This window comes from Caballeronia catudaia (assembly GCF_001544755.2).
Classification (GTDB): Bacteria; Pseudomonadota; Gammaproteobacteria; order Burkholderiales; family Burkholderiaceae; genus Caballeronia; species Caballeronia catudaia.
This window is the reverse complement of the sequence record NZ_FCOF02000010.1, coordinates 1-211016: the sequence shown is the minus strand read 5'-3', so window position 1 is coordinate 211016 and position 211016 is coordinate 1. Positions and strand designations below refer to the sequence as shown.

The following is a 211016-nucleotide window of genomic DNA, read 5'->3' as shown; positions in this document are numbered from 1 at the left end:
GAAACGTGGCAGTCAAAGGAGCTAAATGTGTTACCCATGTCCTGACACACCTGTTACCCATGTCTCCGGTCTATACACAAATCCTTTTGTTGAAACTCAGAACTATCTGGTGGTGATCGCGACTAATCTGCCTAGACTTCGCGAGCCGTAAATCACCATCGTTAATCAAGGAGTTGAACAATGGGAATCCTCAGCTTTATCAAGGAAGCAGGCGAGAAACTCTTCGGCGCAGCCACGCCGATCGCGCAGGCGGCTCCGGCTGCCGCGCCCGTCGATGTCGCCGCGCTCAACCAGAAAGCGGGCGAAGCCATCGCGACGTACATTCGTTCGCAAGGTCTCAACGCGGACAATCTGCAAGTCCAGTATGACGGCGCATCGCATACGGTGACCGTGTCGGGTCAGGCGCCGGATCAGGCGACGAAGGAAAAGATCCTCGTCGCCGCGGGCAACGTGCAGCACGTCGACAAGGTTGACGATCAACTGACCGTGCCGAATTCCGAACCCGAGTCGCAGTATTACACCGTCGTGTCGGGCGACAATCTCTGGAAAATCGCCGAGAAGTATTACGGCAACGGTTCGAAGAACGATGTGATCTTCGAAGCGAACAAGCCGATGCTGAAGAGCCCGGACAAGATTTATCCGGGACAGGTGCTGCGCATTCCCGCGGCCTGAGTTTCTCTGATCCTCTCTGAAGCCTCAACGAAAAACGCGAACTTCCGTTCGCGTTTTTCATTTTTTCAGTAAGTGTCGAAGACGCGCTGAAGGTCTTGCGCGCTTGCCGCCAGCGCCAGCATCAGCAGCACGCGCGCCTTGTACGGATTGAGCGTGCCCGCGCTGATCGTGCCGAGCGCGTCGTCGTTGGCCGCGCCGTTGCGCATCACGTGCCCCGAGCCCACGCGCGACGCGCGCACCACCGCGACGCCCTGCTTCACCGCATCCCCGAGCGCGTGCGTGAGCGTCGCATGCATCGAGCCGTTGCCCGTGCCCGCGATGACGATGCCCTTCACACCCGCCGCAACCAGCGCATCCACCATCACGCCCGACGCATCGGCGTGGCTCGTGACGACTTCCACCATCGGCCATCGATCCGCCACGGCGAACTCGCTTGCGCTCGTGTGCGGTCGCACGACCGTACGTTGAAATTCCACGCGCCCATCTTGCACGAAGCCGAGGACGCCCGTTTCGGGTGAGCGAAACGCATCGACCGCGTAGGTGCTCGTCTTGGTGACATCGCGCGCGCAGTGAATCTGGTTGTTGAACGCGACGAGCACGCCTTGCCCTTTGGCGCTCGCGGACGCCGCAACAGTGACGGCGTTGAGCAGGTTCAGCGGGCCATCGGCGGATAGCGCGGTCGACGGGCGCATCGCCGCCGTCAGCACGACGGGCTTCGCGCTCTTCACCGTGAGATGTAGCAGATACGCGGTTTCTTCGAGCGTGTCGGTGCCGTGCGTGACGACGACGCCGACTATGTCGTCCTGCGCGAGCAACTCGTCGATACGGCGCGCGAGTGTCGTCCACAACGCGGCGCTCATATCTTTGCTGTCGATACTCGCGATCTGTTCGGCGTGAATGCTCGCGACGGATGACAGAGCAGGCACGGCAGCGAGCAGTTTGTCGACGCCGACGACGCCCGCCTTGTAGCCCGCCGTCTTCGATGCATCACCGGCTTGTCCGGCGATGGTGCCGCCCGTTGCCAGCACGGCGATGCGAGGTAGGAAGGATGTATTCATGCCGGCGATTGTAAATCAGCCGGCACGTGATTCAAGCCGCTTCGCGAAGCTGCGCGGCGATCTGCGCTTCATCGAGTTGCGGCGCGAACATTTCGATCAGCCGGTACGCATACGCGCGCAGAAACGCGCCCTTCCGCAGGCCGACGCGCGTCGTGCTGGCTTCGAAGAGATGCTGCGTATCGAGCGCGACGAGCTCGGTGTCGCGCTTGGCGTCATAGGCCATCGCCGCGACGATGCCGATGCCCATGCCGAGTTCGACGTACGTCTTGATGACGTCGGCGTCGATTGCGGTCAGCACGATATCGGGAATCGCGCCCGCGCTCGCGAACGCCTGGTCCACATGGGAGCGGCCGGTGAAATCGGTGTCGTAGGTGACGATGGGATATTCGGCGATCTGTTCGAGCGTGATGTTCTCGACGCCGACGAGCGGATGATCCTTCGGCACCACTACCGTGTGATGCCACGAATAGCACGGGAACGTGACGATATCCGGATAACGGTCGAGCGCTTCGGTCGAAATGCCGATGTCCGCTTCGCCGTTGATGATCATCTGCGCGATCTGCTGCGGGCTGCCCTGACGCAGCGCGAGATGCACTTTCGGGAACACCTCGGTGAAGCGGCGGATGACCTTGGGCAGTGCGTAACGCGCCTGCGTGTGCGTCGTCGCGACGACCAGATGGCCGTTGTCCTGATCCGCGAACTGACGCGCGACGCGCCGCAGGTTCTCGGCGTCGAGCAGCATGCGCTCGATGAGCTGATGCACCTGCTTGCCCGGCTCCGTGAGACCGGTGAGACGCTTGCCGCGGCGAATGAAGATATCGACGCCGAGTTCGTCCTCGAGATCCTTGATCTGCTTCGACACGCCCGACTGCGACGTGTAAAGCACATTGGCGACCTCCGTCAGATTCATGTTCTGACGCACGGCCTCGCGCACGAAGCGCAATTGCTGGAAGTTCATGTAAGCCTCTCTATTTTTATGGTGTTGTCATTGCGCGGGGAAGACTCGCAAGGCGCGCGGCACGGCCGTGACGCCATCGCCGATATCGAGCTTAAGCGCGCGCCACGCCTCGCGATCCAGTTCCGCCTCGATCACGCCGCCGCTGCCTTCGAGTTCGACGCGCACCGAGCCGCCCAGCGTCACGACACGCCGCACGCCGACCGTGATGCCGTCGCCATGTGCACCGCCGGCGCCATCGGCGGGATAGAGCGCGAGATCGTGCGGACGCACATACGCGAGCGCCCGGCCGCTGAAATGCGGGTTCGCGGCGATCGCGGCAATCGGACTTGCGGCGCCATCGGCGACGAAGCCGTTCGCATCTAAATTACCCTGCAGCCGGTTCGCCGCGCCCAGAAACTCATAGACGAACGACGTCTGCGGATGATCGTACACGTCTTGCGGACTGCCCACCTGCTCCACGCGCCCGTGATTCATCACGACGATGCGATCTGCCACTTCGAGCGCCTCTTCCTGGTCGTGCGTGACGAAGAGCGTCGAGATATGCAGATCGTCGTGCAGACGGCGCAGCCAGCTTCGCAATTCCTTGCGCACTTTGGCGTCGAGCGCGCCGAAGGGTTCGTCGAGCAGAAGCACTTTCGGCTCGACGGCGAGCGCGCGCGCGAGCGCGATACGCTGCCGCTGCCCGCCCGACAGTTCCGACGGAAAGCGCTCCGACAACCAGTCGAGCTGTACGAGTTTCAGAAGCTCATGCACCTTCTCGCGAATGACCGATTCCGAAGGCCGCTCGCGGCGCGGCTTCACGCGCAGGCCGAACGCGACGTTCTCGAACACGGTCATGTGGCGGAACAGTGCGTAATGCTGGAACACGAAGCCGACCTGCCGCTCGCGCGCGCCGACTTCCGCGACGTCCTCGCCGTGCAGCACGACCTGGCCCGCATCGGCGAATTCGAGGCCCGCGATCACGCGCAGAAGCGTGGTCTTGCCGCAGCCGGAAGGCCCGAGCAGCGCGACGAGCTCGCCCGCCGGGAAATCGAGCGTGACGTTGTCGAGCGCGGTGAAATCGCCGAAGCGTTTTTGCAGATTGCGAACGATGATGCTCATGATGATGTCGGCCTCTTCAATTCTGTGCGGTGGCTTTGGCTTCGGTGACGGCTTGCGTCATGCGCCGCTCCGCGAGGAGCTTCAGCGCGAGCGTCACGAGCGCGAGCAGCGCAAGCAGCGACGCCACCGCGAACGCGGCCGAAAAGTTGTATTCGTTGTAGAGAATTTCGACGTGCAGCGGCATCGTGTCGGTCTGCCCGCGGATATGGCCCGACACCACCGACACCGCGCCGAACTCGCCCATCGCCCGCGCGTTGCAGAGGATCACGCCGTAGAGCAGGCCCCACTTCACGTTGGGCAAGGTCACGCGCCGGAAAATCTGCCAGCCCGACGCGCCGAGCACGTGCGCCGCTTCTTCCTCATCGTTGCCTTGCGCCTGCATCAGCGGAATCAGCTCGCGCGCGACGAACGGGAACGTGACGAAGATCGTCGCGAGCACGATGCCGGGCACCGCGAAGATGATCTGCACGTCGTGCGCGGCGAGCCACGGGCCGAACCAGCCCTGCGCGCCGAACATCAGTACGTAGATGAGACCGGAGATCACGGGCGACACGGAGAACGGCAGGTCGATGAGCGTCGTCAGCAGCGCACGGCCCTTGAACTCGAACTTCGCGATCGCCCACGACGCCGCGAGCCCGAACACGACGTTCAGCGGCACGGCGATCGCGGCGATCATCAACGTGAGCTTGATCGCGGACCACGCGTCCGGGTCCTTCAGCGACTCGAAGTAGTAATCGACGCCCTTCGCGAACGCCTGCACGAACACCGCCACGAGCGGCACCACGAGAAAGAGCGCGAGAAACGCGAGCGCGATGCCCGTGAGCAGCCAGCGCACGGCGCGCGGCTCGGTGACGGGATTGAGGCTTTGCACGCCGCGGCGCGTCGCCGTCTGCAACGGAAGGACCTTGCTCATGCCGTTTCTCCCGCAGCCAGCGCGACGCTTGCAGGCGTGGCGCCGGTCTTGCTCGTGCGCCGTTGCAGGAACCACTGCAACGTGTTGATGAAGAGCAGCATCAGGAACGATACGCACAGCATCACGACGGCGAGCGCGGTCGCGCCGGCGTAATCGTATTGCTCGAGCTTGGTGATGATGAGCAGCGACGTGATCTCGGACTTCATCGGCACGTTGCCCGCGATGAAGATCACCGAGCCGTATTCGCCGAGCGCACGCGCGAACGCGAGCGCGAAACCGGTCAGGAGCGCGGGAAAGAGCGAAGGCAGCACGACGCGGCGGAACGTGAGCCAGCGCGTCGCGCCGAGGCACGCGGCGGCTTCTTCCTGTTCGCGCTCGAAGTCTTCGAGCACCGGCTGCACCGTGCGGACGACGAAAGGCAAGCCGATGAACGTCAGCGCGACGAGCACGCCGAGCGGCGTGAACGCGACCTTGATGCCGAGCGGCGCGAGATATTGTCCGATCCAGCCGTTGCCCGCATACACGGCCGCGAGCGAAATGCCGGCCACCGACGTCGGCAGCGCGAACGGCAGATCGACCATCGCATCGACGATGCGCTTGAACGGGAACGTGTAGCGCACCAGCACCCACGCGACGAGAAAGCCGAACACCGCGTTGATGAGCGCGCCGCCGAGCGCCGCGCCGAACGTCAGCCGATACGACGCCAGCACGCGCGGCGATGTCACCGCGCGCACGAACTGCGGCCAGTCGAGCGTCGCGGTCTTCGCGAAGGTCGCGGCAAGCGGAATCAGCACCACGAGGCTCAGGTACGCCACCGTGATGCCGATCGTCAGGCCGAACCCTGGAAGCGCGCTCGGCTTCCTGAATGTGAGGGTCGTCATCCTTGATTCATCCTTTTTCTGCGCGCCGGGGTCGGGCGCGTTGCTGCTTCCGGCGCGCGGCGTCATTGACGCGCCGCGTCGCCGCCTGTTTCGCTTATTGCGGCTGATAGATCGAATCGAACACGCCGCCGTCCGCGAAATGCGTCTTCTGGGCCTTGGTCCAGCCGCCGAACGTGTCGTCGATGGTATAGAGCTTCAGCTTCGGAAACTGCTTCGTGAGCTCGGCCGGAACCTTGTCCGAGCGCGGCCGATAGAAGTTGCGCGCGGCGATCTGCTGGCCTTCGTCGCTATACAGATACTTGAGATAGGCTTCCGCGAGCTTGCGCGTGCCGTGTTTGTCGACGACCTTGTCGACCACGGCGACCGGCGGCTCCGCCAGAATGCTCACCGACGGCGCCACGATCTCGAACTTCTCCGGCCCGAACTCCTTCAGCGACAGGAACGCCTCGTTTTCCCACGCGATCAGCACGTCGCCCTGCCCGCGCTGCACGAAGCTCGTCGTGGCGCCCCGTGCGCCGGAATCGAGCACGCCCGCGTTCTTGTAGAGCTTCGTCACGAAGTCCTTCGCCGTTTGCTCGTTGCCGCCCTGTTTGTGCTGTGCATAGGCCCACGCCGCGAGATAGTTCCAGCGCGCCCCGCCCGATGTCTTCGGATTCGGCGTGACGATCGAGACGCCCGGCTTCGTCAGGTCGTCCCAATCCTTGATGTGTTTCGGATTGCCCTTGCGCACGAGGAACACGATCGTCGACGTGTAGGGCGACGCATTGTCGGGCAGACGCTTTTGCCAGTCCGCGCCGAGGCCCTTGCCCGCGAGCGCGTCGATATCGTAGGCGAGTGCGAGCGTCACGACATCGGCCTGCAGGCCGTCGAGCACTGCGCGCGCCTGGCCGCCGGAGCCGCCGTGCGATTGCTTGAAGGTGACCGTCTCGCCCGTGTCGGCCTTCCATTTCTTCGTGAACGCCTGATTGAAGTCTTGGTACAGCTCGCGGGTCGGGTCGTAGGAGACGTTCAAAAACGACGTGTCGGCATGCGCGGGCGCCGTCATGATCAGCCCCGCCGCACTCAGCGCCGCCGCAGCGAGCAGCCGCCGCAATCCTGTGTTGATGCTTTGCATTCCCCGTTCTCCGTCTTATCGAATTGACGGAATCAGTCTATCGACGCGCCTATATGATTAGAAATAATCGTTCTTCACTTTTTTATACGAAAAAACTGCTAAGAACGATATTCCTGAGTGGAAAAAGCGGGGTCAGCGCTGGCGCGGTCCCGCACGGCCGAACTTAAAGTAAAGCTTGAAAAGTGCCGAATACTGTATAAAAATACAGTTACCTGTCCATTCATACAGTGCATCAGGGGCCCGAGCCAGTGACCAGAACATCAAAACTTACCGCGCGGCAACAGCAGGTTTTCGAACTGATCCAGCGCGCGATCGAGCGCACCGGCTTTCCGCCGACGCGTGCCGAGATTGCGGCCGAGCTGGGTTTCAGTTCGGCGAACTCGGCCGAGGAGCATCTTCGGGCGCTGGCTCGCAAGGGCGTGATCGAGCTGGCGGCGGGTTCTTCGCGCGGCATCCGTCTGCTCGGCGACGCATCGCGCATTGATCGCTCGGAAGAGCTGCCGCATCAGCTCACGCTGCCGCATCAGAGCATCATGCAGTTGTCGCTGCCGCTGGTCGGGCGCGTTGCGGCGGGTAGCCCGATCCTGGCGCAAGAGCACATCTCGCAGCACTACGCGTGCGATCCGGCGTTCTTTTCCAGCAAGCCGGACTACCTGCTGAAGGTGCGCGGCCTTTCGATGCGCGATGCCGGCATTCTCGACGGCGACCTGCTCGCCGTGCAGAAACGCAACGAAGCGAAGGACGGGCAGATCGTCGTCGCGCGCCTCGGCGACGACGTCACCGTGAAGCGCTGGAAGCGCCGTCCGGACGGCGTCGAACTGATCGCCGAGAACCCGGACTATGAAAACATTTTCGTGCGATCCGGCAGCGGCGATTTCGCGTTGGAAGGCATCGCGGTCGGACTGATCCGTTCGGGCGAATTCTGACGGCTCGCTAAAGGCGTGGCGAGGCGTTGGGAGGTGCGGGCGGCAGCAAATAAATGATGCTCCGCTTGTCGCACGGAGACAGGAAATGTCTCGGTAAGAGCGGAATATCACCTCACCCACTGCTTCGAACGCTTTAAGGCGTCTCAAACACAACCAGCATGACGGCCACCGCGCGCGGTGCGCCGCGGTGCGTCCTATCGTCTGGAGAGTCATAATGGAACGTTTTGCCCGTCTGCTGCCCTTCCGTCAGTTCGGCCGCCTGCGCCATTTGCGCACGCTGATCACGTGCGGCATGCCGCGCGCCGAAACTACGCCCGACCTCTTCGACGAAATGCCCGCGCTTCCGTCGCGCCAGCCGGCCTTTGCGCGCGTGTCGCTGAACAGCGCGGTGCACGCGGAGCCCGAACAGCGCGCGCCGGTGCGGGTCTATCGCGGACAATCGCGGGTGATTTTCGTGGGCAAGATCGATGAAGTGTCGCGCATGATCGACCGTTGCATCGCCGAGGAAAGCGCGGGGCTCACCGGCGGCATTCTGGCTTGAATCGTGGTGCTGGTACGCGGCACGTGAAGTCCCGGGATTTATCACGCGCCTGCGTGGTCAATTCCGGAGTCACGTTCCGCAAGAGAGGCTTCGCCCTCGCATGTCACGCACTTCCCGTTCTGTCGCCACCGCGCTCGTCGTTCTGATTCTCGTCGCAGCGCTCGGTTTCGTTTATGCGTCACCGTATATCGCGTTGAATCGCGTTAAGCGTGCCGCCGATGCGCGCGACGCGCAGACCGTCAACGAATACGTCGATTTTCCCGCGCTTCGCGCGAGTCTCAAGGATCAGGTCGCGGCGCTGCTCACACGCCGCATCGATATCCAGAAAAGCGGCAATCCGCTCGCGATCATTGGCGCGATGATCGGTGCGGCGCTCGTCGGTCCTTTGGTGGATTCGTATGCGACCCCGGACGGCGTCGCGGCCATTCTGAACGGCATTCCGCCGCGTGGCGATCCGGGCGAGCGTCCGCCACAAGCGAGCAACGGCGCTGCGGCGAATGCGCCTTCCTCAGGCGTGACGACCGCGCAACAGCCGCCCCGAGAACCACCGCAGACGACCGCCGGGTACCGGGACCTGAACACGTTCGTGGTCACGTATCAGCACGGCGCCGGCGATGCGCGTTACTCGGCGATCTTCCATCGCTACGGGCTCGTGTCGTGGAAGCTCGCCGCCGTCGATCTCAACGGTTGACCGTCAAGCGTCCCCGCTCAGGCGCCGGCTTCCGCCTTGACCGGCCTCGCCGCGTAAGCCGCTTCGTCTTCCGCCTCGGCCGATTCGCCCGCCTGACACACGGCGACCAGAATGCTGCACTTCACGCGGTCGAGCAGCGGCGTATTGCCCGCGCCCATCCACCAGCGCGCGAGGCCGCTGCGGCAGCGATGACCCACGACGACGAGATCGACCTGAAGGCTCTCCGCGAGCGCAGCGATCTCGTCGATCGGATGCCCGAATGCGAAGTGGCCCTGCGCCTGCAAGCCGCGCTCTCGCAGCCATTCGACGCCTTCCTGCAGGATGTCACGCGCGGCTTCCTCGAAGCGTCCGCAGGCCATGTCGGTCAGCAATCCGGCGCTCTGCGCGATGCTCGAGCGCATGTCCACCACGGCGAGGACGTGCGTCTCCGCATTCAGGTCGAGCGCGAGATTCGCGCCCTGCCGAAGCGCCTTGCGGCCTTCTCGGGAACCGTCGTAGCACAGCAGGATTTTTCGATAGCTTTCCATCATGACCTCCCTGGCCAAATTCCCTTCGTGCGCCCCGTAGGGGCCGAGCGCGTCTTCATCTTGGTGTGTCGTTCCATGCGTGACAACGCTGGAAAACGCTAACCAACGCCAACACGTTAGCTCGCACCGTGCCAGAACCGCGAACTGCCCGAAAGACAAGCCTCTGGCACTATCGGCCGGAACCGGTTCAACCTGCTCCGCACAATGTTCGACCCGGCGCGTCGCTTGCGGTTGCACGCCGAGCGCCGCGCCGGTGCATTGGATTACACTGCCCGCTGGATTTCCCTATGCGGTTTTCCCCGCATCGAATGCATGACTGATCAAACATTGCAACGAGCGAAACGCATCGTCGCCGATGAAACCGGCGCGCCGCCCGCCATCGAATTCACTGAAGTAAGGAAGCGCTACGGTGAGCGCACGGTCGTCGGTGGCCTGTCGTTCGATGTGCGGCCCGGCGAATGCTTCGGACTGCTCGGCCCGAACGGCGCGGGCAAGACGACGACGCTCAAGATGCTGCTCGGCATCACGTCGCCGGACGGTGGCGCGATCCGGCTCGTCGGCGAGCCGGTGCCCGCGCGCGCCCGTTTCGCACGCGAGCGCGTAGGCGTCGTGCCGCAGTTCGACAATCTCGATCCCGATTTCACGGTGCGCGAGAATCTGCTCGTGTTTGGCCGCTACTTCGGCCTGCGGGGCGCGCGCATGGATGCGCTCGTGCCTTCGCTGCTGGAGTTCGCGCGGCTGGAGAGCAAGGCAGATGCGCGCGTCGGCGAACTGTCGGGCGGCATGAAGCGGCGCCTTACGCTCGCGCGCGCGCTCGTCAACGATCCCGATGTCCTCGTGATGGACGAACCGACCACGGGCCTCGATCCGCAGGCGCGGCATCTCATCTGGGAGCGCTTGCGCTCCCTGCTCGCGCGCGGCAAGACGATTCTCCTGACGACGCACTTCATGGAAGAAGCCGAGCGTCTGTGCGACCGGCTCTGCGTGATCGAGGAAGGCCGCAAGATCGCCGAAGGACGGCCGCACGATCTGATCGAATCGGTGATCGGTTCGGACGTGATCGAAATCTACGGCCCCGATCCGCAGGCGCTCGCCGCGGAGCTCGCGCCCTTCGTCGAGCGCATGGAGGTGAGCGGCGAGACGCTCTTTTGCTACGTCGACGATCCGCAACCCGTGCATGTGCGCGTGAAAGGCCGCGCCGACGTGCGCTATCTGCATCGGCCGGCGAATCTCGAAGATGTGTTCCTGCGCCTCACGGGGCGCGAGATGGTGGACTGAGTTCATGGATACGCTCGAACAATCGCGCGTCGACGGAAAACGCGCGCGCACGCCGCCGAAGCATTCGGACAATCTGTCTCCGTTGTCCAACGCGCTTCCCGCGAACGCCACGCACTGGATGTCGGTGTGGCGACGCAACTATCTCGTCTGGAAGAAACTCGCGATTGCGTCGATGATCGGCAATCTCGCCGACCCGATGATCTATCTGTTCGGCCTCGGACTCGGCCTCGGGCTGATGGTCGGGCATGTCGATGGCGTGTCGTATATCGCGTTTCTCGCGGCGGGCACGGTGGCGTCGAGCGTGATGATGTCATCGAGCTTCGAGGCGATGTACTCCGGCTTCTCGCGCATGCACGTGCAGCGCACGTGGGAAGCGATCATGCACACACCGCTTACGCTCGGCGATATCGTGCTCGGCGAGATCGTCTGGGCCGCGAGCAAATCGGTGCTGTCGGGCGTGGCGATCATGCTGGTCGCGGGCGCGCTCGGTTACGCGGAATTTCCGTCGATGCTGATAGCGGTGCCCATCATCGTGCTGACGGGACTGGCGTTCGCGAGCACGGCGATGGTCGTCACCGCGCTTGCGCCGAGCTACGACTTCTTCATGTTCTATCAGACGCTCGCGCTCACGCCGATGCTCCTGCTCTCCGGCGTGTTCTTCCCGATCGCGCAGTTGCCCGCGCTCGCCCGGCACGTCACGCAGGCGCTGCCGCTCTATCATGCGGTGGAACTGATCCGCTGCGCGATGCTCGCCCGCCCGTTCGACGGCGTGGCGCTGCATGTCGGCGTATTGATCGCGTATGCGATCGTGCCGTTCTTCGTGTGCGCGTGGCTTTTCCGGCGGCGCATGATGAAATGAAAACGGCGATGGACTTTCACAGTCCATCGCCGTTTCTGCATCGCTCGAGAGACGGCTACTTCACCGGAAACTCGTGATGCCCGCCGAAGCCGAAGCGCATCGCGGACAGCATGCGCTCGGGGAACGACTCGGCGTCGCGTGAGCGAAAACGCGTGTAGAGCGCCGCCGACAGCACCTGCGCGGGCACCGCTTCCTCGATCGCCGCCTCGATCGTCCAGCGCCCTTCGCCGCTGTCCGCGACTTCGGTCGAGAAGCGTTCGAGCGTGCCGTCGGTCGCGAGCGCGCCCGCGGTCAGATCGAGCAGCCATGACGACACCACGCTGCCGCGCCGCCACACTTCGGCGACATCCGCGAGATCGAGCGAATAGCGCTCGTCTTCCGCGAGATCCTTCGACTCCTTGTGCCTCAGGATGTGAAAGCCCTCGGCATACGCCTGCATCAATCCGTATTCGATGCCGTTGTGGACCATCTTCACGAAATGCCCCGAGCCGACCGGCCCGCAATGCATATAGCCGTTCTCGACGCGCGGATCGCGCCCTTCGCGTCCCGGCGTTTCGGGAATGTCGCCGCGTCCGGGCGCGAGCGTCGCGAGTATCGGATCGATGCGCTTCACCACCGCCTCATCGCCGCCGATCATCATGCAATAGCCGCGCGTCAGGCCCCAGACGCCGCCCGATGTGCCGACATCGACATAATGAATGCCCTGCTCGCGCAGTTGCCCGGCGCGGCGGATGTCGTCCTTGTAGAAAGTGTTGCCGCCGTCGATGATCACGTCGTCCGCGCCGAGGATCTTGTGCAGATCGTTGAGCGTGTCCTCGGTGATCTTGCCCGCGGGCAGCATCAGCCAGACGACGCGCGGCGCGTCGAGCTTCGCGACGAGATCGCCCAGATCCCTGGCGCCCGTCGCGCCTTCGCTCGCCAGCGCTTCGGTCGCTTGCGGAGCGTGGTCGTACACGACGCACGTATGCCCGGCGCGCATCAGGCGCCGCCCGATGTTGCCGCCCATGCGACCCAGTCCCACGATGCCGATCTGCATGATGGTTCACTCCTTGCCGTTGGCTTTGACGCGTTCGATCTGCTTTTTCGCGGCCTCGTAGACCGCCTCCGGCGTGAAGCCGAACTTCGTCTTGAGCGCCTTGAGCGGCGCCGACGCGCCGAACGTGTGCATCACGATCTGCGATCCCAGGCGGCCGACATAGCGGTCCCAGCCGATCGTCGCGGCCTGCTCGACGCAGACGCGCGCATGCACGTCGGGCGGCAGCACCGACTCCTTGTACGCCAGATCCTGCTGCTCGAAGATGTCCCACGAGGGCATCGACACGACGCGCGCCGCGACGCCTTCGGCCTTCAGCTTCTCATAGGCCTCGACGCACAGCGAGACTTCGCTGCCGGTCGCGAGCAACAGCACTTCGGGCTTCTTCCCGCCTTCGGTATCGGCGAGCACGTAAGCGCCGCGCCGCACGCCTTCCGCCGATGCGTATTTCTTGCGGTCGAAGGTCGGCAGCGGCTGACGCGTCAGCACGAGACACGACGGCTCCTTCGTGTGCGACAGCGCGACGCGCCACGCTTCGCCGACTTCGTTGGCATCGGCGGGACGCAGCAGGCAGAGGCCCGGCACCGCGCGCAAGGTCGCGAGCTGCTCGATCGGCTGATGCGTCGGGCCGTCTTCGCCGACGCCGATGGAGTCGTGCGTGAACACGTAGATCACCGGCACTTCCATGATCGCGGAGAGGCGGATCGGCGGCTTCATGTAGTCGCTGAAGATCAGGAACGTCGAACCGTACGGCCGCAGATTCGACAGCGCGAGGCCGTTGCAGACCGCGCCCATGCCGTGCTCGCGAATGCCGAAGTGCAGGTTGCGGCCGCCGTAGCTGTCGTGCTCGAAGCTGCCCGCGCCTTCGAACTTGAGATTCGTTTTCGTCGATGGCGACAGGTCCGCCGCGCCGCCGATGATCCACGGAATGCGCTGCGCGATCGCGTTGAGCACCTTGCCCGACGAATCGCGCGTGGCGAGCCCCTTCGGGTCCGCCTCGAAGGTCGGAATCGCGCTTTCCCAGCCTTCGGGCAGCTTGTGCTCCAGCATCATCCACGCTTCTTTCGCGAGCTCGGGCTGCGCTTTTTCGTAGGCGTCGAAACGCTGCTTCCATTCCGTGTGCGCCCTCTTGCCGCGCGCGCCCATGCCGTCGGCGAAGTGCTGCATCACGCCTTCGGGCACGTAGAACTGCTTGTCTTCCGGCCAGCCGTAGAACTTCTTCGCGAGCTTCACTTCCTCCTCGCCGAGCGCCTCGCCGTGCGCGCTCGCGGTGTTCTGCTTGTTCGGCGCGCCCCAGCCGATGATGCTCTTCACGACGATCAGCGTCGGCTTGTCAGTGTGCGACTTCGCCTTGTTGATGGCGTCTTCGAGCGCGTTTGCGTCGTTGGCGTCGTCGACGTGCAGCGTGTGCCAGTTGTAGCCGTGAAAGCGCGCTTCGACATCGTCGCTGTACGCGAGCTCCGTATGGCCTTCGATGGTGATCGTGTTGCTGTCGTAGATCCAGATCAGGTTCGACAGCTTCAGATGCCCCGCTAGCGACGCTGCTTCGTGCGACACGCCTTCCATCATGTCGCCGTCGCCACAGAGCGCGTAGACGCGGTAATCGAAGATCGTGTCCTTGCCCTTGTTGAAGCGCGCCTCCTTCCAGCGAGCGGCCATCGCCATCCCGACGCTGTTGCCGAGCCCTTGCCCCAGCGGCCCGGTCGTCGTCTCGACGCCTGTGGTCAGGCGGAACTCCGGATGGCCAGGGGTCTTGCTGTCGATCTGGCGGAACTGCTTGATGTCGTCGAGGGATACGGCGGCGTTGCCGGTCGGCTTGCCGTCTTCGTCGACTTCCTTCACGCCCGCGAGATGCAGCAGCGAATACAGCAGCATCGACGCATGACCGACCGACAGCACGAAGCGGTCTCGATTCGGCCAGAGCGGTGCGTCCGGATCGTAGCGAAGATGGTTTTGCCAGAGATGGAATGCGACGGGCGCGAGCGCCATCGGTGTGCCGGGGTGGCCGGAATTGGCCTTTTGCACGGCGTCCATCGAAAGCGTGCGGATGGTGTCGATCGTGAGGCGATCGAGATCTTTGCCCTGCGATGATGCTTGAGACATGAGCGACGACTCCTTTGCAAAGAGCGCGCTGTGGCGAAAGGCGCCGCAGCGGGCAACCAGGACCATCGAGCAAGTGTAGTGCCTTGGTGCCGGCACTGCACCGCGGGTGACACGAGGAGCGCGCCGCGAATCCCGCATTGCAGGATCCGGGCGGCATTACGGCAGAGTACGGGCCAAAAGTGAGCCCGGCGTTACAAAGCGATATCGGACGAAGGCGCGAACGTCAATGCTGACACATTCGCGCGCGAACCATGCGATTCTCCGTCAAATCGTTGAGCCCGCAGGAAATTTCACGGCGCGGGGTTCGGCTGACGTTCGTGCAACGCGTCGATTTCCGCCAGAATTTCTTCCGACAGTTCGACGTTTACGCTCTCGATGTTCTCTTTCAACTGCGCCATCGAGGTCGCGCCGATCAACGTGCTGGTCGTGAACGGCCGCGTGTTGACGAACGCGAGCGCGAGTTGCGTCGGCGTGAGTCCGTGGCGCTTCGTCAATTCGACATACGACGTGATCGCCGCGAGCGCCTGCGGCTTGCTGTAACGCTGGAAGCGCTCATAGAGCGTGATGCGCGCGCCCGCCGGACGCGCGCCGCCTTCGTACTTGCCGGACAGCCAGCCGAACGCGAGCGGCGAGTACGCAAGCAGCCCGACGCCTTCCCTGTGCGTGAACTCCGACAGGCCGAACTCGTAGGTGCGATTCACGAGACTGTACGGATTCTGAATGCTGACGATCTTCGGCAGTCCCGCCTTTTCGGCTGCGCGCAGGAATTGCGCGACGCCCCAGGGCGTTTCGTTCGACACGCCCACATGACGGATCTTGCCTGCCTTCACGAGATCGGCGAGCACGGCGAGCGTTTCCTCGATGGGCACCGTGTATTCGTCGTCGATATACGGATACGACGGCCGGCCGAAGGTCATCGTGTTGCGGTCGGGCCAGTGCAACTGATACAGATCGACGTAATCCGTTTGCAGGCGTTTCAGACTGCCGTCGATGGCCTCGTTCAGATTCTTGCGATCGAACTGATTGCCCGCGCCACGGATGTGCCGGGGATTGTGCGGCTGGCGCGCGGGTCCGGCCATCTTCGTCGCGAGCACGATATCGCCGCGCTTGGCGGCATGCTTCGCGAGCCACGTGCCGATGTATTCCTCCGTGCGGCCCTGCGTTTCTGGACGCGGCGGGACCGGGTACATTTCGGCGGCATCGATCAGATTCACGCCTTCGCCGAGCGCGTAATCAATCTGCTCGTGCGCTTCGCTCTCGGTGTTCTGCTCGCCCCAGGTCATGGTGCCGAGCCCGATCAGGCTGACTTCGACACCCGAATCACCCAGTTTCCGAAACTTCATGTGCTCTGTCCTCGTTCTTGTTGGCGTGGTGTTTGCGCGGCGTTGGCACGATGTCGGCATCGCGTTGGCGCATTGTCGGAAATGACTTCTGGCTGGTTTTCCGGCAATCGCAAAACCTACCATAGCCGCGAAAGGTCTGCTGTCGCGGCTAGAATGGCAGCCTTCCCGATACACGAAGAGGAGTGCCCGACCGATGCCGTCAGCAAGCGATCGCGAGAAGAACAAGGCCTCGTCGCTCATCGTCATGCTCGTCGCGGCGACGTTCTTCATGGAGAACCTCGACGGCACGATCATCGCCACCGCTTTGCCGCAGATGGCGCGCTCGTTCAACGTGCATCCCGCGGACATGAGTCTCGGCATCACGGCGTATCTGCTGACGCTCGCCGTCTTCATTCCGATTTCCGGCTGGGCCGCTGACCGCTTCGGCCTGCGCACGGTGTTCGCCAGCGCGATCGCGGTGTTCACGGCGGCGTCCGTGCTGTGCGCGACGACCTCGACCCTGCCCGCCTTCGCCGCGGCGCGCGTGCTCCAAGGCATCGGCGGCGCGATGATGGTGCCGGTCGGCCGCCTCGCCGTGCTGCGCGCGACGCCCAAGGAAGGCCTGATGCGCGCGATCGCGATCATCACATGGCCGGGGCTCGTCGCGCCGGTGATCGGCCCGCCGCTGGGCGGTTTCATCACGACGTACTCGTCGTGGCGCTGGATCTTCTACCTGAACGTGCCGCTCGGAGTGATCGGCCTCTTGCTGACGCTGCGCCATATCGACAACGTGCGCGAGGACGCGAAACGCCGCTTCGATCTGCCGGGCTTCGCGCTCTGCGGCATCGCGTGCACGACGCTGCTCTACGCGATGGAGCTCGTCGGCCGCAGCGACGCGGACTGGCGCTTCGTCGGCGTGCTCGTCGCGGTGGGCGTGGTGGCGGGCATCGCGTCGTGGCGGCATTTGCGGCGGGCGGCGCAGCCCGTCGTCGATCTGTCGGCGCTGAAGGTGAAGACTTTCGCCGTCGCGATGGGCGGCGGCTCGCTTTTTCGCATCGCGATCAGCGCGGCGCCGTTTCTGCTGCCGTTGATGTTCCAGGTCGGCTTCGGCATGAACGCGTTCGAATCGGGTCTGCTGACGCTCGCGGTGTTCGCCGGCAATCTGTCGATGAAGCTCGTGACGACGCCCGTGATGCGCCAGTTCGGGTTCCGTCCGGTGCTGATCGTCAATGGCGTGATCGCCGCCCTGTCGCTCGCCGCGATGAGCCTGCTCACGCCAGCGACCCCGAGGCTCCTGATCGTCGTCGTGCTGTTCGCGAGCGGCCTGTCGCGTTCGCTGCAGTTCACCGCGCTGAATACGCTCGCTTTCGCCGACGTCCCGAAAGCGCAGATGAGCGGCGCATCGGCGCTCTCCAGCACGCTTTTCCAGATGACGATGGGCATCGGCGTCGCGATCGGCGCGATCGCGCTGCGCATCGGCGAGTGGTTTCATGGCCACGACGCGCATTCCGTCGGGCCCGAGGATTTCAGCGTCGCGTTTCTGATCGTCGCGTTCGTGGGGTTGGTCGGCGTGCTCGATCTGTTCGGGCTTTCACGCGACGCGGGGGCGCTTGTTTCGGGGCATCGGAAGCCGAAGGCTTGAGGGGGTTATGACCCGTTGACGAGCTCGAATCTGAACCGCTTGCCGAGCGCGGCTGCGGCGCTTGCCAAAGTCGTCAGCGTAAGGCTGGTATCGCTGGCGTCGAGCAAACGGTTGAGCGCCGAGCGGCTCGTTTTCATCTTTGCCGCCATCGCCGTCTTGGTGATGTGCTGCGCCTTCATTTCCTGCTCGATCTGCCAGGCGATCACCCGCTTGATCGCTGTGGCGGTCACTTCCTCGAGGATGCCTTCTTCTTCGAGGAAATCGTCGAAGTCGCTTCCGACATGTTTCTTAGTCATATGGCACTCCGTCGTGGACGTCTCGCATTCGCGCCTCGGCCAGTTCGAAATCGCTCTTGGGCAACGCCTGCGATTTTTTGATGAAGCCGTGGAGGAGAATCATCTCGCCGTGTCGTACGGTGAAGAGCACTCGCGCGATTCTTTGATGCAGATGAATCCGTACTTCCCATAGATCTTTCTTCAATTTGCGAACGAGCGGCATGCCGAGCGGCCAACCAATCTGCACGGTCTTGATGTCAGCGCCAATCGCCTTCTTGTCCGCCGAGCCCAAGCTACTCAGCCATTCACGAACCGGCTCATTGCCGCAGGTTTGCCGAAAAAATCGGACTTTCAGAACGACATCTTGCATTACTCAACTTCCCGTTCTTATCATTACCTAATGATTTCGTTTCCATGCTGTTGACGTTTTGACTGTTATCGTTACGCGCCCGTATCCTTGTCATCGTGCGCTGATCGAAGCGTATCAAATTTGGTACGATTGGTAAAGTTTGCGATTGCGTTATCCGCTAAAGTCGGTGCCGCCCGCGCCGATAACCGCGGTATGAACGCCCACACCCTCGACGCACTCGCCGCCCTGACCGAAACGGTCGCCGTCATCCGTCATGCGCGCGGCCTGAAAAATCCCCACGATCTCCCCGAAGGCTCGCAAGACTGGCAGCGCGCCGCCGACGCCTTCGCCGATGACTTCCTCCGCGCGCTCGATGCCGAACCGAAGGTGGGCGCATGGTGGCGCATCTGATCGTCATGTCGCTGTCACGTCGGCAAGGGCGCCGCGCCGATCGTCGTGATTCGTGCGCGCCGCTTCCTCGAATCGGCGTCTTCTGCGTCAAGTCTTGCTAATTGCGAAACGTTTGCGCGCGGCTATCAAGTCGCGCGCGCCCGCGCCGACAACTCGCATATCGCCATGACTCAATCAGGAGATGCCAGTGAAGTGGGCAGCGTCACTTTTTGCCATCGCCGTCGCAGTCGCCTTAACCGGCTGCGCGCCGATGCCCGCGGCCAGCACGGCCCAGACCGACAAGCCGGCGATTTCCGCCGACATCCTTCGCTTCGAGATTCCCGCTGACGCCCTCGGCGCGCGCGATCCGCAACTGAGCGCGATTCTCGCGAAAGCGGGCGCGCTCGCCGCCGCGCAAAAGCAGCCGACGACCATTCTCGTCACCGCGCTCGCGCAGGACTTTCCGTACCTCAATCAGGCGATCTGGAAAGGCGTGCCAGCGAAACACGCGGTGCGGCTCAGCCTCGAAAACCTGACCGCCAGCGCGCGACAGCCGTACAGCGTGTCGATCAAGCCGACGCAGGGAGGCTGACGCGATGCGCCAAATCCTCTGTCTTTTCCCGATGGTCGCCGCCGGCCTGCTGCTTGCGTCGAGCGCCATCGCCGGTCCGCTCGACGTGAGCGCGCCCGCGTCCATGCAAACGCTCGCCGCGCTCGGCCCCGCTGTACAGAAGGTCTATCCGCCCTTGCCGACGCTGGCGATGCTGCCGCCCGCAGCCGGCGACGACGATCCGATCGCCCGTCCCCCGGGCAAGAAAGGGAAGAAAACGCGCCGCGTCGCCGATTGCAAATGCAGCGGCCCCGAACCGCGCCTCGTCGTGTCCGACGAATCGCGCGTCTATCTGAAAGACGTCGAGCTTCGCATCGACACGGCGCTCGCGCAGTAAGCCGCGTCGCTCATCGCCAGAAGGAGCCCGTTTCATGATCCATTCGACGTTCGGCGTCCTCGCCGCCTGCGTGCTGCTCGGCGCGACACTTTTTGCGAGCGCCGCGCGCGCCGACGATTGCTTCGAACAGGCCGGCGCCTACCAGGGCGTCAATCCGCTCGTGCTGCGCGCGGTCGCGTGGCGCGAATCGAAAGGCGATGCCGCCGCGATCAACCGCAACGCGAACGGCTCGATTGATATCGGCCAGTTGCAGATCAACTCCGTCCATTTTTCCGATCTTGCGCGTCACGGCATCCCGCGTCGCGCACTCACCGATCCGTGCGTCAACGTGTTCGTCGCTGCGTGGCTGCTGAAGCAGAAGATGGCCAAGTACGGCAACACGTGGCAGGCGATCGGCGCGTATCACTCGGAATCGCCGAAGCATCGCGATGCCTACGCGCGCAGCATTCAGCAGATCCTCGTCAGCTGGGGCGAACTGCAGCCCGCCGTGCGCGTCGTGCGCTAACGTCGCAGCCAGTCGAGCCATCCGAGCGCGATCGCCGCATTGACGATCACGCCGGTCGTCGCCGCGAGCGCCGCGATCATCGTCCAGAAAGCCGAGCGGCGCGACGCTTGCGCCGAGTCGCGGGCGAGCTGCGCAGCGTCGTTGGCGGAACTCACCGACGCGAACATCGCACGGAACTGCTCGTCCTGACGCGTCGCGTCCTTGCCGCGCAGCCACGCGCGCTTGAACGGCGCTTCGGGATCGGCGTCCGCGGATGCGTCGAGGTCCGCGCGCACCGACGTTTCCCCTGCCGCCTCGTAGCGGCGATAGCGCGCCTCGCGCGCGGCCGCTGCATCGCCGCCCCCTTCGTTCTCGTTCTCGCTCATGCCGATGCCCCGTGTGCGTGCCTCGCGAGATTGTGCGCCGCCTTTGCGCCAGATGCGTCGCAAAGCGCGGCACTCACGGTCGGCTCAAAGCTGGCTCATGCCGCCGTCGATGATGATCTCCGTGCCGACGATGAACCCCGATTCCGGCGATGCGAGATGCAGCACCGTCGCCGCCACTTCGCTCGACTTGCCGAAACGGCCGAGCGGGATCTGGCCGCGCAGTTGCGCGGCGGCATCGTCGGCGAGGCCGAGCTTGTCGTGCAGCGGCGTCGTGACCGGGCCCGGACTCACGACATTCACGCGCACGCCACGCGGCAGCAATTCCGCCGACAGCGTCTTCGCGAGCGACACGAACGCGGCCTTGCTCGCCGCATAGATCGACGACATCGGCATGCCGATATGCGCGTTGATCGAACCGTTCAGCACGATCGATGCGCCTTCGTTGAAGAGCGGCACGAGCGACTGGATCTGGAAGTACGGGCCCTTCACGTTGATCGCGAAAGTTTCGTCCCAGGCGCGTTCGTCGATGTCCGTGAACGGCCCGAACGTGGCGATGCCCGCGTTGACGAACACCGCGTCGAGCCGGATGTTCGCGTCGCTCAGGCGTTGCGCGAGTTCGCGCGCCGATTCGACCGTGCCCGTCACGTTGCGTATCGCCAGCGCGTTCGCGCCGAGCGACGCGCGCGCCGTGGCGAGCGAGCCTTCGTCGCGGCCCGTGACGACGACCCGCGCGCCTTCCGCGGCAAACGCCTGCGCCGTCGCGAGACCGATGCCGCTGTTGCCGCCGGTAACCAGAACTGTCTTGCCTTCGAAGCGGTTCATGATGTTGTCCTTGTGAACGTTGATCAGTGTGAAGCCATTATGGACAAGGATTCACGCGCTGCCGTGCGACGTCCTTGGCGCATACGTTCGAAATCGTCGAACGTGTTTCGTCTGCGCGATTTCCGCGTGTTGCAGCCAACATATCGCCTTGAACCCGACACGCGCGGCACCTAAAGTTACGCAGTCGTTTCCGGCTTGCCTACACATCCCAGCGAACCGCCATTCATCGTACTTCCGCCAGGAGGCACATCATGCAAGAGGCTACGAGCGCGAACCCAGATCCGCAACGGCTGCTGCAAATCGGCATGGCGTTCTGGGCGTCGAAGGCGATGCTCTCGGCGGTCGAGCTTGGCGTCTTTACGGCGCTGTCGAACGGTCCGCGGCAGGCGGACGATCTCGCGAAGGCGCTCGGGCTGCATCCCCGCGGGGCGCTGGATTTTCTCGATACGCTCGTCGCGCTCGATCTGCTCACGCGCGAGAACGGCCGCTACGCAAACACGCACGATGCCGATTTCTTCCTCGACCGCAACAAGCCGTCGTATGTCGGCGGCCTACTGGAGATGGCGAACGCGCGTCTCTACCCGTTCTGGGGATCGCTCACCGAAGCGCTGCGCACCGGGCTGCCGCAGAACGAAGCGAAGCACGGCGGCAATCTCTTCGAAACTCTGTACAGCGATCCGGCGCGTCTGCGCGGCTTTCTTCGCGCGATGAGCGGCGTCAGCATGGGCGCGGCGAAAGCGATCGCGCGGCAGTTTCCGTGGCGTGAGTACAGCACGTTCATCGACATCGGCGCGGCGCAGGGCGCGCTGCCCGTGCAGGTCGCGCTGGCGCATCCGCATCTGATGGGCGGCGGCTTTGACCTGCCGGTGGTCGGCCCGGTGTTCGATGAGTACGTCGCTGCAAACGGCCTTCAGGACCGGCTGCGTTTCTATCCCGGCGATTTCTTCAAGGACGCGTGTCCCTCGGCCGACGTGCTCGTGATGGGGCACATCCTGCACGACTGGAACCTGGAGCAAAAAATCGAGCTGCTCGCGAAGTGCCACGCGGCGCTGCCATCGGGCGGCTGCCTCATCGTGTACGACGCGATCATCGACGACGAGCGACGCCAGAACGCGTTCGGCCTGCTCATGAGCCTCAACATGCTGATCGAGACGCCGGGCGGCTTCGACTACACCGGCGCGCAGTGCTGCGCGTGGATGCGTGAAGCGGGATTTGCGACGGCGCGCGTCGAACCCCTGGCGGGAGCGGATTCGATGGTGATCGCGACGAAGTGAGTCCGCCGCCCGGCGCGCGCCGTGAAAATCAGCGGTCGTTCGACATGCCTTTGAGACGATCGGTGCCCGCGTCGCGGGCCGCGTCGGCGGTGGCGAAGTTTTCCTCGGAAACCATCGCGCGCTTGACTTCGCGCGCGTTGAAATCGACGAGCGCGATGACCCAGACGAAGCCGCCCGCCTGTTCCGCGGTTTGCACGAATGCGCGCAGATTGCCTTCATTCGACGATGCCATACCGACCTCCTCGTTCACGTTGATGCGCCCAGCCGGTGATGCGGGATGCGCAGGACCGGCGATGCGATGCGTCGGCTGAACGGGCGCTAACGGGCGGCAGCCGGCCGCCGTGATCAGGCTTCGAAGTCCAGACCGCCGAACAATACCGACGGTTCCGCCTGCGAGCGCGTCGCGAGATCCACTTCGCGCGCGCCCTGCCAGGCGTCGAGTTTCGCGGCGATTGCATCCAGATAACGCACGAATCGGGCCTCGCCGCCGGCGCCGAAGAGACGGTCGATCTCGTCGGCGTCCCAGGTGAGAAATACGTTGAGCGCACAGGCGTAGACGTGCCGATGCCCGTCGCCCTCGCGCCGCGCTTGCTCCGCGCTCACGTGCAGGCGCGCCGGCACGAACGGGCTTTCGTACGGAAGAATGGCGACGCGCACGCCGTGACCGGCGACACGCGTTACGCGTTCGACGATGCGCGGCATGAATTCGGTCTCGAACCGGAGCGCCTGTTCTCGATTCAACGCTTGTCTCCGCGAGCCGGGCGCCTGCCGTGGTGCGGCGATACGGCGCCCTTTTGCGAGATGCTCAGACGGCCGGCAGGTCTTCGAGCGATTTTTCGATCTGCCCGTCCTGCACGCGCGCCTCGATGCCGATATGTCCGTTCGCGTATGGCAGCGCGGCGACTTTCGGGCCGAGAAATGCGCGGCCGCCGAGGGTGAAGAGCGTGCGGACTTCCTTGCCGCTCTTGATGGCGTCCACGACCTGCTGGACGTCCACGATGGTCGTGGGCGCGGCCCAGGCGTTCGTGCCCGGATCGAAACTGCCCCAGCGCACGCTGGTCACACGGTCGTTGGTCCAGCGCACGCCGTCGATCGCCAAAGTAGCCATATCTGCCTCCCATGTCGTCTTTTTGGGGTGGTTTGAAAATGCTAGCACGGTGCGAGCGCGGCGGTTTGCGTTTGCGACGTGACGCGCATGCGCGCGACTGGATTGCCGCGCTGCGGTAAAATTGTGGATTCCCCTTCAGATTCAAGCGGTTCGCCCGAAAGCGCGGCCGCCGTCGCCCATGTCAGCCGTATCGAAGATCAGCCCCCGCCGCGTGTCCGTCGCTCCGATGATGGATTGGACCGACCGCCACTGCCGCTCCCTGCATCGGCTCGTGTCGCGCCACGCCTGGCTCTACACGGAGATGGTGACGACGGGCGCGCTGCTTTACGGCGATGTCGCGCGTCATCTCGCGTTCACGCCCGCCGAAGCGCCCGTCGCGCTGCAACTTGGCGGCAGCGAGCCGGGCGATCTCGCGAAAAGCGCGAAGCTCGGCGAGCAATGGGGCTACGACGAGATCAACCTGAACTGCGGATGCCCTTCGGAGCGCGTGCAGCGCGGCGCATTCGGCGCATGCCTGATGAAAGAGCCGCAACTCGTCGCGGATTGCGTGAAGGCGATGCGCGACGCGGTGTCGATTCCGGTGACGGTCAAACATCGAATCGGCGTCGATACGGTCGAATACTACGAGTTCGTGCGGGATTTCGTCGGCACGATCGCCGATGCGGGTTGCGAGGTGTTCATCGTGCATGCGCGCAACGCGATTCTGAAAGGCCTGAGCCCGAAAGAGAACCGCGAGATTCCGCCGCTCAAGTATGAGTACGCGTATCGGCTGAAGCGCGACTTCCCGCATCTCGAGATCTCGATCAACGGCGGCATCAAGACGCTCGATGAAGTCGAAGAGCATCTGAAGCACGTCGACGGCGTGATGCTCGGGCGCGAGGCTTATCACAATCCCTACGTGCTCGCGGGCGTCGACACGCGCTTCTATGGCGCGGATACGCTGGTCCCATCGCGCGAAGAGATCGAGGCGGGGCTGATCGGCTATGCGCGCCAGGAACTCGCGCGCGGTACGTATCTCGGCGCCGTGACGCGGCATGCGCTCGGACTTTATCGCGGTGTGGCAGGCGCGCGCGGATGGCGTCGCGTGCTGTCGGACAATCGGCGCCTCGCCACCGGCGATCTGACGATTTTCGACGAGGCGCGCGGACATCTTCGCGAGGCCGTGGAAGCGATCGAATCCTGAAGCCTGAGCGTCGGGAAAAGATGCTCAAAAGGACTAGGCAAGCGCAATCTTTGTTCGTATAATCTCGCTTCTTGATTGCTGCGGCAGTTATGAAGCAGTCGAGATCGCGGTAACAGTGGTGGCTGTAGCTCAGTTGGTAGAGTCCAGGATTGTGATTCCTGTCGTCGTGGGTTCGAGTCCCATCAGCCACCCCACCGAGAATTTCATGCAAAAAGCCCAGTCGAAAGACTGGGCTTTTTGCATTTTGGGCGCGTGCCGGGCACGCGCGATGCACACCAGACAGGTCTCGCATTGCGGAGACCGAACATGTCCCGGCATCATCTCGCGGCGGCAGCCCTTCTGCTTCTGACGACCCTCGCCTCTCACGCCCAAACCACCCGCCCCGACGACAACGCCTCGATGGTTAAACCACCGAGCGCCCCCGGCACGCCTTCCGCGAGCGCGACGCGTCCTGACAACCCCGACAACATGCCGGTCAAGAAACCGGCCCCGCCGCCGAACAGCGACCGCATGCTGCACCACAGCCCGGCAAGCGACGCGATCGCGAAATAGCGCGGCATCCGCATCGCACTGCTTGGAAGCGCGCGCGACGCCACTATAATGGCGCTCGTTTCGATAATCGTAGAGAACCGCGCCTTCCGGCCTCAGGCGGTCCAGCCAATGCAAAAAGTCATCCTGCCGCTCGTTTCTGGTTTCCTCGCCGCGCTCTTCTTTCGCGAATCGACCCTGGCGCTTCTGCACGCAGCAGGGCTCGTCGATCCAGCCGGTTTTTCCACCGTACCGTTTCTGCCGCTCGGCATTCCCGAATTCATCGCCAATGCGCTGTGGAGCTCGGTTTTCGCCGTCCTGATGGCGTGGCTTCTGCGCGTTGCGCCCGATCACAGCGCACCGTGGATTGGCGCACTCGTGTTCGGCGGCATCGTGCTCACCGCGGTCGGCGCATTCGTGATCGATCCGGCGCGCGGCATCTGGCCGAGCGGCAACATGCTGCCGCGTCTGGCTCCGAGCTTCATCGCCAATGCGATCTGGGGCTGGGGCGCGCTCGTCTTCATGCGCGCCTTCACGGCGGGCAGCGAATTGCGCTGACGTTCGAAAAGCGTTCGAATCAAAAGCGGCCCCAACGGGCCGCTTCGCGTTTCAGTCCTTCAGCAGCCGCAAAGGATGCGCCGCCGGCGTCCACGCGCTCTCGAACATCCTATCCACGTCAGCGGCGTTCACATCCTCGGCGCGCGCGATCTTCCAGCGCGGATCGTTGTCCTTGTCGACGATACGCGCGCGGATGCCCTCCATCACGTCGCCGCGCTCGAACGTCGTGCGCGTGAGATCGAGGTCGCGGCGCAGCGTTTCCGCCATCGTCGAGAATCTGGCGCGGTCGACTTGCTGCAGCGCTACATCGACGGACAGCGGCGAGCGCTCGCGCAGTTCGGCCGCCGTGCGCTTCGCCCAGTCGTTGCCGTTGTCGGCCTCGCGTTCCAGCGACGCGACGATCGCCGCGCCATTGCCCGCCGCAAAGTGCTTGTCGATCATCGTGCGCGCGGCGGCGAGCTCGCTCTTCTCCGGGATCGGCGCGACCTTGTGCTTCGTCGTCTCGGTCTGCACGAAGCGCACGATCTCCACGCCATCGAGGAAGCGCTGGTGCCGCAGCGACTCGATGAGATCCGGCAATGCTTCATCGTCGAGATAGGCGTCGGCCATGCGGGCATAGAGCGCATCGGCGGCGGCGAGACTCGCGCCCGTCGCGGCGAGATAGCGGCCGATCGCACCCGGCGTGCGCGCGAGGAACCAGCTCACGCCGACGTCGGGAAAGAGGCCGATGCGCGTCTCGGGCATCGCCATCCTCGTCGACTGCGTGACGATGCGCAGCCCGCCGGTGTGATGCGCGCCCTGCGAGATGCCCATGCCGCCGCCCATCACGACGCCGTTCATCACCGCGACATACGGCTTCGGGAACGTGAAGATCGCGTGATTGAGTTTGTATTCGTCGGTGAAGAACGCGTCGATCGCGTCGCGCTCGCCCGCCTTCGCCGACTCGTACAGGAAGCGGATGTCGCCGCCCGCGCAAAACGCGCGCACGTGCGGGCTATACGCGACAACAGCGCGGATCGCCTGGTCGTGGCGCCACGCGCGCAATGCCTCGCTGATCGCGCGCAGCATCGGCGGAGTCAACGCGTTGAGTGCCTTCGGACGATCGAGCGCAATGAAGCCGATGCCGTTGGCGGAGTCGATACGGATGTCTTCGGTGGTCATCGTGTTGAAGTGTCGGGTCGGTTTCGAGGATCGGTTCCTCGAGCTTCAATTCCGTTGACCGGCGCGAACCACGCGTCGAGCGACAACTCGACGAGCGTCGCGGCCGGCGTCTCGGGCAACGACGCGCCATTCAGATTCAGCGCGACGATGCCATGCAGATTCGCCCACAGCCCTTCCGCGCAGGCGAGCGGCGCGGCGTGCGGCGGCAGCCGGTCGGCCGCGCGCAACTCGACGAACGCGTCCGCGATCAGCGAAAGCGCCGCCGCACCGGTCGCGGCAGCTTTCCCCAAGCGGTCGTCGCCTTGCGCGTCGGGATCGGCGCACGCTGCGGGCTCCATGAACATCAGCCGATACGTCTCGGGCTCGGCCAGCCCGAATTCGACATACGCGCGCGCCATTGCGTTCAGCCGCGCGGCCGGGTCCGCGATCGTCGTATGCGCGAGAAACACGTCACGCAGACTCGCGAGGCCTTCCATGCGCAACGCCCGCGCGATCTCGCCACGGCTCTTGAAATGAAGATAGAGCGCGGCGGGCGAGTAATCGATCGCCTCGGCAAGCTTTCTCATCGAGAGCGACGCGAACCCTTCGCGCTTCACGATCTCGCGCGAGACTTCGAGTATGCGCTCACGCAGCGCCTGACGCTGCTCACGTCTCTGCTCGGTGCGCCGATCCGGCGGACCCATGCGAGGCATTGTCGGCAGCACCTCTTTCGAAGTCAAATCGCGGCGCGACGGCGCGCGCTCACACGGTCATCTTGCTGTCGTCGTCGCGACGCGATGCAGCGCGATAGAGCGGCTCGTCCGATTCGCCCAGTACGACCGAGGCGAACACGATGCAAAAGCCGAGAATCAGCACACCGACGGCTGCCCAGATGAGCCATAGCGCATTGGACTCGATAAGTGAGTGAATGAAGGAATGAAACATGACGACCCCGCGCGATTCTTATAATGGTTGCTCAAGGACAGCGCATGCCGTTGAGCAAGTAATGTGCCGCGCGAATCGCATCGCGTGCGGCGAATATCGAGATGGTACTCCGTTGCGCGATCACCCGGAAGGCGGCGCAATGTAACTCGCTTCGATATGAAGCACAGCGCGATGCAGGTCTTACATCGGCCGTGTAAGAGGAGATGGCCGCGTGAATCAGACCGTCACGCGACCCGGCGGGAAGTGTCCGCTTTTCAGCAGCACGGGCATGCCGTTGGTCACGCGCAGATGCTCGCGCGCGACCGCTTCGATGCGCGAGCGGCCCGCATCGAACGCATCGATCCAGCCGGCGCTGTCATAGCTTTGTGCGCCGAAGTGATCCTCCAGCGCTTCCACCGATATCGCGCAGGGCACGCGCTTGCCATCGACGATCGCGGCGAACTCGACGGTCAGGTTGGAATCGCGGTAATCGGGCGCGTCCGGGAGGAATCGAATATTCATGATTGTCTCGTTGATGGGGCGTGGCCGCGGTTCGAAGCGATGTGAAAGTTTGCAGCGCCGCAAACGATCGCACGAATCGATTCGGCGACTATGGTACTCGCGCTCGCGCCGCACGGTCCAGCACCCCGCGTGTTGCGGCGTCTCAGGCGGCCAGAACCGATTCGTCGACATCCACGACGAGCAGCGAGCTTGCCAGCGGATCGGCATAGTTGAAGTCGAGCAGCCGGCTCATTTCGCGCACGCGCTCGCATACGCGCTCGCGTGCTTCGTCGGGCAGATGCGGATAGTCACGCAACACTTGCGCGTCGAACCGGTAATGCACGCCCCACCCGATGTTGCCGGGATGATTCGCCACCCCGCCCGTGCGCCAACTCACGAACAGCGCGGGCGTCGCCTCTTGGCCGATTTCCGCGACGTCGGCGCCGCTCGGAAACAAATCGATGAGGCAATTCGCGACGTCGTAGAGTACCGGGTGTCGAAGATGTACGGGACGCATCACGTCGATTGCAGCAACCGGTCGATGTACTCGCGCGCCGCTTGCTCGACATGTTCGAGCGCCTCGCCTTCGGTGGCAAAGCGCCGCTCGGACCCCAGATCGACGAGCGCCTCGAAGCGATGCGCGTCGTCCGGGCCGCCGCGCGCGAGGCTCACCGAGCCGACATAGATCGGTGCTCCGCCGTCGCCATCAGTGTGCGTCTGCACGAGCCGCGCCGAAGCGCTGACGTAAAACCCTCGATACGGCCCCGTGACTCGTTCTGCCATGCTTCACCTCCCTTTTTACGTGCCGTGTTCGCGCCGGTTCGCTTGCGTTCGCGAACAGGCAATTCCAACCGACAATCCAGTTGGATAAGGCGCACGATCCGGAAAATAGTTCATCGGATAGGGTCGGCGCGTGCGGGCACGTGTCATCTGTCTTTCGCAAGCAGCGCGCCCGCGCCGGATGCCGCGACGGCGCCATCTCACTCTGCTAACAACCGCTTACGTGCCGCGTAAGCCGCGTATGGGACAATGCACATCTCAAAAAGCGCCCTCGCCGCAAAGCCGGTGAACGGCGCACATCGCAATTCGTTTCTCACGAGGTAGAGATGAAGGAACCCGGCCGGCGCATGCGCCGTATCCCTGCACGCGTCGCGCATGGCGGCGCCGTTTCGCGTTTCACGTGGCTGCGCTCGATTACGCTCGGCGCGGCTGCCGTCGCTGTCGCGAGCCTTGGCGCGTGTGCGTCGTCGAACGAGGCATCGCTCATCAACTTGCCCGACGGGCAGACCGGCTACGCCGTCAACTGCAGCGGCGCGGATGCCGGATCGACCTGGGGAAGCTGCTATGTGCTCGCCGGCAAGAAATGCGGCGCGACGGGTTATGACATCGTGTCGAAGGACAACGAGGAAGGCGGCCCGACTGGCGGCGGCATCAACAACGTGATCTCGGCGAACGTCAAGAACCGCTCGATGGTCGTGCGCTGCAAGTAAGCCGGATCATGCGCGCCGTCAGTGCGCGCTCATCTTCGAGAACGCATTGAGCACCACGACGCCCGCGACGATGAGGCCCATGCCGAACATGGCGGGCAAATCGGGCGTCTGCTTGAAGAGGAGCGCGGCGACTAGCGTGATGAGAACGATGCCCGCGCCCGACCACACGGCATACACGACGCCGACGGGCAACGCGCGCAGCGTCAGCGACAGCAGATAGAACGACAGCCCGTATCCGACCACGACGATGGCGGCGGGAAGCGCACGCGTGAAGCCATCGGAGGCGCGCAGCGCGGAAGTCGCGATGACTTCGGCGACGATCGCGATGGCGAGGAGCACATAAGCGGTTGAGCGCATCGTGTTGTCGTATTCGTTCGTCGTTTGATCGATGACGTCACTCGTGTCCGAGCGACAGCTTGCCGAAGTCCGCGCCGAGCACGGCGCACAGCGCTTCGACAACCATTTGATGATCGTCGCGCTGCGGCAGTCCCGACACCGCCACCGACCCGATCACGCCCGCGCCCGATACGCGCAAGGGAAACGCACCGCCATGCGTCGCGAACTCGGCGGTATCGAGGCCGTATTTCTCGGCGAGCGTCGCGCCGGCCTGCTGCAGCGTGAGGCCGAGCGCATACGAGCTGCGGTGGAAATGCTCGACGGTGCGTGACTTGCGCTCGACCCAGCGCGCATTGTCGGGCGTGGTGCCGTCGAGCGCGGCATAGAAGAGCTTGCGTCCGAATGTGCGCACGTCGACCACGATGGCCGCATCGCGCGCCAGCGCCATTTCGCGCAGTTGAGCGCCGATCTGCCACGCGTGCTCCGCATGAAATTGCGGAAAGACGAGCGTATGTTCCTGATGCGCGATGGCTTGCAGAACGTGTGGAATGTCCATGAGCGAGCGACTCCTTTATGTGTGTGCCCGGGAATGGGTTGGCGCGTGCGACTGCTGTGCCGGACCTTTGCGATTTTGACATGCGCGGATGATGCCGCCACGTGCGGGGCGGTCATGAACCGGTGCAATTGCGACTTCGGTTGCCTACGCTGAATGCGTCGATAATCACGCGCTGAAACGCAAAAAGCCCGGTTTGACCGGGCTTTTCGATGTAGTGCTGGACGGTATTGGTTGCGGGGGTAGGATTTGAACCTACGACCTTCGGGTTATGAGCCCGACGAGCTGCCAGACTGCTCCACCCCGCGTCCGTCGAAGAAAAGATTATAAGTCATCGCTTAGTCTGGCGCAATGCCTTGATTGCTTCGAACGAAGAAAAACCATCGTTCGATGAGAGCGGCCCTGCGTCGATGCATCTCGGCCCGAAGCGAAGAGCATGGAAACGCGCGTGGCATAATCGTTCGTTCATCATCGTATCGAGCGCGGCATGCAGCACTTGCGTCGGAGCATCATGAGAAAGATCGGCGGGTTCGCGGCACTATGCGCGATGCTGCTGCTTTCGCTCGCGCCCGCCGCATCGCAAACGCTCGAGCATGCGCGCATCGAATCGCTGCTTTCTTCCATCTGCGCGACCGATACGCAAACGCCGCAAACGCCGCATCATTCGCAGCACGGCGTCGCCGGTCATCTGCACGCGTGCGATTATTGCGATCTCATCGCGCACGCGCCCACGCCGCCCACCTCGATCGACAAGGCCGGCTTCGTATCGTCATCGCGCGAAGTCTTCGCCCCGCCCTCTCTCACCGATGCCCCCCGCCGCGCGTGGCTCACCGCCGCCCAGCCGCGCGCTCCACCCGCCGCCGCCTGATCCCGCGCAAATACGCAAGCCTTCCATATTCACATCGCAAACATCGCTCGAATCGCGAAACGCTTCGGGCATGCAAGGATCCACCATGCTTTCATCATCGCTCGTGCGCGGCGCGCTGGCGCTCGCATTCATCGGCTCGGCGCAGCTCGCGTTCGCGCATGCTTTGCCGAAGCTTCAGAACCCCGGCCCCGGCGCGACCGTCAGCGCGCCGCATGAAGTCTCGATCGACTTCGGCGAGGCGCTCGAACCGACCTTCAGCAAGCTCATCGTCATCAATGCGCAGGGCACGCAGGTCAACACCGCGAAATCCATCGTCGATGCCAGCGACAAGAAGCACATGAGCGTCGCGCTCGGCGAGCTCGCCCCGGGCGTCTACAAGGTGCAATGGACCGCGGTCGCGGCGGACGGGCATCGCACGCAAGGTCACTACAACTTCACCGTCAAGTGAGAACGCAATGAAAAAGATCGCTGTACTCGCGGGCGCGCTCGCCTGCGCTTCCATCGCTCAGGCCGCGACGCTCGAAGCCCGCGACTGCTGGGTTCGAGCGATGCCGCCGAATCTGCCGTCATCGGGCTACTTCACCGTCGCGAACAATGGCGACAAGCCCGCGACGATCACCGCGGCCGAGACGCCTGCATTCGGCATGACGATGATGCACAAGTCAGAGACGAAGAACGGCACAGCGACGATGTCGCACGTCGATTCCGTGGATGTGCCCGCGCATGGCACCCTGAGCTTTGCACCGAAGGGCTATCACCTGATGCTCGAAGAGCCGGGCAAGCCGCTCAAGGTCGGCTCGACGATTCCGCTCACCCTCTCGTTCGCAGACAAGTCCACGCTCGAGGTGAACTGCGCGGTGAAGTCGGCGGCGACGGTCGGTCACTGAACCGCCCTTGCCTCAAATGCAAAGCGCGCCGGGTCTTGAAGCCCGGCGCGCTTTTTTATCGACTATCGACGATGCACGATCACATCAGTGCTTGCTGAACAGATCCATGATCTGCTTGCGCTCGTCGGTCGTGACTTGCGGCGCGGGCGGCGCCTGCATGCCCGCCGGACCGACGCCGCCCATCGTCGTGGCGTCGCCTGCCATCGGGTTGGCGTTGTCCAGTCCGATGCTCGCGACGAAGCCGGCGCCCGGCGTGCGGTCCGCGTAGAACAGCTCGCCGTCGACGGTCGTGATGCCGTCCGGCTTCGCCATCTGCTCCTGCGGAACGCCGCGCAGCGCGCGTCCCATGTACTCGACCCAGATCGGCAACGCGAGCTGCGCGCCGAACTCGCGGCTGCCCAGTGTCTTCGGCTGGTCGTAACCCATCCACGCCACCGCGACGAGCTGTTTCTGGTACCCCGCGAACCAGCCATCTTTCGCGTCGTTGGTCGTGCCGGTCTTGCCCTGCAGGTCATTGCGCTTGAGCACGTTGGTGCCCGAGCCCGTGCCCTGCGTCGCGACCGTATGCAGCAGGCTGTTCATGACGTACGCGTTGCGCGGATCGAGCGTCTGCGGCGCGTTGCTGCCAGCGATGAGCGGGCTAGCACGCGAGATCACGCTGCCGCGCGCATCGGCGACGTCGGCGATCAGATACGGATTGATGCGATAGCCGCCGTTCGCGAACACCGAATACGCGCCGGAGAGCTGCAATGGCGTGACGAGCCCGGCGCCGAGCGCGAGCGGCAGATAAGGCGGCGTCTTGTCCTTGTCGAAGCCGAACTTCTGCGTGACGAAGTCCTGCGCGTAGCCCGTGCCGATATACGACAGGATGCGGATCGACACGAGGTTCTTCGACTTCTGCAAGCCGGTGCGCATCGACATCGGTCCGTCGGGCTGATCGTCGTCCTTCGGCTCCCATGCATCGCCGCCGCCCGCCGCGGGGAAGGATAGCGGCGCGTCGTTGATGATGGTCGCCGGTCCGATGCCCTTGTCGAGCGCGGCCGAATAGATGAACGGCTTGAAGCTCGAGCCCGGCTGACGCCATGCCTGCGTGACGTGATTGAACTTGTTCTTGTTGAAGTCGAAGCCGCCGACGAGCGAACGGATCGCGCCGTCCTGCGGCGTCATCGACACCAGCGCGCCTTCGACCTGCGGCAATTGCGTGATTTGCCAGGCGCCCTTGCCGTCTTTCGTCAGTCGCACGATGGAGCCGGGTTTGAGCGCGAGCGCCTTCGATGCATTTGCGCGCAGCCCCGCCGCCGCGAAGCGCAGGCCTTCGCCGGCGATGGTCGCGGTATCGCCGCCGACGAACTGCGCCGTCACCTGCTTCGGGCTCGCGGCCGTGACGACCGCAGACACGAGCTCGCCGTTGTCCGGATGATCGACGAGCGCGTCTTCGATCGCCTCGGCGCGATCATCCGCGTTCGACGGCAGATTGATGTTGCCCTCGGGCCCGCGATAGCCGTGACGCCGTTCGTAATCCATCACGCCCTTGCGAACGGCTTTGTACGCGGCGTCCTGATCGCCGGAATCGATCGTCGTCGTGACCGTGAGGCCGCGCGTGTACGCCTCTTCCTTGTACTGCGCGTACATCATCTGCCGCACCATTTCCGCGACGTATTCGGCATGCACGCCGTATTCGGTGCCGCCCGACTTCGTATGGATCTCTTCCGCGACAGCCCGATCGTACTGTTCGCGCGTGATGGCGTTGAGATCGAGCATGCGCTTCAGGATGTACTGCTGACGCACTTTCGCGCGCTTCGGATTGACGACCGGGTTATACGCCGACGGCGCCTTCGGCAGTCCCGCGAGCATCGCCGCCTCGGCGAGCGTGATGTCCTTCAGATCCTTGCCGAAGTACACGCGCGCAGCCGCCGAAAAGCCGTATGCGCGCTCGCCGAGATAGATCTGGTTCATGTACAGCTCGAGAATCTGATCCTTCGTGAGCGCGCGCTCGATCTTGTACGCGAGCAGCATCTCGTAGATCTTGCGCGTATAGGTCTTTTCGCTCGACAGGAAGAAGTTGCGGGCGACCTGCATCGTGATCGTGCTCGCGCCCTGCGATGCGCCGCCGTGCATCAGGTCGGTCACGCCCGCGCGCAGAATGCCGATGAAGTCAACGCCGCCGTGATCGTAAAAGCGGTAGTCCTCGATTGCGAGCACGGCCTTCTTCATCTGATCGGGAATATCCTGGAAGCGCACGAGGTTGCGGCGCTCTTCGCCGAATTCACCGATCAGCACATGATCGGCGGTATAGACGCGCAGCGGCACCTTCGGCCGGTAGTCGATGAGCGCGTTGAGCGACGGCAGGTTCGGACCCATGACGACGAGCGCATACCCGACGATGAGCGCGCCCACCACCACGCCGATGGCAGCGATTCCCGCGAACCATAGCCCGATGCGCGCCAGGGGTGAGCGGCCCGGGCCGCGGCCGTTGCGATTGTGACGGCCATTGCGGTCATTCCCACCGCCGCGGCCGTTGCCGCCGTGGCGTCCGCCGCCGTCCGCGTTCTTTGCATCGTTCAGGCTGTTCCAGCGGGGTTCGCGATCGTGTCGCGATGATTTCGATGAATCGGGTCGTTTGATGATAGGCATGACTGGGAACGTTCGGCGCGCTGTGAAGCGCGCGCGCTGCCGCGCTGCGATGCGCCGCGTGCGGCGCTACTGCAAAGACGGGACGAGCGAATGGCGGGCCGGTTTCGACCGAGAGTAACGGTGCATTTTAAAGAATTCGGGCGAGCCACTACAAAACCGCAGGAGATTTTTTGTAAGTAAATGCCGTTGGCCGGTCGAATCGGCATGAATGCGAGGTTACCCACAGAAAGTGTTGAGAGCCTTGTGGACAACCGTATGAGAAAATACCCAAGTCGTTGATCGCGCGCCTGTTTTGCGCGACGCTCATCGCGCGTGTGATGCGGCGTGGGCCACACCCACCTCCGCGCACAAACCGATATGATGGTTGAATGGTTCGCAGGTTCCCCGCGCCCCACCGCCCGGGCCTGCGCCAGCGCTGTCGTGCCGTTCTTTGATGAACCGAAGCCGCGATCGTCTTTACGATCGCCTTACTGTTTGCGAGCCGCTCATGACGACCAAACCCAGCGAACGCATCGTTGTTTTCGTGACTCCCGCGCAGAAGCTGGCCATCAGCAAGACGGCGGACACGCTCGGCATCAGCGTGAGCGAACTCATGCGGCGCGCGGTGCTCAATTTCAATGCGACGAGCGAGCAGATCAAGGTGGCGGGCATCGTCGACCGCTTGCGCGCGCCCAAAGCCCCCGATGCCCTCAATGCCGCGCTCAAAAGCGTCGCAGAGAAGGCGGCGGCGCGCGAAGCCCGCGAGGCAGCGGCGAGCGCGACCAAACGGGCCGCGCAGGCGCGCAGCATGCCGCACACGCCTCCCGCTTCGGCTGCATCCGACGAAGAAGTCGAGCACGATACCGATCCCGGCGACGACGCTTCGCTCACGGACGGCACGCGTTCCGGACGCTGATCGTTCATGATCTGCGACCTCCGCTTCACGGTATCTGCGAAACGCGTCGTGTCATCGGCCGTCGTTACACTCCTTAACCTTCCGTTAAGTCCCGATTAAGTCACGGCATGATCTAATGAGCGGGTAAACCCGGCGTGCATGTGCGTTGCACGTGACGCTTGCAATCCCGCGCGTTGCGCCTCACATTCGAGCCGCGTGGCTCGCTGGCGAACGCGAGCCGCCGTCTTCATCCAGGAGAAATACATGTCGCTTTTCGATTCCATCACGCGCACGGTCAAAGGCCTCTTGAACGACGCCGCCGACACCATGCAGGACCCTTCGCGCGACGCCCGCCAGATCGTGCGCGAGCTCGACGAAAGCATCGGGAAGGCGGAGAACTCGCTCATCGAGATCGAAGCGCAGGTCGCGACGCAGCAAAGCAAGCGCGACGCCGCCAACGACAAGGCGAAGAAGTACGAAGACGGCGCGAAGCGCGCGCTGCAGTCGGGCGACGAAGGCCTCGCGCGTGAAGCGCTCGCGGCGCAGGCGAACGCCGAAACCGAACGCGATGCGCTCGCGGCCGAACTGCAGACGCTGGAGCCGTCGGTCGAGCATCTGAAAAAGCAGATCGCCGACATGCGTCAGCGCCGCAACGATCTAAACGCGCGCTCGAACATTCTCCAGGCGAAGCAGCAGATCGCGACGGCGAAGGACACGGCCGCAACGGCGCTGGGCGGCATCGGCGGCAAGAATCTTTCCGAAGACTTCCAGAAGCTCGAGGACAAGGTCCAGCTCGCCAACGCACGCTCGGATGCGCGTCTGAATTCCGCCGATCAGAAGTCCGGCAAGGCGCTCGACGACAAGCTCGCCGAACTCCATCGCGGGCCGTCCGTCGAAGATCGTCTCGAAGCGCTGAAGAAGCAGTTGAACCCGCCGGCGCAGTGAATTTCGGCGTCTGATGGCAGGCGAGCGCCGCGAACTATACGGCGAGCGACGCGTCGCACGAATATGCGTTACCTTGAGCAGTACACGATTGCATCGACAGGAGACGGACGTTCATCGCGTCCGGCCCGTATCATGAAAAAGACGTTGACGGCTCTTGCGTTGTCTTTGTTTCTCGCTTCCCCGCTCGCGTTCGCCGCGCCGACCGCACAGCAGGTTGAGCAGTCAATGACGCAGGGGAACTGGCAAAAGGCCGACTCCCAGCTGAGCGAAGTGCTCGAAGCGCATCCGAAGAACGCGCACGCGCACTATCTGTACGCGCAGGTGCTCGACCGCGAGGGCCGCTACAGCGACGCCCTTGCGCATCTGCAACAGGCGAAATCGCTCGATCCATCGTTGAGCTTCACGGACCCGTCGCGCTTCGCGGCCACGCAAGCCCGCATTCAGGTCGATGCAACGCGCGCCAGCATCTCGCCCCGTTCCGACAACGGCACGACGGGCGCGACGGGCACGGTCACGCAGAATCCGTTCAATCAGGGTCAGGCCGCCGCCGCGCCGCAAAAACACGGCATTGGCATGGGCGCGTGGATCGGCTTTGCGGTGCTGATCGCGGCGATCGCGCTCGTGCTGCGCTGGGGCTTGCGCCGCGCCCGCGCGCGCGACGACGGCCGCGCCGACGACGACCGCCGCGCCCAGCTCAAGCGCGCAACCGAACTCCTCAACGACGTGCGAACTCTCAAGCTCGACGTGCGGCTCTCGACCGCGCCGGGTCACGAAACGCTCCTGCGCGATGTTGAAGGCGCCGAGACGCAGTTGCGCGAAATGGTCGAAGCGTTGTCGAGCGCGAAGAATCCGGTGCCGCCTTACGCCATCGAAGATCTCGAGAATCAGGTCGCGAGCCTGAAGGCGCGCGCCGAAGGCCGGCCCGATCCGAACGCGGCGAATTACGCGCAAAACGGCGCGCCGAACGGGTCGCCGTATGCGCAGGAAGCCGAGCGCTTCGGACGCGGTCAGCCGCAGCCGTATCCGCAGCAAGGGCCGTATCCGCCGAATGCGCCGCAGCAAGGCCAGCAACCGCCCGTCATCATTCAGCAAGGCGGCGGTGGATTCGGCGGCGGCATGGGCGGCCTGCTCACCGGCGTGCTGCTGGGCGAGGCGCTGTCGCACGGGCGCGATCGGGTGATCGAGCGCGAAGTGCCCGTCGATCGTCCCGCGCAGAACGACAACGGCGGGCTCGATTTCGGCAACAACAATGGCGGCGGCCTCGACTTCGGCAACGGATCGAACGACTGGAACGACAACAGCGGCGGCGGCGACCTCGACCTCGGCAGCAACAACGACGACGGCTGGCGCGATTCCTGAGTTCGTGCCACACGGATGACGATGCAAGGGCCCCGTTTGCGCGGGGCCTTTGTCGTTCCGGCGCGGAGAATCAGCGCATCAGCCGCCGCCGAGAAAGCGCAGCAGGCCCCACAGAAACTTGAAGAAGCCGACGATGAATTCCCAGATGCGCCCGAGCTGATCCCAGCTCGCGACGCGCAGGATGGCGTGCAGCATCATGCCGATGGTGCCGCGCGGCTGTGAAGGCCCGCGCGTTCATGCGTGATAGATACGTGCATCGAAAAAAAGAAGGCGGCTCGCGCCGCCTCCTGTCGCTATCGCAAAAACCAGATGATAACCGGTCGCGCGAGACGCCCCGCCGACGCGAGACTCAACTCGCCCCGCTTTCGGGCGGCACGTCGTCAGTCAGGGCTTCTTCCAGCCGCTTGAAAATGCGTCTGGTCGCGCCGCGAGGCTGAAGCGCAAACAGCAGCAGCGAGCGGCCCGTCACCTGATACACGTCGTCGGCGCCGAACTCCGGCAACTCTTCGCGAATCGGCGCGTTCGTGTCGATCAGACAGATCCATTCGTCGGGGCCCGGAATATCGGGCAGCGTGAAATCGACCACGTCGTGATACGCGTTCACGATCAGCAACAATGTCGCGTCCGACGCCGGCTTGCGGATGCCGGTCGCCTGCGCGCGCCCGTCGATGACGAGACCGAAGCAACGCATGTTCGGATCATCCCATTGCTCTTGCGTGAGTTCGTCGCCGGTGGTGCCGAGCCATCGCACATCGGCGACTTGCAAGTCTTCGTGATACTCGCCCGTGAGAAAGCGCTGGCGCCGCAGCACCGGCAGCGTATGACGCAAGGTCGTCAGCTTGCGCAGGAATTCGGTGAGCGCGCGCCCATCGTCGTCGATGTCCCAATTGACCCAACTGATCTCGTTGTCCTGACAGTACGCGTTGTTGTTGCCCTTCTGCGTGCGGCCGAATTCATCGCCCGCGAGCAGCATCGGCGTGCCTTGCGAGAACAGCAGCGTCGCGAGCATGTTGCGCTTCTGGCGCTCGCGCAGCGTGCGGATCTCGACGTCGTCCGTCGGGCCTTCCGCGCCGCAGTTCCACGACTTGTTGTCGGAGTGGCCGTCGTTGTTGTCCTCGCCGTTCGCCTCGTTGTGCTTCTCGTTGTAGGAAACGAGATCGTTCAGTGTGAAGCCGTCGTGCGCCGTGATGAAGTTCACGCTCGCCCACGGCCTGCGCCCGCGCTTGTTGAACTTGTCGCCCGATGCGGTGATGCGTGTCCCGAGCTCCGGCGCGATGCCTTCGTCGCCCTTCCAGAATTCGCGCACCGTGTCGCGATAGCGGTCGTTCCATTCCGCCCAGCCCGGCGGGAAGCCGCCGACCTGATAGCCGCCCGGCCCGCAATCCCACGGCTCGGCGATGAGCTTGACGCTCGAAAGAATCGGATCTTGCCTGCAACTGTCGAGAAAACCGCCGCCTTCGTCGAAACCGTATGGCTCGCGGCCGAGAATCGTCGCGAGGTCGAAGCGAAAGCCGTCGACGTTCATTTCCGTCACCCAGTACCGCAGGCTGTCGGTGACCATCTGCAGCACGCGCGGATGCGAGAGATTGAGCGTGTTGCCCGTGCCGGTATCGTTGATGTAATAGCGCGCCTCTTCCGGCATCAGGCGGTAGTACGACGCATTGTCGATGCCGCGAAACGACAGCGTCGGCCCGCGCTCGTTGCCTTCGGCGGTGTGGTTGTACACGACGTCGAGAATCACTTCGAGCCCGGCTTCGTGCAGCCGGTCGACCATCTCCTTGAACTCGGCGATGACGCCCGGCCCGCGCGCGAAATAACGCGGATCGGCCGCGAAAAAGCCGATCGTGTTGTAGCCCCAGTAGTTCGTGAGGCCCTTGTCGAGCAGATGGCTGTCGTTCACGAAGGCGTGAATCGGCAGGAGTTCGACCGATGTCACGCCCAGGCTCTTGATGTATTCGACCACTTGCTTTTGTCCGAGTCCTTCGAACGTGCCGCGAATGGGCTCCGGAATCGCCGGATGCAGCTTCGTGTAGCCGCGCACGTGCGTCTCGTAGAAGATGGTGTGCTCCCACGGCACGCGCACGCGCGTCGGGTTCGTCCACGAGAAAGTCTGATCGACGACCTGGCACTTCTGCACGAAAGGCGCGCTGTCGCGTTCATCGAATGTGAGATCGTCGCCTTCGGCGTTGAGCGTATAGCCGAATATCGCCGGGTCCCATTTCAGCTCGCCGACGTGCGCCTTCGCGTACGGGTCGAGCAGCAGCTTGTTCGGATTGAAGCGATGTCCGTTCTCCGGCTCGTAAGGACCGTGCACGCGATAGCCGTAGACCGTGCCGGGTTCGAGGCCGTGCACGTAGACGTGCCAGACTTCATCGGTGTATTCGGGCAGCTCGATGCGCCGCGTTTCCTTCTCGCCTTTTTCGTCGAAAAGGCAGAGTTCGACCTTGGTCGCGTTCGCGGAGAACAGCGCGAAGTTGACGCCCTTTCCGTCCCAGGTCGCGCCGAGCGGGAACGGCGAGCCTTCGGCAATGCGGAGTTCGTTCGGCATGAGATGATGTTTTCGATGTGGATGACGCACCGGGCGTCGGGATTGCGCGATGGCATTGCGGGGCTTCGGCGGATCGAAGGAAGCACTTCGCGTGCCCGCGTGAGATGCCGGCGCGTCGCTTGCTGTGCGAACGGCGCGCGTTCATGCTGCAGACGCGTCGAGTGTAAAACGTTCCGCCCGGGAGCGTCGAATGCCGGGCGTTCGACGAACATTCGACACGCCCCACCCCGCAGAAGGAGAAAACACCTTGTCGACACGCCCCGATTCTTCGTCGAATGCCGCGATCAGCGGCACGGCCGAAGCCAGCCGCGCCACCGGCCGCGCGCTGCGCGACGCCGTTGCCTTCGACGCCCACGGCGCCTGGACGCCCGAGCCGGACCGGCCCGACCCCGTCGAGCGCGTGCTCGCGGGCAACGCGGGCCGTCAGGAGCGTCTGATTCCGCTGCGCATGCAACGCATGGCCGAGTCGCCGTTCGCGTTCCTGCGCGGCTCCGCGACGGTGATGGCGTGGGATCTGGCGAAGTCGCCGTCGATCGGGCACAACGTGACCATCGACGGCGACGCGCACATCAACAACTTCGGCCTCTTTCGCACGCCGCGCCAGGACGTCGTGTTCGATCTGAACGATTTCGACGAAACGCTCGTCGGTCCGTGGGAATGGGACCTGAAACGGCTGACCGCGAGCATCAACGTCGCGGCGCGCGAAAACGGCGTCGATGCGGCGGGCCGGGAGCGCGCGGTACGCTCCGCGTGCGCGGCGTATCGCACGACGATGGACGGGCTCTGGCAAGTCAGCCCGTACGACCTCTGGCAGATGCGCTCCTACGCGAGCGCCCTGCACATGGACGCACCGACGAAGCTCGATCCTGAAGAAAAAGCGACCATCGAGAAGACCGTCGAGCGCGCGATGAAACGCTCGCACGCGACGATGCTCGCGAAAGTCGCGGAGCCTGTCGGCAAGAGCTATCGCTTCAAGGTCGATCCGCCGATCCTCACGAAGCTCGACGCCGCCGAGAAGAATCATGTGATCGATGGCCTGAAGGCGTATCTGCAGACCATCGCGGGCGAATGGCGGATGATGCTCGAACGCTACGACGTCGCGGATGTCGCGCATCGCGTCGTGGGCGTGGGCAGCGTCGGCACGCGCGCGTATCTCGTGCTGCTCGTCGGGCGCGCGCTCGGCGACCCGCTTTTCATGCAGGTGAAGGAAGGCATCGTGCCTGCCGCCGCGCCGTTCGTGCCGCCGCTCGACGAGCCGTATCGTCATCAGGGACGGCGCGTCGTGCACGGACAGCGGCTCCTGCAAAGTTCCTCGGACGCGCTGCTCGGCTGGACGACCATCTCGGGCCGCGATTTCTACGTACGGCAAATGAAGCAGATTCGCGGCTCGATTCCGGTCGACTGGCTGCACGGCGCGACCTTCGACTTCTACGCCTGGTGCCTGGGCCTGCTGCTCGCTCGCGCCCACGCGCGCACCGGCGACGCCGCGCTCATCGCGGGCTATTGCGGGCACTCGGACCGGCTCGACGCGGCCTACGCGATGTGGGCCGAGCGCTACGGCTCACAAGTCGTCGCGGACCATGCCGCTTTCTGCGCGGCGATCAGCGTGGGTCGTGTGCCGGCCGCATGATGGTGATGTGAGAGCGCGCGATGTTCAGCGCGCGGGCGGTTCGCAGACGAATTGACTATCATTGACGTTGCCCGCGCCGAAACGCGGCTCGCGCCGTGTTTCGCGGGCGTTCCAATGGCATAGCCCTTGCTGTCGCCTGGGCCCGTACAACCATCTGACACGAACTGGAGGAAGCCGCGCATGAGCATGATTGAGGAATTCAAGAACTTCGCCCTGAAGGGCAACGTCATGGACCTCGCAGTCGGCGTCATCATCGGCGGCGCATTTTCGACGATCGTCAACTCCATCGTGAAGGATCTGATCATGCCGGTGGTCGGCCTCGCGACAGGCGGCCTCGACTTTTCGAATCTCTTCGTGCGGCTAGGGCACATACCGCCAACCTTCAAAGGCAATCCCGATTCGTACAAGGATCTGCAAACCGCGGGCGTCGCCGTGTTCGGCTACGGCTCGTTCATCACGACGCTGATCAACTTCATCATCCTGGCGTTCATCATCTTTCTGATGGTCAAGTTCATCAACAATCTGCGCAAGCCGGTCGAAACCGCGCCGGCCGCAACGCCGGAAGACGTGCTGCTCCTGCGCGAGATTCGCGACGAGCTCAAGAAGTCGCCGCGCGTCTAGACGGGCAAACCCGCCTGATCCGCGTAAAACCCGCGCCGCGCGCGCAGGTCTGCATGACTGGCACCCCGCCCGCTGGGTGCGCCTCCCCGCTTTTTTCTTTGCGAAAGCTGTTCGCGCGGGTGGCAGCAGGACTATTATTGGGATAGATGCTCAGAGGGATGCCAAGCGGGCCGCCTAACGGTCATCGGCACGAGTCGTGCGCCAGCAGCGTGCACCGGCAACTAGCCCGGTCCCACGAAGATGGCAGGCCCGATTCACCGTGACCTAATCACATCGATGCGCTATAAAAGATCGACGTGCGGCGCGCAAGACGGGAGTGGCCGCATGAGGACGCTGCGTTTCTTGCAATTCTTTTTCAGGCGAGTTTTTATGTCCTTCCCGAAAAAGCGTAAGCGCGTGAAGGCCGATGGCGACGAGTCTTTTCTCGCCGTGCTGCGGCATTTCAAGCCATTTGGTCAGTTGGACACGAAGATCGCCCGCGCTCGCGCGCAGGACGAACCGGTTCTGTACGCACATGTGCTGCCCGGCCTCGATGTCCTTCTGTGCAGTGTGCGGGGCGCACAGCCGCCGTATCCGGCCATCGACGAACTGCACAGGCGCTGTGTCGAATCGATCACCAACGCGCTCGAGCAGCCGCTCGACGGACTCGAAAACGGCGGTTACTGGTACGAGGCGAACGGCTTCGGTTTCCTTGTATTCGCGAGCCGCGCGCGTGCGCAGATCCTGAGCGAATTCGGCGCGACCGTTACGGCAAGCAGGCGCCGCGGCACCCGCCGCCAGGACGCGGGCGATGCCGCCTCGCGGCCGCTGCGCTGATTCTTCGCTGAACATTCCCCGCCTGCGGTTTTCCGAAAGCGTACGAGCCTCGTTCATGAGGCTCGTGCTTGCATGTTCGCGTGCTTCGCGCAAACCCCGACTACACGCGCGCGCATTCCTGTCCTTTAATGAAAGCCACGCGCGATGAGCGTAATGGCGCGTGCCTTGCTGCATCGGTATTGCTGAGTCGCGGTGAACGACGCGTCGCCGGGCCAATCCATCATTACAAGGAGAACACCATGTCGGAACACGTCTATAAGCAGATCGAACTCACTGGCTCGTCGCCGCAATCGAGCGACGATGCCGTGCGCGTCGCGCTCTCGAAGGCGTCCAAAACGCTGCGCAACATGCACTGGTTCGAGGTGGTCGAAACACGCGGGCACATCGAGGACGGCAAGATCCTGCACTGGCAGGTGACGATCAAGGTGGGACTGCGCATCGACGGTTGATGCTTTTTCCGACGTCATGAAAAAACGCGCGTCGCTGCGAAGCGACGCGCGTTTCCTATTGCATCGAAGACGGCCTATTTCGGCAACGAGCCGTCGACGCCCTCGACGTACCAGTTGATGCGCTGCAGTTCCGGATCGGACAGCGTCTTGCCGGCCGGCACCTTCTCCGCGCCGGACTGATCCTTGATCGGGCCGGTGAACACATCGCGCTTGCCGGAATGTATTTCCTCACGCTGCGCCGCAACCGCCTGCATCGCCTTCGCGGGAATCACGCCGCTGTTCAGGTCTTCGAGATCGACGGCCTTCTGCGGAATGCCGAGCCATACGGGATCGTTCTTCCACTTGCCGTCGATGACCTTCTGGATCACGTCGTTGTAGTACACGCCCCAGTGCGCGACCACCGAACCCAGATGCGCACTCGGACCGAACTTCTTCATGTTCGAATCCCAGCCGAACGCATAGACCTTCTTCTCGGCGGCGGTGTTGAGCGTCGCGTTGGAGTCGGTGTTCTGCAAGAGCACGTCGGCGCCCTGGCCGATCAGCGTTTCGGCTGCCTGCTTTTCCTTGCCCGGATCGAACCAGCTATTGATCCAGATGACCTTCGTGTGGACCTTTGGATTCACCGAGCGCGCGCCCATCGTGTACGCGTTGATGTTGCGCACGACTTCGGGAATCGGCACCGACGCGACGAAGCCGAGCGTGTTCGTCTTCGTCACATAGCCCGCGGCCACCCCGGCGAGATACGCGCCCTGATACATGCGCACGTCATACGTGCCGAAGTTCTTGGCCTTCTTGAAGCCGGTGGCCGTCAGGAAGATCGTGTCCGGAAAATCCTTTGCGACCTTCAGCGCAAAATCCTGATAACCAAAGCTCGTGGCGAAGATGACCTTGTTGCCCTTGTTCGCGAGATCGCGGAATACACGCTCGGAATCGGCGGATTCGGGCACGTTCTCGACCCGCGTGATCTTGATCTTGCTGCCGTACTTCGCTTCGGCCTCTTTGCTGCCGGCGTCGTGCGCGAAGGTCCAGCCCGCATCGCCCGGATTGCCGAGATAGACAAACGCGACGCCCGGCGCATCGGCCGCCTGCACGCCCGTCGACAGCGCGGCGACGGTGGCGGACAGCGCGACCGTCGCGGTGATCGCCTTAAGCCACGGTTTATTCATTGTGATTCTCCTGGTCGATGTTGTGTGTAAATCGAGAATGCGTGTGACCGAGTGTGGTCGGCCAAAAAAGCGGACGAAACACGATGCGGCTCGTCAGCAACAGCGTTTGGCTAACTCGCCGCGAAAAACGGCTTGCCCAGCGAGGCCGGCGCGTTGAGCTTGATCGTGTTCGGATTGCGCGAGATGAGCACCAGCACGACGATGGTCGCGAGATACGGCAGCATCGCGAGGAACTGCGTCGGCACTGGCACGCCGATGGCCTGCGCATAGAACTGCAGCGCCATCACCGCGCCGAAGAGCAGCGCGCCGATGAGCAGCCGCCCCGGACGCCACGTCGCGAACACGACCAGTGCGAGCGCGATCCAGCCGCGCCCCGAAGTCAGTTGCTCCTGCCATACGTGCAGATAGACGATCGAGTAATAGCCGCCCGCGATGCCCGCCATCGCGCCACCGAAGAGCGTCGCACCGTAGCGCACGCCGACGACGGGAAAGCCCACCGAATGCGCGACCGAAGGCGATTCGCCGACCGAACGCAGCACGAGACCCGCGCGCGTCTTGTAGAGGAACCAGCCGATCACCGCGAACATGATGAACGCGAGATAGCCGAGCGGCGTGAGCGAAAAAATCGCGGGGCCGAGCACGGGAATCGATGAAAGGCCGGGAACCGGCATCACGTCGATGGTCGAGCGCACCGCCGCCGACGTGTACGGCTTGCCGATATACGCCGAAAAGCCGATGCCGAAGATCGTCAGCGAGAGGCCCGTGGCGACCTGATTGGCGAGCATCGTGATGGTGAGAAAGCCGAAGAGCAGCGCCATCGCGAGCCCGGCGAACACCGACGCGACGATCCCGAGCCACGGATTGCCGGTGATCGCGGTCACGGCGTAGCCCGTGACCGCGCCCATCAGCATCATGCCTTCGACGCCGAGATTGAGCACGCCCGACTTCTCCGCGACGAGCTCGCCCGCGCCGGCGTACATCAGCGGAATGGCGGCGATCACGGCGCTCGACGCAAGATTGCTGGCTTGATTGATATCCATGTTCTCGTGCCCTCTCAAGCGGCGTGATGCGCAGGCGTCCTGCGCTTGATGCGGTAATTCACGAACAGATCGCAGCCGAGCAGACAGAAGAGCAGCAAGCCCTGAAACACGCCCGCGAGCGCTTGCGGCAATTGCAGCGAGGTCTGCACCGCTTCGCCGCCGAGATAGAGCAGCGCCATCAGGAGGCTCGCGAGCACGATGCCCACCGGATGCAGCCGCCCGACGAACACGACGATGATCGCGGTGAAGCCATAGCCCGGCGACCAGCCCGCCTGAAGCTGGCCGATCGGCCCGGCCACTTCGCCCATGCCGGCGAGCCCCGCGAGGCCGCCGGAGAGCAGCAGCGACGTCCAGATCGTTTTCTTGTCGGAGAAACCGGCGTAGCGCGCGGCGAGCGGCGCAAGACCGCCGACGTTCATTCGGAAGCCCGCGAAACTCTTGCGCATGAAAATCCACACGAGCGGAATCGCGATCGCCGTCAGAAACACCGACGCGTTGATGCGCGTGCCCTTCAGCCACGTCCAGTGCCAGTCGCCGTAGAGGCGCGGGAACAGCGCGTCGTCGCCGAACATCGCCGAGATCGGGAAGTTCATGCCTTCGGGATCGCGCCACGGGCCGCTGACGAGATAGATCAGCAGTTGCGTCGCCACGTAGGTGAGCATCAGGCTCGTCAGGATTTCGTTCGTGTTGAAGCGGCTCTTGAGCAGCGCGGGAATCGCCGCCCAGATCATGCCGCCGACGATGCCGCCCAGCATCATCAGAGGCAGCGTCCACCAGCCGGAGGTATCGCCGGCATGAATCGCGATGCCGCCCGCGACGATGCCGCCGAGCAGCATCTGCCCTTCCGCGCCAATGTTCCACACGTTCGCGCGATACCCGACCGCGAGCCCGAGGGCGATCAGGCAAAGCGGCGACGCTTTCAGAACGAGCTCCGACCAGCCGTTGATGCTGGAGAGCGGCTCGATGAAGAACGCGTGCATCGCGCGCAGCGGGTCCTGGCCGACGAGACTGAAAATCAGAAAGCCGATGACGAGCGTCGCGACGGCGGCGGCCACCGGTACGGCGAGCTGCATGGCGCGCGAGGGCGTCGCGCGCGCTTCGAGTCGATAGGGAAAGATCATCGGCTTAATGCTCGAGAAGTGAGTCATGCCCGGCTGCGGGCGCGGCCTTGCCATCGAAGAGACCGGCCATGAAGAGGCCGACTTCCTCCGCGTTGGTTTCGCTCGTCTTGCGCACCGGCGAGAGCTTGCCGCGCGCGATCACGGCGAGCCGGTCGCAGATGTCGAACAGTTCTTCGAGCTCTTCGGAAATGACGAGGATCGCGACGCCGCGCGCCGAGAGGTCGAGCAACTGCTGACGGATGAAGCCCGCCGCGCCGACATCGACGCCCCAGGTCGGCTGCGCGACGACGAGCACCTTCGGCTCCTGCAGAATCTCGCGCCCGACGATGAACTTCTGCAAGTTGCCGCCCGACAGGCTTTGCGCGAGCGCATGGCTGCCGCCGCAGCGCACGTCGAACGATTGGATGCAGCGGTCCGCGAACGCCTTTACCGCGTTCGATTTGATCCAGCCGCCGCGCACCAGATTTTCGCGATGCGCGGTGAGCAGGCCGTTATCGGCGAGCGACATCGCGGGCACCGCGCCGCGTCCCAGCCGTTCCTCGGGCACGAATGCAAAGCCCCGGCGCCGGCGGCCGCCCGCGGTGAGACGCGCGGCGGGCTTGCCGCAGATCGAGACGGCATCGGCCGCGACGTGCTTGTCGCGGATTTCGCCCGACAGCGCCGCGAGCAGTTCCGCCTGACCGTTCCCCGACACGCCCGCGATGCCGAAAATTTCGCCCGCGTGCACGGCAAACGAGACGTTGTCGAGCGACGTGCCGAACGGATCGGGGCTCGCGACCGACAGGTTCTTCACGGCGAGGCGCACCTCGCCCGGCCGGTGCTCACGGCGCGTGTAATCGGGCAGCGAATGGCCGACCATCAACTGCGCGAGCGACGCGTGCGTTTCGCGGCGCGGATCGACGTTGCCGGTCACGCGCCCGCCGCGCATCACGGTGGCGTTCTCGCAGAGCGACTGGATTTCGTCGAGCTTGTGGCTGATGTAGAGAATGCTGCAGCCTTCCGACGCGAGCCGGCGCAGCACCTTGAAAAGCTTCTGGACCGCCTGCGGCGTGAGCACGGAAGTCGGCTCGTCCATGATGAGCAGCCGCGGATTCTGCAGGAGGCATCGCACGATTTCCACGCGCTGCCGCTCGCCGACGGTGAGGCTGTGCACGTGGCGCTGCGGATCGACATCGAGCCCGTAATCCTTCGACACTTCGCGGATGCGCTTGCCCAGCGCCTTCATGTCGAATTTATCGTCGAGCGCGAGCGCGATGTTCTCGGCCAACGTCAACGTCTCGAACAGCGAAAAGTGCTGAAAGACCATGCCGATGCCGAGCTTGCGCGCCGCCGCCGGGCTGCCGATCTCGACGGCTTCGCCCTGCCAGCGGATCTCGCCCTCGTCGGGTCGCACGGCGCCGTAAATGATCTTCATCAGCGTGGACTTGCCCGCGCCGTTTTCGCCGAGCACGGCGTGGATCTCGCCCGGCATCACGATGAGGTTCACGCCGTCGTTCGCCTTGACCGACGGATACTGCTTGCTGATACCGGACAACGCCAGGCGCGGTGGCGTCGTCGACGAGATGATGGCGTCGCCCATTGAAATCCAGAAATGCGCCCGGCCACCGAGCAGGCCGGGCTGGAAAAGTTACCGCGGAACCGGTGCGTGACATTGCGATGTCGCGCGAATTGGACCGCGGGCAGAATTTACAGAATTCGGAACGCTAAGTCGATAACTCAAAATAGTGCGCCACGTGCCGCCCAGCCGCTATTTGCGGGTAACCCACACCTTGACGAAATTCTGGTGTCATATTAAAAACTATATGTCGCATCCCTGCGTCGATCAGCCAGAACATATAGTGGAGATAACATGAGTCAGCAACGCGAGGCGATCGATACGTACTTATTGCGCGTCTTGCACACCCTACTGATGGAACGCAGCGTGACGCGCGCGGCCGTCAAGCTCAATCAGTCGCAACCCGCCATCAGCGCAGCCTTGCGGCGTCTGCGCGATATCACGGGCGATCCTCTCCTCGTGCGCGGCAAGTCCGGCATGGTGCCGACCGAGTATGGCTTGCGTCTCCTCGAGCCCACGCAGAACGCGCTGCGCGAGATCGAGCGCATCAAGGTCCAGCAGCACAACTTCGATCCTTCCACATCGGTCCGGTGCTATCGCATCGGCTGCCCAGATTATCTGAACGTGCTGTTCGTGCCGACGGTCGTCGAACGATTCCGGCAGGCCGCGCCCGACGCGACGCTCGAGTTTCATTCGCTCGGGCCGGCGTTCGATTACGAGCTCGCGCTGGAAGACGGCAAGCTCGATATCGTCGTCGGTAACTGGCCGGAGCCGCCCGAGCAACTGCATCTTTCGAACCTGTTCGTCGACAAGATCGTGTGTCTCGTCAGCAACACGCATCCGTTCGCGAAGCGCGGCGGGCTCACGCTCGATCAATATCTCAACGCGCCGCATCTGGCGCCGACGCCTTATTCCGTCGGGCAGCGTGGTGCTATCGACGTGCATCTCGCTCGCGAGCGTTTGAAGCGTCATGTCGTCGTTACGTTGCCTTACTTCAACCTCGCGCCTTACGTATTGATCAAGTCGGATCTCGTTTTTACGACGACGCGGCTCTTTGCCGATCACTACGCGCGGTTTCTGCCGCTCGCGGTCGTGCCCGCGCCGCTCGATTTCCCGCCTATGCAGTATTACCAGTTGTGGCATGAGCGGTGTCATTACTCGGATGAAGTTCGATGGTTGCGGGGGCTTGTGGCCGAGGCCACGCGGTCTTTGATCGATCAGCCCTGAGGGGCGTGACCAATCAAACCTTCAAGAAGCCTCAACCAACTCCCGCGCCAAGCGATTGTGCCGCTCCAGGACAACGCCAAGATCGACCGTAGTCAGCCGCCCCTCCTTCACCACAACCTTCCCGTCGACCACACTGGTCGACACCTGCGACGGCGCGCAGAACACAAGCGCCGCCACCGGATCGTGCAGCGCGCCCGCGAACGCCGGCTGCGACAGGTCGAACGAAACGAAATCCGCCGCCATGCCAGGCGCCAGCGCACCGATGTCATCGCGGTTGAGCACTTTCGCCCCACCGAGCGTCGCGATTTCGAGCGCCTCGCGCGCGGTCATCGCGTCCGGCCCGAACCCGACTCGCTGCAGCAACAACGCCTGTCGCACTTCCGCGACCATCTGCGCGCCATCGTTCGATGCCGACCCATCCACGCCAATGCCCACCGGCACGCCCGCGTCGCGCATCGCACGGATCGGCGCAATGCCGGATGCGAGCCGCATGTTCGAGCACGGACAATGCGCGACGCCCGTGCCCGTGCGCGCGAACAGATCGATGCCCGCCTCGTCGAGCTGCACGCAGTGCGCATGCCACACGTCACGGCCGACCCAGCCGAGATCTTCGGCGTATTCGGCGGGCGTCATGCCGAATTTCTCGCGGCTGTACGCGACATCGTTCACGTTCTCGGCCAGATGCGTGTGCAGCGACACGCCATATTCGCGCGCGAGCAGCGCCGCGTCGCGCATCAGTTCGCGGCTCACCGAAAACGGCGAGCACGGCGCCACGACCACGCGCAGCATCGCGTAGCGGCCTTCATCGTGATACGTCTCGATCAGGCGCTGCGAGTCCCTTAGGATCGCATCCTCCTTTTCGACGACCGAATCGGGCGGCAAGCCGCCGTCCTTCTGCCCGACACTCATGCTGCCGCGCGCCGCGTGAAAGCGCATGCCGATCTCACGCGCCGCCGCGATGCTGTCGTCGAGCCGGCTGCCGTTCGGATAGATATACAGATGGTCGCTCGACGTCGTGCAACCGGACAGCAGCAGTTCGGCCATCGCGGTCTGGGTCGAGACGGCGATCATCTCCGGCGTCAGATGCGCCCAGATTTTGTAGAGATTCGTGAGCCAGCCGAACAGCTCGGCGTTCTGCGCGGCGGGAATCGCGCGCGTCAGGCTCTGATACATGTGATGGTGCGTATTGACGAGGCCCGGAATCACGAGATGGCCGCGCATGTCGAGCACGTCGTCGGCGCTGGACGGGAGCTCGCTCGTCGGACCCGCCGCGACGATGCGGTTGCCTTCGATATACAGGCCGCCATCGGCGATTTCGCGGCGTCGCTCGTCCATCGTGACGAGCATGTGGGCGTTCTTGACCAAAAGACTGCGTTGCATCGGCTTTGCTCTCCAGAAAACGTCGGGAAACCAGAAAAAGCCCCGGTTACCCAGCGTCGGCCGCCGTCTTCGGGACGCCGCCAATATCCATCGATATCGCGCGCATCGCCACTGTCCGCAGCCAAAAAACGGGACGCAATCAGTCCGCCGTCATAGTCGTCTTCACGCCCGCAATATATTCGCGATTTTTGGCGCGGCTAGCATCGACCGGTGAGCCGTCCGGAAGGCTATGTCCAAAGCCTTACGCGCCGCTGTCATGCGCCAGGCATTATCTTTCCTATCGCGGACGCACACCGCGTCTCAAATTTCTACAATGCAGTACACGGCGCGCATCTGAAACGCCGACGGGTATGTAGCCACTGACGTGGAGCCTCGATCCGCCGCAGACGCACCAGAATGGACCCGGTGCCGAATTTCGGATCGATGCGCAACGCCGGATCTCGCACAACTCAAGGAAACTGCGAATGGGCAAGCTCACTACCCACGTCCTCGACACCGCGCACGGCCGCCCGGGCGCGCATCTCAAAGTCGAGTTGTTCGCGCTCAACGGCGACGCCCGCCGCGCGATCAAGACCATCCACACGAACGACGACGGCCGCGCCGACGCGCCGCTGCTCGAAGGCGCCGAATTCGAAACCGGCGAATACGAGCTCGTGTTCCATGCAGGCGATTACTTCGCGGCGCTCGGCGTGAAAGTGCCCGAGCCGCGCTTCGTCGATCGCGTGGCGCTGCGTTTCGGCATCGCGGATTCGGGCGCGCACTATCACGTGCCGCTGCTCGTGTCGCCCTGGGCGTACAGCACCTATCGCGGAAGCTGAAGCGCAAGCTGAAGCGGAAGCTGAGCGAAAGTCAAAACACAGCTTGAACCGCACAAGCACATAACGAATCGGTAGTGGAGGAGTACATGGAAGGCTTTGTCACCGACTGGCTCAATCTCGTATTGCGCTGTCTGCACGTCATCGTCGCGATCGCGTGGATCGGCGAATCGTTCTATTTCGTCGCGCTCGACAACAGTTTGAAACCGCCCACGGACCCGAACGCGCGCCGACGCGGCGTGTTCGGCGACTTCTGGCACGTCCACGGCGGCGGCTTTTATCACATGCAGAAGTATTCCGTCGCGCCCTCGGACATGCCGGAGCATCTGCATTGGTCGTTCTGGCCGTCATACACCACGTGGATGTCGGGCTTCGGCCTCTTCTTCGTGCTGTATCTGATGTCGCCGAGCACTTATCTGATCGACAAGAGCGTGCTCGACATGGGCCCGGTCGTCGCCGTCTCCGCCGCGCTCGGCTTTCTGATGGCCGGCTGGATCGTCTACGACTCGCTCTGCCGCCTGCTCGGCACCAACGACAAGCTGCTCGGCATTTGCGTGGGCATCTACGTGCTGGTCGCCGCGTGGATCGCGTGCCACGTGTTCGCCGGCCGCGCCGCCTATCTGATCACCGGCGCTATGCTCGCGACGATCATGTCGGCGAACGTGTTCTTCGTCATCATTCCGGGGCAGCGCAAGATGGTCGCGGCGATGCTCAAGGGCGAGACGCCGAACGCGATCTACGGCAAGCGCGGCAAGCAGCGCTCGGTGCACAACACGTACTTCACGCTGCCGGTCGTGTTCGCGATGCTGTCGAATCACTACGCGATGACCTACACGCACAAGTACAACTGGGTGCTGCTCATCCTAATCATGCTGGCGGGCGCGCTCATCCGCCAGTTCTTCGTCATGCGCCATCGCGGCCAGGTCCTGTGGTACATGCCGGTTGCGGGCCTCGTGCTGGTGCTCGGCGCGTTCGCATGGACGATGCCCGCGCCCACGGTGCCGGTCGCTCAAGCCGCCGGTGCGCCGACGATCAAGGTCGCCGACATTCAGCCCATCATCCAGCAGCGCTGCGCGACCTGCCACTCCGCGCATCCAACGATGATGGGCAGCGCGCCCGCTGGCGTACTGCTCGATACGCCCGCCGAAATCAAGCTGAACGCGCAACGCGTGCATCAGCAGGCCGTGACGCTGAAGGCGATGCCGCTCGGCAATGTGACGCAGATGACGGATGCGGAGCGCCAGAAAGTGGCCGCGTGGTTCGCGGGTGGCGCGGTGGAATAAGGAAGAGCCGGGAAGAAAGCCCCGCTTCGGTTGAAGCGGGGCTTTTTCGTTTCAGCGCGCGAAGTAGTCCTTCACTGCGCGAACAACCGTATCGATATCTTCGCGCGACACATCGCGATGCGTGACGAAGCGCGATGCGTAAAGCATCTGCGTGAGAATGCCCCGCTCTTTCAGATAGGCTTCGAGCGGCGCGCAATGCGCGTCGGGAACGTGCGCGAAGACCATGTTCGTCGCGTGCGAGTCGATCCTGATCTGCTCGATTTGCGCAAGACCCGCGGCGAGATGCGCGGCGTTCGCATGATCCTGCGCGAGGCCATCGACGTGATGATCCAGCGCATACAGACACGCCGCGGCGAGCAGGCCCGACTGTCGCATGCCGCCGCCCAGCACCTTGCGCCAGCGGCTCGCGGCGTCGATCAACGCCTTTGGGCCGACCAGCACCGAACCCACCGGCGCGCCCAGCCCTTTTGAAAAGCAGATCGACACCGTATCGAAGGGCGCGCAGAGTTCGCGGACCGGCTTGTCCGATGCCACCGCCGCATTGAACACGCGCGCGCCGTCGAGATGCGTCGACAGACCGCGATCGCGCGCGAGCTGCGTCGCCTTCGCGACATACTCGGCCGGCAGCACTTTTCCGCCGATGGTGTTTTCCAGCGCGAGCAACTTCGTGCGCGCGAAGTGGTTGTCGATCGGCTTGATCGCGGCCGCGATCTTGTCGAGCGGCAGCGATCCATCGGGCGCGTTTTCGATCGGCTGCGGCTGGATGCTGCCGAGCACGGCCGCGCCGCCGCCTTCGTATTTGTACGTGTGCGCCGATTGCCCGACGATGTACTCATCGCCGCGCGCGCAATGCGCCATCAGCGCCGCGAGATTGCTTTGCGTGCCGCTCGGGAAGAACAGGCCGGCTTCCTTGCCCGTGCGCTCGGCGAGCGTGGCCTGGAGTTCGAGAACGGTGGGATCGTCGCCCCAGACGTCGTCGCCGACAAGAGCCGCCGACATCGCGGCGAGCATCGGCTTGCCGGGACGGGTGACGGTATCGCTGCGTAGATCGATCATGCGTGCATGCCTCTTCGTGTGCGCATCGGAATGAACCGTCTATCTTAGCGGGTCCGGATTTTTGACGTTGAGCGACAAAGAAAAAAGGACCGGTAACATCACCGGTCCTTCAAAGAAACCACGTCGAGCCGCGCACGAATCAGCGCATCGCGTCCTCGGTCAGCCAGAGCGATTCCTTCAAATCCTGCTCGTTGAGGTTGTGCCCTTCGCCGCCGCCACGATCGACGACGATGAAATCACTCACCTTGCCAAGTGCGAGCAGCGGATGATGCCAGACGCCTCTCGCGTAGTTCACGCCCTGCCAGCCGCTCGTGACGAACGCGCGGATTTTCGATTCATCGAGATCACCCGCAGGCGCGACGACCACGAGATACGGCCGGTCGTCGAGCGGAACGAACGCCTGGCTGCCGAGCGGATGCCGTTCCATCATCCGGCATTCGAACGGCAGCGTGCGCGGCTGACCGCGAAAGAGATTCACGAGCGTGTAACCGCCCTGCTCTTCCACGTCGACGTCGCACAGATCGTGAAAGCGGATCGTCGTGCCGAGGTTGATCGGAATCTGCTTCGCGCCATCGAGTTCGATGACATCGCCATAAGGCTCGAACGCAGCGCGGGTCAACGGTTCGATAGCGAGCTTTTTCATCATGCAAGCGTGCCGAAGAGACGAAGACGCGACACGCCGCCGTCGGGATAAATGTTGAAGCGCACGTGCGTCACGGGCCCGAGCGCCGCGAGTTCCGACTCGAAGAAATGCTGCTTGTCCATCTGCAGCTTCTGTTCGCCGAGCAGCACGGGCCAGAACATCGCCTGCGTGACGAGCGAGCTGTCGGTGCCGCCCTTGACATACGCCGCCTGCAGCGAGCAGCGGTCCGGATAGTTACCCTTGAAGTGCGCGGTATCCACTTCGACCTTCTTGATGATGCCCGGCTGCGCCAGCGCGACGATGCACCAGTCGTTGCCCGGCTCGCGGCGGCGGCGCGTTTCCCAGCCGTCGCCCATGTTCACGCCGCGGCCCGGCATGAGCAGCGTCGATGCGAGACCGAAGTGCTGGTTGTTCGTGCCGACGAGGTACGCGCCGTTTTCCATCGCGCCGAGATCGACGAGCGTGCTCTTGTCCGCGTTGCTCCAGTCGAGCTGCGGCTGGCCATACACTCGCAGACGCGCGATGCCGCCATCCGGATAGACATTCACGCGCAGATGCGTGAACGGCTGTGCGGCGCCCACTTCGAGATAGTGATGACTATTGCCCTGCAGCGTCGTCGACGGGACGATCTCCGTCCATTGCGTCGACTGATTCGGTGCGCCCTCGACGACATGCGCGCCTTCGATCGACGCCGCCGGCGGGAAGTTGCCGGTGAAGTGGCTCGTGTCGACGTCGATGCCCTTGATCACGCCTGGCCGCGCCAGCTTGACGACGCACCAGTCGTAGCCCGTCGTGCGCTTGCGGCGGGTTTCCCAGCCGTCCATCCACTTGCCGTGATCGTCGAACTTGCCGGGAATGAACACCGCCGGCTCGGGATTCAGCATGCGTTCTTTCGGCGCGAAGAAATCGTCGCTCGCCTCGAGTGCCTGCGCGCCCAGACGCGGGTCTGCGAGGTTCACATAGCGGCGCGTGAATTCGGGCGCGTTGGGATCGAGTGTCGGAATTGCCATTGTCTTCGTCCTTATCTTTACGTTGAAAGCGGATCAAGCGCGAATCAGGTCGTTCAACCTGAAGCGCGCGATCCGGTAAATCTGATCGAGACTCGTGCGAAGCTCTTCGGCGCGATCGTGATTCACGCGCTTTTCGAAATTCGCGATGATGCCGTGGCGGTCGTAACCGCGCACGGCGAGAATGAACGGAAAGCCGAACTTGTCGCGATACGCGCGGTTCAGCGACTGCAGTCTGTCGAACTCTTCCTGCGTGCAGAGATCGAGGCCCGCGCCGCTCTGCTCGCGCGTCGATTCAGCCGTCAGTTCGCCGCGCACCGCCGCCTTGCCCGCGAGTTCCGGGTGAGCATTGATGAGCGCGAGCTGCTTCTCATCGCCGGCGTTTTCGACGATCTGCGACATCGATTCATGCAGTGCGTCGATGCTGTCGAACGGGCGTTGCTGCGCGGCAAGCTCCGGCACCCACGGCGAATGCTCGAAAATGCCAGCGAGCACCGTCACGAACGTGTCGGCGGGCATGGAGTTGATTTGGTCGAGTGTGTATTGCATCGCCTTCATGCCGCCGTCCCGTTGTTAGCTTTTTCGAAAGGATGTTGCTCGCGCCAGTGACGCGCGATGTCGACACGCCGCGTCACCCACACGCGATCGTGCTTCTCGATGTGATCCAGGAACTTCTGCAGCCCGCGGAATCGTCCGGGCCGTCCGAGCAGGCGGCAGTGCATGCCGATGGACAGCATCTTCGGCGCTTCGTCGCCTTCTTCGTAGAGCACGTCGAAGGCATCGCGCAAGTAAGTGAAGAAGTGCTCGCCGGTGTTGAACCCTTGCGGCGTCGCGAATCGCATGTCGTTCGTGTCGAGCGTGTACGGCACGATCAGATGCGGCTTTTTCTCGCCGCCTGTCACTTCGACTTCGGTCCAGAACGGCAGATCGTCGCCGTAGTTGTCCGAGTCGTAAAGAATGCCGCCATATTCCGCGACTAGCCGATGTGTATTCGGGCTGTCGCGGCCGGTGTACCAGCCGAGCGGACGCACGCCCGTCACGCGCTCGATCGCTTCCATGCCGAGGCGCATGTGCTCGGCTTCGCGCTCCGGCGACATGTCCTGGTAGTGAATCCAGCGATAGCCGTGACACGCGATCTCGTGCCCCAGCTCGATGAACGCCTTCCCAGCGTCCGGATGCCGCTCGATCGCCATGCCGACGCCGAACACGGTCAGCGGCAGGCCGCGCTTCTCGAATTCGCGCAGGATGCGCCACACGCCCGCGCGCGAGCCGTATTCGTAGATCGATTCCATGCTCATGTGACGCGACGGGTACGACGCCGCGCCGACGATCTCCGACAAAAACTGCTCCGAGCCCGGATCGCCGTGCAGTACGCAGTTCTCGCCGCCTTCTTCGTAATTGAGCACGAATTGCACGGCGACGCGCGCGCGTCCCGGCCAGTTCGCCTGCACGGGGTGGCGGCCGTAGCCGATCAGGTCGCGTGGATAGTTCGGATCGAGTGACATGGCTTGGAAAGGACGGATTGTCGACGATTCAGTGTAGCGAAAAGGCCCTGACGCGCCCATACAGCAGGGCAGATAATGCGGGTCACGTCAGGTGTATGTACTCCGCCGAAAACACCATCAGCGCGGACTGAAATCCGACAGCACGCCGTCGTACCGTTTCGCCAGCGGCCGCGCAAAGTCGCCGCGTTTCGCTGTATGAAGTTTGAGCGCGATGAGCGCCTCCGCCCATTTCACCGCTGCCGTCACGCCCTCCACCACCGGCGCGCCGATCGCGTCCTCGACCTCGCGGCAGAACTCCGCCATGCCCGCGCAGCCGAGCACGATCGCGTCCGAGCCGTCCTCGTCGAGCGCGCGCCGGCATTCGGCGACGATCGTCCGGCGCGCCGACGAGCCCGGTTCGTCCAGTTCCAGCACGGCGACATCCGTCGCACGGACGTTCTTGCAAAAGCGCGTCATGCCATAGCGCTCGGCCAGATGCCACGCCATGCCGCAGGTGCGCTGCAAAGTCGTCACGACGGAAAATCCCGGCGCGACGACGCTCGCCGCGTGCATCGCCGCTTCCGCGATGCCGATCACCGGCCCCCGCGCCAGTTCGCGGGCGGCGTAGAGGGCCGGATCGCCGAAGCAGGCGATCACATAGCCGTCGAAACCCTGCTTTTCGCCGGCCTCCACTTCCGCCAGCAGACCGAGCGACGCGATCGCCTCGTCGTAATAGCCTTCGATGGACGGCGGGCCCATCGTCGGGCTGACCGCGACGATCTCCGTGCCGGGCGCGGCGACTTCCCGCGCGCAGCGGCCCATCGCGTCGGTCATGCGCTGCGTCGTGTTGGGATTGATCAGTTTGATGCGCATTGCTTTCTCCAGAATTCGACCATCGACTTCAAACGGCGCGCTTGCGACCAGCCAGGAAGTAATAGAACACCGCGCCCAGCCCCGCACCGATGAACCACGAGAAGTTCGCAGCGCCTTCCAGCGACGGCACCATCACGCACAGTGTCGCGAGCACGGCGGCCGGCACGAGCGCCATCACCGCGCGGCGGTTCACGCCCTTCGTGTACCAGTATTTGCCTTCTTCCGACGTCGTGTAGAGATCGTCGACCGAAAGCTTGCCGCGCTTCACGAGATAGAAGTCGAGGATCAGCACGCCGTACAACGGTCCGATGAAGCTGCCGAGAATATCGAGCGTGTAGTGGATCACGGCCGGGTTGTTGAACAGATTCCACGGCGTGATGAAGATCGACGCGACCGCCGCCATCATCCCGCCCATGCGCCAGCTAATGAGCTTCGGGGCGACGTTCGAGAAGTCGAAGGCCGGCGATACGAAGTTCGCAACGATATTGATGCCGATGGTCGCGATCGTGAAGGTCAGCGCACCAAGAATCACGGCGGACGGATGATCGATGCGGCCGACCGTTTCCACCGGATCGGTGATCAGTTGACCGAACACCGGCAGCGTCGCGGCAGTCGTGATGACGGTCACGAGCGAGAACGCCAGGAAGTTGACCGGCAGACCCCAGAAGTTGCCGCGCTTGACGCTGCGGAAGCTCTTGCCGTAGCGCGAGAAGTCGCCGAAGTTGAGCATCGGACCGGAGAAATACGACACGACGAGCGAGACCGCGGTGATCATCACGGGAATCACTTCCATGCCGTGATACTTCACGCCGCCGAGATTCAGGCCGATATTCTTGATGCCCGCGCGCCACACCATATAGCCGGCGAGAATGAACATCACGACATACACGGCGGGACCGGCGAAGTCGATGAACTTCTTGATCATCTCCATGCCGCGCCAGAACACGACGGCCTGCAGCACCCAGAGCAGCATGAAGCCCGCCCAGCCGATCGCCGAAAGTCCGACGAAACCGTATTTGTGCACGTCGGCATAGGGCATCAGCGACGGCACGAACTTCAGCACGACGATGACGAGCGCGCTCGACGCCAGATACGTCTGAATGCCGTACCACGCCACTGCGATGAGCCCGCGAATCACCGCGGGAATGTTCGCGCCGAGCACGCCGAACGTGGCGCGGCACGCGACGGGATACGGCACGCCCGCAACCTGACTCGGCTTGGCGATCATGTTGCACAACACGTTCACGAGCCCGATGCCGATCAACAGTGATACGAGCACTTGCCAGCTCGTCAAGCCGAGCGCGAACAGGCTGCCCGCGAACACATAGCCGCCGACGCTGTGAACGTCCGACATCCAGAATGCGAAGATGTTGTAGGCGCCCCAGGTTTGATTCTTCAGCGGGGCGAGATCCTCGTTGTAGAGGCGGTCGCTGTAACCGGCGGGCAGACTGGAATCGTGATCCTCTGTCTGCTCTTGATATTGAGGCAGGGCTGAACTGCCGGATGCACTGAACTGGGCCATGACGTCTCCTTCATAGGCTTGCGTAATGAAAAAAATGCAATTGCTCGAGTGACGAGCGAGTCCATCGATGCCTTCGCCGATGTATCGAATCAGTGCGGCATTCTTCGGATTTGCGTTTTCGTCTTCGGGCGTCAGGCTGAGAGCGCACGAGGCTTGTGCCCGGTACGCCCGCCCTGCGACGGATTTCATTGCACGCTCGACCGAGCGTCCTGTTCGATGCAGCGCACGCCGCGAGTTTTTTTGGGCGTGCGACTCTCCACGCGCCCGGCGCGGCGCGCGGGGCACGGTCTCCACTTATTTAGTCCTGCTTGATTTATCCGATGGCAGAGTGTTCGCTCTGCCTTATCTCTGCTGCTATGCGTCGAGCGCTCTTTCGCGCTCAGGCGGTCTTGCGAATACTTCCTTCAGATCGACCGCGCCACGCGCCGGCCGCTCCAGCATCTTCAACTCGACATCGCGCAAGTGCTGCGCCATCAGATCGGTGGCTTGCGCGGCATCGCCGGCATCGAGCGCGGCGAGAATCTGTTCGTGATCCTCGAACGAGCACGAGCTTTTGCCGAGCGATTCGTACAGCGCCGAAATCAGCGTCGAACGGGCGACGAGCCCCGACAGGCATTCGCACAGCACCGTGTTGCCCGTGAGCGACGCGAGCTCGGTGTGGAACTCGCCGGAAAGCCGGATCCATGACGAAAAATCCTGGCTCTCGAAGGCGCGGCGTTCTTTTCCGATGGTCGAGCTGATCGACTTCAGCCGGCGCATGCCGTGGCCTTGCGCGATCCGCTCCACCACCGCCAACTCGATGATGCGGCGCATCTCGAACACTTCATGCACTTCCTGCAGCGACGGGCTCGCGACGAACGCACCGCGGTTCGGCTCCAGATCGACGAGCCGTTCGTTCGACAGTTGCGCGAGCGCCTGGCGGACGGTGCCGCGCTTCACGGCGAACACCTCGCACAACTGCGCTTCGGTCAGCTTCGCGCCTGGCGCCAGGCGATGTTCGAGGATCGCGGCGCGGATGTTCTCGGCGATCGACTCGGCATTTGCGCCGTTCGGAGCGGAATCTGAAGCATTTGATGCATCACTACGCTTGGTGTCGGACATGATGTGCTCGCTTGCATGTTAAGCATCTTAGAATCGACATAAAGATTGTCAACAATTCATTTTGGAAATCTGCGGTATTCGGCTGTCTCCGCGGCGAGGAACTGGTTGCGCTCCTACTCCCACAAGGCTCTGCGCCAATATCATGCATTCTTGTCAGCATTGCCCGCACTTTTTTGTCGACAATCCTGACCGCCGGCTCAGTGACTTGGCAAGGTAAAGGATGCTCCGATTAAAGACGGTTAGTTGCGTCCTCGGAGTCAAAATAAGGCACTCGACAGAGTGCCTGTGCTTTGTGAATCACACCAGATGGGGATAGTCGAAGAGCTTCAATGTGAACCCTCGTTCGGTCGATACGAGGTGCGCCGTTGCGCCGAAAGGCAGCGTCAGCAGGTTTTCGACGTGCCCGAACTGCAATCCCGTCACGACCGGGATGCCGGTCACGGAGCGGACTTGCTCGATCATCGCGTCGAGCGAATAGCCGTTGTCGTACTCCGAAAGGCGCCCGCCGGAAAATTCGCCCATCACGATCGCCTGCTGGCGCGCGAGCACGCCCGACTGATGCAGCTGATAAATCATCCGTTCGATTCGAAACGGATGCTCGTTCACATCCTCGATGTAGAGAATGCCACCCTCGATAGGCGGCAGATACGGCGTGCCGACGAGCGACGCCAGAATCGCGAGGTTGCCGCCCCACAGCATGCCGGTGACGTCGACGGTCTGACGCTGCGGCGTAACGTTCGTCACCGTGAAGTCCGAATGCGAAATCGCGTTCCAGAAGTGCCGCATCGTGAAGGCACTCACCTCTTCCGCGCCGAAATCGCCCGCGAGCATCGGTCCGCCGAAGCTTTTCACGCCCGCATGCGCATAAAGTGCGCACTGAATCGCCGTGAAATCGCTGTGGCCGACGATCGCCACCGGCTGATCCGCGAGCCTGCGCAAGCCGAGATAGTCCAGTCCGTGCAGGATACGCGACGCGCCATAGCCGCCGCGCACCGCAAGTACGATGTCAGGCAACGGCCGCGACGTATCGGCGAGGCGGTTGAGGTCGGCCGCGCGCTCGGCGTCGGTGCCGCCAAAGCGCTGAAAGCGCCGCCGGGTCGCGTCGACGTTTTCCAGGCGATGCCCTTCCCGGCGCAAGCGTCCGATGCCGCGCTCCACAGCCGCCGGATCGTGCGGATAGCCAGAAGGCGCGACGAGGTCGATGGTGCGTGATTTCACGATGTTGTCGTTGGATTCGTTGTCGGATCGGTGGAATCGGTGTCGCTGCTCCGCACGAAATCGCGCGCACGGCGCGCGTCGCGCTCTTCGCGCGCGAGGCGGCGGCGTTCGGCGAAGAAATTCTTGAGCGCGTGCCCGCATTCGTCGGCGAGAACGCCGCCTGTCACGGTCGTGTGATGATTGAGCTGCCCGTTCGCGAACAGGTCGACGACACTGCCGCACGCGCCCGTTTTCGGGTCCACCGCGCCATAGACGACGCGCGAAATGCGCGCGTGCATGATCGCGCCCGCGCACATCACACACGGCTCGAGCGTCACATACAGCTCGCAGCCGGGCAAACGGTAATTCTCGAGTTTCTGGGCGGCGGCGCGCAACGCGGCCATTTCGGCGTGCGCGGACGGATCGTGCCCGCGGATCGGATGATTGAAGCCCGTCGCGATGATGTCCTCGCCGAGCACGATGACCGCGCCCACGGGCACTTCCCCCGCGCGGCGGGCTTCATCGGCGGCGTGTTGCGCGAGCGCCATGAAACGGCGATCGCGCTCGCTTGCGGAATCGGCGATGGGAAGCGTATCGGGCGAATCGTCGGGCAACATCCCGATCACTTCGCTTCCAGCGTCACGCGGGATTGCGCGCGCTCGGAGAGCCGCTCGGCGATGCGGCGGCGGTACTCGTGCGGCACGCAACCGCCGCCGCGCAACGATTCAAGCGCCATGTCGAGCGCGAGCATCCTGGCTTGCAACTGGCAGCGGGCGCCGGGATCCGTCACGCGGTCGAACTCTTCCTGAAGACCGCGCAGCGCGCGCAGTTGTTCGACGGCGGGCGGGACGAAGCCCGCATTCTTGAGAATTCGATTGGCGACACGCACTTCCTCGGGCACGAGGAAGTCGTCGTCGAACTGGAGCGGAGCGCCCGCGCCCGGCAGGTCGTTGAACTCGCCACGCGCAGCGGCTTCATGGATCCGCTGTTCGACCAAAGCATCTAGCAATTTCATCGGGGATTACGACCGGCTTTCATAAAGAACGCGGTCTGTCACGATTTCCGTCGGTTAGCTCGAAGTCGGAAGGCAGCCGGAAACTCACGCTCGCGCGTTGTTCGGCACGTCTCGACAATCCAACGTCTATTCTATCAGCGCCTAACGAGACGATTTCACCGCATGCACGCGCGCTCGCGGCGCATCGCCGTATACCGGGCTTATCGGCGCGCTTATGCGTCCTTTGCGCAACATTCGTTGACGGTGCGACAACAAGTGTGCTTGTACGATGACTACGCGCCCTGCTCGCTCTACGGAAGCTTTCCGCCGCCGCGCGTATAGCCTTGGGTCGCGAGCAAGAGCCGTCGCGTGTATTCGTGCGCGACATTGCGCGAGCGCACCGCGTCCACGCCCAGTTGCTCGACGATTTCCCCGTTGCGCATCACTGCGACCCGCTGACAGAGAAAGCCGATCACCGCGAGATTGTGGCTCACGAGGATCATCGTCAGCCCGCGCTCGCGATGCAGCCGCCGCAGCAGGTTCAGGATTTCCGCCTGCACGGAAACGTCGAGCGCGGAAGTCGGCTCGTCGAGCAACAGCACGCGCGGCTCGACGATCAACGCGCGCGCGATCGACACCCGCTGACGCTGCCCGCCCGACAACTGATGCGGATAGCGAAAGCGGAACGCCGGACCCAGTCCGACTTCGGCGAGCGCCCCGAGAATGCGTGCATCCTGATCGCCGATGCCGTTGATCGCGAGCGGCTCGCGCAACGTCTTGTCGACGGTGAAGCGCGGATGCAGCGCGCCGTACGGGTCCTGAAACACCATCTGCACGTCGTGCTTGCCGCGCTGCGCACCGATACGAATGCTGCCGCCGTAGAGCGGCGTGAGCCCGGCGAGCGCGCGCAGCACCGTCGACTTGCCGCTGCCCGATTCGCCGACGAGACCGAACACCTCGCCCTCCCCCACGCGCAAGGAAACATCGCGCACGGCATCGACGTGGCCCGTCTTCGATTTGAAACGGATGCTCGCGTGTTCGAGGTCGATCATCGTTCGCAGGTCTCGTTGAGCCACGCGGGATCGCGGCGCAAGGTCGGGAGTTCGTCGGGCGGGTGATCGAGCGGCGGATTCGCCTCGAGCAGCCCGCGCGTGTACGGATGCGTCGCGTGAGCGAGATCGCGCGCGGCGCACGTCTCGACGATGCGCCCGCCGTACATCACCGCGACGCGGTCGCAGAACGACATCACGAGCGGCAGATCGTGGCTGATGAACACGAGCCCGGTGCCGTGGCGCTCGATCATCTCGTCGAGCACGGCGAGCACTTGCATCGACACGAGCACGTCGAGCGCGCTCGTGGGTTCGTCGGCGATCAGGAGGCGCGGGCCGGCCGAAACCATCATCGCGATCATCACGCGCTGGCCCATGCCGCCCGACAACTCGTGCGGATAGGCATCCGCGACACGCTGCGCATCGCGGATATGCACCGCTTCCAGCGCCGCCACGATGCGCTCGCGCAGCACGCCCCGGCTCTCCCTCACGCCCTGCCGCACGAAGGTCTCGCGCATCTGCTGCGCGACCGTCATCACCGGGTTGAGCGAGTACTTCGGGTCTTGCAGGATCATGCTCATGCGCGTGCCGCACAGGCGGCGGCGCTCCTTCGGGCGCATCGCGAGCAGATCCTGTCCTTCGAGGCGCAACGCCTGCGCCGACCATTTGGCTTCGGGCGGCAAGAGTCCGAGCAGCGCGCGCCCCGTCAACGATTTGCCCGAGCCCGATTCCCCGACGATCCCGAGCCGCTCGCCAGGCCGCACCGTCAGCGACACGCCGCGCACGGCCGGCATGAGCACGCCGTCGTGCCCGGCGAAAGCCACATTCAGTCCGTCGATTTCCGCGAGCGGCGTCGGCATATCAGCCTCCATGACGCGGATCGAAAACGTCGCGCAGACCGTCGCCGAGCAGGTTGAACGCGAGGCTCACCGCGAGGATCGCGAGGCCGGGAATCGTTGCGACCCACCACGCGTCGAGCAGCACGTTGCGGCCCGCCGCGACCATATAGCCCCATTCCGGGCTCGGCGGCTGCGCGCCCAGTCCGAGAAAGCCCAGACCCGCGACGGCGAGAATGATGCCCGCCATGTCGAGCGTCGCGCGCACGATCACCGACGACGAGCACAGCGGCACGATATAACGCAACAGAATGCGCAGCGGCGACGCTCCTTGCAGACGCGCCGCGTGAATGTAGTCGGACTGCGCGAGCCGCAGCGACTCCGCGCGCGCGAGACGCGCATACGGCGGCCACGCGGTGATGGACAGCGCGATCACCGCATTGAGCACGCCGGGGCCGAGCGCCGCCGCGAACGCGAGCGCGAGCACGATCTTCGGGAACGCGAGCGCGACATCGGTCAAACGCATCAGCACCGTATCGACGATGCCGCCGCAATAACCCGCCACCGTGCCCATCAAAAGCCCGACCGGCACGACGAGCACGACGACCAGCAGCGCGATCGCCAGCGTGAGGCGCGAGCCATGCACGAGCCGCGAGAGAATGTCGCGGCCAAGTTGATCGGTGCCGAACCAATGCGCGGCATTCGGCGGCGTCAGACGTTCGGCAAGCACCTGTTGCAACGGGTCCTGCGTGACGAGCATCGGCCCGATGGCGGCGACCGCGACGAGCAGCAGCAGAATCGCGAGCCCGAGCATGCTGAGCGGATTCGACGAGAACCGCCGCCAGCGCCGATACGCGCGGCCGAGCGCGGCCTGGCGCGGCGACGCGGGCGTATCGGTCAGGAGCCACGTGCGCAAGGTAGTCCGCGCCGCTTTCATCTGCGCAAAGTCCTCCATGTCAGCGCGCCCGTGGATCGAACACGCGATACAGCGCATCCGTCAAAAGGTTCAGCGCGATGAACGTCGCGCCGATCACGAGCGTGCTGCCGAGCACGGCGTTCATGTCGGCGTTCAGCAACGCGCCCGTCAGATACGAGCCGATGCCCGGCCACGCGAACACGATCTCGGTGAGCACCGAGCCTTCGAGCAGATAGCTGTATGCGAGCGCGATCACCGTCAGAAGCGGCACCGCGATATTGCCGAACGCGTGCCGCCAGATCACGCGGCGCTCGGGCAAGCCCTTCGCTCGCGCGGTCGTCACGTATTCCTGGCTCAGTTGTTCGAGCATGAACGAGCGCGTCATGCGCGACAGATAGGCGATCGAATAGAACGCGAGCACGCTCGCCGGCAGCGCGATATGCGAGAACGCGTTCCTGAACACGTCCCATTCGCCGGCGATGAGCGAATCGATCAGCAAGCTGCCCGTGCGCGTGTCGACCATGCCGTCGTACATCGGATCGATGCGCCCCGGCCCCGACACCCAGTGCAGCCGCGCGTAGAACAGCAGCAGGCCCATCAGCGCGAGCCAGAATACCGGCACGGAACTGCCCGCGAGCCCGATCACGCGAGCGACGTGATCGACGATGCGATTGTGCTTCACCGCCGCCGCGACCCCGAGCGGCACGCCGATCGCAACGCCGATGAACGTCGAGAGCGTCGCGAGTTCGAGCGTCGCGGGAAAGACGCGCCTGATGTCGTCGATGACCGGATTCGCGCTCAGAAGCGAAATGCCGAGATTGCCGTGCAGCACGTCGCGCGCGTAGATCAGGAATTGATCGACGAGCGGCTTGTCGAGGCCGAGTTGCAGACGCGCGGCCGCATACGCGCTCGCCGACGCGCGGTCGCCGAGAATCGCGAGCACCGGATCGATCGGAATCTTGCGCCCGATGAAGAACGTGATCGCGAGCAGGCCCGTGAACGTGATGGCGAGCATCGTGATCCAGCGGGCGAGCGCGAGCAGGACGCGTACATTCGCGGCGCTCGCGCGGTCCAAACGTGCCTGAGTGCTCACTGCTTCTTGATGTTGCGATACGACACGAGATCGTTGATCGGCCCGACTTCGAGACCGGTCACGCCGGGACGCGCCGCCACCTGCGACACCTTCTGGAACATGATCACGAACGGCGACTTCGCGAGCACTTCGCGCTGCATCTTCTCGTAGAGTTGTGCGCGTTTTTTGGTGTCGCTCTCGGCGAGCGCCGCGTCGGTTTCCTTCGTCAGTTGCGGAATGTCCCACGCGTTGCGCCACGCGAGCATCTTGTAGCTCGATGCGTCCGAGTTGTCCGGATTCCACACGTAGCCCTGCGCGTTGCTGTGCGGATCGATGTAATCCGCCGACCACTCGCCGATGTAAATGTCATGCGCCCGCGCGCGATAGCGTCCCAGCGTCTGCTTGTTGTCGCTAGGCATGAGTTGCACCTTGATGCCCGCGAGCGCGAGATTGGCCTGCACCGCCTGCGCGATCTCGCTGTACGGATAGTCGTTGCGCACATCCATCTTGACCGTGAAGCCGTTGGCCAGTCCCGCCTTCGCGAGCAGCGCCTTCGCCTTCGGCACGTCCTGGTGATACGGATTCTCGTTGAGCGCGCCAAGGAAGCCTTCCGGCAGGAACGTTTCGTGAACCTTGTAAGTCGTGCGGATCACGTTCTTCTGAATGCCCTGATAGTCGATGAGCCACTTCATCGCTTCCCAGACTTCCGGCTTCGCGAGATTCGGGTTCTTATTGTTGAGGCCGAGATACATGAGCGTCGCCTGCGGAATCGCCGTCGCCTTGATGACGCCGGATTTCGAGAGCGTGTCCAGATCGTCGGGCGACAGATCGCGCGCGACGTCGATATCGCCGTTCTGGATCATGAGGCGCTGGCTCGCCGCTTCGGTCACGTGACGCAGCACGATGCGCTTCATCGCGAGCGGCACGCGATAGCCATCGGAGCGCTGCAGCACGATGCTGTCGTTCGCCGTCCACTTGACGAGCTTGTACGCGCCCGAGCCGGCTTCGTTCGTCTTCAGCCAGTCGTTGCCGTAGTCGTTCCCCTTCGCGTGCGATTCCACGAGCTTGCGATCCACCACCGACGCCGGCCACGAGCCCAGCACGTTCAGCACGAAAGTCGGCGCATAGCGGCGATCGGTCGTGACGGAGACGGTCGTGTCGTCGATCTTCTTCACGTTCTGCGCGGCGTTGGCCTTCGTCAGGCCGATGCCCGCGAGCACGGCGGCCGCGCCTTTATCGAGCAAGGCGGTGCGCTGGATCGACCAGGCGACGTCGTCGGCCGTGAGCGGATTGCCCGAATGGAACTTGAGCCCCGGCCGGATCTTGAACGTGAACGTCAGGCCGTCCTGACTCACGGTCCAGGACTCGGCGACATCGCCATTGAATTTGGACGGGTCCTTCAGGTCGACGCGCACCAGACGGTCATACGTGTTGGCGACGTATTCTTCCGGCACCAGCTCGTAGATTTCGCCGGGATCGAGCGAGGTGAACTCGTCGAGCAGCGTCGCCATGACGAACATGTCCTTCGGCGTGGCGGCTTGCGCGTTTTGCAAGCCTGTCCAGGCCGTCAATACTGTGAACGCCGATGCAAGCATGACCGCTGCCAAAGCTTTTTTCATGGGTGTCGTCCTGTTCGCGTTTTGTCCGAATTGCAATCACATGAGCCGCAGCGGGCCGCTTTCTTCGTTGTCGATCAAAGCAAGTTCGCGCGAGCCTGGCAATTCGTAATGCCACCACTCGCTTTTGATGTGCGTGAAGCCCGCGCCGTGCATGACGCCCAACAACAACGTGCGGTTGCGCTGCACGTGCTCCGGCAAATCGGAGTGAAAGTGCTCGGATTCGACGACCATCGCGTCGAATCCGGTGCCCATGTCGAGCTCGTCGCCATGCTGATCGACGAGCGTAAGGTCGACCGCCGTGCCGCGGCTGTGGTTCGAGCCACGCCCGAGTTCGGCGATGAAGTTCGGATCGGGCAGAAAGTCCCACAGCACTTTCTGCGCTTGCGGCGGACGATACGCATCGAAAATCCGCAGCGTCATGCCGATGCTCCGCGCGATATCGACCGCTTTTCGTAGCGCGGCTTCGGCGGGTTCCAGCAGCAGGCAATGCTGGGCCTTGTAGATCGGCTTGCCGGTGAAATTTCGATCGGTCGCGTAGACGAGATCGATCTGAACGTCGTGCGTTTCGGGCGTGATGTGCAACAGGCGGGATCGAGTCATGTGTGCGTGCGGCCTGGATATCGATAGACGAACCTTAACGCGTAAGAAAAATCCGCGAAACCCTTTCTGTCGGGTGGTTTAACCTGATTACGATACGAGCGGCCAGCGCGCGAGGACTTCGTATTGCGATTTGCCGAGCAGACTGCGCACCAGCGCGAACTCGCGCGCGGTCCACGCGACGGGCGCGACCGCCTCGCGCGGGATGCGGCGCTCGTCGTACAGCAAGGTCACGTGGGGCTTGAATTCGGGATGACGTTTGACGGGAATGCCGGCGTCATCGAGCGCGGCGCCGAGGCTTTGCGCGAGCGCGTCGAGCGAGTCGGTGACATCGCCGGAAAGAACGAGCGGCCGTTTGGCGCGGCGCCCGGGAAAGCTCTCGATGCGATCGAGGACGATATCGACCGGTGGGAACGGCGTTTGCGCCACCGCGTTGCGTGTCTGCGCGATGACACCGGCCGGGAGGCCCGCGAACGCGCCGAGGTAATGCAAGGTGATGTGGAGGCGATCGACGGGGATTGCTCTGCCTTTCAGCTTGTGACCGGTGCGAAGCCGCGCTGTCAGTTCGGCGATGCGCGCTGCGGCGGATGCGTCGGGATAGAGGGCGAAGAAGAGGGAGTCGGTCGGGTACGCTCGCGCGGCGGAATCGGACTGCGGGGTGTTCATTTTTTACCCTTCTGCGCTTGCGCGAGCGGAGTGCTTTCGATCAACATGCCCTGACTCGCTTCGGTGTCCGTACCGAATGGAGTCATGGCTCAAAACCATCCCAAGGATAACCATGAACACCTTCTCCGTGGATGAGAGCGGCAACATCCTTCGCTATCTTGATTTGTATGCTGGCGAGGAGCCGCTTCTTTTTATCCATGGATTAGGATGCGCTTCAAGCAGCGATTATCCTCCGGTCGTCGCCTCCGACGCTTACTTCAAAGGCAGATCGCTGCTGATCGACCTCATGGGAGCCGGCTTCAGCGACAAGCCGGCGGACGGCAAATTCGCTTCCGACGATCAGGCCGCGGTGTTATCCAGATTCATCGCTCAACAAGGATTCGCGCGCGTGAATCTGTTCGGCCACAGCGCCGGGGCGTTCATCGCGCTGAAACTGGCGCAGCGCCTTACCGCGCAGGTCCGCGCTGTCATTCTGTGCGAGCCCGGATTGACGGACTACGGGGTCACAATGCTATCGAACATCACCGCTCAAAGCGAAGAACAATTCGTTACTGAAGGCTTTTCGGCGTTTCTGGCGCAGTTGAAGGCGCAAGGGACGAACGATGCGTGGCTGGGGCCGTTTTCCGTTGCTTCTCCTTATGCGATTTACCAATGGGCGCAATCGGCTCTACAGGATAACGCCGAAAACTGGCTGGATGACCTCGCGAATCTGAAAGCGACGAAAGGAGTCATCCTGTCAGAAAACGCGACGAGCGATGAAATCGCAAAATTCGAAGAGGCGGGCTGCGCGGTCGAATTGGTGGCCAATGCGGAGCATATGATCGCCTACGACAATCCCGACGGACTGGCGCTAGCGATCAGCAAATTCATCGATTGACCGCTCGCGAGAGCGCGGCTGGGGCAGACGTGAACCCGCCCGCAGCCCGATATTCGAATCACTCCCATTCGATTGTCGCGGGCGGCTTCCCGGAGATGTCGTACACCACGCGATTGATCCCGCGCACTTCGTTGATGATGCGATTCGACACATGCCCGAGCAAATCGTGCGGCAGATGCGCCCAATGCGCGGTCATGAAATCGAGCGTCTGCACGGCGCGCAGCGCAACGACGTACTCATATGTGCGTCCGTCGCCCATCACGCCGACGCTTTTCACCGGCAGGAACACCGCGAACGCCTGGCTCGTCAGGTCGTACCACGACTTGCCCGTGTCCTTGTCGATCGTGTCGCGCAGCGTTTCGATGAAAATCGCGTCTGCGCGACGCAGCAGGTCCGCAAACTCGCGCTTCACTTCGCCGAGAATCCGCACGCCGAGGCCCGGTCCCGGGAACGGATGGCGATACACCATCGCAGGCGGCAAGCCGAGCTTCACGCCCAGTTCGCGCACTTCGTCCTTGAACAGTTCGCGCAGCGGCTCGAGCAGTTGCAGGTTCAACGTCTCCGGCAAGCCGCCGACGTTGTGGTGGCTCTTGATCGTATGCGCGCCCTTCTTGCCCTTGCCCGCCGATTCGATCACGTCCGGATAGATGGTGCCCTGAGCGAGCCATTTCGCGTCGGTGATCTTGTCTGATTCCTGATGGAACACTTCGACGAATTCCGCACCGATGATCTTGCGCTTCGCTTCCGGATCGGTCACGCCGGCGAGCTTCTGCAAGAATGCCTCGCTCGCATCGACATGAATGACCTTCACGCCCAGATGGTCCGCGAACGTCGACATCACCTGTTCCGCTTCGTTCTGACGCAGGAGCCCGTGATCGACGAACACGCACGTCAGTTGATCGCCGATCGCGCGATGCAAGAGCGCCGCCGCCACCGATGAATCCACGCCGCCCGACAGGCCCAGAATCACGTGCTCATCGCCGACCTGCGCGCGGATCTTCTCCACCGCTTCGTCGATGTAATGGCCCATCTCCCAGTCCGCTTTCGCGCCGCACAGCTCCAGCACGAAGCGCTCGAGCATCGCACGGCCCTGCACCGTATGCGTCACTTCCGGATGCCATTGCAGGCCGTAGAAGCGGCGGTCGTCGTCGGCCATCGCGGCGATCGGGCACGACGGCGTCGATGCCATCAGCTTGAAACCCGCAGGCAGGTCGACGACCTTGTCGCCGTGGCTCATCCACACCTTGAGCATCGAGTCGCCCTGCCCGCTCGTGAAGTCCTGGATGCCTTCGAGAAAGCCCGTATGGTTCAGCGCCTGCACTTCCGCATAGCCGAACTCGCGCACGTTGCCGAGCTCGACCTTGCCGCCGAGCTGGTCGGCCATCGTCTGCATGCCGTAACAGATGCCGAGCACCGGCACGCCGAGATCGAAGACGATCTGCGGGGCACGCGGCGACTTCGCCTCGTGGACCGAGTTCGGCCCGCCCGACAGGATGATGCCCTTCGGCGCGAATTCACGGATGAACGTCTCGTCGACGTCGTACGGATGGATCTCCGAATAGACATGCGTCTCGCGCACGCGCCGGGCGATCAGCTGGGTGACTTGGGAGCCGAAATCGAGAATCAGGATTTTGTCGTGCATGGCTGCGGCCAAAGGCTAAGTGAACGAATGATGTCGGTGCTGCCGGGACGCGGCTTCGCGCGGCCCGCGGGCGAATAAATCGACGGCCGGCGCAAAGGCCGACCGTGCTTGTTTCTGCATGTTGCGCTGCTGCGCGCGCGTAGCCTGCTGCATGCGCTTCGCGCGCTCATCGGGGTGCGCGGCCCGTATCGGGCGCGAGCGGATCGGCTCGTCTGCCCGTCGCCGGATCGATCTCGCCGCTGATGACGGGCTCGATGCGCCTGCCCGTGATCGGATCGATCGCGCGGCCCGTCGCCGGGTCGAGCGTGCCGCCCGTGACGGGATCGACCGCGCCGTCCGGGTGCGCGCGCACGGCCGCCGGCGAGATCGGCGAGGCGGGATCGAGCGGGCGGCCGTTCGAATCGATCGCGCGGCCCGAAACCGGGTCGATGGCCGTTGCCGCGGGCGCGCGGGCCGCGGGGCGCGAGACGGTATCCACAGGCTGTGAGCGTGCAAGCGGCGACGCGGCCGTCGCGCGAGCGTCTTCACGCTTTTGCGCCGCCTTCTTTTCCGCGCGCTGCGCCGATGCCGCGCCGGCCTGCGCCGCACGCTCGCGCCGGCGCACGGCCGACGACAGCCGCACGCTGCCCAGACCGAGCACGAGCAGCACGATGCCGACCACCGCCGCGCTCATCTGCCCGAAGCCATCGACCGCCGGCGTCTTCAGCCCGAGCAGCCAGACCAGCACCACGACGCCCGACAGCCACTCCACGTGGCCCGAAACGCGTGCGGCTCTGGCGGTCAACGCACCGTCGACGGCCGCATGAAACGCGAGCCACGCAAGGCCGGCGAGCGCGATGCCGAGCAGTTGCCCCGCAAAGGCGGGCTGCACGCGGATCGAATCCAGTTGCAATGCGCCGTACAAGCCCGGCCACGGCGTCAGCAGGAACAACACGCCGAACGCGACGAAGATAAGGGCATTGACGACGAGCACGACCCGCAGCAACGGTTTCATGATCAGTCCGCGTAATTAATCGACGTGGTAGTTGGGCGCTTCTTTCGTGATCTGCACGTCGTGCACATGCGATTCGCGCATGCCGGCCGCCGTGATCTGCACGAATTCCGCCTTCTCGTGCATTTCGGCGATGGTGCGGCAACCGCAATAGCCCATGCTCGCGCGCACGCCGCCGACGATCTGGAACAGGATCGCGTTCACCGAACCCTTGTAGGCCACACGGCCTTCGATGCCTTCCGGCACGAGCTTGTCGATGTTCGCCGAGTTGTCCTGGAAGTAGCGGTCCGCGGCGCCGTCCTTCATCGCACCGACCGAGCCCATGCCGCGGTACGACTTGTACTGGCGGCCCTGATACAGGAACACGTCGCCCGGCGATTCTTCCGTGCCTGCGAGCATGCTGCCCATCATCACGACATTCGCGCCCGCGGCGAGCGCCTTGGAGACGTCGCCGGAGAAGCGCACGCCGCCATCCGCGACGACCGGCACGCCGCTGCCGCGCAGCGCTTCGGACACGTTGGCGATGGCCGTGATCTGCGGCACGCCCACGCCCGCGACGATACGCGTCGTGCAGATGGAGCCGGGGCCGATGCCGACCTTCACCGCATCCGCGCCGCATTCGACGAGCGCCTTCGCCGCCGCCGCCGTCGCGATGTTGCCGCCGATGACCTGCACGTGCGGATAGTTCTGCTTCACCCAGCGCACGCGCTCGAGCACGCCCTGGCTATGACCGTGCGCCGTATCGACGACGATCACGTCGACGCCCGCCGCCGCGAGCAGCTCGACGCGCTCTTCATTGTCCGCACCGACGCCCACCGCCGCGCCCACACGCAGCTTGCCGTCTTCGTCCTTGCAGGCGTCCGGATTTTCGGTCTGCTTGGTGATGTCCTTCACCGTCATGAGGCCGCGCAACTCGAACGCGTCGTTGACGACCAGCACGCGTTCCAGACGATGGCCGTGCATCAGCGCCTTCGCCTCAGCCAGCGACGTGCCTTCCTTGACCGTCACGAGGCGCTCGCGCGGCGTCATGATGTTGCGCACCGGCTCGTCCATGCGTTCTTCGAAACGCAGGTCGCGGTTCGTGACGATGCCGATCAGTTGCGCGCCTTCGACCACCGGAAAGCCCGAGATGCCATGCTGCTGCGTGAGCGCGATGACGTCGCGCACGCGCATTTGCGGCGGCACGGTGATCGGGTCACGCACGACGCCCGACTCGAAGCGCTTCACTTTGGCGACTTCGCGGGCCTGTTCCTTGGCGGTGAGATTCTTGTGGACGATGCCGATGCCGCCCATCTGCGCCATCGCGATAGCGAGCCGGCCTTCGGTGACCGTGTCCATGGCGGCGGACACGAGAGGCATGTTCAGGGAGATATTGCGAGTCAGCTGAGATTTCAGGCTGGTGTCGCGCGGGAGAACGCTGGAAAACGCGGGCACGAGGAGCACGTCATCGAACGTGAGTGCTTTCTGGATCAGACGCATGGCAAATCCTATGGGCGCAAAAGCAGATTATACCGATAGTTCCCTGCATTTTCACTGCCCGAACAGCAGCTTACGCGTTTCCGTCGCACATTCCGGGCCGCCGATGGCAATTAATCCGCCACCCATCCGGCGGCTCGGGTTGTGCAGTTTTCGACAAGACGGACGGCCGGGGACGCGTGCTACGCTTCGCCGTCAATCGAAATAACGGCAGGGAGTCGGGCAATGCAGCGCGGTGTGATCTACGGAATGACGGCGGGTGCGATCTGGGGTTTCATCTTTCTCGCGCCACGGCTTTTGCCGGATTTTTCGCCGCTGACGCTGTCGATCGGGCGCTATCTGATGTACGGCGCCGTCTCGCTCGCGGTCGCGCTGCCGTTCGCACGAAAGCTGATCGCCAAGCTCACGCGCGCCGATTTCATCGCGCTCGTGAAGCTCGCGCTCGTCGGCAACCTGCTCTACTACATGCTGCTCGCCAGCGCGGTGCAACTGGTGGGCGTCGCGCCTTCGTCGCTGATCGTCGGCATTTTGCCCGTGACGGTCACGCTCGCCGGGCGGCGCGATCACGGCGCGGTCGACCTCAAGCGCCTCCTCGGCCCCCTGCTGCTGATCCTGGCGGGCATCGCGTGCATCAATGTCGACGTGTTCAGCGACGTGCTCTCGTCCTCCGCAGGCAACGAGCATGCGACGAGCGCGCTCACGCGCCTCGCCGGTCTCGCCTGCGCGCTCGGGGCGCTCGCGTCGTGGACGTGGTACGCGGTCGTCAACGCGCGTTATCTGCAGGCGAACCGCCATTTCGACGGCAACGAGTGGTCGGTGCTGTGGGGCATCGTGACGGGGCTCATCGGCGTCGTGCTCGGCGCGATCATCTGGATGCTGCCAGCGGGAACGGTGCAGGCGAGCGTGCCGGCCGCGCGCTGGCATCTCTTCTGGATCGTGTGTTTCGCGCTCGCGACCGGCGGTTCGTGGCTCGGCAACATGCTGTGGAATGCGGCGGCGAAGCGCCTGCCGCTCACGCTGGCAGGCCAGATGATCGCGTTCGAAACGCTTTTCGCCCTGTTGTACGCCTTCGTCTACGATGGCCGCTGGCCCCGCACGCCCGAAGTGCTTGCGATCGTGCTGCTGCTCGCCGGCGTGAGCTGGTCGGTCAGAGCGCATACGGTGGGCGCAGCACCAGCGGTCGCGAAGGAAGCGCCCGCGCACTGAATCCGCTCAGCGCGAGTCCTTCGAATGCCATTTGCGCCCTTCGATCGACCCCGCCTTGCGCGTTTTTTCGACGCGGCGCTGGCGCGCCGTCTTCGGGTCCACCTTCAGCGGACGGTAGATCTCCACGCGATCGAAGTCCGCAAGCGCCGCGTCGAGCGGCGTCACCTTGCCGAACACGCCGATTTTCTGCGTCGTCAGATCGATGTCCCGGTGCGCACGCAGCACGCCGCTCGCTTCGATCGCATCGCGCACGGTCGCGCCTTCGCGCAAATCGACGCGCGCAAGAAAGCTCGCACCGCCGGGCAGTCCGTAGCAAACGTCGATATGCATCATGGCTTGCCGTAGCGCTGATCCGCGCGCTTCACGAAGGAGTCGACGAACGTATTGGCGATATGGCTGAACACCGGCCCGATGAGCTTTTCCAGAATCACGTTCGAGAATTCGTAGTGCAGCGCGAATTCGATCTTGCACGCGTCCGCTCGCAGCGGCGTAAAGTGCCAGTAGCCGGTGAACTTCTTGAAAGGGCCGCTCAGGAACTCCATATCGATGTTGGTCGGCCGCTTCTGAGTGTTGCGCGTGGCGAAATGCTGCTTGATACCCTTAAAGCTGATGTCGATCTTCGCCTCCATGCCGTTCTCGTCCTGGCGGCCGATTTCGACGCCGCCGCACCACGGCAGGAAATTGGGGTAGTCGGCGACATCGGTGACGAGGTCGAACATTTCTTCCGCTGAATGGCGGATCAATACGGTTTTCTGAACGTCTGCCATATAGGGCGCAGCGGGTGGCTAGATTGGGCGGCAATGCGCAAGAGAACGCGGCGGTAGTTCGTTTGCCGGTCGGCGCGCTGCTAAAATCGTGATTTTAAACGAGTTGGGCACTTTCCATTCATGAGCATCATCGACAACAGAAAAGCCTTCTTCGATTACTTCGTCGAAGAGCGCTACGAGGCCGGTCTCGTGCTCGAGGGCTGGGAAGTCAAGGCGCTGCGCGCGGGCCGTGGGCAGATCAAGGAAGGCTACGTCGTGATCAAGCACGGCGAGCTGTTTCTGATCGGCACGCATATCAGCCCGCTGCCCGAAGCCTCGAAATTCGCCAATCTGGATCCGGTGCGCACGCGCAAGCTGCTGTTGCATCGCGACCAGATCGACAAGCTCATCGGCAAGGTCGAACAGCGCGGGCACACGCTCGTGCCGCTCAACTTCCACTACAAGGACGGCCGCGTGAAATGCGAGATCGGCCTCGCGAAGGGCAAGAAGCTGCACGACAAGCGCGAGACCGAGAAGAAGCGCGACTGGGAACGCGAACGCGGGCGCCTCATGCGCACAGCATCGCGATAGCGATAAACAGGCGATATACAAGCGATAAGCGAATCGGGGCGCTCATGAGCGCCCCGATTGCGTTATGCCTTTTTGACGACCCCGCCGCCCTCGCCCCTCACGATGGTCAACGCGGACGCGATCATCGAACTCATGTCCGACAGATTGCCCGGCACGATGAGCGTGTTGCCGGTCTTCGCGATATTGCCGAACGCACCGACATACTGCTCTGCGATCTTCAGGTTCACCGCTTCCATGCCGCCCGCAGTCTGAATCGCCGTGCCGATTTTCTGAATGGCCTGCGCGTTCGCCTCCGCTACCGCGAGAATCGCCGATGCCTCGCCCTGCGCCTGATTGATCGCCGCCTGACGCTCGCCCTCGGACTTCTGAATCGCGGCCTCGCGCGCGCCCGCCGCGAGATTGATCTGCTCCTGCTTGCGACCTTCCGACGCCGCGATCAGGGCACGCTTTTCACGCTCGGCGGTAATTTGCTGCTGCATGGCATGCAGGATTTCCTTGGGCGGCGTGAGGTCCTTGATCTCGTAACGCAGCACTTTCACGCCCCAGTTCGACGCCGCTTCATCGAGCGCATTGACGATGCTCTGGTTGATGAAATCGCGCTCCTCGAAAGTCTTGTCGAGCTCCAGCTTGCCGATGACGGAACGCAGCGTGGTCTGCGACAACTGGGTGATCGCGAATACGAAGTTGCTCGATCCATACGACGCCTTCATCGCATCCGTCACCTGAAAGTACAGGACGCCGTCGACCTGCAACTGCGTGTTATCGCGTGTGATGCACACCTGGCTCGGGACTTCGAGCGGAATTTCTTTGAGGATGTGCTTGTACGCGATGCGATCGATGAACGGCAGCACGATGTTCAGACCCGGCGCGAGTGTCGCGTGATAGCGGCCGAGCCGCTCGAGCACCCACGCGTGCTGCTGCGGCACGATCTTGACCGTATTCGCCACGATCACGATGGCGATCACGAGCAGAATGAGCGTGAAATACATTGTTCTTTCCTTATTTGGCTAGCTTGACTAACGTTCGGCGGCAACGATCAGCCGATTGCCTTCGAGCGCGGTAATGCGATACAGCCTCGCACCTTCCGACTCCCCCGGCGCGAGTTCGACGTCCCACTGCGCGCCGCGATACATCGCCCTTGCGCGGCCATCGCGCCATTGATCGACCTGCAAAGTCGCGCCGATGTCGAGATTCACAGCCGCATCGCGCGAGGCGTCGCCGCGCCGCTTCGAGTTGCCGAAGCGCGAACGCCTCAGCACCACGAGGGCAATCAACGCGACGACAGCCGCCGCGCCGATCTGCACATGCGCCCACGCGCCCATCACGAACGCGATGCCGCCCGCGACCATGCCGAGCGCGATCATGAGCAAATAAAACGTGCCGGTGAACAGCTCCGCGACGATCAACCCGCCCGCCGCGATCCACCAGATCAGCCCACTCATCCTCGCCTCCAAACGAAAACACCCCGGAGAAGTCCGGGGTGTTTTTATAGCACGCTGCATCAATCCGTAAGCAAGTGGAAAGACGCGCGATCAACTTATTTTGACAACGTCTTCGCCAGTTGCTGCCACGTCTCGATGATCGTGTCCGGGTTCAGCGACATCGACTCGATGCCCTGCTTCGCCAGCCACTCGGCGAGGTCCGGATGATCCGACGGGCCCTGACCGCAGATACCGACGTACTTGTTCAGCCGCAGACACGTTTCGATCGCGCGCTTCAACATGAACTGCACCGCTTCGTCGCGTTCGTCGAAGTCCGCCGCGAGCAATTCCATGCCCGAATCGCGATCGAGACCCAGCGTGAGCTGCGTCAAGTCGTTCGAGCCGATCGAGAAGCCGTCGAAACGTTCCAGGAACTGCTCGGCGAGGATCGCGTTGGACGGCACTTCGCACATCATCACGAGCTTGAGATCGTTGACGCCGCGCTTGAGCCCGAACTTGCCGAGCAGTTCGACGACGCGATCGGCCTGCTTCAGCGTGCGCACGAACGGCACCATGATCTGGACGTTGTCGAGGCCCATTTCTTCGCGAACCTTCTTCAGCGCGATGCATTCCATATGGAACGCTTCGGCGAAGTCTTCTGCGATATAGCGCGACGCCCCGCGGAAACCGAGCATCGGGTTCTCTTCGTCCGGCTCGTAGCGCGAACCGCCGATCAGCTTCTTGTACTCGTTCGACTTGAAGTCCGACAAGCGCACGATGACAGGCTTCGGATAGAACGCCGCCGCGATCGTGGCGATGCCTTCGGTCAGCTTGTCGACATAGAACGCACGCGGCGATGCGTGACCGCGCGCGACGCTTTCGACCGCCTTTTTGAGATCGGGGTCGACGTTCGGGTACTCCAGAATCGCCTTCGGATGCACGCCGATGTTGTTGTTGATGATGAACTCGAGGCGAGCCAGACCCACCCCCGCGTTCGGCAACTGCGCGAAGTCGAACGCGAGTTGCGGATTGCCGACGTTCATCATGATCTTGACCGGAATCTTCGGCAATTCGCCGCGCTGCACTTCGGTCACTTCGGTTTCGAGCAAACCGTCATAGATCTTGCCTTCGTCGCCTTCCGCGCACGACACCGTGACGAGCGCGCCTTCCTTCAGCACGTCCGTTGCGTCGCCGCAGCCGACGACCGCCGGCACGCCCAGTTCACGCGCGATGATCGCCGCGTGGCACGTGCGCCCGCCGCGATTCGTCACGATGGCGGACGCGCGCTTCATCACCGGTTCCCAGTTCGGGTCGGTCATGTCGGCGACGAGCACGTCGCCCGGCTGCACGCGTTCCATTTCCGACGGATCCTGAATCACGCGCACGGGGCCCGCGCCGATCTTCTGGCCGATCGCGCGGCCGGTCGCCAGCACGTTCGACTGGCCCTTCAGCTTGAAGCGCATCTCGGCCTTGCCGGACGCCTGGCTCTTCACCGTTTCCGGACGCGCCTGGAGGATGAAGATCTTGCCGTCGCGGCCGTCCTTGCCCCACTCGATGTCCATCGGACGCTGATAGTGCTTCTCGATGATGACCGCGTACTTCGCGAGCTGGATCACGTCTTCGTCGGTGATCGAGAAGCGGTTGCGCTGCTCGTGCGCCACGTCGACGGTCTTCACGCGGCCCGGCTCGCCCGGCTTCGTGAATTCCATCTTGATGAGCTTCGAGCCGATCGAGCGGCGGATGATCGGGTATTTGCCCTGTTCGAGCGTCTGCTTGAAGACGTGGAACTCGTCGGGATTCACCGCGCCCTGCACGACGGTTTCGCCGAGCCCGTAGCTCGACGTGATGAAAACGGTTTCCTTGAAGCCCGATTCGGTGTCGATGGTGAACATGACACCCGCCGCGCCCACGTCCGAGCGCACCATGCGTTGCACGCCCGCCGACAACGCGACTTCGGCATGCGTGAAGCCCTTGTGGACGCGGTAGGAAATGGCGCGGTCGTTGTAGAGCGACGCGAACACGTGCTTCATGCGATCGAGGACGTCCTCGATGCCGACCACGTTCAGATAGCTTTCCTGCTGGCCCGCGAACGATGCGTCGGGCAAGTCTTCGGCGGTCGCCGACGAACGCACGGCGAACGAAAGCTCTTCGGGCGAGCTCGCCTGGAGCACTTCGAACTCACGGCGGATTTCATCTTCGAGACGCGGCTGCAGCGGCGCGTCGACGATCCACTGGCGGATTTCCTTGCCGGCTTCGGCGAGCGATTTCACGTCGTCAACGTCGAGCGTCTCGAGACGTTTGGCGATGCGGCCGGTCAGGTCGTTGTGCTGGAGAAAGTCGCGGAATGCGAGCGCGGTCGTGGCAAAGCCCGTCGGCACACTGACGCCGGCTTCGGAAAGCTGGCTGATCATCTCGCCGAGCGACGCATTCTTGCCACCGACGACTTCGACGTCGGTCATTCGCAACTGCTCGAATGGAACTACATACGCCTGATCCTTTGCGACATCTTTCGCAACATTGACTGCGTTAGTCATACAAGCCCCTAAGGTGGATGGAATGCACGATCGCACGAGTGGGCTTAATTGCGGCGGCGCTCATTGGAAGCGCAACCGCATCTCGCACAACCTGTTTGATAAACCATCGGGACCGCGCCACCGGAGCCGGGCGCGTTGCAAAAGAAGCGGGAACGTCGGAAATCTGCTCGAAAACGTGGGTTTCTGCTGCCAAAACCGACGAAACGACCGCGATTTGACGAAAATCCGAATCAGTTTGTCCGCAATTGCTTATCGAACAGGTTGCCGCTATTCTACCGTGCCGATTGTCAGTTTTGCTTCGGCAGAGACAGTTATTCGACGGCAAAATCGAGGTCTTACACGCCGCATGGTTGGCCGGCGCACACCGCAGGGCAACCAATGTAACACAGGCGTTTTCCGCCGCCGTGCTTCCGCCGTGCCGGGGCATGGCCAGCTTGGTATCAGCGTGTTACCTTCTGAGCGCGCCCGCCCCCAATTCGTTCCCCCATTTGATTTTTCGCCGATGCCGCCTTCCGTATTCATCGTTTCCGACGGTACAGGAATCACTGCCGAAACCTTCGCGCATTCGATCCTTGCCCAGTTCGATCAAAAGTTCCGGCTCGTGCACGTGCCTTTCGTCGATTCGATCGACAAGGCCTGCGCCACCGTCGAGAAGATCAACGAGGCCGTCGCGCTCGACGGGCGCCGGCCGATCGTATTCACGACGCTCGTCGACAGCGCGTCGAATGAAGTCGTCAAGGGCTGCAATGCGCTCGTGCTCGACATGTTCCAGACTTTCATCGAGCCGCTCGAGCACGAACTGGAACTAAAGTCGACGCACGCGATGGGCCGGGTCCACCAGAACGCGGACACCGAGGAATATAAGAACCGAATCGAGGCGATCAACTTCTCGCTCGCGCACGACGACGGTCAGTCGAATCGCAATCTCGCCGACGCCGACGTGATTCTGGTCGGCGTGTCGCGCAGCGGCAAGACGCCGACGAGCCTCTATCTGGCGATGCAATACGGTGTGAAGGCGGCGAACTATCCGCTGATTCCCGAGGACTTCGAGCGCGGCAAGCTGCCTACGCCTTTGCTGGAGCATCGGTCGAAGATGTTCGGTCTGTCGATCGATCCGCAGCGGCTCGCGGAAATCCGCAACGAGCGCCGTCCCGGCAGCAAGTATGCCGCGCTGGAGAACTGCCGCTACGAGATCAACGAAGCGGAAATGATGATGAAGCGCGAGGGCATCAAGTGGCTGTCGTCGACGCACAAGTCGATCGAAGAAATCGCCACGACGATCCTGCAGGAAGTGAAGCCGGATCGCTCTTCCTACTATTGACGGTTCAACTCAACGCTGCTGGCGGCACTGCTCGAAAAGACAGATCGCCGCCGCGGCCGCCACATTGAGCGATTCCATGCCGCCCGGCTGCGGAATGGTCACGCGATGCGTCACCGCATCCCGCCAGATCTGCGACACGCCCGCGCCTTCATTGCCGAACACCCATGCAAGCGGTCCCGACAGATCGCAGTCGTACAGCGCGACCGCGCCGTGCGAATCGGTGATCGTGACGGGCGTGTCCAGCCGCGCGATGAGGTCCGCGGGTTCCACGTCCTCGAAAATATCGAGCAGGAAGTGCGCGCCCATGCCCGAGCGCAGCACCTTCGACGACCACGCGTAAGCCGTCCCCGGCGCGCAGAACACGCGCGCAACACCCGCCGCAGCCGCGCTGCGCAGAATCGAACCGACGTTGCCGGCGTCCTGAATACCGTCGAGGATCACGCAGGTTTCGGCGACGCGCGCGGGGAGTTCGGCGTCGAGCTTCTCGACGAGCAGCAGCATGCCCACGCCGTGCACGACGCTCGAAAGCTGCCCGAAGAGCGTATCCGGCAGCACGACGACGCGCTTCTCCTCGATGCGCGCAACGATCGCGCGCGCTTCTTCATGCGTCAGCGCGCCTTCGGTGACGAGACAGGTTTCGGGCTGTCCGGCAGCATCCAGGTAGGCCGATGCGAGATGCAGACCTTCGAGCAGCGCATGGCCGCTGCGCCGCTGTTGCGCGGTCGAGCCGGCCAGCGCCTTGATGCGCTTGTAGAGCGGGTTGTCCCGCGAAGTGATGGATTTCACGTTGCTTGAGCGCCGCTCAGAAGGCGAGCGCGTCTGGATCGTCCTCGAGCGTCGACGCGACTTCGAGCACTTCCGGCGCGATTTCCGGCAGCACGGAGCCGAACACGCGCGCATGCGCCTCGCGCACCGGCGCGAACGAACGCCGATGATGCTCGCACGGACCGTGCTCGCGCAGCGCCTGCAGATGTTGAGGCGTGCCGTAACCGGAATGCGCGTCGAAGCCGTACATCGGATAGGTTTCGTGCAACTCGACCAGCATGCGGTCGCGCGTGACTTTCGCGAGGATCGACGCCGCCGAGATCTGTTTGATGAGCGCGTCGCCGCCGATCACCGCTTCGGCGCGGATCGACAGCATCGGGCATCGGTTGCCATCGACCTTCACGAGCGTCGGCGCGATCGAGAGTCCTTCCACCGCGCGCTTCATCGCAAGCATGGACGCATGCAGAATGTTGATGGTGTCGATTTCCTCGACGCTCGCCGACGCGATGCAATACGCGAGCGCGCGATCGACGATCTTCACGTATAGCTCTTCTCGCTTTTTGGCGGAAAGCGCCTTGGAATCGTCGAGGCCGTTGATCCTGGGCTTGGCGGGATCGAAGATCACGGCCGCGGCGACGACCGGGCCCGCCAGCGGACCGCGCCCGGCTTCATCGACGCCGCAGATGATGTCGAACGGCGAACTGAAATCGAGCCCGACCTGGGCTGACGATTTTGCCTGCTTCGTCGCCATTATCCCGGCCTCCGCATGTCGAGCACCCGCGCCACGGCTTGAGCCGCCTTCTGCGACGTGTTCTGACGCAGCGCGATGTGCATGTCGGTGAAGATTTCCGTCAGGGTACGGCGGTTGGCGTGGTCGTTCAACTGTTTTAGCGTCGCGTCGGCAAGCGCTTCGGGCGTCGCGAAGTGCTGGAGGATTTCCGGGACGACGAACCGCCCCGCCAGAATGTTCGGCAAGCCGACATACGGCAGATAACCCTGCCGCTTCATGATCTCACCCGTGAGCCAGGGCACCTTGTACGAGATGACCATCGGCTTCTTGAGCAGCGCGGCTTCGAGCGTCACGGTGCCGCTTTTCACGAGGATCGCATCGGCGGCGGTCATCGCGGTTTGCGCGCGGCCGTCGGTGATCGTCAGCGACAGATGCGGGTGCGCGTCCACGAGCGGCTGCAGCAATTCGCGCAACGCCGGATTCGCGGCCGGCATCAGAAAGCGCAGATCAGGCTCGCGAAGCTGCATCAGCTCCATTGCGTCGAAAAAGGTCGGGCCGATCAGCGAGATTTCCGAACGGCGGCTGCCCGGCAGCACTGCGATCACCGGACCGCCTTCCGCGATGCCGAGCTCGCGGCGCGCGCCGGCCGTGTCGGGTTCGAGCGGGATTTCGTCGGCGAGCGGATGGCCCACATAGCTCGCCGCCACGCCCGCCTTCTCGAGCAGCGCGGTTTCGAACGGAAACACGCACAGCATGTGATCGACCGCTTTCGCGATCTTCTTGATGCGTCCGCCGCGCCACGCCCAGATCGACGGGCACACGAAATGCACGGTCGGAATGCCGGCCTCGCGCAGCGGCTGTTCGAGACCGAAGTTGAAATCGGGCGCGTCCACGCCGATGAACACCGAAGGCGGCTCCGCGAGCAACTGGCGCTTGATCTCGCTGCGAATGCCGAGAATCTCGGGGATATGCTTTAACGCTTCGACATAGCCGCGCACGGTCAGCTTGTCCATCGGCCAGTGCGCTTCGAAGCCTTCAGCCGTCATGCGCGGGCCGCCGATGCCGCTATAGCGCGTGCCTTCCGGCAGCGTTTGCCTCAGGCCCTTGAGCAGCGAAGCCGCGAGCAGGTCGCCAGAAGGCTCGCCCGCGACCATCGCGATGCGTGGCGGGTGTTGGATCAGAGTCATCGGGCAGCGTAGTTAGCGGATGATGCCGCGCTGCGACGCCGCGATGAAATCGGAGAATGCCTTGACAGGCTCATCGCCCTCGCCGCCTGCCGTGCTCAGTTCCTTCAACTGCACTTTCGCGTCTTCGAGCGACAGGCCGCTCTTATAGACGATGCGGTACGCCGATCGCAGCGCCGAAATGGCGTCGGGCGTGAAACCGCGGCGGCGCAAGCCTTCCACGTTGATGCCGTGCGGCTCGGCCTTGTTGCCCGCCGCGATGACGAAGGGCGGTACGTCCTGCACGAGCGCCGACGCGCCGCCGAGCATCGAATGCGCGCCGATGCGAACGAACTGATGCACACCCGACATGCCGCCGACAATCGCGTGATCGCCGACGATCACATGCCCCGCCAGTTGCGCATTGCTCGACATGATGACGTTGTCGCCGAGCCGGCAGTCATGGCCGACATGCACGTACGCCATGATCCAGCAGTCGCTGCCGATGGAAGTCAGACCCTGATCCTGGGCCGTGCCCGTATGCAGTGTCGTGAATTCGCGGATGGTGTTGCGGTCACCGATTTCGAGGCGCGTGGGCTCGCCCTTGTACTTCATGTCCTGCGGACGGCCACCGATCGACGCGTAATGGCCGATGCGATTCTCGCGGCCGATCGTCGTATGGCCTTCGATCACGCTATGCGAGCCGACAGTCGTGCCCGCGCCGATCACGACGTGCGAACCGACGATCGCGTACGGTCCGATTTCGACGGTGTCGTGGAGCTGCGCGCCCGGCTCGATGATCGCGGTGGGGTGAATCTTGCTCATGCGCTTGTCGCCTTATGCGGTTCGTGCTGCTTGTTACGGTGAACGCGGGGTGAACGCAATCGCGCTTAAGCGTCCGTGTCCTTCACGGTACACATGAGCACGGCTTCGGCGGCGGTGGCGCCATCCACTTCGGCGCGCGCCTTAAACTTCCAGATGCCCCGCATGTACCGCTCGAAGTGGACGTTGAGCACCAGTTGATCGCCCGGTTCCACCACGCGCTTGAAGCGCGCGCCGTCGATGCCGACGAAGTAATAAAGCGTCTTCGCCGGGTCGTGCGGCTCTTCCGCGAAAGTCAGAAGCGCGGCAGTCTGCGCGAGCGCTTCGAGAATCAGCACACCCGGCATCACCGGACGCGTCGGGAAGTGACCCTGGAAATACGGCTCGTTGATCGTCACGTTCTTGATCGCTTTGATGCTCTTGTGCGGCTCGAGTTCGAGCACGCGGTCCACGAGCAGGATCGGATAGCGATGCGGCAGCAGCGTGAGGATCTTGTGGATGTCGAGATTGATTTTTTCTGTGCTCATGGTCGTTCTGCTCACGCGCATCTGGGCGCGGAAATTGGATGGCGGGCCGTCGTCGAGGCCCGCCCGGGATTGCTGCGTCTCTTGGGCGGCTCGAACCGGCCCGCTCCTGATTCTGCTTCGGCGCTTCCTCTTAGCGGGCCGAGTGCTTAGGCGCCGCTTCGATCATCACGCTTGGCTGCGTCCGTCAACGCCGTTTCGAGCGCCTTGATGCGCTCACGCATCTTGTCCAGATTGCGCATGATCGCCGCGCTCTTGTTCCATTCCGCGTGCGGCACAGCCGGAAACGCGCTGGTGTACAGGCCGGGCTTCAGCAGCGATTTGGATACGCCCGATTTCGCCGTGACGATCACGTAATCCGCGAGCGTCACGTGGCCCGCGATGCCCACCGCGCCGCCGATCATGCAATGCTTGCCGATATTCGTGCTGCCCGCGATGCCCGCGCAGCCCGCGACGACCGTATAGGCGCCGATGCGGCAGTTATGGCCGATCTGCACGAGGTTGTCGATCTTTACGCATTCCTCGATGACCGTGTCCGCCATCGCGCCGCGGTCGATCGTCGTATTCGCGCCAATTTCCACGTCGTCGGCGATGTCCACTGCGCCGACCTGCGGAATCTTGACCCAGCTTCCAGTGCGCGCCTCGCCCTCGCCGACGAAATCCGGCGCGAAGCCGAAGCCGTCCGCGCCGATCACCGCGCCCGCGTGCACGATCACGCGCGCGCCGAGCTTGCAGCCGTGATAAATGGTGACGTTGGGATATAGATGGACGTCGTCGCCGAGCTGAACGCCGCGGCCGACGGCCACGCCGGCATCCACCCGCACGCGCTCGCCGATGACCACGCCGGCTTCGACCGTCACATGCGGCCCGATCACGGCGCTCGCCGCGACCTTCGCGTCAGGATCGATGCTCGCGCTCGGGTGCACGCCCGGCCGGGCCTTGGGCGTTGCGAGGTCGATGAACGCCTGCGCAACGCGCGCGAAATAAGCGTAGGGATTCGGCGTGACGATGAAATTGATGCCCGTGCGATTCGTCACCTTCTCGAGGTCCGCGGGGGAAATCAGCACCGCGCCGGCGCCCGTCGTCTCGACCTGCGGCAGATATTTCTGATTCGCGAGAAACGCGAGCTGCGCGGGACCGGCCTTGTCGAGCGGCGCGAGGCTCCCGACTGCGTGCGCGCGGTCGCCGACCACCTCGCCGCCGAAGCGCTTCACCAGTTGGTCGAGCGTGATCGCCATGCCTGATGCCATTTGCTCTCAGTCCTCGTCAGTTCGAGCTTGAGCCCGTGCCGGCCGAACTCGCGGCCAGCGCCTTCAGCACCTGATCCGTGATGTCGATGCGCGGACTCACGTACACCGCTTCCTGCACGATCAGGTCGTAGTGCTGCTGCTCGGCGATCTGCTTGATCACCTTGTTCGCCCGGTCCAGCACCGCCGAGAGTTCTTCGTTGCGGCGCTGGTTCAGATCTTCGCGGAACTCGCGCTGCTTGCGCTGAAAGTCCGCGTCGAGCTGGGCGAGATCGCGCTGACGCGCCGCACGGTCGGCCGGCGCGATCGAGGCACCGCTCTTGTCGATGTTGTCCGACATCGACTTCAGGCGCTGCGCCATATCCTGCAGCGCCTTGTCGCGCTTGGAAAATTCCTGCTCGAGCTTCGACTGCGCAGCTTTCGCGGCCGCCGATTCGCGCAGGATGCGGTCCGAATTGACCGCCGCGATGCGCGCTTCCTGAGCACTGGCGGACATCGCCGTGCCCAAGCCGAGAACCATCGACAACGCAAGCGCCAGCGCCATATGTTTCGAATGCTTACCGGTTCCCAAAGTGTTCCTCACGTTACGTCTGATTGAATGAAGTTCGCGTTCGAAGGCAGGCCGCTTAGAAGGCCGTACCGATCTGGAACTGGAACTTCTGATACTGGTCGCCATCGTGCTTTTGCAGCGGGAAGCCAAGGCTCAGCTTGAGCGGGCCGATCGGCGAGATCCACGCGAGACCGACACCGTAGCCATAGCGCAGGCCGTTTGCGCCGCCGCTCGTGCCGCCCTGGTTTGGATCGCCCCAGACGTTACCGGCATCGAGGAAGGTGAAGACGCGCAGCGTGCGGTCATAACCCGTGCCCGGCAGCGGGAACGTCAGTTCGATATTGCCGACCGCCATGCGCGAGCCGCCGATCGGGTCGTTCGTCTTCGAGTCGCGCGGACCCAGCGAGCTCGGCGAGTAACCGCGCACCGAACCGATACCGCCCGCGTAGTAGTTCTTGAAGATCGGGTACGTCTGGCCTTGCAGACCCTTGCCGTAGCCGCCCTGCAGGTTGAAGCCGAGCACGAAGCCGCGCGCGAACGAGTAGTAATACTGGAACTGCGCGTCGAACTTCACGTAGGTCGTGTTGCCGATCGGCGTGCCGTATTCCGCGTTCGACTGGATGTAGTAGCCGCGGCTCGGAACCAGCGCGCTGTCGCGATTGTCGCGCGACCAGCCCGCCGTCAGCGGATAGTTGTTCACCACGCGGCCGAACTCGTTCACGTAGTTCTGATACGACTGCGGCGTCGCCGAGTCGAGGTCCATCGTGTTCTGCTCGGCGCCGACGCCGAAGAACACCGTGTCCTGTTCGGAGAACGGGATGCCGAACTTCGTGTCCGCACCCAGCGTGATGATCTTGAAGCTCGAATCGGTCGAGTAGTACAGCGGCTGATACGTGCGGTAGTACGCGTCGGTGATGCGCTTAATGCCGTCGATCGTGAAGTACGGATCGACCTGCGTCACGGTCAGCGTGCGGTACGTCTTCGCGGTATTCACGTTGACCGCGAGACTCGTGCCCGAGCCGAACACGTTGTCCTGCGACACGCCCGCGGACAGCACCACCTTGTCCGTCGACGAGAAGCCCGCGCCCAGCGTGATCGCGCCGGTCGGCTTTTCCGCGACCTTCACGTCGACGTCGACCTGGTCGTTCGTGCCTTCGACGGGAACCGTCGTGACGTCCACGTCGGTGAAATAGCCGAGACGGTTGATACGATCCTTCGACAGCCCGAGGCGGCTCGAGTCGAACCACGAGCTTTCGAGCTGACGCATTTCACGGCGCACCACTTCGTCGCGCGTGCGCGTGTTGCCGACGATGTTCACACGCCGCACGTACACGCGGCGGCTCGGGTCCACTTGCAGCGTGAGCGCCACGGTGTGATTCGCCTGGTCGATCTGCGGCTGCGCGTTCACCTGCGCGAATGCGTAGCCGTATTCGCCGAGCTTGTCGACGATCGCCTTGGTCGTCGCCTGCAGCTTCTCTGCCGAGAAGCGCTCGCCCGGCTTGATCTTGATGAGCTTTTTGAGCTCGGCTTCGCGGTCGAGCAGGTTGCCCGACAACTGGACGCTGCTGATCTTGTACGGCTCGCCTTCATGCACGGCGATCGTCAGATACATGTCCTTCTTGTCCGGCGAGATCGACACCTGCGTGGAATCGATGCTGAACTCGAGGTAGCCGCGGTTCAGGTAGTACGAGCGCACGTTCTCGAGGTCGCCCGTGAGCTTTTCCTTCGCGTAGAGATCGCTCTTCGTGTACCACGAGAACCAGTTCGGCGTGGAGAGCTGCATTTCGCCCAGCAGCGTGCTCGAGCTGAACGCCTTGTTGCCGACGAAGTTGATCTGGCGGATCTTCGCGCTCGGGCCCTCGGCGACCGAGAACAGGATCGCGACGCGGTTGCGGTCCACCGGCGTCACGGTGGTCGTGACTTCGGCCGCGTAATAGCCGCGCGTGAGGTATTGGCGCTTGAGCTCCTGCTCCGCCTTGTCGACGAGCGACTTGTCGTACGAGCGTCCTTGCGACAGACCCACCGAGCGCAGCGCCTTCGTGAGATTGTCCTTGTCGAACTCGTGCAGGCCCGCGAAATCGATGGCCGAGATCGCCGGGCGCTCCTGCACCTGCACGATCACCACATTGCCTTCGGTGGCGATCTGAACGTCGTTGAAGAAGCCCGTCGCATACAGCGCGCGAATCGCTTCGGAGGCCTTGTCGTCGGTGAAGGTGTCGCCTTGCTTGATCGGCAGATAAGCGAACACGGAGCCCGGTTCGATGCGTTGAAGACCGTCGATCCGAATATCCTGCACGACGAACGGCGTGGTGGCATGCGCCGCCATGCCCGTTGCGGCGAGCGCCGCGGCCACAGCCGTCTTAGGAACAAAGCGATGAGGTTTGAACAACGTGCTTCCCCAGTATTTAAAGCTGCATTCGTTCCGGCGGTCGCCCATAGACGCCGCCAGAAATTGTCAAAGTGGATCAGAAACGAATCAGACGAGCGAGGTCGTTGAACAGTGCGATCATCGACAACGCGACGATGCAGACCAGGCCTGCCCTTTGCAGAACCAGCTGCCAGCGATCGGATACTGCCTTGCCGGTAACAGCCTCAACCAAATAATATAACAGATGCCCACCGTCCAATACCGGAATCGGTAACAAGTTCAACACTCCGAGGCTGATGCTGACGAGTGCAAGAAACGAAACGAAGGCCGCCAAACCGAGCCTGGCGCTCTTGCCCGCGTAGTCGGCGATCGTGACCGGCCCCGACAGATTCTTGAGCGACGCCTCGCCGACGATCATCCGCCCGAACATGCGCAGCGAATACACGCTGATGTCCCACGTGCGGTTCACGCCGAGACGCAGGCTCTCGAGCGGCCCGTAGCGCACGTCCACGGTGGGCAACTGGTTCGCCAGCGCCGCGCCGATCCGGCCGATGTCCTTGCCCGTCGACGCATCGCGCTTCAGGTCCGGCACGATCTGCACCGGTTCGCGCTTGCCGTTGCGCTCGATCACGAGCGTCACGGGCTTCGCGCCATGTGCCTTCACATAGTCGATGAAGCTCGCCGCGTTGTCGACGGAACGGCCGTCGATCGCGCGGAGCGTGTCGCCCGCCTTGAGCCCGCTCTTCTGCGCGGCGCTGCCCGCCTCGACGCCCGCCACGGTCAGCGTGCCGCCGCCGGGGGCGAAGCCGAGCTTGTCCATGAAATCCTGATCGGCGTCGGCATCCGTTATGCCGGCGACGCTCACCGGGAAGTCGTAAGTGCCCTCGTGCGTCTTCGCGGTCAGCACGATGCGACGGTGATCGAACGACGCGTCGAGCAGCTTCCAGCGCAGATCGGACCAGGAGCGGATCGGATGCGTCTCGCCGCCTTGCGCGTCGCGCATCGAAAGAATCGTTTCGCCGCCTTCGAAGCCCGCGCGCGCCGCCGCCGTCTCGGGCGCGGGTTGCGAGACGATCGCCGCGGGCTCGGTCACGCCGCCCGCGAAGACAGCGGAAAAGAGCGCGATCGCCAGCAGGAAGTTGGCGACGGGCCCTGCCGCGACGATCGCGATCCGCTTGCCCACGCTCTGGCGGTTGAACGCGCGCGGCAAATCTTCGGCGGGAATTTTGGCGCCGCTGTCGGGATCGATCTCGCGCTCGTCGAGCATCTTCACGTAGCCGCCGAGCGGCAGCGCGGCGACCGTCCACTCGACGCCGGTCTTCTTGCTGACCCATCGCGCGAGCGGCTTGCCGAAGCCCACCGAAAAGCGCAGCACTTTCACGCCGCACATTCGCGCGACGCTGTAGTGACCGAATTCGTGGACGACGACGAGCACGCCTATCGCGACGACGAAGGCGACGATTTCGGTCAGAAAGTTCATGACGGCCTCAATGGGCGATGGGTTCGGCGCCCGGCGCGCTCGCGGTGAGCTCTGCGACGAAACGGGATGCGAGACGGCGCGCGTTCGCATCGGCGGCGAGGACGTCGGAAAGCGTGGCGGCGCTCGTGTTCGGCAAGGCGTTCAGCACGCGCTCCACCACGCCGCCAATTGCCATGAAGCCGATGCGGCGCTCCAGGAACGCTTCCACGGCGATTTCGTTGGCCGCATTCAGCGCGGCGCTCGCGATGCCGCCGGCTTCCAGCGCCTGGATGGCGAGCGCGAGACACGGAAAGCGCGCGAAATCGGGCTTTTCGAACGTGAGGGTCGCGATTTGCGCAAGATCCAGCGGCGCCACGCCCGAGTCCACACGATCAGGATACGCCAGCGCGTGCGCGATCGGCGTGCGCATGTCGGGATTGCCGAGCTGCGCGAGCACCGATCCGTCGGCGTAAGAGACCATCGAGTGGATCACGCTCTGCGGATGGATCAACACCTCGATGCGCGAGCCGGGCAGATCGAAGAGCCAGTGCGCCTCGATCACTTCGAGGCCCTTGTTCATCATCGTCGCGGAATCGACGGAGATCTTGCGGCCCATCGCCCAGTTCGGATGCTTCACGGCCTCCTCGGGCGTGACGTTCACGAGCGTGGCCGGCTCACGCGTGCGGAACGGGCCGCCCGATGCCGTAAGAATGATCTTCGAAACGCCGCCGTGCAGCTTCGCCTCCTTGTCCGCGCAAGGCGGCAGGCACTGGAACACGGCGTTGTGCTCGCTGTCGACCGGCAGCAGAATGGCGCCGTTGTCGCGCACCGCGTCCATGAAGATCTGGCCGGACATGACCAGCGCTTCCTTGTTCGCGAGCAGGATGCGCTTGCCAGCACGTGCGGCGGCGAGCGTCGGTGCGAGGCCCGCCGCTCCGACGATGGCCGCGACGACCGTATCGCACTGCGACGCGCGGGCGACCTCGACGAGCGCGTCGGTGCCGTGCGTCACTTCGGTCTTGCAGCCTTGGGCGCACAAGGCCTGAGCGACGCGCGCGGCCGTATCGGCGTCGCCGACGACGGCCACTTCCGGCTGAAATCGCAGGCACTGGGCGACGAGCTTGTCGCCGTTGCGGTGCGCGCTCAGCGCGTAGACCGAGAAGCGGTCCGGGTGCCGGGCCACGACGTCGAGCGTGCTGTCGCCGATCGAGCCCGTGGAGCCGAGCAATGTGAGACGTGTTTGCATGAATTCTTCTCTAGCCGATTAGCCAAGCATCAGCAATGCGATCGGCAGTACGGGCAACAAGGCGTCGATGCGGTCGAGGACGCCGCCGTGACCCGGCAGGAGGCCGCTCGAATCCTTGACGCCCGCCTGGCGCTTCAGCAACGATTCGAACAGATCGCCGACCACGCTGAACGCGACCAGCACGGAAACCGCGACAAACGAGCGATCCCAGCCGAGATGTTCGACGAAGGCCGTGAATACGGTGGGCGCATAAAACGCGGTGCTGGCGGCGACCGCGCCGATGACGATGACCGCCAGCCACCCGCCGATGGCGCCTTCCCAAGTCTTGCCCGGGCTGATCGACGGAGCGAGTTTGTGGCGGCCGAGCGCTTTTCCGGCGAAGTATGCGCCTATATCAGCCAGCCAGACTACTAGCAGAAGCGATAGCACGAATGCTACGCCACGCGTGCGCGCATCGACGACCGCGTGCCAGCAGGCCAGAAACACCACGATACCCGCGAAAAGCAGAAACGCGCGCCACGTGTGCGCGGCCAGCGTCGGCTTGCGCAGCAGTGCGTAGGGACCGGCGAGCACCCAGAAGATCGCCGCCATCTGATAGAGCGGCGTGGATTTGATGCCGAGAAACGTGCTGAAGATGAGCGCGACGCCCGCGACGAGCGCATAGGCCACCGGCCCCGCCCCGTTCAACTTGAGGAGCCGTCCCCATTCCCATGCCGCGAACACGACGACGAAACCGATCAGCGCCCCGAATGCACCGATCGGCGCGAACAGCGTGATCGGCACGAGTACCGCGAGCAGGACGATTGCCGTGATGACACGGGTTCTTAGCATGGAAGGGTGTCGGCCTTCTGCGATTGGGAAGCGAGCTGCGCGCTCGTGCGCCCGAAGCGGCGCTCACGGTCACCATACGATGCGATCGCGCGGTCGAGCGCGTCGGCGTCGAAGTCGGGCCAGTAGGTATCGGTGAAATAGAACTCGGTGTACGCGAGCTGCCACAGCAGGAAGTTGCTGATGCGCTGCTCGCCGCCCGTGCGGATGAACAGATCGGGCTCCGGCGCGTACGCCATCGCGAGATGCTCGGCGAACGACTCGTCGTCCACGCGCGCGGGCACCCCCGTTTCGAGCGATTGTGCGATGAGCTTCTTCGTTGCCTGCATGATGTCCCAGCGCCCGCCGTAGTTGGCGGCGATGGTCAGCGTGAGGCGAGTATTGCGCGCGGTCTTGGTCTCGGCGCGCTGGATGAGCGCGCGGATCTTGTCGTCGAACATGGCAATGTCGCCGACGACGCGCAGACGGATGCCGTTGGCGTGCAGCTTGCCGATTTCGCGTTCGAGCGCGGTGACGAACAGACGCATCAGGAACGAAACTTCTTCGGTCGGACGGCGCCAGTTCTCGGAGCTGAACGCAAAAAGCGTGACGAATTCGACGCCGCGCCGCGCGCAGCTTTCGACGGTCGCGCGAACCGCATCGACGCCGCGCGTGTGACCGGCGACGCGCGGCAAGCGCCGTTCCGTCGCCCAACGGCCATTGCCGTCCATGATGATCGCGACGTGACGCGGGACAGCCGCGACATCGGGCACGGTAACGGTAGAGCTGGTATAGGTCATGGCCGGTGAATCTTGGAATCTGGAGGAGTGAGAGCCAGCCCGGATAGATAAACGCCCGAGGCTGGCGAAACCGTTTCTACGGCCTCACACCGTCATGATTTCGGCTTCTTTCGTCTGAACGAGCTTGTCGATTTCAGCGACGAACTTGTCCGTGAGCTTCTGGACTTCGTCGCTCGAGCGGCGCTCGTCGTCTTCCGAAATTTCCTTGTCTTTCACGAGCTTCTTGAGCGCATCGTTCGCGTCGCGGCGCAGATTGCGCACGGCGACCTTCGCCGTCTCGCCTTCGCTCTTCACGACCTTCGTGAGCTCGCGGCGGCGCTCTTCGGTCAGCGCGGGCATCGGCACGCGGATCAGATCGCCCTGCGTCGCCGGGTTCAGGCCGAGGTCGGACTCGCGGATCGCCTTTTCGACGACCGGCACCATCTTCTTTTCCCACGGCTGCACGCCGATCGTGCGCGCATCGACGAGCGTCATGTTCGCAACTTGCGAGATGGGCACATTCGAGCCGTAGTAGTCGACCTGGATATGGTCGAGCAGGCCCGTGTGCGCACGCCCCGTGCGAATCTTGGCGAGATCGGCCTTGAACGCTTCGATCGACCGCTGCATCTTCTGGTCGACACCCTTTTTAATGTCAGCCACACTCATTTTGAACCTCCAAACCTGGTTTTACGGGCGAAACGCGGCGCATCCCCCGCGCGGCGTCAACGTGCCGCGCAGCGCCTGATACCGCGAGAGTTTACACGTGGACGAGCGTCCCTTCGTCGTCGCCCTGCACGATACGCCTCAATGCGCCCGGTTTCGTGATCGAGAACACGCGAATCGGCAGCTTCTGGTCTCGGCACAGTGCGAACGCGGTGGCGTCCATGACCTGCAGATTGCGGCCGATCGCCTCGTCGAAGCTGATCGTGCTGTAGCGCGTCGCGCTCGGATCTTTCTTCGGGTCGGCGGAGTATACGCCATCGACCTTCGTCGCCTTCAACACCACTTCGGCGCCGACTTCCGAGCCGCGCAGCGCGGCCGCCGTATCCGTCGTGAAGAACGGGTTGCCCGTGCCGGCCGCGAAGATCACGACCTTGCCCTCTTCAAGCTGACGGATCGCGCGCGGACGGATATACGGCTCAACCACCTGATCCATGCGCAGCGCCGACTGCACGCGCGCTTCGATGCCCGCGTGACGCATCGCGTCCTGGAGCGCGAGCGCGTTCATCATCGTGGCGAGCATGCCCATGTAGTCGGCGGTCGCCCGGTCCATGCCGGCAGCGCCTCCCGCCACACCGCGGAAGATGTTGCCGCCGCCGATCACGACGGCCAGCTGAGTTCCGATCCGCACTACCTCCGCGATATCCGCCACCATCCTTTCGATCGTTGCGCGATTGATGCCGAAAGCATCGTCACCCATGAGGGCTTCGCCGGAGAGTTTGAGGAGTACGCGTTTGTAGGCTGTGGGCATATGAAGGTTCCGATCGCGCCGAGGAGGGTTGCAACAACGTAGAACTGTAGGGGTGAAACATTACTTACCGCAAGCGCGCCGGATCGGGCGGCGGGCGCGGCGGATCAGGGTTTACCCCTATCCTACCGCGCCCGCTCTCGTGTGCGAACCGGATCGCTGAATTCTTGCGGCGGACGTTCCGCCGCGGGTACTGCCGGCTCGACGCGCGGCCGCGCTGGCGACAGCGCGCGTCATGGGCGAGCCTTACGACTGCTTGGCTGCCGCGACTTGCGCCGCCACTTCTGCCGCGAAGTCGTCCTGACGCTTTTCGATGCCTTCGCCGACCACGAACAGCGCGAACTTCTGCACCGACGCGTTCGCCGCCTTCAGCATCTGCTCGATCGTCTGCTTGTCGTTCTTCACGAACGGCTGATTCAGCAGCGACACTTCCTTCAGGTACTTCTGGACCGAGCCGTCGACCATCTTGGCGACGATCTCAGCCGGCTTGCCCGATTCAGCGGCTTTCTGCTCGGCGATGCTGCGCTCCTTGGCGATCAGGTCGGCCGGCACTTCGTCCGACGACAGCGAAACCGGCTTCATCGCGGCGACGTGCATCGCGACATCCTTGCCGACTTGCTCGTCAGCGCCCGTGAACTCGACGAGCACACCGATGCGCGTGCCGTGCAGGTACGACGCGACCTTGTTGGCCGACTCGAAACGCACGAAACGGCGGATCGACAGGTTTTCGCCGATCTTGCCGACGAGCGCGAGGCGCACCGCGTCGACCGTCGAGCTTTCCAAAGGCAGCGCCGACAATGCAGCGACGTCAGCCGGATTGTTCTTGGCGACCAGTTCGGCAATCGTCTTGCCGAAGGCCAGGAAGTCGTCGTTCTTCGCGACGAAGTCGGTTTCGCAGTTCAGCTCGACGAGCGCGCCCACGCCGCCTTCGACGTGCGCCGTGACAATGCCTTCCGCCGTCACGCGCGATGCCGCCTTGCTCGCCTTGTTGCCGAGCTTCACGCGCAGCAGCTCTTCAGCGCGCGCCATGTCGCCGTCGGCTTCCGTCAGCGCCTTCTTGCATTCCATCATCGGCGCATCGGTCTTCGCGCGCAGTTCTGCCACCATGCTTGCGGTAATTGCCGCCATCATTCGCTCCTTGAGTCTGTTTGATACGTGCCGCGGCTTCGAGCGCCCGCGGCAGAAATTGGTTTCAACTATTCGCGAACATCGCGCCGGCTAAAAAAAAGGGGCCTTTCGCAAAGCCCCCTTTTTTGTCGGCCGCAGGCTCGATTACGCCTCTGCGTTGACCTCGACGAACTCGTCGCCTTCGCCGTTGCGCACGGCCTGGACCACGTCGTTCACCGCGTTGGCGCGGCCTTCGAGGATCGCGTCGGCAACGCCTTCCGCGTACAGCGCGACCGCCTTCGATGCGTCGTCGTTACCCGGGATGACGTAGTCGATCCCTTCCGGCGAGTGGTTCGTGTCGACCACGGCGATGACCGGAATGCCGAGCTTCTTGGCTTCCGTGACGGCAATCTTGTGATAGCCGACGTCGATGACGAACATCGCGTCCGGAATGCCGCCCATGTCCTTCACGCCGCCGATCGACTTTTGCAGCTTGACCATTTCGCGTTCGAACAGAAGCGCTTCCTTCTTGCTCATGCGCTCGGTTTCGCCCGATTCCAGCGCCGCTTCCATGTCCTTCAGGCGCTTGATCGAAACTTTCAGCGTCTTGAAGTTGGTCATCATGCCTCCGAGCCAGCGGGCGTTGACGAACGGCATACCTGCGCGCGCTGCTTCCTGTGCGATCGTGTCGCGCGACTGGCGCTTCGTGCCGACGAAAAGAATCGTGCCGCGATTCGCTGCCAACTGGCGCACGTACTTCAGCGCGTCGTTGTAGAGCGGCAGGGTCTTTTCGAGGTTGATGATGTGAATCTTGTTGCGATGACCAAAGATGTAGGGGGCCATCTTGGGGTTCCAGAAGCGTGTTTGGTGACCGAAGTGGACACCGGCTTCCAGCATTTGACGCATCGTGACTGCCATGAAATTCTCCGCGAGGGTTGGGTCTTAAGCCGGCTGCCGCATCCCACGCTTCTTGATGATGAGCGTGGGACACCCTGGGTGCGCCGGCTTGCGTATCGACTTGAAGCAGCGATGAAGTTGACCGCTCGGCTGACTGTGCCGCTGCCTTCGCTCGGCTGACTGTGCCGCTGCCTTCTTTCCAAGCCGGAATCGTGATTGCGCCGCGATTGTCTTTCGAAACCGTGACGGCAATATGGATTACGACTTAGCCCAGAAGTATAGCATGTGACGATTGTCCGGCTCAAGCCGCCCACTCGAAGGGACAACCGGCCAGTGCGCGCCCCGCAATCCCGCCGCCGCGCCGCCCGCCTTGAACTATCCGGGTGCGGCTCATTTCCTAAGGTGCGATAATGCCGCTTTCGCGGCTCACTGCCGCATACACGCATTTCCGGGCCAAGTCATGTCCATCACGCTGAAAAACGAACACGATATCGCGCAGATGCGGGTCGCCTGCCGGCTCGCCAGCGAAGTGCTCGATTTCATCACGCCGCACATCGTGCCCGGCGTGACGACCGAGGAGCTCGACCGCCTCTGTCACGAATATATGGTGAAGGAACAGGGCACCGTTCCCGCGCCGCTGAATTACCAGCCGCCCGGCTATCCGCCGTATCCGAAGGCAACCTGCATTTCCGTGAACGATGTGATCTGTCACGGCATCCCCGGTGAGAAAGTGCTGAAGAATGGCGACGCGCTGAACATTGACATCACCGTGATCAAGAACGGGTATTTCGGCGATACGAGCCGCATGTTCATCGTCGGCGAGGGTTCGATTCTGGCGAAGCGCCTCGTGCAGACCACATTCGACTGCATGTGGCTGGGCATCGATCAGGTGCGCCCCGGTGCGCATCTCGGCGACATCGGCCATGCCATCCAGAAGCACGCCGAGTCGCAGGGTTACAGCGTGGTGCGCGAATACTGCGGCCACGGCATCGGTCAGGTGTTCCACGAAGAGCCGCAAGTGCTGCATTACGGGCGTCCGGGCACGGGCATCGAACTGGAGGCGGGCATGATTTTCACCGTCGAGCCGATGATCAACGCAGGCCGCCGCGAAATCCGCACGATGCCCGACCAGTGGACCGTCAAGACGCGCGACCGCAGCCTGTCGGCGCAGTGGGAGCACACCGTGCTCGTCACGCCGACCGGCTATGAAGTGCTGACCGTCTCGGCGGACACGCAGGCGCCGTCGCAACTCATCGCGGCCACCGCCTGATTCCGCGTTCTTCCGCGCGCCGGCACGCAGGCTGGCGCGCCACTCTCCTCTCGCCTTTTTCGTCCAGTCCATGAGCAGCACTGCCGCCGTCGCCACGCCCTGTGAAACGCTGCGCGCCGCCTACAAGGCGGCGAAGGCGGCGCTCATCGAACGCTTTCAGGCGACGTCGAACGTCGAGCCGCTCATGCACGCGCTCGCGCGCGCCACCGACGACGCCCTCAAAGGCGCCTGGGCCGCCTGCGACATGCCAGACCACGCGGCGCTCGTCGCGGTCGGCGGGTATGGGCGCGGCGAGCTCGCGCCCTATTCCGACGTCGACATTCTGGTGCTCCTGCCCGATGCGTCGCCGCAAAGCGAGGACGCGGAACTCAACGGCCGGGTCGAGCGCTTCATCGGCATGGCTTGGGATCTGGGGCTGGATATCGGCAGCAGCGTGCGCTCGGTCGAGCAATGTATTGCCGAAGCGGGCAACGACATCACCGTGCAGACGTCGCTGCTCGAGGCGCGGCGCATTTGCGGCGACACGGCGCTGTTTCAGCGTTTCGGTGCGCGCTATCGTGAGACGCTCGATCCACGCGCGTTCTTCCAGGCGAAAGTGCTGGAAATGCGTCAGCGCCACGCGAAGTTCCAGGACACGCCCTACAGCCTCGAACCGAACATCAAGGAAAGCCCGGGCGGCCTGCGCGATCTGCAACTCATTCTGTGGATCGCGCGCGGGGCGGGCTTCGGCAGCAACTGGCGCGAACTGGACACGTGCGGGCTCATCACCGATCGCGAAGCGCGTGAGCTGCGCCGCAACGAAGGCTTCCTGAAGGCGCTGCGCGCGCGCCTGCACGTGATCGCGAAACGTCGCCAGGACATTCTCGTATTCGATTTGCAGACGCCGCTCGCCGAAAGCTTCGGCTTCGAGGCGACGACCGCCAAGCGCGCGAGCGAGCAGCTCATGCGCCGTTACTACTGGGCGGCGAAGGCGGTCACGCAACTCGCAACCATCCTGATCCAGAACGTCGAAGCGCAGCTCTTTCCGTCGACGAGCGGCATCACGCGCGTCATTTCCGGGCGCTTCGTCGAGAAGCAAGGCATGCTGGAAATCGCCCGCGACGATGTCTTCGAGCGCGAGCCGCACGCCATTCTCGAATCCTTCCTGCTCTACGAACAGACGCGCGGCGTGAAGGGCTTCTCGGCGCGCACGCTGCGCGCGATCTACAACGCGCGCGACCTGATGGACCGCAACTGGCGGCGCGATCCGGAGAACCGGCGCCTGTTCATGGAAATTCTGAAGCAGCCCGAAGGGATCACGCACGCGCTGCGGCTCATGAACCAGACCAGCGTGCTCGGGCGCTATCTGCTGAACTTCCGGCGCATCGTCGGCCAGATGCAGCACGATCTCTATCACGTCTACACCGTCGATCAGCACATCCTGATGGTGTTGCGCAACCTGCGGCGTTTCGCGATCGCCGAACATGCGCACGAGTATCCGTTCTGCAGTCAGCTGATGGGCAACTTCGAGCGCCCGTGGGTGCTCTATGTCGCGGCGCTGTTTCACGACATCGCGAAAGGCCGCGGCGGCGATCATTCGACGCTCGGCATGGTCGACGCCCGGCGCTTCTGCCGCGAGCACGACATCGGGCAGGAAGACACCGAACTCGTCGTCTGGCTCGTGCAGCAGCATCTGACCATGAGCCACGTCGCGCAGAAGCAGGACACGAGCGATCCGGAAGTCATCAAACAGTTCGCGACGGTGGTGAAGACCGAGCGGCGGCTCACGGCGCTTTATCTTCTGACCGTGGCCGATATCCGCGGCACGAGCCCGAAAGTCTGGAACAACTGGAAGGGCAAGCTGCTGGAAGACTTGTTCCGCGCGACGCTGGCCGTGCTCGGCGGCGCGCAGCCCGACGCGCATTCGGAACTCAAGTCGCGACAGGAAGCGGCGCTTGCGCTTCTGCGCCTCGAAACCGTGCCCGAACATGCGCAAAAGCGTCTTTGGGATCAACTCGACGTCGGCTATTTCTTGCGGCACGATCCGGCCGATATCGCGTGGCAGACGCGCGTGCTGTATCGACACGTCGAGAGCGATTCGCCGATCGTGCGCGCGCGGCCCTCGCCCATCGGCGCCGCGCTGCAAGTCCTCGTCTACGTGAAGGACCGGCCGGATCTTTTTGCCGGCATCTGCGCGTACTTCGACAAAAACGGCTTGTCCGTGCTCGATGCGCGCGTGACGACGACACGGCACGGCTACGCGCTCGACAACTTCCTCGTCGCGCATCCGGACCACGACGGGAGTTATCGCGACATCGCCAATCTCGTCGAGCAGCAACTGGCCGCACTGCTGGTGGACGAGCGCATCTTGCCGGAGCCGTCGAAAGGCCGCCTGTCGCGGCTCGTGCGCACATTTCCAATCACCCCGCGCGTCGATCTTCGCCCCGACGATCGTGGTCAGTACTACATCCTGTCTGTGTCGGCCAACGACCGGCAGGGCCTTCTTTATTCGATCGCGCGCGTTCTGGCGCAACACCGGATCGGCGTGCAGGCCGCGCGAATCAACACGCTCGGCGAACGTGTCGAGGACGTGTTTCTGCTCGACGGCAAAAGCCTGTCGAACAACCGCACCCAGATCCAGGTGGAAACCGAGCTGCTGCGCGCGATCGCAGCCTGAGACTTTATGCGCGTCAAACTGACAGCCAAACATCCGCGTCCCACGTCGGCGACGCGATCGCCGGTCCGATCCGGCACTGCCACCGGGCGCAAGCCTGTGCGCCCAGCGGCGCCCGAAGAGGCGCGTCCAAAGCGCGCGGGCCAGCCGGGCGCTGAAAAGCGTGGAGATACGCCGCGAGAACCGCGCGCGTTCAAATCGCGCGGCGACGATTCGCGTTCCGGGTCCGGTCCGCGTAGGCCGTTCGAAGATCGTCCGGCTCGTGGCGAGCGCACGGCGGGGAGCGATGAGCGTCGCGCCTTCAAACCGCGTGGTGACGATTCGCGTCCGGCGTTCGGCGAGCGCGGTCCGCGCAAGTCGTTTGACGACCGCCCGGCACGCGGCGAGCGCACCTCGGGCGGCGATGAACATCGCGCGTTCAAACCGCGTGGCGATGATTCGCGTCCTGCTTTCGGTGAGCGCGGTCCGCGCAAGTCGTTCGAAGATCGTCCGGCTCGCGGCGAGCGCACCTCGGGCGGCGATGAACATCGCGCGTTCAAACCGCGTGGCGATGATTCGCGTCCTGCTTTCGGTGAGCGCGGTCCGCGCAAGTCGTTCGAAGATCGTCCGGCTCGCGGCGAGCGCACCTCGGGCGGCGATGAACATCGCGCGTTCAAACCGCGTGGCGATGATTCGCGTCCTGCTTTCGGTGAGCGCGGTCCGCGCAAGTCGTTCGAAGATCGTCCGGCTCGCGGCGAGCGCACCTCGGGCGGCGATGAACGTCGCGCGTTCAAACCGCGTGGCGACGATTCGCGTCCTGCGTTCAGCGAGCGCGGTCCGCGCAAGTCGTTCGAAGATCGCCCAGCCCGCGTCGAGCGCACATCGGGCGGCGATGAGCGTCGCGCATTCAAACCGCGTGGCGACGATTCGCGTCCGGCGTTCGGTGAACGCGGTCCGCGCAAGTCGTTCGAAGACCGGCCGGCTCGCGGCGAGCGCACCTCAGGCGGCGATGAGCGTCGCGCATTCAAACCGCGTGGCGACGATTCGCGTCCGGCGTTCGGTGAACGCGGTCCGCGCAAGTCGTTCGAAGACCGGCCGGCTCGCGGCGAGCGCACCTCAGGCGGCGATGAGCGTCGCGCGTTCAAACCGCGTGGCGACGATTCGCGCCCCCCTTTCGGTGAACGCGGTCCGCGAAAGTCGTTCGAAGACCGCCCGGCGCGCGGCGAGCGCAGATCATCCGAAGAGCGCCCGTTCGCAAAGCGCGAGCAAGCGCACAAACCCACAGCCAACCCCGCCGCGCCCGCCGCCGACTCCGCAGCGAAGCCTCGCGAACATCACGACGGCCTCGTGCGTCTTTCGAAAGTGATGTCCGAACTCGGCCTCTGCTCACGCCGCGAAGCCGACGAATGGATCGAAAAAGGCTGGGTGCTCGTCGATGGCGTCATCATCGATACGCTCGGCTCGCGCATCCGTCCCACGCAGAACATCGAAATTCTGCCCGCGGCGCATTCCGCGCAGTCGCAACTCGTGACGATCCTTCTGCACAAGCCGGTCGGCTATGTCTCGGGGCAGGCCGAAGACGGCTACGAGCCCGCAGTCACGCTCATCAACCAGGCCAATCACTGGGACGAGGACCGTTCGGGCATCCGATTCGCGCCCGGGCATCTGCGCACGCTTGCGCCCGCCGGACGCCTCGACATCGATTCGACGGGCCTGCTCGTGCTCACGCAGGACGGCCGCATCGCGAAACAGTTGATCGGGGGGCATTCGGAAGTCGACAAGGAATATCTCGTGCGCGTGCGCTTCGGCGAGCATACGCTCGACGTCGATCAACACCTGCCCGCCGAGAAGCTCGCGCTCTTGCGTCACGGCCTCGAACTCGACGGCGTGCCGCTCAAGACGGCGCAGGTCAGTTGGCAGAACGGCGAGCAGCTTCGTTTCGTCCTGCGGGAAGGCAAAAAACGGCAGATTCGCCGCATGTGCGAACTGGTCGGACTTGACGTCGTCGGCCTGAAGCGCATCCGCATGGGGCGGGTCACGCTCGGCGCGCTGCCGCCCGGGCAGTGGCGCTATCTCGCGCCGAACGAGACTTTCTAAGCGAGTTGTAGCGTCGCAAAAATACGACGTTTCAGCGAACAATTTGGCACGATGCAGTCCCGATCGTGCCTTTTCGTTTTTGGCCGCTTTTTGGCTAAAGAAAATGAGTCATCGATCCGATACACCTGTCAGGCGATGGGCGCCGCATGCGACCTCGCCATCGAAGCGGGCGGCACCAGGATCAGCAGCATCGAAACGGCATTGAGGGAGAATCGCCATGTCAGTTGAAATCATCGTTCGTGAGACGGGGACCGGTCTGGAGATCGTCAACGGCCGACGACGGCTCGAAGCCCTGCTCGCCCTGCGCGACGAAGTCGTCGTGACGAGCCCCGGCGTCGGCGAAATGGTCATCGCCCGTCTGCCCGACGGACGTCTGCAAGCGTCCGCGAATCCGGAACATGTCGCGCTGTTTCGCCAGCCGGATATCAGCGGCAACCCCAAGGCGATGGCGTAAAGAAAAGGCCGCCTCTCGCGAAGCGGCCTCGTTCCCTTGCGGTTCACCGAGCGCGTTTATTCGTCGCGCACCGGATCGAGTCCCGGAAAGAGCACCTCCGTGAAGCCAAACTTCGAGAAATCGGTGATGCGCATCGGATAGAGCTTGCCGATCAGATGATCGCACTCGTGCTGCACGACGCGGGCATGAAAGCCTTCGGCGAGGCGCTCGATCGCGTTGCCGTATTGGTCGAAGCCCTGATAACGGATCATCGAAAAACGCTGCACCGCGCCGCGCAAACCCGGCACGGACAGGCACCCTTCCCAGCCCTCCTCCATGTCGTGCCCGTTCGGCATGATGATCGGATTGATGAGCACCGTTTCCGGCACCGACGGCGCGTCGGGATAACGCTCGTTGTGCCCGAAACCGAAAATCACCACCTGCAAATCGACGCCGATCTGCGGCGCGGCGAGCCCCGCGCCGTTGGCGTCGCGCATCGTGTCGAACATGTCCTGCACGAGCGCGTGCAATTCCGGCGTATCGAAATGCTCGACCGGCTGCGCGATGCGCAACAGGCGCGGATCGCCCATTTTCAGGATTTCACGAATCATGGAGTCACTCCTTCCAAAAGCTTCTTCATGCCGTCTTCGTCGAGAACGGGGACACCGAGTTCCTCCGCCTTCGCGAGCTTGCTGCCCGCGTCCGCGCCCGCCACGACGTAGTCGGTCTTCTTAGATACCGAGCCGGCCACTTTTGCCCCGGCCGCCTCCAGCATTTCCTTCGCTTCTTCGCGCGCGAGCGTAGGCAGCGTGCCCGTCAGCACGACGGTCTTGCCGGCGAGCACGCCCTGCGGCGCTTTCGGCGCGGGCGGACCTTCCGGCCATGAAACCTTCACGCGCAACTGCTCGATCACATGCTGGTTGTGCTCTTCGCTGAAGAAGTTGTATATGGCTTCGGCCACGATCGGACCGACATCGTTGACTTCGAGCAGCTGTTCCACCGATGCCGACATGATCGGATCGAGCGAGCCGAAGTGCTTGGCGAGGTCCTTCGCCGTCGATTCGCCCACATGCCGGATGCCGAGCGCGTAGATGAAGCGCGCGAGTGTCGTCTTGCTGGCTTTCTCCAGCGAATCGATCAGATTCTGCGCGGATTTGTCCGCGAAACGATCGAGCGCCGCGAGTGTCGAGAAGCCGAGACTGAACAGATCCGCGGGCGTGCGCACGAGATTCTGCTCGACCAGTTGATCGATGATCTTCTCGCCGAGCCCATCGATGTCGAGCGCGCGGCGCTGTGCGAAGTGCCAGAGCGCCTGCTTGCGCTGCGCCGGGCAAAACAGTCCGCCCGTGCAGCGCGCGATGGCTTCGTCCGGCAGGCGCTCGATCTTCGAGCCGCAGACCGGGCATTCCGTCGGCATCACGAATTCGCGCGCGTCGGCCGGACGCCGCTCGAGGATCGCCCCGACGACTTCGGGAATCACGTCGCCCGCGCGCCGCACCGTGACCGTATCGCCGATGCGAATGTCCTTGCGGCGCACTTCGTCTTCGTTGTGCAGCGTGGCGTTCGTGACGGTCGCGCCGCCGACGAACACCGGCGCAAGACGCGCCACCGGCGTGATCGCCCCCGTACGGCCGACCTGCACGTCGATGGCCAGCAATTGCGTCAAGGCTTCCTGTGCCGGGAATTTGTGCGCGAGCGCGAAACGCGGCGCGCGCGAAACGAAGCCGAGCTTGTCCTGCTCGTCGCGGCGATCGACCTTGTAGACGACGCCGTCGATGTCATACGGCAGCTTCTCGCGCTTCTCGCCGATCTCGTGAAAGAAGCCGAGCAAACCGTCCGCGCCAACGACTACCGCCCGCTCCGCATTCACGGGCAAGCCCATCTCCTTGTACCAGTCGAGAAGCGCGGCGTGCGTGGCGGGCATTTCGCCGCCTTCCAGCACGCCAATGCCATACGCGAAGAACGACAGCGAACGCTGCGCCGTCATCTTCGGATCGAGCTGGCGCAGTCCGCCCGCCGCCGCGTTGCGCGGATTCGCGAATTCGCGCTGCTCCGCGTCGCGCTGACGCTGATTCAGGCGCTCGAAATCGCGCTTGAACATGAGCACCTCGCCGCGCACGTCGAGCCGTTTGGGCACGCTCTCGCCCTTCAGCGTGAGCGGAATCGAGCGGATCGTGCGGACGTTGGCGGTCACGTCCTCGCCGGTCGCACCGTCGCCGCGCGTGGCCGCCTGCACGAAGCGGCCGTCGTCGTAGCGCAGGGAAATCGCGAGTCCGTCGAACTTGAGTTCGCATGCGTATTCGACGCTCGCATGGCCCAGCGCATCGGACACGCGTTTGTCGAACGCAGCGATGTCTTCATCCGCGAAGCCGTTGTTGAGCGAGAGCATCGGCACGTCGTGAACGACCGGCGTGAAGCCCGCAGCCACTTCGCCACCCACGCGCTGCGTCGGCGAATCCGGCGTGATCAGATCGGGGTGATCGGTCTCGATGCCCTGAAGCTCCTTGAAGAGCGTGTCGTATTCGGCGTCGGGAAGGTCCGGCTGGTCCAGCACGTAGTACGCGTAGTTCGCACGCTCGAGCTCCGAGCGCAGCCAGGCCGCGCGTTCGGCCGGGCGATCGGCGCTGGGCACGGCAGCGCCCGACTTTCGGGCGGCGGCGGATTCGGCTTTTGATTTTGCGGACATGCGGCTTCGATTCGAATGGGTGAGTTAAATCGGTCAACCGGTCGTTCGATTGTCTCAGAAGATCGGTAAATCGTGGCCTCGGCCGAACGGGATAAGCGCGGACCTGATCGCGGGCCGATATGCGGCTGCGCGCACGCAAAAGAAAGCGCCCCGGCCGGGGCGCGTTTCTGCGACGGCGGGCACGCGCGGCCAGCCGCGCGCACGAGCAGGCGACTACTGGCTGAAAAGACGCCGCGTCGCGGGCGAGCCGGCCGGAATGCCCGCCTGCTCCAGCTTCGCATACAGCGTCATCAATTGCTTTTCTATGGCGAGCAGCGCGGATTCGGGCAGCGGCCGGCGTTGATCGTCCACGACGCGCGCACCGATGCGCTCCGAGAGGGATTTGGCGTAATCGCACATGAGGCGGAACGGAAGAATGTCTTCATCCGCGACGGGCACGTCGAGCACCAGCGTGATCATCTGGCCGCCCTTGTAGGTGAGGTCGTCGCGCAGGAAGTTGGTATCGCCGAACTGGAGCATGAAGACGGGGTTCTGCTTCGCGTCGAGCTTCACGAAGCGCGTGCCGTCGCGCGAGAGCAGCAAGCCGTCCTGCGACGCCACCGCCTGCACGTAATTCGCGGACCACGGCGCGCCGTCGGAGAGAATGTTGATCGACAGTTGCGCGTCGCATTGCGCGGCGAACGCGTCAAGCTCGCGCGCCATGCCGACGGTTTCCATCATGTCGGGAAAGTCGGGCGCGCCGTCGATGGCGTCGGCCAGGCGCTGCACGCCGGTCACGAACTCGGAGAATTCGAGCTCGTTCAGCGGGCCGCTGCGGTTCGCCAGTTGCGCGGCCGCGCGTAGTTCCTCGTAGCGCACGCCGTTGCGCGGCAACTCCCATGCGCTCTCGCCTTCCGCCTTGCCCTCGATGGTGACCGGCTTCGTGCCCGCGCGGCGCAGACGCTGCGCGAGCGGAATCACGCGATCGCCCGCGACCGGCGCGGCGAGCCGGATCGGCACGACACAATCGATGCGTCGATCGACCGTCGCCGGCGGCGCCGATGAAATGGTCGTCGCGGCGGGCAGCACCGGTTCGGCGCGTTCGTCTTCGCTGCCGTTTTCATCGCTTTCGGCGACGCCGTTGGCGGAAGTCGCCTCGGCCTGAAGATCGACGGCGGTATCGGCCGGCGCGATCGGCGGCGTGGCCGTCGACGTGTCGGAAGGCGCGCCCGCGGTCCCGAAGCTCGGCTCGACACGCGTATCGCGCGGCTCGGCGTTGGCGTCGCCCGCCACCGGCTCACGCCGAGACTGGCGAACGGGCTCGATGAACGGCTGCTCGTCGTCGGTTTCCTGACGCGCGAGCGCATCGGCAGCTTCGTCGGGCATCGGGCGCGGCATCTTGCGACGCACCTTGGCCGACTGCCACGCGTTGTACACGACCACGCCGCCCACCACCACGGCTCCGGCTCCAACCAAACCGAGTGTCAACTCGTCCATGCAGGCTCCATCATTCTTTTAGGTTACGAAGCGCCGCGCGATCTGTCGCACGCATCGCGCCGTCTGGCCGATGCGCGCACTCCGCGCCGTGACGCACGTTGCCGGAACGTCGTCCGGTCTTCACTCAATTCGAATCCGGCGCAATGCTTCAGCCGTTCTGCGCAAAGCCCGCCGCAGCTTCCATGTCCACCGCGACGATGCGCGACACGCCCTGCTCCTGCATCGTCACGCCGATCAGTTGCTGCGCCATTTCCATCGCGATCTTGTTGTGCGAGATGAACAGGAACTGCGTCTTCGCCGCCATCGCACGCACGAGATTCGCGAAACGCTCCGTGTTGGCGTCGTCGAGCGGCGCGTCCACTTCGTCGAGCAGACAGAACGGCGCGGGGTTCAACTGGAACATCGCGAACACGAGCGCGGTCGCGGTCAGCGCCTTCTCGCCGCCCGAAAGCAGATGGATCGTCGAATTCTTCTTGCCCGGCGGCTGCGCCATCACCTGCACGCCGGCGTCGAGGATTTCGTCGCCGGTCATGATGAGCTTCGCCTGGCCGCCGCCGAAAAGACGCGGGAACAGTTCGCCGAAGTGACGGTTCACCTCGTCGAACGTGCCTTGCAGCAACGCGCGCGTTTCCTGGTCGATCTTCTGGATCGCGTCTTCCAGCGTGCCGATGGCGTCGTTCAGATCCGCCGATTGCGCGTCGAGGAAGTGCTTGCGCTCGGTCGCCGCCGCGAGTTCTTCGAGCGCGGCCATGTTGACCGGCCCGAGCGCGGTGATCGCGTTGTTCAGGCGCGTGACTTCGCCCTGCAGATACGAAGGCTTCATGTCCGGCGTGAGCTTTTCGGCGAGCTCCGCTTCGTCGACGCCCGCCGCCTGCAACTGCTCGACAAACTGCTCGCCGCTGATGCGCGCGGCCTGCTCCTTCAACTGCAATTCGTTGATTCTGTCGCGCAGCGGCTGCAGCGAGCGTTCCGCCAGCAGACGCTGCTCGTCGCACTGACGCAAACGCGCGGTGAGATCGTCCAGTTCGACGCGCGCCGCATGCAGCAATTCCTCGCGCGCCGCGCGCACTTCCAGCGCGTCCTGCAACCCGGTTTGCGCGGTTTGCTCGTTGATGGTTTCGAGCTCGGCCCGCGCGTCTTCCAGCGTGCCCGCGATGCGCTCGCTCTGATCGTGCGCCGTGTCGATGTTGCGCCGATATTCGTCGATCTTCGCGGACAGGCCGCGCACGGCGAAACCGGCATCGCTCGCGGCGCGTTCCAGCTCGCGCAGTGCGTGGCGCGCGTTCGTCAGTTCTTCATCGAGCGATTCGAACGCGAGCTGGTTGTCCTCGAAGCGCGCCTGCAACTGCGCGATCTCGCCGTCGTGACGTTCGAACGCGGCTTCCGATTCGGCACGCAGCGCGCGCTGCTCGTCGACCTGCGCGGCGATCTCTTCCAGTTCCTCGCCGATCTGCGTGTTGCGCTGCGTGTAGCGCTCGTGCGCCTGCGCGAGCTTCAGCACGTCCATCTGCAATGCGTGCACGCGCTGCGTCGCGCGTTCGGCGGCGGCGCGCGCTTCGGCGAGCGTGTGCGAGCCTTGGGTATGCGCGGCATCGGCGCGTACGGCGTTGGCCTTCGCTTCATCGGACAGGAGCGCCTGTGCGCGCACCTGTTTCGTCAGATTCTCGATTTCCTGTGCACGCGCGAGCATGCCCGACTGCTCGGAGTCCGACGCGTAAAGCTGCACGCCCACGCGCGTGACGATATGCCCCGCCTTCACGACGAACGCGGCGCCGTCCGGCAACTGATTGCGCGACGCGAGCGCCTGCGCGAGGTCATCCGCGACGAAGATCGTCGCGAGCCATTCGTTCAATACGGCACGCAAGCCCGGATCGTCGATGCGCACGAGCGAAAGCAGCGAGCGCAGCCCTTGCGGCGCCTCGAACGGCTTGCCCGCGACGGGCGGCGAATAGAACGCGAGCTTGGCGGGCGGCGCATCGGTGGCGAAGGCCTTGACCCAATCCAGATTCGATACCTCGAGCGCGGCGAGACGCTCGCGCAGTACGGATTCGAGCGCCGCTTCCCAGCCCGTTTCGACATGCAGCTTCTTCCACAGACGCGGCAGCGCGCCGAGCTCGTGCTTGTCGAGCCAGGGCTGGATCTTGCCTTCGGTCTGCACGCTTTCCTGAAGCTGCTTCAATGCGGCGAGACGCGCTTCGAGCTGATGGATGTGCGCGCTTTCCTTCTGCACGCGTTCCTGCGCGGCGCGCCGTTCGGCATCGAGACGCGGCACGGTCTCCTGCGCATCGGCGAGGCGCGCCTGGGCTTCGGCAAGCACCTCTTCGTGCTCGGCGAGCTGCATGCGCAACTCTTCCAGTTGCGCTTCGTCGGGCGCGTCCAGTCCGCTCGCTTCGTTCTTCAGACGTTCCTGGCGCTGCTGCAATTGCTGAAGCTGCTGATCCGCGTTGCGCTGATGCGCCGCTTCGAGCTTCAGGGCCTGTTCCGCGCGCGCGATGCCCGCGCGTTCTTCGTTCAACTGGGCCTGCGCATCGCGCCAGCGGGCTTCGAGCGCGGGCAGCGCGTCGTGCTTCGCGGCGGCATTCTCCTGCGCGATGGCGGCCTTCTCTTCGCCTTCCGCGAGCGCTTCGGTGGCGGTGTCGATTTCGTCGCGCGCCCTTTGCGCCTGCGACTGCCACTGCTCACGTTGCGCCGTGAGCGCGGCGATTTGCGCCTGCACGCGATTGCGCGATTCGACGATGAAGCGGATCTCCGCTTCCAGCCGGCTCACTTCGGCATTCGCTTCGTACAGCGAGCCTTGCGCGCCCTGCATCGCGTCGCTCGCGCTGTAATGCGCGACGCGCAGCGTCTCCAGTTGCGCTTCGACTTCACGCAAACGCGCGGTCTGCGCTTCGAGCTCGACCTGCGCCTCGCGGATCGCGCGCTGCTGGCGCTCGGCTTCGTTGCCCGCTTCCTTCTTGCGAAGAAGCCACAGAAGCCGCTGCTTCTCTTCGCCTTCGGCCTGCAAGTCCTTGTACTTCGTCGCGACGGCCGCCTGCGCTTCGAGCTTCTCGAGATTCGTGGAAAGCTCGCGGACGATGTCCTCGACGCGCGTCAGATTTTCACGCGTATCGTGCAGACGATTCTCGGTTTCGCGACGGCGCTCCTTGTACTTCGACACACCTGCGGCTTCCTCGAGGAACACGCGCAGTTCTTCCGGCTTCGCCTCGATGATGCGCGCGATCATGCCCTGCCCGATGATCGCGTAGGCGCGCGGGCCGAGGCCGGTGCCGAGGAAGATGTCCTGAATGTCGCGGCGGCGCGCAGGCAGATTGTTGATGTAATAGCTGGAGGTGCCATCGCGCGTCAGCACGCGCTTCACGGCGATTTCGCCGTAAGCGCTCCACTGACCGGCAGCGCGGCCGTCGGCATTATCGAAGATGAGTTCGACGCTCGCCCGGCTGCCGGGTTTGCGCGCCGTCGAGCCGTTGAAGATCACATCCTGCATCGATTCGCCGCGCAGCTCCGAGGCGCGCGATTCGCCGAGCACCCAGCGCACGGCATCGATGATGTTGGACTTGCCACAGCCATTCGGCCCGACGACGCCGACCAGTTGGCCGGGGACCTGGAAATGCGTGGGATCGACGAAGGACTTGAAGCCAGCGAGTTTTATCGAGGTCAGACGCACGGCGATATCGCTGTTTTAATGAGTGACGGAGGATAAGGCAGACAGAGCAGACAGACCGCCGCGCGGCCCGTCGATCGCCGGACGAGCAGGACTCGAATGCCATCGAGACTGGCCCGGCGAAGCGGACACCATCATACCATCGCGCGAGTCGATTTCTTTTTGCTTTGCGGCGCATCGCCGGCGATGTCGAGCGCTTCGGGCGCGGGGGGCGAACGCGAGGCGCCCTGCCGATGCACCCACGCCGACAGCACGCACGCCGCGACGATGCACGCGCCGCCCGCCCATTCTCGCGGACCGGGCACTTCGCCCGCGAACAGCCACGCCGAGAGCGCCGTCACGACGAGCTCGAAAAGCATGATGATCGACGCGCGATTGGCCGGCACGCGCGCGAGCCCGACCTGCACGATCATGTTGTTGACCGCGAGCACGATCCCCAGCCCGATCACGATGAACGTCACCGTGGGCAAGAGCGCGGCCGCGGGCGGCTCGGGCATCGGCTCGAACAGGGTGACGACGGAAGCGACCAGCGCCGCGCCGCCGAAGATCACCGCGGTGCGCATCTCGGCCTTCATCGCAGGCAAGGTGCGCGTGACCTTGACGACGAGCACGTTACTCATCGCGAAGCCCATGCCGCCCATAAGACCCGCCCATTCCGCGAGGTTTGCGGGCAGCGGCAAGCCGAGCTCGGGCGACCAGAGCATCGTCACCGCGCCGGCGAGCGACAGCAGCGAGAGCAAGGCATCGGCGCGCGTGAGGCGTTCCTTGAGGATGAAGTGCGCGAAGATCGCGGTCCAGGCAGGCGTCAGATAGAACAGCAGCAGCACGCGCATCACCTGTCCGTGAATCGCGCCCCACACGAAGCCGATATTCGTGACGCCGGCCGCCACCCCGAGCGCGACGAGCAGCCAGTGCCACGACAGCGTGCTGATCGAGCGGCGCTTCGCGAGCAGCACGAAGATGCACGCGGCGCCGCTCGTCGTTGCGCTGGCCGCCGTGCCGGACAGGCCCATCGCGGCGAGCATGCGCATCGGATACCAGACGAGCCCCCACACCGACGCGCCGAGCATGATCGCGAGCGTCGGCCATGCCAACGATGCATTGCGCACGTTACCGGTCATTGCGATACACCGTTCTTCATTCGCTCTTTGTCCTTCGTCGCACGCGCCGCCCGCCGCTTCGGGCATGACGCCGCACGCTATAATCGCAAGTTCGTTTCACGTCCGTTCGATGTCTTCCGATGCCGATTCCGCAGGCGTTTCATGCGCTTTAGCGCCGCCTGGCATCGCTCACTGCTTACCGGTCACGCCGTGAATCCACTTCTCAAGAAACTTCAGCCTTATCCGTTCGAAAAGCTTCGCTTGCTCTTCAAGGGCATCGAGCCGCGCGCGGGATTCGCGCCGATCAGCTTCGGCATCGGCGAGCCGAAGCATCCGACGCCCGCGCTGATCCGCGAAGCCGTGGTCGACGCGCTCGACGGCCTCGCCTCATACCCGGCCACGCTCGGCAGCGAGCCGCTTCGCTCCGCGATCGCGACGTGGGTGAAAGCGCGCTACGGCCTCGAATCGATCGATCCGGCGACCGAAGTGCTGCCCGTCGCCGGTTCGCGCGAAGCGCTTTTCGCACTCGCGCAGACCGTGGTAGACACCCGCACGACGGACGCCGCCGAACCGCCCATCGTACTCTGTCCGAACCCGTTCTATCAAATCTACGAAGGCGCGGCGCTGCTCGCGGGCGCCGAGCCCTACTTCGTCAACAGCGACCCGGCGCGCAATTTCGCCTGCGATTACTCGCAAGTGCCGGCGCACGTCTGGGCCCGTACGCAATTGCTTTACGTGTGCTCGCCGGGCAATCCGACCGGCGCGGTGCTGACGCTCGACAACTGGCGCGAGCTGTTCGCGCTGTCGGACGAGCACGGCTTCGTGATCGCGTCCGACGAGTGCTATTCGGAGATTTATTTCGACGAATCGAAGCCGCCGCTCGGCGGTCTCGAAGCGGCGCGGCTGCTCGGCCGCGGCTTCGAGCGTCTCGTGATGCTGTCGAGCCTGTCGAAACGCTCGAACGTGCCGGGCATGCGCTCGGGCTTCGTCGCCGGCGATGCAGCGATCCTGAAGGACTTCCTGCTCTATCGCACGTATCACGGCGCGGCGCTGTCGACGGTCTTCCAGCGCGCGAGCGTCGTCGCCTGGCTTGATGAAACGCACGTGCGCGACAACCGCGCGAAGTACGTGCAAAAGTTCGAAACGGTCACGCCGATGCTCGCCGAAGTCCTCGACGTGCGCCTGCCTGACGCCGCGTTCTACCTTTGGGCGAACGTCTCGCGCACCGGGCTCAGCGACACCGGGTTCGCCGCGCGTCTGTACGCCGACTATAATGTGACGGTTCTGCCGGGCTCTTTTCTCGCGCGCGCAGCGCATGGCACGAATCCGGGCGAAGGCTTCGTGCGCATCGCGCTCGTGGCCGAGACTGGCGAATGTGAAGAAGGGGCCCGCCGCATCGTCGAATTCTGCCGCACGCTGACGTCCTGAGCAGCGTCGCCGGTCCAAAACTACCCATCCTCGATACCAACTATGTCGCAACAACTTCAGAGCATCATCGATACCGCCTGGGAAAACCGGTCCGAGCTGTCGCCCAAGGCCGCGCCCGCCGAAGTCCGCGAAGCCGTCGCGCATGCGATCGAGCAGCTCGACCACGGCGAGATGCGCGTGGCCGAGAAGCGCGACGGCGAGTGGATCGTGAATCAGTGGCTCAAGAAGGCCGTGCTGCTGTCGTTCCGTCTGGAAGACAACGCGCCGATGCCCGCCGGCGGCGGGTCTTACAACTACACGCAGTTCTACGACAAGGTGCCCTCGAAGTTCGCGAACTACACCGCCGAAGACTTCGCCGCGGGCGGTTTCCGCGTCGTGCCGCCGGCCATCGCGCGCCGCGGCTCGTTCATCGCGAAGAACGTCGTGCTGATGCCGTCGTACACGAACATCGGCGCTTATGTCGATGAAGGCACGATGGTCGATACCTGGGCCACCGTCGGCTCGTGCGCGCAGATCGGCAAGAACGTGCATCTGTCGGGCGGCGTGGGCATCGGCGGCGTGCTGGAGCCGCTGCAGGCGAACCCGGTGATCATCGAGAACAACTGCTTCATCGGCGCGCGTTCGGAAGTGGTGGAAGGCGTGATCGTCGAAGAAAACTCCGTCATTTCGATGGGCGTCTATCTCGGCCAGTCGACCAAGATCTACGACCGCGAAACCGGCGAAGTCAGCTATGGCCGCATTCCGGCGGGCTCGGTCGTCGTCGCGGGCAACCTGCCGTCGAAGGACGGTTCGCACAGCCTCTACTGCGCCGTGATCGTCAAGAAGGTCGACGCGAAGACGCGCGCGAAAGTCGGCCTGAACGAACTGCTGCGAGGCGACTGAGTTGGCACGCGGATCCACCCCGACGACGGTCGTCTACGGCATTCCGAATTGCGACACCGTGAAGAAAGCGCGCGTGTGGCTGGAAGAACACGGCGTGCCGTTCGAGTTTCACGACTTCAAGAAGGCCGGCGTGAATGACAAGCTGATCCAGGACTGGCTGAAGGACGTGCCGCTCGATCAGCTCATCAACAAGCGCGGCACGACGTGGCGCGGCCTGTCCGACGTCCACAAGGCCGAGGCCGACACCACTTCGGGCGCGATCGCACTGATGATCCACAAGCCGTCGATCATCAAGCGGCCGGTCGTCGTCGTGAACGGGCGCGTGAAGACCCTCGGGTTTTCCGCCGAGCAGTATGAAACGCTCTTCGTCTGAGCCGACGCGATGACTGTGAACCCGACGGTCATCGCCAGTTCGCACCGAGTGCCGGCCCGCGCGCCGGCATTTTTTATCGCTGTGGAAAAAGAACCATGTCCGCCACCCTCTCTCTCACCGAAGCGCTGATCGAACGCGCATCCGTCACGCCCGACGACCAGGCTTGCCAGGCGCTCATGATCGAGCGGCTCGCGGCGATCGGCTTCGCATGCGAAACGATTGAATCGGGCGGCGTCACGAATCTGTGGGCCGTGAAGCGCGGCACGGACGCTTCGGCCAAGCTGCTCGCCTTCGCCGGCCACACCGATGTCGTGCCGACCGGCCCGCTCGAACAATGGAGCTCGCCGCCCTTCACGCCCACACTCCGCGATGGCAAGCTCTACGGCCGCGGCTCGGCGGACATGAAGGCGTCGCTCGCGGCGTTCGTGGTGTCGAGCGAGGAATTCGTGGCGCGTCATCCGGAGCATCGCGGCTCGCTCGCGTTTCTGATCACGAGCGATGAAGAAGGCCCCGCGACCGACGGCACGATCAAGGTCGTCGAAGCGCTCAAGGCGCGCGGAACGCGCCTCGATTACTGCATCGTCGGCGAACCGACGTCGAACGCCACGCTCGGCGACATGGTCAAGAACGGCCGGCGCGGCTCGATGACGGGCAAGCTCGTCGTCAAGGGCGTGCAGGGGCATATCGCGTATCCGCATCTCGCGAAGAATCCGGTGCATCTGCTCGCGCCCGCGCTCGCCGAGCTCGTCGCCGAAAAATGGGATGACGGCAACGAATACTTCCCGCCGACAACCTGGCAAGTGTCGAACCTGCATTCCGGCACGGGCGCGACCAACATCATTCCCGGCCACGCCGACCTGATGTTCAACTTCCGCTTCTCGACCGCGAGCACGGTAGAAGGCCTGCAGAGCCGCGTGCACGCGATTCTCGACAAGCACGGCCTCGACTACGATCTGAAGTGGATCGTGAGCGGCCTGCCGTTTCTCACGCCGCGCGGCGCGCTGTCGGATGCGCTCGATAAAGCCATCTTCGATGAAACCGGCGTGCGCACCGAGCTGTCTACCACGGGCGGCACGTCCGATGGACGCTTCATCGCGCGCATCTGCGATCAGGTCATCGAGTTCGGCCCGCCGAACGGCACGATCCACAAGATCGACGAGCATGTCGAAGTGCGTTTCATCGAACCGTTGAAGAACGTGTACCGGCGCGTGCTCGAACAACTGATCGCTTGACTCACTTGGCCTAATTGATCCCAAAATAAAAAGGAGCCTTCGATGGCGCTACCCTTCACCACCGTGCGCGACCTGCTGCGCTTCGGCGTTTCGCGCTTCACCGAAGCGGGCTTGTCGTTCGGCCACGGCTCGGCCAATGCCTACGACGAAGCCGCGTACCTGATCCTGCACACGCTCCATCTGCCCCTCGACACGCTCGATCCGTTCCTCGACGCGCGTTTGCTCGACAACGAAATCGACGCCGTCATGAAAGTGATCGAGCGCCGCGCGAAGGAACGCATTCCCGCCGCGTACATCACGCAGGAAGCGTGGATGCACGGCCGCCGCTTTTACGTCGATGAACGCGTGATCGTGCCGCGCTCGTTCATCGGCGAGTTGTTGCAGGACGGCTTGCAGCCCTATGTGGCCGATCCGGATCAGGTCACGCGCGTGCTCGAACTGTGCACCGGTTCCGGGTGTCTGGCGATTCTCGCGGCAGAGGCCTTCGAGAACGCCGATGTCGATGCCGTCGATATCTCGCCGGACGCGCTCGCGGTGGCACGCCGCAACGTTGACGATTACGGTCTCGACGAGCGCGTGACGCTCCATGAAGGCGACCTGTACGCGCCGCTGCCGACCGCGCGTTACGAGGTCATCATCACGAACCCGCCCTACGTCAACGCACACGCTATGCGGGCGCTGCCGGAAGAGTACCGGCATGAGCCCGAGCTCGCGCTCGCCGGCGGCGCGGACGGCATGGACGTCGTGCGGCGCATCGTGCGCGACGCGGGCAAGTGGCTGACCGAGGACGGCGTGCTCGTGGTCGAGATCGGCAACGAGCGGCCCAATGTCGAGGCGGCGCTGGGCGGCCTCGATCTCGTGTGGCTTTCGACGAGCGCCGGCGACGACAACGTCTTCCTCATCCAGGCCGCCGATCTGCCTGCCTGATGTTGCCCGCGCGGGCGAGCGTTGCGGCGAGGCCCAGGCGCCGCAACGTTCTCTGACACTGCGCGCGAACGGGTTGGGTAATATGGCAAATCGCCATTAGCAAAGCCCTTCCAACCCTTCCCCGCGTCTATGCAAGCATCCGACTGGCTACACCTCGGCACGCTCGTGATGGCCGCGCATGTCCTCGGCGTGATTGCCGCGATCCATGCCGTCATCAATACACGCACGTCGCAAGGCGCGGTCGCGTGGGCCGTGTCGCTCGTCGCGATGCCCTACTTCACGCTGATTCCGTATCTCTTCCTCGGCCGCAGCAAGTTCGCGGGTTACATCGACGAGCGGCGGCTCGAGATCGACATCCTGCGCAACCGCTCGAAGCCCGCCGAATGGGATTCGGGCGCCCGCAGCGATGCGCCCGAAACCGCCGCGCTGGTCGATTCGACGGGCGCGCGCGGCGAAATCGCGCCCGGACCGGCGGCCTATCTCGGCAATCCGACGATCCGCACGCTGCAGCGCCTCTCCGGGATGCCCTTTCTGCGCGGCAACTCGGCGCGCTTGCTCATCAATGGCGACGCCACGTTCGCCGCGATGCTCGACGCCATCGCCGCGGCCGAACGCTATGTGGTCGTGCAATTTTTCATCGTGCGCGCCGACGCGCTCGGCGAAAAGCTCAAGGATGCGCTGATCGAAAAGGCCCAGGCCGGCGTGCGCGTGTACTTCCTGTACGACAGCATCGGCAGCTTCGACCTGCCGCATCGCTACGTGAACGCACTGCGCGCCGGCGGCGTCGAAGCGCATCCGTTCGCGGCCACGCGCAAGTTCGTGCATCGCTTCCAGATCAACTTCCGCAATCATCGGAAGATCGTCGTCGTGGACGGCAAATGCGCGTTCGTCGGCGGGCACAACGTGGGCGTCGAATATCTCGGCGGCAATCCGCGCCTTTCGCCGTGGCGCGATACCCACGTGGAAGTGCGCGGCCCGGCAGTGGCCAGCATCCAGTTCGTCTTCACCGAAGACTGGTACTGGGCGACGCAGCGTCTGCCCGAACTCGGACCCGCGCCGCATTCGGACGAGAACATGCACTGCATGGTGCTGTCGAGCGGCCCCGCCGACAAACAGGAAACGTGCTCGCTCTTCTTCGTCGAGGCGATCAACGCGGCGCGCGAGCGCATCTGGATCACGTCGCCGTATCTGATCCCCGACGAGGCCGTGTTTTCGGCCCTCAGGCTCGCGGTGATGCGCGGCGTCGACGTGCGCATCCTGATTCCGAGCCGGCGCGATCACCGCGTGGTGTTCGCTGCGTCACGGCTCTATGCCTACGATCTCGTGCAGGCGGGCGTGCGCATCTTCCGCTACAAGCCGGGCTTTCTGCATCAGAAGGTCGTGCTCGTCGACGACATCGCGGCGTCTATCGGCAGCGCGAATCTCGACAACCGATCGTTCCGCCTGAACTTCGAGATCACGGTGCTGACGGTCGATCGCGCGTTCGCAAGCCAAGTGGAAGCGATGCTGCTCGCAGACTTCGCGCATTCCTTCGAGATCGACGCCGACGACTACCGCGGCAAGGCGTTCTGGCGGCGCATGGCGATGCACGTCGCGCGGCTTTTCTCGCCGATTCTGTGAATGCGCTCAGAGCAGCTTTTCGATGTCGTCGGTGATCGCGTCCGGCTTGGTCTGCGGCGCGTAACGTTTGACGACGTTCCCCTCGCGATCCACGAGAAACTTCGTGAAATTCCACTTGATGGCCTCGATGCCGAGCAGTCCCGGCTCCTTGTCCTTCAAATACTTGTAGAGCGGATGCGCGTTCGCGCCGTTCACCTCGATCTTCGCGAACATAGGGAACGTGACGCCGAAGTTCTTCTCGCAAAAGCTGCCGATCTGCGCCGCGTCGCCCGGTTCCTGCTTGCCGAACTGATTGCACGGAAAGCCGAGCACTTCGAAGCCGCGCGCCGCGAACTGCTGGTAGACCTCCTGCAAGCCCTTGTATTGCGGCGTGAAACCGCACTCGCTCGCCGTATTCACGATGAGCAGAACCTTGCCGCGATAGGTGTCGAGATCGACGGTCGCGCCGTCGAGCGTTTCAGCCGAAAAGCCGTAGATGTCGCCCATTGCGTGCTCCGGAAGGAATCAGATGAAATTCACCCGATGCTACCGCGACGAGCGTTCGCCCGCCATTGGCCGAACGGCCGACCCCGGCGACGTAAGCCGTCCGGTCTAAAATAGCGCTTTCCTTCCAAGCCGCGCTCTTTTCGCCGCCATTTCGACGTGATCCGTTTCAATCAGTTCAGCCTGTCCCGCGGCACCAAGCCGCTTTTCGAAGACACCAGCTTCACGCTCAATCCGGGCGAGAAGGCGGGTCTCATCGGCGCGAACGGCGCGGGCAAGTCCACGCTCTTTTCCGTGCTGCGCGGCGAGTTGCACGCTGACGGCGGCGATTTCTCGATGCCGCCGTCGTGGCGCATCGCGCATGTCGCGCAGGAAACGCCCGCGGTTGACCGCAGCGCGCTCGATTACACGCTCGACGGCGACACGCATCTGCGCGCCATCGAAGCGCGCATCGCGTCGGCCTCAGCCGCGCACGACGGCGCCGCCGAAGCCGAAGCCCACGCCGCCTTCGCCGATGCCGACGGCTACACCGCGCCCGCGCGCGCCGAAACGCTCCTGCTCGGCCTGGGCTTCACGCTCGAGCAGACGCGCGAGCCGGTGTCGAGCTTTTCGGGCGGCTGGCGCATGCGTCTGAATCTCGCGCAGGCGCTGATGTGCCCGTCCGATCTGCTCCTGCTCGACGAGCCGACCAATCACCTGGATCTGGACGCCATCGTCTGGCTCGAAGACTGGCTCGGACGCTATCCCGGGACGCTCGTCGTCATTTCGCACGATCGCGAGTTTCTCGATTCGGTCTGCAACGTCACGCTGCATCTGGAGAATCGTCAGGTGAAGCGTTACGGCGGCAACTACAGCCAGTTCGAAGTGCTGCGCGCCCAGCAGATCGCGCTGCAGCAAAGCGCCTACGAGAAGCAGCAGAGAACCGTCGCGCATCTGCAGAGCTTCATCGACCGCTTCAAGGCGAAGGCAACGAAGGCGAAGCAGGCGCAAAGCCGCGTGAAGGCGCTGGAGAAGATGGAGCTGATCGCGCCCGCGCATGCGAGCTCGCCCTTCACGTTCGAGTTCCGCGAACCCGACGCCGCGCCCAATCCGATGATGGTCATGGAAAGCGTGCGCTGCGGTTATCGCAACGACGAAGGCGGCGAAATTCCGATCGTGGAAGGCGTGACGCTGTCGATCCAGAACGGGCAGCGCATCGGCCTGCTCGGCGCGAACGGCCAGGGCAAATCGACGCTCATCAAAACGCTCGCGCAGACGCTCGAACCGCTGTCGGGCGGCGTGCGTGAAGGCAAAGGCTTGCAGATCGGCTATTTCGCGCAGCATCAGCTGGAAACGCTGCGCCCCGACGATTCCCCGCTCCAGCATCTCGCGCGTCTCGCGCCGGACACGCGCGAGCAGGAATTGCGCGATTTTCTCGGCAGCTTCAATTTTTCCGGCGACATGGCGACGGCGAAGATCGCGCCCTTCTCCGGCGGCGAGAAAGCGCGGCTCGCGCTCGCGCTGATCATCTGGCAGAAGCCGAATCTGCTGCTGCTCGACGAGCCGACCAATCACCTCGACCTCGAAACCCGTCATGCGCTGACGATGGCGCTCGCGCAGTTCGAAGGCACGCTGATTCTCGTGTCGCACGACCGGCATCTGCTGCGCGCGACGACCGACACGTTCATGCTCGTCGCGAAGCATCGGCTGAGCCCGTTCGACGGCGACCTCGACGATTATCGCGACTGGCTGCTGCAGCATGCCGCCGAAACGCGCGCCGCCGCGAAGGAAGCGGGCAGCGCGGCGTCGGGCGAGGCGCAGGACGGCGGGCCCAATCGCAAGGAGCAGCGTCGTCAGGAGGCGCAGGAACGGCAGAAGCTTTCGCATCTGACGAGGCCGCTCAAGTCGCGCATCGCGAAGATCGAGAAAGAGATGGAGAAGCTCAACGCGGAAAAGGCGGAACTCGACACGCTCGTCGCCGATCCGGCGAGTTATGAGGCCGCGATGAAGGCGAAGCTCACCGAGACCATCCGCCGTCAGGGTGAAGTCAACACGCGTCTCGAAACGCTCGAAATGGAATGGCTCGAAGCGCACGAAGAGCTCGAGCAGATCGGCTCATGAGCGGCTCATAAAGGAGATCGACGACTTGACGCCTTCCCTCACCGGCCTGCGCGTGCTGGACCTGACGCGGCTTCTGCCCGGCCCCGTTGCGACCTTGCGGCTCGCGGAGCTCGGCGCCGACGTGCTCAAGATCGAACCGCCCGGCGAGGGCGATTACGCGCGCGCGATGCTGCAAAGTGAGGCGGACCGGCAAAGCGGCGCGCCGAGCGCGTTCTACCGGATCGTCAATCGTGGAAAGCGCCAGCTCACGCTCGATCTGAAGACCGACGAAGGCCACGCGAAACTGATCGAGCTCGCGCGCGACACGGATGTGCTGGTCGAGAGCTTCCGGCCTTCAGTGATGGCGCGGCTGGGCGTCGGCTACGACGTGCTGCTCGAGGCGAATCCGAAGCTCGTGTATTGCGCGATCACGGGCTACGGCGGCGAAGGACCGTTCGCCGACAAGGCCGGGCACGATCTGAACTACCTCGCTTATGCGGGCGTGCTCGATCAGCTCGCGGCGCGCGACGGCACGCCCATCGCGCCGAATTTCCAGCTTGCGGATCTGCTCGGCGGCGCGCTCTGCGCCGTCATGGAGATACTTGCGGCGGCGTGGCATGTCGCACGCGGCGGCGACGGCCGTTGCCTGAACGTTTCGATGACGCACGCGATGCATGCGCACAACGTGATGGCGCACATCGCGCTCGCCAACGATAACGAAGCGGCCACGCGCGCGGGCGCGGGCCTGCTGAACGGCGGCGTGCCGTGCTACGACGTCTATCGCACGCGAGATGACCGCTTCATCGCGGTAGGCGCGCTCGAACTGAAATTCTGGCGGACCTTGTGCGGCGCGCTCGGCCGCCCGGACTGGGCGACGCGGCACTGGAGCCTCGGACAGGCGATCGGCCAGGCGGACGCCGCGCAATTGTCGGCGGAAGTGGCCGCGTGCTTTCGCGAGCGCACGCGCGACGAATGGATGGGGCTCCTCGAGCCGCTCGACTGCTGCGTCGCGCCGGTGCTCGCGCCCGCCGAAGCGGCGGCGCATCCGCTGTTTGCGCTCGCCGCGCGCTGATCAACGCCGCGGCAAGACCTGGCGGGGCTGACGCTCGTCGTCGATGAGCACGTGCTTGCGCCCCATCACATGCTGGCGAATCGTGGCGACGACTTCGTCCTCGGTGATGTCGGCCGCGACGACGCGCCGCGAGATCTGGCCCTGCTCGTCGATCCATTCGAGAATTCGGCAGCCGCTGCCCCAGGGCTGCTGCAGCGGCGCGGAGACGCGGCATCCGCGCAGATGGAACGCGGGCTTCGGCCGGGTTGATTTGGCGTGTTTCAATGCGTGGTCCTCTCGATCCTTCCAGCCACTTCGCTTCTTGAAACGCCTTAGCGAAGTTGGCCGGGTCCGTAGCCTTGTAAGGATAGAAAAACCCCGCGTCGCTTGGGTTACATTGCGCAACCGGTTTTTTACGAGACGTTACGAAGGGTCCGATCATCTCGACGGCGCACGCGCCGAAACGTTCGCGATCATTCGAGATCGCGAACGCGATCGATCGCTTCGTCGATGCGGTCCACCGCGATCACCTTCAGGCCGTCGATCGCCTGCTTCGGCGCGTTGGCCTTCGGAATGAGCGCGACCGAAAAGCCGAGCTTGGCCGCTTCCTTCAGACGGTCCTGTCCGCGCGGCGACGGCCGGATCTCGCCCGCGAGACCCACTTCGCCGAACGTGATGAGGCCTTGCGGCAGCGGCTTGTTGCGCATCGACGAGTGGATCGCGAGCAGCACGGCCAGATCAGCGGCGGGCTCCGTGATCTTCACGCCGCCGACCGCGTTCAGGAACACGTCCTGATCGAAACACGCGATGCCCGCGTGCCGATGCAGCACGGCGAGCAAGAGCGCCAGCCGGTTCTGCTCCAGACCGACCGCGAGCCGTCGCGGATTGGGCACGTGCGCCGTATCGACGAGCGCCTGCACCTCGACGAGCAGCGGGCGCGAGCCTTCCTGCGTCACGAGCACGCACGATCCCGCGACACTTTGCTCGTGCTGCGACAAAAAGAGCGCCGACGGATTGGCGACGCCACGCAAACCTTTCTCCGTCATCGCGAACACGCCAAGCTCGTTGACCGCGCCGAAGCGGTTCTTGAACGCGCGCACGAGGCGGAACGACGAGTGCGTGTCGCCCTCGAAATAGAGCACCGTATCGACGATATGCTCCAGCACGCGCGGCCCCGCGAGGCTGCCCTCTTTCGTCACGTGACCGACCATGATGATCGACGTGCCCGTCTGCTTCGCGATGCGCGTCAGTTGCGCCGCGCACTCGCGCACCTGCGCGACGGAGCCGGGCGCGGACGTCAGCGCTTCCGAATAGATCGTCTGGATGGAGTCGATCACGGCGACTTCGGGCCGTTGCTCGTCGATGGTCGCCTGAATTTTTTCGAGCTGGATTTCGGCGAGCAGCGCCAGATCGCCCGCCGCGCTCGTGCCGCCGATCAAACCGAGCCGCTGCGCGCGCAACGCGATCTGCGCGCCCGATTCCTCGCCGCTCACATAGAGCGCGGGCCGCTCGCGCGCGATCTCCGCGAGCGATTGCAGGAGCAGCGTCGATTTGCCGATGCCCGGATCGCCGCCGATCAGCACGACGCCGCCCGGCACGAGACCTCCGCCCAGCACGCGGTCGAATTCGCCGACGCCGGTCGTGAAGCGCGGCACGTCGGACGCCTCGATGTCGGCGAGCTTGCGCACCGGCGAGCTCTTCGCGAGCGCCTGAAACCGATGATTCGAGGCCGTCTGCGCGACCGATTCCGTCAGCGTGTTCCACGCATTGCACGCGGCGCATTGGCCGGTCCATTTCGGTGACTCCCCGCCACACTCGCTGCAAACGTACAGCGTCTTTGCTTTCGCTACTTTTGCCACACAAAGCCTTGCTTGAGATTCTCGTTCTTCGCGGCTCGAAAGCCTTGTCGACAACGTTATTCCGCGCGCACCGGCACGCGCTGCGCGATCGCGCACATGAGCTCGTAGCCGATCGTGCCGGCCGCGGCCGCCACGTCGTCGATCGGCAGGTTCGCGCCCCACAGCTCGACGCGCGAGCCGATGCCCGCGCCCGGGCACGGCGTCAGGTCGACGGTGAGCATGTCCATCGACACGCGCCCGACGAGTTTCGTGCGCACGCCATCGACGATCACGGGCGTGCCTTCCGGCGCCACGCGCGGATAACCGTCCGCATAGCCGCACGCGACCACGCCGACGCGCATCGATGCGCCCGCCGTGAAGGTCGAGCCATAGCCGATGCTGCTGCCCGCGTCGACCGTCTGCACCGCGATCAGCTCCGACTGGAGCGTCATGGCGGGCTTGAGGCCGGTGGCGGCGATATCGCCGGTCACGCCCGAAGGCGACGCGCCATAGAGCATGATGCCGGGCCGCACCCAGTCGAAATGCGCGTCCGGGTGCCACAGCACCGCCGCCGAGTTCGCGAGGCTGCGCGCGCCCGCGATGCCCTGCGCTCCGCCCTCGAACGCTTCGAGCTGATGCGCGATGCCGCGCGGACCGTCGGCATCGGAGAAATGGGTCATGAGCGTGATCTGGCCCACGCCCTGCGCCGCACGCGCGCGCTCCCAGGCGGCGCGGAACCTGGCCGGCGTGTAGCCGAGCCGGTTCATGCCGCTATTCATCTTCAGCTGAATGTTGACCGGCTTCGACAGGCGCGCCATTTCGAGCATGCGCAACTGTTCGTCGCAGTGGACCGCCGTGGTGAGGCTGTAGCGGTCGATCACGTCGATATCGGTCGGCCGGAAAAAGCCCTCGAGCAAAAGAATGGGCCCCGCCCAGCCCAATTCACGCAACTTCGCGGCTTCTTCGAGGTCGAGAAGGCCAAAGCCGTCGGTTGCGCGCAGTCCGGGGAACGCCCGGGCGAGCCCGTGGCCATACGCATTTGCCTTGACGACAGCCCAGATCTTGGATTTCGGCGCGTATTTGCGCGCAATGGCGAGGTTGTTGGCGAGTGCGGCGGTGTGGATCGTTGCAGAAAGGGGGCGCGGCATGAGCGTTTGGTGGAATTGCAGTGAGTGCGGTCTAAAAGGCGAGCATACGACAGCGGGAGGCGTTCTGCTGCGCCGACCACGACGCCTTGCGGAACATTATCTTATGAGGAATTTCATGCACGAGCGTGTGATTTCTCGCGCGATCGAGATTACTGCTAGTCAGAATGCGCCTATTTTCGTGTTATAAAGCCGTGCGCACAACCCATTTCGAAAGGCATAAGCCCGAGCGCCTATCCGGCGCCCGGGGCGGATCACCCGCAGTGAGGAAAGCTTCGGATCAGATGAAAAAAGGTTTTTACACCATCATGGCCGCGCAGTTTTTCTCGTCGCTGGCCGATAACGCTCTACTGATCGCTGCCATCGCACTGCTGAAAGACCTTCACGCGCCGAACTGGATGACGCCGCTGCTCAAGCTGTTCTTCGTCCTGTCGTATGTGGTTCTCGCGGCGTTCGTCGGCGCTTTCGCGGATTCCCGGCCCAAGGGTCACGTGATGTTCGTGACCAACTCCATCAAGGTCGTCGGCTGCGTGACGATGCTCTTCGGCGCACATCCGCTGCTCGCGTATGGCATCGTCGGCTTTGGCGCCGCTGCTTACTCGCCGGCAAAGTACGGCATTCTGACCGAACTCCTGCCGGCCGACCGGCTCGTCGCCGCGAATGGCTGGATCGAAGGCACGACTGTCGGCTCGATCATCCTCGGCACCGTGATGGGCGGCGCGCTCATCAGTCCGCATATCGCGAGTCATTTGCTCTCGCTGCACATTCCGCGCATTAACACGCCGGCGGAAGCCGCGATGCTCGTCATCATGCTGATGTACGTGATCGCCGCGATCTTCAATCTGCGCATTCCCGACACCGGCGCACGCTATCCGAAACAGGAAACGCGGCCGCTCAAGCTCATCACCGATTTCGCCGACTGCTTCCTCGTGTTGTGGCGCGACAAGCTCGGCCAGATCTCGCTCGCCGTCACGACGCTCTTCTGGGGCGCGGGCGCGACGCTCCAGTTCATTGTGCTGAAGTGGGCCGAAGTGTCGCTCGGCATGACGCTCTCGCAGGCCGCGATCCTGCAGGCGGTGATTGCGGTCGGCGTCGCGGTGGGCGCCGTGCTCGCCGCCGCGCGCGTGCCGCTCAAGCGCTCGCTCACGGTGCTGCCGGTCGGCATCATCATGGGCTTCGCCGTCATGCTGATGGCGTTCTACACGCGCCACCTCTTTCCCGCGCATTGGGGCATCTACTTCGGCAAGATGCACTTCCCCGGCTATCTGCTGATCGCGTATGTGTTCCTTATGATCGTCGGCGGGCTGTCCGGATTTTTCGTCGTGCCGATGAACGCGCTGCTCCAGCATCGCGGGCACGTGCTGCTGTCCGCCGGGCACTCCATCGCCGTGCAGAACTTCAACGAGAACCTCTCGGTGCTCATCATGCTGTGCCTCTACGCCGCGCTCGTGTGGCTCGACATGCCGATCCAGTTCGTCATCGTGATGTTCGGCTCGTTCGTGTGCCTGATGATGTACTTCGTGATGCGGCGGCATCAGGCCAATCAGCGCGCATTCGATTCGGTCGCGCTGATCGGCGAAGCGCGGCATTGATCCGTCGCGCGCCTGCGTTCCCGAGAAAGCCATCATGCCCGCCGCCGATCTCTTTTCTTTCGTCAGCCGCGTGCGCGAACGCGCACCGCTCGTGCACTGCCTGACGAATCTCGTCGTCACCAACTTCACCGCCAACGTCCTGCTCGCGATCGGCGCCGCGCCCGCGATGGTCGTCGCGCGCGAGGAAGTCGGCGAATTCGCGCCGCTCGCCAATGCGCTGTCGGTCAATCTCGGCACGCTCGACGTGCCGCAGAGCCGCGCGATCCGCGCCGCCGTCGATGCCGCCAACGGCGCGGGCAAGCCGTGGGTGCTCGACCCGGTCGCGGTCGGCCCGCTCGCGTTTCGCACCGAATTCGCGCTCGATCTGCTCGATGCCAGGCCCGCGGCGATTCGCGGCAACGCGTCGGAGATCATCAGTCTGTCAGGCGGAGCGGCGAGCGGCCGCGGCGTCGACAGCACCGCCGCCACCGACGCCGCGCTCGACGCCGCGCAGATCCTCGCGCTGAAGACACAGGCCATCGTCGCGGTGACGGGCGAGACCGACTACGTGACCGATGGCCGCCGCACAATTGCGCTGTCCAACGGCTCGCCTCTGATGACGCGTGTGACGGGCGTCGGCTGCGCGCTGTCGGCGACGGTCGCGGCGTTCGTCGGCACGGCGTCGGAGCGCGGCGAGTTCTGGGCCGCCACGGTCGCGGCCATCGCGTATTCGACGATCGCCGGCGAGCTGGCCGCGCGCGACGCCGCCCTGCCCGGCAGTTTCGCCGTCGCGTATCTGGACCGGCTCGCGTCGCTCGATGCCGACGCGTTCGGCAGGACGCTCGTGCAGCGCGATATCGTCGGAAACTGAGCATGCGCGCTGCGTTCGACCTCTCGCTCTATCTCGTGCTCGATCCCGTGCAGTGTGGCGGGCACGATGCGGCCGTGCGCGTCGCGCGCGCCGCGCTCGAAGGCGGCGCGACGCTCGTGCAGTTGCGCGCGCCCGAGTGGCACAAGCGCGCGTGGTTCGACCTCGCGCGCGAGCTGTTGCCGATCACGCGCGCTTACGGCGTGCCGTTCGTCATCAACGATCATGTCGATGTCGCGCTCGCCGTGGACGCCGATGGCGTGCACATCGGCCAGCGCGATCTGCCCGCCGATATCGCACGGCGGCTGCTCGGTCCCGATGCGCTGATCGGCCTCTCCGTGTCGAATCTGGACGAAACCACCGAAGCGAACACGCTCGGCGGCATCGTCGACTATCTCGGCGCGGGGCCGGTCTACGCGACGCCGACCAAAACCGATGCATCCACGCCCTGCGGCATCGACGGCCTCTCCGCGATCCGCGCCGCCGCACGCCTGCCGACGGTGGCGATCGGCGGCATCCAGTCGCACAACGCCGCCGACGTCATGCGCGCCCGACCCGCCGGTCTCGCCGTCGTCTCCGCGATCTGCAAGGCCGCCGACCCGCGCGAGGCCGCCGCAACGCTTGCCGCGACCATCGCGCAGTCACGCATCTGAGCTCATGGCATCCACGAAACCCATCCCCAACGTACTCACCATCGCCGGTTCCGACTCGGGCGGCGGCGCGGGCATTCAGGCCGATCTGAAGGCGTTCTCCGCGCTCGGCGCGTACGGCGCGAGCGTGATCACGGCACTCACCGCGCAGAACACGCGCGGCGTGACGGCCGTCCATGCGCCGGAGCCCGCGTTCATCACCGCTCAGCTCGACGCCGTGTTCGACGATATCCGCATCGACGCCGTGAAGATCGGCATGCTGGCGAACGCGGGCATCGTGCGCGCGGTCGCCGATGCGCTCAGGCGTCATCGTCCGGAGCATGTGGTTCTCGATACCGTGATGATTTCGAAGAGCCATCACGCGCTGCTCGCGCCGGAGGCGGTCGCTGCGCTGCGCGACGACCTGCTGCCGCTCGCGACGCTCGTCACGCCGAATTTGCCCGAAGCGGCCGCGCTGCTGGGCACGGAAAGCGCCGCCGACGAAGACGCGATGGTGCGCCAGGGCGAAGCGCTGCGTGCGCTCGGCGCGCAAGCCGTACTGATGAAGGGCGGCCATCTGGCATCGAACGACAGTCCTGACTGGCTCATCGAAGCGGGCGGGTCGCTCAGGCTCGGCGGCGCGCGCGTGCCGCTCAAGAACACGCATGGGACGGGCTGCACGCTGTCGTCGGCGATCGCGGCGCTGATCCCGCAGACCGACGATCTCGCGAGTGCCGCCGCCGAAGCCAAGCGCTATCTGACCGGCGCGATCGAGGCGAGCGTGCGGCTCGACGTCGGCCACGGCGTCGGGCCGGTGCATCACTTCTTCCGCTGGTGGTAGGCGGCGCGGCGCTTAACCTGCCGATGCCGCGAACGCGCGCGCTTCTTGCGGCCAGCCGTCCGGCACGATGAAACCGCGCGATTCCTCCTTCCAGCCGCCGGTGTCGTCGCGAACGTAGGCCGCGATCATCGTCGGTGCGACCGTGGTTTCCAGACGTGTCCGAATCGCCGCCGATTCGGACACGAGCGTTTCGGCGGCCGCGGCGTCAAGCCGCCGCGACGCGAGCCATGCCATGCGCGGCTGCACGACCCACGCGCGCTTATCGCCCTTATCGTCGGATGGGCTCGCGCGCGCCTCACGCCACTCCGACGCCGTCAGCCACCATCCACGCAAGTGATCCGCGCCGATCTCGGGCGCGGGCTCGATTCGATCCCCTCCGAGTCCGTGATAGAAAAGCCGTCCCTTGATGAACAACTGCGCGCGCCACGGGCCTTCGAAACCGAGCGCGGCGAATTCCGCGCGTGACGTCAGCCCGAGCTGATGCGTGACGAGCCGCGCGTGCTTCAGATCGAAGCGATCCTGAAGGTTCGGCCCGACATAATCCGACAGGCGCGCCGCGCGCGATGTATCGTCGTCGCCATCGTCGATATGCAGATAGAACTTCACCGCGAGTTCCCAATGCAGCCGGACACCGTTCGCCGCTTCGAGCAGGAAATCGCACTCGCCGATGGTGCGCCGCTGACGCCGCAACGGCACGTTCGCCGCGATCAGACGCGCCGCCGGGCCGTGCGCAAGGAAATACCGGATGAGACTTTCGGCGTAGATGCCGAGGCGCGTGAGCTTCGGATTGCGCGCGTGATCGTGGAGCGATTGCGGCGCGGCATCGAGCGCCTGGAGCCACGCGAGCGTCGCATCGCGCTCGGCCGATGACGACAGCGGGCGTGCCAACGCCACATCGCCCTCCTGCAGCAGATCGGGCGCGAAGAGCAGCCAGGCGAGATCCCGCACGGTGACATCGTCGAAGCGGTCGACGAGACGCGCGAGCTCGCTCGCCGGCGCGGCCATCAGATGCCGCCCTTCTGCGCTCCCTGCTCGACGCCGAGCGCGGCGAGCGCCTCGCGATACGTGTTGCGCGCGAGGCAAAGATCGGCCCACGCCTTCGACTTGTCCTGAAGGCTGCGCAACAGATACGCCGGGTGATACGTGACGATGACAGGCACGCCGTGGTACTCGTGCACGCGTCCGCGCATCGACGCGATGCTGGCTTCGTTTTTCAGCAGGCTTTGCGCGGCGAAGCGCCCCATCGCGACGATGACTTTCGGCTTCACGAGCTCGACCTGGCGCTGTAGGTACGGCTCGCAGCGCGCGACTTCATCGGGCTCGGGATTGCGGTTGCCGGGCGGCCGGCACTTGATCACGTTGGCGATATAGACGTTCGATTGCCGCGACAACGTGAGCGCGCGCAGCATGTTGTCGAGCAGCTTGCCCGCCTGGCCGACGAACGGCTCGCCCTGCTTGTCCTCGTTCTCGCCCGGCGCCTCGCCGATCAGCATCCAGTCGGCTTCGCGATCGCCGACGCCGAAGACCGTGTTCGTGCGGCGCTCGCACAGGCGGCAGCGCTCGCAGTTTGCGACACGTTCGGCGAGCGCGTCCCAGTCGAGCGTGTGGACGTCGCTCGGGGCATCGGCGATGACGGGCTCGGCGTGGATGGGCGCCTCGTCGGTCCATGGGAGATCGTCGTAGGCGTCGAGCGGCGGGAGATCTGATTCGGGCTGCGCGACGGGCGGCGGTTCGACGGGTTTCGGCTCTGGCCGCGTCTCGGCGGCCGCCGGCGCTTCCACCGCTGGCCGGATTTCCCCGGCCACCGGCACTTCCACCACTTGCGCGGCCGGGGCGTCGGGCTGGCTCTCCTCCTCGCGCGGCGCCGTAGCTGCCGTACCGCGTCGGACCCAGACCGGGCCGAAGCCCAGCTCTTCAACCAGCGATTCATCGAGCGCCATGCGCACTCTCCTTCGAAAACGACAGACGCATGACGATTGCGTCCTCGCGCGAGCGATGCCGCGCGGGGTAATAGTTCTTGCGACGCCCGATGGCCGAGAAGCCGAAGCGCTCGTAAAGCTGGATCGCGCGCGGATTGGACGGCCGGACTTCGAGCAGCACGCCTTCGAGCTTCTCCGCGCGCGTGATACGCACCGCCTCGCGCAGAAGCGTGAGGCCCGCGCCCGCACGCTGCGCCGCCGGCGCGACGCACAGATTGAGCAAATGCATTTCGTCGACGACGGGCATCAGCACGCAATAACCGATCAGCGTGCCGGTCACGTGCCGCAGGCAGACGCCGTAGTAGCCGTTGCGCAGCGAATCCTGGAAATTGCCACGGCTCCACGGAAACTCGTAGGCGAGTTTTTCGACGGCGGCGACTTCGTCGAGATCGGCGTCGGTCATCGGTGTGAGATACCGATCGGCCAGCAGCACGCCGCTCACCGAAGCGCCTCCGCGCGAGCCTGCAGGCGTTCTGCCGTAGTCTGGGCTACCTTGTCGCGCACATAGTCCGGCGCGGCATGTTCGGGCGCGACCGTGCGGCCCGCCCGCAATGCACGCAAGCCGATGAGCGCGACCGGCAACGCATGCGGCAGCGCTTCGCGATCGACACGCGCGGCAGCCGACAAAGCCGGCAGGCGATCGCCGAACGCGGCCGCGGCGTTGCCCGCAAGCGCGAACGGCGCGTCCGGCAGCGGCATCGAGCCGGGCGCATCGAGCGCCGCGCCGTGCAAGGTGCGCCAGTCGCCTATGGCGGCGTCGAATTCGTAGTCGGCCCAGTAAACCTCGTCCATGCGCGCATCGAGCGCCGCGAGCACGCGCGGCGGGATCGACGGATCGTTGAGCCGCGCACCTTCGGCACACGCGAGCAGCGTGCTCACCGGCACGACCGGCACGTTCAGACCGAACGCCAGCCCTTGCGCTACGCCCGTCGCCGTGCGCAAGCCGGTGAACGAGCCGGGGCCCGCGCCGAACGCGATCGCGTCGCAATCGGCGAGCGCGAGGCCCGCATCGTCCAAAAGCTCGCGCACGGCGGGTAAAAGGCGCGTGCTCGAGACCGCGCCGGTCGCTTCGTGACGAAACCAGACACGGATATTCCCGCTCGCGTAATGAGGCGCGATGGCGGACTGGACCGGAGCGGAGGCGGAGTCGGCGAGCAGCAGCGCGACGGAGCAAAATTCCGTCGAGGTGTCGAGGGCGAGCAAAACGGTGCGTGTCATAGCCGGTATTGTAATGCGGGACATGCCCCGGATTCGCGCGATCCACGCAAGCGGCGCGCTCCGAATCGCCTCTGGAAGACGCCCTCGGTTGGAGGAAAGCCTCGACAGGCGGCGCCGGCCTCGCTTGCTAAGATGGCCCGCCATCCCGATAACAACGGAGCACGCATGACCGACATCGACCAGCAATTCGCCCAGGCCCAAGCCGATGTGACGCAACTGTCCGAACGTCCCGGCAATCTCACCTTGCTGCGCCTTTACGCGCTCTTCAAGCAGGCGAGCATCGGCGACGTCGAGGGCGACAAGCCCGGTTTCACCGACATCGCCGGCAAGTACAAATACGAAGCGTGGGCCGCGCTACAGGGCACGCCGGCCAACGACGCCAAGGCGCGCTACGTCGAACTCGTCGAATCGCTGAAGCGAGGCGAAGTCGCCTGATATCGACAAAAACGGGCGTCGCGCCGCCGCGATGCCCGGAGATGGCGCGGCCATGCGTCGAAATGTGGCGCAGTGCAGCAAATTCAGATATACTAGCGGCTAGCGCTCGACTGTGGGTTGCACGCCAAACGGGCAAAGCCCGCGCAAAAGCCACACGCAGCAAGGCGCTTCGTAGCGTTTCGCTCCAATCCAGTTTAGAAACTGTCCCCTCCCTGCCAGGCCATTGCGCGGTTGTATTGCGCGCAGTTTGATTCACGGCCCGTCATGCATCAGGCTGACGTCAGTGCTTGCCGTTCTCGCGAACGACCCGGCCTGCCGTATCCGATACAGCTTCTAACCAAGATACTCGCCGCACGTTCGCGCGAGTGGCCCCCGTTTTTCGATTTGCTCGCTGTTTCTTCGCTCGCTGAATCCAACGACCTGGGTATGCCGATTGGCGCCGACGCCTTATTCCCCGTTTCAAGGATCGACATGACTTCGAGCTTCACCGCTAGCCCGTTGGAAAACCTCGCAGCAGAAATTGGCATCACCCCCACGACAGACGCCCCGGTCACTCCGGCAGTCGAGCAGCCCACCGGCCCCAGTTTCGAATCCCTCGGTCTTTGCGCCGACATCGTGTCCGCGCTGACCGCCGCGGGCTATCAGAACCCGACGCCCGTGCAGCAGCGCGCGATTCCCGCTGCGCTCGCCGGCCGCGACCTGCTCGTGTCGAGCCCGACCGGCTCCGGCAAGACGGCGGCATTCATGCTGCCGGCCATCGAAAAATTCTCGCAGCAGCAAAAGCTGGAAGCGCAGCAACCGCGCGCGCCGCGCGATCCGAATGCAAAGCCCGCGCGCCGTCCGCAGCCCGTCGCCCGCCCGCGTCTGCTCGTGCTCACGCCGACGCGCGAACTCGCGATGCAGGTTTCCACCGCCGCGACGACGTACGGCAAGCATCTGCGCCGCCTGCGCACCGTCAGCATTCTCGGCGGTGTCGCGTACGGCCAGCAGTTGATGCTGCTCGCGAAGAATCCCGAGATTCTCGTCGCGACGCCGGGCCGCCTGATCGATCACCTGGAACGCGGCCGCATCGACCTGTCGGAACTGAACATGCTCGTGCTGGATGAAGCCGACCGCATGCTCGACATGGGCTTCATCGAAGACATCGAGCGGATCGTCGACGCGACGCCCGCCTCGCGTCAGACGCTGCTCTTCTCCGCGACCATCGACGGCAAGATCTCGTCGCTGACCGGCCGCCTTCTGAAGGATCCGGAGCGCATCGAGATCGTGCAGAAGCTCGAAGCGAAGAGCAACATCGCGCAGACCGTGCATTACGTCGACGACCGCGATCACAAGGATCGTCTTCTCGATCACCTGCTGCGCGGCGACGGGCTGGATCAGGCGATCGTCTTCACGGCGACGAAGAGCGATGCCGATCTGATCGCCAATCGCCTCGCCGACGCCGGTTTCGAATCCGCCGCGCTGCACGGCGACCTGCCGCAAGGCGCGCGCAATCGCACGATCCGCGCGCTGCGCGAGCGCCGTGTGCGCGTGCTCGTCGCAACCGACGTCGCCGCGCGTGGCATCGACATTCCGGGCATCACGCACGTCTTCAATTATGACCTGCCGAAGTTCGCCGAAGACTACGTGCACCGTATCGGCCGTACGGGCCGCGCCGGCCGCAGCGGTACCGCCGTGAGCCTCGTGCATTACGCCGAAATGGGCGCGCTGAAGCGCATCGAGCGTTTCGTGCGTTCGCCGCTGCCGGTGAACGTCGTCGTGGGCTTCGAGCCGCGCAAGTCGCCCCCGAAGGGCGGTTTTGGCGGCGGCGGCCGTGGCCGTCCGGGCGGCAGCAACGGCGGACGCCGCTTCGGCGGCAACGGCGGCGGCGGCAGCAGCAGCGGCCGTGGTTATGGCGCGGGCAATGCCAGCGGCTACGGCAACAAGTCGAACGCCGGTTCGCGTGACGGCGGCGGCTATCGCGGCGAAGGCGGCGGCTATCGTGGTGGCAACAGCGATGGCGGCTATCGCGGCGGCAACCGTGGCGAAGGCGGCTTCGGCTCGCGCGACGGCTACAGCGCACGCCGCAACGACGGTCCGCGCGCGCCGCGCCGCGGCAGCTAAGCAGCATTCGGAGAGCGGTCCCTGCACCGCTTTCCTTGCCTCGAAAAAAACCGATGCCTCGCGCATCGGTTTTTTTTCGCCTTGTCGCCATATTTCACGATGCGCAATGGCCTTTTGCGTCGCAAAAGATGTGCTGCGCGGCACCATGCTGGTCGTTGCAAGATAGGAAAAGACATTCCGCAATACGAAATGCCACGCCTATCTATTTGAATTGACGAAGGAAAAATAATCCGCGAATCTCTCCTCAAGGGCTATTTCGAAAGTCGCCATTTGCCTAGACTCTTATATAAGAGTTGAGCAAACGCAGGCTGCCGAATCCGGCGCACGGAGCTCAAGTCGCCAGGATCATCGATTCATCATTCGTCGTTCAGTCCAATCTCAAGGAGAAACGCTATGACCTCACGCCAACAACAAGCTCAGCAACTCCAGCAGCAATGGGAAACCGATCCGCGCTGGAAAGGCATCAAGCGGGGCTACTCGGCGGATGACGTCGTGCGTCTGCGCGGCTCGGTGCATCAGGAGCACACGCTCGCACGCCGCGGCGCCGAAAAGCTGTGGGCGTCGATCAACGAGGAGCCGTTCGTCAACGCGCTCGGCGCGCTCACCGGCAATCAGGCGATGCAGCAGGTCAAGGCCGGTCTCAAGGCGATCTATCTGTCGGGCTGGCAGGTGGCCGGCGACGCGAACGTCGCGGGCGAAATGTACCCGGACCAGTCGCTGTATCCGGCGAACTCGGTGCCGCTCGTCGTGAAGCGCATCAACAACACGCTCACGCGCGCCGATCAGATCCAATGGTCCGAAGGCAAGAATCCGGGCGACGAAGGTTATATCGACTACTTCGCGCCGATCGTGGCGGATGCCGAAGCCGGTTTTGGCGGCGTGCTGAACGCCTTCGAACTGATGAAAGCGATGATCGAAGCCGGCGCCGCGGGCGTGCACTTCGAGGATCAGCTCGCGTCGGTGAAGAAGTGCGGCCACATGGGCGGCAAGGTGCTCGTGCCGACGCGCGAGAACGTCGCGAAGCTCACGGCCGCGCGTCTCGCCGCGGACGTGTGCGGCACGCCGACGCTGGTCATCGCCCGGACGGATGCCGAAGCGGCCGATCTCGTCACGTCCGACATCGACGACAACGACAAGCCGTTCCTCACCGGCGAGCGCACCGTGGAAGGCTTCTTCCGCACCAAGCCGGGTCTGGAGCAGGCGGTGTCGCGCGGCCTCGCTTACGCGCCCTACGCCGACCTCGTGTGGTGCGAAACCGGCAAGCCGGATCTGGAATACGCGAAGAAGTTCGCCGAGGCGATCCACAAGCAGTTTCCGGACAAGATGCTGTCCTACAACTGCTCGCCGTCGTTCAACTGGAAGAAGAATCTGGACGACGCGACCATCGCCAAGTTCCAGCGCGAGCTCGGTGCGATGGGCTACAAGTTCCAGTTCATCACGCTTGCGGGCTTCCACGCGCTGAACTACTCGATGTTCAACCTCGCGCACGGCTACGCGCGCTCGCAGATGAGCGCGTTCGTCGAACTGCAGCAGGCCGAGTTCGCCGCCGCCGACAAGGGCTTCACGGCGGTCAAGCATCAGCGCGAAGTGGGCACGGGCTATTTCGATGCGGTCACGCAGACCGTCGAGCGCGATGCCTCGACGACCGCGCTGCACGGCTCGACGGAAGACGAGCAGTTCTTCGACAAGAAGGTGGCTTGACAGCAGGCTGAATCAGGGAGAGCGGTGAATAAAGCGGCGGCCGTGGCGCATGCAGCAATGCGCCACGGCCGCCGCTCAAACGAAAGCGCATCGCGGGAGCGCTTCCGCTTGAGCAAGTTCGGGCATCACCGATACACGATGACGGGAATCTTGGTGTGCGTGAGCACGCGCTGCGTCTCGCTGCCGATGAGCAGGCTGCCGAGGCCGCGCCGTCCGTGCGAGGCCATCAGGATGACGTCGCAGCCGTTTTGCTCCGCCGCTTCGATGATGCCGATATACGGCGCGGCATCGATGCTCGTCACGCTCGCGCAGGGCACGCCCGCGCTTTCGGCGGCGCGCTCGACCGCGCGCAGGTGTTCGCGGGCTTCGTTTTCGGCACGCGCGTGGAAGTCGTCGGGCGGCTCGACGGCGACATCGGCGAATGGCGAATACGGGTACTGCGGCAGGCACGCATAAGCCGTGATGCGCGCGCCGACGGATTGCGCGAGATCGATCGCGCCGTCGATAGCTTTTTGCGATAGCTCGGAGCCGTCGGTCGGCACAAGGATATGTTTGAACATGGCGTCCTCTTCGTTCCGTGAGTGCGTGGTTCCATTGTAGTAACGTGGATCGAAGCGGAAGAAGTTTCGATGCCCGCATCTGCAAATGAATGGCACGCGCGTAGATAGGATTCCGAACGGCTTACCCCAATAGGCTTACCCCCAATACCCCGCCGCGTTATACGTATGCTTGAGCAAATCGAGAAACAGCCGCACGCGCAACGGCAAATGCCTCCTCTGCGGAAACACCGCATGAATGCCGATCGGCGGCGCGGCGAACGCATCGAGCACGCTCACGAGACGCCCCGCGCCGATATCCCCGCCGACCTCCCACCACGAGCGCCACGCAAGGCCACGGCCTTCGAGACACCATTCGTGCAGCACCGCGCCGTCCGAACATTCCATCGTGCCGGAGACCTTGATCGTCACGACCTTGCCGTCCTGCTGAAACACCCAGCCGCGCTGCTGATTCGCCGACGCGCCAAGCGCGAGACAGTTGTGATTTGCGAGCGCAGCGAGATCGGCCGGCTCGCCGCGCCTCGCGAGATAGTCCGGCGACGCGACGCACACGCGCCGGTTCTCCCCCAGCTTCAGCGACACGAGCGACGAATCCGGAAGCTCGCCCAGCCGCACCGCGCAATCGAAGCCTTCGTTGACGAGATCGACCATGCGGTCGGTCAGATCGAGGCTCACCGACACATCCGGATGCTGCGTCGTGAATGTCGGCAAGAGCGGCGCGACGTGGCGCCGCCCGAAGCCCGCCGGCGCCGACACGCGCAAATGTCCGCTCGCCTTCACACCGCCCGCCGACACGCTCGCCTCCGCATTCTGCATGTCGTTGATGATGCGCTGGCAGTCTTCGAGAAACGCCGAACCCTCGAACGTGAGCGTGATCTTGCGCGTCGTGCGCACGAGCAGTTTCACGCCGAGGCGCTCCTCGAGTGCATCCAGCCGCCGTCCGATGACCGCCGGCGCGATGCCCTCCGCCTGCGCCGCCGCCGACAGGCTGCCCTTCGCCGCCACGGAGGCAAACGTCTCAATCTGCTTGAATCGATCCATGCGTGTTCGTCGTCAATTTAGCCACTCGCGTTGAGATTAGGTTCAGAAAAGTAAAAGATCAAGTGATCCGGCAATGCTTTTTCCATTACTTCGATCACGAATACAATCGATCCCGACCTCTACACGGAGCGCAAGGCAATGTCGGCCATAACGACAACCCCATCATCTTCATCCGGTTATATCGCCCGGCCCCGCGCAGTCATCTTCGACGCTTACGGCACGCTCTTCGACGTCCATTCGGTCGTCGCCGCAGCCGAGCAGCTCTTTCCCGGCCACGGCGACGCGCTCTCGACGCTCTGGCGTCAGAAGCAGATCGAATACACGCAGTTGCGCACGCTCGCCGATCCGGCGGGCGCGCATTACGCGCCGTTCTGGACCATCACGATCGACGCGCTGCGCCACGCCGCGGCGCGACTCCATCTCGCCGACGCCCTGACGCTCGCCGCCGAAAAGCGTCTGATGGACGAATACGCCTGCCTGTCCGCGTTCCCCGACACCGTGCCCGCGCTCCGGCAATTGCGTGAGCGCTTCGATATTCCGCTTGCGATCCTGTCGAACGGCAATCCACCGATGCTCGATATCGCCGTGAAAAGCGCCGGCATGAGCGGGCTTTTCGATCACGTCCTGTCCGTCGATGCCGTGCGCGCCTACAAGCCCGCCGCCGCCGCGTATGCGCTCGGCACGCGCGCGTTCGGCGCATCGCAGCTCCAGGCGCGCGACATCGTGTTCGTGTCGTCGAACGGCTGGGACGTTGCCGGCGCGGCGTGGTTCGGCTACACGACGTTCTGGATCAACCGCGCGGCGCTGCCGGTGGAGGAACTCGGCGTCGCACCGGACGCCAGCGGGCGCGGCATGGACGATCTCATCGCATTCATCGAAGGCGGCTGCGCAGGACAGAACGCCGCTTCGGCAACACCCAAGGCAAAAACCGCAAAACCGTCTGACCGACCAAGGAGAAAACCATGACGCATCCATCGAACTCACTTTCGCTTCCGAAAGGCATGGCAATCTCGGCCGACATCAAGCCCGGCTACGAGACCATCCTGACGCCCGAGGCGCTCGCGTTCGTCGCCGCGCTGCATCGTCAGTTCGAACCGCGCCGCCAGCAATTGCTGGCCGCGCGCGTCGAGCGCACCAAGCGTCTCGATGCCGGCGAGCGCCCGGGCTTCCTCGAAGCGACGAAATCGATCCGCGAAGGCGCCTGGACCGTCGCGCCGCTTCCGAAGGATCTGCAATGCCGTCGCGTCGAAATCACCGGGCCGGTCGAGCGCAAGATGATCATCAACGCGCTCAACTCCGGCGCGGACTCGTACATGACCGACTTCGAGGATTCGAACGCGCCGAACTGGGACAACCAGATCGTCGGCCAGATCAATCTCAAGGAAGCGGTGCGCCGCACGATTTCGCTGGAACAGAACGGCAAGTCGTACACGCTCAACGACAAGATCGCGACGCTGATCGTGCGCCCGCGCGGCTGGCATCTGGATGAAAAGCACGTGAGCGTCGACGGTCAGCGCGTGTCGGGCGGCATCTTCGATTTCGCGCTCTTTCTCTTTCACAACGCGAAGGAGCTGATCGCGCGCGGCAGCGGCCCGTACTTCTATCTGCCGAAGATGGAAAGCCATCTCGAAGCGCGCCTGTGGAACGACATCTTCGTCGCCGCGCAGGACGGCGTCGGCATTGCGCGCGGCACGATTCGCGCGACGGTGCTCGTCGAAACGATTCTCGCGGCGTTCGAAATGGACGAGATTCTGTACGAACTGCGCGAGCACAGTTCCGGCCTCAACGCGGGCCGCTGGGACTACATCTTTTCGGCGATCAAGAAGTTCAAGAACGACACGGACTTCTGCCTGGCCGATCGCGCGAAGATCACGATGACCGCGCCCTTTATGCGCGCCTACGCGCTCGAACTGCTGAAGACCTGTCACAAGCGCCATGCGCCGGCGATCGGCGGCATGTCCGCGCTGATTCCGATCAAGAACGATCCCGCCGCGAACGACCGCGCGATGGGCGGCGTGCGCTCCGACAAGGCGCGCGACGCCAGCGACGGCTACGACGGCGGCTGGGTCGCGCATCCGGGCCTCGTGCCGGTCGCGATGGAAGAGTTCGTGAAGGTGCTGGGCGACCGGCCGAATCAGATCGACAAGCAGCGCACCGACGTGCAGGTGACCGCGCACGATCTGCTCGACTTCCGCCCGGAAGAGCCGATCACCGACGCGGGCCTGCGCAACAACGTGAACGTCGGCATTCACTATCTCGGTTCGTGGCTCGCGGGCAATGGCTGCGTGCCGATCCACAATCTGATGGAAGACGCCGCGACCGCCGAGATCTCGCGCTCGCAAGTGTGGCAGTGGATTCGCTCGCCGAAGGGCAAGCTCGACGACGGCCGCAAGGTCACGGCCGCGATGGTGCGCGAGATCACCGTCGACGAGCTGGAAAAGGTGAAGCAAAGTGTCCGCGCTTCCGGCGCCGATACGAAGCCGTATGATCGCGCCGCGAAAATCTTCGAAGAAATGTCGACGTCGGCGCATTTCACGGAGTTTCTGACGCTGCCGCTGTACGAGGAAATCTGAGCGTTTCGCACGCTTTCGCGCACGAAGAAAAGCGGCCGCCGGGCCGCTTTTTTCGTTCGAGGCGCCTCATGCCCGGAGCACGGCGTGTGCTACATTGCGCATCGTCTTTTCAACGATTCAACCGTGGAGCGCACTCACCGTGCGAACGACAGCATGAGCAATATCCAGCTCGATATCGAATGGACCGAAGCGGCATCGCGCAAAATCGAAAAACTGATGCCGCGCAACGCGAACAAGGACGCGCTTCTGGCGCTGCCGCCCGTCGAGTGCCTGCCCGTGGAAGGCGACGTGCTCTTTCTCGGGCCGGCCGGCAAGCAGCAGCCGTTCATCGTCGCGGAGCGTCAGTATCATCACGACGGTGACGCCGACTGGACCATCGTCCTGATTCTCGACGTTCCGCACGAAACGCACTGATCAGAGGATCTTGCTCGCGACGCGCACTTCCGCGTGCTCGCACAGGTCCGGCGACTTGGCGCGGAACGCCTGAATATGCGCCGATTCGCCGTGCTTCGCGAGCGCGGACTCGCTCTCCCAGCGCTCGACGAAGATGAAGCGCCGCGGCTCCTTGATGTCGCGGTGCAAATCGTACTGCAGCGCGCCCGGTTCCTTGCGCGTCGGCTCGACATTGGCCTCCAGCACCTGCCTCAATTCCTCCTCCCTGCCCGGCTTCGCGACCAGAATGGCGACGACGGCAACTTCCGACATAACGTTCTCCTGTTTTCAATGCAGTGGTGAAAACAGGAGCATAACGGCGCGCGCCGGAGCACGCTGAAACGCGCGGATCCCGATGCCAAAGAAAAAGCCCGCGTTCCAGTTGAAACGCGGGCAAAAACCGTCGCCCTACGAGGATAGGCGACGGGGCCATCGGGGTTCGCGCACGGCGAACCAATCGTCTGTTTGTCTGCTGTGACGCGCCGGATCAGCGCGCTCTGGGAGAACGTTCGGGCGGCCTGTCGCGCCATTGATGCAATGTACTGTCCTTTGGACGATTTCTATAAGCTTTTGCGCACATTTCCGAATGGAAAGAATTGTCTGCGCAATTCACGGACGACTCTCGCATTTCCGAGCGTGTCGAAGATCCTCACGGCCATCGTTTGCGCGAGAAAAAAGACGCAAAAAAACCGCCTCGCGAAGGAGGCGGTTCGTTTGAAATCGTGCGCGGAAGAACGATCAGCTGATCTGGTCGGCGAGCAAGGCCATGATCTGCCGCGCTTGCGGCGACGCGTCCACGTCGCCCTTGTCGTCGACGATCGCGACGCGCGTCTGCTGCTCCGTGACAGCGCGCACGTTGATCTGGTACTGCTTCGCCTTCATTTCCTTGCGGCCGTGGAAAACCTGGCTCCAGAAACCCTGTTCCGCCGATGACTTGTCGGTCGGGTCCACATAGCGCACGTAATAGACGCCCTTGTTGCGATCGCGGTCGTCCACCGTGAAATTGGCGCGATCGAGCGCGATACCTACACGCAGCCACGCCCGGTCGTAAGCTTCCGGCAAGGTCAGTTGCGACGTCGTGGCCTCGGGCACGACCTCGTTTCTGATCGGCGAATTCCCCGCCAGCGCGACGTTCTGCGCCGCGACCGATGCCGCCTTCGCGTCGCCGCCCTTCCCGCCCTGCGCGCCGGCGCTGCCAGCCGGAGCCGGCGTGTCGAGCGGCGTTGCGCCACTCGAAGCGACGCGTTGATCCGCAAGAGCGAGCGAGGACATCAGCCGCTTCAGGTATTCGTTCTCGAGCGCCGGATCGTTCGGACGTGCCTGCCATTGGCTCGAATCGTTGTTCACGCCCGTCAGCGCCTCGCGCATACCCTTCTGGCTGATGAACACGTAGGTGCCGCCATTGGGCGCCGCTTCGAGGCGCGTGCGGTACTTGTTGCGCTCGGCGGTCACGTACGAGTTGCCGGTCGCCTTCGCGAGCGTATCGCGAATCAGGCCATCCGAAATCTGCGGATGGGTTTCGTTCCAGTCCGTTTCCATCACGCCCTTGTCGCGCTGATCGACGACGAGCAGAAAGCCCTGCTCTTGCCAGAAGCGGCGGACCTGCGGCCATGCCTGATCGGGCGTCTTGTTGTCGATGACGAGCCAGCGCTCGGTGCCGTCGCGCTGAACGTGCATGCCCGACACCGGAGGAACCACCGTGGGCGCGTTCGGTGCGACTTTCTGGATCTGCTGCAGATCGGACAGCGTGGCCTGACCGCCCTGCGGCGGCAGCGAACGCTGGTCGGCGGCTTCGTCGAGCAGATTCGGCGGCACGGCGAGAGACACCTGCTTCGAACGCTGATCGCTCTTGTAATTGAACGCATTGGGATTGGACGACCCGCATCCCGCCACGATTCCAGCCACGGCGAACAGCGCAGCCATCCGCTTGGTTACACGAAAATCTGTCATTTGGAAAAATCCTTCCGCTACGCCACGGGCGTTCTTCCGTGGATCAACCCGTTATTTTACCGGTCCAGCGCTGCGCCGTGAAAAAAAGAGGGCCGAGCGGCCTCTCGTCGGCGGGCGATCACCATGTTGCCATTAGCCGCAGAAATCAGACCGCGCACAGCAAAATGCCGCACCCGTCCTTCCTATTTAAGGCTCTTTGCGACGAATTGACAATTTATGACATTTATGAAAATTGGCAATTCGCTCTTTCATTCGTCGCAACCTGCTGATTCATAAGGAACTTTGTGTTTTTCCCGCGCTGGGACGTAACCCGCGGGTAAGTGATCCTCCGTATCGCCGCGCTTCTCTCTCCCACTAAAATTCAATCTCAAAAATAAGAAGAGTCCTAATTAACGGAGAGAAGTCAGTGAAGAAAATCAGAATTCCTTACTACGCTGCCATCGGCCTGACCATCCTCACGATTGGCACGGCATCGTCCGTCCATGCGCAACTCGGCGCGACCGGGCGCACCGGGAGCGCGTCGCAGGGCGATGTGGTGCTTCAGCTTCATCAGGGCGGACTCGTGCGATATCACGAAACGACCGACGCGCACGGCATCGTCGTGCGTGAATACATGGATTCGCACGGCGACGTCTACGCGATCTCCTGGCGCGGGCCCGCGATGGCGGATGTCAAGTCGCTGCTCGGCGCGTATTTCGAAACGTTCCGGCAAGCCGCGAACGCATCCGCAGGCGATGCCGGATTGCATAAGGCGCGCGTCGCGCACGGCGATCTCGTCGTCGAGAACCGCGTGCGGCTGCGCGAATTCAGCGGCCGCGCGTGGCTCGCGAGCGCGCTGCCGGCGGGCGTCAGCACGACGGACATCGAGTAGGAGAATAACGATGACGACACGCGCCCTACTCTCGACGATCGCGCTCTGCGCATTGCTTCAAGCCTGCGGCGGAGGCGGAGGCGGCTCGAATGGCGGCTCCGCCGCGCCGGCAGCGCAAGCGAGCGCGCCCGTGGCGGCAAGCGCGCCCGCTTCGGCGAGCGCCGCCGCGCCCGCGAGCGCGCCATCGCCATCGGCATCGGCGCCGGACGCCGACACCACCGTGCCGCAGTCGACGACGCCCAACGTCCAGACGATCGAGGTCACCCGCACGTCCACCAACACGCGCAACATGCTGCGAACCAGCGTGACGATCTGCGTGCCCGGCACCGGCACCTGTCAGACGATCGACGATATTCAGGTCGATACCGGTTCGCACGGGCTGCGGGTGCTGGCGTCGGCGCTCGATCCGTCGATCGCGCTGCCGCTCGTCGCGGGCAGCGGCACGAACGCTGTCGTCGCGGAATGTGCGGTGTTCGGCTCGGGCTATACGTGGGGTACGGTGCGCGCGGCCGATGTCCATATGGCCGGCCACGTCGCGAGTTCGACGTCCGTGCAACTGATCGCCGATAGCGCCGCGCCGAACACCGCGCAGGACTGTACCGAGTCCGGCCTGCCGATGCTCAGCGCGTCGTCGCTGCGCGGCAACGGCATTCTTGGCGTCGGGCCGTTCACGGCCGACTGCGGCGCGGGCTGCGCGGCGTCCGCGATGCCGCGCTGGTATTACAGTTGCATCTCGGGCAACTGCGTCGCGAGCACGCTTGCGGTCGCCCGGCAGGTGACGAATCCGGTCGCGAACTTCGCCGCCGACAACAACGGCGTGCTGATCGAGTTGCCGAACGTGCCGGACGGCGGCGCATCGTCGGTGACGGGAACGATGACATTTGGCATCGGCTCGCAGTCGAACAATCTGCTCGGCTCCGCGATCGTGCTCAAGTCGAGCTCGACGACCGGTTACGTGACGACGGCGTTCGGCGGCAGCCAATATGGATCGAGCTTCATCGACAGCGGATCGAACGGCGTCTTCTTTCCATCGACGACACTCGCCCGCTGCGGCGCGTGGTACTGCCCGTCGACGCCGCAAACAATCGCCGCGACGATCCTCTCATCGAGCGGCGCGCAAAGCGCGGTGAGCTTCACGGTCGCACAATCGACGGCGCTGTTCGGCACAGGCAACTTCGCCTTCGACAATCTCGCCGGACCGGCCAGCGGCTACTTCGACTGGGGTCTGCCCTTCTTCTACGGACGCCGCGTGTTTACGGCGCTCTCCGGGCGGCCGACGCCCGCGGGCGCTGGTCCCTACTACGCGTTCTGAAGATGCAGAAAAGCCGTCTGCACAACCTGTGCAGACGGCTTTTCGTCGACCGACAGAAGCAGCGACTACGCCTTGCTTTCTTCGTCGAAGATTTTCTGCGCGAGGTGAAAGGCCGAATTCGCCGCCGGCACGCCGCAATACACGGCGGTCTGCAGCAGCACTTCCTTGATCTCGTCCTGCGTCACGCCATTGTTCTTCGCGGCGCGCAAATGCAGCGCGAGCTCCTCGGCGCGGTTCAACGCGACCATCATCGCGATGGTGAGCAGGCTGCGCGTGTGGCGCGGCAGGCCGTCGCGCGTCCAGATCTCGCCCCACGCATAGCGCGTGATGAAGTTCTGAAACTCCGTCGTCAATTCCGTGCGGTTCGTGAGCGAGCGGTCCACGTGCGCATCGGACAGCACCGCGCGGCGCACTTTCATGCCGGCTTCGTAGCGTTCGTCGTCGGTCATTGTTGTTCTCCGAGAAAGTCGAGGGCGGCGCGCGTGTAGTCGTCGCGCTTTTCGATGTTCGACAGATGCGCCGCGTCCAGTTCGAGATAGCGCGAGCCTTCGATGTAGCCCGCCAGCTCGCGGCCCTGCTCGGCCGTCGTCGACAGATCGTGCGTGCCCGCGATCACCAGCACCGGCAGCCTGATGGTTTTCGCCTCGCCGCGCAGGTCCGCGTCGCGGATCGCCTCGCAGTTCGACGCGTAGCCGTCGCCCGACGTATGGCGGAACACGTCGCGGATATTGGCGAGCTCGAGCTGCTCGCGCTCGATGAACGGCGCGGTGAACCAGCGCGCGATCACGGCATCGGTCAGCGCGGGCATGCCGCCCGGCTCGCGCGCTTTCGCGGCGCGCGGCGTCCACACGGCGTCCGAGCCGATCAGCGCGGCGGTGTTCGAGAGCACGACGCGCGAGAAGCGCTCCGGATGACGCGCGGCGAGCCCGATGCCGGTCAGCCCGCCCATCGACAGGCCGCAGTAGTTCGCCCGCTCGATCTTCAGATGATCCATCAGGCCGATCACGTCGCCGATCAGCTGATCGATCGTGTACGGCCCCGGCGGCACGTCCGAATGACCGTGGCCGCGCGTGTCGTAGCGCACGACGCGATAGTGCTGCGCGAACGCCTCGATGTTCGGCGTCCACATCGAGACATCGGCGCCGAGCGAATTCGACAGCACGAGCCACGGCGCGTTGTCGCCCGCGGTGGCCTCGATGCGATAGTGAATCCGCGTTCCGTTGACTTCGGCAAGAGGCATGGTTTTACCGCTCCTGTTTTTTTGAATGGGCGATGGCGGCGTCGACGAACGCCTGCGCCTGGCCGACGTAGTTCGCCGGATCGAGCAACTGTTTCAACTGATCGTGCGACAGATGACGCGTGACGGTTTCGTTGGCGGCGAGCGCGTCGAAGAGCGACGTGCCGTTCGCGACCGACGCCTTCGATGCGCCTTCCACGAGCTTGTGCGCCTCCAGCCGGCCGATGGCGTCGCCGAGCGCGAGCATCACCGCTTCGCCGAGCACGAGGCCGTTGGTCACGTTCAGATTGCGCGCGAGGCGGTCGGCGTTCACTTCCATGTCCGGCACGATCGCGAGAATGTTCGACAGCGCGCCCGCCGTCAGACGCGCGAGATCGGGCAACGCTTCCCACTCCGCCTGCCAGCCGCCGAGCGCGCGCTCGTGCTCCTGAACCATGCCGGCGAAGATCGTCGCGACGAGATTCGGCGCGCGCGTCGCCGCGGTCAGCACGGCCGCGCAGCCGACGGGATTGCGCTTGTGCGGCATCGTCGATGAACCGCCCTTGCCTGCCGCCGCCGGTTCCGCGACTTCGCCGAGTTCGGTTTGCATCATCAGCGAGACATCGCGCGCGATCTTGCCCAGCGTGCCCGTGAGCATGCCGAGAAACGACGCGCTTTCGGCGATGCGATCGCGCTGCGTGTGCCACGGCAAAGCGGGCAGCGTGAGCTTCAGATCGTCCGCGAGCGCTTGCGCTACTAATGAACCCTTGTCGCGCAAGCTGGCGAGCGTGCCAGCGGCGCCGCCGAACTGAAGTACCAAGGCGCGAGCTTTCAGCTCTTCGAGACGCGCACGATGACGCGTCACCGCATCGAGCCACTGCGCGAACTTCAGTCCGAGCGTGATCGGCAGCGCCTGTTGAAGCCACGTGCGGCCGATCATCGGCGTCTGTTTGTGCGCCTGCGCCTGAGCGACGAGCGCATCGGATAGCGCGCGCAAATCGGCATCGAGCAAATCGAGCGCCGCGCGCAACTGCAGCACGACGCCGGTGTCGATGATGTCCTGACTCGTCGCGCCCCAATGCACGTATTTCGCGGCTTCGGCATCGCTCGCCTTCACCACGGCGGTGAGCTGCTTGACGAGCGGAATCGCGAGATTGCCGCCCGCCGCCGCGCCGGTCATCAGCGCGTCGGCGTCGATGTTGCCCGCGTTGCAAGCGGCGACGATCGCGTCCACGGCGCTCGCCGGAATGACGCCATGCAACGCCGATGCACGCGCGAGCGCGGCTTCGACATCGAGCATCGCCTGCACCGTCGCGCGCGGCGACCACACAGCGTTGGCGGCCGCGTTGCCGCAGATCAGGTCGGTAAGACGACCGGTCGATGAAAACATACGCTCAAACGCGCTCGATGATCATCGCGATGCCCTGGCCCACGCCGATGCACATCGTGCACAGCGCGAAGCGGCCGCCGGTACGTTGGAGCTGATAGCTCGCCGTCGTGACCAGTCGCGCACCGGATGCGCCGAGCGGATGGCCGAGCGCGATCGCGCCGCCATTCGGATTGACGCGGGGATCGTCGTCGGCGACGCCGAGCATGCGCAGCGTCGCGAGCCCTTGCGACGCAAATGCTTCGTTCAGCTCGATCACATCCATCTGATCGATGGTCATGCCGAGACGCTTCAACAGCTTCTGCGATGCCGGACCCGGGCCGATGCCCATCACGCGCGGCGGCACGCCGGCGGTGGCGAGGCCGAGAATGCGCGCGCGCGGCGTGAGGCCGTTGCGCTTGGCCGTTTCCTCGTCGGCGATCAGCATGGCGACCGCGCCGTCGTTCACGCCCGACGCGTTGCCGGCCGTCACGCTGCCGTCCGGACGCACGACGCCCTTGAGCTTCGCCAGCGCTTCGAGACTCGTTTCGCGCGGATGCTCGTCGCGATCGACGATGAGCGCATCGCCCTTTTTCTGCGGAATCGTCACCGCGACGATTTCCTGCGCCAGCGTGCCGTCCTTCTGGGCGCGCGCCGCCTTTTGCTGCGAACGCACCGCGAACGCGTCCTGATCGGCGCGGCTGATCTTGTAATCGTCGGCGACGTTTTCGGCGGTTTCGGGCATCGAATCGACGCCGTATTGCTTCTTCATCAGCGGATTGATGAAACGCCAGCCGATGGTCGTATCGTGGATCTCGGCGGAACGCGAGAACGCGCTCGTCGCCTTGCCCATCACGAACGGCGCGCGGCTCATGCTTTCGACGCCGCCCGCGATCATCAGGCTCGTCTCGCCCGACTTGATCGCGCGCGCCGCGATGCCGATCGCGTCCATGCCCGAACCGCACAGGCGGTTGACCGTCGAGCCCGGCGTGCCGACCGGCAAGCCCGCCAGCAGCGCCGACATGCGCGCGACGTTGCGATTGTCTTCGCCCGCCTGGTTCGCGCAGCCGTAGATCACTTCATCGATGGCTTCCCAGTCCACTTCCTTGTTGCGCTCGACTAGCGCGGCGAGCGGCACCGCGCCGAGATCGTCGGCACGGACGGACGAGAGCGAACCGCCGTAACGGCCGATCGGCGTGCGGATCGCATCACATACGAAAGCTTCTTTCATCTTCAATGTCTCCAGAGTTCTCTCAGGCTGCTTCGGTCAACGGCACGTATTGAAGCGGCACCTTGGCCAGCTTCTGCAATTCGTCGAACGACAGACCTTCCACGATCTCGCGCACGACCAGGCCTTCTGGCGTCACGTCGAATACGGCGAGATCGGTATAGACGCGGTTCACGCATTCGACGCCGGTCACGGGATACGTGCACACGTCGACGAGCTTGCTTTCGCCCTGCTTCGTCAGCAGTTCCATCATCACGTAGACCTGCTTCGCGCCGATCGCGAGGTCCATCGCGCCGCCGACGGCCGGAATCGCGTCGGGCGCGCCGGTGTGCCAGTTGGCGAGATCGCCCGTCGCCGACACCTGGAACGCGCCGAGCACGCAGAAGTCGAGGTGGCCGCCGCGCATCATCGCGAACGAATCCGCGTGATGAAAATACGCGCCGCCCGTCAGCAGCGTCACGTGCTGCTTGCCGGCATTGATGAGCTCGTCGTCCTCGCTGCCCTTCGCGGGCGCCGGGCCCATGCCGAGCAGACCGTTTTCGCTGTGCAGGAAGATTTCGCGGTCGGCCGCGAGATGATTGGCGACGAGCGTCGGCACGCCGATGCCCAGGTTCACGTACGCGCCTTCGGGAATGTCCGCGGCCACGCGCTTGGCCATTTCGTCACGAGTGAGTTTCTTCATGGCTTTTCGTCCTTAAGCTGCGAGTTCCGCTGCATGCACCGCTTGCGGCACTTCCACGACGCGCTGCACGAAAATGCCGGGCGTCACGATGTTTTCGGGGTCCAGCTCGCCGAGCGGCACGACCTTCGACACCTGCACGATCGCCGTCTTCGCGGCGCTCGCCATGATCGGGCCGAAGTTGCGCGCAGTTTTACGATAGACCAGATTGCCCCAGCGGTCGCCCTTGTATGCCTTCACGAGCGCGAAATCCGCGTGCAGCGGCGCTTCCAGCACGTAATGCTTGCCGTCGATCACGCGCGTTTCCTTGCCTTCCGCGAGCTTGGTGCCGTAGCCGGTCGGCGTGAAGAAGCCGCCGATGCCCGCGCCCGCCGCGCGGATGCGCTCCGCCAGATTGCCCTGCGGCACGAGTTCCAGTTCGATTTCGCCCGCGCGATAGAGCGCGTCGAAGACATGCGAATCGCTCTGACGCGGAAACGAGCAGATGATCTTGCGCACGCGCTTCGCCTTCAGCAAGGCGGCGAGGCCCGTGTCGCCATTGCCGGCGTTGTTGTTGACGATCGTGAGTTCGCGCGCGCCCTGCTCGATGAGCGCGTCGATCAGCTCGGACGGCATGCCCGCCGTGCCGAAACCGCCGATCATGATGGTCGCTCCGTCATTGACGTCGGCGACGGCCGAGGCGAGCGAATCGAAAATCTTGTTGATCATTGCCGTTCCTGTCTGTCTCGAACTGGGGTTTACCTGCTCGTCAGCGCACTTGCGCTGAAATGTTCGTCATGCGAACATGGATTCGTTTAGCGAACATCGGCATGGTAGTCCCGCATTCGTTGTCGTGTCAACGAAGCAACGTCGAAGTACGGGTTTTCACCGGTGTGTTGATTCAAGCCTATGAAAAATTCATCTATCGCCAGCGATATCGAGCCGCAAGACGCGCCGTCGCGTCCCGGCGATGCGTACGTCCAGTCGTTCGCGCGCGGCCTCGCGGTCATCCGCTCGTTCGATGCGAACCGCCCCGCGCAGACGCTCACCGATGTCGCCACGGCCACGGGCCTCACGCGCGCCGGCGCGCGCCGCATTCTTCTGACGTTGCAGGCGCTCGGCTACGTCGAAGCGGACGGGCGCCTCTTCCAACTGACGCCGAAAATTCTCGATCTCGGCTTCGCCTATCTGACGTCGATGCCCTTCTGGAATCTCGCCGAGCCGGTGATGGAGGATCTTGTCGAACAGGTGCACGAGAGCTGCTCGGCGGCGGTGCTGAACGGCGCGGAAATCGTTTACGTCCTGCGCGTGCCGACGCATAAGATCATCACGCAGAATCTGTCGATCGGCAGCCGCCTGCCTGCGTTCTGCACCTCGATGGGCCGCGTGCTGCTCGCCGCCCTCGACGAAACGCGCCTCGATGAAGCGCTCGATGCGAGTTCGCTCGTCGCGCGCACGCCGCGCACCATCGTCGATAAAGCAGCGCTCGAGGAAGCGATCGCCGTCGTGCGCAGACAAGGCTGGGCGATCGTCGATCAGGAACTGGAGGAAGGCCTGATTTCGATGTCCGCGCCGATCCGCGACCGGCAAGGCCGCGTGATCGCCGCGCTCAATATCAGCGGCAACGCGCAGCGAAAGAACGCGAAGCAAATGGTGAAAGCGTTTCTGGAACCGCTCCTGGACGCGGCGCAGCGCGTGTCGGAGATGGTGGCGCGGCGAGGATGACATGGCACTGACGCGCGAGGAACCCGAAGGTTCGTTATGACCGATCTCGATCTCAACCTGATTCCGTACCTCGTCGCGATCGACGAGACGCGCAACGTGAGCCGCGCCGCCGAGCGTCTCGGCGTGAGCCAGCCGCGCGTCTCGACGGCACTCGCGCGCCTGCGCGAATACTTCAACGATCCGCTTTTCGTGCGCACCTCGCGCGGCATGGAGCCGACGCCGCGCACCATCGCGCTCGTGCCCGCGGCACGCGAGGCGCTCGCGCGCATCGAGCGCGGCCTGCTCGACCGCCAGCACTTCGATCCGTCGTCGAGCTCGGATACGTTTTCGATCGCGCTATCCGATGTCGGCGAGATCGTGTTTCTGCCGCGGCTCTTGCAGGCGTTCGCCAAACACGCGCCAGGCGCGAATCTGCGCTCGGTGTCGGCATCGCACGGCGACGTGGAACGCGGGCTCGAAGCGGGCGAGATCGACCTCGCAGTCGGCTACTTTCCCGACCTGCGCGGCAACAACTTCTTTCAGCAGCGGCTGTTCTCGCACCGCTTCATCTGTCTGATGCGGCGCGATCATCCGTTCGCGAACGAGCCGCTCACGCTCGAACGCTTTCTCGCATGCGGCCACGCGGTCGTGCGCGCGGAAGGCCGCAGCCAGGAGATTCTGGAGAACCATCTCGACAAGGAGCGCGTGCGGCGCCGCGCCGTGCTCGAAACGCCGCATTTCATGAGCTTGCCGTTCATCCTGTCTCGCACCGATCTCATCGCGACGGTGCCGCATGCGATCGGCTTCGCGTACGTCGCCGAGCATGCGTCGATCACGCTCGCCGAGCCGCCGCTTCCGCTGCCGCGCTTCGATCTGAAGCAGCACTGGCATCGCAAGTTTCACAACGACGCGCGCACGATGTGGCTGCGCGGCATCGTCGCATCGCTGTTCAACGACGAGCTGGACGAGTGGCCGAAATGAGCGTCAACCGAGCGTCAACGTCGGGCGTCGATGCTCCACGCGCCCGGCCCCGCCGCCGCGATGAACAGATAAATGAACGAGAGCAGCACAGCCGGCTCGCCCGAATTCAGCAGCGGCAGGAGGAAATTGCCTTTCGGCGCGTGACCGATGAAATACGCGAACGCCAGTTCGCCCGACAGCACGAACGCCGCCGCGCGCGTGAACAAACCGATCAGCACGAGCACGCCTCCGACTAGTTCGATGATGCCCGCCGCGCCGAGCAGCGAGACGAGCGGCAGGCCGTCGAACATCGCGATGTGCGGCACATGGAAGAGCTTCGCGCTCGCATGCGTGAGCACGATATACGACGCGACGATGCGCAGCAGCGCGTGGGCGTAGCCGGCGAGCGCGGGCGCGCCGGCGGACGCGGAACGGAGTTCGGTGGACATTGCAAACCCTCCTCTGAAAGTGGACTGCGGCTAGTCTAAGCAGACATCGCCTGTCGATAAATCCAGCTAACATTAGCGTTTTGTTTCCAGACAGGAAATGATCGCGATGGACGCTCTGACCAGCTTGCGCGTGTTTCGGGAAGTCGTCGAGGCTGGCAGCTTCGTCAAGGCCGCCGAGCGGCTCGACATCTCGACCGCGATGACGAGCAAGCACGTCGCCAATCTCGAACGCCAGTTGGGCGTGCGCCTGCTGAACCGCACGACGCGCCATCTGAGCCTCACGGAAGCCGGCAGCGTGTACTACGAACAGTGCAGCGAGGCACTCGATATCCTGCAGGCCGCGCAAGCCGCTGTCGGCGTGCAGACGGCGCAACCGCAGGGCGTGCTGAAAGTGACCGCGCCAGGCTGGTTCGCCAACCGCAAGTTCGCGGATCTGCTCGTCGCGTATCAGGCGCGCTATCCCGGCGTGCTCGTCGATCTGCGGCTGGAAAACCGTTTCGTCGATCTTGTCGAGGAAGGCTACGACATGGCGATACGCGCGACGTCCGAGCCATCGCCTTCGCTGATCGTGCGGCCTTTATGCACGATGCCCTTCGTGCTTGCGGGCTCGACCGCGTATCTGGAACGGCACGGCCGGCTGCGTCATCCGGACGATGTCGCGCGGCATCGCTTGGTCCTGCCGACCTACACGAACATCGATTCGGTGACGCTGACAGGTCCGGACGGCGCGTTCATCGTGAAGAATCACGCCGTGCTCAAAACCAACGATACGTCGATGGCGCTACAGCTCGTGCGCGCCGGGCTCGGGCTCGCCTATTTTCCGGCTTGGATCGTCGAGCCCGAACTGGCATCGGGCGCGCTCGTGCGCGTGTTGCCGAACTACACGGCGTTCGCACCATCCGTCTACGCGGTGTACACGAGCCGCAAATACATGACGACGAAGGTGCGGACGTTTATTGATTTCCTGTCGGAGTCGCTTGCCGATCGGCGAACATGATTAGGAATACTCTTATTCTGGCGTCGTTTTCCGCGTGTCATGATCGCGCCGCTTTCGGAACGGACGCTGGGGACATGACAAAAAATGTCAACTTCGCACCGCCGGGCTCGTTCCTGTTACCCGCACGCGAGGCACGCGCGATATGGATTTTCCCTGGCTTCCCCTGGCATTCAATCTGGCTTTGCTGGGCGTGGCGCTTTTCATTTGCCACACACTGAACGCGAGTCGGGCTTCGTTGACGTGGAACGGCGCACTGCTCTTTCTCGTCCTGTGCACCGCCGCGATGCTGCTGGATTTCGCGTTGACGATCATCTTCGCGTCCGCGCACTTCCATGAGCGCACGCAGTACGACACCTTCGGATCGCGGACCGCGTGGAGCGAGCGCATCCTGGCGTATGTGATCCCATGCGCGATAGCGCTGCTGCTGGCCTGGCGGTTCCGCAGGCGTCAGCGGTTCGCGCACGAGCGCACGAGGATCGGTGACCGGGTCAATGTCTGGCGCAGGACGAAACGTCGCCTCGTTCCGGTCGGGATGGATGCGCTCACGCCCCGCGAGTGAATGTGTCGAGTTCAATCGCGATATGCATCGAAGCAGTTCTACTATTCGTTTCTCTCTGATATAATTTCGCTCTTTCGGGGCGTAGCGCAGCCTGGTAGCGTACCTGCATGGGGTGCAGGTGGTCGGAGGTTCAAATCCTCTCGCCCCGACCAGAAATCAAAGGCTCTCCGGCTTCTGCCGGAGAGCCTTTTTTCATTGGCCCATCCCGGCCGTCGTACTGAACATGGCGAGCAAAAACAATGGCGTATAACAAGCTCAACAACCCACGCGCATTTCCCGGCAACAGCAACTATGGCATGTCACTGCGAGACTATTTCGCAGGCCAGGCGCTGGCAGGCGACATGGCCGACGAAGCCTTGCCGTACGATGCATCGTCCACGCTGCTGGAAGAGCGCGCCCAACTCTACTACCGCCTGGCCGACGCGATGCTCAAGGTGCGCGCCCAGGACGAAGCCGTAACGAACACCACCGCGATGATGGGCTTGAGCATCTAGGAGGCCCGCGCGGCGCCGTTTTTGATCAGACTTTAATTCTGAAAAAATGCTTGTGTGTCAGTGATTTAAGGCCTAGTCTTCAGGTGACACGTAAGGAACGGCGCCTCATGCCTCTGTCTGTTTCCGCGCTCGCGCAACCGCGGCGCATCCAAAGCGATCGAACCTCATCTGCCTTGCGCACTGAAGTCGCGAGATGGTTCGATCCGGCAAGCCGTGCGCGCGTCACCCGTTTCGGGCGTATCTATCCTGGCGGCAGCCGCTACGTGTGCGTGAGCGCGCCGAAGCCGGGCGGCGTATTCGCGCTTTATTTCTTCCATCACGGCGCCGGCGACTGGCGTATCTATCCGCCCTGGGGCGTCGGGCCGAGCATCGTCTATTGGTCGATCAACATCACGATGCCCGATCGCCATTCTCAGGCGGCAGTCCGCTCGAAAAAGCGCATCCGCTCTGCCATCGAGTATTGAAACCGCAGGCAACGACTGCGCTTGCAGACACAGTACCGCGCATCATCGGGACGAAAAAATGCCGCGACGAATCGCGGCATCGTAGCGTGGATGATCGAGGCGCTCATCGGCCCAGCAAGTCGATCACCTGAAGAATTTCCTTGCGCAACTGATCGACATCGACGCCCGGCTGCGCTTGCGCCGAACCTTGCGCTTCGGCTATCTCGGCCTCGTCGCCATTCGCGCGCCCTTGGGAATCGAGCCGGTTGCGCGCGCCGTTGATCGTGAAGCCTTGTTCATAGAGCAACTCGCGGATGCGCCGGATCAGCAAGACTTCGTGGTGCTGATAGTAGCGACGATTGCCGCGCCGCTTGACCGGTCTCAGCTGCGTGAACTCCTGCTCCCAATAGCGCAGCACGTGAGGCTTGACGCCGCACAACTCGCTGACTTCGCCAATCGTGAAGTAACGCTTGGCGGGGATCGGAGGCAAGACGACTTTTTCCATCGTCGATCAACCATCGTTATAAGTGATGTCGATTGAAGCGCGGTGGGCAAAAGAGCGTGGCGCGCGGACGTCTACGCGCCGAGGCGAGATCAGCGAGTGAGATCCGTCTCCGCGCCCGTTTCGACCAGCGCCTTCAGCTTCTGACTTGCGTGAAACGTGACGACCCGCCGCGCGGCGATAGGAATGGCCTCGCCCGTCTTCGGATTGCGGCCCGGACGTTGAGGCTTGTCGCGCAACTGGAAATTGCCGAAACCGGACAGCTTGACGCTCTCGCCGCTCTCCAGCGCATCGCGGATGACTTCGAAGAAGGCTTCGACCATGTCCTTGGCTTCGCGCTTGTTCAGACCAACCTGGTCGAACAGCATCTCAGCCAGCTCGGCTTTGGTGAGCGTGGGCGTGTCGCCGGGTGCGCTCGAGGTCTGGGTATCTCGGGTCATGGCGCTACGCTGCGCCGAAAGAAGGGCTTCGAAATCACTCGAGTTCATTTGGTTCATATCGGTAAGACGGCGCTTGCCAGTTTGAGACTTGGCGGTTGAAACGGACGGGCCAACTGCAGGCTATCCGCGCAACCGCGCGCCGTGTACTCGAGCCAGGCGATCCACCAGTGTTTTGATGGCCGTATCGACCGTTTCGTCCTGAAGCGTGCCGCCAGTATCTTGCAACGTTACACGGAAGGCAAGACTTTTCTCGTGCGCTCCCAAGCCACCGGAAGTATTTGATTTTGGACGAAATTCATCGAAAAGCGCAACCCTCGTGACGTGTCTGCAAGCGGTCTCCGAGCGAGCGTTTTCGAGCTCGTCGAGGAGCGCCTGAACGGGCACGTGTTGATCCACGACAATCGCGATATCTCGCCGCACCGGCGGGAATTTCGATACTTCGGACGGCGCGGGCAACGCGCGTTCCATCAGCGCATCAGCTTCGATTTCGAAGAGGATCGGCGCATTCGGCAGGTCGTATTTCTGCAGCCAGCGTGGATGCAGTTCGCCGATCCAGCCGACCGCGCGCCCCGCCACTTCGATACGCGCGCTGCGTCCCGGATGCAGCGCCGGATGCCCGGCCTTCACGAAGCGCGGCGCGACCGGCGCGAAGAGTGCCTCGACATCGCCCTTCACGTCGAAGAAGTCGACGTTGCGCGACGCCGCACCCCACTGCTCCTCAAGCGCCGGGCCGTAGGCAAGGCCGCCGATCATCTTCGGCTGTGCGAAACCTTCGACCGCCAGTTCGCCCGCCTTCACGGCTGGATCGCGATGAAACACGCGCCCCGCCTCGAACACGCGAATGCGCTCTGCGCGGCGGTTCAGGTTATGGCGCAGCACTTCGATAAGGCTGCCGAACGTGGTCGTGCGCATGACCGAGAGTTGGCTCGCGATCGGGTTCAGCAGCTTGATCGGGGTGTCGTTGCCGGCGAAGTCCTTCTCCCAATCGGCATCGACGAAACTGAAGTTCACCGTCTCCGAATAGTCGCGCGCGGCCACCGCGTGGCGCAGCGTGTGGATCGAACGCTTCGTCTCGTTCGTGGCGCGCATTTCGCTGCGCGCAACCGGCGGACGTGCAGGAATCTTCTCGAAGCCGTAAATGCGCGCGACCTCTTCGATCAGGTCTTCCTCGATCTCGATATCGAAGCGATACGGCGGCGGCGTGACCTTGAAGGTGTCGCCGTCGCGCTCGAACGCGAGGTTCAGGCGCGTGAAGATCTGCGCGATCTCTTCTGCACCGATCTCCACACCGATGATGCGATGCGCGCGCGACACGCGCATCGACACCGGATTGCGCTCGGGCACATTGACGATCTGATCGTCGACAGGACCGGCCTCGCCGCCGCAGATGTCGAGAATCAGGCGCGAGATGCGCTCGATATGCTCGACGGTGGTCGAATAATCGACGCCACGCTCGAAGCGATGCGCGGCATCGGTCGAAAAGTTGTACTTGCGCGCGCGGCCGCGGATCGCGTCCGGCCACCAGAACGCGGCTTCCAGATAGATGTTGGTCGTGTCGAGCGCGACGGCCGTGCTGTCGCCGCCCATGATGCCCGCGAGACTTTCGACGTGACGATCGTCCGCGATCACGCCGACGGTTTCGTCGAGCTCGACGGTGTTGCCATTGAGCAGCTTGAGCGACTCGCCCTTCCTGCCCCAGCGCACTTCGATCGCGCCGTGGATCTTGTCCAGGTCGAACACGTGCGTCGGACGGCCGAGTTCGAGCATCACGTAGTTGGAGATGTCGACGAGCGCGGAAATGCTGCGCTGGCCCGAGCGCTCGAGACGCTCGACCATCCATTGCGGCGTCTTCGCGTGCGCGTTCACACCGCGGATCACGCGGCCCGAGAAGCGGCCGCACAGATCGGGCGCGAGCACCTTGACCGGCAGCTTTTCATCGAGCTTCGTTTCGACCGCGGGCATGTCCAGCGGCTGCAACGGCGCACCGGTGATCGCCGCCGTCTCGCGCGCGACGCCGAACACCGACAGGCAATCCGCCTTGTTCGGCGTGAGCTTGATTTCGAAGACGGTGTCATCGAGATTGAGCGCCTCGCGGATGTCCTGGCCGACCTTCGCATCCGCCGACAGAATCAGCAAGCCGCTGTGATCTTCCGACAGCTTGAGCTCGCGCGCCGAGCACAACATGCCTTGGCTATCGACGCCGCGCAGCTTCGTCGGCTTGATGACGAACGGCGCGCCGCCCGCTTCGGCCGGCGGCAGTTCCGCGCCGATGAGCGCGACCGGCACCTTGATGCCCGGCGACACATTGGGCGCGCCGCACACGATGTTCAACGTTTCGCCCGTGCCGGCATCGACCTGACAGACATTGAGCTTGTCGGCGTTCGGGTGCTTCGCCACTTCGAGCACCTGCCCGACGACGATATTCGCGGTCGGCGGCGCGACCCGACGCAGGTCTTCGACTTCAAGACCGGCCATCGTCAGCGCGTGCGCGAGTTCGTCGGTGGAGAGCTTGGGATCGACGAAACTGCGGAGCCAGGATTCTGGGAATTGCATGTGTGTCTACGTTCGATGTGTTTGGAGTCTCGTTCGGGGTTCTCTTGAACGCCGAACACCGCGGGCTTCAGGCGAACTGGCGCAGAAAGCGCAGGTCGTTCTCGAAGAACAGACGCAAGTCCTGCACGCCATAGCGCAGCATCGTCAGACGTTCGAGGCCGCTGCCGAACGCGAAGCCGACGTAGCGCTCCGGATCGAGGCCCATGTTGCGGATGACGGTCGGATGCACCTGGCCGGAACCGGAAATCTCCAGCCATTTGCCCGCGTTCTTGCCGTGCTCGAACATCATGTCGATTTCGGCGGACGGCTCCGTGAACGGAAAATACGACGGACGGAAGCGCACGAGAATGTCGTCGCGCTCGAAAAACTTCTTGAGGAAATCGGTATAGACGCCCTTGAGATCGGCAAAGCTGATGTTCTCTTCGATCCACAAACCTTCGACCTGATTGAACATCGGCGAATGCGTGGCGTCGCTGTCCACACGATACGTGCGGCCCGGCACGATAACCTTGATCGGCGGCTTGTTCATGCGCGCGTAGCGCACCTGCATGGGGCTCGTGTGCGTGCGAAGCAGCAGCGGTCGGCCATCGGCGTCCTTGCCGTCGACGTAGAACGTGTCCTGCATCGAGCGCGCCGGATGGTTCTCGGGGCTGTTCAACGCGGTGAAGTTGTACCAGTCGGTCTCGATTTCAGGGCCGTCCGCCACGTCGAAGCCGATCGTGCCGAAGATCTGCTCGACGCGCTCCCACGTGCGCATGACCGGGTGCAGCGTGCCGGCGCCCGCGCCGCGTCCGGGCAGCGTGACGTCGATGGCTTCGGCCGCGAGACGCTGGTTCAGGAGCGCATCGGCGAGTGCCTGACGGCGCGCGTTGAGCGCACCCTCGACCTGTTGCTTCGCCTGATTGATGCGCGCGCCCTCGGTCTTCTTCGCTTCCGGATCGAGCTTGCCCAATCCCTTCAGCAATTCGGTCAGCGCGCCGGACTTGCCGAGAAACCGCGCCTTCTCGTTTTCGAGCGTGGTGGTATCGGCGGCGTGTTCAAAGGCGCTTTTCGCGTCGGCGACAATCTGGTCCAGATCCATTGATCCCATCTTTTCGAAGTTCTGACTAAGTTCGGTTTTGGGCGTGGCCTGAGTCGATGAAAACCGGTGCAAGCCATGCGCAAAACCGTCCGACCAACAAAAACGGGGCTCGGTGAGAGCCCCGTTTTCTACCTTGTCGCCGCCCTCAACAGCTTGGCGGCGAAGAGGCGAACCACGCAGTACTAATCTCGCAATTAGGCTGCAACGGCGGCTTTCACCTGCTTCACGATCGCAGCAAAAGCGGCCTTGTCGAACACAGCCATGTCAGCCAGAACCTTGCGGTCGAGTTCGATCGACGCCTTCTTCAGGCCGTTGATGAACACGCTGTAGGTCATGTCATGCTGACGCACCGCCGCGTTGATACGCGTGATCCACAGTGCGCGGAACACACGCTTCTTGTTGCGGCGATCGCGGTAGGCGTACTGGCCTGCGCGCATGACCGCCTGCTTGGCGATGCGATAGACGTTATTGCGACGGCCGCGGTAACCCTTGGCCAGACGGATGATCTTCTTGTGACGGGCCCGTGCGGTAACCCCACGTTTTACTCGAGGCATGTTGCTCTCCTTAAGTTAGATGAGGTTAGGCGAACGGCAGCATTGCGCGAACGGAGTTCAGATCGGAATCATGAACGGCCGTGGAGCCACGCAGATGGCGTTTGTTCTTGGTGGTTTTCTTGGTAAGAATGTGGCGCTTGAACGCTTGACCGCGCTTGACGGTACCGCCCGGACGCACCACGAAGCGCTTTGCAGCACTCTTCTTGGTCTTCATCTTCGGCATGAAACAACTCCAGTTTATTAGATGGTCATGGGTGTGCGGCTGATCTTCCTCTACTGGCCAGATCCCTTCCCGCCCTTCGAAACCCACGCTCCACTTGTGTGCGTTCGGCTCTTTCGAGCCGCCGCTCTTCATGAGCGGCGCCGCAGAAACGACGCCCCTCTGAAACTTCCGACAATGCCGCGCCAGCCGCCTTGCGACGGCGCGCGATCCATCGTCTTACTGCTTGCCTTACTTAGCCTTCTTCTTCGGGGCAAGCACCATGATCATCTGGCGCCCTTCCATCTTCGGCATCTGCTCGACCTGACCGTATTCGTCCAGATCCGTCTTCAGACGTTCGAGCATGCGCATGCCGATTTCCTGGTGCGCCATTTCGCGACCGCGGAAACGCAACGTGATTTTCGTCTTGTCGCCGTCTTCGAGGAAGCGCGTGAGGTTACGAAGCTTGACGTTGTAGTCACCGTCATCCGTGCCGGGGCGGAATTTGACTTCCTTCACCTGCACGATCTTCTGCTTCAATTTCGCCTCGTGCTGCTTCTTCGCTTCCGAGTACTTGAACTTGCCGTAATCCATCAAACGGCAGACAGGCGGCGAAGCCTGCGGCGCGATTTCGACGAGATCCACGTCGAGCTGTTCCGATTGGCGGAAAGCCTCGGCCAGTTTCACGATTCCGAGCGGCTCGTTGTCCACTCCGACCAAGCGCACTTCCGGTGCGGTAATCTCACCGTTGATGCGATGTGACGACTTATCAGTAGCGATGTTACGTTTCCTCTAAAGATTAAAAAACAAGCCGCGCTGCGAGTGACTTACTTGAACGCCCGCACTTCCTGATGCAGGCGCTCCAGAAATGCGTCGACCGGCATTACGCCCAGATCGACACCGCCACGAGCACGCACGGCTACGGTTTGCGCATCACGCTCCTTGTCCCCGACGACCAGCAAATAGGGAACCTTTTGCAGCGTGTGCTCCCGTATTTTATAGCTAATCTTCTCATTGCGCAAATCGGACTCCACTCTAAGCCCTTGTTTTTGCAACGATTGGGTCAGATTTCCGGCATATTCCGCCTGACTTTCGGCAATATTCAGCACAACGGCCTGGATCGGGGCGAGCCACGGCGGCATTGCACCGGCATGGTGCTCGATCAAAATGCCGAGGAAACGCTCCATCGAACCGACGATCGCACGGTGGAGCATCACCGGACGGCGCCGGCTGTTGTCCTCGGCGACGTACTCCGCGCCGAGACGCTCCGGCAGCACCATATCGAGCTGCAGCGTGCCGCACTGCCAGGAGCGGCCGAGCGCATCCTTGATGTGGTATTCGATCTTCGGACCGTAAAACGCGCCTTCGCCCGCGAGTTCTTCCCACTTCAGGCCGCAGGCGGTGAGCGCCTCGCGCAGGCCCTGCTCCGCGCGATCCCAGGTTTCATCGGTGCCGGCGCGCTGTTCCGGACGCAGCGACAGCTTGATGTCGATGTGATCGAATCCGAAATCCTTGTACACACTCATCGCCAGCGTATTGAAGGCGATCGACTCCGCGATGAACTGGTCTTCGGTACAGAAGATGTGCGCATCATCCTGGACGAAGCCGCGCACGCGCATCAGGCCGTGCAGCGCGCCCGACGGCTCGTTGCGGTGACACGAGCCGAACTCTGCATAGCGCAGCGGCAGATCGCGGTACGAGCGCAGCCCGTGGTTGAACACCTGGACGTGGCCCGGACAGTTCATCGGCTTGATGGCGTAGTCGCGTTTTTCCGATTCGGTCGTGAACATGTTTTCACGATAGTTCTGCCAGTGGCCCGACGCTTCCCACAGGGAGCGGTCCATCACCATCGGAGTCTTGATTTCGAGATAGCCGGCCTCGTTCACGCGGCGGCGCATGTATTGCTCGACCTGCTGCCACAGCGACCAGCCTTTCGGATGCCAGAACACCATGCCCGGCGCCTCGTCCTGCAGATGGAACAGGTCGAGCTGCTTGCCGAGCTTGCGGTGATCGCGCTTCTCGGCCTCTTCCAGCATGTGCAGGTACGCGTCCTGATCTTCCTTCTTCGTCCACGCGGTGCCGTAGATGCGCTGGAGCTGCTCGTTCTTCGAGTCGCCGCGCCAGTATGCGCCCGCGACTTTCATCAGTTTGAAAACCTTCAGCTTGCCGGTCGACGGCACGTGCGGGCCGCGGCACAGGTCGATGAAATTGCCGTGCGAGTAAAGCCGGATCTCATCGCTTTCCGGAATCGACTGGATGATCTCAGCCTTGTACGCTTCGCCGATGCTCTTGAAGTACTCGACGGCCTCGTCGCGCGTTACGACGCGGCGCGACACCGGCTCATTCTTCTGAGCCAGTTCCTGCATGCGCTTTTCGATCTTTTCGAGGTCTTCGGGCGTGAAGGGACGGCTGTACGAGAAGTCGTAGTAGAAGCCGTTGTCGATGACCGGCCCGATGGTCACCTGCGCCTCGGGGAACAGATCCTTCACCGCGTAGGCGAGCAAATGCGCAGCCGAGTGGCGCACGACATCGATCCCCTCGGGGTCCTTGTCCGTGACGATGGCGAGCGAGGAATCCTTGTCGATCAGAAACGAGGTGTCGACGAGTTCACCGTTGAGCTTGCCGGCCAGCGCCGCCTTGGCGAGGCCCGCGCCGATCGATGCCGCGACTTCCGCGACGGTCACCGGGTGGTCGTATTGTCGGACCGACCCATCAGGCAAACGTACCGAAACCATATCGTTCTCCAAGACGCCGGCGCACGCCGGGCGATTTCGATTAAGCATTGCCTTGCGATCTCCGTTTCGAAAATCGCAAGGCAAAAAAAATGCGGCCCCGCTATCGAGGGGCCGCATTCACTTTTCACACTTACCGCGAAACAAATTGGCAGAAGGCGAATTAGGTCCTCGACTGGCGTCGTTCCGACTTTGTATCGGTCAACGTTCGACGTGCCATTTTTTTCGCCTTTTGCGCTGAGCGCTTCTTGCGGTTTGAACCCTCGGAGATTTACACCCGCCGAAGCTTCGTTTTCGTTGGTAGGCTCGATTGGACTCGAACCAACGACCCCCACCATGTCAAGGTGGTGCTCTAACCAGCTGAGCTACGAGCCTGAAAGAAGTGAGATTATATGGAGCGTTTCAGATCTTGGCAAGTGCTTATCTTCAGAAAATTGGAAAATATTCGCCGATCCGTTCAATGCCGCCCGATTATGCTCGCCGTGACGCGCGAATGACGCCCTGCACTTCGCCGAGCAGCGTACAGGCGCGTTGAATCTGCGCGGCATTCGACACTTCCACGGTGAACTGCATATACGCGATATTCCGGCGGCTCTGGCTCTTCACGCCGATCACATTGATCTTCTCGCGCGCGAACACTTCGGAGATATCGCGCAGCAAGCCTTGCCGATCCGCCGATTCCGCCGCGAGATCCACCGGATACACCGACGATCCACGGCCGTTCATCACGTCCGCGGACCACGTCGTGTGCAGCACGCGCTCCGGCGAGCGCTGCGACATGCGCTTGAACGTCGCGCAATCCGTGCGGTGGACGGACATGCCTTTGCCGCGCGTGACGAAGCCGGCGATCGCATCGGGCGGCGCCGGACGGCAACAGCGCGCGAGTTGCGTGAGGAGCGCATCGACGCCGACCACGAGCACGCCCGTCGATGCGCCGTGCGCGACGCTCTGCCCGCTGCTGCGCTTTTCGAACTGCTCGGGCGCTTCCGGCTCGGGCTCGGGCGGCGGCGTGTCGGAGAGCGCGTGCTCGATGTTGCGCAGACTGAACTCTTCCTTCGCGACGACCGCGTAAAGCTCTTCCGGCGTCTTGAAGCCGAGCTTCGCCGCGAGCTGCTCCAGGCTGACCGAGGTCTTGCCTTCGCGCTGCAAGGTCTTTTCGACGATCGTCCGTCCAGCCGCGATGTTCTCCGCCGCGTCCGCCGCGAGGAACCACGACCGCACCTTCTGCCGCGCCCGCGCGCTGTGCAGATAGCCGAGTTGCGGATTGAGCCAGTCGCGCGAAGGGCCGCCCTCTTTCACCGCGACGATCTCGACCGTCTGCCCGTTCGAGAGCGGCGTGTTGAGCGGCACCATCGCGCCGTCGACGCGCGCGCCCCGGCAGCGATGCCCGAGCTCGCTGTGCAGGTGATAGGCGAAATCGACGGCCGTTGCGCCCTGCGGCAATGCGATCACGCGCGCCTGCGGCGTGAGCACGTAGATATGATCGTCGTCGAGCGTGGCGTCGCGCAGATGCTGCCAGCCCCGCTGCTCGCCGCCATGTTCGCCTTCGACATCGTCCTTCCATGCGAGAAGCTGACGCAGCCACGCGATCTTCTCGTCGTATTTCTCGCTCGCCGTCACCTGGCCCGCGTAGCCGCGCGCGCCCGCTTCCTTGTAGCGCCAGTGCGCAGCCACACCGTACTCGGCGAACTGATGCATCTCGTAAGTGCGAATCTGCACTTCGAACGCGCGCCCGTCGTCGCCGATGACGACCGTATGCAGCGACTTGTAGCCGTTGGGCTTCGGCCGCGAGATGTAGTCGTCGAACTCGCGCGGCACCGGCTGCCACAGGTTGTGCACGATGCCGAGCACGGTGTAGCAGTCCTTGATGTCGCCGACGATCACGCGAAACGCGCGCACGTCGTTCAGCTCGGAGAAGTCGAGCTGCTTGCCGCGCATCTTCTTCCAGATGCTGTAAATGTGCTTCGGCCGCCCGCTCACGTCCGCCTTGATGTGGGCGGTGTCGAGCTCTTTCTGCAGTCGCGCGATCGCCTCGGTCACATAGCTCTCGCGCTCGACGCGCTTCTCGTCGAGCAGTTTCGCGATGCGTTTGTACGTGACCGGATCTTCGAAGCGGAACGACAGATCCTCCAGCTCCCACTTCAGTTGCCAGATGCCGAGCCGATTGGCGAGCGGCGCGTAGATTTCCAGCGTCTCGCGCGGCACGTCGGGCGACGGATCGGTCTTGTGCGCGGCGTGATAACGCAACGTCTGCACGCGCGATGCGAGCCGGATCAGCACCACGCGGATGTCCTGCGCGAACGCGAGCAGCATCTTGCGCAGCGCCTCGACCTGCGCGCGGCGCGCGGCCTGCGCATCGCGCGTGTTCTCGGGCAGTTCCGCGAGCGTGGCGCGCGAGCTGACCGAACCGAGCCGCAAGAGCTTCCTCACATCGCCGACGAGCCGCTGCACTTCCGGGCCGAAACGTTCGGCGATGATCTTGTCCGGATCGTCGAGATGCGGCGCCAGCACGAACAGCGCCGCCGCCGCGACCGCGTGCGCATCGACGTTGAGCGTCTGCATGATGCGCGCGGTGCCCACCGCGTGATCGGCGAGCAGTTCGCCCGTCGAGACACGCGCATCCTTCGCGTGCTCGCGCACGAACGCGAGCGCGTCGTCGATGGACGGCTCGGGCAGGGTTTCGGCGGAGATGGCGGTCTCGGTCATGCGGGTGATGCCACTACATAAGGCGATACGAACGATCTGCCACGTTCAGGTACGTTGGGCAGCGATCACGACGACTTCGACGAGGCACGCCGGATTGGCGAGCTTCGATTCCACCGTGGCGCGCGGCGGCGAGTTGTCCTGAGCGACCCACGAATCCCACACGGCGTTCATGCCGGGAAAATGGACCATGTCGGCGATATAGATCTGCACCGACAGCAGATGCGACTTGTCGCTGTTCGCTTCTTCGAGCAAGCGGTCGATGTGGCCGAGCACTTCGCGCATCTGTCCGGCGATGTCCTGATCCGTGTCCTCGGCGATCTGGCCGGCGAGATACACCGTGCCGTTGTGGATCGCGATCTCGGACAGGCGCGGGCCGACGTGGTGACGAATGACTGCCATTGTGTGTTCCTGATCGTTGAAGTGGAAACGGTGCTGAACGACGCACGCTCAGCCCAATATTATGCCCCGCTGCCGCCATCGCCGAGGAAGAACCCCTTGGCGACGGCGATCTGATCCGCGGCAAGAAACGCCGGCGCATGCCCTGCGCCCGGAATCTCGACGCTCGTCACGGCCTGGCCCTTCTCGACCATCTGCGCGACCGTCTCGCGCGACAGCAAGTCGGAGGTCTCGCCGCGCACGACGAGCACCGGCGTTCGGATCGATGCAAGCGATTGCCACAGGAACGCCTCGCCGGCCGCATTCTGCTCGTCGGTGGCCGACGTGAAAGGCACCGCGATGCCCGGGTCGTAGCGAAAGCCCCAGGCGTCGTCGCGCTCGCGCAGCAGCGGCGTGTTGATGCTCGCCCATTCCTCGTCGGTCAGCGGCCCGAACGACGCCGCGAGCGCCGCCGCATGCCGAACGCCTTCGTCGAGCGACGCGAAGCGCGCCGGTTTGCCGAGATATTCTCCGATGCGCTCGAGCGCGACGGGCTCGATATGCGGTCCGACATCGTTGAGCAGCATCTTCCTGACCGGCGTGTTCCGCAGGCCGCCGAGCGCCATGCCGATGAGTCCGCCCATCGACGTGCCGAACCAGTCCACCGTCTCCACGTTCAGGCGCGCGATCAGCGTGATCATGTCGGCGACATACTGCGGCACGCCGTAATAACGCGGATCGGCGAGCCAGTCGGACAGGCCGCGCCCGACGACGTCCGGACACACCACGCGATAGTCATGCGCGAGCGCCTGCGCGAGCCTGTCGAAGTCGCGCCCCGAGCGCGTCAGGCCGTGCACGCAGAGCAGCACGCGCGGGTTCGCCGGATCGCCCCATTCCGTATAGGCGATGCGATGCAGCCCCGCGGGGCTCGCGCACTGCACGAAGCGCTGGCGCGGCTCGCTCAAATCTGAATGAACGGTTTCGACGACGATCGGTGTGCTCATGGGATTTCCTCGTGGAAGAGTCCAAACGATTGTAAAGCGCCTTCCCTCAAGTCGAGCGGGCGTTGGCCGAACGGGCGATGCCTTCGGCACATGCAGCTCATATGCGGCCGTCGCGCCAAAAGCAAAGCGGGCGCAGCCCGAAAGCTCCGCCCGCCTTTTATGTGCTCGCGCCGCGCAAACGGCGTTCATGTCACGTCGAGGTCACTTCACGCTCGATACATCGAGCGGTGCGCCCGTCTTCTTCTGGATTTCCTCGACGCTGACGCCGTCCGCCAGTTCGACGAGCTTCAGCCCGCCGTCGACGACATCAATCACGCCGAGATCCGTGATGATGCGATTCACGACGCCCACGCCCGTCAGCGGGAGCGTGCATTCTTCGAGAATCTTGTGCTGGTCGCCCTTCGCGACGTGCTCCATCAGCACGACGACCTTCTTCACGCCGGCGACGAGGTCCATCGCGCCGCCCATGCCCTTGATCATCTTGCCGGGGATCATCCAGTTGGCAAGATCGCCCTTCTTGCTGATCTGCATCGCCCCGAGGATCGCCAGGTTGATGTGGCCGCCGCGGATCATCGCGAACGAATCCGCCGATGAAAAGATCGAAGAGCCCGGCAACGTCGTCACGGTCTGCTTGCCGGCGTTGATGAGATCGGCGTCGACTTCTTCGTCATACGGCGACGGGCCGATGCCGAGCAGGCCGTTTTCCGACTGCAGCCACACTTCCATGCCGTCCGGCACGTGATTGGCGACGAGCGTCGGCAAACCGATGCCGAGGTTCACATAGAAGCCGTCCTGCAGTTCCTTCGCCGCGCGCGCGGCCATCTGGTCACGAGTCCAAGCCATGATTACTCTCCTTTCGCGCGGACGATGCGTTGTTCGATGCGCTTTTCCGGATGCGCATTCAGCACGATGCGCTGCACGAAAATGCCGGGGGTGTGGATCGCGTCCGGATCGAGCTCGCCCATCTCGACGATTTCTTCAACTTCGACGACGGTGATCTTGCCCGCCATCGCGCACATCGGGTTGAAGTTGCGCGCCGTGCGGCGATAAATCAGGTTGCCGGACTTGTCTGCCTTCCACGCCTTGACGAGACCGACATCGGCCGTCAACGAATGCTCGAGCACGTAATGGTTCTCGCCGAACTGGCGCGTTTCCTTGCCGTCGGCGATCACGGTGCCGAAGCCGGTGTTCGTGAAGAATGCCGGAATGCCCGAGCCGCCCGCACGCAGCTTCTCGGCGAGCGTGCCCTGCGGCGTGAATTCGAGCTCGAGTTCGCCGGCGAGATATTGCCGCTCGAACTCCTTGTTTTCGCCGACGTACGACGAAATCATCTTCTTGATCTGGCGCGTCTCCAGCAGGAGACCGAGGCCGAAGCCGTCGACGCCCGCGTTGTTGCTGATGCAGGTGATGCCTTTCACGCCCGTGTCGCGCAGCGCGGCGATGAGCGCTTCGGGAATGCCGCACAGCCCGAAACCGCCGACGGCGAACGTCTGCCCGTCCTTGACGATGCCCTCGAGCGCAGCCTTCGCGCTGGGATAGACCTTGTTCATCTGAATGTCCCTTCCATGTTTGAAACCAACTGAAAATCGGCTTATTGATGCCGCCGTGGCGCTGTCATGCGCGCCGGGCGGCTTTTTTGGCGTGGCACAAGAGTACTTTGGCCGGTCGATCCGGCACAATACGCAAAAATACATAAGTCATTGCCCGCGCCCGTTTGGTTCCCGGCGGCTTTCCGCCACGAAACGCAGGCGTTCGCGCGACCGATTTCACATGCGTGCACTGGATTATCAAACCGCGTTTCAACTCGCCCCCGTCGGGCTCGTGCTTTCGCGCGAGCGCTCCATCGAGGACTGCAACGAGCAACTCTGCGCGATCTTCGGCTACACGCGTGAGGCGCTCATCGGCAAGTCGTTCGAGGTGATTTATCCATCGCCGGACGAGTTCGCGCGCATCGGCGGACGGATTGCCGCGAACATCAGCAAGGAAGGCACGTATAGCGACGACCGCATCATGAAGCGCAAGAACGGCGAACTGTTCTGGTGCCACGTGACGGGACGCGCGCTCGATCAGGCCGCGCCGCACGCGGCGGGCGTCTGGACGTTCGAGGATTTGAGCGCGACGCGGCGGGTCGCGATCGAGCTGACGCCGCGCGAACGGGAAATCGCCGCGCAGCTCGTGACGGGCAAGACGAGCAAACAGATTGGCCGCGTGCTCGACATCAGCCCCCGCACGGTCGACATCTACCGCGCGAAGCTCATGAGAAAGTACGACACGGGCAACGCGACCGAGCTCTTGCAACGGCTGCTCGGGTCGTGATTCTTCAGGCCGTGATTCAGCACGTGAGCGGCGCGGCGGTCTCGATGATCCGGCGCAGAAGATCGGGAATCGGCACCGACTTGCCCGCCGCGTAATCGATCCACACGATTTTCGCCGCGCCGCGCGCGTAGGGCGTCGCACGGTCATCGGCGCGACAGAGCTCGAAGCGCGTGTCGAAACTGCTGCGCCCGGGCTTGCCCACGGACATGCGGCCGATCACGTCGCCGGGATAGTGAAGCTGCTTCAGAAACTCCATCGACGCGTTCACGATCACCGGTCCCTGCCCTTCGCCGTTGCCGCCCGCGATGCCGATATGCTCGAACCACGAGATGCGCACCTGCTCCATATAGCGGAAATAGACGGTGTTGTTGACGTGCCCGAAGGCGTCCATGTCGCCCCAGCGGATCGGCATGGACAGGTCGAAGACAGGGTGAAAAGTGTTGTCGGTGGTCATTACGTGGGTTCGCAAAAGTTCAGAGCGAGAAACCATCGTCTGCTGAAATGACCGAGCCGTTCATGAACTGCGATTCGTCGGCGGCGAGCAGCAGCAGCAGCCCGTCGAGATCTTCCGGCGAGCCCACGCGGCGGCGCGGCAGCATCGAAATCAGCTTCTGGCCCTGCTCGGTCTTCCAGTGATGATGGTTGATCTCGGTGTCGATATAACCCGGGCAGATCGCGTTGACGTTGATGCCGTGGCGGCCCCATTCGAGCGCCATCGCCTTGGTCATCTGCACGACGGCCGCCTTGCTCATCGAGTACACGCCGATTTGCGGAAACACGCGCAGGCCAGCCACCGACGCCACGTTGATGATGCGATACGCCGGCTTGGCCGGGCCGTTGCCGCGCATAATCATGCGCTTGGCGACTTCCTGAGCGACGAAGAACGCGCCGCGCACGTTCGTGCCGAAGACGAATTCGAAGTCGGCGGGCGTGACGTCCGTCAGCTTCTGCGTGGTCGACACACCCGAGTTATTGACGAGGATGTCGATGGTACCCGCTTCCGTCTCCGCGTGCGCGACTGCGGCCTTGATGCTCTGGTAGTCGGTCACGTCGAGCGAGACCACGTGCGCCGCGCCGCCCGACGACTCGATCTCGGCGCGCAACTCCTTCAGACGTTCGGTGCGGCGGCTCGCGAGCACCACTTTGGCGCCCGCCGACGACAGCACCTGCGCGAAACGCTTGCCCAAACCACTGGACGCGCCGGTGATCAGCGCGACCTTGCCTTCCAGGTTGATCGAACGGCCCATTGTGCTTCCTTGTTTTATGGTTGACTCAGCCCTGTCGCGCACGAAGGCGTGGCTTTGGCGGGCTGCTAGTGTCGACACCGATAGCGCGGATGCCGCGAATAATAGTACGATCGTGCGAAATAGACGGGCTTCGGTTGCAGCCCGCCTGACCTTCCCTGACAATACGCGATCCCGAAAGGGCATTCTAACGGCACATAGGAGCATTGATGACCCCGGCGAGCCTCATCGAGCAATACGGTCCCCGCGAATCGATGGAATACGACGTCGTCATCGTCGGCGGCGGACCAGCCGGTTTGTCGGCGGCCATCCGGTTGAAGCAACTGGCGGAGGAGAAAGGCGTCGAGATCGGCGTGTGCGTGCTGGAAAAAGGCTCCGAAATCGGCGCGCATATTCTCTCCGGCGCGGTGATGGACCCGCGCGGCCTGTCCGAGCTCCTTCCCGACTGGAAGGAAAAAGGCGCGCCGCTCGACGTCGAAGTGACCGAAGACCGCTTCCTGTTTCTGTCGCAGGACGGCGCGAAGCAGGTGCCGAACTGGCTGCTTCCCGACAACTTCAAGAATCACGGCAACTACGTCATCTCGCTCGCCAATGTCACGCGCTGGCTCGGGCAGCAGGCTGAAGCGCTCGGCGTCGAGATTTTCCCAGGCTTTCCAGCCGCCGAAGTGCTGTACGGCGACGATGGCGCGGTGCGCGGCGTCGTCACCGGAAACATGGGCGTCGGCAAGGATGGCGAGCCCACCGAGAATTTCCAGCTCGGCATGGAGCTGCACGCGAAGTACACGCTTTTCTGCGAAGGCGCGCGCGGGCATCTCGGGCGTCAGCTCATCGCGAAGTTCAACCTCAATCAGAACGCCGATCCGCAGGTCTACGGCATCGGCATCAAGGAATTGTGGGAAATCGATCCGGCCAAGCACAAGCCGGGTCTCGTGATCCACACCGCCGGCTGGCCGCTCGAGCCCGACACCTACGGCGGCTCGTTCCTCTATCACATGGACAACAACCAGGTGGTAGTGGGCTTCGTCGTCGGGCTGGGATATTCGAATCCGTATCTGTCGCCGTTCGAGGAATTCCAGCGCTACAAGACGCATCCGTCGATCCGGCCGTTCCTCGAAGGCGGCAAGCGCATTTCCTACGGCGCGCGCGCGATCACCGCAGGCGGCCTGATGTCGCTGCCAAAGCTCGCGTTCCCGGGCGGCGCGCTTGCGGGCGACGACGCGGGTTTCCTGAACGCATCGCGCATCAAGGGCAGCCACGCGGCGATCAAGTCCGGGAAGATGGCGGCCGAAGCCGCGTTCGATGCGGTGCAGGCGGGCCGTCAGAACGACGAGCTCGCGGCCTACCCCGAAGCGTTCGATACGTCCTGGCTCAAGACCGAATTGCATCGCGCGCGCAACTTCAAGCAGTGGATGAGCAAGGGCCTGTACCTCGGCACCTTCATGGTCGGCCTGGAGCAGAAAGTGATGGGCGGCAACGTACCCTGGACGCTGCATCATCAGCACTGGGATCACGAGATGCTGAGACCGGCCTCTCAGTGCAAGCCGATCGTCTATCCGAAGCCCGATGGCAAGCTCACGTTCGACCGTCTCTCGTCGGTGTTCATCTCGAACACGAATCACGAGGAGAATCAGCCGGCGCACCTGACGCTGAAAGATCCGAGCGTGCCGGTCAACGTGAATCTGCGCACGTATGCGGGACCGGAAGGCCGCTATTGCCCCGCCGCGGTGTATGAGTTCGTCAAGTCCGACGACGGCAGCGAGCGCCTGCAAATCAACGCGCAGAACTGCGTGCACTGCAAGACCTGCGACATCAAGGACCCGACGCAGAACATCGTTTGGGTCACGCCGGAAGGCGGCGGCGGGCCGAACTATCCGAACATGTAAGGTCTGAAAAAAACAGAGGGCGCCGAAATCGGCGCCCTTTTTTACTTCGACGGCATTTGCGCCGCGATCTTCGGCGTACCGACGATGACATCGCCGCATTGCGCCCGATGACGCAGCGCGTGGTCCATCAACACCAGCGCGAGCAGCGCTTCCGCGATCGGCGTCGCGCGGATGCCGACGCACGGATCGTGACGGCCGAACGTTTCGACGGTAGCGGCAGCGCCTTCCTGATCGATCGACTGGCGCGGCGTGCGGATGCTGGACGTCGGCTTGATCGCGATCGACACGCGGATGTCCTGCCCGCTCGAAATGCCGCCGAGAATGCCGCCCGCGTTGTTGGTCGCGAAGCCTTCGGGCGTCATCTCGTCGCCGTGCTGCGAGCCGCGCTGCGCGACACTCGCGAACCCCGCGCCGATCTCGACGGCTTTCACCGCGTTGAGTCCCATCATCGCGTGGGCGATGTCGGCATCCAGACGGTCGTAAAGCGGCTCGCCCAAACCGACCGGCACGCCCGTCGCCACGACTTCGATGCGTGCGCCGACCGAATCGCCGTCGCGGCGCAGGTTGTCCATGTATTCCTCGAGTTGCGGAACGACGTCCGCATTCGGCGAGAAGAACGGATTCTCCTGCACGTGCCGCCAATCGACGAACGGAATGCCGATCTCGCCCAAAGCGCTCATGCAGCCGCGCGTCTCGAGCCCGAACTTCTCGCGCAGCCACTTCTTCGCGACCGCGCCCGCGGCAACCGTCGGCGCCGTCAGCCGCGCCGACGAACGGCCGCCGCCGCGATAATCGCGCACGCCGTACTTCTGCCAGTAGGTGTAGTCCGCGTGACCGGGACGAAACGTCTGCGCGATGTTGCCGTAGTCCTTGCTGCGCTGATCGGTGTTGCGGATCAGGAGCGCGATGGGCGTGCCCGTCGTCACGCCTTCGAACACGCCGGAGAGAATCTCGACCTGATCGGCTTCCTGACGCTGCGTGACGTGCCGCGACGTGCCGGGGCGGCGGCGATCGAGCTCGATCTGGATATCGGCTTGCGAGAGCGCCATGCCCGGCGGGCAGCCGTCGATCACGCAGCCGATCGCCGGTCCATGCGATTCGCCGAAGTTCGTGACGGTGAAGAGCGTGCCAAGGGTATTGCCGGACATGAGCGTCGACCTGAAAAAAAGTGTCGGGGGAAACCGCTATTATGCCAGCGCCATCTACCGCCGCGCGCCGCGCAAGGCCGACACGACTTCCTGCAAATGCGCGGGCGTCGCGTCTTCCGGCGCGATCGGCTCGCCGACCGCGAGCGTGAGGCGCGTCATCGCGCCGCGATGAATCGGGCGCGGCCACTGCGCGTCTTCGTGGCGCGAGAACACGCTGCCCCAGAGCCCACGCAGCGCCATCGGCACGACGGGCGCCGCATGGCGCTTCAGAATCTCCGAGATGCCGCGCCTGAACGGGTTCATCTCGCCGTCGCGCGTCAGTTTGCCTTCGGGAAAGATGCAGACGAGATCGCCTTCATCCAGCGCCTTCGCGCATTCCTCATAGGCGCGTTCGAGCATATGCGCGTCCTCGTGCGCGGGCGCGATCGGAATCGCCTTCACGCGACGGAACAGGCGTCCGAGCACCGGCGTGCGGAAGATCCGGTGATCCATCACGAAGCGGATTGGCCGCGGGCTCTCGGCCATGATGACGACCGCATCGACGAAGCTCACGTGATTGCACACGAGCACCGCCGGGCCGTGCGCCGGAATGCGCCCGGCATCGACGAGACGGATGCGATAAAACGTATGCACCAGCATCCAGGCGATGAAGCGAAGCAAAAACTCCGGCACGAGCGAATAGATATACACGGCGACCACGACGTTGAGCAGCGCTGTCGTCAGGAAAAGCCCCGGAATGCCGACGCCGATCGACGTGAGCGCCAGCGCCATTAGCGCAGAGACGATCATGAAGAACGAGTTGAGGATGTTGTTCGCCGCGATAATGCGCGCGCGATGCGTAGGCTGACTGCGCGCCTGGATCAACGCGTAGAGCGGCACGCTGTAGAAGCCGCCGAACATCGCGAGCAGGAACAGGTCCGCGAGAATGCGCCAGTGCGTCCACACTCGCAGGAATTCCGGCACGCCGAGCAGATGTCCCGCCGGCGCGATGCCATGACTCGCGAAGAACAGATCGATCGCGAACACGCTGATGCCGATGGAACCGAGCGGCACGAGCCCGATCTCGACGCGGCGCTTCGAGAGCCGCTCGCACAACAGCGATCCGGTGCCGATGCCGATGGAAAACGTCGCAAGCAGGACCGTCACGACATCGGGATTGGCGGACAGCACGTCCTTCGCGAAATTGAAGAACGACGTCAGAAAGGTCGCGCCGACGAACCACAGCCAAGAGATGCCGAGCAGACTCAGAAACACGGTGCGATCCTGCTTCGCCAGCTTCAGATTGCGCCACGTCTCCGAGACCGGATTCCAGTTGATGCGCAGGTCCCGCTGCGGCGCCTCCGACTTCGGCACGAATGCCGACGCAACGCGCCCGATCACGGCGAACGCGAGGCATGCGGCCGCGAGCAGCATCGCGCCGTGGTCGGACGCGCCCGCCGCCGCCCCGCCGATGATCGTCCCGATCAGAATCGCGACGAACGTGCCCATTTCGACGAGCCCGTTGCCGCCAACCAGCTCATGCGAATCGAGATGCTGCGGCAGGTATGCGTATTTCACCGGCCCGAACACGGTCGAATGCACGCCCATCAGGAAAGTGCATGCGTAGAGCAGCGGCGCGCTGTGCAGAACGAAGCCGGCGCCGCCGATCAGCATCACGACGATCTCGAAGCTCTTGACGAGGCGGGCGAGCACGGCCTTGTCGTATTTGTCGGCGATCTGGCCGGACGTCGCGGAAAAGAGCACGAACGGCACGATGAAGATCGCGGAGATGAGAAACGCGGCGGTCTTCGGATCGACGCCGGAAAAGCGCGCGGCCTGGAACGTCACCAGCGACGTGAATCCGACCTTGAACACGTTGTCGTTCATCGCGCCGAGAAACTGCGTCCAGAAGAACGGCGCGAAACGGCGCTCGCGCAGCAGGCGGAACTGGCTTTCGCCTTCGGTCGAAGAACGTCGGGAAGTGCGCGACGCGGCGCGCAACGGTTTGTCACTCATGTCTTGCGGAATAGTGAACTCCGGCGTTGATCGCATGCGCGACGCGACCGAATCCGGATGAAACGAAAACCGGGCCGCCGGATGAAATCGCACCCTTAGGCCAGACGAAAAAAAACGCGCCATCGGCGCGCTTCGGATGATGAACTTTGCGCATGGTATCGGCAATGCCGCGAAGCGCGGGACTTCGCGGCACGTCAATGATTCTCAACGCGCTTCTTCCTGCTGCTCGGGCCAGTCGCGGATATACGCCTTCAGCATGCGATTCTCGAAGCCCTGCTCTTCCACGACCGCCTTCGCCACGTCGTAGAACGAGATGACGCCCATCAGCTGGCGTTTTTCCATGACCGGGAGATAGCGCACGTGATGTTCGAGCATCATGCGGCGCACTTCGTTGACGTCGGTTTCCGGCGTGCACGTGAGCGGATGGTCGTCCATGATCTTGCGAATCGTGGTCGTGCCGACGGCGCCGCCGTTGTTATGCAGGACGAGGATGATCTCGCGGAAGGTCAGCATGCCGACCAGATCGCCGTATTCCATCACCACGAGCGAGCCGATGTCGTGCGCCGCCATCGTGTCGACTGCGTCGGAGAGCGGCGTATCGGGTGTCACGGTAAACAGCGTGTTGCCCTTTACTTTCAGAATGTCGCTGACTCGCATGACTGTCTCCTCGCGAAATGCCGGTGCGGATGCCCAAACGTTGATGAAACGATGAGTCGATGCTATCGGAAAGGCCCGCAAAAGGAAAGCTGGGCGCGCCTCGGGAACGCCCGCGCTGGCCGAACGGACAAGGCTTTGCACGATTCGCGGCCGCGCGTTCGCCCTAGGTTTGGGCGCGCGCATCCGATGTTACGATGATTGACCCTCATTTCGCCGCATGCCGGCGCCGTTACACGCGCCGGCCGCTCATGATGCCAGCCAATCGTTTCGACACGCTCGCGCTGCACGCGGGCGCCGCGCCCGATCCCGCCACCGGCGCCCGCGCGACGCCGATTTATCAGACCACCTCGTTCACCTTCCGCGACTCCGATCACGCCGCCGCGCTCTTCAACATGGAGCGCTCGGGGCATGTCTATTCGCGCATCTCGAACCCGACCGTCGCGGTGTTCGAAGAACGCGTGGCCGCCCTCGAAGGCGGCGTCGGCGCGATCGGCACGGCGAGCGGACAGGCCGCGCTGCATCTGGCCATCGCCACGCTGATGGGCGCGGGCTCGCATGTGGTCGCGTCGAGCGCGCTCTACGGCGGCTCGCACAATCTGCTGCATTACACGCTGCGGCGCTTCGGCATCGAGACGACTTTCGTGCCGCCGCACGATCTCGACGCGTGGCGCGCGGCCGCGCGGCCCGACACGCGGCTCTTGTTCGGCGAAACGCTCGGTAATCCCGGGCTCGACGTGCTCGATATCGCGGGCGTCGCGGGGTTCGCGCACGAGCGCGGCGTGCCGCTGCTGGTCGATTCCACGTTCACGACGCCGTATCTGCTGCGACCGTTCGAGCATGGCGCGGATCTCGTCTATCACTCCGCGACGAAGTTTCTCGGCGGACACGGGACCACGATCGGCGGCGTGCTCGTCGATGGCGGCACGTTCGACTTCGCGGCAAGCGGACGCTTTCCCGAGTTCACCGAGCCGTACGAGGGCTTTCACGGCATGGTGTTCGCCGAAGAGAGCACCGTCGCGCCGTTCCTGTTGCGCGCCCGGCGTGAAGGCCTGCGCGATTTCGGCGCGTGTCTGCATCCGCAGGCGGCGTGGCAACTGCTTCAAGGCATCGAGACCTTGCCGCTGCGCATGGATCGGCATGTCGCGAATACGCGCAAGGTGATCGAGTTCCTGCTGAAATCGCCGGCGGTCGAGGGCGTAGCCTATCCCGAATTGCCGACGCATCGCGATCACGCGCTCGCGGCGCGTCTCTTGCCACGCGGCGCGGGCGCGGTGTTCAGCTTCGATATCAAGGGCGGCGTGCCCGCGGCGCGGAAGTTCATCGAAACGCTCACGCTCTTCTCGCATCTCGCGAACGTCGGCGACGCGCGTTCTCTCGTGATCCATCCCGCCTCGACGACGCACTTTCGCATGGACGCCGCCGCGCTCGCGGCCGCGGGCATCGGGCCGGGATGCATCCGCCTGTCGATCGGCCTCGAAGACCCGGACGATCTCATCGACGATCTCAAGCGCGGACTGAAAGCCGCGCAGAAAGCCGCCGAAAGCGCTCCGGACGCAAGCGCGCCCGCGCCGCTCGGGAGCCGCGCATGAACGTCGATACGAACGGCCGCGCCGCCTACGCCTATACCGGCGGCAAACCTTTCAACGCCGCACGCCCCGCCGTCGTGTTCATTCACGGCGCGGAGCACGATCACAGCGTGTGGGCGTTGCAGACGCGCTATTTCGCGCATCACGGCTTCGGCGTGCTCGCGCTCGATCTGCCGGGCCACGGGCGCAGCGACGGGCCGGCGCTCGCCACCATCGGCGCGCTCGCCGACTGGGTGATCGGCGTGCTGGACGCGGCGGGCGTGCAAAGGGCGCTCTTCGTCGGCCACAGCATGGGCTCGCTGATCGCGCACGACGCCGCCGCGCGCCATCCCGCGCGCGCGATGGGCCTCGCGCTCCTCGCGACCGCCGCGCCGATGCACGTCTCCGACACGCTGCTCGACGCCGCCCGCGAGCACGAGCCCGGAGCGATCGACATGGTCAATCAGTGGTCGCATTCGACGATCGCCGCGAAGCCGTCGAGCCCCGCGCCGGGTTTCTGGCTGCACGGCGTGAATCAGCGGCTGATGGAGCGCGTGAGCCTGCGCGGCGAGGCGCTGCTGTTCCATACCGATTTCAGCGCCTGCAACGCCTACGCCGATGCGCTCGAACGCGCGGCCGCCGTGCGCTGTCCCGTGTGCGTCGTGAGCGGCAAGCGCGACGTGATGACGCCGCCGCGCGCCGCGCGCCCGCTCGTGGACGCGTTCAGGCAGACGGGCGCTTCCGTGCAAACGGTGGAACTGGACGCCGGCCACGCGCTGATGTCCGAACAGCCCGACGCGACGCTCGACGCGCTTTTCGCGTTCGCGCTCGACTGCGCCAGAGCGCAGGCAAAAACCGGTTGACGCCGCCTGTGCGGCGGGCCGCGCAACCTCGCGGCGCCCGCTTGCACGCCGCGCATGACGGCCGCAGAATGAATCTTGCTGGCGCAATCGTCGGACAGGCGCGGGAGCGCCCGCATGACACCAGCAGGCATCAGGCATCATCAGGAGGCCGTGATGGCGCACACCGCACACGGTGAACATTTCGCGAATTTCGCCGAGTTCTATCCCTATTACCTCGAGGAACATCGCAATCTGATGTCACGCAGGCTGCACTTCGTCGGCTCGCTCGGCGTGATCGGCTGCCTCGCGATGGCGATCGCCACTGGCGACTGGCTCTGGCTGCCCGCGGCCATCGTTTGCGGCTACGGCTTCGCGTGGATCGGCCATTTCTTCTTCGAAAAGAATCGCCCGGCGACGTTTCGCCATCCCATCTACAGCCTGATGGGCGACTGGGTGATGTTCAAGGACATCTGCATCGGCAAGATTTCGCTTTGATCCCGCGCCTGCTTCGATCTACGCGGGCTGCTCCGGCATCGACGAGCGCGGCACTTCGCGCATGCGCGCGCTCGTGAGCGCCGATGCCCGCGCGGCGATCAGCGAGCCGAGCGTGATGTCCAGCTTCTCGTTCTCGAGCGCGTTCATGAGCGCGCTGCAATCCACCTGCGCCGCATCGAGCTTCAACTGGTACTCCAGCTCCGCGCCGTCGATCACGAACTGCTCGAAGAGCATCGTCACCGTGATCTGATTCGGATTGGCGATCAGCACGTAGCGCGGCTGGCGCGAATCCTCCAGCCGTCCGATCCAGCCGAGCGCATCGAGCCGCGCGATCAGGCGCGTGGACGTATCCAGATCGCAGCGCGAAAGCGTGGCAAGCTGCAGCGCCGTGTAGCCGGGCTTGCCCTCTTCCCGCGACTCGACGAGCCGCGCGAGGATTTCGAGCGCGTCGAGCAGATCGCTGCCGGGAAAATCGCGCCGATGATACTGCCCCGTGCGGATCGCGGGCAGCGCGGACGTGACCATCGCGCCGACGAGCGCGATCATCCAGCAGAGATAGACCCACAACAGGAAAACCGGCAGCGCGGCGAATGCGCCGTACACGGCGGTATAGGTGGGAATGCGCCGCACGTAAGAGCCGAAGCCGCGCTTGCCCAGTTCGAACGCAATGGCCGCGATGATCCCGCCGACGATCGCATCGCGCCACTCGACCTTGCAGTTCGGCATGTAGACGTAAATCATCGTGAACGCGAGCGCGGTGAGCGGCAGCGATACGCCGGTCAGCGCCCACTCGACGATCGGCGGCATCAGATTGTGCGAGCCCGCGAACGCGACCGAATGCGCGAACACATACGAGGAGATCGACAAGCTGCAGCCGAAGAGAATCGGCCCGAGCGTGATGATCGACCAGTAGACGAGCACGCGCTGCGCGATCGGCCGCGCCTTCTTCACGCGCCAGATGACGTTGAACGCCGACTCGACCGTCATCATCGTCATGACGGACGTCACGAAGAGAATGATCATGCCGACGGTCGTGAGCCCCTTCGCCTTCGATGCGAACTGGTTCAGATACTTGAAGATCTGGTCGTTGATCTGCGGCGGCATAAGGTGCACGGCGAGGAAATCCTGCAGCGACGCCTGAAACGAGCCGAAGATCGGAAACGCGGTAAAGAGCGCGAACGCGACGGTTGCGAGCGGCACGAGCGACAACACGCTCGTGAACGTGAGACTGCCCGCCACTTGCGCGACGCGGTCCTCGCCGATGCGCCGCGCGACGAAACCCGCGAGACGCCTGACCGCTGCGAGATCGATGGAAAGATGCTGCAAACGCTTCTCCCGTCGTGGCGGCGCTTGCATCTGAAGCCGCGCCGCGCCACGAAAAATCACCTGATACCTATAATAGCCGTTCACTAAAAAAGCCTTATGAACGACATCCTCGTGCTTTACTACAGCCGCCACGGCGCGACCCGCGAGCTTGCGCTCGCGATCGCCCAGGGCGTCGACAGCGTTCCCGGCATGCAGGCGCGCGTGCGCACGGTGCCGCCCGTCTCGACCGTTTGCGAAGCCACGCAGCCCGACATTCCCGCCGACGGCCCGCCTTACGCGGAGCTGCGCGATCTCGAAGAATGCGCGGGTCTCGCACTCGGCTCACCGACGCGTTTCGGCAACATGGCCGCACCGCTCAAATATTTCCTCGACGGCACCACGCCGCAGTGGCTGTCCGGCGCGCTCGCCGGCAAGCCCGCGAGCGTCTTCACGTCGACCGGCAGCCTGCACGGCGGCCAGGAAAGCACGCTGCTTTCGATGATGCTGCCGCTTCTGCATCACGGCATGATGATCGTCGGCATCCCGTACACCGAATCGCGGCTCACGACGACGCAAAGCGGCGGCACACCCTACGGCGCATCGCATCACGCGCGCGCGGGCGGCGACGAGCATCAGCGCCACGGCATCTCCGCCGACGAGAAAGCGCTCGCCGTCGCACTCGGCGCGCGGCTCGCCCGCACCGCGCTCGATCTCGTGCGCGGCGCCCGCTCGGCATGAGTTCGCCCGCCCCGGAATCGCGGCCGAAGTCCGCCTTCGCATTGGGCGCGCTCGCGAGTCTCAGCGCGCTCATCGCGCTTACGATCCTTTGGGAACTGTGGCTCGCTCCGCTGCGACCCGGCGCGTGGGCGCTCGCGCTGAAGGCGCTGCCGCTCGCGTGCGCGCTGCCGGGCGTCGCGCGCAGGAGCCTCTACACGCTCCAGTGGGCGTCGATGCTCGTTCTGCTCTATCTCGCCGAAGGCGTCGTGCGCGGCATGACCGATGCGGGTCTGTCCGCGTCGCTTGCCTGGCTCGAAGCGCTGCTTTCGCTTGCATTCTTCGTCTGCGCGCTCGCCTATGTCGCGCCGTTCAAACGGGCGGCCCGCATGGACGCGCGTGCGAAAAAAAGCTAGTCCGTTCGCTTTTTCCGCGACGATACCGCCGGGACGTGAAGCTTTTTAGCATGAATCGGCGGCCAACGCGCGTGCCTATGCCATTCGGACGAGGGTCGCGCGTCGCTTCCCTGCGCGATACTGTGAACTACGCTCCACTCTAATTCTTGCTCATCTCCTCATGACCGCTTCTCAAGCTTTCATCGCCGCCTGCACCGATGTCCTCGGCGCGCCGCACGTCCTCACCAGCGCGGTCGACACCGAGCCGTATCGCGTCGACTGGCGCAAGCGCTATCGCGGCAATGCGTGCGCCGTGCTGCTGCCATCGGATGCGCAGCAAGTGGCCGCGCTCGTCAGGCTTGCGCGCGAATATCGCGTCGCGATCGTGCCGCAGGGCGGCAACACCGGACTCGCCGGCGGCGCGACGCCCGATCAGAGCGGCGCGCAGGCCGTCATCAGCCTGAAGCGGCTCAATCGGATTCGCGGCATCGATCCGCACAACAACACGATCACCGTCGAAGCGGGCGTCGTGCTCGCCGAGATTCAGGCGCGCGCCGAAAGCGCACAACGCCTCTTTCCGCTCAGCCTTGCGGCGGAAGGAAGCTGCACGATCGGCGGCAACCTGTCGACGAACGCGGGCGGCACCGGCGTGCTCCGCTACGGCAACACGCGGGAGCTGTGTCTCGGGCTCGAAGTCGTCACACCGCAAGGCGAAATCTGGGACGGCCTGCGCGGTCTGCGCAAGGACAACACCGGCTACGATCTGCGCGACCTTTTCATCGGCGCGGAAGGCACGCTCGGCATCATCACCGCGGCCGTGATGAAGCTGCATCCCGCGCCCGTCGCGAAAGTCACGGCGCTCGCCGGGCTCGCGTCGCCGCACGCCGCGCTCGATTTCCTTTCGCTGGCGCAGCATCACGCGGGCGCGCTTTTGACCGGCTTCGAGCTGATGTCCGATTTCTCGATGCGCCTCGTCGGGCGGCACTTTCCGCAACTGCGCTATCCGTTCGGCGAGCCGCACTCACAGACGGTGCTGCTCGAACTCTCCGACAGCGAAAGCGAAGCGCACGCGCGCGCCCTTTTCGAACGGTTGATGGAAGAAGCGCTGGAAAAAGGCATCGTCGAGGACGCGGTCGTCGCGGAAAGTCTTGCGCAGTCGCAGGCGTTCTGGGACTTGCGCGAGCACATTCCGCTCGCGCAGGCCGAGGAAGGGTTGAACATCAAGCATGACATCGCCGTGCCCATTTCGAGCATCGGCCGCTTCATCGACGAAACCGATGCGATCATCGCGAAGGCCGTGCCCGGCGTGCGCATGGTGACTTTCGGCCATCTGGGCGACGGCAATCTGCACTACAACGTGCAGGCGCCCGAAGGCGCCGACCAGAAGCAGTTCCTCGACGCGTATCAGACCCCGGTCAATGCGCTCGTGTACGACCAGGTGCACAGGCATCGCGGCAGCATCAGCGCGGAGCACGGCCTCGGCCAGTTGAAGGTCGATGAAGCGATGCACTACAAATCGCCGGTCGAAGTGCGGCTCATGCAGGCGATCAAGGCCGCGCTCGATCCGGACAACCTGATGAACCCCGGCAAGGTCGTGCGCGCGAGCACCGCGCCCGGCGAGGAGAAGATCGCATGAAAATTCGCGTGCTGTCGGACCTGCATCTCGAATGCGACGAGCCGCTGGCGATTCCCTATGCCGAGGCCGATCTCGTCGTGCTGGCGGGCGACATTCACAACCACGCCGAAGGGCTGCGCTGGGCGGCGGAAAATTTCGATTCCGATGTGCCCGTCATCTACGTGCCCGGCAATCACGAATATTACGACGCCGAGTTCGGCGCGATGGAAGCGGCGATGCAGGACGCCGCGCGCAGTGTCGACAACGTGCACTATCTGAACAACGCGTCGCTGGTCGACCGGCGCGGCGCGTGGCGCGTGCTCGGCACGACGCTCTGGACCGACTTCGCGCTGTTCGGCGCGGGTGCGAACGAGATCGAAGCAGCGAAGGAAGCGTGCACGAAAGTCATGCTCGACTACAAAGGCCTGATTCAGCTCGCATGGCCCGAGCCCGATGGCGAGCACCGCGAGTTCGCTCCCGACGATTCCCTCGCGCTGCACGAACAGGCGCGCGCGTGGCTCGAAGGCGAGCTCGCGAAGCCCTTCGCAGGCGAGACCATCGTCGTCACGCATCATGCGCCGATGCGCGAGAGCCTGGCGCCCCGCTATGCGGAAGATCTCGTGTCGGCGGGCTTCGTCAATCATCTGCCGACACTTGCGCGCGCGCCCGCATCGCTATGGATTCACGGGCATACGCATACGTCGTTCGATTACGTCATCGGGGGCACGCGCGTCGTTTGCAATCCGCGCGGATACTTCAGCCGTCGCGCGCAGCAATGGGAGAATCCCGACTTCGCGTGGGACAAGGTCGTCGAAATATAAGCGTCGAAGAAAGAAGCACGAACCGTGTTGGACTTTGCGGAGGAACGCCATGTGCGGCCGAATCAGCCAGTACCGACTGCCGATGCATTACGCGCAACGCCTGCATCTGAAGAATCCGTTCGTGCTCGTGGATGCCGCCGACAGGCGTCCCGGCTATAACCTTTCGCCCGGCACGCATCCGCTCGCCGTCTATCCCGACGAAACGATTCGCGCCGTGCATTGGGGTTATTGCCCGCCGTGGGCCATTCAGAAGAAGTTGCCGCAGACGATCAACGCACGCGTCGAGACTGCGTCGACGAGCGCGTATTTCAAGCATTTGTGGAAGAAGGCGCGCATTCTCGTGCCCGCTGACGGCTGGTTCGAATGGCGCATCGAGCCGCGCCCCGGTGATCCCGCGGCGAAGCCGTTCAAGCAGCCCTACTTCATTCAGCGCGCGGACGGCGGCCGATGTATCTCGCCGCGCTCACCAGCATCCTGCGCGATGAAGACGCCGCGGCGCCTGGCGCTGGCTTCGTCATCGTGACGGCCGCCGCCGACGAGGGTCTCGTCGATGTGCACGACCGCCGCCCGCTGGTGTTTGCGCCGGCCGTCGCGCGGCGCTGGCTCGATCCCGCCGCATCATCGGATGACCTCGCCGGGCTCGTCAAAGCCGATGGCGTGCCGGCGTCGCATTTCGTCTGGCATCGCGTTTCATCGGACGTGAATCGCGCGACCAACGACGAGCCGCGTCTCATCGAACCGCTCGAAACCCTGCTCTGATCAGCGATCGTACGGATCGCGATTGCGTCGCATGCGCGCGTCGCGCTCGTCGTCGATCCGAACCGGCACGAGACGGCGCTTCGCATCGCGTTCCGACTGGGCGCGCATGGCGTTGAAAAGATCGCGCGACGCCGGAATGGCGATCAGCACCAGAAGCGCGGCGAGTGCGAGGAGAAGTGGCGTACCCATTTGACTTGTCCCGGTGAAAGTTGCAATTGAACAGTGCCGAAAGTATCAAGCTGCGGACAAACAGTGAGTAAGCAAGTGTTGCACCGCGCTTTTTTTCGTAACGAACGAATTCGCGCCGTTCTCAAGTGACGACGAATTCCTTCAGCGATTCGGCATCCGCGGCGAGCGTTTCCGGCAGCGCGTCGCGCAGGAACTCGACCCACGTGCGGATCTTCGCATCGAGATACTGGCGCGACGGGTACAGCGCGTAGACGTTCAGCTCCTGCATCGTGTATTGCGGCAGCACGCGCGCGAGCGTCCCCGCGCGCAAGCCCGGCAGCGCTGACGAAGTCGGCAGCACGCCGATGCCCATGCTTTCGCGGATCGCCGCGACCATCGCCTCGGCAACATTGACGGTGAACGTCGACGGACCGAGGCTCACCGTCTCCTGACCGTTGGGGCCGTCGAAGACCCAGCGGTCCGGGGGAAACACCGGTGTCATCAGATGCAGACACGTGTGGCGTACGAGGTCGGACAGCACGTGCGGCGCGCCGTGTTTCTCGATATAAGGCGGCGACGCGCACGCGATGCTGAACGCCGTCCCGAGCCGCGCCGACACGAGCCCGGAATCGGGCAGATCGGACGCGAGCACGACCGACACGTCGTAGCCTTCGTCGAGCAGGTCCGGCACGCGCTGCGCGAGCGTCAGCTCGACCTGCACCGCCGGATGACGCTGCTGATAGCGCGAGATCATCGGCACGATGTAGTGCTGGCCGAAACTCGTCATCGAATGGACCTTGAGCTTGCCGGACGGACGCGCGTGGGCGTCGCCCGCCTCGGCTTCCGCCTGATCGACATAGGCGAGGATCTGCTCGCAGCGTTGCAGATAACGCTCGCCCGCTTCGGTGAGCGCGATGCGCCGCGTCGTGCGATTGAGCAGGCGCGCGCGCAGATGCGCTTCGAGATCCGACACGGCCCGCGAGGCATAAGCCGTCGTCGTATTGAGATGCTGCGCGGCCGCCGTGAAGCTGCCCGCTTCGACGACTCGCACGAATACGCGCATGTTTTGGAGCGTGTCCATGCCGCTTTCCCGACTTCAAGAACTGTTCGTGCTTCCAATTGTTGCACGATCGGCAACAACGATTATCACAGCGACCGTAAAAATGCTTTGCATTCTTGCGGGTTATTCGACAATCTCCGCAAAAATATAATCGCTCCCTTGAGTCTAGTTCAAATTCGGGAGTGAATCGTGCGAGGGCGACTGTTCAGTAAGACTGCATCAGCCGCGGTTCTTACAACAATCTTGATCATGGCCGGGTGCGCGAGCACGGGCAAGGTCGCGCCGCAGGATTCGCTCAAGGATGCGTCCGCGCTCGATGCCGGCAGTGCGATTCGCGCCGCCAATGCCGACGCCCAGTGGCCCGACGAGCAATGGTGGCGCGCCTATCGCGACCCGCAGCTAGATCAGTGGATCGCGCGTGCAACCAACGGCAGCCCGACGCTCGCGATGGCTGCGGCGCGCGTGCGCGAGGCGCAGCAACAGGCGGGCGTTGCGCGCTCGGACCTGTTGCCGCACGTCGACGGCGCGATGAGCGTGACGCGCAAAAACTGGCCGAATAACGATTTCTACGGCCCCGGCCCCTTCGCCGACACGACGACCTGGGACAACACCGCCGGCCTCACGCTTTCCTACAACCTCGATCTCTGGCATCGCGACGACAACAATGCCGAGCGCGCGCTCGATGTCGCCCACGTGCGCGCCGCCGATGCGCGCGCCGCGCAACTCGAACTCGAGACGAACGTCGTGCGCGCGTATATCGGCTTTTCGCAGTCGTTCGCGCTGCTCGATATCGCCGAGGATACGCTCGCGCAGCAGGAGCGCATCGCGGATCTCGCGCGGCGGCGCCTGAAAGGCGGCATCGGCACGCAGCTCGAACTGAGCCAGGCCGAAACGCCTTTGCCGGAATACGAGCGTCAGGTCGACGTCTACAAGGAAGACATTCAGCTCGCCCGTCATCGGTTGGCCGCGCTCGCGGGCGAAGGCCCCGGTGCGGGCGAGGCGCTCACGCGTCCCGCGCTGTCGCTCGCGACGCCGCTGCCGCTGCCCTCCGCGCTGCCGGCCGAGCTGGTTGGCCATCGGCCGGATATCGTGGCCGCGCGCTGGATGGTCGCGGCGCAGGCACGCGGGATCGATGTCGCCAAGGCGGGCTTCTATCCGAACATCAATCTCGCGGCGTCGCTGACGCAGGCTTTCGCGGGCGGCGCGCTGCTCAGCTTCCTGACGCGCGACGCATCGGGCTACAGCTTCGGCCCCGCGATCTCGCTGCCGATTTTCGAAGGCGGACGCCTGCGCGCGCAACTCGGCGCGGCGTCGGCGCAATACGATCAGGCCGTCGATCACTACAACGCGACGCTCGTCGCGGCGCTGAAAGACATCGCCGATCAGGTCGTGCGCGTGCATTCGCTCGACACGCAGCTCGAAGCGTCGGGCCGCTCGGTCGCCGCCGCGCGCAAGAATTACGATCTCGCGAACGAAGGCTACAAGCGCGGCCTCACCGATTATCTGAACGTGCTCGTCGCTCAAACGCAGTTGCTGAAGGCGCAGGACGGCCAGGCGCGCGTGCGGGCGCAGCGGCTCGCCTCGTACGCCACGCTCACGTCGGCGCTCGGCGGCGGTCTCGACGATCCGTCGAACGGGCCGGAACAGACCGCGCTTGCGCCGTCGAAGCACATCGGGCCGTTCGCGAAAGCGAAGCGAGACTGAGCATGTCCACGTCCGCTTCTATCATCGAACGTCAGTCGCTCCGGCATGCCTTGCTCGACTGGGCGCGCACCGACGGCCTCGCGTGGGTCTACATCTTCAAGGCGGTGCTCGCGGCGCTGCTGTCGCTGTGGATCGCGATGCGCCTCGACATGGCGCAGCCGCGCACCGCGATGACCACCGTTTTCGTCGTGATGCAGCCCCAAAGCGGCATGGTGCTGGCAAAGAGCTTCTACCGTTTCTGCGGAACGATGGTCGGCCTCGTCGTGATGATGGTCTTCATCAGCCTGTTCTCGCAGCAGCCCGTGCTGTTCCTTTCGGCGACGGCGCTCTGGGTCGGCGTCTGCACCGCGGGCGCGGCGCGCAATCGCAACTTCCGCTCGTACGGCTTCGTGCTCGCGGGCTACACGGCGGCGCTGATCGGCATTCCGGCGGCGCAGCATCCGGATGGCGCGTATCTGTCGGCGTTGACAAGGGTCAGCGAAGTGACGCTCGGCATCGTCTGCGCGGGCGCCGTGAGCGCGCTCGTCTTTCCGCAACATGCGGGCGAGCAGGTGCGCACCACGGTGCGCCGCCGCTTCACGCAGTTCGTCGATTACGTGTGCCGCGCGCTGTCGGGCGACATGGCGCGCGCGCAGATCGAACGGACCAATCTCGCGTTCGTGTCGGATATCGTCGGCTTCGAGGCCGCGCGCAGCGTCGCGGTATTCGAGAACCCCGAGTCGCGCATGCGCGGCGGGCGCCTCGCGCGCCTGAACAGCGAGTTCATGAGCGCATCGACGCGCTTTCACGCGCTGCATCAGTTGATGAACCGGCTGCGCGAAAACGCATCGGCGACGACCATCGCGGCGCTCGAGCCGTTCTTTCGCGAAGTGCCGCCGCTCTTTTCCTTATCGGGCGAACCGGTGAGAAACGCCGCCGACGCCGCGCACGCCGCCGCGCAGTTGCGCGACTACAAGACCGCCTTGCCGAAGCGCGTGTGGGCGACGCGCGCCGGGCTGGAAGCGAATCCGGACTTCGTGCAACTCGAATTCGACACGGCGGCGGAACTGCTTTACCGCTTCGTCGACGACATGCTCGCCTACGCCGAGACCTACGCGTCGCTCACTTCGCCATCGCACGAGCGCGAGCGCTGGATTGCGCGCTACGTGCCGAAGACGAACATGTTCGCGGCGGCGATTTCGGGCTTGCGCGGCGCGGCGGTGATGTTCATTCTCTCCGCATTCTGGATCGAGAGCGCGTGGCCGAGTGGCGGAACGATGGTGCTCGACGCGGCGGCCGTGTGCGCGCTGGCGTCGTCGTCGCCGCGGCCGGCGCTGATGTCGGCGCAAATGGCGATCGGCACGATGCTCGCGACCGTGGCCGGCATGATCGTCGTGTTCGGCGTGTTTCCGCATATCGAGGGCTTCGCGATGATGTGCGCCGCGCTCGCGCCCGCGCTCCTCTTCGGCGCGTACCTGAGCACGCGGCGCACGCTGGCGGGCGTGGGCGTAGGCTTCTGCATCTTCTTTTGCTTTCTCGCGGGGCCGGACAATCTCGTTCGTTACGATCCGACCGGCTTCATGAACGACGCGCTCGCGCTCGTTTTGTCGATGATCGTCGCGGCGATCGCGTTCGCCGTGCTCTTGCCGACCGATGCACCGTGGCTGCGTCACCTGTTGCTCGGCGATCTGCGGCGTGAAGTCGTCGGCGCGCGCCGCGGGCGTCTCTCGCGTCTCACGACGCACTTCGAAAGCCGCACGCGCGACCTGCTTGCGCAGATCAACGCGCTGCCCGCGAGCCGCCCGGAACAGCAACGTGACGCGCTGCAATGGCTTTTCGCGGTGCTCGAGTCTGGCAGCGCGGTGATCGATTTGCGGCGCGAGATGTCGGCAATGCCGCGCGAGGCGCACTACGCCGCGTCGATGCCGTGGCGACGCTCCGTCGATATGACGCTCGATGCCGTCGCGCGATTGTTCGACCGGCCGAACGCGACGCGCTTCGATGCCGCGCTTGCGGCGGCCGAACGCGCGATCGCCGATACGCAAGCGCTGCTCGCGCGGCTCACTGATTCACCGCGCGAGGAACGGCATCGGCTTCAGCGCATCGTGAGTCATCTGCATTTCATCCGCACCGCGCTGCTCGATCACGAATCGCCGTTCGCGCCATTTGCCCGGCATACCCGCGAGTGCAACGACACGCCCGAAGGAGCGTCCCATGCTGCCGCGTAACGTCTCGATCCTCGAAGCCTATGTACCGACGATCCTCCTGCTCTTCATCGCGGGCGCGATGATCACGTGGATCGTCGATCGCGCGCTCTCGCTGACGGGCCTCTATCGCGTGGTGTGGCATCCGGCGCTGTTTCGCGCGAGCCTGCTCGTGTGCATCTGCGGCGCGCTCGGGCTCTATGCGTATCGCTGATTGGCGGCATCACATTCATACAAGCTGAAGAAGAGTTGCATCATGATTCTGAGAAAAATCATCGGCCTGGTTCTGACCATCGCCATTTTCGCGGCCGCGCTCGTCATCGGACGCATGTTGTGGGTGCATTACATGGACGAGCCGTGGACGCGCGATGGCCGCGTGCGCGCGGACGTCGTCAACGTGGCGCCTGACGTGTCGGGTGCGGTCGTGCAGTTGCCGGTGCGTGACAACCAGCTCGTGAAGAAAGGCGATCTGCTGATGGAGATCGATCCGTCGCACTACGAGATTGCCGTCGAGCAGGCGCAGGCGAATGTCGCGGCGCGCGCCGCCGAATTGCGCATGCGCCGCGCGGACGCCGCGCGCCGCGCCGACATGGACAGTCTCGTCGTGTCGAAGGAAGCGCGCGAAAACGCGATGCAGACCGCATCGACCGCACAGGCGCAGTTGCAGCAGGCGCAGGCCGCGCTCGACGCCGCGAAGCTCAATCTCGAACGCACGAAAGTGTTTTCGCCGGTGGACGGCTACGTGACGAACCTGAACGTGTTTCGCGGCGACTACGCGACGGCGGGCGCGGCCAAGCTCGCGATCGTCGACAGTCATTCGTTCTGGGTCTATGGCTATTTCGAGGAAACGAAGCTGCCGCACGTGCGAATCGGCGACAAGGCTTCGGTTCGATTGATGAGCGGCGGCGAGTTGAAGGGGCACGTCGAGAGCATCTCGCGCGGCATCTACGACCGCGACAATCCGCAAAGCCGCGAACTGCTTGCGGATGTGAATCCGACCTTCAACTGGGTGCGGCTCGCGCAGCGCGTGCCAGTGCGCGTGCATATCGACGAGGTGCCGGATGGCGTGTTGTTGAGTGCGGGGACGACGGCGACCGTGATCGTCACGCCGTCGATGTGACCACCCTTCACTGACAAAAAAGCCCCGCACGGGATCACTCCCGAGCGGGGCTTGTCACTTGCGGCGACGCCGCCTTACTTCAACACCACCTTCACATCGAAATACTTCGCGGCGAAGCGCTCGATGGTCCCGTCGTCCTTCAGTTCCTTCAGCGCGCGATTGAGCGCGTCCTTCAACGCCTTGTCGTTCTTGCGCACGCCGAAGCCCACGCCGGCGCCGAGCAGCTTGTCATCCGACACTGCCGGACCCGCGAACGCGAAACCCGCGCCCTGCGGCTGCTTCAGGAAGCCCTTCGACGCCGCCTCGGCATCCTGGAACGCCGCATCTAGACGCCCCGACGCCAGGTCGGCGTAGATCTGGTCCTGCGCCTGATACGACGCGACATCGATGCCTGCGGGCGCCCACTTCGCCTTCGCGTATGTTTCCTGAATCGAGCCCTGCAGCACGCCGACGCGTTTGCCCTTCAGACCATCGACGGTCGGCTGGATCGTGCTGCCCTTCTTCGCGATCAGCTGATTCGGGATCGTGTAGATCGGATCGGTGAAGTCGATCGCGACCTTGCGCTTGTCGGTGATGGTCATGTCCGAGTTGATGCCATCGAACTTGCGCGCCTGCAACGCGGGAATCAGTCCGTCGAACGAATTCTCGACCCACACGCATTTCATCTTCAGCTTCGCGCACACGGCGTTGCCGATGTCGATATCGAAGCCCATCAGCTCGCCGCCCGGCGACTTCGACTCGAACGGCGCATACGACGCCTCGACGCCGAAGCGCAATTCCTTCATGTTCTCGGCCGCGTGCGCGTTCAATGCGGCAACGCCCGTGACGACGGTCGCGCCCAGCACCGCGAACGCGGCGAGCTTGCGGCTGATCCAATGCGATTTTTTCAACTTCATCTCCTTCCAGTGCGGTTCAATCAGATGTCCGATGCGGTTTCTCGCCGTCGATGAAACATCGCGGCACAAAAATCCACGTTCAAACGCGAGAGCGCGAGTCGATGCGACGCGCCGAACATTGGGGCGCGATTGTAGCGCGCGAACGCGCAGGCGTTTCAGTCGAGAGAGGCGAGCGTGGCGTCGGTCGTATCGATGACCATGAGACCGGCGCGCAAGCCCGGCTTCACCTTCGGATTCGGAAACACGATGCGCTCTTCATCGTGCGACACGCGATAGCGATATTCGCCGTCGCGCGCGAGTTCGGTGCCTATGGGAAACGCCGTGAAATTCGGCACATCGCTCGCGACGTTCAGCACGAAGTGCTCGCTTTGCTTGTCGATCTGCGCGACGACCGTGAACACGCGCAACGGCGCGTTCTCCGACGCCCCGACGCCCGCGATCAGCCTGCGCAACGCCGCATCCGACGCCGCAAAGCGCGCCAGCGCGTTCTGGCCGAACGGCCGCACCTTGCCGAGTTCCAGCGTGCACGCGAGCGCGCCCGCTTGCTGCGCGGTGAAATGCGTAAACGTGTTGCCCTTCTCGCGATGCAGCAGCACGGCTTGCAGACGCGCATCGCGGAGCCAGTCGAACATCGCGCGGGCGAGCGGCGCGCCCGTGTGCGGCAGCAATGCAAATTGCTCGAACACGGAGGCGCGGATCGCCGTATGCATGTCGATGTGCCATTTCGGATGCGCGGCGTCATCGAAGAACTTCAGCGCGGCGTTCTCCAGTTCTGCGGCGCGCGGCGCCTCGCGGCTTCCCGCCAAGCTTGCGTGACGTCCACTGAAAAGCCGATTGAGATCGTCGTCGATATAACGTTCGCCCGCGCGCATCGCGCCGATGTTCCCGAGGATCACGAGCGTGCGCGCGGCAAGCGGCGCGCGTCCGTTCGCGATATCCGCGACGAGCAGCGACAGCATTTCGATGGGCGCGGTTTCATCGCCATGAATGCCCGCCGATGCAATCACGCTGTGCGTCGGCGCTTTGGCGGGTTCGAGCAGCAATACGCCCTCGCCTTGCCATGTCCATCGCACACCCGAAGGCGCGACGCCGCTTGCGACGGAAGGCCGTCCGCCCGCGAGCGTGAACGCGAGAAAATCTTCGAGCAGAGACGAATCAGCGCTGGAAGTCATAGACGGAGCCAAGCCCGAGAATGGTGGTCAGCTCGTCGAGCGCGGCGCGCGATTCGGCGAGCAACTTCGGATCGGCGAGATCGGCGGGCGCGAGACGATCGCGATAGTGCCGGTCGATCCATGCGTCGAGCTTCGTGAACAGCGCGTCGTTGATCCATACGCGCGGATTGACCGCGGCGCGTTCGGCATCGTTCAGCACGACGCGCAGGCGCAAGCACGCCGGACCGCCGCCATTTTTCATGCTCTCGCGCAGATCGAAGACGAGCACTTCGTCGATCGGCGTCTTGCGCGAAGCGAGCGCATCCAGATACGCCGCCACGCGCGCATTCTCGCGGCATTCCTGCGGCACGACGAGCACTTGCCGGCCATCCGCGCCCGACAACAACTGACTGTTGAAGAGATACGACGAGACCGCGTCCTCCACGCTCACTTCGCTTTCCGGCACTTCGAGCGCGGTGAACGTCGTGCCTTGCGCGTCGAGCTTCGCGCGCAGTTCGTCGTAGACCTTGTGCTGGTCGACGAACGCGCGCTGATGGCAAAAGAGCGTCGTGCGATTGCCGACCGCGATCACGTCGTTGTGGAACACGCCGGCATCGATCACGTCGGGCGATTGCTGCGCGAACACGGTGGCATCGTCGGCGAGGCCGTGCAGACGCGCAACGGCGCGGCTCGCTTCGAGCGTCTGACGCGCGGGATAACGCTGCGGCTGCGGACCGCCGCCATATTCGCTGCGCCCGTACACGAAGAACTCGACGCCCTTCGCGTCGTACTCGCGCGCGAAACGCGTGTGGTTCGCCGCGCCTTCGTCGCCGAGCGCGGGCGTGCCGGGCAGCGCATGATGAATGCGAAAGCGCGCTTCATCGGCGAAGATCGCAGCAAGCGTCCGGCGCGTCTCGCCATGTTCGATCGCGCGATGCAGCTTCGCGGCGAGATTCGCAGGCGTGAAATGCACGCGCCCGTCAGCCGTATCCGCCGATGGACTCACGGTCGCGGCATTCGCCGTCCACATCGCCGATGCGGAACTGGCCGCGGCCAGCAACTCGGGCGCTTCGCGAGCGGCGCGCGCGACCACGGTGGCGTCGTCGCCTGTGAAGCCGACATCGCGCAGCAGCCTGATAGACGGACGTTCGAGCGGCGGCAGCACGCCCTGATGAAAACCGAGATCCGCGAGCTGCTTCATCTTGCGCAAGCCCTGCTTCGCGGCGGCCTTCGGATTCGCCACCGACTTCTCGTTGCTGCGCGACGCGACGTTGCCGAACGACAGTCCCGCGTAGTTGTGCGTCGGACCGACGAGCCCGTCGAAGTTCGCTTCGGTTGCAGACATGTTCATTCCCGATGCTTGAAACGTGACCTAGAACGCGAGACCCGGCGATACGCTCGCCGGCATCTGCAATTGCGCGCTTTCCACCGACGCCATCGGATACGAGCAGTAGTCGGCCGCGTAATACGCGCTGGGCCGCTGATTGCCCGACCGTCCGATGCCGCCGAACGGCGCCGCCGACGACGCGCCGTTCGTCGGCCGGTTCCAGTTGACGATGCCCGCGCGAATCGTGCGCTGGAAGTGCTTCCACGCGGCTTCGTCGTCGGCAAGCAGGCCCGCGGACAGGCCGTACGCGGTGTCGTTCGCGCGTTCGATGGCGTGATCGAAGGTCTTGTAGCGCGTGACCTGAACCATCGGACCGAAGTGTTCTTCGTCGGGCACATCGCGGGCGTCGGTGACGTCGAGAATCGCGGGCGACACGAGACCGAGATTGGCCGCGCGCTGCTTCATTTCGAGCAACGGCTTCGCGCCCGCCTCGATCAGCCGCGCCTGCGCATCGACGAGACGCGCCGCCGCGCGCGCGGAGATCACCGCGCCCATGTACGGCTGCGGCTCGTCGTCATGCTTGCCGACGCGAATGTTCGCGCTCACGTCGATGAAACGCTGCATGAAGCGCGAGCCGAAGGCATCGTCGGGCACGAAGAGACGGCGCGCGCATGTGCAGCGCTGACCCGCGGACAGAAACGCCGACTGAATCGTGTGATGCACGGCCGCGTCGATATCGTCGACGTTCGCGACGACGAGCGGATTGTTGCCGCCCATCTCGAGCGCGAGCACGATTTCCGGCCGTCCGCCGAACTGCTTGTGCAGCAGCGTGCCCGTGTCCGAGCTGCCGGTGAAGAACAATCCATCAATCTGCCGATGATTCGCGAGCGCGACGCCCGTATCTTTTTCGCCCTGCACGAGATTGAGCACGCCCGAAGGAAGCCCTGCCTGAATCCACAGCGCGACGGTCGCGGCGGCGACGCCGGGCGCTAGCTCAGACGGCTTGAACACGACCGCGTTGCCCGCGATCAGCGCCGGCACGATATGCCCGTTCGGCAAATGCCCCGGAAAGTTGTACGGTCCGAACACCGCGACGACGCCATGCGGGCGATGCCTGAGCACCGCGACGCCATCGGCCATCGGTGCGCGCTTTTCGCCTGTGCGCTCGTGATACGCCTGCACGGAGATATCGACTTTCGCGGCCATCGACGCGACTTCCGTGCGCGCTTCCCACAACGGCTTGCCGGTCTCGCGGCCGATGATGTTCGCGAGCGCTTCCTTGTTCTCGTTGAGCAAGGAGGCGAAGCGTTTCGCGACCGCGACGCGTTCATCGAAGGAAAGCCCGGACCACGATGCAAACGCACGCCGCGCCGACGACACCGCGCGATCCACGTCTTCCGCCGATGCGCTCTTGCCTTGCCAGACGGTTTCATCGGTGCCCGGATTGCGCGATGCGAACACCGCGCCCTGGCCTTCCTGCCACTGACCGCCGATATACAACTGATTCAAGATATCCATGTCGTGTCTCATTTACTTTGCGCGCGGATACGATGTGAGCACGCGCACTTGATCGCCTTCCTTTACCCGCAATGCGGCGGCTTCTTCGGAGCTCAGCAGGAACGCGCCGTCCTCGACCGCGCCCGTCGTCGCGCCGCAGCGGAAGTCTTCGAGCAGCGTGTTCGATACGAGGCTCTTCGCGTCGCTATCCGCGCGATGCTCGCCGATCTTCACGCGCGCCAGCACGCTCTCGCGCACCGTGCGCAAGTCGGCGATGTGGCATTCGAGCACCGGCCCGGCATCGAAGATATCGACGTGATTCTCGTAACGCAGCCCTTCGGCTTCGAGCATCTTGCGCGCGGGCGCGGTGTCCCTGTGCGTGACGCCGACCGCTCGTTGGGCGGCATCGGGCAGCAGGTCGAGATACACCGGATAGCGCGGCATCAGCTCGGCGACGAACGACTTCTTGCCGTGCGAGCTGAGGTAATCCGCTTCGTTGAAATCGATCTGATAGAAATGCGAGCCGACCGCGTTCCAGAACGGCGACTCGCCGTTGTCATCGAAATGGCCGCGCAATTCCGCGCACAAACGCTGCGGAAAACGATCCGGGAATTGCGCGATGAACATGAAGCGCGAGCGCGACAGCAAGCCGCCCACGCCCGCCGTGCGAAAACGCGGGCTCAGGAAAAGCGAGCACACTTCCGCATAACCCGTCAGATCGTGCGAGATGTTGAGCAGCGACATGCGCGTCCACACGCCCATGTCCTTGCTCGCATGCACGACCGTCGATACGCGATAGTTGTAGAACGGCTGCTCCAGCCCGACTTCCGTTTCGATGCCGCACACGCCGGCGACATCGCCCGTCGCGGTGTCTTCCATCACGAAGAGATAGCCGGCTTCGAACGCTTGCGCATCGCCGGTGAGCGTGCGGCGCGAACGTTCGACGCGTGCTTCCAGCGCGCCGCGATCCGGCTTGAACGTGGTCAGGCCCGGGCCCGTTTCCTGGGCGAGCGCGACGAGGGCATCGACATCGCCCGGCTGCGTGCAACGCACGACGATCATTGCAATTCTCCCGATGCCTGATGCAACGGCACGCAACGCACCGTGTCCTTGTCTTCCACCTCGAGCGCGCCGCGCGCTGCGGCACTGAGCGCTGCGCCGTCGGCGCGCGTGCCGGCCAGCGCGGTCACGATGCAGCGGAATTCGTGCGCGCCGCCCGCCGCGACGAGATACGGCGCACCGCTTGCCGACGCCGCCTCGCGCACCGTGCGCAGTTCGCCCGATGCCGCCGAGGCGCTCTTGCCGACCGCAATGGTGAGCACCGGGCCGGCATCGAAGATATCGACGAAACGGTCCGGCTCGAAGCCTTCTTCGAGGTGAATGTCGTATGCGAGCAGCGTGCTTTCGTTGGGCTCGCCGAGCACGCGCTGCGCCTCGCCGGGAAGCAGCGGCACGTAGAGCGGATAGCTCGGCATCACTTCGGCGATGAAGGTGCGGCTGCGTCCGCCCGATTCCATTTCGACCTGCTCGAAGTCGCGCCCGAAGAACTTGCGCCCGACCGCTTCCCAGAACGGCGACGCGCCGGCATCGTCGCTGACGCCGAGCATCAGCGAGAACACTTCGCTGGAGAAGCGCTTGCGGTTCGCGGCGATGTAGATCATCCGCGCGCGCGACAGCAGATGCGCCGCCGCTTCGTTCTCTTCACTGCGCAACGACGGATCGATATAGAAGCCCGTCAGCCGGCTCTTGCCCGTCAGCTCGTGCGACATCGTCAGCGCGTGGATCTTGCGGTTCACCTTGAGCTCGCGGGACGCGTGAATCAGCGCATCGTTGCGAAACGCGTAGAACGGCTCGGAATAACCCGCCGACGCGACGATGCTCGACGTGCCGAGCAGCCGGCCCGTTTGCGCATCCTCCAGCACGAAGAGATAGAACTCCTCGCCCGGAAATTCGACTTCGGCGCGAAACGAGTCTTCCGACAGCGCGACGCGCGTTTCGAGTGCGTGACGGTCGCGCGGCAGCGAATGCAGCACGGGCTGCGCCGCGCGCGCCATGCGCTGAAGCTCGTCGAGATCGGAGAGTCTTGCGGGACGGACGAATAGCATCATCGAATCCTTGTCTTTCGCTTCGCGCTCACTCGACGGCGGCCGTGCCGACCACCTGCTCGATCGCTTTCTCGAGGCGCGCGAAGCCTTCGTCGAGATCGGCCATCGGCATGATGAGCGACGGCGCGAAGCGCAGCACGTTCGGCCCCGCGATCAGCATGATGACGCCGTTCGCCGCCGCCGCATTGAGCACGTCCTTCGCGCGATCCTTGTACGTGCCGTTCAGTTCCGCGCCGATCAGGAGACCGCGTCCGCGGATCTCGCTGAACATGCCGAAGCGCTCGTTGATGCGCTCGAGATGCGCCTTGATCGCGCGGCTGCGCTCGTTCACGCCTTCGAGCAGCTTCGGATCGCTGATGAGCTCGACGACCTTCTCCGCGATCGATGCGCCCAGCGGATTGCCGCCATACGTCGTGCCGTGCACGCCGACCTTGAAGTGCGCGGCGATCTCGTTGGTGGTCAGCATCACGCCGATCGGAAAGCCGTTGCCGAGCGCCTTCGCGCTCGTGAGGATGTCGGGCGTCACGCCGTATTGCATGTACGCGTAAAACGTGCCCGTGCGGCCGACGCCAGTCTGCACTTCGTCGAAAATAAGCAGCGCGCCGTGCTTGTCGCACGCTTCGCGCAGGCCTTTCAGGAACGCGGGATCGGCGGGCAGCACGCCGCCTTCGCCCTGCACCGGCTCGACGATCACCGCGCACGTCTTCGGGCCGATCGCTTCGAGCGCCTTCGGCAGATCGTTGTACGGCAGATGACGGATGCCTGCGGGCTGAGGCCCGAAGCCTTCCGCATACTTCGGCTGGCCCCCGACGCTCACCGTGAAGAACGTGCGGCCGTGAAACGACTGCGTGAACGAGATGATCTCGATCTTGTCGTTGCCGTGGTTGTCGATCGCATAGCGGCGCGCGAGCTTGAGCGCGGCTTCGTTCGCTTCCGCGCCCGAGTTCGCGAAGAACGCGCGGTCGGCGAAGGTGAGTTCGGTCAGGCGTTTCGCGAGGCGCAACACCGGCGCGTTCGTGTAGCCGTTGCCGATATGCCAGAGTTTGTCGCCCTGTTCGTGCAGGATTTTCAGCAGTTCGGGATGGCCGTGGCCCAGCGCCGTCACCGCGATGCCGCCGGCGAAATCGACATAGTCGCGGCCTTCCGTGTCCCACACGCGCGAGCCGCGGCCCCGGTCGGGCACGAAATTGGCCGGCGCGAACACCGGGACCATTACCTCGTCGAACGTACCGCGATTCACATTGATGTCGGTCATGAGCCACTCCTCGGTTTTGAGCATTACGTTCGATATTAGGCAATCGCGCGCATTCCGTCTTGCGCGTTCGCGACATGCTTCGACGAGCTTTTTACAGCGGAATTACACGAAGTCCGGCGGCTCGATCAGCGCCCCGCCACGCGGCTCGTCGATTCCACCGCCGCGTTGCTTCTCGATCCAGTTGCGGCGCTCTTCGCGCGGCGTCACGCCGAAGCGGTCGCGATAAGCATTGGAAAAATGCGCCGCCGATGAAAACCCGCACGCGAGGCTGATCTGCACCACCGATTTGCTCGTGCGTTGCAACTGCGTGCGCGCCTTCGTGAGCCGCAGGTTGAGGTAATACTTCGACGGCATCGCGCCGAGATACTGGCGAAAGAGACGTTCGAGCTGCCTGCGCGAGATGCCGACGAGACTCGCGATTTCATCGGTGGCGAGCGGGTCTTCGATGTTCGCTTCCATCAGTTGCAGCGCATCGTTCAGGCGCGGATGACGCTCGCCCGGCGCGGTCACGAACGGAATGCGCTGACGTTCCGTGCCCGCGCGCAGCACGCCGATACCAAGCGAATCCGCGATGCGTTCCGCGAGATCCTGTCCGTGATCGCGCGCGATCATCGCGAGCATGAAGTCGATGCTCGCCTGTCCGCCTGAACAGGTCGCGCGGTCGCGGTCGATTTCGAAAATCTGCTGGCTGACGATGGAGCGCTCGAATTGCTCGATGAACTGCTGATACGTTTCCCAGTTCACCGCGACGCGATATTGCGCGAGCTGTCCGGCCATCGCGAGCCACCAGACGCCGTGATGAATGCCGGAAACGAGCGGCGTGCGCGGCGCGACACGCGCAAGACTCGCGAGAAAGAGCCGATAGTCCGCGAACTGCTGATAGCGCTCCGACACGACGATGAGCCAGTCGCAGCGCACGGTGTCGTTGAAGGCGCAATCGGCGGGGAGTTGCGCGCCGCCTGAAAGCGGCACGGCGCGGCCGTCCCAGGAACAGATGCGCCACTCGTAGAGACGATGCCCGTCGATTTCGTTGGCGAGAGCAAGCGTATCGACGATCGGCGCGATGCCGCTCATCGACACCGGCGGCAGCGCGACGATCGCCACTTGTGACGGCGAACCCGTCACGTTATTTCAGACTGCCCGAGAGGAACTGGCGCAGACGCTCGCTCTTCGGCGCGCTCAGCACTTCGGACGGCGCGCCCTCTTCTTCCGTGCGCCCCTGATGCAGGAACATCACGTGATTCGACACGTTGCGCGCGAAGCCCATTTCGTGCGTGACGACGATCATCGTGCGGCCTTCTTCCGCGAGACGCTGCATGACCTTCAGCACTTCCCCGACGAGCTCGGGATCGAGCGCGGACGTGGGTTCGTCGAAGAGCATGACGTCCGGGTGCATCGCGAGGGCGCGCGCAATCGCGACGCGCTGCTGCTGCCCGCCCGACAAGTGCGACGGATACTGCTTCTCGACGCGCGGCGGCAGGCCCACTTTCTCCAGATACTCACGCGCGCGGTCTTCGGCTTCCTTCTTCGATATGCCGAGCACGTGAAGCGGCGCTTCCATCACGTTCTCGATGGCCGTCATGTGCGACCACAGGTTGAAGTGCTGGAAGACCATCGCGAGCTTGGTGCGCACGCGCTGCAACTGCTTGTGATCGGCGACTTCGAGATTGCCGGTCTTGTCGGCTTTCGTGCGCACGGCTTCACCGTCGACGATGATCTGCCCCGCGTTCGGCCGTTCGAGAAAGTTGATGCAGCGCAGGAACGTGCTCTTGCCCGAGCCGCTCGCGCCGATGATGCTGATCACGTCGCCCGCCTTCGCGGCAAGCGAGACGCCCTTCAACACTTCGTTGTCGCCGTAGCGCTTGTGAATGTCCTCGGCGACGAGCTTGGTCGCGACGTCTTTGGCGGTTGGCTCCAACGCTTTCTCCTCGGGTGATGACAGGGTTTGATCTGGCGGTTCGAATTCTAACGCTCAGGCGCGACGGACCGCGCGCGCCGCGCCCGCCGGCCGCAGATACGCGAGCCAGCGCTGCTCGGCGCGCCGGAACGCCGCAACCAGCGCGAACGAGATCGCGATATACAAAAGCGCCGCGATGCCGAACGATTCGAACGACTGATAGGTCGCCGAGTTGGCGTCGCGCGCGACCTTCAGAATGTCCGGTACCGTGGCCGTGAATGCGACGGTCGTCGCGTGCAGCATCAGGATCACTTCGTTGCTGTACAAAGGCAAGGCGCGGCGCAGCGCGGACGGCAGGATCACGCGGCGGTACATCGTGAACGTGCTCATGCCGTAGGCGCGCGCGGCTTCCACTTCGCCGTGAGCAATCCCGCGGATCGCGCCGGCGAAGATTTCCGTCGTGTAGGCGCACGTGTTCAGCGCGAAGGCGAGGATCGCGCAGTTGAAGCCGCTGCGAAAGAACGCTTCGAGCAGCGACTGCGTGCGCACGAATTCCAGGCTGTACATGCCCGTGTAGAGCAAGAGCAATTGCACGTAGAGCGGCGTGCCGCGGAACACGTAGGTGTAGAGGCGCACGGGCGTCGAGAGCCAGCGGTTTCTCGACACGCGCATGCACGCGAGCGGCACCGCCGCGCAAAAGCCGAGCGCGATCGACACCACGAGCAGCCACAACGTGACGACGAGACCCGACGCGCGCATGCCATCGGAATAAAGAAACGGGCGCCAGTATTCGGCGAAGATCTGGATCATGGCTTGTCGCTCGTTAGCGGGGGTCAGAGTTCGGCGTGCCGCACGCCGATCGAATAGCGCCGTTCGAGCGCCATCAGCACGAGATTCGATGCGCTCGTGATCACGAGATAGATGAGCGCCGCGATCAGGATGAAGAAGAACATGTTGAACGTGCTCTTGCCCGCGTCCTGCGCGGCCTTCACGACATCCGCGAGACCGATGATCGACACGAGCGCCGTCGCCTTCACGAGCACCTGCCAGTTGTTGCCGATGCCCGGCAGCGCGAAACGCATCATCTGCGGAAAGAGAATGCGGCCGAACACGCGCATGCCGCTCATGCCGTACGCGCTGCCTGCTTCGAGCTGTCCGCGCGGCACGGCGAGAAACGCGCCGCGAAACGTCTCGGTGAAATACGCGCCGTAGATGAAACCGAGTGTGAGCACGCCGGCGGTGAACGGATCGATGTCGAACTGATCCCAGCCGAACGCATCGGTGAAATGGTTCACCGCGATCTGGATGCTGTAGAACAGCAGCAGCATCAGGACGAGATCGGGTACCGAGCGGATGAGCGTCGTGTAGCCGGTCGCGATGGCGCGCAGCGAGCCATGACGCGAGAGTTTCGCGGATGCGCCCGCGAGCCCGAGCAGCACCGATACCGCGAGAGACAGCACCGCGAGCGCGAGCGTCGCTTTGGCGCCCGCCCAAAGGAGCGGGCCGAAACCGTGCAGGAACAAGAGGCGCCTCCATCGTCTTTCGTTGAAAGAAGCGGAGCGCGCGTGTTTGAACGTGAACGCCGCTCCGTCGATTGGTGGCGATACTCGCAAGCGAAAATCAATCGCTCAATTGCAATAGCAAGGTTTTGTTGCGATGCAGCACGGTGACGGTTCGCGCCGCGCGACGGTCAGATGCCCGTGGCGCAACGCGATGCGCGTGGAACAGACTGGAAAACCCGCACACGCGCGGCGGACGGAATTTGCGCTTTTCAGGTCGCTTTTCCGATAGACCGAACGAGCTGCGCCACCTGTCCGTTCGCCATCGCGATTTCGGGGCTGTCCTGCAGCAGCGGCAGGAATTGCTCCGCGAAGGCGGGATCGCGCGTGCCTGCGCTGAACATGTCGACGACCGCTCGCGCGTGCCCGATCCGCGCGTCGGCGGTGGCTTCGTCGTCATCGAGGACATCGTCGATGGCGGCGATCAGCGTCGACAACGGCGCGAGCCAGCGATACGCCGAGCCGTTGATCACGATCTGCAGGAATTCGCCCGGCGACACCGGCCCGAACTCGGCCTCGTGCCGCGCGCGCAGACGCGCGAGCACGCTGCGATGAAGCGCGAGCAGCGGATGCCGTACGTCGCGCAGGAAAGCGGTGGCGGTCTGGTCGTTCATGGTCGGGCCTCGTCTGGAAACATCCTAAATATGGACGATCCGCCTTCGATCAAGCACGATCAGGCGCCGCGCGTCTTGCCCGCATAGCGGATGAATTCCGCGGCCGACAGCGGCGGCGAGAAGAGCCAGCCCTGCCCGAACCGCGCGCCGCGGGCATGCAGATACGCCGCCTGCTCCTCGCGCTCGATGCCTTCGGCGATCACCTGCACGTCCAGCGTCGCGGCCATGTCGATGATGTGCGACGCGACGCTGGAAGATGCGGCGTCCTGGCCTATCGTATCGACGAAAGACTTGTCGATCTTCAGGCCGTCGATGCGAAACGTTTGCAAATGCGACAGGCTCGAATAGCCGGTGCCGAAATCGTCGAGATAGACGGCGTGGCCCGCTTCCCGGAATGCGCTGATGACTTCCTTGGCGGCGTCGGCGTCGAGGAAGCTGCGCTCCGTCGCCTCGATGCGGATCTGCGCCGGCCGCAGGCCCTGATGCGCGATCGCGGGGCCGAGCACGTCGAGAAAGCGGTGCGTCGTGAGATCCGGCGCGGAGAGATTCACCGAGACGTAGTACTCCGGGTAGCGCTTAAGAAACTCGCCGAGTTCGAACAGGATGGTGTCGAGCACCTGATCGGTGATCGCCTGGATCAGCCCGCGATGCTCCGCGAGCGGAATGAAATGATCGGGCCGCACGATGCGGTCGTGGTATTTCCAGCGCACGAGCGCTTCGGCGCCGACACAGCGGCGCGTCCCGAGATCGACGATCGGCTGATACGCGACGATGAACTGATGCCGCCGCACGGCATCGCTCAACTGGCCGCGCGGAGACAATCTGCGCACGATGAAAAACGCCGCCCAGCCCGCGGCCAGCAGCCCCGCCGCAAGACCGCCGAGCAGCCAGCCCCACGGCAGCGTGCGCACGCGCTGGCGCAGCGTCTGCTGCGGCGCGCTCACGACGACCGCGAGCGGCATCGACACGGAGCGCCGCACGACGTACGGCGGGCAGTCGGGTTCAGGCTCGGGGGCGGGCCGCGCGGTGCGATACACGGCAAGCATGGCGGCAGCGTCGGTGGCGGGCGTGGTCGCGATCACGCGGCTCACTTCGGTGTTGATGACGCCGACGCCGCTCGCGGGATCGCCGAGCGCTTCCAGACTGTCGACATAGAGCGAAGGGTCGGCCGCGACGTAGAAGCCGTCGCGGCCCATCACGAGCGAGGTTTTGCCGCCCGGCAGACGCGCGAGGCCGTACCAGGCCATCACGCCGTCGCGCGAGCGCCAGTCGGGCGGCGGCAGCGTGAGGCCGTCGAGCGTGCCCGCCGATACCGCGCCGAGCAGCGACGAACATTGCCAGCGGCCGTCGCGATCGTACGCGCCGGCATCGCGCACCTGTTCGTGCGTGAGCGCGATGCGCCGCAGTTCCTTGAGATACGGCGGCGAACACGGCGCCGCCGCCACTTTGCCGATCTCGCCGAGCGCGCCCGACAGGCGCCGCGTCACGTCCTCGGCGCGATTGAGCGCGGCATCGGCGACCGTGTTCAGGCGTTCGGCCGCCTCATGCCGCTGACTGCGCTGTGCGAACAAAAAGCCGATCCCCGCCGGCGCCAACGCCGCAATCAATACGATGACGATCAAAAGCGCCGCCAGCGCCCCACGTTGAATGTTGTTCATTGCCTGTTATGGACCGCGGCGCGAGGCAGATCGCGCGCGCGTTTTCTGTTTCCTGCCCGACGCCGCCGCCTGCTTCGCGCCGCGCCTCGCGCAGTCTCGGACAAACGACTTAGTGTAGGGGCCGCGCATCGCCCGGTTCAACGTTTTCTTTGCCCGAAAGCTGAACCATTTGGTGGGCTTCCGCACGGCCCGCAGGCCCTTTTTTTGCCGTCGACGCCCCGTGCGAGAATCGCCAGACGAGAAACCGCCTTTTCTTTCTGCCGTATGACAAACATGGCCTCACACGATCGCCCCCGCCTACTGGTGCGCGACGCCGCTTCCGGCGACTTCGACGCCATCGCGCGCATCTATTCGCACTATGTCGAACACGCGCTCGCCACGTTCGAAGAGACCGCGCCTTCCGTCGACGACATGCGCGCCCGGCACGCGGCGATCGCGGCGGCGGGCTTGCCGTATGTCGTCGCCGAACTCGATGGCGCGGTGGCGGGTTACGCGTATGCGTCGGCGTACCGGCCGCGCTCGGCTTACCGCCATACGATCGAGGATTCGGTCTATGTCGCCGATGGTTATGGCGGGCGCGGCATCGGCTTCGCGCTGCTCACCGCGCTCATCGATCGGTGCGAGCGCGGCCCGTGGCGGCAAATGATCGCGGTGATCGGCGACAGCGGCAACGCGGGATCGATCGCGCTACATGCGCGGCTCGGCTTCGAGCATGTCGGCGTGCTGCGGCGCGTCGGCTTCAAGCACGGACGATGGGTCGATACCGTGCTGATGCAGCGCGCGCTCGACGCATCCTGACGCCGGTTCGATAAGATTCGATATTTGCATCCCGCGCGGTCCAAGCCTTGCCGACCTATACCCTCTCCTCTCCCGTCAGCGCCGAAATCGACATTCGCAAGAGCCGCTTCATCGCGCTCGCGATTCCCGTCGCGGATCGCGATGAAGCCATGCGCGAGCTCGAACGCCTGCGCGCCGAGCATCCGGGCGCGACGCACGTCTGCTGGGCGCTGCTCGCGGGCGGGCAGTCGGGCATGTCCGACGACGGCGAGCCTTCCGGCACCGCCGGGCGGCCGATTCTCGAAGTCTTGCGGCATCACGAAGTCGATGGCGTGCTGGCCGCCGTCGTGCGCTATTACGGCGGCATCAAGCTGGGCGCGGGCGGGCTCGTGCGCGCCTACACCGATGCGATCGCGAGCGCGATGCAGCGGGCGGAGCGTGTCGAGCGTATCGAGCGCGGGCTGATCAGCATCGAAATCGATTACGCCGATGAAGCGCGCGTGCGCCGCTGGATCGAGCAGCACGATGCGGAACTCGTGCAGAGCGAATACGGGATGACGGTGCGCCTTGTCGCACGAATGGCCGCCGCCGTGCGCGAGCCGGCCGCCGCCGAATTGCGCGATCTCACGAACGGTCGCGCGGGGGTCGAGGTGCAGGCGTGACGGACGCGGCGCGCGCTTTCGCGATGATCATCGAGCCTGGCGGGCACTTCGTCGCGGCGAGAGACGGCGAGACGCTTCTCGAGGCTGCGTTGCGTGCCGGACTGTCGCTGCCGCGATCGTGCCGCAACGGGACTTGCCGCGCCTGCATGTGCCGGCTGGTCGATGGCGAGATCGACTATCGCGTCGAGTGGCCGGGCCTCACCGCCGAGGAAAAGGCCGGCGGCTGGATTCTGCCGTGCGTCGCGCTTGCGAAATCGGATGTGACGATCGATCAGCCGGATACGCGTGAGCGTGTGCCTGACCCGCGGCCGGTCCGCTCGCGCGGGTTCTGAGCATTCACTGCGGGTATCTCGGGATTGTTGTCTCGATTCAACGACCTACGATGTGATTCCCGAGTCCGCCTACGCACGCTTAAGTACAAAGTGCGTGCAGGATGACTCTCAAAAAGTGTACAATTGCGTTTGCCCTAAATTTCTGGCAGGGCCAGATCAACCGAGATTTCAATGACTAAAGTACTGTTGAAAGAGAACGAGCCTTTCGACGTCGCCATGCGTCGTTTTCGCCGTACCGTCGAACGCACGGGCCTGATTCAAGAGCTCAAGTCGCGCATGGCTTATGAAAAGCCGACCACCGAGCGCAAGCGCAAGAAAGCTGCTGCTGTCGCTCGTCTGCGTAAGCAGATCCGTCGCGCGCAATTGCCGAAGAAGTTTTATTGATTGACGCCGGGCTTTTGGCCCTGGTCTGTCTGGCAACGTGAGATCGATCGGGTCGCGGATTCATGCGCTAGTCGCGTGAAAGCTCGCGAATTCTGCGTACTTTGTTGCGCCCCGAAGGTTACAGTTGGTAAGATCGCACAAAGCCTGCATGAGTAAATGCTCATGCAGGCTTTTCGTGCTGGGGTTGGGGTTTTGGTGTTGGGGGTGCCCGAACGGGTCGGGCAAAATGTGATTCGTTAAACACGGGCGCACAAAAGCAAAAAGCCCGGCTGAGCCGGGCTTTTTGCTTGAATATTTGGTTGCGGGGGCTGTGTCCGTGTTATGGCGCGCGCAATATGAGAGGGAACAGGGGATGTTTGTCGCGCGGACGGCGAGAACGATGTTCTGAACTTTTCCGCGCGTAGCGCGCGACGCTGCAGGCGTAAAGAAGGCCGATGCACCTCTGGTATCGTGCGACGTTGTCCAGACCCCGCACGCTTTCCAGAACTGACCGGCCTATGCATCGTATCGTACACGCCCATCGCGCGCTGGAGCAACACCAGCGCGCCATCCTTTCCACGCTCGAATCCTACCGTCCGCCACGTTGTCCGCACTGTGGCGTCGCCAGCCTTTGGGGGCATGGCTCTTACGACCGCAAGGCTGATCGCAGCGCAGCCGGTGCCCTGAATCCCGTTCTGGTGCCACGCTTTCGCTGCACGGCGTGCTGCCGTACCTGTTCGCGCCTGCCGCTGTGCTTCTGCCCGCG

At 64.1% G+C, this 211016-nt stretch carries 213 protein-coding genes, 4 tRNA genes and 3 pseudogenes; 85 read left to right on the top strand and 135 right to left on the bottom strand.

The annotated features are described in order from the left end of the window. Positions 1 to 180: 180 nt before the first annotated feature. Positions 181 to 672 (top strand): peptidoglycan-binding protein LysM, encoded by a 492-nt coding sequence (gene lysM, locus AWB75_RS14270; RefSeq protein ID WP_061124714.1) that lies wholly within the window; start codon positions 181 to 183, stop codon positions 670 to 672. 65 nt (positions 673 to 737) lie between these two features. Here lysM and AWB75_RS14265 read toward each other — a convergent pair whose 3' ends face one another. The 6 genes from AWB75_RS14265 to AWB75_RS14240 all read right to left on the bottom strand — a co-directional run bounded on the left by AWB75_RS14265 (position 738) and on the right by AWB75_RS14240 (position 6697). Beyond that, positions 738 to 1730, bottom strand: coding sequence for an asparaginase (locus AWB75_RS14265; protein WP_087086616.1), 993 nt, complete (start codon positions 1728 to 1730; stop codon positions 738 to 740). 31 nt (positions 1731 to 1761) lie between these two features. Then, positions 1762 to 2688, bottom strand: coding sequence for a CysB family HTH-type transcriptional regulator (locus AWB75_RS14260; RefSeq protein WP_061124712.1), 927 nt, complete (start codon positions 2686 to 2688; stop codon positions 1762 to 1764). Positions 2689 to 2715: 27 nt separating this feature from the next. Further along, positions 2716 to 3789, bottom strand: coding sequence for a sulfate/molybdate ABC transporter ATP-binding protein (locus tag AWB75_RS14255; protein WP_061124711.1), 1074 nt, complete (start codon positions 3787 to 3789; stop codon positions 2716 to 2718). Positions 3790 to 3805: 16 nt separating this feature from the next. Further along, positions 3806 to 4702 carry a sulfate ABC transporter permease subunit CysW gene (gene cysW, locus AWB75_RS14250; RefSeq protein WP_061124710.1) on the bottom strand — a complete coding sequence of 299 codons (897 nt, stop codon included), beginning with the start codon at positions 4700 to 4702 and terminating at the stop codon, positions 3806 to 3808. Then, positions 4699 to 5583 (bottom strand): sulfate ABC transporter permease subunit CysT, encoded by an 885-nt coding sequence (cysT, locus tag AWB75_RS14245; RefSeq protein ID WP_061124737.1) that lies wholly within the window; start codon positions 5581 to 5583, stop codon positions 4699 to 4701. The genes cysW and cysT overlap by 4 nt, the downstream gene beginning before the upstream one ends. A 94-nt stretch (positions 5584 to 5677) precedes the next feature. Then, a complete protein-coding gene (locus AWB75_RS14240; RefSeq protein ID WP_061124709.1) occupies positions 5678 to 6697 on the bottom strand; it encodes a sulfate ABC transporter substrate-binding protein in 1020 nt (339 codons plus the stop codon). A 248-nt stretch (positions 6698 to 6945) separates the two neighbouring features. Between AWB75_RS14240 and lexA the strand changes: the two genes are divergently transcribed. The 3 genes from lexA to AWB75_RS14225 all read left to right on the top strand — a co-directional run bounded on the left by lexA (position 6946) and on the right by AWB75_RS14225 (position 8855). Beyond that, on the top strand, positions 6946 to 7623 hold the full coding sequence (gene lexA, locus AWB75_RS14235) for a transcriptional repressor LexA (RefSeq protein ID WP_061124708.1): 678 nt from the start codon (positions 6946 to 6948) through the stop codon (positions 7621 to 7623). A 214-nt stretch (positions 7624 to 7837) separates the two neighbouring features. Then, entirely contained in the window at positions 7838 to 8164 is a 327-nt protein-coding gene (locus tag AWB75_RS14230) for a hypothetical protein (RefSeq protein ID WP_061124707.1), read from the top strand. Between the two features lie 100 nt (positions 8165 to 8264). Then, a complete protein-coding gene (locus AWB75_RS14225) occupies positions 8265 to 8855 on the top strand; it encodes a DUF2939 domain-containing protein (protein WP_061124706.1) in 591 nt (196 codons plus the stop codon). 17 nt (positions 8856 to 8872) lie between these two features. Here AWB75_RS14225 and AWB75_RS14220 read toward each other — a convergent pair whose 3' ends face one another. Continuing rightward, positions 8873 to 9382, bottom strand: coding sequence for a universal stress protein (locus AWB75_RS14220; protein ID WP_061124736.1), 510 nt, complete (start codon positions 9380 to 9382; stop codon positions 8873 to 8875). A gap of 312 nt (positions 9383 to 9694) precedes the next feature. On the opposite strand from AWB75_RS14220, the gene nodI reads away from it, so the two are divergent. Together nodI and AWB75_RS14210 are read left to right on the top strand one after the other, a co-directional pair. Next, positions 9695 to 10660 (top strand): nodulation factor ABC transporter ATP-binding protein NodI, encoded by a 966-nt coding sequence (nodI, locus tag AWB75_RS14215; RefSeq protein ID WP_061124705.1) that lies wholly within the window; start codon positions 9695 to 9697, stop codon positions 10658 to 10660. A gap of 4 nt (positions 10661 to 10664) precedes the next feature. After that, positions 10665 to 11519, top strand: a complete 855-nt coding sequence (locus AWB75_RS14210; protein WP_268807829.1) for an ABC transporter permease — start codon at positions 10665 to 10667, stop codon at positions 11517 to 11519. A 55-nt stretch (positions 11520 to 11574) separates the two neighbouring features. On the opposite strand, the gene gnd is transcribed toward AWB75_RS14210, so the two are convergent. The 3 genes from gnd to AWB75_RS14195 all read right to left on the bottom strand — a co-directional run bounded on the left by gnd (position 11575) and on the right by AWB75_RS14195 (position 15998). Further along, complete coding sequence (gnd, locus tag AWB75_RS14205) at positions 11575 to 12555, bottom strand: phosphogluconate dehydrogenase (NAD(+)-dependent, decarboxylating) (RefSeq protein ID WP_061124704.1); 981 nt, start codon at positions 12553 to 12555, stop codon at positions 11575 to 11577. A 6-nt stretch (positions 12556 to 12561) separates the two neighbouring features. Next, a complete protein-coding gene (tkt, locus tag AWB75_RS14200; RefSeq protein WP_061124703.1) occupies positions 12562 to 14655 on the bottom strand; it encodes a transketolase in 2094 nt (697 codons plus the stop codon). 290 nt (positions 14656 to 14945) lie between these two features. Continuing rightward, positions 14946 to 15998 carry an NADP(H)-dependent aldo-keto reductase gene (locus AWB75_RS14195; protein ID WP_061124702.1) on the bottom strand — a complete coding sequence of 351 codons (1053 nt, stop codon included), beginning with the start codon at positions 15996 to 15998 and terminating at the stop codon, positions 14946 to 14948. A gap of 193 nt (positions 15999 to 16191) precedes the next feature. Between AWB75_RS14195 and AWB75_RS14190 the strand changes: the two genes are divergently transcribed. Then, positions 16192 to 17619, top strand: coding sequence for an MFS transporter (locus AWB75_RS14190; RefSeq protein ID WP_061124701.1), 1428 nt, complete (start codon positions 16192 to 16194; stop codon positions 17617 to 17619). A 5-nt stretch (positions 17620 to 17624) separates the two neighbouring features. Here the strand turns inward: AWB75_RS14190 and AWB75_RS14185 are convergent, their stop codons facing one another. Then, complete coding sequence (locus AWB75_RS14185; RefSeq protein ID WP_061124700.1) at positions 17625 to 17915, bottom strand: helix-turn-helix domain-containing protein; 291 nt, start codon at positions 17913 to 17915, stop codon at positions 17625 to 17627. Continuing rightward, complete coding sequence (locus tag AWB75_RS14180) at positions 17908 to 18264, bottom strand: type II toxin-antitoxin system RelE/ParE family toxin (RefSeq protein ID WP_061124699.1); 357 nt, start codon at positions 18262 to 18264, stop codon at positions 17908 to 17910. The genes AWB75_RS14185 and AWB75_RS14180 overlap by 8 nt, the downstream gene beginning before the upstream one ends. A 192-nt stretch (positions 18265 to 18456) precedes the next feature. Here AWB75_RS14180 and AWB75_RS14175 point away from each other — a divergent pair, with 192 nt between their 5' ends. The 4 genes from AWB75_RS14175 to AWB75_RS14160 all read left to right on the top strand — a co-directional run bounded on the left by AWB75_RS14175 (position 18457) and on the right by AWB75_RS14160 (position 20085). After that, a complete protein-coding gene (locus AWB75_RS14175) occupies positions 18457 to 18654 on the top strand; it encodes a hypothetical protein (RefSeq protein ID WP_061124698.1) in 198 nt (65 codons plus the stop codon). Between the two features lie 181 nt (positions 18655 to 18835). After that, complete coding sequence (locus tag AWB75_RS14170) at positions 18836 to 19225, top strand: hypothetical protein (protein WP_061124697.1); 390 nt, start codon at positions 18836 to 18838, stop codon at positions 19223 to 19225. A gap of 4 nt (positions 19226 to 19229) precedes the next feature. Continuing rightward, complete coding sequence (locus AWB75_RS14165; protein WP_061124696.1) at positions 19230 to 19580, top strand: hypothetical protein; 351 nt, start codon at positions 19230 to 19232, stop codon at positions 19578 to 19580. Between the two features lie 34 nt (positions 19581 to 19614). After that, a complete protein-coding gene (locus AWB75_RS14160) occupies positions 19615 to 20085 on the top strand; it encodes a lytic transglycosylase domain-containing protein (RefSeq protein ID WP_061124695.1) in 471 nt (156 codons plus the stop codon). Here the strand turns inward: AWB75_RS14160 and AWB75_RS14155 are convergent. Further along, positions 20082 to 20450: a hypothetical protein gene (locus AWB75_RS14155; RefSeq protein ID WP_061124734.1), complete on the bottom strand. Its 369-nt coding sequence runs from the start codon at positions 20448 to 20450 to the stop codon at positions 20082 to 20084. The genes AWB75_RS14160 and AWB75_RS14155 overlap by 4 nt on opposite strands. 84 nt (positions 20451 to 20534) lie before the next feature. After that, positions 20535 to 21272 (bottom strand): SDR family oxidoreductase, encoded by a 738-nt coding sequence (locus AWB75_RS14150; protein WP_061124694.1) that lies wholly within the window; start codon positions 21270 to 21272, stop codon positions 20535 to 20537. A gap of 251 nt (positions 21273 to 21523) precedes the next feature. Here AWB75_RS14150 and AWB75_RS14145 point away from each other — a divergent pair, with 251 nt between their 5' ends. Further along, positions 21524 to 22546 carry a methyltransferase gene (locus AWB75_RS14145; protein WP_061124693.1) on the top strand — a complete coding sequence of 341 codons (1023 nt, stop codon included), beginning with the start codon at positions 21524 to 21526 and terminating at the stop codon, positions 22544 to 22546. 28 nt (positions 22547 to 22574) lie between these two features. On the opposite strand, the gene AWB75_RS14140 is transcribed toward AWB75_RS14145, so the two are convergent. The 3 genes from AWB75_RS14140 to AWB75_RS14130 all read right to left on the bottom strand — a co-directional run bounded on the left by AWB75_RS14140 (position 22575) and on the right by AWB75_RS14130 (position 23654). After that, positions 22575 to 22778, bottom strand: a complete 204-nt coding sequence (locus tag AWB75_RS14140) for a hypothetical protein (RefSeq protein WP_061124692.1) — start codon at positions 22776 to 22778, stop codon at positions 22575 to 22577. A gap of 113 nt (positions 22779 to 22891) precedes the next feature. After that, the gene (locus tag AWB75_RS14135; protein ID WP_061124691.1) at positions 22892 to 23287 is read right to left on the bottom strand and encodes a DUF5594 family protein; all 396 of its coding nucleotides are present in this window, start codon (positions 23285 to 23287) and stop codon (positions 22892 to 22894) included. Positions 23288 to 23351: 64 nt separating this feature from the next. After that, positions 23352 to 23654: a hypothetical protein gene (locus tag AWB75_RS14130; protein WP_061124690.1), complete on the bottom strand. Its 303-nt coding sequence runs from the start codon at positions 23652 to 23654 to the stop codon at positions 23352 to 23354. A 178-nt stretch (positions 23655 to 23832) separates the two neighbouring features. On the opposite strand from AWB75_RS14130, the gene dusA reads away from it, so the two are divergent. Next, positions 23833 to 24837, top strand: a complete 1005-nt coding sequence (dusA, locus tag AWB75_RS14125; protein ID WP_061124689.1) for a tRNA dihydrouridine(20/20a) synthase DusA — start codon at positions 23833 to 23835, stop codon at positions 24835 to 24837. Between the two features lie 118 nt (positions 24838 to 24955). Beyond that, positions 24956 to 25031 (top strand) — tRNA-His (locus AWB75_RS14120). 168 nt (positions 25032 to 25199) lie between these two features. On the opposite strand, the gene AWB75_RS39275 is transcribed toward AWB75_RS14120, so the two are convergent. Continuing rightward, positions 25200 to 25397: a hypothetical protein gene (locus tag AWB75_RS39275; protein ID WP_159462781.1), complete on the bottom strand. Its 198-nt coding sequence runs from the start codon at positions 25395 to 25397 to the stop codon at positions 25200 to 25202. 100 nt (positions 25398 to 25497) lie between these two features. Here AWB75_RS39275 and AWB75_RS14110 point away from each other — a divergent pair, with 100 nt between their 5' ends. Continuing rightward, positions 25498 to 25923 (top strand): hypothetical protein, encoded by a 426-nt coding sequence (locus AWB75_RS14110; protein WP_061124733.1) that lies wholly within the window; start codon positions 25498 to 25500, stop codon positions 25921 to 25923. 51 nt (positions 25924 to 25974) lie between these two features. Here AWB75_RS14110 and AWB75_RS14105 read toward each other — a convergent pair whose 3' ends face one another. From AWB75_RS14105 to AWB75_RS14080, 6 genes are all read right to left on the bottom strand, one after another. Beyond that, the gene (locus AWB75_RS14105) at positions 25975 to 27084 is read right to left on the bottom strand and encodes an enoyl-CoA hydratase/isomerase family protein (protein WP_061124687.1); all 1110 of its coding nucleotides are present in this window, start codon (positions 27082 to 27084) and stop codon (positions 25975 to 25977) included. Then, a complete protein-coding gene (locus AWB75_RS14100) occupies positions 27081 to 27776 on the bottom strand; it encodes a TetR/AcrR family transcriptional regulator (RefSeq protein WP_235012092.1) in 696 nt (231 codons plus the stop codon). Before AWB75_RS14100 ends, AWB75_RS14105 begins: the two co-directional genes overlap by 4 nt. Before the next feature lie 49 nt (positions 27777 to 27825). Further along, the gene (locus tag AWB75_RS14095) at positions 27826 to 28008 is read right to left on the bottom strand and encodes a hypothetical protein (RefSeq protein ID WP_061124685.1); all 183 of its coding nucleotides are present in this window, start codon (positions 28006 to 28008) and stop codon (positions 27826 to 27828) included. A gap of 216 nt (positions 28009 to 28224) precedes the next feature. Then, positions 28225 to 28509: a DUF1488 family protein gene (locus AWB75_RS14090; RefSeq protein WP_061124684.1), complete on the bottom strand. Its 285-nt coding sequence runs from the start codon at positions 28507 to 28509 to the stop codon at positions 28225 to 28227. A 142-nt stretch (positions 28510 to 28651) separates the two neighbouring features. After that, positions 28652 to 29005, bottom strand: a complete 354-nt coding sequence (locus AWB75_RS14085) for a hypothetical protein (protein WP_235012095.1) — start codon at positions 29003 to 29005, stop codon at positions 28652 to 28654. Beyond that, complete coding sequence (locus AWB75_RS14080; protein WP_061124682.1) at positions 29005 to 29271, bottom strand: hypothetical protein; 267 nt, start codon at positions 29269 to 29271, stop codon at positions 29005 to 29007. The genes AWB75_RS14085 and AWB75_RS14080 overlap by 1 nt, the downstream gene beginning before the upstream one ends. Before the next feature lie 323 nt (positions 29272 to 29594). Between AWB75_RS14080 and AWB75_RS14075 the strand changes: the two genes are divergently transcribed. Continuing rightward, positions 29595 to 29978, top strand: a complete 384-nt coding sequence (locus tag AWB75_RS14075) for a hypothetical protein (protein WP_061124681.1) — start codon at positions 29595 to 29597, stop codon at positions 29976 to 29978. A gap of 18 nt (positions 29979 to 29996) precedes the next feature. Here AWB75_RS14075 and AWB75_RS14070 read toward each other — a convergent pair whose 3' ends face one another. From AWB75_RS14070 to AWB75_RS14060, 3 genes are all read right to left on the bottom strand, one after another. Next, a complete protein-coding gene (locus AWB75_RS14070) occupies positions 29997 to 30335 on the bottom strand; it encodes a DMT family transporter (RefSeq protein ID WP_061124680.1) in 339 nt (112 codons plus the stop codon). Positions 30336 to 30372: 37 nt separating this feature from the next. Continuing rightward, positions 30373 to 30870: a heme-degrading domain-containing protein gene (locus tag AWB75_RS14065; protein WP_061124679.1), complete on the bottom strand. Its 498-nt coding sequence runs from the start codon at positions 30868 to 30870 to the stop codon at positions 30373 to 30375. A 228-nt stretch (positions 30871 to 31098) separates the two neighbouring features. Next, positions 31099 to 31175 (bottom strand) — tRNA-Met (locus AWB75_RS14060). Positions 31176 to 31378: 203 nt separating this feature from the next. Here AWB75_RS14060 and AWB75_RS14055 point away from each other — a divergent pair. The 3 genes from AWB75_RS14055 to AWB75_RS14045 all read left to right on the top strand — a co-directional run bounded on the left by AWB75_RS14055 (position 31379) and on the right by AWB75_RS14045 (position 32622). Continuing rightward, positions 31379 to 31735 (top strand): DUF2946 domain-containing protein, encoded by a 357-nt coding sequence (locus tag AWB75_RS14055; RefSeq protein WP_235012091.1) that lies wholly within the window; start codon positions 31379 to 31381, stop codon positions 31733 to 31735. 85 nt (positions 31736 to 31820) lie between these two features. Next, positions 31821 to 32183: a copper resistance CopC family protein gene (locus tag AWB75_RS14050; protein ID WP_061124677.1), complete on the top strand. Its 363-nt coding sequence runs from the start codon at positions 31821 to 31823 to the stop codon at positions 32181 to 32183. A gap of 7 nt (positions 32184 to 32190) precedes the next feature. Further along, positions 32191 to 32622 carry a copper chaperone PCu(A)C gene (locus AWB75_RS14045; protein WP_061124676.1) on the top strand — a complete coding sequence of 144 codons (432 nt, stop codon included), beginning with the start codon at positions 32191 to 32193 and terminating at the stop codon, positions 32620 to 32622. A gap of 84 nt (positions 32623 to 32706) precedes the next feature. Here the strand turns inward: AWB75_RS14045 and AWB75_RS14040 are convergent, their stop codons facing one another. Next, the gene (locus AWB75_RS14040) at positions 32707 to 35256 is read right to left on the bottom strand and encodes a penicillin-binding protein 1A (protein WP_061124675.1); all 2550 of its coding nucleotides are present in this window, start codon (positions 35254 to 35256) and stop codon (positions 32707 to 32709) included. A 487-nt stretch (positions 35257 to 35743) separates the two neighbouring features. Here AWB75_RS14040 and AWB75_RS39270 point away from each other — a divergent pair. From AWB75_RS39270 to AWB75_RS14025, 3 genes and pseudogenes are all read left to right on the top strand, one after another. Next, positions 35744 to 35972, top strand: a pseudogene (locus tag AWB75_RS39270) (plasmid mobilization protein); the annotation flags it as partial. Positions 35973 to 36394: 422 nt separating this feature from the next. After that, positions 36395 to 37075: a PspA/IM30 family protein gene (locus tag AWB75_RS14030; RefSeq protein WP_061124673.1), complete on the top strand. Its 681-nt coding sequence runs from the start codon at positions 36395 to 36397 to the stop codon at positions 37073 to 37075. 132 nt (positions 37076 to 37207) lie between these two features. Then, positions 37208 to 38434: a tetratricopeptide repeat protein gene (locus AWB75_RS14025; protein ID WP_061124672.1), complete on the top strand. Its 1227-nt coding sequence runs from the start codon at positions 37208 to 37210 to the stop codon at positions 38432 to 38434. 349 nt (positions 38435 to 38783) lie between these two features. Here AWB75_RS14025 and glgX read toward each other — a convergent pair whose 3' ends face one another. After that, complete coding sequence (gene glgX, locus AWB75_RS14020; RefSeq protein WP_061124671.1) at positions 38784 to 40982, bottom strand: glycogen debranching protein GlgX; 2199 nt, start codon at positions 40980 to 40982, stop codon at positions 38784 to 38786. Positions 40983 to 41229: 247 nt separating this feature from the next. Between glgX and AWB75_RS14015 the strand changes: the two genes are divergently transcribed. The 4 genes from AWB75_RS14015 (at position 41230) to AWB75_RS14000 (ending at position 44498) form a co-directional block, all read left to right on the top strand. Next, positions 41230 to 42612, top strand: coding sequence for a DUF2252 domain-containing protein (locus AWB75_RS14015; RefSeq protein ID WP_061124670.1), 1383 nt, complete (start codon positions 41230 to 41232; stop codon positions 42610 to 42612). Positions 42613 to 42792: 180 nt separating this feature from the next. Continuing rightward, complete coding sequence (gene mscL, locus AWB75_RS14010) at positions 42793 to 43233, top strand: large conductance mechanosensitive channel protein MscL (protein ID WP_061124669.1); 441 nt, start codon at positions 42793 to 42795, stop codon at positions 43231 to 43233. 324 nt (positions 43234 to 43557) lie between these two features. Then, positions 43558 to 44049, top strand: coding sequence for a hypothetical protein (locus tag AWB75_RS14005; RefSeq protein WP_061124668.1), 492 nt, complete (start codon positions 43558 to 43560; stop codon positions 44047 to 44049). A 239-nt stretch (positions 44050 to 44288) separates the two neighbouring features. Beyond that, positions 44289 to 44498: a dodecin gene (locus AWB75_RS14000; RefSeq protein WP_061124667.1), complete on the top strand. Its 210-nt coding sequence runs from the start codon at positions 44289 to 44291 to the stop codon at positions 44496 to 44498. A 74-nt stretch (positions 44499 to 44572) separates the two neighbouring features. On the opposite strand, the gene AWB75_RS13995 is transcribed toward AWB75_RS14000, so the two are convergent. From AWB75_RS13995 to AWB75_RS13980, 4 genes are all read right to left on the bottom strand, one after another. Beyond that, positions 44573 to 45664 (bottom strand): BMP family ABC transporter substrate-binding protein, encoded by a 1092-nt coding sequence (locus AWB75_RS13995; RefSeq protein WP_061124666.1) that lies wholly within the window; start codon positions 45662 to 45664, stop codon positions 44573 to 44575. A gap of 110 nt (positions 45665 to 45774) precedes the next feature. Continuing rightward, the gene (locus tag AWB75_RS13990) at positions 45775 to 46704 is read right to left on the bottom strand and encodes an ABC transporter permease (RefSeq protein WP_061124665.1); all 930 of its coding nucleotides are present in this window, start codon (positions 46702 to 46704) and stop codon (positions 45775 to 45777) included. 14 nt (positions 46705 to 46718) lie between these two features. Then, positions 46719 to 47825 carry an ABC transporter permease gene (locus AWB75_RS13985; RefSeq protein WP_061124664.1) on the bottom strand — a complete coding sequence of 369 codons (1107 nt, stop codon included), beginning with the start codon at positions 47823 to 47825 and terminating at the stop codon, positions 46719 to 46721. A gap of 4 nt (positions 47826 to 47829) precedes the next feature. Continuing rightward, positions 47830 to 49404, bottom strand: coding sequence for an ABC transporter ATP-binding protein (locus AWB75_RS13980; protein ID WP_061124663.1), 1575 nt, complete (start codon positions 49402 to 49404; stop codon positions 47830 to 47832). A 270-nt stretch (positions 49405 to 49674) separates the two neighbouring features. Between AWB75_RS13980 and AWB75_RS13975 the strand changes: the two genes are divergently transcribed. After that, positions 49675 to 50607: a LysR substrate-binding domain-containing protein gene (locus AWB75_RS13975; RefSeq protein WP_061124662.1), complete on the top strand. Its 933-nt coding sequence runs from the start codon at positions 49675 to 49677 to the stop codon at positions 50605 to 50607. Positions 50608 to 50628: 21 nt separating this feature from the next. Here AWB75_RS13975 and AWB75_RS13970 read toward each other — a convergent pair whose 3' ends face one another. Then, the gene (locus AWB75_RS13970) at positions 50629 to 51987 is read right to left on the bottom strand and encodes an 8-oxoguanine deaminase (protein WP_061124661.1); all 1359 of its coding nucleotides are present in this window, start codon (positions 51985 to 51987) and stop codon (positions 50629 to 50631) included. Between the two features lie 464 nt (positions 51988 to 52451). Between AWB75_RS13970 and uraH the strand changes: the two genes are divergently transcribed. Both uraH and AWB75_RS13960 read left to right on the top strand, forming a co-directional pair. Beyond that, a complete protein-coding gene (uraH, locus tag AWB75_RS13965) occupies positions 52452 to 52805 on the top strand; it encodes a hydroxyisourate hydrolase (protein WP_061124660.1) in 354 nt (117 codons plus the stop codon). An 86-nt stretch (positions 52806 to 52891) separates the two neighbouring features. Then, positions 52892 to 54085, top strand: coding sequence for a urate hydroxylase PuuD (locus AWB75_RS13960; RefSeq protein WP_061124659.1), 1194 nt, complete (start codon positions 52892 to 52894; stop codon positions 54083 to 54085). 51 nt (positions 54086 to 54136) lie between these two features. Here AWB75_RS13960 and ltaE read toward each other — a convergent pair whose 3' ends face one another. The 18 genes from ltaE to thpR all read right to left on the bottom strand — a co-directional run bounded on the left by ltaE (position 54137) and on the right by thpR (position 70717). Then, positions 54137 to 55141, bottom strand: coding sequence for a low-specificity L-threonine aldolase (gene ltaE / locus AWB75_RS13955; RefSeq protein WP_061124658.1), 1005 nt, complete (start codon positions 55139 to 55141; stop codon positions 54137 to 54139). 139 nt (positions 55142 to 55280) lie between these two features. After that, positions 55281 to 55784 (bottom strand): ureidoglycolate lyase, encoded by a 504-nt coding sequence (locus AWB75_RS13950; protein WP_061124732.1) that lies wholly within the window; start codon positions 55782 to 55784, stop codon positions 55281 to 55283. Then, positions 55784 to 56794, bottom strand: a complete 1011-nt coding sequence (gene alc / locus AWB75_RS13945; RefSeq protein WP_061124657.1) for an allantoicase — start codon at positions 56792 to 56794, stop codon at positions 55784 to 55786. Before alc ends, AWB75_RS13950 begins: the two co-directional genes overlap by 1 nt. A gap of 33 nt (positions 56795 to 56827) precedes the next feature. After that, positions 56828 to 57349: a 2-oxo-4-hydroxy-4-carboxy-5-ureidoimidazoline decarboxylase gene (gene uraD / locus AWB75_RS13940; protein WP_061124656.1), complete on the bottom strand. Its 522-nt coding sequence runs from the start codon at positions 57347 to 57349 to the stop codon at positions 56828 to 56830. Further along, positions 57346 to 58296, bottom strand: coding sequence for an allantoinase PuuE (gene puuE, locus AWB75_RS13935; protein WP_061124655.1), 951 nt, complete (start codon positions 58294 to 58296; stop codon positions 57346 to 57348). The genes uraD and puuE overlap by 4 nt, the downstream gene beginning before the upstream one ends. A gap of 117 nt (positions 58297 to 58413) precedes the next feature. After that, complete coding sequence (locus AWB75_RS13930; protein ID WP_061124654.1) at positions 58414 to 59148, bottom strand: aspartate/glutamate racemase family protein; 735 nt, start codon at positions 59146 to 59148, stop codon at positions 58414 to 58416. 28 nt (positions 59149 to 59176) lie between these two features. Beyond that, positions 59177 to 60670, bottom strand: coding sequence for an NCS1 family nucleobase:cation symporter-1 (locus AWB75_RS13925; RefSeq protein ID WP_061124731.1), 1494 nt, complete (start codon positions 60668 to 60670; stop codon positions 59177 to 59179). Between the two features lie 354 nt (positions 60671 to 61024). Continuing rightward, positions 61025 to 61771, bottom strand: a complete 747-nt coding sequence (locus AWB75_RS13920; protein ID WP_061124653.1) for a GntR family transcriptional regulator — start codon at positions 61769 to 61771, stop codon at positions 61025 to 61027. A 297-nt stretch (positions 61772 to 62068) separates the two neighbouring features. Beyond that, positions 62069 to 62992 (bottom strand): muramoyltetrapeptide carboxypeptidase, encoded by a 924-nt coding sequence (gene ldcA / locus AWB75_RS13915; protein ID WP_200822977.1) that lies wholly within the window; start codon positions 62990 to 62992, stop codon positions 62069 to 62071. Continuing rightward, positions 62986 to 63585: a tRNA adenosine(34) deaminase TadA gene (gene tadA, locus AWB75_RS13910; RefSeq protein ID WP_087086614.1), complete on the bottom strand. Its 600-nt coding sequence runs from the start codon at positions 63583 to 63585 to the stop codon at positions 62986 to 62988. Before tadA ends, ldcA begins: the two co-directional genes overlap by 7 nt. A 5-nt stretch (positions 63586 to 63590) precedes the next feature. After that, a complete protein-coding gene (locus tag AWB75_RS13905) occupies positions 63591 to 63983 on the bottom strand; it encodes a DnaJ family domain-containing protein (protein ID WP_061124651.1) in 393 nt (130 codons plus the stop codon). 290 nt (positions 63984 to 64273) lie between these two features. Then, positions 64274 to 65014 (bottom strand): ABC transporter ATP-binding protein, encoded by a 741-nt coding sequence (locus tag AWB75_RS13900; protein WP_061124650.1) that lies wholly within the window; start codon positions 65012 to 65014, stop codon positions 64274 to 64276. Continuing rightward, positions 65011 to 65871 carry an ABC transporter ATP-binding protein gene (locus AWB75_RS13895; protein ID WP_061124649.1) on the bottom strand — a complete coding sequence of 287 codons (861 nt, stop codon included), beginning with the start codon at positions 65869 to 65871 and terminating at the stop codon, positions 65011 to 65013. The genes AWB75_RS13900 and AWB75_RS13895 overlap by 4 nt, the downstream gene beginning before the upstream one ends. A gap of 1 nt (position 65872) precedes the next feature. Then, positions 65873 to 66784 carry a nickel transporter permease gene (gene nikC / locus AWB75_RS13890; protein WP_061124730.1) on the bottom strand — a complete coding sequence of 304 codons (912 nt, stop codon included), beginning with the start codon at positions 66782 to 66784 and terminating at the stop codon, positions 65873 to 65875. A gap of 19 nt (positions 66785 to 66803) precedes the next feature. Continuing rightward, positions 66804 to 67778, bottom strand: a complete 975-nt coding sequence (locus AWB75_RS13885) for an ABC transporter permease (RefSeq protein ID WP_235012094.1) — start codon at positions 67776 to 67778, stop codon at positions 66804 to 66806. Between the two features lie 74 nt (positions 67779 to 67852). Beyond that, positions 67853 to 69430 carry an ABC transporter substrate-binding protein gene (locus tag AWB75_RS13880; protein WP_235012093.1) on the bottom strand — a complete coding sequence of 526 codons (1578 nt, stop codon included), beginning with the start codon at positions 69428 to 69430 and terminating at the stop codon, positions 67853 to 67855. A 60-nt stretch (positions 69431 to 69490) separates the two neighbouring features. Next, on the bottom strand, positions 69491 to 70054 hold the full coding sequence (gene ddpX / locus AWB75_RS13875; protein ID WP_061124646.1) for a D-alanyl-D-alanine dipeptidase: 564 nt from the start codon (positions 70052 to 70054) through the stop codon (positions 69491 to 69493). 87 nt (positions 70055 to 70141) lie between these two features. Then, entirely contained in the window at positions 70142 to 70717 is a 576-nt protein-coding gene (gene thpR / locus AWB75_RS13870; RefSeq protein ID WP_061124645.1) for an RNA 2',3'-cyclic phosphodiesterase, read from the bottom strand. A gap of 112 nt (positions 70718 to 70829) precedes the next feature. Here thpR and AWB75_RS13865 point away from each other — a divergent pair, with 112 nt between their 5' ends. Further along, a complete protein-coding gene (locus AWB75_RS13865) occupies positions 70830 to 71594 on the top strand; it encodes an alpha/beta fold hydrolase (protein WP_061124644.1) in 765 nt (254 codons plus the stop codon). 58 nt (positions 71595 to 71652) lie between these two features. On the opposite strand, the gene guaA is transcribed toward AWB75_RS13865, so the two are convergent. The 3 genes from guaA to guaB all read right to left on the bottom strand — a co-directional run bounded on the left by guaA (position 71653) and on the right by guaB (position 75706). Continuing rightward, positions 71653 to 73236, bottom strand: a complete 1584-nt coding sequence (guaA, locus tag AWB75_RS13860) for a glutamine-hydrolyzing GMP synthase (protein ID WP_061124643.1) — start codon at positions 73234 to 73236, stop codon at positions 71653 to 71655. A gap of 166 nt (positions 73237 to 73402) precedes the next feature. After that, positions 73403 to 74230 (bottom strand): hypothetical protein, encoded by an 828-nt coding sequence (locus tag AWB75_RS13855; RefSeq protein WP_061124642.1) that lies wholly within the window; start codon positions 74228 to 74230, stop codon positions 73403 to 73405. 15 nt (positions 74231 to 74245) lie between these two features. Beyond that, complete coding sequence (gene guaB / locus AWB75_RS13850; protein WP_061124641.1) at positions 74246 to 75706, bottom strand: IMP dehydrogenase; 1461 nt, start codon at positions 75704 to 75706, stop codon at positions 74246 to 74248. A 222-nt stretch (positions 75707 to 75928) separates the two neighbouring features. On the opposite strand from guaB, the gene AWB75_RS13845 reads away from it, so the two are divergent. Next, positions 75929 to 76909, top strand: a complete 981-nt coding sequence (locus AWB75_RS13845) for a DMT family transporter (RefSeq protein WP_061124640.1) — start codon at positions 75929 to 75931, stop codon at positions 76907 to 76909. Between the two features lie 6 nt (positions 76910 to 76915). Here AWB75_RS13845 and AWB75_RS13840 read toward each other — a convergent pair whose 3' ends face one another. Both AWB75_RS13840 and AWB75_RS13835 read right to left on the bottom strand, forming a co-directional pair. Continuing rightward, positions 76916 to 77242 (bottom strand): RnfH family protein, encoded by a 327-nt coding sequence (locus AWB75_RS13840; RefSeq protein WP_061124639.1) that lies wholly within the window; start codon positions 77240 to 77242, stop codon positions 76916 to 76918. Beyond that, complete coding sequence (locus AWB75_RS13835; protein WP_014191146.1) at positions 77239 to 77676, bottom strand: type II toxin-antitoxin system RatA family toxin; 438 nt, start codon at positions 77674 to 77676, stop codon at positions 77239 to 77241. The genes AWB75_RS13840 and AWB75_RS13835 overlap by 4 nt, the downstream gene beginning before the upstream one ends. Positions 77677 to 77796: 120 nt before the next feature. Between AWB75_RS13835 and smpB the strand changes: the two genes are divergently transcribed. Further along, a complete protein-coding gene (smpB, locus tag AWB75_RS13830; RefSeq protein WP_061124638.1) occupies positions 77797 to 78246 on the top strand; it encodes an SsrA-binding protein SmpB in 450 nt (149 codons plus the stop codon). 62 nt (positions 78247 to 78308) lie between these two features. Here the strand turns inward: smpB and AWB75_RS13825 are convergent, their stop codons facing one another. The 3 genes from AWB75_RS13825 to ppsA all read right to left on the bottom strand — a co-directional run bounded on the left by AWB75_RS13825 (position 78309) and on the right by ppsA (position 82201). Then, positions 78309 to 79235, bottom strand: a complete 927-nt coding sequence (locus AWB75_RS13825) for an SPFH domain-containing protein (RefSeq protein WP_061124637.1) — start codon at positions 79233 to 79235, stop codon at positions 78309 to 78311. A gap of 27 nt (positions 79236 to 79262) precedes the next feature. Further along, entirely contained in the window at positions 79263 to 79688 is a 426-nt protein-coding gene (locus AWB75_RS13820; RefSeq protein ID WP_061124636.1) for an NfeD family protein, read from the bottom strand. A 95-nt stretch (positions 79689 to 79783) separates the two neighbouring features. Further along, complete coding sequence (gene ppsA / locus AWB75_RS13815) at positions 79784 to 82201, bottom strand: phosphoenolpyruvate synthase (RefSeq protein ID WP_061124635.1); 2418 nt, start codon at positions 82199 to 82201, stop codon at positions 79784 to 79786. Between the two features lie 502 nt (positions 82202 to 82703). Here ppsA and ppsR point away from each other — a divergent pair. Next, positions 82704 to 83522 carry a posphoenolpyruvate synthetase regulatory kinase/phosphorylase PpsR gene (gene ppsR / locus AWB75_RS13810; protein ID WP_061124634.1) on the top strand — a complete coding sequence of 273 codons (819 nt, stop codon included), beginning with the start codon at positions 82704 to 82706 and terminating at the stop codon, positions 83520 to 83522. 9 nt (positions 83523 to 83531) lie between these two features. Here the strand turns inward: ppsR and AWB75_RS13805 are convergent, their stop codons facing one another. The 16 genes from AWB75_RS13805 to rpsB all read right to left on the bottom strand — a co-directional run bounded on the left by AWB75_RS13805 (position 83532) and on the right by rpsB (position 99475). Continuing rightward, on the bottom strand, positions 83532 to 84308 hold the full coding sequence (locus AWB75_RS13805) for a TrmH family RNA methyltransferase (protein WP_061124633.1): 777 nt from the start codon (positions 84306 to 84308) through the stop codon (positions 83532 to 83534). Positions 84309 to 84324: 16 nt separating this feature from the next. Further along, on the bottom strand, positions 84325 to 85038 hold the full coding sequence (rnhB, locus tag AWB75_RS13800; RefSeq protein WP_061124632.1) for a ribonuclease HII: 714 nt from the start codon (positions 85036 to 85038) through the stop codon (positions 84325 to 84327). Beyond that, entirely contained in the window at positions 85038 to 86204 is a 1167-nt protein-coding gene (gene lpxB, locus AWB75_RS13795; RefSeq protein WP_061124631.1) for a lipid-A-disaccharide synthase, read from the bottom strand. The genes rnhB and lpxB overlap by 1 nt, the downstream gene beginning before the upstream one ends. A gap of 12 nt (positions 86205 to 86216) precedes the next feature. Then, positions 86217 to 87005, bottom strand: coding sequence for an acyl-ACP--UDP-N-acetylglucosamine O-acyltransferase (lpxA, locus tag AWB75_RS13790; protein WP_061124630.1), 789 nt, complete (start codon positions 87003 to 87005; stop codon positions 86217 to 86219). 65 nt (positions 87006 to 87070) lie between these two features. Further along, positions 87071 to 87529 carry a 3-hydroxyacyl-ACP dehydratase FabZ gene (fabZ, locus tag AWB75_RS13785; protein ID WP_061124729.1) on the bottom strand — a complete coding sequence of 153 codons (459 nt, stop codon included), beginning with the start codon at positions 87527 to 87529 and terminating at the stop codon, positions 87071 to 87073. A 146-nt stretch (positions 87530 to 87675) separates the two neighbouring features. Next, a complete protein-coding gene (lpxD, locus tag AWB75_RS13780) occupies positions 87676 to 88764 on the bottom strand; it encodes a UDP-3-O-(3-hydroxymyristoyl)glucosamine N-acyltransferase (protein ID WP_061124629.1) in 1089 nt (362 codons plus the stop codon). Between the two features lie 28 nt (positions 88765 to 88792). Further along, the gene (locus AWB75_RS13775) at positions 88793 to 89317 is read right to left on the bottom strand and encodes an OmpH family outer membrane protein (RefSeq protein ID WP_061124628.1); all 525 of its coding nucleotides are present in this window, start codon (positions 89315 to 89317) and stop codon (positions 88793 to 88795) included. An 82-nt stretch (positions 89318 to 89399) separates the two neighbouring features. Then, positions 89400 to 91712, bottom strand: coding sequence for an outer membrane protein assembly factor BamA (gene bamA, locus AWB75_RS13770; protein WP_061124728.1), 2313 nt, complete (start codon positions 91710 to 91712; stop codon positions 89400 to 89402). Positions 91713 to 91788: 76 nt separating this feature from the next. After that, positions 91789 to 93171: an RIP metalloprotease RseP gene (gene rseP / locus AWB75_RS13765; RefSeq protein ID WP_061124627.1), complete on the bottom strand. Its 1383-nt coding sequence runs from the start codon at positions 93169 to 93171 to the stop codon at positions 91789 to 91791. Positions 93172 to 93178: 7 nt separating this feature from the next. Next, a complete protein-coding gene (locus AWB75_RS13760; protein WP_061124626.1) occupies positions 93179 to 94396 on the bottom strand; it encodes a 1-deoxy-D-xylulose-5-phosphate reductoisomerase in 1218 nt (405 codons plus the stop codon). 18 nt (positions 94397 to 94414) lie between these two features. Continuing rightward, positions 94415 to 95227: a phosphatidate cytidylyltransferase gene (locus AWB75_RS13755; protein WP_061124625.1), complete on the bottom strand. Its 813-nt coding sequence runs from the start codon at positions 95225 to 95227 to the stop codon at positions 94415 to 94417. After that, positions 95221 to 96003, bottom strand: a complete 783-nt coding sequence (gene uppS, locus AWB75_RS13750) for a polyprenyl diphosphate synthase (protein ID WP_061124624.1) — start codon at positions 96001 to 96003, stop codon at positions 95221 to 95223. The genes AWB75_RS13755 and uppS overlap by 7 nt, the downstream gene beginning before the upstream one ends. Before the next feature lie 84 nt (positions 96004 to 96087). After that, positions 96088 to 96648 carry a ribosome recycling factor gene (gene frr / locus AWB75_RS13745; RefSeq protein ID WP_014191128.1) on the bottom strand — a complete coding sequence of 187 codons (561 nt, stop codon included), beginning with the start codon at positions 96646 to 96648 and terminating at the stop codon, positions 96088 to 96090. A 91-nt stretch (positions 96649 to 96739) separates the two neighbouring features. Next, positions 96740 to 97453: a UMP kinase gene (pyrH, locus tag AWB75_RS13740; RefSeq protein ID WP_014191127.1), complete on the bottom strand. Its 714-nt coding sequence runs from the start codon at positions 97451 to 97453 to the stop codon at positions 96740 to 96742. Between the two features lie 243 nt (positions 97454 to 97696). Next, positions 97697 to 98578: a translation elongation factor Ts gene (tsf, locus tag AWB75_RS13735; RefSeq protein WP_061124727.1), complete on the bottom strand. Its 882-nt coding sequence runs from the start codon at positions 98576 to 98578 to the stop codon at positions 97697 to 97699. A 144-nt stretch (positions 98579 to 98722) separates the two neighbouring features. Then, on the bottom strand, positions 98723 to 99475 hold the full coding sequence (gene rpsB / locus AWB75_RS13730; RefSeq protein ID WP_061124623.1) for a 30S ribosomal protein S2: 753 nt from the start codon (positions 99473 to 99475) through the stop codon (positions 98723 to 98725). On the opposite strand from rpsB, the gene AWB75_RS38110 reads away from it, so the two are divergent. The 5 genes from AWB75_RS38110 (at position 99425) to AWB75_RS13710 (ending at position 105907) form a co-directional block, all read left to right on the top strand. After that, positions 99425 to 99634 carry a hypothetical protein gene (locus tag AWB75_RS38110; protein WP_200822979.1) on the top strand — a complete coding sequence of 70 codons (210 nt, stop codon included), beginning with the start codon at positions 99425 to 99427 and terminating at the stop codon, positions 99632 to 99634. The two genes, rpsB and AWB75_RS38110, sit on opposite strands and share 51 nt — an antisense overlap. A gap of 280 nt (positions 99635 to 99914) precedes the next feature. Beyond that, positions 99915 to 100724, top strand: coding sequence for a type I methionyl aminopeptidase (gene map, locus AWB75_RS13725; protein WP_061124622.1), 810 nt, complete (start codon positions 99915 to 99917; stop codon positions 100722 to 100724). 70 nt (positions 100725 to 100794) lie between these two features. Continuing rightward, positions 100795 to 103380 carry a [protein-PII] uridylyltransferase gene (locus AWB75_RS13720; RefSeq protein ID WP_061124621.1) on the top strand — a complete coding sequence of 862 codons (2586 nt, stop codon included), beginning with the start codon at positions 100795 to 100797 and terminating at the stop codon, positions 103378 to 103380. A gap of 6 nt (positions 103381 to 103386) precedes the next feature. After that, positions 103387 to 105453, top strand: a complete 2067-nt coding sequence (locus AWB75_RS13715; protein WP_087086610.1) for a pseudouridine synthase — start codon at positions 103387 to 103389, stop codon at positions 105451 to 105453. Between the two features lie 217 nt (positions 105454 to 105670). Further along, positions 105671 to 105907 carry a hypothetical protein gene (locus tag AWB75_RS13710; protein WP_061124620.1) on the top strand — a complete coding sequence of 79 codons (237 nt, stop codon included), beginning with the start codon at positions 105671 to 105673 and terminating at the stop codon, positions 105905 to 105907. Positions 105908 to 105963: 56 nt separating this feature from the next. On the opposite strand, the gene def is transcribed toward AWB75_RS13710, so the two are convergent. The 5 genes from def to AWB75_RS13685 form a co-directional block, all read right to left on the bottom strand. Beyond that, positions 105964 to 106497, bottom strand: coding sequence for a peptide deformylase (gene def, locus AWB75_RS13705; protein ID WP_014191121.1), 534 nt, complete (start codon positions 106495 to 106497; stop codon positions 105964 to 105966). Continuing rightward, entirely contained in the window at positions 106494 to 108572 is a 2079-nt protein-coding gene (gene ligA / locus AWB75_RS13700; protein ID WP_061124619.1) for an NAD-dependent DNA ligase LigA, read from the bottom strand. The genes def and ligA overlap by 4 nt, the downstream gene beginning before the upstream one ends. Positions 108573 to 108785: 213 nt before the next feature. Next, the gene (locus tag AWB75_RS13695; protein ID WP_061124618.1) at positions 108786 to 110048 is read right to left on the bottom strand and encodes a cell division protein ZipA C-terminal FtsZ-binding domain-containing protein; all 1263 of its coding nucleotides are present in this window, start codon (positions 110046 to 110048) and stop codon (positions 108786 to 108788) included. Positions 110049 to 110196: 148 nt separating this feature from the next. Then, a complete protein-coding gene (gene smc, locus AWB75_RS13690; RefSeq protein WP_061124617.1) occupies positions 110197 to 113712 on the bottom strand; it encodes a chromosome segregation protein SMC in 3516 nt (1171 codons plus the stop codon). 131 nt (positions 113713 to 113843) lie between these two features. After that, a complete protein-coding gene (locus tag AWB75_RS13685; RefSeq protein ID WP_061124616.1) occupies positions 113844 to 114830 on the bottom strand; it encodes a DMT family transporter in 987 nt (328 codons plus the stop codon). A 189-nt stretch (positions 114831 to 115019) separates the two neighbouring features. Here AWB75_RS13685 and dapC point away from each other — a divergent pair, with 189 nt between their 5' ends. From dapC to cls, 6 genes are all read left to right on the top strand, one after another. After that, positions 115020 to 116237 carry a succinyldiaminopimelate transaminase gene (gene dapC / locus AWB75_RS13680; protein WP_061124725.1) on the top strand — a complete coding sequence of 406 codons (1218 nt, stop codon included), beginning with the start codon at positions 115020 to 115022 and terminating at the stop codon, positions 116235 to 116237. 42 nt (positions 116238 to 116279) lie between these two features. Further along, the gene (dapD, locus tag AWB75_RS13675; protein WP_061124615.1) at positions 116280 to 117119 is read left to right on the top strand and encodes a 2,3,4,5-tetrahydropyridine-2,6-dicarboxylate N-succinyltransferase; all 840 of its coding nucleotides are present in this window, start codon (positions 116280 to 116282) and stop codon (positions 117117 to 117119) included. Between the two features lies 1 nt (position 117120). Next, the gene (locus AWB75_RS13670; protein ID WP_061124614.1) at positions 117121 to 117492 is read left to right on the top strand and encodes an ArsC family reductase; all 372 of its coding nucleotides are present in this window, start codon (positions 117121 to 117123) and stop codon (positions 117490 to 117492) included. A gap of 95 nt (positions 117493 to 117587) precedes the next feature. Then, positions 117588 to 118724, top strand: a complete 1137-nt coding sequence (dapE, locus tag AWB75_RS13665) for a succinyl-diaminopimelate desuccinylase (RefSeq protein ID WP_061124613.1) — start codon at positions 117588 to 117590, stop codon at positions 118722 to 118724. A gap of 42 nt (positions 118725 to 118766) precedes the next feature. Beyond that, complete coding sequence (gene prmB, locus AWB75_RS13660; RefSeq protein ID WP_061124612.1) at positions 118767 to 119651, top strand: 50S ribosomal protein L3 N(5)-glutamine methyltransferase; 885 nt, start codon at positions 118767 to 118769, stop codon at positions 119649 to 119651. Positions 119652 to 119780: 129 nt separating this feature from the next. Further along, positions 119781 to 121271: a cardiolipin synthase gene (gene cls, locus AWB75_RS13655; RefSeq protein WP_061124611.1), complete on the top strand. Its 1491-nt coding sequence runs from the start codon at positions 119781 to 119783 to the stop codon at positions 121269 to 121271. 6 nt (positions 121272 to 121277) lie between these two features. Here cls and AWB75_RS13650 read toward each other — a convergent pair whose 3' ends face one another. Further along, positions 121278 to 121757, bottom strand: a complete 480-nt coding sequence (locus AWB75_RS13650) for a glutathione peroxidase (protein ID WP_061124610.1) — start codon at positions 121755 to 121757, stop codon at positions 121278 to 121280. 156 nt (positions 121758 to 121913) lie between these two features. Here AWB75_RS13650 and AWB75_RS13645 point away from each other — a divergent pair, with 156 nt between their 5' ends. Next, complete coding sequence (locus AWB75_RS13645; RefSeq protein WP_061124609.1) at positions 121914 to 123854, top strand: ATP-binding cassette domain-containing protein; 1941 nt, start codon at positions 121914 to 121916, stop codon at positions 123852 to 123854. 25 nt (positions 123855 to 123879) lie between these two features. After that, the gene (locus AWB75_RS13640; protein WP_061124608.1) at positions 123880 to 124905 is read left to right on the top strand and encodes a CaiB/BaiF CoA transferase family protein; all 1026 of its coding nucleotides are present in this window, start codon (positions 123880 to 123882) and stop codon (positions 124903 to 124905) included. Here AWB75_RS13640 and AWB75_RS13635 read toward each other — a convergent pair whose 3' ends face one another. The 3 genes from AWB75_RS13635 to alr all read right to left on the bottom strand — a co-directional run bounded on the left by AWB75_RS13635 (position 124906) and on the right by alr (position 127870). After that, a complete protein-coding gene (locus AWB75_RS13635) occupies positions 124906 to 125169 on the bottom strand; it encodes a DUF2866 domain-containing protein (RefSeq protein ID WP_061124607.1) in 264 nt (87 codons plus the stop codon). Between the two features lie 188 nt (positions 125170 to 125357). Beyond that, complete coding sequence (gene radA / locus AWB75_RS13630) at positions 125358 to 126743, bottom strand: DNA repair protein RadA (RefSeq protein WP_061124606.1); 1386 nt, start codon at positions 126741 to 126743, stop codon at positions 125358 to 125360. A gap of 56 nt (positions 126744 to 126799) precedes the next feature. Further along, positions 126800 to 127870, bottom strand: a complete 1071-nt coding sequence (gene alr / locus AWB75_RS13625; RefSeq protein ID WP_061124605.1) for an alanine racemase — start codon at positions 127868 to 127870, stop codon at positions 126800 to 126802. A 281-nt stretch (positions 127871 to 128151) separates the two neighbouring features. Here alr and lplT point away from each other — a divergent pair, with 281 nt between their 5' ends. From lplT to thiD, 4 genes are read left to right on the top strand one after another with little or no spacing between them, the layout of a single operon-like run. After that, on the top strand, positions 128152 to 129459 hold the full coding sequence (lplT, locus tag AWB75_RS13620; protein ID WP_061124604.1) for a lysophospholipid transporter LplT: 1308 nt from the start codon (positions 128152 to 128154) through the stop codon (positions 129457 to 129459). A 34-nt stretch (positions 129460 to 129493) separates the two neighbouring features. Next, positions 129494 to 130309, top strand: a complete 816-nt coding sequence (gene thiM / locus AWB75_RS13615) for a hydroxyethylthiazole kinase (protein WP_061124603.1) — start codon at positions 129494 to 129496, stop codon at positions 130307 to 130309. Positions 130310 to 130311: 2 nt separating this feature from the next. Continuing rightward, a complete protein-coding gene (thiE, locus tag AWB75_RS13610; RefSeq protein WP_061124602.1) occupies positions 130312 to 130959 on the top strand; it encodes a thiamine phosphate synthase in 648 nt (215 codons plus the stop codon). Positions 130960 to 130963: 4 nt separating this feature from the next. Continuing rightward, entirely contained in the window at positions 130964 to 131776 is an 813-nt protein-coding gene (gene thiD / locus AWB75_RS13605; RefSeq protein ID WP_061124601.1) for a bifunctional hydroxymethylpyrimidine kinase/phosphomethylpyrimidine kinase, read from the top strand. A 12-nt stretch (positions 131777 to 131788) separates the two neighbouring features. Here thiD and AWB75_RS13600 read toward each other — a convergent pair whose 3' ends face one another. Genes AWB75_RS13600 through tsaB form a run of 4 tightly spaced genes read right to left on the bottom strand, consistent with a single transcriptional unit; the run spans position 131789 to position 134973 of the window. Then, positions 131789 to 132781 carry a DUF1853 family protein gene (locus AWB75_RS13600; protein WP_061124600.1) on the bottom strand — a complete coding sequence of 331 codons (993 nt, stop codon included), beginning with the start codon at positions 132779 to 132781 and terminating at the stop codon, positions 131789 to 131791. Further along, positions 132781 to 133716, bottom strand: coding sequence for a uracil-DNA glycosylase (locus tag AWB75_RS13595; protein ID WP_061124599.1), 936 nt, complete (start codon positions 133714 to 133716; stop codon positions 132781 to 132783). Before AWB75_RS13595 ends, AWB75_RS13600 begins: the two co-directional genes overlap by 1 nt. Continuing rightward, positions 133703 to 134197 carry a ribosomal protein S18-alanine N-acetyltransferase gene (rimI, locus tag AWB75_RS13590; RefSeq protein ID WP_061124598.1) on the bottom strand — a complete coding sequence of 165 codons (495 nt, stop codon included), beginning with the start codon at positions 134195 to 134197 and terminating at the stop codon, positions 133703 to 133705. The genes AWB75_RS13595 and rimI overlap by 14 nt, the downstream gene beginning before the upstream one ends. Beyond that, positions 134194 to 134973: a tRNA (adenosine(37)-N6)-threonylcarbamoyltransferase complex dimerization subunit type 1 TsaB gene (gene tsaB / locus AWB75_RS13585; protein WP_061124597.1), complete on the bottom strand. Its 780-nt coding sequence runs from the start codon at positions 134971 to 134973 to the stop codon at positions 134194 to 134196. Before tsaB ends, rimI begins: the two co-directional genes overlap by 4 nt. Before the next feature lie 165 nt (positions 134974 to 135138). Between tsaB and AWB75_RS13580 the strand changes: the two genes are divergently transcribed. The 3 genes from AWB75_RS13580 to aceA all read left to right on the top strand — a co-directional run bounded on the left by AWB75_RS13580 (position 135139) and on the right by aceA (position 139212). Continuing rightward, positions 135139 to 135408, top strand: a complete 270-nt coding sequence (locus AWB75_RS13580) for an acyl-CoA-binding protein (protein WP_061124596.1) — start codon at positions 135139 to 135141, stop codon at positions 135406 to 135408. Between the two features lie 471 nt (positions 135409 to 135879). Continuing rightward, a complete protein-coding gene (locus tag AWB75_RS13575; RefSeq protein WP_061124595.1) occupies positions 135880 to 137511 on the top strand; it encodes a DEAD/DEAH box helicase in 1632 nt (543 codons plus the stop codon). 393 nt (positions 137512 to 137904) lie between these two features. After that, positions 137905 to 139212 carry an isocitrate lyase gene (aceA, locus tag AWB75_RS13570; protein WP_061124594.1) on the top strand — a complete coding sequence of 436 codons (1308 nt, stop codon included), beginning with the start codon at positions 137905 to 137907 and terminating at the stop codon, positions 139210 to 139212. Positions 139213 to 139337: 125 nt separating this feature from the next. Here the strand turns inward: aceA and AWB75_RS13565 are convergent, their stop codons facing one another. Together AWB75_RS13565 and AWB75_RS13560 are read right to left on the bottom strand one after the other, a co-directional pair. Then, complete coding sequence (locus tag AWB75_RS13565) at positions 139338 to 139772, bottom strand: universal stress protein (protein ID WP_061124593.1); 435 nt, start codon at positions 139770 to 139772, stop codon at positions 139338 to 139340. A 135-nt stretch (positions 139773 to 139907) separates the two neighbouring features. Beyond that, on the bottom strand, positions 139908 to 140810 hold the full coding sequence (locus AWB75_RS13560; protein ID WP_061124592.1) for a LysR family transcriptional regulator: 903 nt from the start codon (positions 140808 to 140810) through the stop codon (positions 139908 to 139910). Between the two features lie 138 nt (positions 140811 to 140948). On the opposite strand from AWB75_RS13560, the gene AWB75_RS13555 reads away from it, so the two are divergent. From AWB75_RS13555 to AWB75_RS13545, 3 genes are all read left to right on the top strand, one after another. After that, positions 140949 to 141776 (top strand): haloacid dehalogenase type II, encoded by an 828-nt coding sequence (locus AWB75_RS13555; protein WP_061124591.1) that lies wholly within the window; start codon positions 140949 to 140951, stop codon positions 141774 to 141776. Continuing rightward, complete coding sequence (gene aceB, locus AWB75_RS13550; RefSeq protein WP_061124590.1) at positions 141773 to 143383, top strand: malate synthase A; 1611 nt, start codon at positions 141773 to 141775, stop codon at positions 143381 to 143383. The genes AWB75_RS13555 and aceB overlap by 4 nt, the downstream gene beginning before the upstream one ends. 153 nt (positions 143384 to 143536) lie before the next feature. Beyond that, positions 143537 to 143797 (top strand): hypothetical protein, encoded by a 261-nt coding sequence (locus tag AWB75_RS13545; RefSeq protein ID WP_014191089.1) that lies wholly within the window; start codon positions 143537 to 143539, stop codon positions 143795 to 143797. Here AWB75_RS13545 and AWB75_RS13540 read toward each other — a convergent pair whose 3' ends face one another. Together AWB75_RS13540 and bamC are read right to left on the bottom strand one after the other, a co-directional pair. Further along, positions 143798 to 144088, bottom strand: a complete 291-nt coding sequence (locus AWB75_RS13540; RefSeq protein ID WP_061124589.1) for a putative quinol monooxygenase — start codon at positions 144086 to 144088, stop codon at positions 143798 to 143800. 465 nt (positions 144089 to 144553) lie between these two features. Further along, entirely contained in the window at positions 144554 to 145765 is a 1212-nt protein-coding gene (gene bamC / locus AWB75_RS13535) for an outer membrane protein assembly factor BamC (RefSeq protein ID WP_061124588.1), read from the bottom strand. A gap of 38 nt (positions 145766 to 145803) precedes the next feature. Between bamC and AWB75_RS37020 the strand changes: the two genes are divergently transcribed. From AWB75_RS37020 to AWB75_RS13525, 3 genes are all read left to right on the top strand, one after another. Further along, positions 145804 to 146034: a hypothetical protein gene (locus AWB75_RS37020; protein ID WP_143746433.1), complete on the top strand. Its 231-nt coding sequence runs from the start codon at positions 145804 to 145806 to the stop codon at positions 146032 to 146034. Between the two features lie 137 nt (positions 146035 to 146171). Beyond that, complete coding sequence (locus AWB75_RS13530) at positions 146172 to 146636, top strand: DUF2844 domain-containing protein (RefSeq protein WP_061124587.1); 465 nt, start codon at positions 146172 to 146174, stop codon at positions 146634 to 146636. A 10-nt stretch (positions 146637 to 146646) separates the two neighbouring features. Next, positions 146647 to 147948 carry a DUF3443 domain-containing protein gene (locus AWB75_RS13525; RefSeq protein WP_061124586.1) on the top strand — a complete coding sequence of 434 codons (1302 nt, stop codon included), beginning with the start codon at positions 146647 to 146649 and terminating at the stop codon, positions 147946 to 147948. A 65-nt stretch (positions 147949 to 148013) separates the two neighbouring features. On the opposite strand, the gene pcaC is transcribed toward AWB75_RS13525, so the two are convergent. Genes pcaC through AWB75_RS13495 form a run of 6 tightly spaced genes read right to left on the bottom strand, consistent with a single transcriptional unit; the run spans position 148014 to position 153145 of the window. Further along, positions 148014 to 148397 (bottom strand): 4-carboxymuconolactone decarboxylase, encoded by a 384-nt coding sequence (pcaC, locus tag AWB75_RS13520; protein ID WP_061124585.1) that lies wholly within the window; start codon positions 148395 to 148397, stop codon positions 148014 to 148016. Further along, complete coding sequence (gene pcaD, locus AWB75_RS13515; RefSeq protein WP_061124584.1) at positions 148394 to 149188, bottom strand: 3-oxoadipate enol-lactonase; 795 nt, start codon at positions 149186 to 149188, stop codon at positions 148394 to 148396. The genes pcaC and pcaD overlap by 4 nt, the downstream gene beginning before the upstream one ends. A 4-nt stretch (positions 149189 to 149192) precedes the next feature. Next, positions 149193 to 150554 (bottom strand): 3-carboxy-cis,cis-muconate cycloisomerase, encoded by a 1362-nt coding sequence (locus tag AWB75_RS13510; RefSeq protein ID WP_061124583.1) that lies wholly within the window; start codon positions 150552 to 150554, stop codon positions 149193 to 149195. A 4-nt stretch (positions 150555 to 150558) separates the two neighbouring features. Continuing rightward, on the bottom strand, positions 150559 to 151761 hold the full coding sequence (pcaF, locus tag AWB75_RS13505) for a 3-oxoadipyl-CoA thiolase (protein WP_061124582.1): 1203 nt from the start codon (positions 151759 to 151761) through the stop codon (positions 150559 to 150561). 22 nt (positions 151762 to 151783) lie between these two features. Continuing rightward, positions 151784 to 152440, bottom strand: a complete 657-nt coding sequence (locus tag AWB75_RS13500; protein ID WP_061124581.1) for a 3-oxoacid CoA-transferase subunit B — start codon at positions 152438 to 152440, stop codon at positions 151784 to 151786. A gap of 12 nt (positions 152441 to 152452) precedes the next feature. Then, the gene (locus AWB75_RS13495; protein ID WP_061124580.1) at positions 152453 to 153145 is read right to left on the bottom strand and encodes a 3-oxoacid CoA-transferase subunit A; all 693 of its coding nucleotides are present in this window, start codon (positions 153143 to 153145) and stop codon (positions 152453 to 152455) included. Positions 153146 to 153325: 180 nt separating this feature from the next. On the opposite strand from AWB75_RS13495, the gene AWB75_RS13490 reads away from it, so the two are divergent. Both AWB75_RS13490 and AWB75_RS13485 read left to right on the top strand, forming a co-directional pair. After that, positions 153326 to 154141 (top strand): IclR family transcriptional regulator, encoded by an 816-nt coding sequence (locus AWB75_RS13490; protein WP_061124579.1) that lies wholly within the window; start codon positions 153326 to 153328, stop codon positions 154139 to 154141. A 36-nt stretch (positions 154142 to 154177) separates the two neighbouring features. Then, on the top strand, positions 154178 to 155101 hold the full coding sequence (locus AWB75_RS13485; RefSeq protein ID WP_061124578.1) for a LysR family transcriptional regulator: 924 nt from the start codon (positions 154178 to 154180) through the stop codon (positions 155099 to 155101). Between the two features lie 14 nt (positions 155102 to 155115). On the opposite strand, the gene AWB75_RS13480 is transcribed toward AWB75_RS13485, so the two are convergent. Further along, positions 155116 to 155529: a DoxX family protein gene (locus tag AWB75_RS13480; RefSeq protein WP_061124577.1), complete on the bottom strand. Its 414-nt coding sequence runs from the start codon at positions 155527 to 155529 to the stop codon at positions 155116 to 155118. Positions 155530 to 155635: 106 nt separating this feature from the next. Between AWB75_RS13480 and AWB75_RS13475 the strand changes: the two genes are divergently transcribed. From AWB75_RS13475 to AWB75_RS13455, 5 genes are all read left to right on the top strand, one after another. After that, on the top strand, positions 155636 to 156526 hold the full coding sequence (locus tag AWB75_RS13475; RefSeq protein WP_061124724.1) for a LysR family transcriptional regulator: 891 nt from the start codon (positions 155636 to 155638) through the stop codon (positions 156524 to 156526). Positions 156527 to 156761: 235 nt separating this feature from the next. After that, on the top strand, positions 156762 to 157085 hold the full coding sequence (locus tag AWB75_RS13470; RefSeq protein WP_235012090.1) for a hypothetical protein: 324 nt from the start codon (positions 156762 to 156764) through the stop codon (positions 157083 to 157085). 75 nt (positions 157086 to 157160) lie between these two features. Then, a tRNA-Pro gene (locus tag AWB75_RS13465) sits at positions 157161 to 157237 on the top strand. A gap of 87 nt (positions 157238 to 157324) precedes the next feature. Beyond that, the gene (locus AWB75_RS13460) at positions 157325 to 157579 is read left to right on the top strand and encodes a hypothetical protein (protein ID WP_061124575.1); all 255 of its coding nucleotides are present in this window, start codon (positions 157325 to 157327) and stop codon (positions 157577 to 157579) included. A 107-nt stretch (positions 157580 to 157686) separates the two neighbouring features. After that, positions 157687 to 158043 carry a hypothetical protein gene (locus tag AWB75_RS13455; protein WP_143746432.1) on the top strand — a complete coding sequence of 119 codons (357 nt, stop codon included), beginning with the start codon at positions 157687 to 157689 and terminating at the stop codon, positions 158041 to 158043. Between the two features lie 103 nt (positions 158044 to 158146). Here AWB75_RS13455 and AWB75_RS13450 read toward each other — a convergent pair whose 3' ends face one another. The 14 genes from AWB75_RS13450 to AWB75_RS13385 all read right to left on the bottom strand — a co-directional run bounded on the left by AWB75_RS13450 (position 158147) and on the right by AWB75_RS13385 (position 171718). Beyond that, on the bottom strand, positions 158147 to 158527 hold the full coding sequence (locus tag AWB75_RS13450; protein WP_061124573.1) for a MerR family transcriptional regulator: 381 nt from the start codon (positions 158525 to 158527) through the stop codon (positions 158147 to 158149). Positions 158528 to 158616: 89 nt separating this feature from the next. Further along, the gene (locus AWB75_RS13445) at positions 158617 to 159021 is read right to left on the bottom strand and encodes an integration host factor subunit alpha (protein WP_014191071.1); all 405 of its coding nucleotides are present in this window, start codon (positions 159019 to 159021) and stop codon (positions 158617 to 158619) included. A gap of 63 nt (positions 159022 to 159084) precedes the next feature. Further along, on the bottom strand, positions 159085 to 161517 hold the full coding sequence (gene pheT / locus AWB75_RS13440) for a phenylalanine--tRNA ligase subunit beta (RefSeq protein ID WP_061124572.1): 2433 nt from the start codon (positions 161515 to 161517) through the stop codon (positions 159085 to 159087). 67 nt (positions 161518 to 161584) lie between these two features. After that, positions 161585 to 162598 carry a phenylalanine--tRNA ligase subunit alpha gene (pheS, locus tag AWB75_RS13435; RefSeq protein ID WP_061124571.1) on the bottom strand — a complete coding sequence of 338 codons (1014 nt, stop codon included), beginning with the start codon at positions 162596 to 162598 and terminating at the stop codon, positions 161585 to 161587. 194 nt (positions 162599 to 162792) lie between these two features. Beyond that, entirely contained in the window at positions 162793 to 163152 is a 360-nt protein-coding gene (gene rplT, locus AWB75_RS13430) for a 50S ribosomal protein L20 (RefSeq protein WP_008350196.1), read from the bottom strand. A 25-nt stretch (positions 163153 to 163177) separates the two neighbouring features. Beyond that, positions 163178 to 163375: a 50S ribosomal protein L35 gene (gene rpmI / locus AWB75_RS13425; RefSeq protein ID WP_006052501.1), complete on the bottom strand. Its 198-nt coding sequence runs from the start codon at positions 163373 to 163375 to the stop codon at positions 163178 to 163180. A gap of 228 nt (positions 163376 to 163603) precedes the next feature. Further along, complete coding sequence (infC, locus tag AWB75_RS13420; RefSeq protein WP_074171343.1) at positions 163604 to 164131, bottom strand: translation initiation factor IF-3; 528 nt, start codon at positions 164129 to 164131, stop codon at positions 163604 to 163606. A gap of 47 nt (positions 164132 to 164178) precedes the next feature. Continuing rightward, positions 164179 to 166086, bottom strand: coding sequence for a threonine--tRNA ligase (gene thrS / locus AWB75_RS13415; RefSeq protein ID WP_061124569.1), 1908 nt, complete (start codon positions 166084 to 166086; stop codon positions 164179 to 164181). Positions 166087 to 166381: 295 nt separating this feature from the next. Then, positions 166382 to 166458: transfer RNA gene (locus AWB75_RS13410), tRNA-Val, on the bottom strand. 96 nt (positions 166459 to 166554) lie between these two features. Continuing rightward, the gene (locus AWB75_RS13405; RefSeq protein WP_061124568.1) at positions 166555 to 168789 is read right to left on the bottom strand and encodes a RelA/SpoT family protein; all 2235 of its coding nucleotides are present in this window, start codon (positions 168787 to 168789) and stop codon (positions 166555 to 166557) included. 45 nt (positions 168790 to 168834) lie between these two features. Continuing rightward, on the bottom strand, positions 168835 to 169188 hold the full coding sequence (locus AWB75_RS13400) for a RidA family protein (RefSeq protein ID WP_061124567.1): 354 nt from the start codon (positions 169186 to 169188) through the stop codon (positions 168835 to 168837). 59 nt (positions 169189 to 169247) lie between these two features. After that, complete coding sequence (locus AWB75_RS13395) at positions 169248 to 170168, bottom strand: alpha/beta fold hydrolase (protein WP_061124566.1); 921 nt, start codon at positions 170166 to 170168, stop codon at positions 169248 to 169250. Between the two features lie 201 nt (positions 170169 to 170369). Continuing rightward, entirely contained in the window at positions 170370 to 171011 is a 642-nt protein-coding gene (locus AWB75_RS13390; protein ID WP_061124565.1) for a CoA transferase subunit B, read from the bottom strand. A 2-nt stretch (positions 171012 to 171013) separates the two neighbouring features. Continuing rightward, positions 171014 to 171718, bottom strand: a complete 705-nt coding sequence (locus AWB75_RS13385; RefSeq protein WP_061124564.1) for a CoA transferase subunit A — start codon at positions 171716 to 171718, stop codon at positions 171014 to 171016. A 220-nt stretch (positions 171719 to 171938) separates the two neighbouring features. Here AWB75_RS13385 and AWB75_RS13380 point away from each other — a divergent pair, with 220 nt between their 5' ends. After that, positions 171939 to 172484 (top strand): LuxR C-terminal-related transcriptional regulator, encoded by a 546-nt coding sequence (locus tag AWB75_RS13380; protein ID WP_061124563.1) that lies wholly within the window; start codon positions 171939 to 171941, stop codon positions 172482 to 172484. 16 nt (positions 172485 to 172500) lie between these two features. On the opposite strand, the gene AWB75_RS13375 is transcribed toward AWB75_RS13380, so the two are convergent. Beyond that, complete coding sequence (locus tag AWB75_RS13375) at positions 172501 to 172938, bottom strand: acyl-CoA thioesterase (protein ID WP_061124562.1); 438 nt, start codon at positions 172936 to 172938, stop codon at positions 172501 to 172503. 19 nt (positions 172939 to 172957) lie between these two features. After that, positions 172958 to 173731 (bottom strand): SDR family oxidoreductase, encoded by a 774-nt coding sequence (locus AWB75_RS13370; protein ID WP_061124561.1) that lies wholly within the window; start codon positions 173729 to 173731, stop codon positions 172958 to 172960. Between the two features lie 206 nt (positions 173732 to 173937). Here AWB75_RS13370 and AWB75_RS13365 point away from each other — a divergent pair, with 206 nt between their 5' ends. After that, on the top strand, positions 173938 to 175611 hold the full coding sequence (locus AWB75_RS13365; protein ID WP_061124560.1) for an electron transfer flavoprotein-ubiquinone oxidoreductase: 1674 nt from the start codon (positions 173938 to 173940) through the stop codon (positions 175609 to 175611). 41 nt (positions 175612 to 175652) lie between these two features. Here the strand turns inward: AWB75_RS13365 and aroC are convergent, their stop codons facing one another. The 3 genes from aroC to AWB75_RS13350 all read right to left on the bottom strand — a co-directional run bounded on the left by aroC (position 175653) and on the right by AWB75_RS13350 (position 179411). Then, the gene (gene aroC / locus AWB75_RS13360; RefSeq protein ID WP_061124559.1) at positions 175653 to 176759 is read right to left on the bottom strand and encodes a chorismate synthase; all 1107 of its coding nucleotides are present in this window, start codon (positions 176757 to 176759) and stop codon (positions 175653 to 175655) included. Between the two features lie 54 nt (positions 176760 to 176813). Then, a complete protein-coding gene (locus AWB75_RS13355) occupies positions 176814 to 178754 on the bottom strand; it encodes an MFS transporter (protein ID WP_061124558.1) in 1941 nt (646 codons plus the stop codon). A 204-nt stretch (positions 178755 to 178958) separates the two neighbouring features. Further along, positions 178959 to 179411, bottom strand: a complete 453-nt coding sequence (locus tag AWB75_RS13350; RefSeq protein ID WP_061124557.1) for a CBS domain-containing protein — start codon at positions 179409 to 179411, stop codon at positions 178959 to 178961. Between the two features lie 251 nt (positions 179412 to 179662). Between AWB75_RS13350 and AWB75_RS13345 the strand changes: the two genes are divergently transcribed. From AWB75_RS13345 to AWB75_RS13335, 3 genes are all read left to right on the top strand, one after another. Next, a complete protein-coding gene (locus AWB75_RS13345) occupies positions 179663 to 181000 on the top strand; it encodes an O-acetylhomoserine aminocarboxypropyltransferase (protein ID WP_061124723.1) in 1338 nt (445 codons plus the stop codon). After that, positions 180997 to 181839 (top strand): alpha/beta fold hydrolase, encoded by an 843-nt coding sequence (locus AWB75_RS13340; protein ID WP_061124556.1) that lies wholly within the window; start codon positions 180997 to 180999, stop codon positions 181837 to 181839. The genes AWB75_RS13345 and AWB75_RS13340 overlap by 4 nt, the downstream gene beginning before the upstream one ends. 153 nt (positions 181840 to 181992) lie before the next feature. Continuing rightward, positions 181993 to 182313 carry an Mpo1-like protein gene (locus tag AWB75_RS13335; protein WP_061124555.1) on the top strand — a complete coding sequence of 107 codons (321 nt, stop codon included), beginning with the start codon at positions 181993 to 181995 and terminating at the stop codon, positions 182311 to 182313. 18 nt (positions 182314 to 182331) lie between these two features. Here the strand turns inward: AWB75_RS13335 and AWB75_RS13330 are convergent, their stop codons facing one another. Continuing rightward, on the bottom strand, positions 182332 to 183639 hold the full coding sequence (locus tag AWB75_RS13330) for a YihY family inner membrane protein (protein WP_061124722.1): 1308 nt from the start codon (positions 183637 to 183639) through the stop codon (positions 182332 to 182334). 96 nt (positions 183640 to 183735) lie between these two features. Between AWB75_RS13330 and wrbA the strand changes: the two genes are divergently transcribed. From wrbA to AWB75_RS13305, 5 genes and pseudogenes are all read left to right on the top strand, one after another. Beyond that, positions 183736 to 184356 carry an NAD(P)H:quinone oxidoreductase gene (gene wrbA / locus AWB75_RS13325; RefSeq protein WP_061124554.1) on the top strand — a complete coding sequence of 207 codons (621 nt, stop codon included), beginning with the start codon at positions 183736 to 183738 and terminating at the stop codon, positions 184354 to 184356. Then, positions 184353 to 184748 carry a DUF2069 domain-containing protein gene (locus AWB75_RS13320; protein ID WP_061124553.1) on the top strand — a complete coding sequence of 132 codons (396 nt, stop codon included), beginning with the start codon at positions 184353 to 184355 and terminating at the stop codon, positions 184746 to 184748. Before wrbA ends, AWB75_RS13320 begins: the two co-directional genes overlap by 4 nt. Before the next feature lie 160 nt (positions 184749 to 184908). After that, a complete protein-coding gene (locus AWB75_RS13315) occupies positions 184909 to 186363 on the top strand; it encodes an FAD-binding oxidoreductase (RefSeq protein ID WP_061124552.1) in 1455 nt (484 codons plus the stop codon). Continuing rightward, complete coding sequence (locus tag AWB75_RS13310; RefSeq protein ID WP_061124551.1) at positions 186360 to 187163, top strand: metallophosphoesterase; 804 nt, start codon at positions 186360 to 186362, stop codon at positions 187161 to 187163. The genes AWB75_RS13315 and AWB75_RS13310 overlap by 4 nt, the downstream gene beginning before the upstream one ends. 49 nt (positions 187164 to 187212) lie before the next feature. Further along, positions 187213 to 187922, top strand: a pseudogene (locus AWB75_RS13305) (SOS response-associated peptidase). Here the strand turns inward: AWB75_RS13305 and AWB75_RS13300 are convergent. Together AWB75_RS13300 and AWB75_RS13295 are read right to left on the bottom strand one after the other, a co-directional pair. Continuing rightward, positions 187923 to 188111 carry a hypothetical protein gene (locus tag AWB75_RS13300; protein ID WP_061124550.1) on the bottom strand — a complete coding sequence of 63 codons (189 nt, stop codon included), beginning with the start codon at positions 188109 to 188111 and terminating at the stop codon, positions 187923 to 187925. Positions 188112 to 188232: 121 nt separating this feature from the next. Then, positions 188233 to 189171 carry a LysR family transcriptional regulator gene (locus AWB75_RS13295; protein WP_061124549.1) on the bottom strand — a complete coding sequence of 313 codons (939 nt, stop codon included), beginning with the start codon at positions 189169 to 189171 and terminating at the stop codon, positions 188233 to 188235. Between the two features lie 228 nt (positions 189172 to 189399). Between AWB75_RS13295 and AWB75_RS13290 the strand changes: the two genes are divergently transcribed. Genes AWB75_RS13290 through AWB75_RS13275 form a run of 4 tightly spaced genes read left to right on the top strand, consistent with a single transcriptional unit; the run spans position 189400 to position 194157 of the window. Beyond that, a complete protein-coding gene (locus AWB75_RS13290; protein ID WP_235012087.1) occupies positions 189400 to 190854 on the top strand; it encodes an efflux transporter outer membrane subunit in 1455 nt (484 codons plus the stop codon). A 2-nt stretch (positions 190855 to 190856) separates the two neighbouring features. Continuing rightward, on the top strand, positions 190857 to 193061 hold the full coding sequence (locus tag AWB75_RS13285) for an FUSC family protein (RefSeq protein WP_061124548.1): 2205 nt from the start codon (positions 190857 to 190859) through the stop codon (positions 193059 to 193061). Beyond that, positions 193048 to 193251: a DUF1656 domain-containing protein gene (locus AWB75_RS13280; protein ID WP_014191041.1), complete on the top strand. Its 204-nt coding sequence runs from the start codon at positions 193048 to 193050 to the stop codon at positions 193249 to 193251. Before AWB75_RS13285 ends, AWB75_RS13280 begins: the two co-directional genes overlap by 14 nt. A 42-nt stretch (positions 193252 to 193293) precedes the next feature. Continuing rightward, positions 193294 to 194157, top strand: coding sequence for an efflux RND transporter periplasmic adaptor subunit (locus tag AWB75_RS13275; protein ID WP_061124720.1), 864 nt, complete (start codon positions 193294 to 193296; stop codon positions 194155 to 194157). A 74-nt stretch (positions 194158 to 194231) separates the two neighbouring features. Here AWB75_RS13275 and AWB75_RS13270 read toward each other — a convergent pair whose 3' ends face one another. The 13 genes from AWB75_RS13270 to AWB75_RS13210 form a co-directional block, all read right to left on the bottom strand. Next, positions 194232 to 195053, bottom strand: a complete 822-nt coding sequence (locus AWB75_RS13270) for an ABC transporter substrate-binding protein (protein WP_061124547.1) — start codon at positions 195051 to 195053, stop codon at positions 194232 to 194234. 155 nt (positions 195054 to 195208) lie between these two features. Beyond that, positions 195209 to 196225: a succinylglutamate desuccinylase gene (gene astE / locus AWB75_RS13265; protein ID WP_061124546.1), complete on the bottom strand. Its 1017-nt coding sequence runs from the start codon at positions 196223 to 196225 to the stop codon at positions 195209 to 195211. Then, a complete protein-coding gene (astB, locus tag AWB75_RS13260) occupies positions 196209 to 197549 on the bottom strand; it encodes an N-succinylarginine dihydrolase (RefSeq protein ID WP_061124719.1) in 1341 nt (446 codons plus the stop codon). The genes astE and astB overlap by 17 nt, the downstream gene beginning before the upstream one ends. A gap of 27 nt (positions 197550 to 197576) precedes the next feature. Next, entirely contained in the window at positions 197577 to 199049 is a 1473-nt protein-coding gene (gene astD / locus AWB75_RS13255) for a succinylglutamate-semialdehyde dehydrogenase (protein ID WP_407642147.1), read from the bottom strand. 12 nt (positions 199050 to 199061) lie between these two features. Further along, positions 199062 to 200090 (bottom strand): arginine N-succinyltransferase, encoded by a 1029-nt coding sequence (gene astA / locus AWB75_RS13250; RefSeq protein WP_061124545.1) that lies wholly within the window; start codon positions 200088 to 200090, stop codon positions 199062 to 199064. Continuing rightward, entirely contained in the window at positions 200087 to 201133 is a 1047-nt protein-coding gene (gene aruF / locus AWB75_RS13245; RefSeq protein WP_061124544.1) for an arginine/ornithine succinyltransferase subunit alpha, read from the bottom strand. Before aruF ends, astA begins: the two co-directional genes overlap by 4 nt. Before the next feature lie 28 nt (positions 201134 to 201161). Further along, positions 201162 to 202388 (bottom strand): aspartate aminotransferase family protein, encoded by a 1227-nt coding sequence (locus tag AWB75_RS13240; RefSeq protein WP_061124717.1) that lies wholly within the window; start codon positions 202386 to 202388, stop codon positions 201162 to 201164. Between the two features lie 102 nt (positions 202389 to 202490). Next, positions 202491 to 203462: a GlxA family transcriptional regulator gene (locus AWB75_RS13235; RefSeq protein WP_061124716.1), complete on the bottom strand. Its 972-nt coding sequence runs from the start codon at positions 203460 to 203462 to the stop codon at positions 202491 to 202493. A gap of 52 nt (positions 203463 to 203514) precedes the next feature. Further along, entirely contained in the window at positions 203515 to 204306 is a 792-nt protein-coding gene (locus AWB75_RS13230; RefSeq protein WP_061124543.1) for an ABC transporter ATP-binding protein, read from the bottom strand. 54 nt (positions 204307 to 204360) lie between these two features. Continuing rightward, positions 204361 to 205095, bottom strand: a complete 735-nt coding sequence (locus AWB75_RS13225; protein ID WP_061124542.1) for an ABC transporter permease — start codon at positions 205093 to 205095, stop codon at positions 204361 to 204363. Positions 205096 to 205118: 23 nt separating this feature from the next. Further along, the gene (locus AWB75_RS13220; protein WP_061124541.1) at positions 205119 to 205808 is read right to left on the bottom strand and encodes an ABC transporter permease; all 690 of its coding nucleotides are present in this window, start codon (positions 205806 to 205808) and stop codon (positions 205119 to 205121) included. 248 nt (positions 205809 to 206056) lie between these two features. Further along, positions 206057 to 206458, bottom strand: a complete 402-nt coding sequence (locus AWB75_RS13215) for a hypothetical protein (protein ID WP_061124540.1) — start codon at positions 206456 to 206458, stop codon at positions 206057 to 206059. Positions 206459 to 206517: 59 nt separating this feature from the next. Continuing rightward, positions 206518 to 208116, bottom strand: coding sequence for an EAL domain-containing protein (locus AWB75_RS13210; RefSeq protein ID WP_061124539.1), 1599 nt, complete (start codon positions 208114 to 208116; stop codon positions 206518 to 206520). A gap of 264 nt (positions 208117 to 208380) precedes the next feature. Between AWB75_RS13210 and AWB75_RS13205 the strand changes: the two genes are divergently transcribed. The 5 genes and pseudogenes from AWB75_RS13205 to AWB75_RS38470 all read left to right on the top strand — a co-directional run. Then, positions 208381 to 208914 carry a GNAT family N-acetyltransferase gene (locus AWB75_RS13205; RefSeq protein WP_087086607.1) on the top strand — a complete coding sequence of 178 codons (534 nt, stop codon included), beginning with the start codon at positions 208381 to 208383 and terminating at the stop codon, positions 208912 to 208914. A 47-nt stretch (positions 208915 to 208961) separates the two neighbouring features. Beyond that, positions 208962 to 209555 (top strand): IMPACT family protein, encoded by a 594-nt coding sequence (locus AWB75_RS13200; RefSeq protein ID WP_061124538.1) that lies wholly within the window; start codon positions 208962 to 208964, stop codon positions 209553 to 209555. Beyond that, positions 209552 to 209887: a 2Fe-2S iron-sulfur cluster-binding protein gene (locus AWB75_RS13195; RefSeq protein ID WP_061124537.1), complete on the top strand. Its 336-nt coding sequence runs from the start codon at positions 209552 to 209554 to the stop codon at positions 209885 to 209887. Before AWB75_RS13200 ends, AWB75_RS13195 begins: the two co-directional genes overlap by 4 nt. A 171-nt stretch (positions 209888 to 210058) precedes the next feature. Next, positions 210059 to 210271, top strand: a complete 213-nt coding sequence (gene rpsU, locus AWB75_RS13190; protein WP_006999077.1) for a 30S ribosomal protein S21 — start codon at positions 210059 to 210061, stop codon at positions 210269 to 210271. Positions 210272 to 210768: 497 nt separating this feature from the next. Next, positions 210769 to 211016 (top strand): annotated as a pseudogene (locus tag AWB75_RS38470) (hypothetical protein); the annotation flags it as partial.

Bases quoted from the DNA above. Each gene is read 5' to 3' on its own strand.
- AWB75_RS14085 (WP_235012095.1), bottom strand. From the start codon at position 29,005: ATGCGTCCCGTACATCTTCGACACCCGGTACTCTACGACGTCGCGAAT.
- AWB75_RS13225 (WP_061124542.1), bottom strand. From the start codon at position 205,095: ATGATCCAGATCTTCGCCGAATACTGGCGCCCGTTTCTTTATTCCGAT.
- AWB75_RS13840 (WP_061124639.1), bottom strand. From the start codon at position 77,242: ATGATGCATATCGACGTTTGCTACGGACTGCCCGGCGGTGCGAGCTTT.
- AWB75_RS13445 (WP_014191071.1), bottom strand. From the start codon at position 159,021: ATGAACCAAATGAACTCGAGTGATTTCGAAGCCCTTCTTTCGGCGCAG.
- AWB75_RS14045 (WP_061124676.1), top strand. From the start codon at position 32,191: ATGAAAAAGATCGCTGTACTCGCGGGCGCGCTCGCCTGCGCTTCCATC.
- thpR (WP_061124645.1), bottom strand. From the start codon at position 70,717: ATGAACACCCCGCAGTCCGATTCCGCCGCGCGAGCGTACCCGACCGAC.
- pcaC (WP_061124585.1), bottom strand. From the start codon at position 148,397: ATGACCGACGACGAACGCTACGAAGCCGGCATGAAAGTGCGCCGCGCG.
- pyrH (WP_014191127.1), bottom strand. From the start codon at position 97,453: ATGCCCACAGCCTACAAACGCGTACTCCTCAAACTCTCCGGCGAAGCC.
- AWB75_RS13865 (WP_061124644.1), top strand. From the start codon at position 70,830: ATGAACACCTTCTCCGTGGATGAGAGCGGCAACATCCTTCGCTATCTT.
- pcaF (WP_061124582.1), bottom strand. From the start codon at position 151,761: ATGAAAGAAGCTTTCGTATGTGATGCGATCCGCACGCCGATCGGCCGT.
- astA (WP_061124545.1), bottom strand. From the start codon at position 200,090: ATGATCGTCGTGCGTTGCACGCAGCCGGGCGATGTCGATGCCCTCGTC.
- AWB75_RS14225 (WP_061124706.1), top strand. From the start codon at position 8,265: ATGTCACGCACTTCCCGTTCTGTCGCCACCGCGCTCGTCGTTCTGATT.
- thiD (WP_061124601.1), top strand. From the start codon at position 130,964: ATGGCATCCACGAAACCCATCCCCAACGTACTCACCATCGCCGGTTCC.
- frr (WP_014191128.1), bottom strand. From the start codon at position 96,648: ATGAGTGTGGCTGACATTAAAAAGGGTGTCGACCAGAAGATGCAGCGG.
- AWB75_RS13365 (WP_061124560.1), top strand. From the start codon at position 173,938: ATGACCCCGGCGAGCCTCATCGAGCAATACGGTCCCCGCGAATCGATG.
- guaA (WP_061124643.1), bottom strand. From the start codon at position 73,236: ATGCACGACAAAATCCTGATTCTCGATTTCGGCTCCCAAGTCACCCAG.
- thrS (WP_061124569.1), bottom strand. From the start codon at position 166,086: ATGGTTTCGGTACGTTTGCCTGATGGGTCGGTCCGACAATACGACCAC.
- AWB75_RS13335 (WP_061124555.1), top strand. From the start codon at position 181,993: ATGGCGCACACCGCACACGGTGAACATTTCGCGAATTTCGCCGAGTTC.
- AWB75_RS14260 (WP_061124712.1), bottom strand. From the start codon at position 2,688: ATGAACTTCCAGCAATTGCGCTTCGTGCGCGAGGCCGTGCGTCAGAAC.
- AWB75_RS14255 (WP_061124711.1), bottom strand. From the start codon at position 3,789: ATGAGCATCATCGTTCGCAATCTGCAAAAACGCTTCGGCGATTTCACC.
- AWB75_RS14000 (WP_061124667.1), top strand. From the start codon at position 44,289: ATGTCGGAACACGTCTATAAGCAGATCGAACTCACTGGCTCGTCGCCG.
- aroC (WP_061124559.1), bottom strand. From the start codon at position 176,759: ATGTCCGGCAATACCCTTGGCACGCTCTTCACCGTCACGAACTTCGGC.
- lysM (WP_061124714.1), top strand. From the start codon at position 181: ATGGGAATCCTCAGCTTTATCAAGGAAGCAGGCGAGAAACTCTTCGGC.
- AWB75_RS13925 (WP_061124731.1), bottom strand. From the start codon at position 60,670: ATGGCCCAGTTCAGTGCATCCGGCAGTTCAGCCCTGCCTCAATATCAA.
- AWB75_RS13215 (WP_061124540.1), bottom strand. From the start codon at position 206,458: ATGAACGACCAGACCGCCACCGCTTTCCTGCGCGACGTACGGCATCCG.
- rpsB (WP_061124623.1), bottom strand. From the start codon at position 99,475: ATGGCAGTCACGATGCGTCAAATGCTGGAAGCCGGTGTCCACTTCGGT.
- pheS (WP_061124571.1), bottom strand. From the start codon at position 162,598: ATGGATCTGGACCAGATTGTCGCCGACGCGAAAAGCGCCTTTGAACAC.
- AWB75_RS13980 (WP_061124663.1), bottom strand. From the start codon at position 49,404: ATGGGCGACGCCATCATCTCGTCGACGACGCCACCGCGCCTGGCGTTG.
- AWB75_RS13395 (WP_061124566.1), bottom strand. From the start codon at position 170,168: ATGAGCACACCGATCGTCGTCGAAACCGTTCATTCAGATTTGAGCGAG.
- AWB75_RS39275 (WP_159462781.1), bottom strand. From the start codon at position 25,397: ATGCCGCGCTATTTCGCGATCGCGTCGCTTGCCGGGCTGTGGTGCAGC.
- AWB75_RS14185 (WP_061124700.1), bottom strand. From the start codon at position 17,915: ATGACTAAGAAACATGTCGGAAGCGACTTCGACGATTTCCTCGAAGAA.
- astD (WP_407642147.1), bottom strand. From the start codon at position 199,049: ATGGATATCTTGAATCAGTTGTATATCGGCGGTCAGTGGCAGGAAGGC.
- tsf (WP_061124727.1), bottom strand. From the start codon at position 98,578: ATGGCGGCAATTACCGCAAGCATGGTGGCAGAACTGCGCGCGAAGACC.
- AWB75_RS13555 (WP_061124591.1), top strand. From the start codon at position 140,949: ATGTCGGCCATAACGACAACCCCATCATCTTCATCCGGTTATATCGCC.
- pcaD (WP_061124584.1), bottom strand. From the start codon at position 149,188: ATGCCTCTTGCCGAAGTCAACGGAACGCGGATTCACTATCGCATCGAG.
- AWB75_RS13600 (WP_061124600.1), bottom strand. From the start codon at position 132,781: ATGGCCGCGCCGGCGAGCGAGCTCGCGCGTCTCGTCGACCGCTTCGAC.
- rnhB (WP_061124632.1), bottom strand. From the start codon at position 85,038: ATGGCGACGAAGCAGGCAAAATCGTCAGCCCAGGTCGGGCTCGATTTC.
- AWB75_RS13985 (WP_061124664.1), bottom strand. From the start codon at position 47,825: ATGATCTTTCCCTATCGACTCGAAGCGCGCGCGACGCCCTCGCGCGCC.
- AWB75_RS14075 (WP_061124681.1), top strand. From the start codon at position 29,595: ATGAAGGAACCCGGCCGGCGCATGCGCCGTATCCCTGCACGCGTCGCG.
- AWB75_RS13355 (WP_061124558.1), bottom strand. From the start codon at position 178,754: ATGAGTGACAAACCGTTGCGCGCCGCGTCGCGCACTTCCCGACGTTCT.
- AWB75_RS14170 (WP_061124697.1), top strand. From the start codon at position 18,836: ATGCCAGTGAAGTGGGCAGCGTCACTTTTTGCCATCGCCGTCGCAGTC.
- AWB75_RS13650 (WP_061124610.1), bottom strand. From the start codon at position 121,757: ATGGGCGACATCTACGGCTTTTCGGCTGAAACGCTCGACGGCGCGACC.
- AWB75_RS14265 (WP_087086616.1), bottom strand. From the start codon at position 1,730: ATGAATACATCCTTCCTACCTCGCATCGCCGTGCTGGCAACGGGCGGC.
- AWB75_RS14070 (WP_061124680.1), bottom strand. From the start codon at position 30,335: ATGCGCTCAACCGCTTATGTGCTCCTCGCCATCGCGATCGTCGCCGAA.
- AWB75_RS14230 (WP_061124707.1), top strand. From the start codon at position 7,838: ATGGAACGTTTTGCCCGTCTGCTGCCCTTCCGTCAGTTCGGCCGCCTG.
- aceA (WP_061124594.1), top strand. From the start codon at position 137,905: ATGACCTCACGCCAACAACAAGCTCAGCAACTCCAGCAGCAATGGGAA.
- AWB75_RS14175 (WP_061124698.1), top strand. From the start codon at position 18,457: ATGAACGCCCACACCCTCGACGCACTCGCCGCCCTGACCGAAACGGTC.
- cysW (WP_061124710.1), bottom strand. From the start codon at position 4,702: ATGAGCAAGGTCCTTCCGTTGCAGACGGCGACGCGCCGCGGCGTGCAA.
- AWB75_RS13560 (WP_061124592.1), bottom strand. From the start codon at position 140,810: ATGGATCGATTCAAGCAGATTGAGACGTTTGCCTCCGTGGCGGCGAAG.
- AWB75_RS13350 (WP_061124557.1), bottom strand. From the start codon at position 179,411: ATGCGAGTCAGCGACATTCTGAAAGTAAAGGGCAACACGCTGTTTACC.
- wrbA (WP_061124554.1), top strand. From the start codon at position 183,736: ATGAACGACATCCTCGTGCTTTACTACAGCCGCCACGGCGCGACCCGC.
- AWB75_RS13835 (WP_014191146.1), bottom strand. From the start codon at position 77,676: ATGGCAGACGTTCAGAAAACCGTATTGATCCGCCATTCAGCGGAAGAA.
- ppsR (WP_061124634.1), top strand. From the start codon at position 82,704: ATGCCGCCTTCCGTATTCATCGTTTCCGACGGTACAGGAATCACTGCC.
- AWB75_RS14160 (WP_061124695.1), top strand. From the start codon at position 19,615: ATGATCCATTCGACGTTCGGCGTCCTCGCCGCCTGCGTGCTGCTCGGC.
- AWB75_RS13275 (WP_061124720.1), top strand. From the start codon at position 193,294: ATGATTCTGAGAAAAATCATCGGCCTGGTTCTGACCATCGCCATTTTC.
- AWB75_RS13450 (WP_061124573.1), bottom strand. From the start codon at position 158,527: ATGGAAAAAGTCGTCTTGCCTCCGATCCCCGCCAAGCGTTACTTCACG.
- fabZ (WP_061124729.1), bottom strand. From the start codon at position 87,529: ATGAGCACAGAAAAAATCAATCTCGACATCCACAAGATCCTCACGCTG.
- AWB75_RS13695 (WP_061124618.1), bottom strand. From the start codon at position 110,048: ATGGACGAGTTGACACTCGGTTTGGTTGGAGCCGGAGCCGTGGTGGTG.
- AWB75_RS13485 (WP_061124578.1), top strand. From the start codon at position 154,178: ATGACCGATCTCGATCTCAACCTGATTCCGTACCTCGTCGCGATCGAC.
- AWB75_RS14110 (WP_061124733.1), top strand. From the start codon at position 25,498: ATGCAAAAAGTCATCCTGCCGCTCGTTTCTGGTTTCCTCGCCGCGCTC.
- AWB75_RS13315 (WP_061124552.1), top strand. From the start codon at position 184,909: ATGACCGCTTCTCAAGCTTTCATCGCCGCCTGCACCGATGTCCTCGGC.
- AWB75_RS13990 (WP_061124665.1), bottom strand. From the start codon at position 46,704: ATGGATATCAATCAAGCCAGCAATCTTGCGTCGAGCGCCGTGATCGCC.
- puuE (WP_061124655.1), bottom strand. From the start codon at position 58,296: ATGTCACTCGATCCGAACTATCCACGCGACCTGATCGGCTACGGCCGC.
- AWB75_RS13880 (WP_235012093.1), bottom strand. From the start codon at position 69,430: ATGCTTGCATCGGCGTTCACAGTATTGACGGCCTGGACAGGCTTGCAA.
- AWB75_RS13975 (WP_061124662.1), top strand. From the start codon at position 49,675: ATGAGTCAGCAACGCGAGGCGATCGATACGTACTTATTGCGCGTCTTG.
- dapE (WP_061124613.1), top strand. From the start codon at position 117,588: ATGTCCGCCACCCTCTCTCTCACCGAAGCGCTGATCGAACGCGCATCC.
- AWB75_RS13710 (WP_061124620.1), top strand. From the start codon at position 105,671: ATGTCAGTTGAAATCATCGTTCGTGAGACGGGGACCGGTCTGGAGATC.
- map (WP_061124622.1), top strand. From the start codon at position 99,915: ATGTCCATCACGCTGAAAAACGAACACGATATCGCGCAGATGCGGGTC.
- AWB75_RS14055 (WP_235012091.1), top strand. From the start codon at position 31,379: ATGAGAAAGATCGGCGGGTTCGCGGCACTATGCGCGATGCTGCTGCTT.
- AWB75_RS14220 (WP_061124736.1), bottom strand. From the start codon at position 9,382: ATGGAAAGCTATCGAAAAATCCTGCTGTGCTACGACGGTTCCCGAGAA.
- AWB75_RS13715 (WP_087086610.1), top strand. From the start codon at position 103,387: ATGCGCGTCAAACTGACAGCCAAACATCCGCGTCCCACGTCGGCGACG.
- rplT (WP_008350196.1), bottom strand. From the start codon at position 163,152: ATGCCTCGAGTAAAACGTGGGGTTACCGCACGGGCCCGTCACAAGAAG.
- AWB75_RS14210 (WP_268807829.1), top strand. From the start codon at position 10,665: ATGGATACGCTCGAACAATCGCGCGTCGACGGAAAACGCGCGCGCACG.
- AWB75_RS13285 (WP_061124548.1), top strand. From the start codon at position 190,857: ATGTCCACGTCCGCTTCTATCATCGAACGTCAGTCGCTCCGGCATGCC.
- AWB75_RS13845 (WP_061124640.1), top strand. From the start codon at position 75,929: ATGCAGCGCGGTGTGATCTACGGAATGACGGCGGGTGCGATCTGGGGT.
- AWB75_RS13565 (WP_061124593.1), bottom strand. From the start codon at position 139,772: ATGTTCAAACATATCCTTGTGCCGACCGACGGCTCCGAGCTATCGCAA.
- AWB75_RS13930 (WP_061124654.1), bottom strand. From the start codon at position 59,148: ATGCGCATCAAACTGATCAATCCCAACACGACGCAGCGCATGACCGAC.
- AWB75_RS13310 (WP_061124551.1), top strand. From the start codon at position 186,360: ATGAAAATTCGCGTGCTGTCGGACCTGCATCTCGAATGCGACGAGCCG.
- ppsA (WP_061124635.1), bottom strand. From the start codon at position 82,201: ATGACTAACGCAGTCAATGTTGCGAAAGATGTCGCAAAGGATCAGGCG.
- AWB75_RS13545 (WP_014191089.1), top strand. From the start codon at position 143,537: ATGAGCAATATCCAGCTCGATATCGAATGGACCGAAGCGGCATCGCGC.
- AWB75_RS13480 (WP_061124577.1), bottom strand. From the start codon at position 155,529: ATGTCCACCGAACTCCGTTCCGCGTCCGCCGGCGCGCCCGCGCTCGCC.
- lpxD (WP_061124629.1), bottom strand. From the start codon at position 88,764: ATGGCGATCACGCTCGACCAACTGGTGAAGCGCTTCGGCGGCGAGGTG.
- AWB75_RS13370 (WP_061124561.1), bottom strand. From the start codon at position 173,731: ATGGGCCGTTCGATCAACCTGGAAGGCAAGGTCGCGCTGATCACCGGC.
- AWB75_RS13855 (WP_061124642.1), bottom strand. From the start codon at position 74,230: ATGAAACCGTTGCTGCGGGTCGTGCTCGTCGTCAATGCCCTTATCTTC.
- AWB75_RS13720 (WP_061124621.1), top strand. From the start codon at position 100,795: ATGAGCAGCACTGCCGCCGTCGCCACGCCCTGTGAAACGCTGCGCGCC.
- AWB75_RS14145 (WP_061124693.1), top strand. From the start codon at position 21,524: ATGCAAGAGGCTACGAGCGCGAACCCAGATCCGCAACGGCTGCTGCAA.
- AWB75_RS13950 (WP_061124732.1), bottom strand. From the start codon at position 55,784: ATGAAAAAGCTCGCTATCGAACCGTTGACCCGCGCTGCGTTCGAGCCT.
- AWB75_RS13495 (WP_061124580.1), bottom strand. From the start codon at position 153,145: ATGATCAACAAGATTTTCGATTCGCTCGCCTCGGCCGTCGCCGACGTC.
- AWB75_RS13270 (WP_061124547.1), bottom strand. From the start codon at position 195,053: ATGAAGTTGAAAAAATCGCATTGGATCAGCCGCAAGCTCGCCGCGTTC.
- uraD (WP_061124656.1), bottom strand. From the start codon at position 57,349: ATGAAGGCGATGCAATACACACTCGACCAAATCAACTCCATGCCCGCC.
- AWB75_RS13905 (WP_061124651.1), bottom strand. From the start codon at position 63,983: ATGAAATTGCTAGATGCTTTGGTCGAACAGCGGATCCATGAAGCCGCT.
- AWB75_RS13525 (WP_061124586.1), top strand. From the start codon at position 146,647: ATGACGACACGCGCCCTACTCTCGACGATCGCGCTCTGCGCATTGCTT.
- AWB75_RS13280 (WP_014191041.1), top strand. From the start codon at position 193,048: ATGCTGCCGCGTAACGTCTCGATCCTCGAAGCCTATGTACCGACGATC.
- gnd (WP_061124704.1), bottom strand. From the start codon at position 12,555: ATGCAGATCGGCATCGTGGGACTGGGTCGCATGGGCGGCAACATCGGG.
- rpsU (WP_006999077.1), top strand. From the start codon at position 210,059: ATGACTAAAGTACTGTTGAAAGAGAACGAGCCTTTCGACGTCGCCATG.
- AWB75_RS13760 (WP_061124626.1), bottom strand. From the start codon at position 94,396: ATGCAAACACGTCTCACATTGCTCGGCTCCACGGGCTCGATCGGCGAC.
- AWB75_RS13320 (WP_061124553.1), top strand. From the start codon at position 184,353: ATGAGTTCGCCCGCCCCGGAATCGCGGCCGAAGTCCGCCTTCGCATTG.
- AWB75_RS13295 (WP_061124549.1), bottom strand. From the start codon at position 189,171: ATGGACACGCTCCAAAACATGCGCGTATTCGTGCGAGTCGTCGAAGCG.
- AWB75_RS13500 (WP_061124581.1), bottom strand. From the start codon at position 152,440: ATGAAGAAACTCACTCGTGACGAAATGGCCAAGCGCGTGGCCGCGGAC.
- AWB75_RS14025 (WP_061124672.1), top strand. From the start codon at position 37,208: ATGAAAAAGACGTTGACGGCTCTTGCGTTGTCTTTGTTTCTCGCTTCC.
- AWB75_RS14190 (WP_061124701.1), top strand. From the start codon at position 16,192: ATGCCGTCAGCAAGCGATCGCGAGAAGAACAAGGCCTCGTCGCTCATC.
- AWB75_RS14240 (WP_061124709.1), bottom strand. From the start codon at position 6,697: ATGCAAAGCATCAACACAGGATTGCGGCGGCTGCTCGCTGCGGCGGCG.
- AWB75_RS14100 (WP_235012092.1), bottom strand. From the start codon at position 27,776: ATGCCTCGCATGGGTCCGCCGGATCGGCGCACCGAGCAGAGACGTGAG.
- AWB75_RS13475 (WP_061124724.1), top strand. From the start codon at position 155,636: ATGGACGCTCTGACCAGCTTGCGCGTGTTTCGGGAAGTCGTCGAGGCT.
- lpxA (WP_061124630.1), bottom strand. From the start codon at position 87,005: ATGAGCAAGATTCACCCCACCGCGATCATCGAGCCGGGCGCGCAGCTC.
- tadA (WP_087086614.1), bottom strand. From the start codon at position 63,585: ATGTTGCCCGACGATTCGCCCGATACGCTTCCCATCGCCGATTCCGCA.
- rpmI (WP_006052501.1), bottom strand. From the start codon at position 163,375: ATGCCGAAGATGAAGACCAAGAAGAGTGCTGCAAAGCGCTTCGTGGTG.
- lpxB (WP_061124631.1), bottom strand. From the start codon at position 86,204: ATGACTCTGATCCAACACCCGCCACGCATCGCGATGGTCGCGGGCGAG.
- AWB75_RS13375 (WP_061124562.1), bottom strand. From the start codon at position 172,938: ATGACCACCGACAACACTTTTCACCCTGTCTTCGACCTGTCCATGCCG.
- AWB75_RS13960 (WP_061124659.1), top strand. From the start codon at position 52,892: ATGGAAGGCTTTGTCACCGACTGGCTCAATCTCGTATTGCGCTGTCTG.
- AWB75_RS13510 (WP_061124583.1), bottom strand. From the start codon at position 150,554: ATGTTTTCATCGACCGGTCGTCTTACCGACCTGATCTGCGGCAACGCG.
- AWB75_RS13825 (WP_061124637.1), bottom strand. From the start codon at position 79,235: ATGTATTTCACGCTCATTCTGCTCGTGATCGCCATCGTGATCGTGGCG.
- nodI (WP_061124705.1), top strand. From the start codon at position 9,695: ATGACTGATCAAACATTGCAACGAGCGAAACGCATCGTCGCCGATGAA.
- lplT (WP_061124604.1), top strand. From the start codon at position 128,152: ATGAAAAAAGGTTTTTACACCATCATGGCCGCGCAGTTTTTCTCGTCG.
- AWB75_RS14180 (WP_061124699.1), bottom strand. From the start codon at position 18,264: ATGCAAGATGTCGTTCTGAAAGTCCGATTTTTTCGGCAAACCTGCGGC.
- AWB75_RS13575 (WP_061124595.1), top strand. From the start codon at position 135,880: ATGACTTCGAGCTTCACCGCTAGCCCGTTGGAAAACCTCGCAGCAGAA.
- AWB75_RS13340 (WP_061124556.1), top strand. From the start codon at position 180,997: ATGAACGTCGATACGAACGGCCGCGCCGCCTACGCCTATACCGGCGGC.
- AWB75_RS13460 (WP_061124575.1), top strand. From the start codon at position 157,325: ATGGCGTATAACAAGCTCAACAACCCACGCGCATTTCCCGGCAACAGC.
- nikC (WP_061124730.1), bottom strand. From the start codon at position 66,784: ATGAAAGCGGCGCGGACTACCTTGCGCACGTGGCTCCTGACCGATACG.
- rseP (WP_061124627.1), bottom strand. From the start codon at position 93,171: ATGAACTTTCTGACCGAAATCGTCGCCTTCGTCGTCGCGATAGGCGTG.
- AWB75_RS13235 (WP_061124716.1), bottom strand. From the start codon at position 203,462: ATGAGCGGCATCGCGCCGATCGTCGATACGCTTGCTCTCGCCAACGAA.
- AWB75_RS13300 (WP_061124550.1), bottom strand. From the start codon at position 188,111: ATGGGTACGCCACTTCTCCTCGCACTCGCCGCGCTTCTGGTGCTGATC.
- AWB75_RS13970 (WP_061124661.1), bottom strand. From the start codon at position 51,987: ATGCAACGCAGTCTTTTGGTCAAGAACGCCCACATGCTCGTCACGATG.
- alc (WP_061124657.1), bottom strand. From the start codon at position 56,794: ATGGCAATTCCGACACTCGATCCCAACGCGCCCGAATTCACGCGCCGC.
- AWB75_RS13385 (WP_061124564.1), bottom strand. From the start codon at position 171,718: ATGAACAAGGTCTATCCCAGCGCGAAGGCTGCGCTCGAGGGCATCGTC.
- AWB75_RS14150 (WP_061124694.1), bottom strand. From the start codon at position 21,272: ATGAACCGCTTCGAAGGCAAGACAGTTCTGGTTACCGGCGGCAACAGC.
- mscL (WP_061124669.1), top strand. From the start codon at position 42,793: ATGAGCATGATTGAGGAATTCAAGAACTTCGCCCTGAAGGGCAACGTC.
- thiE (WP_061124602.1), top strand. From the start codon at position 130,312: ATGCGCGCTGCGTTCGACCTCTCGCTCTATCTCGTGCTCGATCCCGTG.
- alr (WP_061124605.1), bottom strand. From the start codon at position 127,870: ATGCCGCGCCCCCTTTCTGCAACGATCCACACCGCCGCACTCGCCAAC.
- AWB75_RS14105 (WP_061124687.1), bottom strand. From the start codon at position 27,084: ATGACCACCGAAGACATCCGTATCGACTCCGCCAACGGCATCGGCTTC.
- ligA (WP_061124619.1), bottom strand. From the start codon at position 108,572: ATGTCCGCAAAATCAAAAGCCGAATCCGCCGCCGCCCGAAAGTCGGGC.
- aruF (WP_061124544.1), bottom strand. From the start codon at position 201,133: ATGCTATTCGTCCGTCCCGCAAGACTCTCCGATCTCGACGAGCTTCAG.
- pheT (WP_061124572.1), bottom strand. From the start codon at position 161,517: ATGCAATTCCCAGAATCCTGGCTCCGCAGTTTCGTCGATCCCAAGCTC.
- AWB75_RS14165 (WP_061124696.1), top strand. From the start codon at position 19,230: ATGCGCCAAATCCTCTGTCTTTTCCCGATGGTCGCCGCCGGCCTGCTG.
- ddpX (WP_061124646.1), bottom strand. From the start codon at position 70,054: ATGACTCGATCCCGCCTGTTGCACATCACGCCCGAAACGCACGACGTT.
- guaB (WP_061124641.1), bottom strand. From the start codon at position 75,706: ATGCGTCTGATCCAGAAAGCACTCACGTTCGATGACGTGCTCCTCGTG.
- AWB75_RS14155 (WP_061124734.1), bottom strand. From the start codon at position 20,450: ATGAGCGAGAACGAGAACGAAGGGGGCGGCGATGCAGCGGCCGCGCGC.
- AWB75_RS14195 (WP_061124702.1), bottom strand. From the start codon at position 15,998: ATGAAGTTTCGGAAACTGGGTGATTCGGGTGTCGAAGTCAGCCTGATC.
- AWB75_RS13920 (WP_061124653.1), bottom strand. From the start codon at position 61,771: ATGTCCGACACCAAGCGTAGTGATGCATCAAATGCTTCAGATTCCGCT.
- astB (WP_061124719.1), bottom strand. From the start codon at position 197,549: ATGTCTGCAACCGAAGCGAACTTCGACGGGCTCGTCGGTCCGACGCAC.
- tkt (WP_061124703.1), bottom strand. From the start codon at position 14,655: ATGTCTCAAGCATCATCGCAGGGCAAAGATCTCGATCGCCTCACGATC.
- uraH (WP_061124660.1), top strand. From the start codon at position 52,452: ATGGGCAAGCTCACTACCCACGTCCTCGACACCGCGCACGGCCGCCCG.
- ltaE (WP_061124658.1), bottom strand. From the start codon at position 55,141: ATGATCGATCTACGCAGCGATACCGTCACCCGTCCCGGCAAGCCGATG.
- AWB75_RS13540 (WP_061124589.1), bottom strand. From the start codon at position 144,088: ATGTCGGAAGTTGCCGTCGTCGCCATTCTGGTCGCGAAGCCGGGCAGG.
- AWB75_RS13345 (WP_061124723.1), top strand. From the start codon at position 179,663: ATGCCAGCCAATCGTTTCGACACGCTCGCGCTGCACGCGGGCGCCGCG.
- AWB75_RS13210 (WP_061124539.1), bottom strand. From the start codon at position 208,116: ATGAACAACATTCAACGTGGGGCGCTGGCGGCGCTTTTGATCGTCATC.
- AWB75_RS13895 (WP_061124649.1), bottom strand. From the start codon at position 65,871: ATGCCGACGCCGCTCGCGGAAATCGACGGACTGAATGTGGCTTTCGCC.
- astE (WP_061124546.1), bottom strand. From the start codon at position 196,225: ATGACTTCCAGCGCTGATTCGTCTCTGCTCGAAGATTTTCTCGCGTTC.
- AWB75_RS13405 (WP_061124568.1), bottom strand. From the start codon at position 168,789: ATGACCGAGACCGCCATCTCCGCCGAAACCCTGCCCGAGCCGTCCATC.
- AWB75_RS14030 (WP_061124673.1), top strand. From the start codon at position 36,395: ATGTCGCTTTTCGATTCCATCACGCGCACGGTCAAAGGCCTCTTGAAC.
- AWB75_RS13885 (WP_235012094.1), bottom strand. From the start codon at position 67,778: ATGCTCGCCATCACGTTCACGGGCCTGCTCGCGATCACGTTCTTCATC.
- AWB75_RS14050 (WP_061124677.1), top strand. From the start codon at position 31,821: ATGCTTTCATCATCGCTCGTGCGCGGCGCGCTGGCGCTCGCATTCATC.
- AWB75_RS14005 (WP_061124668.1), top strand. From the start codon at position 43,558: ATGAGGACGCTGCGTTTCTTGCAATTCTTTTTCAGGCGAGTTTTTATG.
- AWB75_RS13995 (WP_061124666.1), bottom strand. From the start codon at position 45,664: ATGAATAAACCGTGGCTTAAGGCGATCACCGCGACGGTCGCGCTGTCC.
- smpB (WP_061124638.1), top strand. From the start codon at position 77,797: ATGAGCATCATCGACAACAGAAAAGCCTTCTTCGATTACTTCGTCGAA.
- AWB75_RS13240 (WP_061124717.1), bottom strand. From the start codon at position 202,388: ATGACCGACATCAATGTGAATCGCGGTACGTTCGACGAGGTAATGGTC.
- AWB75_RS13390 (WP_061124565.1), bottom strand. From the start codon at position 171,011: ATGGCTTGGACTCGTGACCAGATGGCCGCGCGCGCGGCGAAGGAACTG.
- dusA (WP_061124689.1), top strand. From the start codon at position 23,833: ATGTCAGCCGTATCGAAGATCAGCCCCCGCCGCGTGTCCGTCGCTCCG.
- uppS (WP_061124624.1), bottom strand. From the start codon at position 96,003: ATGACCTATACCAGCTCTACCGTTACCGTGCCCGATGTCGCGGCTGTC.
- cls (WP_061124611.1), top strand. From the start codon at position 119,781: ATGCAAGCATCCGACTGGCTACACCTCGGCACGCTCGTGATGGCCGCG.
- dapD (WP_061124615.1), top strand. From the start codon at position 116,280: ATGTCGCAACAACTTCAGAGCATCATCGATACCGCCTGGGAAAACCGG.
- aceB (WP_061124590.1), top strand. From the start codon at position 141,773: ATGACGCATCCATCGAACTCACTTTCGCTTCCGAAAGGCATGGCAATC.
- AWB75_RS13205 (WP_087086607.1), top strand. From the start codon at position 208,381: ATGACAAACATGGCCTCACACGATCGCCCCCGCCTACTGGTGCGCGAC.
- prmB (WP_061124612.1), top strand. From the start codon at position 118,767: ATGGCGCTACCCTTCACCACCGTGCGCGACCTGCTGCGCTTCGGCGTT.
- AWB75_RS13595 (WP_061124599.1), bottom strand. From the start codon at position 133,716: ATGGCGCTCGATGAATCGCTGGTTGAAGAGCTGGGCTTCGGCCCGGTC.
- tsaB (WP_061124597.1), bottom strand. From the start codon at position 134,973: ATGACACGCACCGTTTTGCTCGCCCTCGACACCTCGACGGAATTTTGC.
- AWB75_RS14095 (WP_061124685.1), bottom strand. From the start codon at position 28,008: ATGTTTCATTCCTTCATTCACTCACTTATCGAGTCCAATGCGCTATGG.
- AWB75_RS13685 (WP_061124616.1), bottom strand. From the start codon at position 114,830: ATGACCGGTAACGTGCGCAATGCATCGTTGGCATGGCCGACGCTCGCG.
- AWB75_RS13775 (WP_061124628.1), bottom strand. From the start codon at position 89,317: ATGGCGCTGGCGCTTGCGTTGTCGATGGTTCTCGGCTTGGGCACGGCG.
- thiM (WP_061124603.1), top strand. From the start codon at position 129,494: ATGCCCGCCGCCGATCTCTTTTCTTTCGTCAGCCGCGTGCGCGAACGC.
- AWB75_RS14040 (WP_061124675.1), bottom strand. From the start codon at position 35,256: ATGCCTATCATCAAACGACCCGATTCATCGAAATCATCGCGACACGAT.
- def (WP_014191121.1), bottom strand. From the start codon at position 106,497: ATGATTCGTGAAATCCTGAAAATGGGCGATCCGCGCCTGTTGCGCATC.
- glgX (WP_061124671.1), bottom strand. From the start codon at position 40,982: ATGCCGAACGAACTCCGCATTGCCGAAGGCTCGCCGTTCCCGCTCGGC.
- AWB75_RS14130 (WP_061124690.1), bottom strand. From the start codon at position 23,654: ATGGCTACTTTGGCGATCGACGGCGTGCGCTGGACCAACGACCGTGTG.
- AWB75_RS13380 (WP_061124563.1), top strand. From the start codon at position 171,939: ATGCGTGCACTGGATTATCAAACCGCGTTTCAACTCGCCCCCGTCGGG.
- AWB75_RS13490 (WP_061124579.1), top strand. From the start codon at position 153,326: ATGAAAAATTCATCTATCGCCAGCGATATCGAGCCGCAAGACGCGCCG.
- AWB75_RS14140 (WP_061124692.1), bottom strand. From the start codon at position 22,778: ATGGCATCGTCGAATGAAGGCAATCTGCGCGCATTCGTGCAAACCGCG.
- AWB75_RS13290 (WP_235012087.1), top strand. From the start codon at position 189,400: ATGGCCGGGTGCGCGAGCACGGGCAAGGTCGCGCCGCAGGATTCGCTC.
- AWB75_RS14065 (WP_061124679.1), bottom strand. From the start codon at position 30,870: ATGGACATTCCACACGTTCTGCAAGCCATCGCGCATCAGGAACATACG.
- AWB75_RS13900 (WP_061124650.1), bottom strand. From the start codon at position 65,014: ATGATCGACCTCGAACACGCGAGCATCCGTTTCAAATCGAAGACGGGC.
- AWB75_RS13455 (WP_143746432.1), top strand. From the start codon at position 157,687: ATGCCTCTGTCTGTTTCCGCGCTCGCGCAACCGCGGCGCATCCAAAGC.
- bamC (WP_061124588.1), bottom strand. From the start codon at position 145,765: ATGACAGATTTTCGTGTAACCAAGCGGATGGCTGCGCTGTTCGCCGTG.
- AWB75_RS13400 (WP_061124567.1), bottom strand. From the start codon at position 169,188: ATGGCAGTCATTCGTCACCACGTCGGCCCGCGCCTGTCCGAGATCGCG.
- AWB75_RS14080 (WP_061124682.1), bottom strand. From the start codon at position 29,271: ATGGCAGAACGAGTCACGGGGCCGTATCGAGGGTTTTACGTCAGCGCT.
- cysT (WP_061124737.1), bottom strand. From the start codon at position 5,583: ATGACGACCCTCACATTCAGGAAGCCGAGCGCGCTTCCAGGGTTCGGC.
- AWB75_RS14090 (WP_061124684.1), bottom strand. From the start codon at position 28,509: ATGAATATTCGATTCCTCCCGGACGCGCCCGATTACCGCGATTCCAAC.
- AWB75_RS13755 (WP_061124625.1), bottom strand. From the start codon at position 95,227: ATGCTAAGAACCCGTGTCATCACGGCAATCGTCCTGCTCGCGGTACTC.
- AWB75_RS13820 (WP_061124636.1), bottom strand. From the start codon at position 79,688: ATGAGTGGGCTGATCTGGTGGATCGCGGCGGGCGGGTTGATCGTCGCG.
- AWB75_RS13580 (WP_061124596.1), top strand. From the start codon at position 135,139: ATGACCGACATCGACCAGCAATTCGCCCAGGCCCAAGCCGATGTGACG.